Origin of the sequence: Corynebacterium pyruviciproducens ATCC BAA-1742 (genome assembly GCF_000411375.1) — a bacterium.
Classification (GTDB): Bacteria; Actinomycetota; Actinomycetes; order Mycobacteriales; family Mycobacteriaceae; genus Corynebacterium; species Corynebacterium pyruviciproducens.
Genome location: NZ_KE150446.1, coordinates 532,706 through 763,391, shown reverse-complemented (window position 1 = coordinate 763,391; position 230,686 = coordinate 532,706). Strand labels below are relative to the sequence as shown.

The following is a 230,686-nucleotide window of genomic DNA, read 5'->3' as shown; positions in this document are numbered from 1 at the left end:
GAGGCGAAGGCGATGGGCGCGATGGCGCTGTTCGGCGAGAACTACGGCAACATCGTCCGCGTCGTGGAAATCGGTGGTCCATTCTCCATGGAACTGTGTGGTGGCACGCACGTTGCCCACTGCGCGCAGATCGGCCCGGTTGCTATCCTCGGTGAGTCGTCCGTGGGCTCCGGCGTTCGCCGTATCGAGGCTTACTCCGGCCTGAACTCCTTCAGCTACCTGTCTAAGGAGCGTGCCCTCGCTGAGGGGCTTGCCACCTCTCTCAAGACCCCGAGTGAGAACCTCCCCGAGAGGATCGCACAGCTGACGGAGAAGCTGAAGGCAGCCGAGAAGGAGATTGAGAACCTTCACGCCAAGGCACTTGCTCAGCGGGTCGGCGAACTCACCGATTCGGCCCGTCAGGCGGGTTCTTTCGAGCTTATCGCGGAGAACCTTGGTTCCTCCGTGGGGGGCAAGGATCTGCGCGCAATGGCCCAGGATCTCATCGGTCGTCTCGGCAGCAGGGCTGCTGTCGTCGTGCTGGGAGGCTCCCAGGGCGGTAAGGCTCCGTTCGCAGTTGCTGCTACAGATGCCGCCATTGCCCAGGGCATCAAGGCCGGCGACCTGGTTTCTGTGGTTGGAAAGTACGTCGGAGGCAAGGGTGGCGGCAAGCCTGCCTTGGCTCAGGGCTCCGGCACAACCCCCGATGGTTTCCATGACGCTTTCGAGGCAGTCGCGCGCGAGCTGTCTGAGAAGTAAGTAGACCGTGGTTCAGGGGAAACGACGCCGCCAGGCTTCCGGGCGCTCCAAGGGGTTCCGAGGCAACCGACAGTCTCGTGGGCGTGGGCAAGGAAGCCCCAACGGGCGGGTCCCCGGAGCAGCTGACAAAGGGATCGACCCGCGGCTGGGTGAGGAGGCGCTGCGCTTGATGGGGCTTAGCCCCATCGAGCCCGACCGGGCCGGCGAAAACGACCCCGGTGAGGGACGCCGTCTGGCGCTCGACGTGGGAACGGTACGGATCGGTGTCGCTTCCTCTGATCGCGATGGGCGGCTCGCCATGCCCGTGGAGACTGTTCGTCGCTCGCACAAGCGCGTCGGTGACGAGATACCCGACGGGGAAGACATCCGCCGGCTGCTGGAGATCGTGGAGGAGTATGAGCCCGTCGAGATCGTCATCGGGCTGCCCCGAGATCTCAAAGGCAATGGCTCAGCTTCCATCGTCCATGCCCGCGACATTGGTCGCCGGTTGGAGCGGCGCTTGGCCGCCAGGGAGCTCACGATTCCTGTGAAATTTGCCGACGAGCGACTCACCACCGTCATTGCCACCCAGGCGCTCCACGCCTCAGGCTTGACCGAGCGTGCAGGCCGCCGCGTGGTGGATCAGGCCGCGGCTGTAGAAATCCTCCAGACGTGGCTCGACGCACGGCGTACTTATCTTGCACAGAAGAGGGGGGAGGAATATCCCGGCGGGGAAGAACCCCGGCAGTAGACCAGAAACAAGGCCCACGGGAACAGTCGTTCCTGTGGGCCTGCGCTGCATATGCCCAAGGGGCGCGCCACCACCGTGCTGGCTTGGGACGAAATTAGGCGGATCTAGGGGCCGCGTAAACCAACTGCTGGTCTCCATTCACTTGGCTGTATCCCCAGCGGAGGCAGAGCGGCCAAAAAATTTTCGCAAAACTAAGCAGAACTGCCGGGTCGTAATGCACAATTTGGTAACAATAGGATAAAATTTCTATTTATGGCACGCAGACTACCAGGTGAAGACGGCCCAAACGCCATGTCCCATGCCCACAGCGGGCGGAATTCCCATGCGGTGGGAAAGAAGCGGGGGCAGCGAATAGGCGTTCTTGTCGGCATGATCCTTGCGCTCATCGCAGCAGCCATGTACATCGGAATGATGGGTCAATCTGGTGGAGATTTTCGTGGCGACGGCAACGGGAACACCGTCTTGGCCGAAATTAAACCCGGTTCTACCTTGTCTGAGGTTGGCCCCAGCCTTGTGGAGAAGGGCGTTGTGTCCAGCAACGAGGCCTTCCAATCAGCTGCGGCGACGACACCGAAAGCGGCTGACATCAAGCCGGGCTTTTACAAGCTGCAAGAAAAGATGAGCGCCCAGTCTGCGGTAGAAGCATTCCTCAACCCGGAAAATAAGGTCGATCTTCTCAAGGTTCCCACCGGGGCAACGCTCATGGATAGCAAGGTTGTGGGCGGAGACACGCGCTTTGGCATTTACTCCCTGGTCTCCTCCATTACGTGCAGTGTGGGGGATAGTTGCCTCAGCGCTGAGGAGATCGCCAACGTAGCTGCCACTGCCGATCCGGTTTCCCTAGGCGTACCCGAGTGGGCTCTGGAGCCCGTGCAGAAGGCCAGTGGGGACCCCAAGAGGTTGGAGGGGCTGATCGAGCCCGGTGAGTACGTGGTGGATCCGGAGGCCAGCGCCGAGGAGACCTTGACGCAGCTCATTTCCGCTTCCGCCGAAAGCTTTGCCAACACTGGCATTGTGGACCGGGCAGCAGCAATTAACCTCAGCCCCTACGAGCTTCTCACCGCCGCTTCACTGGTGGAGCGCGAGGCACCTGCAGGCGAGTTTGATAAGGTGGCGCGCGTCATCCTCAACCGGCTGGCAAAGCCGATGCGCCTGGAGTTCGACTCCACCGTGAACTACGGCCTCGATGAGCAGGAGGTTGCTACCACCGACGAGGATCGCGCACGGGAAACACCGTGGAATACCTACGCCAAGGATGGCCTGCCGGCAACCCCGATTGCCTCCCCGTCTATCGAGGCGGTCACCGCGATGGAGAATCCGGCACCTGGCAACTGGTTGTTCTTCGTAACCGTTGATAAGGACGGCACGACGGTATTCAACGACACATTCGAACAGCACATGGCGGATACGCAAAAGGCTGCCGAATCTGGTGTCTTGGATTCGAACCGCTAATCGGAGCGAGTAACACAGGGCAGTGCACTACGTGCACTGCCTTTTTTCGTGCACTGCCGTTTGTACACTGCCATTCGGGCAGCGCTCTCGGCAGCGCATCTGCTTTGTGCGATGCGGGAGACGGTCGTCTGGTGGCCCCTGCGCGGTCCGGGTACCGCCGCCATGGCGGAGAAGTGGAGACAGGAGTGACTGCAGTGGGGTCGGGGCTCAGGGCGCTGAGCAAGTTGTGGGAAAGCGCCTGAAGCAGTGGGTCCGTGGACCCGGAGAGGTGAGGAAGGGTGGGGGAGGAATCAGTAGTGAATTGCGCGGTGCGAACTTGGAAGTTTCCCTCCACGGTATGGGTAGGTAACGTGAGACCGTAACCCAGACAAAACTGTTGACGCTTCGGACTATTCGCAGTACCGCCGCGCTGAAGCTAGGAGGAATATGTTTACTTGCTACGTCATCGGCTCACCGATCCGCCACTCCTTGTCGCCGGTGCTCCACGAGGCAGGCTACCGCAAGTACTCCATGGAGGACGAGTGGCGCTTTGAACGCCACGAATGCACAGCGGACCAGGTGGCCGAGTTCGTAGCCGGATGCGATGCTTCGGTGAGGGGCATAAGCGTCACCATGCCGTGCAAGTTCGCGGCGCTGGACGTGGCCGATGAAGTCTCCGAGCGGGCGGCAACGATCGGCTCTGCCAACACGCTGGTGCACAGGGGCGACGGCACGTGGGCTGCGGATAACACCGACTGCGAGGGGATCCTCGGCGCGCTTGATGAGCTGGGAGTGACGGACAAGATTGCGGGATCCGAGGTTGTCATCATCGGCGGCGGCGGGACCTCTCGCCCGGCGTTATGGGCGGTGGGGAGCCTGGGTGCCGCACGAGTCACGGTGATTAACCGCACGGACAAATCGGCGCAACTACGACCTCTGGTGGGGGACGCGGAGTTTAGCTACCGTGACTTCTCCGGTGACTTGTCACACGTTACGCGGCAGGCAAGCGTAGTGATCAGCACCGTGCCCTCGGCAGTTCTTGCGGGAAGAGAAGCGGAGATCGCCCACTGCCCGGTACTCGATGTCATCTATGACCCGCGACCCACACCGTTGACTCAGGCAGCCCGGGTCGCGGGGTTCCCCGCGGTAGAGGGCAACGTCATGCTCGCGCACCAATCCTTCTCGCAATTTGAGCAATACACCGGGCGCCCGGCGCCACGTACTGCGATGCGAGATGCTCTGGAAAGCTTCCTCTCTTAAGTTTCTCGCGGTGTCAGGCCAACCGGGCACAGGGTGTACCTTGATGGCAGGAGCAGCCGTCTACTTGCCACACCGCACGGCGATTCCGGCAGGCTACTGAGCCTCCCAACCTGTTTGTAGTGCAGGCCACCACCCACCCTCCGTTCGTCGGCTAGTCTAGGGCCAACATCTCGAGGGGAGGGGAGACCGTGGGGGTTGCACCGGTGTTAGGGGTAGCTGTGCTCGCCTGGGCAGTGCTACTGGTGGGAAGTGACGTATGTTTTCACAGGCTGCCGGACTGGCTCACCGTCCCCGCCACGCCGCTCATTATTACGCTTGTCCTTGTCACCTACCCGGCTACTCTCCCGCAGCGGCTGGTAGGAGGGGCGGTGTGGTGCGGCACCTACCTTGTAGTCTGGGCAGTCACTGCGGGGATCGGCGGCGGGGACATCAAGCTCTCCTTTCCCCTCGGACTTCTCGCCGGCTTCCCGGGGGCGCTGCCCGCCATGGCGATTGCAGCACTTGCTACGGTGGTTGCCGCAGCCGTTGTCGTCCGGCGTGCGCGGGTGCCCCACGGCCCAGCCATGGTTGCGGCAACGTTCCTGGTGGTGTCTCTGCAGCTGAGCCCGTGATGAATAGGCCGGTCGTGTGCGCCCGAGGGCACCACACGTGGTGCAACCGGTCGTTGAGCACGTGGTGCAGCCAAGGCACAAGAATCCACGGTGAAACGCTCCCGTGCCGTGCAGGCGACGGGGTACGTGGGCTACGGGGCAGAGAATATGGGATTCGGCATGGAACGTGGAAGAATGAACACATGCTTCGATGGTCAACTTCTGGAGAATCCCACGGACAAGCCCTCATCGCCCTGCTTGAGGGGATGCCGCGGGGGGTTGAGATGAGCACCGCTGATGTCCAGGCGGCGCTCGCACGCCGCAGGCTCGGCTACGGGCGGGGTGCACGGATGAAATTTGAAGCCGACGAGGTGACGTTGGTGGGTGGCTTCCGCTACGGGCACACGCTGGGGAGCCCAATTTCCATCCTCATCGGCAATACCGAATGGCCGAAGTGGACCACGATTATGAGCCCCGATCCGGTCGATGCCGAGGACCCGGAGGTGGCCAAGGCCCTCCATTCCGGCCGCGGTACCACGCTGACGAGGCCACGGCCGGGGCACGCGGATTTTGCCGGAATGGTCAAGTACGGTGCCACCGACGCGCGGGACATCCTGGAGCGTTCGTCGGCGCGCGAGACCGCGGCCCGAGTAGCCGTCGGTGAGGTGGCTAAACAGTTCCTCACGCAGGCAGCGGGCATCACCATCCTCTCCCACGTCGTCGCCATCGGCGGCAGTGAGCCCCGCGATACCGCCCTTCCCCAGCCGGGTGACGAGGAGCGCATCGACGCATCGCCCGTGCGTGCGCTGAGTGAGGAGGCGACGCAGGCGATGGTTGCCCGCATCGACGAGGCAAAGAAGCAGGGCGATACATTGGGCGGAGTGGTCGAGGTGGTGGCCCACGGCCTGCCCATCGGACTGGGATCACATGTCAGCGGCGGCTCGCGCCTCGATGGTCAACTCGCGCAAGCGGTGATGAGCATCCAGGCGATCAAGGGCGTGGAGATCGGCGATGGTTTCGCGGAGGCGGAGCGCCCAGGGAGCGCCGCCCACGATGAGATCATCCTCGAGGGCGGGACCCCCACGCGGGCGAGTAACCGGGCCGGGGGGCTCGAAGGCGGCATGACTAACGGTCAGCCACTCGTTGTGCGTGCAGCGATGAAGCCGATTTCCACGGTGCCACGCGCCCTGCGCACGGTGGACATGGCAAACGGCGAGCCCGCAACCGCCATTCACCAGCGCTCGGATGTGTGTGCCGTTCCGGCTGCCGCGGTGGTGGCCGAGGCCGAGGTGGCGCTCGTCGTGGCGCGGGCGGTGCTGGACAAGTTCGGTGGCGATACGGTGGACGAGGTAGCGGCGCGGGTAGCCGAGTACCGCGAGTACGTCGATTCCCGGCTGCACTTTGCGGAGGGTAGCCATGAGTAAGCCGCGCATTGTCCTCGTCGGTCCTCCCGGCGCCGGAAAGACCACCGTCGGCCGCCGCCTGGCAAGCACGTTGAGCCTCCAGTTTGTCGATACCGACCAGCTCATTGAGGAACAATATGGCACTGCCTGCGGGGAGGTGTTTTCCTCACTGGGGGAGGAGCAGTTCCGTGTGGCGGAGCGCGCCCAGGTGAAGAAGGCACTGGCTGGCTCCGGCGTGGTGAGCGTGGGCGGCGGTGCGGTGACTACCGAGGAGACCCGCGAACTGTTCGCCGACCACACGGTTGTGTGGTTGGATGTGTCGGACGAGGTGGGGTTTTCTCGCACTAGCGCCGCGGGGACCCGGCCCGTGTTGGAGGCCGACGATCCGCAGAAGCATTACGCGGAGCTCCTCGCCTCTCGCCGGGATTGGTACCGGGAGGTGTCCACCTACCATGTGGGCACAGACGGAAAGCGTCCGAGTGCGCTCGTGGCTGAGATTCTCGAGCTGATAAGCAGGGACTGACCTCCCGCACTATGTAAACCACGGTTATTGCCACAGCGGCGATGGCATCGTCCGCGTCCACCGGCACCACGGGGCGCACGGCGGGGGTGGAGTGTCACGGATTTGTACCACCGCCCCCGCTTCCCGCGCGCCACCCGTCCCCATAGGCGAATGCGCCTGGTTTCTTAAGGTACCAGCAACTTCGGCCACGGTCTCCCAGCAGGTCTCCATACCGGCGTGTGTGATTTCGGGCACTGTGTCCAGACGTGGGTAGAGTCGCGCAGATCACGAATGCGTCTGTGTGTGAAGAAGTGTGCATGGTGGTTGTAACATTACGCACATGATCTACATCGTCTAGCAGGGGAGCTGAGTTGTGCTCCTCGCGGCTGACTGTGGGGAAGGTCGGGCGGTTTTCGCGCTGCGGGCTACCGTGCTGCGGTTTTATAGTCTTCTTACGCGCACCTTGCTGCGTGGCCCCTCCTGCGGTTGGTGGCTCACCAAGTGGCGAAGTTGATTGCCCGATCTCGGGCATCTGCAGTAGGTGGGGTGGATAAGAGAATAATTGCCCCATAAACCGTCTAGAATCTACTAAATATTTACCCACATACTTATGGCGATAACACCAAGGAGGCTCCACATGTCAGGCGTACGCACGATCGAGGTCAAGGCACAGCGCGGATACACTGTGACAATCGGGAAGAATCTGAGTGCGGATATCACTTCTTGCGTAGCCGGGATGGACCAGGTCCGGCGAGTAGTCATCGTCCACCAGCCGCCATTGCGTGAGGCCGCCTTGCGGATGGAGAGGGAGCTGACCTCCGAGGGCTTGGTCGGTGTGCTCACGGAAATTCCTGACGCGGAGGCGGGGAAGACCGCCGCCGTCCTTGAGCGCCTGTGGGAGACTTGCGGCAAGCACGATATTGAGCGTTCGGACGTGGTCGTGGGTGTCGGCGGCGGTGCTGCAACGGACGTTGCCGGATTCCTGGCTGCCACGTGGATGCGGGGGGTGCGTCTAGTCAACGTTCCCACTTCGCTGCTTGGCATGGTCGATGCGGCAGTGGGCGGCAAGACGGGCATCAATTCTCACTTTGGTAAGAACCTCATCGGGTCCTTTTATGAGCCAGAGGCTGTCTTCGTCGACCTCGACAACCTCTACACCCTGCCTAAGGAAGACCTCATTTCTGGCGCCGCGGAGGTCATCAAGTGCGGGTTCATTCGCGACCCCGAGATTCTGTCGGTTCTGGAGTCCAACCCCAGCTGCTTCACGGAGTTGGGTCCGGACCTCAAAGACATTATCTGCCGGTCGATCCAGGTGAAAGCTGACGTGGTCTCCCAGGATCTGCGGGAGTCCGGGTTGCGTGAGATCCTCAATTACGGCCACACGTTCGGTCATGGTGTGGAAAACTACGAGAATTACCGGTGGAAGCACGGCAATGCCGTGGCGGTGGGAATGGTCTACGCCGCGCAACTGGCGCGCATCCGCGGTCTTATCGACGAATCGCTGGTTGATCGTCATATTTCAATCCTCGAGTCGGTTGGTCTTCCCACCACGTATAAGCAGGGCATTTTCGGGCTGCTGTACGAGTCAATGAAACACGATAAGAAGGCCCGCAACGGCTCGCTCCGTTTCGTCTGTTTGGACGGCGTGGGCAGCACCACCAGAGTCGAGGGCCCGAGCTTTTCGGAATTACGCGCCGCCTACGATTGCCTGGCGGCGGACTAATCCTCCGTCGAGCAAGCGTTCGTTTGGTAGGCCTGCTTTTTGCAGGCCTACTTTTTGGTGGGCCTACTTTTTGCAGGCCTACTTTTAGTAGGCCGCGTTTGGTAGGCCTGCAGCGACTTTGTCTTCCTTCGGTAGTTCTACGACGGAAGGCCTACGTTCGGTCGGGCTCCGTGAGTCGGCCGGCGGTCGTTGGCCCCAGTGGGAAGGCTAGCTGTGGCGCTCACCGTTTGTGGGGTGGGAGTTCTAGCTTGACGACGCGCTGCCGCGGCCCACGTTGCCTTGTACCGGTAGTTTCGCGTCGGTGTTACACAGCTTCTTTCCGCGCCACGGTGGGGTGCGGCAAAGTCCTTCTGTGCACTGGCTTAAGATTGTCACCACTTACGTCCACGATCTTTTTAACGGAGGAGATCTCCCATGAGCTCGACGAGCGATTTTTCCACAACCGCGCCCTTGACCAGCGGTGCCGATGTCCTGGTCCTCAACGGGCCAAACCTGGACAGGCTGGGCAAGCGTCAGCCTGACATTTACGGAAGTACCACGCTTGCGGACGTGTGCACGCTCATTGACGGCGAGGCCTCCTCCCTCGGACTGACCGTGTGCCACCGCCAGTCCAACCACGAGGGACAGCTCATCGGCTGGGTGCACGCAGCAGCTGACGCGGGCATCCCCGTCATCATCAATCCCGGCGGCTTCACCCACACCTCCGTCGCGCTGCGCGACGCACTGGCGGAGGTGAGCGACGGGCGCGGGTTTGTCGAGGTCCACATTTCCAACGTCCACGCCCGCGAGGAATTTCGCCACCACAGCTTCCTTTCGCCCATAGCCAGGGGAGTAGTGGCAGGGCTCGGAGTGTTCGGCTACGTCGCGGCGCTGCAGTACATCGCCCGCGTTTGAGGGGGCCGGGGAGGAAATTACGGAGTGCTACTAACGCTAAGGGCTATCATTTAGACAAACGATTCATCCACAAGATAAAGGTGGTTTTGTTATGACTGTCTATGCAGATACCCGGTTCCAAACCCGTCGCCGTCGACTGGCGTCCACGCTTGCTGGGAAGCGCATAGACGCGATGCTCGTCACCCACCTCACTCACGTGCGTTTTCTCTCCGGCTTCTCCGGGTCAAACGGCGCAGTGCTGGTGAAGAAGGATGTCACGGCGTTGATCTCCACCGATGGTCGCTACACCACACAGGTGGGGGAGGAAGCCGCTGATCTCGAACTCATCAGCGCACGCAACTGCGGCCAGGCATTGTTGGACACTCTCGAAGGTCCGCGCAGGGTTGGCTACGAGGTGGATTACGTCACCGTCAGCGAGCTTGAAAGCCTCAAGCGTGCCTGCCCAGAGGGTGTCACCCTGGTGCCCGTTTCCGGTGTCATCGAGGAGATCCGCCTGGTCAAGGACGAGGTGTCCCTCGAGCACCTACGCAAGGTAGCGCGCATTGCCGTGGATGCATGGGAGGAACTCCTCGAGGCGGGCGAACTCACCGCTGGTAGGAAGGAAAGCGAGGTCGCCGCGGACCTCGAGTACCGGATGCGCAAGCACGGGAGCGAGCACACGTCCTTCGATACCATCGTCGCCTCGGGACTCAACTCCGCCAAGCCGCACCACGGTGCAGATGACACCGTGATCCAGGACGGCGATATCGTCACCGTAGACTTCGGCGCTCACCTGCTTGGGTTCAACTCGGATATCACTCGCACCGTCATCGTCGGGCACACAACCGACTTTTCCAAGGAGATTTACGATGTCGTTCTGCGCGCACAGCTCGCCGGCATCGAGGCCGCCACGCCCGGCACGAGGCTTGTTGACGTGGATCGCGCCTGCCGCACCATCATCGAGGATGCCGGCTATGGCGACTACTTCGTCCACTCCACAGGCCACGGCGTGGGGCTTGACGTGCACGAGGCTCCCTACGCGTCGGTCAGCGGGCAAGGGGTGCTCGAACCGGGGATGACACTCACCATTGAGCCTGGCATCTACGTTCCGGGCAAGGGTGGCGTGAGAATCGAGGATTCGCTCATCATTCGCGCCGGAGCGCCGGAAATCATCACCGATACGCCAAAGGAACTGCGCCTGGTGTAAGATTTACCCGCTAGTAAGAAGATAAGTCTTGGCGTCTCCCAGGCCCACCCAGGTTGGTGGCACTTTTGGTGCCTGCAGCGGAGTGAATAAGCGCAGGCGGGACGTGTCTATTTGATTCGAAGGAGTTCGTTCGGTGGCAACTACCGCTGATTTTAAGAACGGTCTTGTGCTCAAGCAGGACAACAAACTACTGCAGATTGTCGAGTTTCAGCATGTGAAGCCCGGCAAGGGGCCGGCTTTCGTGCGCACCAAGCTCAAGGATGTTGTCTCCGGCAAGGTGCTGGATAAGACGTTCAACGCCGGTGTCAAGGTGGAAACCGCTACCGTCGACCGTCGCGATATGACCTACCTGTACAACGACGGATCTGCGTACGTCATGATGGATGACAAGACTTACGAGCAGGTCGAGGTTTCCCCCGAGAAGATCGGCGAGCCTGCCCGCTTCCTCAAGGAGAACATGCCCGTGGAGGTTTCCTTCCACGAGGGCGAGGTGCTCTTCGCCAACCTGCCTACCTCGGTGGAGCTGGAGATCGCTCACACCGATCCGGGCCTGCAGGGCGACCGCTCCACCGGCGGCACCAAGCCTGCCGAGCTGGAGACCGGCGCCGAGATCCAGGTTCCGTTGTTCCTCGAGACCGGCAACATTGTCAAGGTTGATACGCGCGACGGCTCTTACCTCTCTCGAGTACAGAACTAAACCTTGAGCGAAGAAAACAAGCACGCGAAGCATGGCGCCCGCTACAAAGCGAGGCGCCATGCTGCGGAAATCCTGTTCGAAGCCGAGGCGCGCGATCTCGATCCCGTGGAGGTAACTCGCACCCGCGAGGAGCTGTCCGTGGGGCCCGAGCCCGTCTCGGCACCCGTGCGCCCTTACACGAAGCAGATCGTTGAAGGTGTAGCCGTCAACCTTGATCTCATCGATTTTGCCATCGAAAGGGAGCTCACGGACACGGATTGGACGTTTGACAGGCTTCCTGGAGTGGACCGTGCGGTGCTCCGCGTGGCCTCGTGGGAGCTGCTGTTCAACGGCGATGATGTGCCGAATAAGACCGCGGTGACGCAGGCTGTGGAATTGGTGAGCGAACTGTCCACCGATGATTCCCCGAGCTACGTCAACGCCGTTCTGGATGCGATGTGGAAAAACCCCGAGTCCCCGGCAGACGCGCTCGCTCGCGCGGAGGCGGAGGCCGAGGCAGAACGTCTCGCCCGCGAGCAAGAAATTGCCGAGCGCCGGGCCGAGGCCGAGCGTCGTGCAGCGGAGAACGCCGCCTTCGCCATCGAGGGACTCGACGATGTCGACGGCGAGGACATTGCCGTGACTTCGTTTGATGACGATGACGATAGCTTCGCGGTGGATGCCGACGATGCCGTGCCGTCGCAGGTGGGCGGATCCGCGTCCTTGTACGGTGGAGGCTTCTCGGAGGCCCCGGCATCTGAGCCGGAGTCCGCACCCGAGGAGATCGGCGTTGTGACAAGCCTTCCCCACACCTTCGAGTACGCTCCCAGCGTTGAGGAAGAAGGCGAGACTCCTACCGGAGGACCGGAGACCACCGAGGCACAGTCCGAGTTGGTCGGGAACAACGAACCTGAAGTTTCCACGCAAGGCGAGGAATTGGATGTCGACAAGCTAGAACCCCAGGCCCCGTCCACGGAGGACACTACCGCGGCGGCTGAGCCTAACGAGGGCGAGGGAACCGACTAGGCTCCCACACCGACATCGCTCGGTGGCGCTGTGCTTAGGCGACCTTGCCCCCAAGGGCTGTAAGCGCCACGGGCCCAAGGTTGCCCCTTTCACGGGCCGTGTACCAGGGAAAACAACCCCTGGGGCACGGCCCGTTTTCATACAAGCGAAAGTTTATTCCACCGGCTGGTACGTTCGAATTATGGCAAAATTCTCCGTACAGGATGCACTCGACCTGGCAGTAGGCCCCCACTTTTCTCTATCCAACGTCGACCCGGATTCCACACCCCACTTCGACTGGGACGAGGATGACTGGGAAGAATACTTTCACAAGTACGACGAAGAGCTGGGAGACCTGCAAGAAAAGCTCTACGCCAACTACCGGGCAAAGGTTCCCGGAACCGGCAGCATCCTCCTCGTCCTCCAGGGCATGGATACCTCCGGCAAGGGCGGGATCATCCGCCACGTGGTGAGCGTGCTGGACCCGCAAGGGGTGACACTGGCAAGCTTTGGCAAACCCACCGAGGAGGAGCTCAAGCATGATTTTCTGTGGCGGGTGGAAAAGAAGCTGCCTGAGCCCGGATTCATCGGGGTGTTTGACAGGTCACACTACGAAGACGTGCTCGTGCAGCGGGTAAACGAGATGGCGCAGGCGGAGGAAATCGAGCGCCGCTACGGGGCCATCGCGCAGTGGGAAGCGGATCTGGTGCAAAAAGGAACCCGCATCATCAAGGTGATGCTGCACATCTCCCGGGACTTCCAAGAAGAAAACCTCCTCGAGCGCATCGAGCGGGAGGATAAACACTGGAAATACAATCCGGACGACGTGACCGAGCGCGCCAAGTGGGACTCCTACATGGAGGCCTACCAGATCGCGTTGACGCGCACGTCCACGGCGACGGCCCCCTGGTACTGCATCCCCAGCGATAACAAGCCGTACGCGCGCATGGTGGTGAAATACCTGCTGCTCAACGAGCTCCGGGCGATGGACCTCACGTGGCCGGAGGCAGCCTTCGACCCGGAGGAGGAAAAGCGCCGGCTCGAGGAGTCCTAGGCTACGCGGTGCCGGCCCGGATGCCCAGCTGCTACAGGTGGCGGCGGATCTCCGAGGCCTCCCTGGCGAGGATCCCGTGAGAGGCGACAACGCCCGTGTAGGCGGTGTACAGCTGGGCTGTCAGCTGCTGGTCCGTCAGTCCGGCACCCGTGAGAATCTCGTACTCAATGCGGGCGACCGGATCGGTATCCACGTCGGTGATGAGGGCCTTGACACCGTAGATGCGGGAGTTCACGGTGTTCGCCGCGAGGTAGTCGGCCGTGAAGGTGGAATCATCTACCTCGTTGCCCGCGGGGTTGAGCCGGCGGTCGGCCCGCACGATTGTGGTGGCGGGGGAGAGCTGCACCACGAGCGTGTCAAAGCCGTTGAGGTTCACTTTCCATACCGAGGGTTGCGGCTGGTCCGGTGAGCCTTGGGCCTCGGGCATGGCGACGGGGGTGAGGGTGACATCTGCGGCGGCCGAAGCGGCGACGATGCGCTCCGGGGTTACTTCTGTGGGTTCAATCATGTCGGTCTCCAAGCAATAATTCTGGGTACGGGCGGGTGTCGGCGGTGTGACTGGCGAGGGAAAGCCTGGCTACGGTGGGGTCTACGAGGCGGGCTCGTCGTCCCAATCGACGGAGTCCGGGAAAATCTGTGCGAGCCAGTGCGCGGCGTTGCCACACTGCTCGAGCGTGGAAATGAGCCACGCTCCGAGCTGGTTGTAGGAAAGCCCGTAGGTAACGTCCGTGCCACGCCTGAGGAATACGCTCAGGGTGTCTCCCTGCCTTTCAAAGCTCATCGTGGGAAAGACCTGGGTCTCGTTGAACGTGGTGCACGCAGACAAGAGCTGGGCCGAGGCGGAGATAGGAAGCGTCCCCCGCCACACGCCGGTGGCTGTGAGCTGGTCCGAGGCGACGGTGAACTGAACGACGAGATCGGTGAACCCAACAAGGAGGTTGTCACCGCGCAGCTCCGAGCGGATTCCGTTTTCGTCGAGGATGGCGACGGCGCGCTGCGGCTCGTAGGGGGTGGGTGTGTTGGACGTCATGAGGTTATGGTCTCAGGGTTTGCGGCCCGTGACAATCGGCGGGCATAGAATGGGGGTGGAAAAATCCATGCGTTGCATGTTATACGCGGTGTTGTTTGCTCCTCACGCGCGTGGGGCGGACATCGTGGTAGCATGTGCACCTAGAAAAATTAAATACTTTTTAACTAGACATCCTTTAACGGACCGCACAGAGAGGCGGGGAAGGGGGTCACGATGAAAAACGACGGTAGTCCCGCTGAGGGCGGGGAGTCCACGGAGCTGCTCACCAGCGCCGATGTGTCTCGCACTATCGCACGCATCGCGCACCAGATTATTGAAAAAACTGCGCTCGATTCGGACGCGTCGCGCCCGGTCATTCTCTTGGGTATTCCCTCAGGTGGTGTGCCCTTGGCTCATCGGCTCGCCGAGCTGATCCAAAAATTCACCACTGTCACAGTCCCCGTCGGGACACTCGATGTCACGCTGTACCGGGACGATCTTCGCCACAAACCGCACCGCGCGCTACAGCCGACCACCATTCCTCGCGGTGGTATCGATGGTGCCGTAGTTGTGCTTGTCGACGATGTCCTGTTCTCCGGTCGCACCATCCGTGCGGCGCTCGATGCACTGCGTGACATCGGCCGCGCGGAGGAAGTCCAGCTCGCCGTCCTCGTCGACCGCGGCCACCGGCAGCTGCCCATTCGCGCCGACTACGTGGGCAAGAACATCCCCACCTCCCGCAGCGAGGACGTGGTGTGCTTGCTGGAGGAACTGGATAACAAAGACAGCGTCATTCTCATCCGCCCGGACGAGAGCGCGGAGCACACGAACAGCTCGGGCACAGATGCCAGCTCGTCCAACACGAGAGCAAGTGAACACGTACGGGATTAACTCAAGGGAGAAAAATATCGTGAACCTCGTAATCACCAACGTCCGCCCCTACGGTGAGGGCGACCCCACCACCGTCACGGTCGAGGACGGTATCATCACCGCGATCGGCGGCCGCGCTGCAAGCGCGGTGGCAAGCAAGGCACAGTCAAGCGACAACGTGCAGGTAGTTGACGGCAACGGTGGGGTTCTCCTACCCGGGCTCGTCGATATTCACGTGCACCTCCGCGAGCCGGGGCGTGAGCACACCGAGACAATCGAAACCGGCTCGCGGGCTGCCGCTCGTGGCGGCTTCACCGCGGTCATGGCCATGGCCAACACACAGCCGGTGGATGATAACCCGATTATCGCCGAGTCGATCTACCTCAAGGGCAAAGAGTACGGGCTCGTAGATGTCCACCCCATCGGTTCCATCACCAAGGGGCTCGAGGGCACCACACTCACCGAGTTCGGGCTGATGAAGAACAGCCTCGCCCACGTCACCATGTTCTCGGATGACGGCAAGTGCGTGGCCAATTCGCAGATTATGCGGCGCGCACTCGAGTACGCGGCAGGCCAGGACGTGCTGCTCGCCCAGCACTGCGAGGACCCGCTGCTCACCGAGGGCGCCTGCGCCCACGAGGGCGAGGTAGCCGGCAAGCTCGGGTTGCGCGGCTGGCCACGGGCAGCAGAGGAATCCATCGTCGCCCGCGATATGCTGCTCACCCGGGATTACGGTGGCCGTCTCCACCTGTGCCACCTGTCCACCACGGCCTCCGCCGATTTGGTTAAGTGGGGCAAGGAGCAGGGCATCAACGTTACCGCCGAGGTCACCCCGCACCACCTGCTGCTCACAGATGACCTGCTGGTCAACTACGAGGGTATCTACAAGGTCAATCCCCCGTTGCGCGAGAAGAAGGATACGCAGTCACTGCGCCAGGCGCTTCTCGACGGCACCATCGACGTCGTCGCCACCGACCACGCTCCTCACGCCGCCGAAGACAAGTGCGTGGAGATCCAGAACGCACGGCCCGGCATGCTGGGGCTGGAAACCTCGCTGGCGATCGTCGCGGAAATCTTCGTCCGCTCCGGCCTGGCGGACTGGCGGTTTGTGGCTAAGGTGATGAGCGAGCGTCCGGCCGAGATCGTGCGCCTCAAGGACCAGGGTCGCCCGATCGCCGTGGGGGAGCCGGCGAACCTCACCATCGTCGATCCGGATCACACGTGGATCGCCCGCGGCGAAGAGATGGCCTCCAAGGCATCCAACACCCCGTACGAGGGGATGGAGTTCCATTCCCGCGTCACACACACCATTTTGCGTGGCAAGGTCACGCACAACCTGGCAATAGTAGAGGGAAGCTCGAAATAGATGCAGAACAACAAGTCGAAAGTGGCTCACATGGTGCACACGCCAGCAATTCTTGTGCTTGCCGACGGGCGGGGCTTCCGTGGCGTCGGGTTCGGCGCGACGGGTCGCACGCTTGGTGAGGCCGTGTTCACCACGGCAATGACCGGTTACCAGGAGACGATGAGCGACCCCTCATACCATAAGCAGATCGTCACCCTCACGGCACCGATGATTGGCAATACCGGCTATAACGATGAAGACTGGGAATCCCACGGCGACAAGATCTGGGTAGCTGGCCTCGTTATCCGCGACCTGGCCGTGCACCACTCCAACTGGCGCGCCAACCAGTCACTCGAAGAGGCAATGGAAAAGCAAGGCATCATCGGCATCCGTGGCGTGGACACCCGCGCCCTCGTGCGGCACCTGCGCAACCACGGTTCCATCGCCGCCGGCATCTTCTCCGGCGAGGAAGCTCTCAGGGACACACAGGAGCTCGTCGACATCGTCAACGGCCAGCCCTCCATGGAGGGAGCAGACCTCGCCGCTGAGGCGGGCACGAAGGAAGCGTACGTGGTGGAACCGACCGGGTTGAGCCCGGAGGAAGCCGACAAGGCACCGACGGTTGTCGCCTACGACATGGGTATCAAGTCGGCCACGCCAAAGAATATGGCGGCGCGTGGCCTGCGCGTCTACGTGGTCCCGGCTAACACGCCCTACGAGGAGATCAAGAAGTATTCTCCGGATGGTGTGTTTGTCTCTAACGGTCCGGGTGACCCCGCTACGGCCGACACCATGGTGGGGATCGTCCGCGAGATCCTCGCGGACGGGGTGCCGTTCTTTGGCATTTGTTTTGGCAATCAGATTCTCGGCCGTGCACTGGGGCTCAAGACCTACAAGATGAAGTTCGGCCACCGCGGCATCAATGTGCCCGTCAAGAACCTCATCACCGGCAAGATCGATATCACGAGCCAAAACCACGGTTTCGCCCTCGAAGGCACTCCGGGGGAGAGCTTTGCCACTGATTTCGGCCCCGCCAAGGTCACTCACGTGTGCCTCAACGACAACACCGTCGAGGGCGTGGCGCTGGACAACGGCCTCGCCTTTTCCGTGCAGTACCACCCCGAGTCCGCAGCTGGCCCCAACGATGCTAACCAGCTGTTCGACCAGTTTGTGCAGCTTATCAAGGACGGTCCGGGGGTAGGGCCGTACCTGCCGCTGGCGCCGTTTACACGCAGCGCTTCGAGCCTCATTGACACCGACAACGATAAGAAGGGCGACAAGTAACAATGCCAAAGCGCACTGATCTTCACCACGTCATGGTCATCGGCTCCGGCCCGATCGTTATCGGTCAAGCCTGTGAGTTTGACTACTCGGGAACGCAGGCGTGCCGCGTGCTTCGCAAGGAGGGACTGCGCGTCACCCTGGTGAACTCCAACCCAGCGACGATCATGACGGACACGGACTTCGCCGATCACACGTACGTGGAGCCCATTAAGCCCGAATTCATTGACAAGATCCTGGCCAAGGAAATGGAGCAGGGCCGCCCCGTCGATGCTGTCTTGGCAACGCTCGGCGGTCAGACCGCCCTCAACGCTGCCATCCAAATGGATCGGCAGGGGATCCTCAAGAAATACAACGTGTCCCTCATCGGCGCGGATATCGATGCCATCGAGCGTGGCGAGGATCGCCAGAAATTCAAGGACATCGTGGAGAAAGTAGGCGGGGAGTCCGCCCGCTCCCGTGTCTGCCACAACATGGACGAGGTGCATGAGACCGTCAAGGAGCTCGGTCTCCCCGTCGTCGTTCGTCCCTCGTTCACTATGGGTGGCCTGGGCTCCGGGCTCGCCTACACTTACGAGGATCTCGACCGCATCGCCGGCGGCGGACTGGCTGCCTCCCCGGAGGCCAACGTGCTCATCGAGGAATCGATCCTCGGGTGGAAGGAATACGAGCTCGAGCTCATGCGCGACGGCGCAGACAACGGCGTTGTTATCTGCTCTATCGAGAACGTCGATGCGCTCGGTGTTCACACGGGTGACTCCGTCACCGTGGCTCCGGCTCTTACGCTGACCGATAAGGAGTACCAGCGCCTGCGTGACCTCGGCCTTGCGATCATCCGTGAAGTCGGCGTTGATACCGGTGGCTGTAACATCCAGTTCGCTGTGAACCCCGACAACGGCCGTGTCATCGTCATCGAGATGAACCCGCGCGTGTCCCGTTCCTCCGCGTTGGCTTCCAAGGCTACCGGGTTCCCCATCGCCAAGATCGCCGCGCTGTTGGCTATCGGCTACAACCTCGACGAAATCACCAACGACATCACGGGCGAGACCCCGGCTGCCTTTGAACCAACCCTGGACTACGTGGTGGTCAAGGCCCCGCGGTTTGCTTTTGAGAAGTTCACGGGCGCCGATGACACGCTCACCACCACGATGAAGTCCGTCGGTGAGGCGATGAGCCTCGGGCGCAATTACATTTCCGCACTGAACAAGGTCATGCGCTCCCTGGAGACCAAGAAGTCCGGGTTCTGGACTGTTCCGGATTCTGCTATTGCCGGCGATCAGTGCACCGATAAGGATGCTGTGCTCGAGCTCACCAAGCGTCCCACGGACGGGCGCATGTACCAGGTGGAGCTCGCCCTACGCCTGGGAGCCACGGTGGAGGAGCTCCACGAGGCAAGCGGTATCGATCCGTGGTTCCTCGCCGAGCTTCAGGGGCTGGAGGAGTTCCGCTCCCAGCTGCTTGAGGCCCCGACGCTGACGGAGGGGCTCCTGCGTCACGCTAAGTACTACGGGCTTTCCGACGCTCAAATCGCCACCCTGCGCCCGGAGATCGCGGGTGAGGAGGGCGTGCGCCGCCTGCGCTGGTCGCTCGGCATCCGCCCCGTGTACAAGACGGTGGACACCTGTGCCGCCGAGTTCGAGGCCAAGACCCCGTACCACTACTCGGCCTACGAGCTCGATCCCGCCGCCGAATCGGAGGTGACAAAGCAGGAAGACAAGCCAAAGGTCATCATCTTGGGCTCCGGCCCGAACCGCATCGGCCAGGGCATCGAGTTTGACTACTCCTGCGTCCACGCGACGATGGAGATGTCCCGCGTGGGCTACGAAACGGTGATGGTGAACTGCAACCCGGAGACCGTGTCCACGGACTATGACACCGCCGATAGGCTGTACTTCGAGCCCCTCACGTTCGAGGATGTCATGGAGGTCTTCCATGCTGAGAGCGAGTCGGGCACCGTTGCGGGTGTCATCGTGCAGCTCGGCGGGCAAACACCGCTGGGGCTCGCGCAGAAGCTGCGTGACGCTGGTGTCCCCGTCGTGGGCACCACCCCGGAGGCCATTAACCTGGCCGAAGATCGTGGCGAGTTCGGTGGCGTGCTCAAGCGCGGCAACCTGCCCGCCCCGGCTTTCGGCACCGCAACAAGCTTTGATGAGGCTAAGGCCGTGGCGGAGGGCATCGGTTACCCGGTTCTCGTTCGCCCTTCGTACGTGCTCGGCGGCCGCGGCATGGAGATCGTGTACGACGAGGACAGTCTGCACGATTACATTTCCCGCGCCACGGAGATCACGAGCGACCACCCGGTCCTTGTGGATCGGTTCCTGGACAACGCGATTGAGATTGACGTGGATGCGTTGTGCGATGGCGAGAACGTGTACGTCGGCGGCGTGATGGAGCACATCGAGGAGGCCGGCGTTCACTCCGGCGACTCGTCGTGCGCCCTGCCCCCGATGACGCTTGGCTATGAGGATCTCGCAGCCGTGCGGAGGTCGACGGAGGCTCTCGCACACGGCATCGGCGTCAAGGGCCTGATGAACGTCCAGTACGCGCTCAAAGACGACGTTTTGTACGTGATCGAGGCCAACCCGCGCGCTTCGCGCACCGTACCTTTCGTGTCCAAGGCAACGGGAGTTCCGCTGGCCAAGGCCGCGGCCCGGATCATGATGGGTGCAACCATTGCGGAGCTGCAGGAGGAAGGGATGATCCCCACGTCCTACGATGGCGCGTCGCTGCCGCTGGATTCGCCGATCGCAGTTAAGGAGGCTGTCCTGCCATTCAACCGCTTCCGCGCCCCGGACGGTAGTGTGCTGGACACGATCCTTGGCCCGGAGATGAAGTCCACGGGCGAGGTCATGGGCTTGGCGGATAGCTTCGGCGCCGCCTACGCCAAGGGTGAGCTCGCGGTATCGGGCAAGCTGCCCACTGAGGGCACCATCTTTGTCTCCGTGGCAAACCGTGACAAGCGCACCCTCATATTCCCCATTCAGGAACTGGAGGCAATGGGCTTTAAGCTGTTGGCCACGTCCGGCACTGCTCAGATGCTGCGCCGTAATGGTGTGGAGTGCGAGACGGTACACAAGGTCTCCGAGGTCGCTGGAAAGAAGGATGCAGGTGACGCATCTGAGAACCCGGTTCAATCCATCACGGACCGCATCTATGCCGGTGACGTGGACCTCATCCTCAACACGCCGGCGGGTTCCTCAGGTGCACGGCACGATGGCTACGAGATCCGCGCCGCCGCTGTTGCCACGAACACGCCGTTGGTGACCACCGTGCAGGGCATCACTGCTGCAGTCCAGGGGATCGAGGCCTTGCGCAAGGGCGGCCTGACGGTACGAGCCCTGCAGGAGCTCGATCAGTCGGTAAAATAAGCGCTGGGCGTGCTTGCCCTGCGTGAGATGCGACGAAACCCCCGCAGGGCAAGCAGCCGACGCCGTTGCTCATGCCCGGGACGCTATCCGGATGTCGCCCGGCGGCCTGATAGGTGGCCTAGGCTGCCGCCAGCCACAGCAGCTTAGAATCTTGCGGAACGGAGAGTGCACGTGTGGGCTCGGCGACTGGGAATATTTCGGTCCCTGGGTACCCCGATGTATCCGCGCCCCAGGCACGCCTGTAGCCCAAGCTCCTCCGCATTTTCAACGCCAACATGCTTCCGTGGCCTCGTCATCTGAGGAGCTTGTAACTGGGTACGTGGCTAGCTCCCGCACCCGGGAGCTTAGGCATAGTGGAAACCTGGCTGTTCCACATCCAAACTGGGTGCGAGTGACGGGAAAAAGGCAAGCGAAGGCAACCGACAAGCCAAAGGCATGCGACAGTTCACGTATGGTGACCCACGTAATCACCGTGGCACCTGAAGCACCAGGGGTGGTAGAAAGTGACGGTGGCGGCCGCACGCACGGCTGGCCAGGAAGGCCACACACTGAGTGGCAAACCCCGCGTGCGGAAACTGTGACGAGAATTCCGCCGGTGACGCGACAGGTAGTGGCTTGTCCACGGAGAGCGCCCCATACCAGCAGATAAGCGCCGCGGCCGACAATGCGATCGAGGTAGGTAACCGTTTTATTGTGCTCGAACGGGGGAGGAGCACCAGGGAATAAGAATCTCCGGAGTAGAACCAAAGAATCTACGATGTTGCCTAACACGAGAGTTTCGTGAAGACACACTGACAGGCTGCGCGCACGCCAGCCACTGTAAAGCTAGAAGAATCTTGAAAAGAAAAGTGGAATTGTTAAATGGATAGTTTTGGTAAGCACCTAATGGAAGTATCGCAGCGCACTAATAGGCTCTGCGTGGGGATTGATCCGCACCCGTATCTGCTGGAAGAATGGGGCGTAGACTTGCGGGAATTCTCGCAGATTTGTGTGGAAGCATTCGCTGGACGGGTGGCCATGGTCAAACCGCAGGTGGCATTCTATGAAGCGGAGGGGGCACGCGGGTTCAGTATTCTCGAGGAGACGATAGGCCGACTCCGGGAGGCCGGGACCCTCGTTCTCGCAGACGCAAAACGTGGCGATATCGGCTCCACTATGGCTGCCTATTCACGCGCGTGGCTCGGCCAGGGCGCGCCGCTCGAGGTAGACGCAGTCACCCTGAGCCCGTACCTGGGAGTGGGCTCCCTGACGCCAGCTTTCGACCTCGCAGCTGAGAATGGCAAGGGTGTCTTCGTTCTCGGTGCTACGTCGAACCCGGAGGCCTCCACTGTGCAAGGTTGCGTGACCAGCGATGGCGTCACGCTTGCTGAGGATGTCATTGGGAGAGTCGACGCTTTGAACAAGAAGCACTTTGCGGGCGAGGATCTAGGTAGCTTCGGTGTGGTCTTCGGTGCAACGGTCACCCTCGACGCGAATATCGGTGCTTTCACCGGACCGGTCCTGCTACCAGGAGTTGGTGCTCAGGGAGCAACAGTGGAGGATGTGAACCGGCTCATGCGAGGCAACGTGGACAGAGCTTTCCCGAATATTTCGCGAGCACTGCTTTCCCATGGTCCCAACGTTGCTGAACTGCAAAAAGAGTGTGATTCCCTGGCAGGAAGTCTCTCCTGAGCTCGTGCTGCAGCGCCTTTTTGGCGGGGTTATTCGTGGTGCTTTTGCGTTGTGCCTGTACACTTGCGCCTTGTGCCCGCGAAAAGGTGGTAAACTTCATTGCAGTTTCGACAGCCCTTCGCAGGTCAACCACATGTGGTTTCGTGGACCGCTTCGAAATTTACGTGGTAGGCTATGGCAAACACGGTTGGTTTATACCCTGAGGGTATAGACTTGCTCATAGTATTTACCGAGAAAAACTTTTGAGATTTGGAGGAACTCCTCATGGCCCTTCCCAAGTTGACGGATGAACAGCGCAAGGCAGCCCTCGCCAAGGCCGCTGAGGCCCGTAAAGCTCGTGCAACGATGAAGGAAAACCTTAAGCGCGGCAAGATCACCCTCAAGGAGGTGCTGGACAAGGCCGGTTCTGACGAGATCGTCGGCAAGACCAAGGTCTCCGCACTGCTCGAGGCAATGCCGAAGGTTGGCAAAGTGAAGGCACGCGAGATCATGGAGGAGCTTGAGATCGCTCAGACCCGTCGCCTTCGTGGTCTTGGTGAGCGTCAGCGCCGCGCGCTTCTCGACCGTTTCGGATACGGCGAGGAGTAATACTCTTTCATGACTGACCAGAATCGTCAGGGGCGACTCGTTGTTCTAGCCGGCCCCTCGGCGGTGGGAAAGTCCACCGTAGTCAGTCGTCTCCGTGAAGTAGTTCCCAACCTTTACTTTTCCGTCTCGATGACGACGCGTTCGCCACGTCCGGGGGAAGTGAATGGTCGGGATTACTTTTTTGTTACCCCTGAAGAATTCCAGGAACACATAGACAACGGTGAAATGCTCGAGTGGGCGGATATTCACGGTGGCCTTCAGCGTTCGGGGACCCCGAGGCAACCCGTCGTCAACGCGGTTAACGCGGGACGGCCGGTGCTCGTAGAGGTCGACCTGGCAGGGGCGCGCTCCATTCGCCAGTCAACCCCGGATGCGACCCATGTGTTTCTTGCTCCGCCGAGCTGGGACGACCTGGTTGAACGTCTCAAGGGGCGTGGCACGGAAACCGACGATGTCGTGCAGCGACGTCTCGAGACCGCACGCACCGAATTGGCTGCTCAAGATGAGTTTGACATCGTGGTAGTAAACAGGGATGTCGAAGAGGCAGTGTCCGAATTGGCGGACATCCTCCTCGGATAAGGGCAAACTGCCGTCCGAGTCACTTTGGGTAAGTGCACGTGATGCACTACAATGGCAACGATGGCGACATGGACGCTGATCGCGGCATATGTAATTGCACGCGATCAGTCCAGTCAGCCGAGGTACCACGTCGGGTATCCGTCGGTGAATAACAGCTAAAGGAATTGTGGAGATTACGTGGTGACTGATAAAGAAGAGAACAAGACAGTTTTCGATCCGCCAACCGGAATCACGGATCCGCCTATTGACGAGCTCTTGGAGAAGGTTTCTTCCAAGTACGCTCTTGCTATTTTCGCAGCGAAGCGCGCACGGCAGATCAACAGCTACAACCGGGAGAAGGGTGAAAGCGTCTTCGAGTACGTCGGGCCGCTCGTGCCCCCGGAGAAGGGTGAGAAGCCTCTCTCCATCGCGCTCCGCGAGATTAACCAGGGTCTTTTGGATCACGAGGAAGGCTAACTTCGTCGCTGACCCGGTTTGGTAAAACCCACTGCACTGGTGCAGTGGGTTTTTCGTTGGGCGCAGTAGTGTACGGGCTGGTACACGGGGTCGACATGTGCGACGGGGGAGCAAACTGCGAGCCTGGTGCCCCGAATGTTGGAAGTAGCGGTCACACCGTTACGGGGTGCGCTCCCGACCACTGGGCCACTGACGGTGGCAGTGCGTAGTTTCCTGGCGAATCCGGACTGTCGCTACTCGTTTGCGGTGGACTGGACCAGCGTTGTGGTGTGCTACCTGCCTGTGCATGCCGCGGTGGACGTGGGCAGGCGGGCAAAGCCAACCCCGACGGGGTCGAAACAGTATTCTAGGTATATCACGTGAGCGGACCGGAGGCCGGGAAGCTCACCCCGCTGAGCGAGATAGGCCCGGCGATGCCGTAGAACATCGCCGGAGCGCTTTTCGCTCAAGATCGAAAGGTTTTTCTGTGCCGTCTTCTGCCACTGAGCGTACGGAGTCACGAGGAGATTCCACGCGGAAGAAAATTGTCGTCGGGGTCACCGGTGGCATTGCCGCGTACAAGGCGTGCCAGGTGATTAGGGATTTTACAAAGCGTGGCGCCGATGTCACAGTTGTGCCAACTCCGAACGCCCTACACTTCGTGGGCTCAGCCACGTTTGAGGCTCTCAGTGGCAACCCGGTGACGACGAGTGTGTTTGAGCACGTCGACGAGGTCCGCCACGTAGAACTGGGGCAAGACGCAGACCTCGTTGTGATCGTCCCGGCGACGGCTGACTTCATCTCCCGCCTCGCCCACGGCCGCGCGGATGATCTCCTCACGGCGACGTGCTTGGTAGCAACCTGCCCCGTGGTGGTGGCGCCTGCAATGCACACGGAGATGTGGAAAAACGAGGCCGTCCAGCGCAACATATCTTTGTTACGCGAGGATGGCCTATGCGTCATCGAGCCCGCCATCGGTAGGCTCACCGGTCCAGATTCGGGAGCTGGCCGTCTCCCAGATCCACGGCAGATCGTCGATCTTGCACTTGCCCGTCTCGATGGCGTGACGTTCCATCGAAACCTGGCAGGAATTCGGCTCCTTGTCAGCGCCGGGGGGACGCGTGAGGATCTCGATCCGGTGCGGTTCATTGGCAATAGATCGTCTGGTAAACAGGGCTTCGCCCTCGCAGAGATCGCGGCCCAACGGGGCGCACAGGTCACGGTCGTTGCTGCAGCAACCGATGAACTCCCGGATCCGCTCACGGCAACCATGGTTCACGTACGCTCAGCGCACCAGTTGAAAGAGGCGATGGAAGAGTACCTGCCCGGCATGGACGTAGTCATCATGGCGGCCGCGGTTGCAGATTATCGCCCCGCGAACGAGTCCGATACCAAGGTGAAAAAGGGCTCGAAGGGTGAGGAATCGTTGCAGACCCTCTCCATGGTGGAAAACCCAGACATTCTAAAGGAGCTGGTGGCGCACCACGATCACCAGATCATGGTGGGGTTTGCTGCGGAAACCGGGGATGAAAGCCACACGCCGCTGGAACACGGGCTGGCAAAGGCGAAGCGCAAGGGGTGCGATTTCCTCATGTGTAATGAGGTTGGACGGGACAAAACCTTTGGCGCGGATTCCAACGGTGGCTGGCTCATCGCCAAGGACGGCACCTATCAGGAGCTCCCGGCCGCCTCGAAGTACGTGGTGGCGGGGGAGATTCTCGACGCTGTTGCGCAGCTCGTGCCACGCCACTTGCAAGTCTAGACCGCTTGGTCTAATTTAATGGTTGGTTATTGTGTCAGCGGCTGCGGGAGTTCGCGGGCACAGAATGAACATTATCGAAAACCTTTGAGAATATATCCGCCGAAGGAAGAAACGAGTAACAGGTGAGACTTTTTACCAGTGAGTCAGTAACGGAGGGGCATCCGGACAAGATTTGTGATGCCATCTCCGATACGATCCTTGATGCGATGCTTCGCGAGGACTCTCATTCCCGTGTCGCCGTGGAGACCGTAGTTACTACAGGCCTGGTGCACGTCGTGGGAGAGGTTCGCACCGAGGGATACGTCGAGATCCCGCAGCTGGTGCGCGAGAAGCTCAAGGAGATCGGCTTTACCTCCTCCGAGGTCGGCTTCGACGGGACCACCTGCGGTGTCACAGTGGCTATCGGTGAGCAGTCGAAGGAGATCGGCGACGGCGTCGATACCTCCCACGAGGCCCGTTCCGGCGTCGTCGAGGATGACCTTGACCAGAGCGGCGCGGGCGATCAGGGGCTCATGTTTGGCTACGCCACCAACGAGACCCCGGAGCTCATGCCACTGCCCATCGCCCTGGCACACCGCCTCGCGCGGCGGCTGACGTTGGTGCGCAAGGCGGGCATCGTCCCGCACCTGCGCCCGGACGGCAAGACCCAGGTGACGTTCGCCTACGAGGAGGACGGGGCGACCCCCAAGTACCTCGACACCGTGGTTATCTCCACCCAGCATGACCCGGAGATCACCCAGGAGTGGCTCGCCGATCAGATGCGTGAGCACGTGATTAAGCCTGTCATCGCGGAGATGAACCTAGAGAACCTCATCACCGACGAGCTGACGGTACTCATCAACCCCTCGGGTTCGTTCACCGTCGGTGGTCCGATGGGGGATGCCGGGCTGACCGGGCGTAAGATCATCGTCGATACCTACGGTGGCATGGCCCGCCACGGCGGTGGCGCGTTCTCCGGCAAGGATCCGTCCAAGGTAGACCGCTCGGGTGCCTACGCCATGCGCTGGGTGGCTAAGAACATCGTGGCGGCCGACCTCGCCGACCGCGTCGAGGTGCAGGTTGCCTACGCTATCGGTCGCGCGCACCCGGTGGGTTTGTACGTGGAGACCTTTGGCACCGCCAAGCACGGGTTGACCAACGACCTCATCCAGGGCGCTGTGTCCAAGGTGTTCGACCTGCGCCCCGCCGCGATTATCCGGGACCTCGATCTGCTCCGCCCGATTTACGCGCAGACCGCGGCGTACGGCCACTTCGGTCGCACGGATATTGACCTTCCGTGGGAGCACACGAATAAGGTCGATGAACTTCGCACGGCCCTGCTAACATAGCTAACCATGCCAGTAGCCCGCGTCCCCGCCTCTCAACAGCCGGTGGCGCGGGTTTTGCCGTTGCTAGGGCTTCCGCACCTGGACAGGCTTTTTGATTACTACGTTCCGGAGGCTTTCAATTCTTTGGTACTCGTCGGCTGTCGGGTCCGGGTTCGCTTTTCTGGGAGGCTTGTCGACGCCATCGTGTACGGCCGATCTTCGACGAGCTCGCATGGTGGTCGGTTGAGCTTTATCGACCGGGTGATCTCCCCGGCGCCGGTGCTCACGCCCGCCATCGCTCAGGCAGTGGAAATGCTTGCTGATCGCTACGCGGGAATTCGGTCAGATATCGTGCGCCAGGCGATTCCCAACCGCCACGCGGGCGCAGAGAAGGCGGATTTCTCGGCCCCGTGGGAAGATTTGGGCGCCGTGACCGAGCCGGATCTCTCCGGATGGACAAGCTACAGGTACGGCCCGTCGTTTGTGGACGCTGTACTCTCCCGGGTTCGCCCCGCGGCCCGGTCCGCGGAGATCCGCACGTGGCTCACCATGTCGCGCGACGAGTCGCTGCAGCGCCAGCGCGTGGCCAAACCGCGAGGCGAAGATAATGAGGCCACCACAACGGGGGCCGAAGACGATGGGCAGGCGGCCGAGACGACGGACGGGAAGCACGGCCGCCCCGTACTCAGCCTGGTGCAACAGGATACCGCCGCGAGCGCCACGGCGCGGATTCCTGCGTCGGAAGGAAAGCGTAAGAAGTCCAAGTCCGGTAAGCGTCGCGCCCCCGATTCCTGGAAACACAAACAGCACGCACCGTTGAACTCCGCAGTGCCCGCGCCACCCAAGGAGCCGTGGGAGACGGAGACCACAAGCATCCTCGCCGAGCACCAGACCAAGACGACCACTGGTGACTTTGCTGAGTCCTTCAGCCACGGGGAGCAAGCATGGGCAGGTCAGGGGAGTAAGCCCGCCGACACGGACGAAAGAGAGCCCAACGTCCCCGCGAATCAGGAAGATATCACTGCCGTTCAGACGAGAACACCCGCCGCACAGGCGGGACCAGAATCGCTAGAGGTCGGGGACCGTCGTGAGGCGGACAGGGACCGTCCCGAGGGGGTCGGGGACCGTCGTGAGGCGGACAGGGACCGTCCCCGTCGTGAGGCGGACGGGAACCGCGTCGAGGAGGATGCTGATCCAGGCGCTGCTGCTGCTTCCAGCGAGCGAGCAGCCGCTGTGCCGCGGGCAGCTTGGCAACTCCTGCCCGGCGAAAAGTGGGAGGAGCTTATAGCAGCCCTGGCAGCAAAGGTCGCCATCGACGGCGGCGGAGTTCTCATCGTCGTGCCCGATGCCCGAGACGTCGCCCGGGTGGAAACCGAACTGCGTGCATTCGTGGCCGCCAAGCAGTGCACCACGCTGGAAGCCTCACTCGGCCACCAGGCCCGGTACCGCAGGTTTCTTTCCATCCTGTCCGGGCAATCCCGCATCGTCGTAGGCACCCGCTCCGCGGCGTACGCACCGGTGGAAAACCTCAGCCTCATCGTCTGCATGTTTGACTCGGACGATTCCCTCGTCGATCCTCGGGCACCCTATTGCCACGCTCGCGAGGTGCTCACAACGCGCTCGACTATCGAAGGAGCGGCGCTCGTCATCGGTGGCTTCACCCGCACGGCTGAGGTCGAGCTGTTTGTAGAGACCAGGTGGATGCACCCGCTCGAAGCCCCGCAACCGGTTCTTGAGCAAAAGCGTCCCAGGATCTCAGCCGTGGGGGAGTCGAGCCTCGCCTACACGCACGATCCGCACGCCGCCTACGCGCGCATTCCGTCGCGGGCGTTCAGCGTGGTCCGCGAGGCCCTGGGTAAACACCTGCCTGTCCTCGTTTCCGTACCGCGTGCCGGCTACATTCCCACGCTCGCCTGCCAGGACTGCCGCGCGCCGGCGCGGTGCCGGTATTGCAACGGCCCGCTTCGTCTCAACCAGGCAGATGCCATTGCCCCTCCGTACTGCGGGTGGTGTGGCAGGCCCGCGGCGAATCACCACTGCCTGGAGTGCGGTTCGACGCGGTTGCGCGCCGTGGTGCGGGGCAGTGACCGGACAGCGGAAGAGCTTGGCCGGGCGTTCATCAACGTGCCAGTAGTGAGCTCGTCCAGCGACCACATCATCGACACGGTCGATTCCGAACCCCGCATCGTTGTTGCCACCCCGGGTGCGGAGCCACGTGCGGAGGACGGTTTCGGGGCCGCCATCATCCTGGACACGTGGGCGGTGTTGTCCCGGGCGGACCTGCGCGCCCACGAGGAGGCGTTGACGCAATGGGCAGAGACTGCCTCACGGGTGCGCGCGGACGGGCATGTAGTAGTCATGGCGGAGCCGACGCTCGCCGTGGTGAGGTATTTCCTTCAGTGGAACATGCCTGGTGCGGCGTACCACGAGCTGGCCTCGCGGTCAGAGGTACGGTTTCCCCCGACGGTGCATATGGCAGCCATCGACGGGCCGATGGATACCATCTCCGAGTTCCTCGACCACGTCGAGCTTCCTCCCGGAGCGGAGATTCTGGGGCCCGTCGACCTACCAGTGGGGGTGCGGATGCCCGCCGAGTACGACACCGCCCAGTGGGGCGTTCCCCAGCGTGTCCTCATCCGCAGCGCGCTCGGCCCGCGTGCTGAGCTGGGCGGTGCGCTGCGCAAGGCCCGGGCCCTCAATGCAGCGATGGCCAACCGCACGAGGATGCGGATCCAAGTGGATCCCCTCCACATCGGCTAGCGGAACGGACCGTGAGACGGCAGGGAAAGGGAACACCGGGGCGTCGACAAGTCCAAAACAGCGCTCCAGGAACGCCGAGGCACATAAAAGAGCAGAGATGCGGGGGACAGTCGCGCCACTGTGCTCACCGGATAGCTGCCAATTCCCCGTCTCGTAATAGGATGGACTGCGCACATGCTCGGTGTATGGTGGCACGGGTACACTTCAACGGAAACTAATGCTAGTGCGGTCACACGCCGTGGTACCGGTCACGTGCACACGCGATGTACGTGCCAGGACGGAACAAGAAGAGAGTAGAGGACGAATGCTGAGGAAAATACGGCTCATGGGCGATCCCGTGCTTGTCTCGGAAGCACAGCCAGTAGAGGAGGTCACAGCCTCTACCAAAGCCTTGATTGAAGACATGCTGGAGACCATGGATTCCGCAGGAGGCGTGGGACTCGCAGCCAACCAAGTAGGCGTTCTCCAGAGAGTTTTCGTGTACGACTGCCCAGTCAACGATGAAGACCCCGACCCGAACCGAGAGTACAAGCGCGGCGCTATCGTCAACCCCGTGTGGGAGGCCATCGGGGACGAAAAGCAGCTCGGGCAGGAAGGCTGCCTCTCCATCCCCGACGTGTACGCGGACACGGAACGTTACCAGTTCGTTCGCGTCACCGGCTTCGACGAAAATGGCGATAAGGTGGACTTTGAAGCAAAGGGCCTGCTCGCCCGCTGCATCCAGCACGAAACGGATCACCTGGACGGTGTGCTGTTTATCAAGCGCCTGACCCGGGAACGCCGCAAGGAGGCGATGCGGGAAATCCGCAACTCCGAGTGGTTCATGAACAATAACTAGGTCCGCCCTGGTCAAAGGAATAAAGCCTGACGCGTGGAACGGTGGCTCGAGGTGCCAACGCCGACGTGTAAGGATGTAGGCCACCTGAGCCATCGAGGAAGAAAAGAGGAAAGCGCGAAATGAGGATTCTGTTCGCAGGAACCCCCGAGCCCGCAGTGGCAACATTGGAGCGTCTCATCGCTTCCGATCACGAGGTGATCGGCGTAGTGACGAGGCCCGATGCCCGCAGGGGGAGGGGATGCACCCTCCATCCCTCGCCTGTTGCGGCGTGCGCCGACAAGCACGGCCTGACGGTGTACAAGCCGGAGACCCTGCGCGGCAACGAGGAATTCGCCGAGCTGCTCGCTGAGCTCGCTCCCGACTGCATGCCCGTCATCGCCTACGGTAACCTCATCCCCCGTGAGCTGCTCACTATCCCCCTCTACGGTTTTATCAATGTCCACTACTCGCTTCTTCCCCGGTGGCGTGGCGCCTCGCCAGTCCAGGCCGCCATCGCAGCGGGTGACAAGGAGACGGGGGCGACGATTTTCCGGATCGACGAAGGCCTCGATACCGGCCCCATCCTGTCCACGCTCACCACCCCGATCAAGGATTCTGATACAGCGGATGATTTGCTCACCCGTCTGGCCTACGCCGGGGCGGATCTCCTGGTTGAGACCCTGGACAAGCTCGAAGCCGGGGACATCACCTCCAAGGAGCAGAAGGGGGACGCATCCTACGCGCACAAGCTGACGAAGCAAGCCGCACAGGTGGATTGGACGGGTGACGCGCGGGTGATTGACCAGCGCATCCGTGCATTCACTCCGGCTCCGGGTGCGTGGACGCTGTGGAACGAGGACAAGGTCAAGCTGGGACCGGTGACCCCGCTTCCGTGCAGCACGCTGCCCAACTCCTCGCTGCCGCTTGCTTCTGAGGTCAAGCTCGGGCCCGGGGAAGTACGGATTGACAAGAACGACGTCTTTGTGGGGACCGGCACGGTTCCCGTGCGCCTGTCAACGGTGCAGGCACCGGGGAAGAAAATGATGGACGCCGCCGCCTGGGGCAGGGGCATCCATGATCACGACGGCATTGTGTGGAAGTAGAACGGATAATAACGCTATGAGTGGTGGATTTAGGTCTCGCAGTTCCAAGGGTGATCCCACCCCGGAAACCAACCGCGGCAATCGTCACGACGCGCCCCGCGAGGGTGCCGGCGACCGACGGGATGAGAGGCAGCGCGGCGACCGTCGGGAGCGAAACTACGGCGCGGAACGAACCTCGCGGGAAGCAGGCGATCGTCCCGCTCACGGAGCACGAAGTGATGGTGGGGACAGCTCGGCACAGCGGCGCATCAGCGTTGGCGGTGGGCACCAGCGCGCGTCGCGAGATAGCCGGGACTCCTGGGATCGCCACACGGGCCAGGGGGAGAACCGCACGCGTCGTGGCGACCGCTCCGAACGGGGCAGCCGCGGTGACCGCACCGGCGGTGGGTTTCGTAACACTGGCCGTGGCAAGGGAGGCGGCTTCGACCGTCGGAACAACCAGCGAGGTGGCCGTTCACGCGAGGACAACCACCGAAATGAGGCCCCACAGGTCGACCTGCCACGGCTGACAGCACTCTCAGCGATTGGAGCAGTGTTCAACGACGGCGCGTTTGGCAACATCGCCCTGCCGCGCGAAATCACAGAGGCAGGACTAACCGGGAGGGACGCTGCTTTTGCCACCGAGATTGGCTACGGCACCATGCGCTTGGTTGGCGTGCTCGACGAGATTATCGGCACGTGCTCTTCCCGTGAACTGGGCAAACTCGACCCCATCGTACTCAACGCACTGCGCATGGGCGCCTACCAGCTGCTCTACACCCGTGTGGAGGACCATGCCGCCGTGGATACATCGGTGCGCCTCGTGCCGCAGAAGGTCAAGGGTTTTGTCAACGCCATTTTGCGCCAGATTCAAAAGAAGTCCCGCGAAGAATGGGTGGCGAGCCTGGCACCTGACTCCGAGATCGGTGCCATCGCCTTTGAGAGCGGACATCCCGAGTGGATTGCCCGCAGCTACGAGGCCACGCTGGAATCTCCAAGCGGCGCGCCAGTCGCTGCAAACGAGGTCGATAGCGTCACTTCCGCAGCTGCTCTTTCCGTTGACACCATCGCCGCTGATGCTGCATCGGAGGTCGACGTAGATTCCGCAGCTGACACTGACCCGGCAGGGACTGAAGCAGCCACCGCTGCGGAGGCGTCTCACGATGACAGTAAGCACGAAAGGGAATTTGCCGAGCTAAGGAAGGCGTTGGAGGCCGACTCCCAGCGCCCCATCGTGCACCTTGCAGCCAAACCGGGGGAGATCTCCGCGGACGAGCTTGCCCTCATCACCGGCGGTGAAGTGGGGAAGTACTCGCCCTACGCGGTATACCTCGACGGTGGTAACCCTGCGCACATCGAACCGGTCCGCGAACGGCTTGCCTTTGTGCAAGATGAGGGCTCGCAGCTCATCGGCCGTGTGCTTGTCACCGCCCCGGTGGACGATGACCAGGGTCGCTGGCTCGACCTATGTGCCGGGCCCGGTGGGAAGGCCACAATGATCGGTTCCTTAGCTGCAATCGATGAGGCAGAAGTGACGGCGGTGGAGGTTGCGCCCCATCGCGCCGACCTCATCCGCTCGGCAACCGAAGGGCTGCCTGTCACGGTTGTTGTCGGTGACGGGCGCACCGTCGAGGTTGGTTCGGGGTTTGATCGGGTGCTTGTCGACGCCCCGTGTTCCGGCCTTGGCTCGCTTCGGCGCCGCCAGGAATCCCGGTGGACCAAGGACGAGGCTGACATCGAGGGGCTTACGCAGCTGCAGTACGAGCTCCTGGCTGCCGGGGTGGAGAGGGCGAAGGCCGGCGGAATCATCGTGTACTCGACGTGCTCGCCGGATCTGCGGGAGACACGGGCGATCGTTGATAAGGCGCTAGCTAACCTTCCCGTGGAGGAGCTTGATGCGCACCCCCTCGTCGCACCCATGACGAATGTGGGAACGGAGAAGTCCGTGCAGATGTGGACCTACCGCCACGGCACCGACTCGATGTTCTTTGCGGTGCTGCGTAAGCAGGGGTAATGACCTGTTCCGGGAAGCAGCGTGTTGTGGCTAGTATTGGTGGTATGACGCTTCCAACTCGACCAATCATTGCCCCCTCGATTTTGGCGGCAAACTACGCCGCTCTTGGCGAGGATATTGCAAAGGTAGACAACGCTGGCTGGATTCATGTGGACATCATGGATGGTCACTTTGTGCCGAACCTTTCGTTCGGCCCGGACGTGACAAAGGCGGTGAACGGAGTGACCGACCAGATTCTCGATGTGCACCTCATGATTGAGGAGCCGGAGAAGTGGGTTGACGAGTACATCGCCGCCGGTGCAGACTGCGTCATCTTCCACGTGGAGGCGACGGATAACCCGCGAGCGCTGATCGAGGCACTCAAGTCCAAGGGCGTGCGCGCCGGTTTCTCTGTCAAGCCCGGCACTCCCATAGAGGACTACCTCGACCTCGTCGATATCGCCGATCTGGTGCTCATCATGAGCGTGGAGCCCGGTTTTGGCGGCCAGAAGTTTATGCCGGACATGTTGGATAAGGTCCGCACCGTTCGCGAATACATCGATGAGAAGGGGCTTCCGGCCCTCATTGAGATCGACGGTGGCGTAGGCGAGGGCACGATCACCAAGGCTGCGGAAGCAGGTTGCGATGCTTTCGTTGCAGGGTCGGCGGTCTTTGGGAAGGACGATCCCCACGCAGCCGTCGACAAGCTCAAGGAGCTCGCAACCCTGTGATAGACAGGAGTGATGAAACCCACGCGAGCGACGTAACGGACGCGGGCGATGTAACGGACCTCCAGGCTGTAGCGGGGGCAAGTGAGCTCACCGAAGAACAACGGCTGGGAATCTCGGCTGCGCTCGACGCGGGCGAAGAAGCCGTGGGCAGGGCACGCCCCAACCCGGCGGTGGGGTGCGCCCTCGTGCGCGAGGGGCGCGTCATCGCCACAGGGTCAACCCAAGAGGTCGGCGGCCCACACGCCGAGATCATGGCGCTGCACGCAGCAGGCGACCAAGCCCGCGGTGCCACCGCCTACGTCACCCTCGAACCGTGCAACCACACAGGCAGGACCGGGCCGTGCTCACACGCGCTGGTAGAAGCAGGCATCGCCGCAGTGTGCTACCTCACCGCGGACACGTCCTCGCCCGAAGCCTCCGGCGGGGCCGACTACCTGCGCGAACACGGAGTAGACGTAACCTATATTCCGATCACCGTACCGGCACTCGAACCGTGGTTATTCGCCCAGGAACACAAGCGGCCGATGTTCACCGTCAAGCTCGCCCACACCATCGACGGCTACGCAGCGGCGCTAGACGGAACGAGCCAGTGGATCACAGGAGAGGCGGCCCGCGCCTACGCGCACCGCGACCGTGCCCGCAGGGATGCCATCCTCGTGGGGACAGGCACGGCGCTGGCGGACAACCCGTCGCTCACAGCGAGGAAGCCCGAAGGTGGGCTGTACCCGTACCAACCGGACCGGATCGTCTTCGGCTCCCGGAAACTGCCCCGTAGTTACAACCTGTACTCCACAGGGTTTTTGCAGGTCGATACCCTCGAGGAACTGCTGGCGCTGCCGTACAACGATATCCTCGTGGAGGGCGGCCCGGGGGTTGTGACAACGCTTTTTGCCGCAGACCTCGTGGATAGGGTCCACTCGTACGCAGCGCCCGCCTTTCTTGGAGCGGGAAAACCACTCGTCGCCCACGGCTGGGGCGAATCAATGGCAGACATCAAACGATTCAGGCGTACAGATACCATCCTTCTCGGGGATGATGTGCTCAACGTCTTAGAAAGAGATACACCCACGTGTTTACAGGCCTTGTAGAAGAAATCGGCACCATCGCGGGGCTCGAGCACCAGGCAGATTCCGTCGTCATCACCGTTGAGGCACAGCGGGTACTGTCGGGTGTCCAACTGGGCGATTCCATCTCGGTCAACGGTGTGTGCTTGACCGTGACGGAATTTACCTCATCCACCTTGTGCGCCGATGTCATGAAAGAGTCCCTCGACCGCTCAAACCTCGGCGACCTTTCCGTGGGGAGCCCCGTCAACCTGGAGCGCGCAGCCGAGCTCGGCTCCCGCCTCGGCGGGCACCTCGTCCAAGGACACGTCGACGGCGTGGCCCGATTGCTCTCACGCACCCCGGGCGAGCGCTGGGAGGTGTTCCGTTTCAGCCTGCCCAGCGAACTCGAACGCTACGTGGTGGAAAAGGGATCCATCTGCGTCAACGGAACGTCTCTCACTGTCTCTGCGGTCAGTGATCTGGGCGCCGGTGTGCAAGGCGACCGCGACACGCGATTCTTCGAAGTATCACTCATTCCGACCACCTTGCGCGACACCAACCTGGGGTCCGCCACAGTGGGAGACACGGTGAATATCGAGGTGGACGTGATAGCGAAATACGTGGATAGACTCCTCGCACCCAAGGACTTTGACCGACCTGTTACAGACTAAGGTGAAACGCGTGACTGAAACTGTAAAGCTCGATACCGTTGATGCAGCAATCGCGGAGATCGCTGCAGGAAGACCCGTTGTTGTCGTTGATGACGAAGATCGCGAGAACGAAGGCGATATCATCTTCGCCGCGGAGAAGGCCACCCCGGAGCTCATGGGGTTCCTCGTCCGCTATTCCTCCGGCTACGTGTGCGCCCCGCTGAGGGGAGAGGACTGCGACAGGCTGCAGCTCCCGCCCATGGTGCGCAACAACCAGGACGTGCGTGGCACCGCGTACACCGTCACCGTCGACGCGGCAACCGGCTCCACCGGAATTTCCGCAACGTCGCGCTGCGAGACGGTGCGTAGGCTGGCGAGCGCAACCTCCGTCCCCGAGGACTTCACCCGCCCCGGCCACGTGGCACCGCTACGGGCCCGCGAAGGTGGCGTGCTTGTCCGCGCGGGGCACACCGAGGCCGCCATCGATCTCGCCCGCCTGGCGGGGCTGCGCCCTGCCGGGGTTCTGTGCGAGGTTGTCTCCGAGGACGATCCGACCGACATGGCACGGCTGCCCGAGCTGCGCCGCTTTGCCGATGCGCACAGTCTCAAGCTCATCTCCATCGCCCAGCTCATCCAGTGGCGTCGCGAGCACGAAAAGCTTGTGGAGAGGGTAGTGGAGACCCGGCTTCCCACCGAATACGGTGAGTTCAAGGCTTACGGTTACACCTCGCTTGTCGACGGCATTGAGCACGTTGCCCTGGTAGCCGGAGAGATCGGCGACGGCGAGGACATCCTCGTGCGCGTCCACTCCGAGTGCCTCACCGGTGACGTCTTTGGTTCCCGTCGGTGCGACTGTGGCCAACAGCTGCACGCGGCACTGAAGAAGATCCAAGAAGAGGGCCGCGGAGTCCTCCTGTACATGCGTGGGCACGAAGGACGAGGGATCGGCCTTTTAGCCAAGCTCAAGGCCTACGAGCTGCAGGATCACGGTGCGGATACCGTGGATGCCAATCTGGCGCTCGGCTACCCGGCGGACGCGCGGGAGTACGGCACAGGTGCGCAGATTCTCGCCGACCTCGGTATCAAGAGCGTGAAGCTTATTACCAACAACCCCTCCAAGCGCGTGGGCCTCGACGGGTACGGAATTAACATCGTTGGCCGCGTGCCGATCTCCGTCGAAGTGAGCGAAGATAACTTCCGCTACTTGGAGACGAAACGCGACAGGATGGGGCACAAGCTCCCGGAGCTTGACGAGTTTGCCAAAACGCACCCCGAGTTTGTCAACCGGCTGCACCAGTCCATGGGCTCCACCCACGACGCGGGTTAAGGAATACGCCCAGCCTGGGCTACCATAGGTATAGTTTGTCAATCCCCGCCCGCCCGGCGGGGTTTGCATATGCGTGAAGCGAAAGATAATGAGGTAACAATGTCCGGAGCAGGTCTTCCCACCGTCGGCACACCCGATGCGACGGGCCTGAAAGTCGCCGTCGTCTCCTCCACCTGGAACGAGGAGATCACCGACGTGCTGCACGAACACGCCATCGCCATGGCGCGTCAGTGCGGGGCAACCGTCTATGCCGTGCGCGTTGTCGGGGCCCTCGAGATCCCCGTTGTGGTGCAGAAACTGGCCTCGGTTATGGACGCGGTGGTGGCAACCGGGTGCGTGATCAAAGGCGGCACCCCGCACTTTGATTACGTGTGCGATTCCGTCACGCAGGGCCTCACCCGCATCGCGCTGGACACGGGCACGCCGATTGGAAATGGCATGCTCACCACGAACACCGTGGAGCAGGCGCGAGAGCGTTCCGGTATCGAAGGCGCCACTGAGGATAAGGGCGCGGACGCAATGGTCGCAGCATTGCACACCGCCCTTGCACTGCGCACAATCGATGATGACGTGGAAGCTTTGAAGCAGTAGAAGGTAGAGTTTTCTCCGCACAGATGAGGGAGTTAGACAATGAGTGATTATACGGTTCCTGATAAAGACACCTCCGCGCCCGGCGCGGCCGGGCACTCTCCGCAGGGCGTTTCCTCGCCGAGCGACCACGACGAGAAGACCCTGACCCGGATGGTTGCGCTCGACCCCACAATCAGCTCCTCCAAGCCGTGGATTTTTGAGACCCGGTCGCGGTACCTCACCAAGGTGATGATCGGCGTCATGGTGCTCGTTGTTCTCGGTGGTGCGTTCATGACAGTGGCGGTGGGAACCGATGAAAACGGTGCCGCCCTGTCCGTAGCCGATGACCTTGCCTTTGTGGGGCTTGGCATCATTGGGCTGCTGTTGTGCCTGTTCATCCGCCGGCCGCGCGTGCGAGCAAACGAAGATGGGGTAGAGGTTCGTAACTTCCTTGGCACACGGTTTTACCCGTGGGAGATTGTGTACGGGTTGGCATTTCCCAAAGGTGACCGGTGGGCGCGCCTGGAGTTGCCGGAGTTCGAGTTCGTCCCGATGCTCGCTTTCCAGGCCGGAGACGGCGAACAGGTAGTGAAGAAGGTACACGAGTTCCGCGAACTCGAGGACAAGTACATGCCGGACGAGTAACTTGTCCGTCTGACTCCTGCGCTTAGATTTTCGCTCCCCGCAGCACAGGCTTTGCCTAGGCCTGAGTGCGGGGAGCTTTGTTGTGGCGCAGAGTTACGCAAAAACATAAAGTAACGCGCACGTGGCAGTGGGGCGAGCCGTGCGCGAGCCGGAATGGTGGGGCAACGGGCGTGCTTGTGAGCTGTGTGGGCACCCCGCTACATTGATAGGTGATTGAAGGAAGGACGAGCGCGAGTGGCTGATCCGTTGACATACCGCCCGGCACCAGGGACAATTCCGGAGGAACCGGGGGTGTACAAGTTCCGCGATGCCCACAAGACCGTGATTTACGTGGGCAAGGCGAAGAACCTCCGAGCCCGCCTTGCCAACTACTTCCAGCCGCTCCATGATCTGCACCCTCGTACCCGCCAGATGGTCACCACGGGTGCCTCCGTGGAATGGACTGTTGTTGCCTCGGAAGTGGAAGCGCTGCAGCTGGAGTACACGTGGATTAAGAAGTTCGATCCGAAGTTCAACGTCCAATACCGTGACGATAAAACCTACCCCATGCTCGCGGTATCGCTGAAAGAACAGTATCCGCGGGCGTTTGTGTACCGCGGGCCGCGGCGCAAAGGGGTGCGCTATTTTGGGCCGTACTCGCATGCCTGGGCAATCCGTGAGACCCTCGACCTGCTCACCCGCGTTTTCCCCATGCGCACCTGCGCCAAGGGTGTTTTCAACCGGCAACGCCAGCTGGAGCGCCCGTGCCTTCTGGGATACATAGAGAAATGCAGCGCCCCGTGCATTGGAAGGGTGACCGCCGAGGAGCACCGGGAGATCGTCGACGGCTTCTGCCGGTTTATGGCAGGCCAGACTGACGTGGTGACGCGGAGACTCAAACAGGAAATGGCGGACGCCGCCGCGGCCCTGGACTTTGAAAAGGCTGCCCGGCTGCGGGACAACCTCAAGGCCATCTCCAAGGCGATGGAGAGGCAATCCGTTGTCTTTGGCGATGGAACCGATGCAGACCTCATCGCCTTTGCCGTTGATGACCTCGAAGCTGCCGTGCAGATTTTCCACGTCCGCGGCGGCCGCATCCGTGGACAACGGGGCTGGGTAGTGGAGAAGGAAGGCGACGAGGATGTCCCCGAGCTCATGCAGGGGTTCCTCATGCAGTTCTACAACGATGCCAGCAGAGCCGGTGAGGAGACGGCTGTGGAACTGCAACGCCGAGGCGTGGATCAGCTTTCCCACGTGGATGTGAACAAGAACGCAATTGTGCCGCGGGAAGTCCTCGTCCAGCAGCTGCCGTTAGAAGTGGACGTGGTAGCAAGCCAGCTGGAGCAGCTGAGGGGCGCAGGTATTTCCCTGCGAGTTCCCCAACGTGGCGAGAAACGCGAGCTCATGGAGGTGGTGGAGCGCAACGCGAAGGAGGCTCTCAAGCAGCACAAGCTCAAGCGGGTGGGCGACCTGACAGCGCGCTCGGCCGCGATCGAGCAGCTCAAGGAATACCTCGAGATGGACGAAGTCCCACTGCGTATCGAGTGCACCGATATTTCGCACATTCAGGGAACCGACGTTGTTGCATCCCTCGTAGTCTTTGAGGACGGGCTGCCCAAAAAGTCCGATTACCGCCGCTACATCATCCGGGATCAGCCCGGAAACGATGTCGCGTCCATCGCGGAAGTGACACGGAGGCGGTTTAAACGCTACAACGAGGACAAGCTCGACATGCCCGAAGATGTGGAGTTTACCGACGCCGAGGCACAAAAGAGGTTCGCGTACCCGCCGCAACTGTTCATCGTCGACGGTGGCCTGCCACAGGTTCATGCTGCGGCGGAGGTCTTTGAGGAACTGGGAATCACAGACATCAAGCTCATCGGCTTGGCCAAGAGGCTGGAAGAGGTGTGGATCCCGGATGACGATGATCCCGTCATCCTGCCACGCTCGTCCGAGGGCTTGTACCTGCTCCAGCACGTTCGAGACGAGGCGCACCGCTTCGCCATCACCTTCCACCGGCAAAAGCGATCAAAACGCCTGCGAGTATCGGAACTGGATTCCATCCGGGGCTTGGGTAACCAGCGGAAAACCGATCTTGTCAAACACTTTGGTTCGGTCAAGCGCCTCAAGGAGGCCGCGGTGGAAGACATCACGGAGGTTAAGGGGATCGGTCCCAAGCTTGCGCAGTCCATCTTTGACGCGTTGCACCCCGATGCGGCGCGTACTGACGGTGCCACCCCGGCCGAGTCGGAGTAGAGAGCAGGGCTGGGACCCGCAGCTTCGCGGGGTAACCGCTTACCCAACGCGGTTACTCGCCCCCGCTTCGAGTGCCACTTGAGCCCGTCCCGGCGGCGAAGCCTGGTTGCAGTAAATCCGGGCCCTCCGGCGCGCTGAGGCGGTATTGTTGGAATCATGACTACTGATCCAGGAACCTCTGTGGCACGCGATAACGGCGACACATCCAACGAGGCGTTTGCCGGTGACAAGACGACGACGGAAAACCGCCCCGTACTCCTGACCGGAATGTCTGGGGCCGGCCTCAACACCGCGTCCCGGGTTCTGGAAGATATGGGTTTCTTTGTATCAGAGAATCTGCCGCCCCAGATTATCCTCGAGCTGGTCAAGCTCAGCTATTCCGAGGACTCCCCGGTGACCAAACTTGCCGTGGTCACCGACGTTCGCTCGAGGGAATTTCGAGGCGGGCTGATGCAGACTATCGACGAGCTTTCCGCGCGCGGGCACAACCCCATCGTCATGTTCTTGGAGGCCCGGGACGATGTCCTCATCCGTCGTTTCGACTCGGTGCGCCGTACCCATCCCCTCCAGGGAGCCGGGACGTTGCAGACGGGAATCGCCAGGGAGCGCGAGATACTGTCATCGGTGAAGGAAAACGCCGACATTGTGATCAATACCTCCGACTTGAGCATCCATGACCTGCGCCGGGCGATCGAGGCACGGCTCGCCACTATCGCACAGATGAAGCGCCACATCACGGTGCTTTCGTTCGGTTTCAAGCATGGTGCTCCTGCCGATGCTGACCTCATCGTCGACGCACGATTCCTCCCCAATCCGTACTGGGTTCCGGAGCTGCGGCCGTTCCGCGGTGTTGATAAGCCCGTGTCGGACTACGTCCTTGGCCAGCCCGGTGCCCAGGAGTTCGTGGACAAGTTCGTCGACATGCTCAACACCATGGTGCCCGGCTACCGAAGAGAGGGGAAGAACTTCATCACCATCGGAGTGGGGTGCACCGGCGGGCACCACCGGTCGGTGGCCGTGGCGGAGGAAATCGCCCGGCGTTTGCGGACGGCGGGCGAGGAAGTGTCCGTCTCCCACCGCGATATCAGCCGCTAGCAGCAGGCACGCTGCCTATTACAAGACCGGGCGACGGGTGGCCGTGGCCGGGTCGTAATCTACATAGTTGATTCTGTGGAAGTCACTTCTTTCACAGTGGGAAGTAATCACGATCAAGTGAGGAAAGGGTGACACGTGGCGAACATTGTGTGTCTCGGTGGGGGCCATGGACTATTTCAAACTCTCACGGCCCTGAGAAGGCAGGGGGAGAAAGATATCACCGCTGTCGTCTCCGTGGCTGATGATGGCGGGTCATCCGGGCGGATTAGGAAAGAACTGGAGCAGATTCCACCGGGAGACTTGCGGATGGCTATTGCAGCTCTCATTCCCGATAACGCCGGCAGCTCACCCGTCGGTTGGGAGGAGCTTCTCCAACATCGCTTTGGCGGCCACGGCGCACTCGCCGGCCACGCGGTGGGAAACCTGCTCATCGCCGCGGTGACGGAGATCACGGGGAGCTCGGTAACAGCCTTGGACACAGTGGTGCGTGCATCCGGCGCAGTGGGCCGGGTTCTCCCCGTCAGCTGCCAACCTCTGCAAATAGAGGCGGACGTATCCGGCCTCGATCCCACCAACATTGGCAATATTTACCCCGTGCGAGGCCAGGTGGCGGTTGCCTCAACAACCGGCTCTGTGCAGAGAGTGCGCCTTATCCCGGCGAACCCACGGCCCAGCGAGGAGACGTTGGACGCAATCTCCCAGGCCGACCTCATCACCCTTGGGCCCGGTTCCTGGTTCACATCCGTGATCCCCGATGTTCTCATCCCCGGGGTGGAGCAGGCGATCAACGCATCGTTGGCGACCACGGTGGTGGTGCTCAACCTGTCCGCTGAGCCGGGGGAGACCGCCGGTTTTACCGCGGAGCGGCACCTGTATATGCTCAAGCGGCATTCGCAGCGCCTCCACGTTGATTACTTCCTCGTGGATAAGAACATGGTGAATTCAGAAAAGGAACAGCGCGAGCTCGTCATTTCTGCATCAGATTTTGGGGCCCAGGTGTTGTTCCGAGACCTGTGCGAAAAGGATCAGTTTGGTACCCCAACCGATAGGCATGACCCTGCCTTGCTCGGTGCCGCGCTGATGGAAATCAAGGATCACGTGGCTTCCTAATGAAACCTAGGTCGCTCAAATTAAACCGCACTGACAATGGAGGAAGCGGAGTAGCCAATGACACTCACTAACGATGTGTGTGCGGAGCTTGTCACAGTTCCGCTTGATCGGACTTCGGCTGCCAGCGAGTTGGCAACGATCATTCGCCTGGCCGGTAGCTTCGAGCACGGATCGCAGCTCACGCTCACAATCGCGTGTAGCGATCCACGTGTGCTTAAGAGGGTGTCTGTTCTCCTCCACGAGGAGCTGCTGCTTAACGGGCGGATTGACGGCGACACCCTCGTCGTGAGCGACAACGTGGCACCGGCGCTGCGAAAATTGGGGCTCATCACGCGAGGAGGGACTCCCGTGCGTGGCTTGCCCATGTTCATTGTCAATGGGTCGATGTTGGAAGCAGAGGCGGCGTGGCGCGGCGCGTTCCTGGTTGCCGGCACCCTGATGGAGCCAGGCCGCAGTTCTTCCCTGGATATTCAGTGCCCCTGCCAAGAGGTAGCACTCGCCCTGGTGGGCTGTGGGAGGCGCCTCAACTTCACCGTGAAGAGCAAAGACGTACGTGGATCTGAGCGCGCTGTAATCAAGGACGAACATGATATCGGCGCACTGTTGACGCGATTGGGGGCGTCCCGGACGCGGATCGTGTGGGAGGAGGAGCTCAAACGCCGCCAGAAGACGACGGCCAACTCACGGCTCGCGAACTTTGACGATGCCAACATGCGCCGCTCCGTCCAGGCGGCGATCGCCGCCTCGGCTAAGGTCAGCCGTGCTTTGGAGATCCTCGGTGACGATGTTCCCGATCATCTTGCCGAGGCTGGCCATCTCCGCACCACCTATCAGCAGGCATCCTTGGAAGAGCTGGGCAAGCTCGCTGATCCGCAGATGACCAAGGATGCCATCGCCGGCAGGATTCGCCGTCTGCTCACCACGGCGGATCGGCGGGCCAAGGAACTGGGAATCCCGCCCACATCGGAGGCCCTCAAACACCTCGATGAGGAGCCTGATGGCTTCTATCCAAGGCAGTGATAAGAAGGTAAACGAGCCCGCGTGGTGCGGTGTACCGGAGTGGCAAGCATCGCACCAGGTGGGTTTCTTCACTAGGGAATAGCTCAGGCGGGGGTTCACTCAGGCAGGGGCAATCACGTGGGGTTCACACGCGCGAGGTTTCGCTCGCGCGAGGGCTCGCACGAGTGGGGAAATGTGAAGGACGAGGTTGCCTTGCTGAGGCGAATTTCCGCGTCGTAAGTGTGAAGAATGCGCGGGGCAGTAGCCAGTGTGACTAAAAACACAAAGGTGTACCTTTGTTTAAAATGAGTGAACTTTGCCGGTGGTGCGGGCTAGCGGGCGAGTTACGTTTTTCCACGAAAACGGGCATGAACAAACATGTCTGTGCCGCGAAAGCGGGCACTTGTGGTCTCAATCGGGCAGTTTTTGCCCGTGATTATGCCCGTTTTGCTGGCGCTTTCGGAGCCGGAGAAAAGATGTTCATGCAGGATGTTGATTATCCCGGTACAGTTGGAAACGTGGAGTTGAGAAACTGACATCGCCCACATGAGGATCGTCTGCAAGCTCGACAAAGATGTTCGGCTTGGACGGGCTCACGGAAGCAACCTCCACACTAAGGCGCTCACCGCGCGCTGGCTTAGTGCCGGTTGTGAATAGGTGCCAACAAGTGCGTCGGTTTCGAAACAAAACACGAACTGCACAACAAAACTTCAAGGAGAAAAACGTGACTGTACGTGTAGGTATCAACGGCTTTGGTCGTATCGGCCGTAACTTCTTCCGCGCCGTCCTCGAGCGCGGTTCCGACCTGGAAATCGTGTCCGTCAACGATCTGACTGACAACAAGACCCTGGCTCACCTGCTCAAGTACGACTCCATTTTGGGCAAGCTCTCCGATGACATTACCTACGACGATGAGTCCATCACCGTCGACGGCAAGCGCATCATCGTTCACGCAGAGCGCGACCCCAAGAACCTCAAGTGGGGCGAGGAGAACGTGGACATCGTCATCGAGTCCACCGGTATCTTCACCGAGCGTTCCGCAGCAGCTGCTCACCTCGAGGCAGGCGCCAAGAAGGTCATCATCTCTGCACCGGGCAAGAACGTTGACGCAACCTTCGTCGTTGGTGTGAACCACACCGACTACGATCCGGAGAACCACGTCGTCGTGTCCAACGCTTCCTGCACCACCAACTGCCTCGCTCCCGTGGCCAAGGTGCTCAACGATGAGTTCGGCATCGTCCGTGGCCTCATGACCACCGTTCACGCTTACACCGGTGATCAGCGCATCCACGATGCCCCGCACCGCGACCTCCGCCGTGCACGCGCCGCAGCTCAGAACATCGTTCCGACCTCCACCGGTGCCGCTAAGGCTGTTGCTCTCGTGCTCCCGGAGCTCAAGGGCAAGCTCGACGGCTACGCTCTCCGCGTTCCGGTCATCACCGGCTCCCTCACCGACCTCACCATCGATGTGGAGAAGGAAGTCACCGTTGAGGAAGTCAACGCAGCTATCAAGAAGGCTGCTGAGGGCGAGCTCAAGGGCGTTCTCGGCTACACCGAGGATCCGATTGTTTCCACCGACATTGTCACCGACCCGCACGGCTCCATCTTCGATGCCGGCCTGACCAAGGTCATCGGTGGCACCCAGGTGAAGATCGGTTCCTGGTACGACAACGAGTGGGGCTACACCAACCAGCTCGTTCGCCTGACCGAGTACATGGCAGACAAGTTCTAAGCAGCATTAGTTAGCTCACTGTAGCTACAAGCAAGGTACATCCTGATCCTCGTGCCAGTCGGATTCCGCAGCGAGGAATTGCCTTAGGCTTTGACTGAAAGCCCCGCATCCTGGCACTTTCGCGAGGGTGCGGGGCTTGTCTTATGCGGTGCTCCACGCTTTAGTGCCTGCAGCACTGCGCCGCACCGTTGCGCTGGGGTGAGTTGACGCCCCACCGCCAACACCCACAGAGTTACTAGCAAATTTTTTCCAAAGGAGTTTTTTTATGGCTGTTAAGCAGCTCAAGGACCTCATTGAAGCAGGTGTTGAAGATCGCTACGTCCTCGTGCGTTCGGACTTCAACGTTCCGCTCGATGACGACCGCAACATTACCGATAAGGGCCGTATTACCGCCTCTCTGCCCACCCTCAAGGCGCTTGTCGACGCCGGTGCCAAGGTTGTCGTTATGGCCCACCTTGGTCGCCCGAAGGGTGAAGTAAAGCCTGAGTTCTCCCTCAAGCCCGTCGCCGAGGCTTTGAGCGACGAGCTCGGCCAGTTCGTCGCTCTCGCCGGCGATGTCACCGGCGAGGACGCGCACGAGCGCGCCAACGGCCTCAACGCCGGCGACGTTCTGCTCTTGGAGAACGTCCGTTACGATCCCCGCGAAACGTCCAAGAAGGAAGAGGAGCGCGCAGAGTTCGCCGACGAGCTCGTCGCCCTCGTTCCCGGTGGCGCCTTCGTTTCCGACGGCTTCGGCGTGGTCCACCGCGCCCAGACCTCCGTGTACGACGTTGCCAAGCGCCTGCCGCACTACGCCGGCGAGCTGGTGAACAAGGAGATCTCCGTTCTCGGCTCCGTAGCCAAGGATCCGAAGAAGCCGTACGCCGTGGTGCTCGGCGGCTCCAAGGTCTCCGACAAGCTCGGTGTCATCGAGGCGCTGGCGAAGAAGGCCGACAAGATCATCATCGGTGGTGGCATGTGCTACACGTTCCTCAAGGCTCAGGGCTACAACGTTGAAAAGTCCATGGTTGAGGATGACATGGTCGAGACCTCCAAGAAGCTGCTCGAGGAGTACGGCGACAAGATCGTTCTCCCCGTTGACCTCGTGTGGGCCGACAAGTTTGACAAGGACGCGGACAAGAAAGTCACCGACCTGGACAACCCGCCGGCCGGTTGGCTGTCCCTCGATGTCGGACCGGAGACCGTGAAGAAGTACGCCGAGGTTTTGGCCGATGCCAAGACCATCTTCTGGAACGGCCCCATGGGCGTGTTCGAGTTTGAGAAGTTCTCGGACGGCACGCGTGGTGTGGCTGAGGCTATCATCGCTGCTACGGACAACGGCGCGTTCTCCGTCGTCGGCGGCGGCGACTCCGCAGCCTCCGTCCGTACGCTGGGGCTGCGCGAGGATGGTTTCTCGCACATCTCCACGGGCGGTGGCGCATCGCTCGAGCTGCTCGAGGGCAAGGATCTGCCCGGTATCAAGGTTTTGGAAGAGGAGAACTAAATCATGGCACGTAAGCCACTCATCGCTGGCAACTGGAAGATGAACAACGACCACCTTGAGGCAACCAAGGAGGTCCAGGCTTTTTCCTTCGCACTGGAGAAGCACGACGATTACTTTGACAAGGTAGATGCCGCGTTCCTCGTTCCGTTCACCGACATCCGCAGCGTGCAGGTGTTCGCAGAGTCCGAGAATCCGAAGTTCACCTACGGTGCGCAGGACATCTCTACCCACGACAAGGGTGCCTACACCGGCGAGGTATCCGGCGCCATGCTGAGCAAGCTCGGCTGCACCTACGTTGTGGTGGGCCACTCGGAGCGCCGTGAGTACCACGGTGAGACCGATGAGCTCGTGGCAGAGAAGGCTCGCGTCGCGATCTCCAACGGCCTCACCCCGATCATCTGCGTGGGCGAGAGCCTCGAGGTGCGCGAGGCAGGCAACCACGTGGAGTTCGTCGTCGAGCAGACGAAGAAGTCCATCGAGGGCATTGAGAACATCGAGGATGCCGTCATCGCCTACGAGCCCGTGTGGGCCATCGGCACCGGCAAGGTTGCAACGCCCGCCGACGCGCAGGAAGTGTGCGCCGCGATCCGTGAGGTAGTGGGCGAGGGCGTCCGCATCCTTTACGGTGGGTCCATGAAGGCGGAAACCGCCGCGGACCTCATCGCCCAGAAGGACATCGACGGCGGCCTCGTCGGCGGTGCCTCCGTGCACGGCGAGGACTTTGCCAAGCTCATCGCCAACGCCGCCGAGAGCCTGTAAGAGCTGTCGTAAGCGGCCCTTACTGGCCAGCCTGCGGACAATCCCGTCGGGCTGTGCCCAGCTGAGCGGTAAGTGAAATAACCCGTGCCACCCTCCGTAACGAGGGTGGTACGGGTTTTTCCTTTTCTTTCCACTAACTGGGCTAGACCAGTGTGGGAAGCTCATCGCCGTCCAGTCGGAATCTACAACCAGCGGGGTGGTGCGGGGACCTCGCCGGAGGCGGTGCCTGCGAGGTGTACGCCAACGAAGCCACGGCCGGCAGCCCACCGTGCCGGGGAGGCTACCGAGCCGCACACCTCCGTGGTGGGCGTAACCGCGTCATCCACGGTCCAACGCGCACCGGAGGCGTCGTCGACAAGCACAATGCCCTCGCCCACACCTTTCGAGTGCCACTTGCCCACGATGTCCGGGAGGAGGGAGCGCAGGAAAACGTCGGGCATCGCGGAGAAGCGGGCCGTTTTGCCGAGATAAACGGCGTGAATCCACACCTCACGGGCCCGCATCCACAGAGTCTCCTGCATCGGCACGGTACGGCCCTGAGCCGTCTTTACCGTTGCCTCCCAGGCCTTTCCATCCGCCTTCTCCCACACCTTGAACAGGCGGATGACGTGGAGATCGTTGAGGTTACGGATCGCCCCAGGTGGAAGCGTGGCGCCGAAGTTGATCTCCTCGCCACGTGCGGTGGGTGAGGAGTACATGGGCTTTTCCTCGCCAGTAAGCGCCCAGTACACGAGGTTGGTGACCGCTTTGGCGTTGTATTCCACGTGTGCCGTGAGGTGAGCGATGTCCCAACCAGGTAGGTTGGAGGGCTCCCCAAATTCGTCATCGGGGATGAGACCCACCTGTCCAAGGTAATAGGCGGTGCCACGGCGGACGATGGACAACCGCTGCTCGATGGTCAGATCGTCAAACGGACCGGCCATTACGCATACACCGTTTTGTTGGCAATTTCTCCCAGTCCCTCAATCTTGACGGTGACCACTTGGCCATCGCCGATGTAGAGTTTCGGATCGCGGGCGTGACCAACGCCACCCGGAGTGCCGGTAGCGATGACATCGCCGGGGTTGAGCGGGTACAGCTGGGAAATGTATTCCACCAGCGCCTCCGGATTAAACACGAGGTCATCGGTGGGCGTGGTCTGCACCTTCTTATCATCCAGGTAGGTTGCAAGCTCACCACCGAAGGTGAAGGAATCTGCGGTGGTCATCCACGGTCCGAAGCCAGCGGATTTGTACAGTGACTTGCCCTGGTGCCACTGGAGGGTACGATACTGGAAATCACGCAGAGTGTAGTCGTCCATGATGGCGTAGCCGGCGATGAAATCGGCTGCGCTATCCTTGGACACCTGGTAGGCGGTCTTACCGATGATGACGGCAAGCTCGCCCTCCCAGTCGAGCGCCCCCGTGGCGTACGAGGGCACGTGTACATCATCGTAGGGGCCGGTGAGAGCGTCGGGGAACTTGACAAAGAGCGTGGGATTCTGCGGTAGTTCCCGGCCCATTTCCTTAATGTGGTTGGCGTAGTTCAGCCCCACGCAGATCACCTTTTGAGGGCTCGGGACCACGGGTGCGAGATCGGTCTTGCCAAAGGTGATTTTCTCGCCGGAAGCTTCGGCTGCCCGGTCCTTCCAATCGTCCTTCATAAGCAGGGCTCCCAGGTCGGCGAAGCCGAAAATAGGTGTGGCGGCGGTGTCCGAATCGGCTCGGGCGCAGACGGTGGTGCCGTGGTGACGGATGGTTGCTAGACGCATGGTTATGCTCCTTCTGGTACGTAGGTACTTGCAAAGTTCAGCTCTTCAAAAATTGGGGCATCGGAGAACATGAACATGTCCACGCCGTTGTCGCCGGCGGTGACAGTCCACAGCTTCCATGAGGGAACGACGGTGACATCACCGTGATTGAGCTCGAAGGTCTCATCCTCCGATGGTAACCGTGGCGGAGCCCTCAAAGCACTGGATCACCCTGTTGCCCACCTCGCGCAGAGGGGTCGTGGTGGTGCCGGCAGTGAGGCGGTGGAACTCCGCGCGGATGGTGGCCATCACATCGCCACCCGTGGTGGGGTTGGTGTAGCGAAAGGCTGCGTGGCCCGGTTCCACTACACCGGGGAAGCCCTGTTCCTCGAGCTCAAGCTGGTCATTGAGCGCGGCATCGGTGTGTGCCCACGAGTAGCAGCCGATGGGGGTGATCCCGGCGGAGTCTCCGTTTTCCTCGAACCGCCCGGCCCAATGACCACAACACCAGTGCCCAGGCTTTACGACGTTCCCGATGCCTTACAACGGTTCCGGGGTGTACGACGGTCCCGACGTTCACGACGGTCCCGACGCTATTCGACGGAGGCTACCGTGGCTCCCCTCGATGTTGGTCGCGCCACTCAATGTCCCTAAGGTTGACAACCGCCATCGAAAGTGAGGCCTGGAAACTTGTCAGTACTGCAGCATGTCGGTTGTAGGGGCAGATTGGCTGTAGTGTATAGTGGTGAGATGCGTACGCGGGAGTGGTAGCATTATTTTCTCCCAACCGAGCTGCTAGTAAAGGAATTATTCGTCCATGACCTTGGCACTTCAGATCATCTTTGTCATCGCGAGTTTGCTCATGACGATCACTATTCTCTTGCACAAGGGCAAGGGTGGCGGTCTGTCCAGCCTGTTCGGTGGTGGCGTGCAGTCGAACCTGTCCGGTTCCACTGTGGTGGAAAAGAACCTGGACCGCATTACTATCGTCATGGTCGTGATCTGGGTGGGCTGCATTATTGCGCTCAACCTCATCCAGTCTTACGGTCTGTAAGGATCTTCGAATTCCTTCTACTTTTACTTTGCCCGAGACCATAAAGCACGGTCTCGGGCATTTTGTCGTTTCGTACCCGCACACGTATTGCGGGTTAAGGTGCTCAACGGATACAGGGATTGTGCGTGTCGTCCATGGTATCTCGCCTAAGATTCGCTGCCTAAGGAGATCAACTCAAGGGGATTGTGATCGCCAAAGTAGTGAATTGCTCGGTTTGATGGGAGGCCAACACTGTTTTGATGCCTTCCACTGTCTCTTGACGGTTTCTCGCGGATATAACCATTCTTATGTGATGTTTTTCATAGGTCTGTGTGGTTGTGGGGTGGTGGAGGGGTGGTTTTATGATTGGGGTGGAAATTGCTGGTTGGGTTGTGGAGGGTGTTGTGGTTTGTTCTGTGTTGTTTTCGAGGGTGGCGGTGGCCTCGGAGTTTGAGCCGTTGTGCACGGATACTATGCAGACTGTCGCCCCAGACCAGCGGGAGGATTTCCGCCCCGATTACTTCACAGATGATGAGGATTTTGCTGCTGTGGCACCGGCGGATGGTGGGTGGCGTACCCGGAGTGCAGACGACTGGTGCAGCGCATTGTACGGGGTGGAGGAGAACAGCGGGGAGGCGGAGGAGTCCGCGCGGTTCGTACCCACTAGGTTGGGGGATGACCTGGTGATGGTTTCTGCCTCAGAGATGGGATTGATCCAGCAGATGATGGAGGATGCCTACGCTTCGGGGGAGTCGAAGGATCATGTGGAGTCGTGCGGGATGTGGTCTGATCAGGTGGATCTTTCGGTGGTTGCGGATGTGGCGGTGGATAAACACACCACTGATGTGGCGGAAACTTTGGTGGCTGCCCAGCAGCAGGAGCGGCGTGCGTGTCAAGCAGTGCGGCCCACAGGAATTGAGATTTGTGGGGCGATTTTAGACAAGTACCGCCAGTTGGGGTGGCCTGCTAACTGGTTGGGGTGGCCGACAGAACCAGAAAGTGTCAACCCTGATGGGCAGGGCTATAGGCAGCGGTTTGCTACAGGGTTTATTTATTGGCACCCCGCTATTGGTGCTCATGCGGTTGCGAAGCTCAGTGTCTGGTCAAAGAGAGAGCCCTATGCGGTCTATCCGATAGATTTATTGCAATCCTTTTGGACTACAGAGTATGATCGGCAGAATTTTGACAAAGGGCCGTCAGGCTTATGAGCGACCGCAAAATTGGCTGGGCAGTAATTATACTGTGCCTTGTTTGCGTTATCGTCGTCCCTCTCAGTCTCTTTGGGTACTCCTACGGTGGCGAGATTTGGTCGCACATGCAAAGAGATCGAGCGGGGGAGAATCCACATGGCTTGCCTAGTGAAGTAGGAATTCTCGGTGTTGCGGTTTCAATTGATGATTTTTCTGCTGATGATATATGGTTTCAAACCAATGAACATGGTGAGTATAAGAAGGATCTGAAACACCGGATTTACGCAGCTTCTCTCATTCGATGGGGTGAAGGCAACTACGCGATCATGAATGAAGGGTCCATTGATGTGATCAATCCTGCTCATGGTTCAACTAAATCTATCCCTACGGGAGTAAACGCCTTTGGAATGATGTCGGGTGTTCAATCAGAAAATGGGACCCACTTACTCCTTAAAACGTTTTCAGAAGAAAGCGCTGACCGGCTTTTTACTTTGACCGACGGGGAACGGACACGGCCTGTGTGGGTAGATTGGGAATTAGAACCCGAGCACTTTGCTGTGTCTGACGAGGGAGAAGCGTTCATTCTCCAACGAGATGAGGATCGTAAGGGCTTCTGTATCACGAGTTTTACATATACCGGAACTGTGCAACGCAACTGTGAGCGCATGGATCGAGACCGCTACGTTGATCTAACAGTATTTGGTTTTATCCAGGGCACACCATATTTATTTGTGGACTGGTTATCCGACACTGGGGACGGCGGTTGGTACGTATATAAAAGGGACGTAGACGGGTGGAAACGAGTCAACGGGCAATCTGTGTTTTCATACGACGCTAAGAAGCAGGGCTACATTGTAGAAAGGTTTGCCTTAAATGGAAGAATCTACATGTTATCAGAGGAAGCGGGCCTGTTGTCGTTTCCGATACCGACGGCCGATACTGTGGACCTAGATGCTCGTTTCACCGATCTTAGTGACTCAATCAACGGGCCTTTGATCTCATACACCGTCGACGGCAACATTATCCATTACGTTTTCTACAAGTCCGACGATGTTTTTTCCGGCCCTTACCTAGTCTCGTTTAACATCGATGATCCATCCAAAAGAGTCGGCCCCTGGGAGATTCCCCCTGAACTCGTAAGAGAGTCTCTCTTTAGTTCGTACCGGGAGATTAGGTCCACAATCATCTATGACCAAAAGACTCGGGAAAAACTAGGTGCACAGTAGTGGCTACAGCGAAAACCGCTGTACCCGTCTACCACGCACCTGCATCGGAGATAAGGCAGCTACCCAAGCTCCGAGGTGAAGACCGTCGCATTCGTGCGGCGGGTGACCTCTGCTGCGGGGCACTCGGTGGCTGGTTTGCCAGCGTCAACTGCCGCGAAGGCAGCTGCCTTGGCCTTTCCGCTGATGAGCAGGATTGCTTTGTCAGCGCGCGCAACCGCGGGGAACGTCAGCGTAAGCCGCTGCGCCGGGGGTTTAGGGGAATCGGTGACAAAAGTGACGAGCCAGTCCTCTTCGACGAGAGCCGCGTGGCTGGGGAACAAGGAGTTGACGTGGCCGTCGGGCCCCACGCCGAACAGGTGCACGTCGAAACGCTCCGGAAGGAGCGCCTCGTACTCGGTGGCCTTGTTCGTAAGGTAGGCCGAGTCCTCGGTGCCGTCGAGCCCGAAGGAGTGAATGTTGGACTCCGGGATCGGCACGTGGTTGAGGAGCGCCTCACGGGCCTGGCCCTCGTTGGATTCGGGGTCAGCTACCGGCACGTTGCGCTCATCGCCGAAGTAGACATGGGTGGTTTCCCAGTTGATAGCGTCAATGGGGAAGCTTTCCCGCTGTTGCTCCGCGGCCTGATGTAGGGCGAGGAGCTGGCGGCACGTCTCTATCCCGGCCGTCCCACCTGTGAGCACAAGGTGGGCCTCTCCACCGGAAGCTTGCTTGGCGGCGAGAGTGGTCACCACGTCCTGCGCGGCGCGCTCACACATATCGCGGAGGGTGGGAAGATCGGTGTGGGAAAAAGACATGGGGTGGCTCCTTTGACTGTGTTACTGATCTGCTTCGAGGTAGGTGACCTTGGACAACCCGTCGAGGGCGCCCGCGTAGGCCTGATCGGGGACGAGGTGACGCATTTCCTCAGAAAGGCAGTCCACGTCGGGCCTGCGACCCTGGGCGATCTTCGTCGCCGGGCCATCGCCGATGGTGAGCTCAATCGTCTCCGAGTCGGCGACAACGAGGCGGACGCTGCCGGTGTCCCTTTCCAGGATGACTTCCGCGACCGGGGTGGCAGGGTTGCCGTTGTGATCGACAGGGCGATCCGCGGTGCCCCGCACCTCACGGTACACCGGAACCCCGAGGACGTCGGCAAGCCAACCAGCAGCAAGATCGACGGTCGGGCTCACCGCGAGCCCAAACACCTTCGCGCTGCGCACCGGTTCGAACGGAGGCTGATCCAGGGCCGAGGCGAGGATGCCACGCCACGGGGTGAGCCGGGACCAGCAGAGATCCGAGTCGCCCGGCGTGTAGTTCGAGCGGCGCCGGTAGATGGCATCCTCGGCGGGATCAAAGAATGAGTCGGTGATGCGGCGCATGGCCAGCTTTCCCAACGGATCGTGCGACGGATTGACAGGTGCGGAGGCGGGCCACCACACCACGATGGGGGTATCGGGCAAAAGCAGGGGAGTGACCACGCTATCGAGGTGCTCAGTCACCTCGCCACGCAGCTGCATCCAGATGATCTCCGAGGCGCCGGCATCACCACCCACGTGGAGCTCGGCATCGATGACGGACGAGGCGTGGAAGCCGAGGCTGTGCTCCTCGGCCAGTGGCTCGAGCACGAGCACGCGCGACGGGTGCTCTTTGGACGAGGACGAGATCGTGTGGAACAACCGGTCCTTATTCGTCTTGCCGTTAATAACCACGATGAGCGTGAGAACATGGTTGGTGCGTGGCTGCATGCCGGAGGTCTCAATCTGCTCCAGCTTGGAGGCGATCTCCTTAGTGGACGTGTTGCGCAACTGGTGCATGCTAGTTCCTTCCTCGTGGTGTGCCTGCGGTTGTGTGCTTTGTGCGGGACATTACGGAAGCCTCCACGCACGGCCGGTTCGACTCATCATTCGATCAGCGGACGGTGGGCCCCACGTACCCGCTGGGTAGTCCTCCGGGGTGCCGTGCTTGGCCCAGTGCTCGATGATCGGGTCGAGGATCTTCCACGAGAGCTCAACCTCCTCGTTGGTGGGGAACAGGCTCGACTCGTTGAGGAGCACGTCGAGGATGAGGCGCTCGTAGGCCTCGGGGGATTCCTCGGTGAACGATTCGGAGTAGGAGAAGTTCATGTTCACGTCCCTTACCTCCATGATCTGGCCGGGCACCTTGGAGCCAAAGCGCATAGTGACACCCTCGTTAGGCTGGATGCGCATCACCACGGCGTTGGAGGTGAGCGCGTCATCATCCTCAAACGGCATGTGTGCGGCCTTCTTAAACACCACGGCTATCTCCGTCACGCGCCTACCCAGCCGCTTGCCGGTGCGCACGAAGAACGGGACACCGTCCCAGCGGCGGGAATGGATGGCGAGTGTGCAGGCGGCAAATGTCTCAGTGCGGGAATCCGGGTCAAAGCCCTCCTCCTCGCGCAGGCCGACGACCTTCTCGGAACCCTGCCAGCCGGCGGTGTACTGCCCACGGGCCGTGGTGGCGCTCAGCGGGTAGACGGGGGAGGTTGCGCTGAGCACTTTGATCTTCTCCGCTTGGAGGGCCGCTGGGCTAAAAGCGGTGGGCTCCTCCATCGCCACCAGGGCCATGAGCTGGAGAAGGTGGTTTTGGATCACGTCGCGGGCGGCACCGATACCGTCGTAGTAGCCGGCGCGACCGCCGAGACCGATATCCTCCGCCATGGTGATCTGGACATGATCGACGTAGTTGGCGTTCCACAGCGGTTCGAACATGACACCCGCGAAACGCAGGGCGACGATGTTCTGTACCGTTTCCTTGCCCAGGTAGTGATCGATGCGGTAGACGGACGACTCCGGGAACACGGAGTTCACCGTCTGGTTGAGCTTGCGGGCGGAGGCGAGATCATGGCCGAACGGCTTCTCGATGATGACGCGGCGCCACGAGTGCGGGTTCTCCGGCTTCGCGAGCCCCGAGCGGTCCAGCTGGTAGCAGACGTCGTCGAAGAAGCTCGGCGGGACGGAGAGGTAGAATGCCCAGTTCCCATGGGCGGTGCGCAGGCTATCCAGGGTGGAGGCGAGGCTATCGAAATCCTCGTCCGAGTTGAGGTTGCCCTTGACAAAGGTCATCCCCTCCGTCAGGCGCTCCCACACGTTCTCCCGGATCTCGGTGCGGGCCCCTGCCTCCACAGCGGAGCGAACATAGCTGGCGAACTCGTCGCGGTCCCAATCGCGGCGACCAAAGCCGACGAGCTGGAAACCTGCGGGCAGGAGTCCACGGTTGGCGAGGTCATAAACCGCTGGCAGCAGCTTCTTGCGCGCCAAATCGCCGGTGACGCCGAAAATAACGATGCCACACGGGCCCGCGATCCGCGGCAGGCGCGAATCCTGCTCCCTTCGCAGCGGATTTTCCCACATCTCATCTACCACTTGAGCTACCTCTCAATCAGCCACGAATGAACGTCAATAAATATAACTGCATTAAATTTTCTGCAAGGCAGGAGCCGGGCTCTCCGGCGAACCCCTGTACCGCGAGGCTGCTCGCGGGCACAGGCCACAAAGAGCTGAACATTCGGCATGGAATCCGCTGCCAAGTGTTGCTCGTCCGGCCTGACTGAGTCTTGCTGTACTAGAACATCATAGGGCAAAACGACGCCACCACCCGCATGAACCGCACCTTTCCTGTGTTACCCCACGAGCGCCAGCGCAGAGACAGTCGGACGCGGTGGCGCAACCGACTCACGCTCCGGAATAGTTCATTGAAAAACGACCCCGCACGGGGCAGGGTCGAATTTCAGCAATGAATTAGGGGAGTGTGCGAGCTTAAGCGAGCTTGCCCTTCATAGAATCGAGCAGCTCTTCCCAGGCCTGCACGAACTTCTCCACGCCCTCGCGCTCGAGGACCTGGAACACATCGTCGAAGTCGATGCCCAGGGTGCTGAGCTTTTGGAACAGCTCCTCGGCCTCGTCGCCCTTGCCCGTGAGTGTGTCACCGTGGATACCGTTACCCTCGATGGCGGCGTCGATCGTCTTCTCCGGCATCGTGTTGACGGTGTCGGGTCCTGCCAGCTCGGTAACGTACATGTCCTGCGGGTAATCGGGGTTCTTCACGCCCGTGGAGGCCCACAGCGGGCGCTGAACGTGCGCGCCCTCCGGCAGATCAGCGTCCTCGAACAGATCCTCAAAGGCAGCGTAGGCGCGGTGCGCGTTGGCGATGCCGGCCTTGCCCTTGAGCGCGAGTGCTTCCGGGGTGCCAATCGCGTCGAGACGCTTATCCACTTCGGTATCCACGCGGGACACGAAGAAGCTTGCCACCGAGTGAATCTTGGACACATCGTGGCCGTTTTCCGCCGCGCGCTTGATGCCGTCGATGTAGGCCGCCACCACGCTGCGGTACACGGGGACGGAGAAAATGAGCGTGACGTTGACGGAGATGCCCTCGGCGAGGGCATCGGAAATCGCCGGCATGGATCCCTGGGTGGCGGGGATCTTGATCATCACGTTGGGGCGGTTCACGCGCTCCCACAGGTTCTTCGCCTGCGTCAGCGTTGCATCCCGGTCGGCAGAGATCCGGGGATCAACCTCGATGGAGACGCGACCGTCCTTGCCATCGGACTCCTTGTAGATTTCGGCGAACAGGTCGCAGGCATCCTGGACGTCCTTGATGGCCATGGTGTACACGCCTTCATCGACAGAGGAGCCGGACTGCTTGAGCTCGCCGATCTGCTCGTCGTACGCGGTGCCCTTGCCCATGGCAGCGGCAAAGATGGACGGGTTGGTGGTGACACCGACGATGGACTTGGAGCTCAGGAGCTCCTTCAGGTTGCCGGAGGTCAGGCGATCGCGGGAGAGATCGTCCAACCACGTGGAGGTGCCGACCTTCTTCAGATCATCAATTGCGTTCATTTATGCATCTTCCTTTACAGCAGTGAGGGATTCCTTGGCGGCTTCGAACACGGCATCGGCGGTGACGCCGAACTCCTGATACAGCTTCTGGTACGGGGCGGAGGCACCGAAGTGCTCGATGGAGACCGGGCGGCCGTACGTGCCGAGCCAGCGATACCACGGCTGGGCGATGCCTGCCTCGACGGAGACACGTGCCTTGACCGCGGAGGGCAAGACCTCCTCGATGTAGCTTGCATCCTGCTCTTCGAACCAATCGAGGCAGGGGACGCTCACCACGCGAGCGGCAATGCCTTCCTCTTCGAGGCGCCCCGCCGCCTCGACGGCGAGCTGCACCTCAGAGCCGGTGCCCATGAGGATGACATCCGGGGTTTCCTTAGAGCCTTCCACGAGAACGTAGGCGCCCTTGACCACGCCGTCCTTTGCCTTCTCCTTGGTGCCTTCCAAAACCGGCACGTTCTGGCGGGTCAGCGCGATGCCCTTGGGGCCTTCGCGGTAGAGCAGGGCCGCACGCCAGGCGGCGGCAGTCTCGTTGGCATCAGCCGGGCGGAGCATGGACATGTCCGGGATGGCGCGCAGCGATGCGAGCTGCTCGATGGGCTGGTGGGTGGGACCGTCCTCGCCGAGGCCGATGGAATCGTGCGTCCACACGTAGAAAGCGTCGGTGTCCATGAGGGCGGCCAGGCGCACGGCCGGGCGCATGTAATCGGAGAAGATGAGGAACGTGCCACCGTAGGGGCGGGTGGGTCCGTGCAGCGAGATGCCGTTGAGGATGGAGCCCATGGCGTGCTCGCGGATACCGAAGTGGAGGTTGCGGCCGAAAGGCTGTGCGGTCCATGTGTCGGTGGAGATTTCCTCGGGGCCGAACGAATCATCGGCATCGATGGTGGTGTTGTTGGAGCCGGCGAGGTCGGCGGAGCCGCCCCACAGCTCGGGGAGGGCCTCTCCCAGTGCCTGGAGCACCTTGTGGGAGGCCTTGCGGGTTGCCACGCCCTTGGGGTCAGCGTCCCAGGTGGGAAGGCCTTCGTCCCAGCCCTCGGGGAATTCGCGGTGGGTGATGCGGTCGAGCAACGCCTTGCGCTCGGGGTTGTCGGCGGCCCATTTGTCAAACTTCTTGTTCCACTCGTCGTGTGCTTTCTTGCCACGCTCGCCTACCTTGCGGGTGTGGGCGATGACATCGTCGGCGATGAAGAACTTCTGCTCGGGATCGAAGCCGAGCACCTTCTTAGTGGCTGCGACCTCGTCGTCGCCGAGGGCAGCGCCGTGGATTCCGCCGGTGTTCATCTTGCCGGGGGAGGGGTAGCCGATGACTGTCTTCACGCGGATGAAGGACGGGCGGGTGGTGTCCGCCTTGGCTTCTTCGATGGCCTTCTCAATGGCGGCGATGTCCTCGCCGGACTCCACCTCCAGGGTCTGCCAGCCGTACGCCTTGTAGCGTGCGACGACATCTTCGGTGAAAGCGATCTGGGTGTTGTCCTCAATGGAGATGTTGTTGTCATCCCAGAAAACGATGAGGTTACCCAGCTTTTGGGTGCCCGCGATGGAGCAGGCCTCGCCCGTCACACCCTCCTGCATGTCACCATCGGAGGAGATGACGTAAATGTAGTGGTCGAACGGGGATTCGCCGGCGGGGGCCTCCGGATCGAAGAGGCCGCGCTCGCGGCGGGCCGCCATGGCCATGCCGACTGCGGAGGCGAGGCCCTGGCCGAGCGGGCCGGTGGTGATTTCAACACCCTTGGTGTGGCGGTACTCGGGGTGGCCCGGGGTCTTGGCGCCCCACGTGCGCAGTGCCTTGAGGTCGTCCATCTCCAGCCCGTAGCCAGCGAAGTAGAGCTGGATGTACTGGGTGAGGGAGGAGTGGCCACACGACAGTACGAAGCGGTCGCGCCCCAGCCACTGATCGTCGGCGGGATCCAGCACCATTGCCCGCTGGTACAAGGTGTACGCCAGGGGTGCGAGGCTCATGGCGGTGCCGGGGTGACCAGAACCGCAGTTTTGCACTGCGTCGGCTGCCAGGACCCTGGCCGTGTCGACGGCTTGGGTGTCCAGGTCAGTCCAATCAGAGGGGTAGTTGCGTACAGTCTTTGCCTGCAGCTCGGGTGACAGCTGGTGTTCGGTCACGTGTTCCTCAATTCCTGTCAGTATGAATAGTTTCCTCACCAAGCTTAGCCGGAAAATGTGACCATTAGGGGCGCTATTGCCAAAGGTTTCATTTCACCTTGTGAGCCCCGGCGTCGCCTGCACCCCCACACCCAGCAAACCGTTAACGCCAGGGTGAGCTGACGCGCCAGTTCATAGGTAATAACGTGATGACATTGATTGGCTGGCAAGCATTGCTCGCCACTGTAAGCCGACCTGATGGGATGTAGTAGAAATGCATGGGTGTAACTTTGTACATGCTCTGACGGAGGGCTTTATACGGATGGCGGAACTCGGAAAGAAGTGGTGCCGGGTTCCGCGCACACGTCGCCACGTGGGTGGTGGGTTAGGTGTGTCGAGCGTAGTCGGATTGAGAACTCGGGGGTAAACTTCCTTACGTGTAATTGCGATTTACGTCCAATCAAACGATAGTATTAACGGGAACCAAACGACACTGGTTGGAGGGAGAGACGTTCGTGGAGACAGTCAAGGCCTATATAGCCTTAACTAAACCCAGGGTTATTGAGCTCTTGCTCATTGCCGCGATCCCCGCCATGCTCCAGGCCGACCGTGGGACCGTCCACCTCGGCCTCATCATCCTCACCCTCATCGGTGGTTGGATGGGTGCCGGTGCAGCCAACACGCTCAACATGGTCGCCGATTACGATATCGACCAGAAGATGCGCCGCACCGAGGGGCGCCCGCTTCCCAAGCATTCCGTGGGCAAACGACAGGCCCTCATCTTCGCCGTGTGCCTGGCCATTGGTTCCTGCGCGATCCTGTGGTTCTTGGCGCACTCGCTTACAGCAGCGATTTTCATCCTTATCACTATTGCCTGGTACATCGGGATTTACACCAAGTGGCTGAAGCGGCGCAGTTCCCAAAACGTTGTGTGGGGCGGCGCCGCCGGCTGTATGCCCGTCATGGTGGGCTGGGCCGTCATCATCGATAACACGGCTGGTCCGGCGAACTGGTGGCAGGCCGTTGTCTTGTTCATGGTTATTTTCTTCTGGACGCCGCCGCACACGTGGGCACTGGCCATGAAGTACAAGGAGGACTACAAGGCCGCCGGTGTGCCGATGCTTCCCGTGGTGGCAAAGCCACAGGCGGTGACCAGGGCGATTCTCATTTACACCGTCGCCACGGTCATCACCACACTCCTGCTTACCCCGGCTGCCGGTGTGTTGTACCTCGCCGCCGCAGTTCTTGGTGGCGCGGCGTTTATCTTCCGGGCCTGGCAGCTGCACTCTCGGGTGCGCGCGGGCCACACGGTCCACCCGTTCCAGCTCTTCCTGCTGGCTAACGTGTACCTTTCGGTCGTGTTCATCGGCCTTGCCCTCGACGCGGTGTTCCTGCCCAGCCTCATGGAGATGTTTTAACCCTCAGGTTCGCCATGCTCGGCCTCGTCGCGCGGACGTGTGTCATGTGCGACTTCGTTACGCTTCCCCGCGTGGCTTGTGTTGCTTGGGCACGCGATCCCACCTAGCACGTGCGACGTGGTCGCACGTCCCTTTCTAGTTGAGTGAGGGCAGCTCTCGGCCCGCAAGGTAGCGCAGGACACGAGGGGGAGAGTCCGTGGGTTTCTTCCCCGCACTGTTTTCTGGCCGGGTATCGCCCGCAGGCCCACCCTAATCTTGCTTGTCGACGCTCGCCCGTTCCTCCGGGTCGGTGAGATCCTCTCGCTCCAGGTGGTCCCCACCCTGGTTGAGCTTTCTCTTCACCACACCCGGTGTACCGACAACAAGGCTATCAGAGGGCACATCGCGGGTTACCACGCTACCTGCGGCGATGACGCACCGGTCACCCACCGTGACACCCGGCATGACCATGGCGCCGGCACCGAACCAACAGTCATCACCGATGGTGATGGGGCGCGCCCGCTCCCACTCCTTGCGTCTCATGACCACGTCATTGACGGGGTGCTCCACCGTGATGATCTGACAGGCCGGCCCGAACAACGTGCCGCGCCCGATGGTGATTTCGGCGGTGTCGAGGAACACGCAGTTGAAGTTGACAAAACAGCCCTCGCCAAAGCGGATGTTCACCCCGTAGTCAACGTAGATGGGCGCAAACACGCCGGGAATAGCCGAATCGGGTGCCAGGAGGGCGGCGAGCTCCGTGCGGGCCGCCTCCTGGTCGGTGTTAGCAAGTTCGTTTAACCGCTTGAGGTGGCGCGTTGAGATCTCCCGACGGGCGAAGATTTCCGCCGATGAGGGGATGTGCCACGTCCCTGAGCGCAACCGGTCCATACCGTGATCAAACATCTAGTTGTCCTCTACCCGCAGCACGATGGAACCCGTGGTCTTCCTGCTCTGCAGATCGCGGTGCGCCTGTTCGGCGTGCTCGAGCGGGTACTCGCCGCCGACTCGGATGTGGAGTGTACCGGCGGCCACGGCCTTTGTCGCCGCCTGGCAACGCATGGCGAACTCGTCGTCGGTAGCCACGTAGGCGCTGATCGAGGGACGGGTTAAGAAAATGGAGCCGTGGGTGTTGAGGATCTGCGGAGCGATCGGGTCTACGGGGCCGGAGGCGGCACCAAACAGCGCGACGGTGCCACGCGGACGGACCACCTCGAGGGATTCGTGGAAGGTATCTTTGCCCACGCCGTCGTACACAACATCCACACCCCGCCCGCCGTTAAACCTGCGTACCTTCTCCGCAAGTTGGTCACTGTACCGGAAGACTTCCGTGGCACCGGCCTCGCGGGCCAGCGCCTCCTTCTCGTCCGAGGAGACCACCGAGTACACAGTGGCCCCAACGCTCACCGCGAACTGGGTGGCCAGCAAGCCGACACCGCCGGCGCCGGCTGTAATGAGGCACGAGGAGTTCTCATCGAGGTGGTAGACGCCGTCGGTGAGGTAGTGAGCCGTCACGCCCTGCAGGAGCATGGAGGCAGCAACGGGTGCGGGGATGGTGTCCGGCACTGCGACGATCCTGTTGCGTGGCACACACACGTACTCGGCGTAGGACCCAGGTGCGGTGAACCAGGCGACAACGGTTCCCTCCGCAATCTCACCGCGCGGGTCCGTGACAACCTTGCCGGTGCCCTCCTGGCCAGGAATGAACGGCAGTGCCGTGTGGTAGATGCCGGAGCGGTAGTAGGTGTCAATAAAGTTAATCCCAGCCACATCGACCTTGACCAGTACCTGGTCGTCGGTGGGCTGGGGGATGGGGACCTCCGCCGGAGTGAGTACCTCGGGGCCACCAGTGTGATCTATAAGGATTGCGCGCATACCTATAACGGTACTGTGCCTTTTGTTAAAGCGTGAGCGCCGCTGCCGTGTTCTTTGTCTCAACGGCCTGGTCGCTGGGGACCCTGGTGATCCCGTGTGCGTACACGAAGCCGGTCACCGCGGTGACAACGGAGCTTAAGAAAACGTGGATGGGGACGGTCCACCGGGGTACGCCAAGGTTGACTTGGAGGATACCCACAAACGCCTGGGTAACGATGACGCAGACAAGGGCGATCGCCCACGAACGAGCTACCTTGGAGGCGGTCTGGGAGGCGAAGATTGCGGCCAGCAAACCGATGGTCAGCCCGAGGAAGAGGTACATGGTGCCGGCGTGAATGTGGCTCATCCACTCGATGTCCACTTCGAGGCGGCCTTTCATGCCGTCGTTAGCATCGCCGGCGTGGGGACCTGCACCGGTTACCATGGTTCCGGTGCTGAGCACGAGCGCAAGTGCGACAGATACGCCCAGCGCGAGCTGCCGGATTACCTTGGGGTAGACGGGCTTGTATTCACCGTCGTCAGGCTCCATGATGCGCACGCACGTGATGGCAGCGAAGAAAACGAGGAGCACGGAGGGGAGGAAGTGTAGCGCCACTGCGTACCACCGCAGGTCAGCGTGGACGCTAATACCACCGATGACCGCCTGGACGATGACGCCGACAAGCTGTACCCACGCGAGGTTTTTGATGTATTGCCGGCGACCGCCACGGTACACCGCGATGAGAAGCCAGATCGTAAGAGCGACGAGAACGCCTGTGAGGGTTCGGTTGCCAAATTCGATGAGCTGCTGAATCCACGGGGCCGCCCCACGAACGGGGATAAGAGATCCGGGGTGGCAGTTCGGCCACGTATCACAGCCTAGGCCTGAGCCGGTAACGCGAACGATAGCACCAGTCAGAGTAATAAGACTTTGCCCAGCTAAAACGCCAAAGGCCGCGTTCCGCTGATTTCGCACAGACCGCTCTGTGGCTTCGCGGTCGATGGTACTTGCTATAGACATGGCCTAAACTTTAGTCGGACTGTGAATTAAATGTGAAACCGGTCGGGGCGAGTCTGAAAAAACCGCAAGGTGGGCAAAAGTAAAGGTCATGATGGCGTGCTCCCCGTCTTGTGTGCTGCGAAGCAGGCGGGGAATGTATCCATCGTAAGAATGATTGGACGGGTGGGGTTAGCGAACCCAGGGGAAAACGGGCGCCGAGGCCCTGAAAACTGGCTGGGGGTGCCGGAAATCCAGGCCGTGGGGTCGTCGCCATTGCGGATAAGCTGGGCGATCCTGGCTCGTCTGTGAGCCTGTGACAGGCGTTGTGCCCTGGCACGACTCTAGCAAACAGGACAGTGAGAGTATCCGGAGGGTAAGCTTCTGCGGGGTTTCCAGAACCGGGCAGTTGGTTCTATCTGCTGTAGGGGCTCAAAAAGACGTGGCTGGCCCGGCTACAGCGGATGAGGGTCTAAGGTCCCCCGAAGCCGTTTGGTGATCGGCGACATAACGGTCACCAGGTGTAGCCGTCATACCGGATGGGTATGCACCGGAGCCGGACTGGTTTGGTGCCGGCCCCGGACAGGGTTTTAACCTCCATGGGGTTGGTCAGCCGGGGGAGCTTCCCAGCCGGAGAGGCGTGGTTAGGGAGCCCCGCCAGCGAACTCGACTGGGGAGCTATTTGTACGTGAAGCGGAAGTAACGGTTGGCGAGGAACGTGCCCACCACGGCCCACACTGCGAGGACAACGAGGTGGACGGCGGGGAAGGTGCCCAGGGTGGCCAGCCACAGGGCATCGGCAAGCGCGATGGAAGGAACGAGGGTGAGAGCCACAGGCACACCAGGACCGTAGGCGAACGCCGCGGCGCCTGCGGCACCGAGCAGGACGAACCAGATGAGGTTCGCCCCGCCAAGGACGATCTCAGAGGTGGACGTCCCGCCGAACAAAAGGCCCCAGGAAATAAACGCCCACAGGCCTACGAGGATGACCACGACCGCAATCGGAATGGCGAGAAGCGAGCAGCGCCAGCCCAGCGCCAACGCGATGCCCACGAGGACAACGGTCTGGATGAGGCTGACAATGAGGACGGCGATGATCTTGCCACCGATGATGATCCGCGGGGGCACACCCGAGGCACCGATCCGCTTAAGCGCTCCGTAGCGACGGTCAAACACCACGCTGATCGCCTGACCGGTGAACCCGGCAGACATCGCCGAGAGCGCCAGAGAGAAAGGCGTTGCTAGTTCAAGGGGATCATCCAACCCGAGGTAGGGAAACAGCGCGAGGCCGACGAGCGAGAGCACGGGGATGAAGAGCGAGAGCAGCAGCTGTTCGCCGTGGCGGAGGATGAGAGTTGCCTCCATCCGCGCTTGCCGGGCGAGCATGGTGGCCGTACTGGCGGAGCCCGCCTGAGGAGTGAACGTGCCGGGGGCAAAGCGAGTGGCCTCGTCGTTAGCCGTGGTGGTGCCGTGCGGCGCGGGGGACTGGGGAGTGGTCACAGCGTACTACGCATCCTTTCCGGTCAAATCGAGGAAGATGTCCTCGAGGCTAGGGGTGGCGGCGGACAGCTCAATAAGCGGTGCGTGAAGATCGGCGCACGCTGAAGCGAGCGAGGCGAACGCTGCGGCGGTGGGCTGGGTTGCCACAAGGAACGTGTCCGCCCCTTTCGCGCCATCGTCTTCTGTGCGGATGTGCTCAGCCGTCAGCGTGAGCCCGTGCTGGGAGGCACGTTGTGCGAGGACCGCTGGGTTCACCACCTCGGAAATGCTGGAGTCACGTTGAGCCGCGGCCCGGTCGATCACCACGCGCACGTGGGGCGCCGAGCGCTCGCGCGCGGTACGCTGCAGTTCAGCCGGGCTGCCCGAGGCAACGAGGCACCCCTTTTGGATGATGAATACCTGGTCGCTCAGCGCTTCTGCCTCATCGAGGTGGTGGGTGGTAAGCACAACCGCCACCCCGTCTGCGCGCAGTGCCTCCACGAGCTCCCACACAAGGTGGCGCGCTTGCGCGTCGAGGCCGGCGGTGGGCTCGTCAAGGAACACTAGCTCGGGCCTGCCCACCAGCGCGCACGCGAGGGAAAGACGCTGCTGCTGGCCGCCAGATAGGCTCTTGTACGTGGTCTTTTCCAGCCCGGAAAGTCCCACCAGATCAATGAGCCACGGAACATCCAGCGGGTGGGCCGAGTAGCTCGCGGTGAGTTCCACAAGCTCGCCCACGCGGATCCCCGGGTAGGCGCCACCGCCCTGCAGCATGATGCCGATCCGAGAGCGCAGCTGGGTGGAATTTTCCAGTGGATCCAAGCCCAGCACGCGCAGAGTGCCGGAGTCAGGGCGAAGAAAGCCCTCGCACATTTCGATAGTGGTGGTCTTGCCCGCGCCGTTGGGCCCCAGAAGCGACGTCACCTTCCCGCGCGGGATGGTTAGGGTCAATCCATCCACGGCGGTGTTCGCCCCAAAACTCTTGGTCAGGTCAGTGAGCTCGACCGCGGCAGCGGAGTGATCCGCCACCGAATCGAGGGGCTGGGCACCGGCGGCACCGGTGGCTTGCGCGCGAGATTCGTCGCCATCGGTTTGCTGAGGGTGCAGGGAAAAAGAATGTGTATCCACGTCTACTGCTTCTCCAACCTAACTAACTTATACGTATCGGCCCAGCTGCGGCCCATGAGCCTAAGCACGGTGCCCACCAGGAAACAAACGAGTGCTAGGTGGGCTCGCTCGCGCCCGCGAGGCCAGCGGTTGTGGTTTTGGCCAGACGTGTGGCTATTCTAGCGAGCGCTGGTGGCCTCGGGAAACCCTTTCGCTCCTCGCCGGGGTTGGCACTGGTAACAGGGGTGAGGGAGCACACAGCGCACGGGGCAGCAGTGTCCGGGGCGGGTGCCGAGGGGCAGCGGGGCGGCAGGTGAGGCGAAGATCTCTAAACCCGGGGGCCGTAGAGCTTGACGCGGGCGAACAAGAGGACGCCGACGACGGTGACAAAGGCGAGAAGGGACGCGACGTAGATGCTCAGCACCGTGGCCGGGGGAAGGGCGAGGCCACGGGGCAGAACGAAGAAGCACATGAGCGAGGAGTACCCGATGGCCGCGTAGCGGAAAAGATTCTGGTTGGCCCAGGCGGCCAGCGGGACGATCGCCCACAGCATGTACCACGGGTGGACAACGGGGAACAGCACCACGAGGACAAACGTGCTCACCCCGAATCCGCCCACGGGGTTGATAACACCGCGGAATGTGGCGATGAGCATGCGTACCATGAAGGCGAGAGAGACAGCGATGCCGATACCGCGGGTGATGACGAGAATCGAGGCCGTGTGATCGCCGAGCCCCAGCAGCATTCCGGCCCACCCGCTGATCACGCCGAGGTCAGTAGTCATGGACATCCACGAGCGGATCGTTGCCGCGCCGCCTTGGCCCGTGACCCAACCGAACCCGATGCCCGTGACCGCGCCGACGGCGACGGCGGTAACCAAGAGGACAACCAACTGAACTGCAACGGCGCGAATAATGTGGAACCAGTGGTGCATGCTCCAGCGGTTGTTAGGACGATTTCGCTCGAGGGCGCTGAGCTGACCAGGGGAGACCGACTCGGTGGAGGTGGCCGAAGCATCGAGGGCAAGCCGCCCGCCTGCTGTGCGATAGGTGACGCGGGCCAGGGCCATACCCACAAAGCCCAACGCGATAAAGCCTGTGACCTTGACCATGCCCGCCATAGAAATGAGGATGCCCGAGACGACGATGTACCCCCACGGTGCCAGCCGCTGACGCATGGACAACGCCGTGGCCTGTGACCCGCCGGTTGCCGGCGCAGACAGACGGGAGGCGCGGGCGATGTTCACCTCGCGCATCTGATCAACGCCACGCAGGCCGAGCTCCATTCCGACGAGGCTGAGCCCGAGCATGAGCGCCTCGTTGTGGATCCCGCCAATGAGGTGGAGGATGGCCAGCGGATTGAGAACTCCGAGCCACACAGCGGTTTGTGAACGCACGTCACACCGGCGGGCAAGCTTGGTTACGGACCAGCCGACGGCAATCATGCCCAAGACGGCAACAAGCCGGTGGGCGATCACGCCCCAGAACACGGATTCACCGGTGACCACGTTGATCACGGCGGCGATGCCCAGCGCGATGGGACCGTACGGGGACGGGGAATTCGCCCAGATGAAAGGGACGGAACGGGCAAGGTGATGCTCAGGGCCAAGGATCTGCACGGGGCCCGCAGAGTACGGATCCAGCCCGTAGCTCACCGTAGCGCCCTGCGCGAGGTAGGAGTAAATATCCTGCGTGAACAGTGGCGCTGTGAAAATAATGGGGATCACCCAGGCAACCCACGTGCGGCGGAGGGTGGACAGGGTAATAAGTGGTGCGCCAGTGACGTTACTGCGCGAAGAGGCGCCCACGTAGGGGGCCATGAGAACCCACGCCATCACGAGCAAGCCCGCGCCCACGAGCACGATGACGGACGAGGTCTGCAGCATCCGCCCCATGAGCCGCCCAAAGGGGAGGTTGGCGTAGGGATTATCCACCACGGGTAGCGCGCCCGCGCCGAGCCCGCCCATGCCCATGAGCAGGGTGCCAAGCGTCCCGAGCCAGCGCAGCTGCCCAAAGCGGGTGAGATCCAGAAACGATAGCCGCGGGCGGTTGTCGATCCGGGTGTTTCCTTCGCCGTGGAGCTTGGTCGAACGGCTGCCCGGGGTGCCCAAGCGGGGCATGACCCCGCGGAAAAGTGGTTCCCGCTCAGCCATGTCCGCCCTCACAGTAACGGCGCGACAAGGAAAAGGGTGAGGCCATGAGCCGTCTCCTTTCTCTCGTCGTGGGGGACTATGGGGGGCGCCACCGGCTGGGAGACGCCGCCAGTGGCGTGCCACGGGATCGCGTGCCCGATATAGGAACTGAGTTTAGTGGGTGGAGGCGCGGGGCGAGCCACACCGTTCGGTTGCTCGTGTCGCGGGGGACTGTGGGCGTGGAAAGCGGGCGTCGAGTGTGTTGCGTGGATGTCGTTGAAGCGTGGACGGTTACCGTTCTGCGCGACAATTTCGAAGCCACTAAGTGGTGCGTGCTGGCCTGTTGAATCACCTGTTATAGGGTTTGGTGCAGCGCAGCGGGGTGATTAAAAGGGTTTACGGGGCAGGTGTTGGAAAGCGTGGTAAAGGAATGTACATTGGTACGTGCCACGAATTTTGAAAACATGACTGTTGCTAAATTGGCTGTTGGCCGACAACCTGGCCGAAAGGAGGAGCCGTGGACACGAGAGAAACCATACTCAACCTATTGCTGAAGGATGGTCCGCTTGCTGCCACGGACCTCGCCATCCGGCTTTCCATGTCTGCTGCAGGAGTGCGCAGGCAGCTCGACCTCCTTGAAGGGGAAGGCTTCATCACGGCGACGGAAGCGCGTCAATCGAAGGTGCGTGGACGCGGTCGCCCCGCGAAGAAGTTCATCCTCACCGCAAAGGGGAGGGAACAGTTCGGGCACGGATACGACGAGCTGGCCGTCAACGCTCTGCGCGCACTCCGGAAATCCGGCGGTGAGGATGCCATCATGGTGTTTGCCCGCGAGAGAATTGAGGAAATCCTGCACTCCGTGGAGAAGCAAACCGCCACCGAAGGGGCCGTTTCCGCAGAGGAAGTGGAGGAGCTAGCCCAGAAGTTGGCCGAGGAACTTACTCACCACGGCTACGCTGCCGAGGTGCAGGAGAACAGCAAGGGTGTGCAGCTGTGCACCCATCACTGCCCGATTTCCGAGGTTGCCTCCGAGTTCCCCGAACTGTGCGCAGCCGAGGGGGAGATCATCTCCCGTATTCTTGGACAGCACGTTCAACCGTTGGCAACCATCGCGGATGGAAACGGAATTTGTACGACCAACATACCGATAACACCGATTGATAGAAGGAGCAACGCGTGACGGCACCAACCGACAAGAAGAGGTCGGATGAAGAAATCATCCAGTCCATGTCAACCAAGTACAGCTACGGTTGGCACGATTCCGATACTGCTGGTCAGGCGGCACGTAGGGGCCTGGACGAGGACGTAGTTCGCCATATTTCCGCGACGAAGAACGAGCCGGAATGGATGTTCGAACAGCGCCTCAAGGCACTGGAGATTTTTGAGAAGAAGCCGATTCCCAAGTGGGGCCCGGACCTCTCCTTTATTGACTTCGACGAGTTCAAGTACTTCGTTCGCTCCACCGAGAAGCCGGCGAGCAGCTGGGAAGAGCTCCCGGACGACATTAGAAACACCTACGACAAGCTCGGCATCCCCGAGGCTGAGAAGCAACGCCTCGTCGCGGGTGTTGCGGCCCAGTACGAGTCCGAGGTGGTGTACCACCAGATCCGTGAGGATCTAGAAAGCAAGGGCGTTGTCTTCCTCGATATGGACTCCGGTCTGCGCGAGTACCCCGAGCTTTTCAAGGAGTACTTTGGCTCCGTAGTCCCCGCTGGTGACAACAAGTTCTCGGCGCTCAACGCCGCGGTATGGTCCGGTGGTTCCTTCATCTACGTGCCCAAGGGTGTCCACGTGGACATCCCGCTGCAGGCTTACTTCCGTATCAACACCGAATCGATGGGTCAGTTCGAGCGCACGCTCATCATTGTGGACGAGGGGGCCTATGTGCACTACGTGGAGGGCTGCACGGCACCGATCTACAAGGCGGACGCGCTCCATGCCGCAGTGGTGGAGATCATCGTGAAGGAGAACGCCCGCTGCCGGTACACCACCATCCAGAACTGGTCCAACAACGTGCTCAACCTCGTCACGCAGCGTTCCCGCTGCGAGGCCGGCGGCACGATGGAATGGGTCGATGGCAACATTGGCTCCAAGATCTGCATGAAGTACCCCGCCGTGTGGCTCGCCGGCGAATACGCCAGTGGTTCCGTTCTCTCCGCGGCCTTTGCGGGCGAGGGCCAGATTCAGGACACGGGTGCCAAGATGGTGCACCTGGCTCCGCACACGTCGTCGAACATCGTGAGCAAGTCTGTTGCCCGCTCCGGCGGCCGTGCTGCCTACCGTGGCCTGGTGCAGATTAACGCGAACGCGCACCACTCGACGTCGAACGTGGAGTGCGACGCGCTGCTTGTGGACGATATTTCACGGTCGGATACCTACCCGTACAACGATATTCGCAACGATCACGTGTCCCTCGGCCACGAGGCGACCGTGTCCCAGGTCAGCGAGGATCAGTTGTTCTACCTTATGAGTAGGGGACTCGCGGAGGACGAGGCCATGGCGATGATCGTCCGTGGCTTTGTCGAGCCGATCGCAAAGGAGCTGCCGATGGAATACGCCCTCGAGCTCAACCGACTTATCGAACTTCAAATGGAAGGATCCGTGGGTTAATCAATGGCCGAAACAGCAACAGCCGAAACAGTATCAACAGTCCACGATAACAAGGGCGATCTGTTCGCCTCCTTCGATGTCGCCGACTTCCCGGTTCCGCACGCCAAGGACGAAGTATGGCGATTCGTTCCGCTGCGCCGCCTCAACGGACTCCATGATGGAAGCTTTGACAAGGCAGTTCCCGCTCAGGTCTCCGTGGAGATCCCGGCGGGTGCCGATGGCATCAGCCACGAGGTAGTCTCCCGCGACGATGACCGGATCGGTGTGACCGGGGGCGGCGTCGATCGCGTCTCCGCCCAGGCGTGGACCTCGTCCACTGAGGGGCACGTCATTACCTTTAAGAAGAACTGCCACAACGAGGAGCCGGTCGTGGTAACCATTACCGGCACCGGCGAGGGTGTCACCGCGTTTGGCAACCTCGTCATCGAGGTGGAGGACGGCGCGGATGCTGCCCTGCAGATTCACACGGTGGGCACCGGAACACTGGCAGACAACCACGAATACCTGCTGGGCGACAACGCGCGGCTCACCGTCGTTGTCCACGAGGATTGGGACGATGGAGCGGTGCACCTCGGGTCCGAGGTCGCGCAGCTGGGTCGCGATGCGGTGCTGCGCCACAACGTGGCACTGTTCGGTGGCTCCGTCGTCCGCCTGCAGCCCCGCGTGAAGTTCCTTGCCCCCGGCGGCGATGCCGAACTCCTCGGCGTGTACTTCGCGGATGATGGACAGTTCTTCGAGCAGCGGATGCTCGTTGATCACGCGCAGCCGAATTGCCGTTCCAACGTGCTGTACAAGGGCGCGCTGCAAGGAGATAAGTCAACACGTGCCCGCGAGGCCCGCACGGCGTGGATCGGTGACGTGCTCATCCGCTCGAACGCGCAGGGCACGGACACCTACGAGGCCAACCGCAACCTTGTGCTCACCGAGGGGGCGCGCGCCGACGCGGTGCCGAACCTGGAGATTGAGACGGGCAACATCGTCGGGGCCGGCCACGCTGCCACGGTGGGTCGGTTCGACGACGAGCAGCTGTTCTACCTTATGTCCCGCGGAATCCCCGAGGGTGAGGCGCGCAAGCTCATCGTTCACGGCTTCTTCTCCGAGGTCATCGCTCGTATCCCCGTCGAGGGTGTGCGCGAGACGCTGGAGGCCAAGATCAACGACGAGCTAGCAGGCATTGAGCTCTAGCCGCGCACCAGCTACGCAACTTTCTGCACAGTTTTTCATCAGCATCTACGAAAAGGTTTTTAGATATGTCCACGTTGGAAATCAAGGATCTCCACGCCGTAGTCACCTCGGCCGACGGTAAGACCGAGCCGAAGGAGATTTTGAAGGGCGTGAACCTCACCATCAAGTCCGGTGAGACGCACGCCATCATGGGGCCAAACGGGTCCGGTAAGTCCACTTTGTCCTACACCATCGCTGGTCACCCTCGCTACGAGGTCACCGGTGGTGAGGTGCTTCTCGACGGTCGCAACGTCCTCGATATGGCTGTGGACGAGCGCGCTCGCGCTGGTCTCTTCCTGGCGATGCAATACCCGGTAGAGGTGCCCGGCGTTTCCACCGCCAACTTCCTCCGTTCGTCCGTGTCCGCCGTCCGTGGCGAGGCCCCCAAGCTGCGCGATTGGATGAAGGAAGTCCGCACCGCGCAGGACGAACTGAAGATTGACAAGTCTTTCAACGAGCGCTCCATCAACGAGGGCTTCTCCGGAGGCGAGAAGAAGCGCCACGAGATCCTCCAGCTCGGCCTACTGGCCCCCAAGTTCGCCATCCTCGACGAGACGGATTCCGGCCTCGACGTGGACGCGCTGCGCATCGTCTCTGAGGGAATCAACAAGTACCAGGAGCGTACCGGTGGCGGCATCCTCATGATTACGCACTACAAACGCATCCTGGACTACGTCAAGCCCCAGTTTGTCCACGTGTTCTCTGACGGCAAGGTGGTCTACTCCGGTGGCCCCGAACTCGCCGACGAGCTCGAAGCCGAGGGCTACGAAAAGTACGTCAAGTAGGCACACCGTGTATCATCTTCCTGCCCCGGACTACACCTGATGTAGGTTCCGGGGTCCAGGACAGCCGGGCAGCACAGCGCGAGCCCGTTCACATCAGACCAGCAAGAAAGAATGTCATCGAAGATGAACGAATTTCTCACACGTGAGGGAACCCTGGACGTCGATCGTGTTCGCGGCGAGTTCCCCATCCTGTCCCGCACAGTTCGCGATGGTAAACCGTTGGTGTACCTCGACTCGGGTGCGACCTCGCAGCGGCCCGAACGCGTCTGGCGGGCAGAGGAGGAGTTCGTTCTGCACAATTTCGCCCCGGTCCACCGCGGCGCGTACGAGCTGGGTGAAGACGCCACTGATTCCTACGAATCGGCACGCGCGAAGATCGCAGCCTTCGTCGGAGCCGAGGGCGAGGAGATTGCCTTTACCAAGAACGCGACCGAGGCCCTCAACGAGGTAGCCTTCATCCTTTCGGATAAGCGCGCGGGGGATCTCTACGTGGGCGAGGGTGACACCGTTGTTGTCACCGAGCTAGAGCACCACGCCAACCTTGTGCCGTGGCAGGAATTGTGCCTGCGTACGGGCGCGACGCTCAAGTGGTACAAGGCAACCGACGATGGCCGCATCGACCTGGACTCGCTCGAGTTGGACGATTCCGTCAAGGTTGTGGCATTTACCCACCAGTCCAACGTGACCGGTGCGGTAGCGGACGTGGAGGAGATCGTCCGCCGGGCGAAAACCGTGGGCGCGATGACTGTGCTCGATGCCTGCCAGTCCGTCCCTCACATGCCTGTCAATTTCCACGAGCTCGGCGTGGATTTCGCCGGTTTCTCAGGCCACAAGATGTGTGGTCCCTCCGGCGTCGGTGTCATGTACGGGCGCAAGGAACTGTTGGAGCAGCTCCCTCCGTTCTTGACGGGAGGCTCGATGATTGAGGTGGTCACCATGGAGAAGACCACCTTCACCGACATCCCCACTCGCTTTGAGGCTGGCACCCAGATGACCAGCCAGGTGGTGGGCCTCGGCGCCGCCGTGGACTTCCTCAACGAGGTGGGAATGGAGGCCATCCATGCGCACGAGCAGAAGCTCACCGCCTACGCCCTGGAGAAGCTCAAAGAAATTGATGGGCTCACTATCCTGGGGCCACTGACCGCTAAGAACAGGGGTGGCGCAATCAGCTTCAAGCTTGACGGCGTCCACCCGCACGACATGGGCCAAGTGCTCGACGACTCCGGCATCTGCATCCGCGTCGGTCACCACTGCGCGTGGCCGATCCATAGGAGCGCTTGCATGCAATCGACGGGTCGAGCCTCGTTTTACCTGTACAACACATTCGATGAAGTTGACCAGTTGGTTGCTGGGCTTCACCGGGTCAAAGGATTCTTCGGAGTGTAGCAATGCGACTTGAACAGATGTACCAGGAAGTCATCCTGGACCATTACAAACACCCGCAGCACGCGGGCTTGAGGGAGCCCTTTGACGCAGAGGTTCACCACGTGAACACCTCGTGCGGCGACGAGCTGACGCTCCGCGTCAAGCTATCCGACGATAAGAAGACCGTAGAGGACGTGTCCTACGATGCCGAGGGGTGTTCCATTTCCCAGGCGGCCGTGGATGTCCTTACCGAGGAGGTCATTGGCAAGCCTCTGGACGAGGCGCTAGATAAGCTCGCCGAGTTTGAGAAGATGGTGACCTCCCGGGGTGAGTACGAGGGCGACGAGGACCTCATCGGCGATGGTGTCGCATTCGCTGGGGTGGCCCAGTACCCAGCGCGTGTGAAGTGCGCCCTGTTGGGGTGGAAAGCCTTTGAAGCCGCCGTGGGCGAGGCTTAGCAATAAAGACAACGACGACAAAGGATACATCTGACTGTGACCACTGAAGATAACGAGTACACCCCGCAGACCAGCGCGGAGGCGGCTGCATCGCACGAGGCTGCTGCGCCCGGGGATGCTACCGGTTTCTCCGCCCCGCAGCCTGCAGGCGAGGAGCTTCCGGCGCAGCGACCGCCGCAAAGTGAGGAAGATTTCGAGCTCGCCTCCGACGTGGAGGAGTACCTGCGGGACGTCATCGACCCGGAGCTCGGCATCAACGTTGTTGATCTGGGCCTGGTTTACGATATCTGGATCGAGCGCGGCGACGACAAGACCACCGCCGTGGTGAACATGACTCTTACTTCCCCGGCCTGCCCGTTGACGGACATGATTGAGGAACAGGCGGCGGGTGCCGTTATGACCCACGATTTGGTGGATAAGCTCACTATCAACTGGGTGTGGATGCCTCCGTGGGGTCCGCACATGATTACCGAAGAGGGCCGCGAGCAACTGCGCGCTTTGGGCTTCTCCGTCTAATCAGGGTTCGCCTGTACAAGCAAGCGAGGACGTGCCAAACTTCTGGCGTCCTCGCCTTTTTGCGCTTAAGCATGGCCGGTTCAGCAGGCAAAAATGCACTGAGCCAGAACTTGGGGGAGAGTAGGTCGTGGCCGATCCGGGGGATCGGCGCTTACCTGATCCCGGCACGGTAGTCATCGGGGTTTCCCAACCCAGGCACGTGAGACGATCGTGCAGGTTAGGTCGCAGCTAGCAGAGGCGGAGGAAAACCTAGGAGGCGATTGACGTACACCGTGTTTCCCTTTGACATGAGCTGGGCCCCTTGGAGCCCGAGCCGGGTCCGCTGGAACCTCAGCTGGACCCCATGGAACCCGAGGTGGTCTTCACCGGGGCAGGGAATATTCAGCGGTGCCCGGGCAACTGTGCTCCCGAGGAGTGGCTCACGGGGACGGTTCAGTGGTCCGTCAGTTGCGTCTCGCATACAAGACTGAGGGTAAAGATTTTCGCCTCGACTGCTGCGCACGCTGGGTAAAATCGGTAAGGGTTGATTAATTGGACAACCCTTAAAAGCTACCGAAAGGTTCGAGAATGGAAACTGTCAAGGTCGGAGTAGGGGCCCTATCGATCGAGGATGTTGTCAACGTAGCTCGTTACGACGCGCCCATCGAGATCACCGACGAAGCCCTTGTCACCATGGGGGAGACTCGCAAGCGGGTGGAAGAACTTGCCAGCAACCCAACACCCGTCTACGGGATTTCCACCGGATTCGGTGCACTGGCAAAACGGCATATCCCTGCCGAGATGCGCGCCACCTTGCAAAAGTCCCTAGTACGCTCCCACGCTGCCGGGTCTGGGCCGGAGGTGGAACGCGAAGTAATCCGTGCCCTCAATCTCCTTCGTATTAGCACGCTGTGCACGGGGCGCACCGGTATTCGGCCGGAGGTGGCCCAGTGCTACGCCAAGCTGCTCAATGCGGGCATTACCCCCATCGTGCATGAGTACGGCTCGCTTGGTTGCTCCGGGGATCTCGCACCCCTGGCCCATAGCGCGCTTGTGCTGCTCGGCGAGGGGCGCGCCCGCACCAAGGATGGCACGGAGATCACTGGTGCTGAGGCGTGTAAAGCCGCCGGCTTCGAGCCGATTGAGCTGAAGGAGAAGGAAGGCCTCGCTCTGATCAACGGCACCGATGGTATGCTGGGGCAGTTGTGCCTCGCCATCGACGATATCCGCAAGTTGGTCACCACGGCGGACATTGCGACTGCGTTGTCTCTCGAGGGCCTCACAGGCACGGATACCGTCTTTGCCGCAGACCTGCAGGAACTGCGCCCGCACCCGGGCCAGGCGGTCGCGGCCGCGAACGTACTGGCGCTCGTCAAAGACTCGGAGATTCTTGCCCGGGCAGCGGAGGATTTTGCCCAGAACCAGGTGCAGGATGCCTACTCGGTGCGCTGCAGCCCACAGGTTGCAGGCGGTGTGCGGGATACTCTTTCGCACGCCATTACCGTTGCAAACAACGAGCTCGCTGCCGCGGTGGACAACCCGGTGGTCGCCCTGGATGGACGGGTGACCTCCAACGGCAACTTCCACGGTGCCCCACTGGCTTACGTCTTGGACTTCCTCGCCATCGTTACCGCGGACCTTGCCTCCATCTCGGAGCGGCGAACCGACCGATTCCTCGATCCAGCCCGCAACCGAGGGCTCCACGCGTTCCTCGCTGACGACCCAGGCGTTGATTCCGGACATATGATCGCACAGTACACGCAGGCCGCCATTGTGAGCGAGATGAAGCGCAACGCCGTTCCGGCGAGCGTGGACTCCATCCCGTCCTCGGCGATGCAAGAAGACCACGTCTCCATGGGGTGGTCTGCGGCGAGGAAGCTGCGCCGCAACGTCGACGGGTTGACTCGTGTGCTCGCTATCGAGATCCTCACCGCGGCACGCGCCATCGACATGCGGGAAGGAAAACCGGGTGTGGGAACTGGAGCGGTGGTCAGCCTCCTGCGCGAGAATGTGGAGGGCCCAGGCCCGGATCGCTTCCTTGCCCCGGATATTGAGAACACGGTCCAGCTCGTCCAATCGGGTGAGATCGTGACAGCCGCACGCGGAGCCGTCGACAAGCTTGGTTAGAATGGGCACAGACTAACCGGGAGCGATGGGCTGGCCGGACGGAAGAATTTCTACCGTTTGACCAGCCCCTTTTGTCTGCCCCACCGGAGTCAGGCGCACCGGTGATGTGGACAGGGCCAGGCGAACGGCTCAGGCCTGCGTGGTTTCCTCGATGAGAGACGTCGCGTCGCTGACGAGGCGGGCAGCTACCTTCGCAGTGCGGTCATCAACGTCGTAGGTGGGGTTGAGCTCGACAATGTCGATCAACTTCACCTTATTCGTGTGGATGCAGGCGGCGAGGCCGTCACGGATGGTGTTAAGCGGGACGCCCACCGCGGCCGGGGCGCTTACACCCGGGGCGACCGCCGCCGGCAGGACATCGAGATCGATGGACACGTGAAGGATGTCAACGTCCCGTGCCGCCATGGCAATGATGTCCTCCACCGATTGCCGACGCAGCTCGTCGTCGGTGACAACGGTGACACCGAGGCGCTCGGCCTCATCAAAGAGCACCCGCGTGTTGTTGGGGCGGGAAATGCCCACCACGGTGTAGCGAAAATCGTCCACTGCCTCGGCGATCTGCTTAAAAGGTGTGCCGGAGGTCGGGCGATCGGCCGTGCGCAGATCGAAGTGTGCATCGAAATTGATGATGCCGATCCTCGCCTCGCCCACGCTGCGCACGAGCCCCATGTGTGTGCCGTACGCGGTCTCGTGGCCGCCACCCACGACGATGCACGTGCTGCCGGCGCCAGTCACGGAGGACACCGCCTGAGTGAGTGCCTGGTGGCCGCCCTCGAGGTCCTCCCCGTCAACGGAGATGATGCCCCCATCAAAGGTGGGAATCGAGTGGTGGACGGCGAGACTCCCCAGCGCTGTGAGCGCCTTGGCAGGCCCCTCATGTGCGCCCACACGACCGTGGTTTCTCCGCACACCCTCGTCGGAGGCGAAGCCAACGATGGTGACGCTGGTGGTGGGCAGTGATGGCCCTGAAGTAGCGGATTGCTCATTGAGAGGGTTAAACGGGAGGGGAGAGATGGTGGTGAACCATCGGGCGTGTTCGGGGCCGTCGCCATCGTTTCGCCCGGACCAGGAAAATGTGGGGGAGTAGCTCATATTCCTAAGCATATTAGGTAATCTAACAAGTATGTCCCACGTCCCTGCTGCCGCGAATACGCTTCGCATCCTCACCCTGCTCTCCACCCTCGACACGCCTGTCAGTGCAGCACGGATTCAACAGGAACTGGGGCTTCCGCGTTCGACCACGTACCACCTCCTCACCGTGATGATCGAATACGGGTACGTGATGTACGTGCCGGAACGCCGTGCTTTCGGCCTTGGTATCGCCGCATATTCCATGTCGGGCGCGTACGCCACGCAGCAGCCACTCGTGCGGGCCGCCGCCCGCCCGGCGAAACACCTGGCAGACATGGTGACGGGAACGTGTCACGTGTCCCGGATCGTGGGCGATGAGGTGTTGTACATGCTCGAAGTGCCCTCGGCTAATGCGCCCCGGCTCATCACAGGGGAAGGGGTCCGGCTCCCCGCAATGAAGACGGCGTCGGGCAAGGCAATGCTCGCCTTCATGGATGACACGCGCATCTCCGCGGTGTTGGGCCACGTCCCGGCCGAGCTGCGGGAGGTCTGTGAGCGAGGCTACGCCGAGGAGATTGAGGTGGTGGCACCCGGACAGGAGACCGTGGCCGTGCCGATCCTCAACCACCTGCACAAGCCCGCAGCAGCGCTGGCGGTCACCTTCGCTAAAGGATCATTGACTAAGGATGTCAGAGAGACCCTCGTGGAGGATCTCCAGATCCGGGCTGCGGGGTTGGAAAAACGCGTGTTTGGGCAGTCCACCCGGCGTTAACGTGGAGTGGCCGCGAGCAGCGGAGCCTTTGTCGGGTGGAGTCCGAGGGCCCCGCACCCGGGGCTAAAAGCTCAGTCTCCGTGTCTGGTATTTCAGACAAATGGGTACTGAAAATGGACTATTGAACGCGCCATCTCCCCCTAGAGTGGGTGGAAGAAACACACATTCCTCCCATCCCTCGTGTTGGTTCCGCATGTGGCACCCCTCCCACGTGTGCTGCGAGTACGGAGCCACAGGCAAGAAAGGTTGCGCTGTGAACCCTTACCTCTCCACCCCCGGACATGGACCCCGCGAAGTGCACGCACCCCGGGGCACCACGCTCAACGCCAAGAGCTGGCAGACTGAAGCCCCGCTGCGGATGCTCATGAATAACCTCGACCCAGAGGTGGCAGAAAAGCCGGACGAGCTCGTGATCTACGGTGGCACGGGGCGCGCAGCCAGGTCGTGGGAAGCGTTCGACATGATCGTCGAGACGCTCAAAGAGCTGGAGGATGATGAAACGCTGCTCATCCAGTCCGGCAAGCCCGTAGGCGTGCTCAAGACCAACGAATGGGCCCCGCGCGTGCTCATCGCCAACTCCAACCTTGTAGGCGATTGGGCCACGTGGGAGGAGTTCCGCCACCTCGAGGACGAGGGCCTCATCATGTACGGGCAGATGACCGCGGGATCGTGGATCTACATCGCCACGCAGGGGATACTCCAGGGCACTTTCGAAACCTTCGCGGCGATCGCCCGCAAGCGCTTCGGGGGAACACTGGCCGGCACGATCTCACTCACCGGCGGCTGCGGCGGCATGGGTGGCGCACAACCGCTCGCCGTCACCCTCAACGGGGGCGTTGTCATCATCGCCGACGTGGACCGGGGGCGGCTGGAACGCCGCCAGTCCAAGCGGTACCTCGACACCATCGCCGAGAGCATCGACGATGCCGTCGCGCAGGCGAACAAGGCCAAGGAAGAAAAACGCACGCTGTCCATCGGCCTGGAGATCAACGCCTCGGAGCTCTTCCCGGAAATGCTGCGGCGACACAGGGCGGGGGAGATCCACATTGACATTGTCACGGACCAAACGTCCGCCCACGACCCGTTAAGCTACCTCCCACAGGAGATCCCCTTTGACCGGTGGCATACGGAGGCCGCCGATGACCCGCAGACCTTTACCAAGAAGGCGCGTGAGTCCATGGCCGCGCAGGTCCAGGCGATGGTTGAGTTCCAGGACGAGGGTGCCGAGGTGTTTGACTACGGCAACTCCATCCGCGACGAGGCCCGCAAGGCCGGCTACAACCGGGCGTTTGAGTTCCCGGGTTTTGTTCCCGCCTACATCCGGCCCCTGTTCTGCGAGGGCAACGGCCCCTTCAGGTGGGCGGCGCTGTCGGGCGACCCGCAAGATATCAAGGTCACCGATGATGCCCTGCGCGAGCTGTTCCCCGAAAACGAGCATCTCATCCGCTGGCTCGACGCGGCCGAGGAGTATGTCGAGTTTGAAGGCCTCCCAGCCCGTATCTGCTGGTTGAGCTACGGCGAGCGGCACAAGGCCGGCCTCAAGTTCAACGAGCTCGTCCGGGATGGCAAGATTTCCGCCCCCATCGTTATTGGGCGCGACCACCTGGACTCCGGCTCGGTGGCGAGCCCCTACCGTGAAACGGAGGGGATGATCGACGGCTCCGATGCGATCGCCGATTGGCCGATCCTCAACGCCCTGGTCAATACCGCCTCCGGCGCCACATGGGTATCGTTCCACCACGGCGGCGGCGTGGGAATTGGCCGCAGCCTTCACGCGGGCCAGGTCACCGTTGCCGACGGCACGAAGCTTGCCGCGAAGAAGCTGGAGCGAGTGCTCACCAACGACCCGGCGATGGGCGTGATCAGGCACTTCGATGCCGGCTACAACCGCGCCCGCGACGTCGCCGAGGAACTCGGAGTGCGGATCCCCATGGAGTTCCGCTCCCGCGAGAACTAACAGCCCCCGGCGGGTCGCCCGAACAACCGCGTGTCACGGCGCACAGTTGTAGTAAGCCCCAGAGGCTAGGCGGTGGGGACCCGCCGCCTAGCCCAACGCGGGGTACCGAGGACTCTTACGTCTACCGTGGTCTTCTCCTTTGAAAGAACCGGTTACCGCGGGTTTCGGTAGCCTGGGCTGGACAGCGCGTGATGCCAGCCCACCCTGTCTTACCAATCGCACAATTTTCGGAAGGTACAAAGTGTCCACTCTGTTTACTGGAATCTCTGAGCTCCGCACAGTCAGCGAGGGAACAATCGAGGACGCTGCGCTCGTGGCCGACGCGGGGTGTGTCGCGTGGGTTGGCAAGGCCGGTGCCGCTCCCGCCGCAGATGAGCGTGTCGATTTCGGTGGACTCGCGGTTCTGCCTGGGTGGGTGGATTCCCACACCCACATGGTGTTTGACGGCAACCGGGCCAACGAGTTTGAGGCACGCATGGCAGGTGAGTCTTACGCTGCGGGTGGCATTCGGGCCACCATGTCCGCCACCCGGCAGGCGGGGGAGGCACGTCTTCGCTCATTGGTGGCGGAAAGGACGCAAGCCTGCCACGCTGGGGGAACGACAACGGTGGAATCAAAGACCGGCTATGGGCTCGATATCCCCACCGAGGTTCTTTCAGCGAAGATCGCCGGCGACTACTGCGACGACATCACGTTCCTCGGCGCCCACGTGGTGCCACCGGAGTGGGATGCTGATTCCTACACCGACCTCGTCGCCGGCGACATGCTCGATGCCGTGGCCGAATACGTGCAGTGGATCGATGTGTTCTGCGAGGAGGGGGCTTTCACCGCCGAACAGTGCAGGGCCGTTTTGGAAGCCGGCAAAAAGCACGGGCTTGGCCTCCGCGTTCACGGAAACCAGCTGGGCGAGGGGCCAGGAATCCAGTTGGCCGTGGAGATGGGTGCCGCGTCGGTCGACCACGTCACGTTCCCCTCCGACGGCGACATCGAGGCGCTGGCGGGCTCGGAGACGGTGGCAACGATGCTCCCCGGTGCCGATATTTCCACCCGGCACCCGCTGGCACCGGGGCGTGCGCTCCTCGATGCCGGCGTCACGCTGGCCATCGCCAGCGACTTGAACCCCGGCACGTCCTACACCTCCGCGATGAACTGGTGCGTGGGGACAGCTGTGTTGCAGGCTCACCTCACCTTTGAGGAAGCGCTGGAGGCCGGAACACTCGGCGGGGCCATGGCGCTTCGCCGCCACGATGTCGGCGGAGGCAAGGATGCCCAGGGCCGCCCCGCCGTCGGTGCGCTGTCCGTCGGCTGCGCCGCCAACCTCCATGTGCTCAACACGCCGCACGCGGTCGACATTGCCTACCGGCCGGGAATGCCACTGGATTTCCACACGTACATCATGGGTAAGCGCGTGTTTTAAACTCTGCGTGAAAGCCCTACCGGGGATGTCCTACGCGACTGCTCCCAGCGGAGCGTGTGCAGGTAAGCAGGTAACGCCTCGTGGCGTGGAGCTTGCCTGCGCCCCACAGTGCTTGTGCAAACTGCGGGGCGGGCCACGGCACGCGTGCCATGGGCTTACCACGTCCGTGCACTACCAGCTGCAGCCACGCCTAACGGTTCGAATTCGGGCTACTACGCCTCGCGGTGTGAATTTCGCGTGATTATTTCAGGTATTCACTGTGAACCATCGTGGCCCCCCTTGGGGCGGTGTACCCTGTTTTCCAGTGCAATGACCTGGTCAAAGGAGAATCGTAGTGCAGGCGCTGGAACTCATCCTTGTTCTCTTCACAGTCATCCTGGTCTCATCCGTTTTGGACCAGGTTCTCACCAGGCTGTCGCTGCCCCTAGTGCAGATCGCGATGGGAGTGATCGGCGCACTCATCATCGGGGAGCCTTTTAAACTCACCTTTGATTCTGAACTGTTCTTGGTGCTGTTCATCGGGCCTTTGCTGTACGACGAGTCCCAGCACGTGGCCAAGCGAGCCATGATGAAGAACGCGGGTGCCATCCTTTCCCTGGCCATCGGGCTCGTGGTGGCAAGTGTTTTCGCCGTTGGCTTCACTCTCCAATGGATTGTCCCTTCCATCCCGCTCGCGGCCGGGCTTGCCCTCGGCGCCGCGTTGGGTCCTACCGATGGGGTGGCGGTGTCCGCCCTGTCGAAATCGACAACGCTGAGCGACCGCCAAAGTGCGATTCTGTCAGGCGAATCCCTCATCAATGATGCCTCCGGCATCGTCAGCTTCCAGTTCGCCGTTGGGCTTGCTGTCACAGGAATTTTCTCCGTCAAGGATGCAGCGACCACCTTCGCCATCTCCTTTGGTGGTGGCCTCGCGTTTGGTGTGCTTATGGGCATCGTCGTGATCATGATTCAGCGGGCCGTGCGCGGCATCGGGCTCGAATCCACGGTGTTCCACGTGACGTTTGAGATCCTTACCCCGTTGTTTATCAACTTGCTGGCCGAGAAGCTGGGCGTGAGCGGGATCCTCGCCGTTGTCGCGGCCGGACTGCTCATCGCCTTGATCCCCACGCGCAGCACCGTGTACGCCGCCCGGGTATCCCTCGTCTCTGAGGGCGTGTGGGAGGTCATGGCCTTTATCCTCAACGGTGTGGTGTTCGTGTTCTTGGGTTCCCACCTGCCCAGCATCTTCACCCACGAGTGGGAGGATGATTCCAAACCGTTGTCGCTGGCCACGGCTGTTATCGTTCTCACCGTGGTCATCACTGTCTTACGGTTCCTGTGGATTGTTGTCCTCGACTTGGGGGCTCGCAAGCGTGGGTCGATCCCGCACGACCTGCCCTGGGGCGCGTTCTTCCTTCAATCGTGCGCCACAACCCTGGGCGGCCCCAAGGGTGCCGTCACGCTTTCCATCGCGCTGACACTGCCGCAATCCCTGCAGGGCACCAATGGCGCCCTTATCCGCGACGAGCTGTTGTTCCTCGCCTCCGGGATCATATTGTGCACCCTGTTGTTGGCGAACTTCGTGCTGCCGGTGCTGGCACCCGCTCAGGATTCGCAGGAGGATGAAGCAAGAGATACTGCCGTCCGCGTGCTTGTGAAACGGCGACTCATTGAGGCTGTGCGTGACGAACTCGGGCAGGAGCACCCCCGCGGCGTCTCGCTTCTCATCGCCAGGTACAACCGAGAGATCGGGGAGCTGACCATGGGGAAAGAGTTTGAGAGTGCTGTAGGTGAGCAGCGGACCAACTTGCTCCGGGAACAGGCGCGCTACCTGGAGCAGCTGCATCGAGCCGGCGAGATCGACCAGTCCGTGTACGTGGCATTTAAGCAAGCCAACGAGAGGCTGATGAGAGCGGTGAAGATGCGGACTTCGCAGCGTTTGAGCCTTCGCCGGATCGCCATGCGCCTGCGCAGGGGATTGAGAGACCGGGTCTTGAGAACCGGGAAGGCATCCCGCCCCGAGGTGTCCCAGGAAATCCTCGATGTCCGCGGTAAGTTTGCCCGTTTTAACCTCAACTACCTGCAGGGTCTCACGCCCGAAACCGAGGCGAGCAGGCATGCGACCGACTTCCTCATCATGGAGAACCAACGAACGCTCACGCTGCTGGGCAACATGCAGGCCGGACAGGGCACAACGATGACGCTCGCAGCCGAGCAGAACATGCTGGAGGTGGAGGCCTTGCGCCTTGAGCTGGGGTGTATCCAGGAGCTGCGCGAACAGGGAGCTATCACTACCGCGGAGGCCTCGAAGCTTCGCGACGAGGTGTACCTGCTGCAGATGAACCTGTCCGACTACGGTGCCCAGTAAATCAGTGCGGAACGAGCCTGCCACCAGTCCAGATCATCGCGCCTCTGCGTATGTTCGCGGTGACAGGGTAAACACCACGCCCGCGCGAATGCCGTGAAAGAAAAAGAGGTCGCCGGCTACGCCGGCGACCTCGCCTCGAACCCTTGGGTTCGGCTGCCTCGAATTTACTTGTCTAGTTCGCGATTACGGATCGTCCGCTTGACGGTATCCTGGCCTTCCGCAATGACACGGTGCAGTGCGGACGGGTGATCGGAATCGAGCAGCACCTGCGCTGTGTCAACGGTGTCCTGAGTGGGGGCGTAGTGCGGGAAGAGCCCCTCCACTATCTGCAACGCAGTCTCCGAGCTGAAGTCCTTCCACATCCGCGGAGCCAAGGCGAAGTAGTCCTTGGCAAACGGCTGAAGAAGCGGGGCGGAGCCAGCAAACGTGAGGCCCTCGAGCTTGTGGCGGCGCTCCAGGTTGCTCATGGAACGGCCCGTGTCCGTCAGCTCCTTCCACACCCGGGTCTTGACCTCCTTGGTGGGAACGGCGGCCTCGGCACGCCACGCGGCGTTTTGCCCGGAGGAGAGCTTATCCTCCGCACGCATCTCGGCGATGCGGGCCTCGGGATCGTCGATGGCACCGGCGGCAATGAGTGCCGTGAGAGCCTTCCACTTGAGCTCAGCGTCAACCTCCACGCCCTTGATGGAGGGAGCACCATCGAGGATGGAGCGGAAGAACTCCTTCGCTTCCTCTGCGGGAATTACCTGCAGCAGCTGGTTGACAAAGGCCACCTGGCGGAAGCCCTCAGTCACCTTCGCGCCCTCCAGCAGGGTGGTGGCAAGAAGGGCATTGCCCTCCTTTTCCGCCCACTCGGGATCCGAGTAGCGGACGATAGCTGTAGTCGCCTGGGCGAGAATCTGGCCGAGCACGGCCGTTTCCTTCTCCACCGGTGCACCACGTCGGACGAGCTCTACAAAGTCACGGCCACGCATCTTCCCGTTGCGGGTCATCTGCCAGGCGGAAGACCAACACAGCGCGCGGGCCATCGGGTCCTCGATGTCGCCGATGTGCTCCTGGATGAAGCTGAGGGAGTCGGGGTCGAGCTCCATGATGGCGTAGGTGAGGTCGTCATCGTTGACGATGACGAGATCGGCGGCATCCTTGCCCACAAACTCTTCGACGTCCTTGGACGCGGAATCGATGTCCACCTCAACCCGATCGGTGCGGGTGACCTTGCCGCGGACAAGCCTGTACAAACCGACACCAATGCGGTGCGTGCGGAACTCACCCTCGCCGGGCTGGGCCCCATCCTGCTCCACAGCAAACGAGGTGTACTTGCCGTCCTCCACCGTGAACTTCGGGCGCAGGGCGTTGACTCCCGTGGTCTTCAGCCACTGGTGGGCCCAGTCGCTGAGGTCGCGCCCGGACGATTCGGAGAGCGAATCCAAGAGATCATCGAAGGTGGCGTTGCCAAAGGCGTGGCGGGCGAAGTGGAGGCGCACGCCCGCGAGGAATGCATCCTGGCCCACGTAGGCCGCGAGCTGCTTGAGCACGCTCATGCCCTTGGCATAGGTGATGCCGTCAAAGTTCTGCTCCACAGTCTCGATGTCGGTCGCATCGGTGGAAATGGGGTGTGTGGTGGGCAGGGTGTCCTGGGTGTAGGCCCAGGCCTTCTCCACGTTGCAGTACGTCACCCATGCGGTGGAGTACTTGGTGTTGGCCACCATCGCCGTGGCCGAGGACCACGTGGCAAAGGACTCGTTGAGCCATAGGTCATCCCACCACTGCATGGTGACAAGATCGCCGAACCACATGTGGGCCATCTCGTGGAGGATGGTGTCGCAGCGTCGCTCGTAGCGGTATTCGGTGGGCTTGGAGGTGAACACGTACTCGTCACGGAAAGTGACGCACCCGGCGTTTTCCATCGCGCCCATGTTGTACTCCGGGCAGAACACCTGATCGTACTTGTGGAACGGGTACATGACGCCAAAGACTTGGTGATAGAAATCGAAGCCCTGCTTCGTCTGCTCGAACAGCACGTCCGCGTCAAGGGATGGTGCAATGGACTGGCGGCAGTAGATGGACAGCGGGATGGTGAGCTCGTCGGCCTGGCCCTCGTGCGGGCCGTAGGCGCCTTCCGGAGTCTCCGGGTGCTTGGTGAGCTTGCCTGTCCAGGAATCCTTGACCTCAAAGTACGGGCCGGCGATGAGGGCCACGAGGTACGTGGAGAGCTTGTAGTCAACGTGAGAGGTGTGGGTCTTCGCGCCGTCCTTCGCACTCGTTTCCACCGGGGCGTTGGTGACGATGACGAAGTCATCCGGGGTGACCACTGTGAGGTCGTAGGTGGCCTTGAGGTCGGGCTGATCGAAGCAGGCAAACATCCGCTTCGCGTCGGCGGCCTCGAACTGGGTGTACATGTACACGCGGTTATCGGCGGGATCAACGAACCTGTGGAGGCCCTGGCCGGAGTGGGAATACACGGCATCGGCGGTGATACGTACGGAGTGCTCGCCTTCCGTGAGACCTGTAAGTGCGATACCGTGCTCCTCGTCGTAGCCGGATTCAATGAGCGGAACCGCCGTGTCGGTGATAACCTCGCCATCCAGCATGACCTCTGAGACCTTCCTCGCCCTCAGGTCGATGAACGTATCTCCGGGTTTCTTCACAGTGAAACGCGCGGTGGTGACGGAGCTGAATGTCTCCTCGCCTGTGGTGAGATCGAGGTGGATGTCGTAATGCTCGACGTCGAGCATGTCGCTGCGGTGCTGTGCCTCAAGCTTGGTGAGGTTAACCGAGGTCATGGGTATCCTTTCCTATCCAGGTGTAAGCCATTGGCCGCGGCACTGGCGAAAGCACGCGCCAACTGGACCTTGTCCGAGCCTGCGAGCGTCGCCCAAATGCGGGCCATCCCTTCTAGGGTAGCGCCGGGATACCCTAAAATGAGGAACTTTCTTGCCAGCTCCGGGCGCAGTGAAAACACGCTCTCGATCATCGTCCGGTAGAGAGGTGGTGGAACCGAAAGCAGTGTGCGTAGACACAGCGCTGAGAGGTAGCGATCGGTGCGGAAGCTGGGCTTTTCCCAGGGGAGACGCGGTGACGAACCACCCGTCCCGTGTAACAGGCGGGCCGAAATTGCGTCCACAGTCTCGTCCGCCAGACAAAAAGACGTGGCGATGGAGTACCCCGTAAATGGGTTAACAAAACACGCGCGCGCACCGTAGGGGATGTGTGACCCGGCGTAGCGGGAGGCAAGAAGCGGAATAAACACATCCGCCTCCTCCGGGGGAGTCCGTGTAGCGAGGACGGTGTCCTGGCGGAGCAGCCGCGTCGAATCGAGAGGAATGCGGTAGCTAAACCGATCGCCGGGCATGTCACGGAAGTCCATGAAGACGGTCTCGTGCTCCTGCTGCGAAGCAGCCACAATCTCATCCGTTGCAACCTGGACTGGGCTGCCGGGCGTGTACAGATCACGTGTGCCACGGGCATCGACGATGACGTCAGCACCGAGCTCAGCTGGCGTGACAGTGTCCGCATCGACGAGCTCTCGGTGGACGGGAAAAGTGGTGAGCTTCTGCCACGTACGCTCATTGTCCAGTACTCGGTATTCGCGGTCAATGCGGATCTTCCGCCCGTCGTGGGTGTACACCACCGGGGTGGTAGTTGAGCGTGCAGGGAGATTCTTGGCCCACGCAGGCAGCTCGTCCGTGTACACGCTGAGCACGTGCGGTGCGTACGGTTGCGGGTCCCACGCCTCCACGTGCATCCCGCGGGCCGCGGCACGGTGCGCGAGTGCGAGCCCGGCGGGCCCTTGCCCGATAACTGCCAGTTTCATGAGTTCGATGGTAACCAGGAAAGCCACGGAAAGGTGGTATGTACCGTGGTTGTTGTACACTGTATCGCCGTGATTGTTACGCAGGATTTAGAGGTACGTGTTGGGGCGAGGACGCTCCTTACGGCTCCGGGACAGCACCTTCGCGTGCAGCCCGGCGATCGCATTGGTTTGGTCGGCCGCAATGGTGCGGGAAAGACCACCACGATGCGTATACTCTCCGGCGAAACTGAGCCGTGGCGGGGGAGTGTCACCCGCTCCGGCGAGATCGGCTACCTGCCGCAGGATTCCCGCGAGGGCAACATTGACCAAACGGCGCGCGATCGTGTCCTCTCCGCCCGCGGGTTAGGGGAGATCCAGTCCTCCATGGAACGCCAGCAGGAGATCATGGAGACCACGACCGATCCCAACAAGCAGGCCAACGCCATTAAGAAGTACTCGCGGCTGGAGGAACGCTACCATTCGCTTGGCGGCTATGAGGCGGCGGGGGAGGCCGCCCGCATCTGCGACTCGCTCGGGCTCCCTGCGCGGGTGCTCGATCAACCTCTAAAGACTCTCTCCGGTGGCCAGCGGCGCCGCGTGGAGCTGGCCCAGATTCTCTTCGGATCGACGGCCGGCTCCGGAAAGTCCACGATGACGTTGCTGCTCGATGAGCCCACGAACCACCTGGATAGCGATTCGATCTCCTGGCTGCGCGAGTTTCTGCGCAAGCACGAGGGCGGCCTGCTTGTGATCTCCCACGATGTCGAGCTGCTCAAGGCCGTGTGCAACAAGATCTGGTTCCTCGATGCCGTCCGTGCAGAGGCTGATGTGTACAACATGGGCTGGGAGAAGTACGTTGATGCGCGCGCCACGGACGAAGCGCGCAGGCGCCGCGAGCGCGCGAACGCGGAGAAGAAAGCCGCCGCACTGATGAAGCAGGCCGACAAGTTGGGCGCCAAGGCAACCAAGGCGGCGGCAGCAAAGCAGATGCGTGCCCGTGCCGAGAAGATGGTGGCCCGCACCGATGAGGTCCGCCAGCACGACAAGGTTGCACATATCTCTTTCCCGGATCCGGCACCGTGCGGCAAGACGCCACTCAACGCGACGGGGCTGACAAAGATGTACGGCTCCCTGGAGGTGTTTGCCGGTGTCGACCTCGCGGTGGACAAGGGATCCCGGGTGGTCATCCTCGGTTTCAACGGCGCGGGCAAGACGACTCTTCTCAAGCTCCTTGCCGGTGTGGAGCGCACCGATGGCGAGGGCGGGATCGTCCGTGGCCATGGCTTGAAGATCGGCTACTTTGCGCAGGAGCATGACACCATCGATCAAAGCGCAACGGTGTGGGAGAACACGATTGCTGCGTGCCCAGATGCCGACGAGCAGCAGTTGCGCAGCCTGCTGGGCGCGTTCATGTTCTCCGGCGACCAGCTGCAGCAACGAGCCGGCACTCTCTCCGGTGGTGAGCAGACCCGCCTGGCGCTCGCTACGCTCGTGTCTTCGCGCGCGAATGTTTTGCTACTCGACGAGCCGACGAACAACCTTGATCCCATCTCCCGCGAACAGGTACTTGACGCACTTCGCACGTACACGGGCGCTGTTGTCCTCGTCACCCACGACCCAGGCGCGGTTCGTGCCCTTGCCCCCGAGCGCGTCATCATCCTGCCCGACGGCACCGAGGATCTGTGGAACGACGAGTACATGGACATCGTGGAGCTCACCTAAGCGTGCAGCACCACCGTCTCAAGCCGTGTGGGATACTCCCACGCGGCTTCAATTCTGTTGCCAACGGGTTTCACCCCATCGAGGGGCTTGCTACCGGCCGAATTTGCATCGTATTCGGCCGGCTTTGCCCCAATCTTCCTCGTTTGCGCTCCCTGTAGAAAGCACTGCGTGTGAATTTGCTCTCGCACCAGAAAAGCCGGGGGCTGTCGATGCCTGGTTTGGTACCGTGAAAAGTATTCGGAGAACTGCTACTGCCATTGTCTGATGGACTATCGGATCCCGATGATTGAACCGCCAACGTCTGTGCAATCACCTGGAGAGTTTCTCTGCCCAAAGGACATCCTGGACATGCAGGGCCGTCACCACGATGGCCTCTTCTACATTCACACAGGAAAGGGAATGCTCGTGTCTGCCTCGGTATTACAACGGATTAATCGCGCTGTGGAGAACCACTTTCGCCGAGCCAGAGGCGTGACCCTAGCTGCCGTAGCCGCATTGACGGTGGCTGCGCTTGTGCCAACCTCGGTGTGGAACGCAAACGTGGTGGGGGCACGTTCCCTCACCGCTTCGAGCGCGGCGGCGACCTCGCCGGCCCGCGCAGTGGAAAGCCTAGACGGAGGTGACGGCCCGTCACGAGTGCAGCAGACGGGCCGTTGGTTTACGGATCAAGAGGGCAGGGCGTTCCTCACCCAGGGAGTCAACATGGTGTACAAGCATGCTCCCTACACGGCCGAGGCGGCCGGGTTCGACGAAAACGACGCGCAGTGGCTGGCCGAGCAGGGCTTTGATTCACTGCGCCTCGGGGTGATGTGGAAGGCAGTGGAGCCCGCTCCGGGGATTTACGACGATGCCTATCTTGACAGTTTGGTTCGCACCACGGACCTGCTGCACCGGCACGGCATTTACGTCCTGCTCGATGCCCACCAAGACATGTACAACGAGCGCTTTGAGGGCGAATTCGCGCCCGATTGGGCGGTCAAAGACGATGGACTGCCCAGCCAGCCGAGAGTAGGTTTTCCTGGCAACCAGGCGGTCAATATCGGACTCATCCGGGCTTACGATAACTTTCTTGCGAATGCTCCTGGCACGGACGGGGTAGGTCTGAGAGATCGCTTTGCCGCCATGTGGGGGCACGTGGCCAGCCGCTTTGCCAATCACCCGGGCATTATGGGCTATGACGTTCTCAACGAGCCCTGGCCCGGCAGCGCCTATCCGCTGTGCTACCTCACAGGTGGCAACTGTGGCACGGCTGCCAACTCGGCACTCACCGCCCTGCACCAACAGGTGGCGGATGCCATCACTGCCGAGGACCCGCACGCCATCATCCACTTCGAGCCGTACTCCCCGTGGAATATCGGCCTCAACACGAACCCGCAGCGGCCACAAACCGAGCAGGCAGCGCTGAGTTGGCACGTCTACTGCGTGAGCAACGCCTTGGCGAACCGCTACACGGGATGCGAGCTGCTCGACGGGCGGGTGTTTGACAACGCTGAACGGGTGGCGACGAGCCAGAATACGGCAACAATTCTCACAGAGTTCGGGGTGACGGACGATCCGGAAACGCTCGCCGGAGTCATCGGCTTGGCGCGCAATGCCCTTGTGGGGTGGCAATACTGGTCTTACTGTGGCTGCAACGATCCAACCACGCAGAACCAAAAGGAACAGGGGATCGTGGAGGACCCCACCCGTCCGGGGCCGGTGACCGCGGATGCGGTCAATCCGGAGAAACTCCGCATCCTCTCGGCGCCACACCTGCGCTTTACAGCGGGAACACCCGTGAGCGCGGCGTGGGACCCCGCCACCTCCATGTACGAGGCGACATGGGAGACCAATCGAGTCGATGGTAAGGGAGCCTTCCCCGCCGGTTCTGTGACCGAGATCGCCGTCCCTCCCAGCAACTATCCCGCCGGTTACATCGTCGCTGTACACCGGGGAGAAGTGAGAAGTGTCGAGGACGCGGGGATTCTGCTCGTTCGCTCCACGGGTGCGGAACTCGTAACGGTGAGGGTGACCGCCAAAGCGTCGTAAAGGTAGGCGCCGAGCGGCAGATGGGGTCACTTTCCTCACCGTCGAGAAGCGTGTGTGACAGTAAGCCCCACCAACGTTGGCAGAGCCCCAAGGCCTGCTCGTCCGGCGCAGTGGTTACCACCGCGAGGCGCGGGCTGCCCCACGCTCGTGCCCTACCACAACTCGTGCCGACGCGAAGCGACGTGGCGCGCAGTGGGCGTGTAAGCGAGCAAAGGGGCCGACACACCCCTAGTTGCGGAACCCGTGGACCGGAGCCGGGATGAACCCACCGCGGGAGACAAATTTCTCAGCGGATTTGCGCCCCACCTCGATAACCGGTGCGTAACCCAAGAGGCCACCAAAATCGACATTGTCGCCCACTGTGGCGCCGGGAACCGGGATGACGCGCACGGCGGTGGTCTTGTGGTTCATCACGCCGATGGCGGATTCATCGGCGATGATGGCCGAGATGGTGGAGGCCGTGGTGTCTCCGGGGATGGCGATCATGTCCAGGCCCACCGAACAGATGCACGTCATCGCCTCCAGCTTTTCGATGCGGAGGGTGCCTGCGCGGACGGCATCGATCATGCCCTTGTCCTCGCTGACGGGGATGAAGGAGCCGGAGAGGCCACCGATGCGGGAGCATGCCATGAGCCCGCCCTTCTTCACGGCGTCGTTGAGGAGCGCCAGCGCTGCCGTCGTCCCGTGGGTGCCCACCTGTTCCAGGCCCATGTGCTCGAGGATGTGGGCGACGGAGTCGCCCTGCTCAGCGGTGGGGGCCAGTGACAGGTCCACGATGCCGAAGGGGACTCCCAGGCGCTCAGAAGCCATCGTGCCCACGAGCTGACCGGCGCGGGTGATCTTGAACGCGGCGCGTTTGATCTCGTTAGCCACCTGGTCAAGCGTCGCATCGGTGAGTGGGCCGAGGGCCCGATCAACGACGCCGGGACCGGAAACGCCCACGTTGATCACCACGTCGGCCTCCTCCACGCCGTGGAAAGCGCCGGCCATGAAGGGGTTATCGCTCACCGCATTGGCAAACACGACGAGTTTGGCGCACGCGATTGCTGACTGGTCTTTGGTGAGCTCTGCCGCGTCCTTGACCACCTCGCCGAGGAGCTTGACCACATCCATATTGATGCCGGCGCGGGATGAGCCCACGTTGACGGAGCCACAGACGATGGCGGTCTCGCTCAGCGCCCGCGGCATGGACTCGATGAGGCGCCGCTCGCCCGCGGTGAGCCCCTTATCGCACAGTGCGGAGTAACCGCCGATAAAATCGACGCCGACCTCCGCTGCGGCCTTGTCCAACGCGTGGGCGACGAGTACCGGGTCGCCGTCGACGGCCGTGGCGAGCAGTCCGACAGGGGTAACGGAGATCCGCTTGTTCACAATCGGGATGCCGAGCTCGTCCTCGATCCCCTCGCACACTGGAACGAGGTCACGAGCGGTTTCTACGACGTGGGAGTAGACAGCATCGGCGGTGTCTTCCATCGTGGAGCGGATACAGCCGAGCAGGTTGATGCCCATGGTCACCGTGCGGATGTCCAGGCGCATGTGCTCGACCATGTTGATGGTCTCGAGAATATCGCCGGCGTTAGTGATGAGGGGTGCTTTGCCAATCGGAGTAGACATATTTGTGCTCCTCCTAAATGCGGTGCATGGCGGTGAAAATCGCCTCGGACTGGACCCTGATGACCAGCTGTTGTTCTTCTTCCACGGTGGTCATGCGCTTTTTCAGTTCAGCTATGGAGGTGACGGAATCGTCGAACTCACCGTGCAAGATCATGGTGAAGAACTCGTCCATGATGGTCTGGCTGATATTCAAAATGTTGACGTGTTTCTCCGCGAGTGCCGCGGCGACTGCGGAAACAATGCCCGTGTGATCTGGGCCTGTGACGGTGATAATCGCGATCATGAAAAATGAGTATATCGCGGCCTCGCGAGTATTATGCATTCGGTGTTGGCCAGGCGGTGGGGTCTCGATATGCTGGTCACCCGTGAAGGAATTTGATGACGCCCCAGTACAAAAAGACCAGCCGGTTACGCAAGATCGCCAACGCCACGGTGGGACCTCGCGTACCCTTGCGTGGCTTCTCGACGATCTCATCACCATCCCCGGCACCAACCGGCGGGTGGGGCTCGACCCGCTGGTAGGGCTTGTCCCCGGCGCCGGTGACGTCCTCACGATGGTTGCTACCGGCTCCACGCTTATCGACGGTCTTCGCTACCGCGTGCCCCTGCTCGTCCTGCTCCGGATGATCGTCAACATGGCGCTCGACTCGTTCGTCGGCGCGATTCCTGTGGTGGGGGATGCCTTCGACTTTGTTTTCAAGGCGAACCGCCGCAACTTGGCCCTGCTGGAAAACGCCATCGCCGATGGCAACCTGGCCCGCAACCAGTCCAAGCGGTACTTCATCGTCGCGGGGATCGTCGTTCTCCTCGTCTTCATTGCCGTCATCGCGCTCATCGTGTGGCTCATCGCGTTTAGCGTGGGCAAGATCGGCTGGTTCTAGTCGCTAGCCGCGAATACGCGAGCAACGGGCCATACGCCACCGGGTGTGCCCCACAACACAGATCCCCGGGGTAACTGCCCTGGGTGAGTCGCCCCAGCAAGGTGCTCGTACACCGGTGGCGAAGGCAAAAGAAAACACCCGCCACAGCTGCGGCGGGCGATAGTGCCCGGGCACGAGGCCCGGACGGGGGAACAAGGGGCTTGGAGGGGCGAGCTACCAGTTCTTGTTGCGCTCGAGATCGGCCTCGGCGGGAACCACAGCCGGCAGCTTGGTTACCAGCTTGTGAATGCCCCACAGCCCGAGGAACACGGGGATGCCGAGGTACGGGGTGAGAATAGCGAGGAAATCTTCACCGGCGGCAACCGGCCCGATGGCCTGCCCGATTACCACACCGAAGCAGAGCACCAGTGCTACGATGGCCCCGAGAGGGAAGAACGGGCTCTTGTACGGGAGGGTATCGAGCGACACATTTTGCGCCTTGAGCGCCATCCTGAACTTGTAGTGAGACCAGGAGATGCCGATCCACGTGATAAAACCGGCGAGAGCCGACAACGTGAGCAGGAAGGTGTAGGCCACGCCGTCGCCCACGATGGAGGTGATGAACCCGCTCATCCCAATAACGGTGGTGGCGCACAGTGCACGCAGCGGCACGCCGTGGGAGGTGAGCTTGGCAAAGAACTTCGGCGCTTGCCCCTCCGTGGCCAGCGAGTAGAGCATACGAGTGGAGGCGAACAGACCGGAGTTACCTGCCGAGAGAACCGAAGTGAGGATGACCGCGTTCATGAGAGCGGCCGCAAACGCCACGCCCGCACGATCGAAAACGAGGGTGAACGGGGAAATCGCGATGTTTGATTCGGAGGCGTTGAGGAGGTTCGGGTCGGTGTAGGGGATGAGGAAACCGATGACCGCAATGGCACCGATGTAGAAGATCATGATGCGCCAGAAGATTGTCCGAATGGCCTTCGGAATTGTCTCCTCTGGGTTTTCTGCCTCGCCTGCGGCGACGCCAACAAGCTCGGTGCCCTGGAACGAGTAGCCTGCGGCGATGAACACCATGAGGATGCCGAACCCGCCGTTAACAAACGGAGCCTCGCCGGTGGTCCAGTTCTCCAGCGCGGATTCCGAGCTGAAGAAGATGCGGATGATCATGATCGTGCCGAGGGCAAGGAATACGAGGACGGTGACCACCTTAATGAGCGCGAACCAGAACTCGCTTTCGCCGTACGCACGGGAGGATAGTGCGTTAATGCAGAAAATCGCTGCGAGGAACACCACCGACCAGACGATGGATGGCACCTCGGGTAACCAGTACTTCATCACCAGTGCCGCAGCGACGAGCTCGGCTGCCACCGTGATCGCCCAGTTAAACCAGTAGTTCCAGCCCATAGCAAAGCCGAAGCTGGGGGAGACGAACCGGCGCGCGTACTCCTGAAAGGAGCCGGCGACGGGGAGGTAGGCAGCCATCTCACCGAGAGACTGCATGATGAGGTACACCATGATGCCGATGAGCGCGTAGGCAACGAGCGCACCGCCCGGTCCCGCCTGGGAAATCGTGGTGCCGGAGGCCACAAAGAGTCCGGTACCGATTGCACCGCCAATGGCGATCATGTTGAGGTGGCGGGCCTTTAGTCCTCGCTTTAGCTCTGTAGCCGCCTTGTCTGTCATAATTCAACTACTTTCCATGTCGGTGCAGGTAATGATTAGATTTTCGACGGGCCATTAAGAAATGTCAAAGTGACCCCCCATTGGTGGAAGTAGGCCTCCACCTGCGAAGAAAAGGGGTGATCAATGAGCCCGCCCACCTTCTGTCTATGCAGGAGCCTTACGGGTCTCGCAATAGCGGACAAACGATCTAAGCACACCGTTGGAATAGGTCGTGTCCACGGAGGGGAGGGTGGCGACGATCTTGTCAAAATCTTCGCGGTGGAAATAGCCGTAATCAATGTAGAACCGCATCCGAGCCTCCATCGAATCGGGGTTCATCTCGGCGTGGAACTGGCATGCCCAGGTGTGCTCCCTGTACCTAAAGATCTGCACCGGGCAGGTCGGTCCGGTGGCAAGAAGCGTGCACACCGGGTTGAGGTCGGTGATGTTTTCTGTGTGCCCTGTGAGGGCCTGGAACTCCTCGGGGAAGCCAGAGAACAGCGGGTCCTTCTTGCCTTCCTCGGTGAGTTGGACAAGGGTGGCGCCTGATTCCTCGGGGTGCGTGCGCCCCACAGCGCCTCCGAGGTCGGAGGCGACGTAGCCGGCACCAAAACAGATGAAGATGGTCGGTAGCTCGCAATCGACGAGCCTGCGTAGCTGGCCCATGATGTGGATCTGTTTGGGGGTGTGGAGCTTGTCCGTGATGTTAAATGGGCTGCCACCAATGAGTACGCCCTTGTACTTGTCAATCGGCGGGACCAAGTCTTCCGTACTGTCTAGTTGTACTTGGTCAAGCTCATCGGCGCTGAGCCCGGTGGCTTGGAGAAAGTCCTTATACTCTTGTGCGACAATGTCATCGCCGGTACGTGGGGAGACCAACAGGAAGGAAGACATGGGGATTATCCTACTGTGATACCGCCCACGACCAGCTATCGGGGTGCGGGCGGCGGCGCCTTGAACGGTGCCGAGCAGCTACTTGCCTACCTCGCCGGTGCGAACCGCATGCTCGGCGAGTGAGAGCACCTCCCGCAGGATGGCCGGCTCTTCACCGACCGAGAGGCGGGAGATCAGCCCATCGAGGATCGTTTCCAAGAACGCACGGTGCACCTCGATGGCGTGTTCGTCACGGTTGGCAGGGGAGCCGCCCACCGGGTTCTCTGCCAACCTCTCGCGCAGGGCGTTATCCACAATCTGCTGCTGGTCTTGCCACCGCTCGCGAAAGTGTGGGTCCGTACGCACAAGGCGAACCACTTCCAGCCTCGTGGCTAACCAATCGTGGCGTTCGGGGTGGTCGAGCATCTCGTGCATGACCTGAACGAGCCCGGCGGAGGCGATGACATCGGCCTGCCGTTGAGCATCCTCCCTTGCCAGCGCGAAAAAGAGCCCTTCCTTATCGTCAAAATGATGGAAGATCGCGCCACGGGATTTCCCCGTCGCTTCCTCGAGTCTTCGTACGGTGGCTCCCTCGTAGCCGTAGTGGCCGAAACAACGGCGTGCACCGTCGAGGATTTCTGCTCGGCGATTGTGGAGGTCTTCTTCTGAGACACGAGGCACGGCAACTGTACGCTTTCTTTTAACAAGTAAGAGATGTTTGAAAGGCAGGCGAAACGCCCGCACATATTTTATTCCGCCACGCTAAGTACCCGATACTGTGGGCGCACGTTGCACCCGGCGTCGCGGGCGCGCTGTGGGGCTAGCGCAATGGGTGAGGGGAGACGGCTCTATTACCGTCTCCCCTCACATTGTTTAGTTCACCGCCAGCACATTCTGGGGTTTTGCCGCGGGTAGGTTACTCACCCTTGGCCATGTTCCGCAGCACGTACTGCAGAATGCCGCCGTTGCGGTAGTAGTCAGCCTCACCGGGCGTGTCGATGCGGACGACGGCGTCGAACTCGACCTCGTCGCCGGACTCCTTCGTTGCCGTGACGTGCACGGTGGAGGGGATTTCGCCCTCATTGAACGCGGTGATGCCAGCGATATCGAATGTCTCCGTGCCGTCGAGACCCAGGGACTCATGCGATTCGCCCTCGGGGAACTGCAGCGGGATGACGCCCATGCCGATGAGGTTCGAGCGGTGAATACGCTCGAAGGACTCAACGATGACGGCCTTCACACCGAGCAGGTTCGTGCCCTTGGCTGCCCAGTCGCGGGACGAGCCGGAGCCGTACTCCTTACCACCGAGAACCACGAGCGGGATGCCCGCCTTCTTGTAGTTGACGGAGGCATCGTAGATGAAGGACTGCGGGGCGCCTTCCTGTGTGAAGTCGCGAGTGTAGCCACCGGCAACATCGACGAGCTGGTTGCGCAGGCGGATGTTGGCAAAGGTGCCGCGAACCATGACTTCGTGGTTGCCACGGCGGGAACCAAACGAGTTGTAGTCCTTGCGGGCCACACCCTTGGAATCGAGGTACTGCGCCGCAGGAGTGCCAGGCTTGATGGCGGAAGCAGGCGAGATGTGGTCGGTGGTGACCGAGTCACCCAGCTTCACCAGCACGCGGGCACCCTTGATGTCCGACACCGGCTCCGGCTCCTTCGGCATCCCGTCAAAGTACGGTGCCTTGCGCACGTAGGTGGAGTTCTCGTCCCAGGCGAAGGTGTCGCCCTCCGGGGTGTTGAGGTTCTGCCACTGCTCGTCGCCCTTGAACACGTCGGCGTAGTCGGCTTCGTACATTTCGCGGGAGATAGCGGACTGGATCGTCGATTCGATTTCGTCCGTGGTCGGCCAGATGTCCTTGAGGTAGACATCGTTGTCTTCCTTGTCCTGGCCGAGCGGCTGGGTTTCGAAATCGAAGTCCATGGTGCCGGCGATGGCGTAGGCGATGACGAGCATCGGCGAAGCCAGGTAGTTCATCTTCACGTCGGGGGAGATGCGTCCCTCGAAGTTACGGTTACCGGACAGGACCGCGGTTGCTGCCAGGTCGTTCTCGTTAATCGCCTGGGAAACCTCGGCGGGCAGGGGACCGGAGTTACCGATACACGTGGTGCAGCCGAAGCCGGCAAGGTAGAACCCGAGTGCCTCGAGATCCTTCCACAGGTCTGCGCGCTGGTAGTAACCGTCCACCACTTGCGAACCGGGAGCACAGATCGTCTTCACCCACGGCTTTGCGGCAAGTCCCTTCTCCACGGCCTTGCGGGCGACGAGGCCTGCGCCGATCATGACAGACGGGTTCGACGTGTTCGTGCACGAGGTGATGGAGGCGATCGCCACCATGCCGTGGTCGAGGGTGTACTCGCCACCGTTTTGCGAGGTAACGGTGATCGGGTTGGAAGGACGGCCCTTTGCACCAACGGCGAGTGTCTCACCGTGGCCTTCGCCCGACTTGTTGAGGTCGGTAACTTGCTGGTTGTCCTCAATGTTGCCACCCTCGGCAGCCATCTTCTTGGCGGGCTTGGAGTCATCCACGCACACCTCGTCCTCGGTGTAGTTGGCAAGATCCTTGCGGAACTGCTCCTTGGCCTCGGAGAGGAGGATGCGATCCTGCGGGCGCTTCGGGCCGGCGATGGAGGGAACAACGGTGGAGAGGTCGAGCTCCAGGTACTCGGAGTACTCGGCATCGACGGTGTTCTCATCCAACCACATGCCCTGAGCCTTGGCATAAGACTCCACGAGGGAACAGTGCTCCTCGGAGCGGCCGGTAAGACGCAGGTAATCGATCGTGACCTCGTCGATGGGGAAGATAGCGCAGGTCGAGCCGTACTCCGGGCTCATGTTGCCAATGGTGGCGCGGTTAGCCAGCGGCACCTGCTTCACACCCTCGCCGTAGAACTCGACGAACTTCTGCACCACGCCGTGCTGGCGCAGCATATCGGTGACCGTGAGGACCACATCGGTAGCCGTCACGCCGGCGGGGATTTCGCCGGTGAGCTTGAAGCCCACGACGCGCGGAATCAGCATGGACACCGGCTGGCCGAGCATGGCCGCCTCTGCCTCAATGCCGCCGACACCCCAGCCGAGGATGCCGAGACCGTTTTCCATGGTGGTGTGGGAGTCGGTACCAATACAGGTGTCGGGGTAGGCGAGGCCCTCGTTATCAAACACGAGCCGGGACAGGTATTCGATGTTGACCTGGTGCACGATGCCAGTTCCCGGGGGAACGACTCGGAAGTTGGAGAAGCTCTTGGAGCCCCAACGGAGGAATTGATAGCGCTCGGCGTTGCGCTCGTACTCGATCTTGACGTTTTCTTCCAACGCCCGATCATCGCCGAATGCCTCGACGATGACGGAGTGGTCGATCACCATCTCCGCGGGGTTGAGGGGGTTGACCTGGTCGGGGTTGCCACCGAGGTCCTTGACGGCCTCGCGCATGGTGGCAAGGTCGACGACGCACGGAACGCCGGTAAAGTCCTGCATGAGGACGCGCGCAGGGGTGAACTGAATTTCCGTTGACGGCTCAGCCTTGGGGTCCCAGTGCGCTATGGCGTTGATGTGGTCTTCGGTGATATTCTTCCCGTCCTCGTTGCGGAGCAGGTTCTCACCAAGAACCTTGAGCGAGTAGGGGAGCTTCTCCATCCCCTCGACGGCCGAGAGCGCGAAGTAATCGTAGGTCTTATCACCAACGGTTAGCTGCGTCTTGGCACCAAATGAGTTCTTTGAAGTGGCCATAGGCGTAAACAGACTCCTTAAGTTGATCTTCACCAGTGCACATTTTCATGATGTGGCCAGTTGCATCGGGTACCCGTCCTGCTCCGAGAACAGACGCGCTAACGCATCCACGATGGGCTGCGTAGCGTTGCCGGAAGCATCGAAGTACACTCACGATTTCTGCATACCGTGGAGAACAACTAGCTCACTCCAACAATAATAACAGTACGAGCGTTCTGGTTCCGAAACTCGACGAAAACGTGCGCCAACTCACGCAAATAAGCTCATTACTAGCCCCAAGTGGGGTTGATTCCCACGTCACTTCCACGCGAGGCGGGCGAAAACTAAACTTGGCACACCCCCTCATTGTCTCGTGCGGGTAGCACACCAACACGGACCACGCCACCGCGTTCCTACATATATCTAGGCTCATGCCGAGTCCGACGTTCCGTGGACTAGGAACCCTAGCGCAACGTCATCGCTGTTGACCCCGACCAAACGCCGTCAATCTTTAGCCCTCTGCATCATGCATAATCTAGTGGCGTTCACCGGCCCCATCGCAAGAATTGATCCCGCAACTGGGTACACGTCGTGCACACGGTCCCACGCAACATCCTCACTCGACTCTCCGGGCCTCCTTACTCGTCGCCGGGATGCCAACCGTTAGAATGGGGGAGCTGGCAGCCGGATATCGCCGTCGTTACTTTGATAGTGCACGGTTATGATGCCGCGGCCAACTGGAAAGACCGCGTTCCTCTCAGGGCGCGTGGCCGATAGCGCGCCGCCCCCCCCACAAACGGGCGGCAAAGAAGACGATCGAAAGCGAGACGACAGTGATCCCTGACGACGTAGACATTAGTGAGCTAGTTGACGAGCTCAACGCCGACGGCGTCTACGTGGGATCTCTTGGCGACAAATATCCCCGCATGGAAGACCAGCTCATCGCCGTCACCGAGAAGGCGCAGGAGCAGGGGATCGGAGATATGCGGATTGCCTTCCTAGATCAAACTCCGGCGCACACCGCAGACCTTCGCGATATCGCACAGGAACTCATCAATCGCACCGGCGCCGACCTTGTTCTCGTTCGCAACCCGGTATCCGGGGCGGTCGTGTCCGACGACATTTCTCGCGCGACACTTGAAGCGGCCCAGCATCACTTTCTCGCTGACCCCGATTACGTCCGGGCAGCGAATTTCTTCGTCGATTACGTCAGCTCGACCCATGTGTCATGGGGGATCGTCGCCGTACTCATTTTCATTGCAGTTGCCGTCGTCGCCGCCGGTACGTGGTTTGTCACGCGCCGCTTGTATTCCAAGTAGAAGCTATCTGCAAGATAGATTTCAAGCCACGTGGCATGAACGTTGAAGCCACGCGGAGTGCTGGCAGTGGCCACTCGATAGGCAGGTAATAGCCACGTGGAACACGGGTTCAGCTGCTCATATCCCGAGCAATGAGCCGGCAGGTGCAGAACTTGGTTCCTGGCGGCATACGCCAACCAAGTAACCTCACATAACGAAGCGGAAGCACGAACGCGGAACTCAATCCACGAGGGCACGTTGGGGTATGGAGCGGAGGAATGCCTCTGTTCCCTTCGCGTCTGTACACACCCGAGCCTGCGAACACCCTCCGGTCTCACGGTTACTTCTCGGCTCCAGCTCTACTGCGTCACCCCTCACCATCACATCTGACTTATGCGAAGACCGGCAGGGAAGCGCGTGGTCGATACTCTTTTTTAAGCCAATGAACATTCTGCCTATGAACCGGCGAACCGCAGAGCCACCCCGCATGGATCCATACCTTCGGTCAACTATGACGTCCACTTCGAGCTGTTTGACACACCGCAATACGTGGGGATAAGCAAGGGGAGAGGTGTGTCCAGCAGTCAAGTCTCCTTACTTGTCTAACTAAGTCATCTGAAGTCGTCCTACACTGGTGGCGTCGGGACATCCCCCGGAGCCGTTCGCACGCTTGGGAGAAAGCAGAGAAGCGAGAACTCGCCGCTTCTTTCATTCGCCACACCGACCAGACCCACGGTGTCGTGCTGTGGCTAAAAACTTCTTACCTTTCCAATTCTCCATGCGTTGACCACTCTTTCAAGGCCTGTAAGAAGCCTGCATATTCCGTGAGAAAGACTGCTGTTGAGGCGCGGCTAGAGGGTCGAAGCGGGAACACTTCGTTATCAGAATCCACATCCAATACGGGTAAACATATGGGCGTGTCGGCCCCATGTGACAAAACTCACATAACGAATCTATAACGGTCAAACGCCAGGTAGCGACATTGTTAGTCATGTTTCCTGGCTTTACTCATGTGAATATCGTGAATATAGTTCCCAAATTTGACCAAAGTGAATTAATCTATCCGTAGTCGGCTCACGAGGCGACGTACAACTCAAGAACAACATGAATCACATTTGGTACATGATGACTTCCGTCAAGGTTTAGAACTTGATCAATTCGATTGCGATCAATCGATGCTTTCAGCCAGTGGGGAAGCTTGCGAGAAAGCGACGGTCATTTTCTTCGCCGATGCCACAACGGTGGCAGCGGGTAGTGCGTTGGGTAACTCAAGGGGATTCGCGGTTGGTCTCGGGATGGGTGTTGTCACGCAGCCGGCTATTCCTGCACACGCGTGCACGGCCTCGCGGAGGGCGAAATTCTGGATCGCTCTGTCGCGTGGGTGAGGCGCGCACAATAATTGAAGCTTCGTTCATCTTTTGAACATCAACGCACTGTCGCGTGGGAACTAATCCCCACGAGAGGGCTGCGCTTCCTCTAAGCCTGGGAGAGCCCATGAACTCCACCGGACTTCTCGGCGTGGCAGCTAAGCGTTAGACAACCAATGTTTGATGGAGACTCGACTCGCGTCAAAGCTCCACTGACACGGGTTGGTCTAGTGCGGCCTGGACACGGCGTTATTCGTAACAGAAGGCGCGCGGGGCTTCAACGTTCAAGAGGAGACCTCGTGGTTTGCTTTTCACCAGTCCGCGGACTGAAACATCGTGCCCTGTCTTTGGGCGCGGCCGGCATGATTGTCGTGTTGGCCGGAGCGAATGCCCCTGTGGCTAGTTCTCAAGATGCGAATTCGATGCAGCTGACGCAGCTGGCCAGCCAGCTTTCCAGCACCGTTTCGGAGATCGCAGCCCTAGAAGCGCAGATGGGGGGTTTACAAGAGGCAGTCAACCAAGCACTCGTAGACCTGAAGGACGCACAGATCATCGCGGAAGCTGCGCGCCAAAACGCAACGGCCGCCGGGGGCGAGCTGAAGAAGGCTGAGGACGACATGGCCTCAGCCCAGGACAAGCTCAATGAGCTGTCCCGCACGGCCTACAGGCACAACGCGAGCGGGGCTAACCCGTCAGCCATTGCCTCCCAAAGCGATGCCAAGCGGCAGCTCGATCGCTACACTTTCCTGCGCCGGCAGGCCGCCGAGCAGCGAGGTGTTGTAGAGGCACTCGATGCCGAGCGAACCAAAAAGGCGAACAAGGAGTCTGCCCTCAGAGCGGCTCAGAAGGAAGCTGAAGACCGCGAGGATGTAGCACGCCAGGCAGAACAGAGTGCGAAGAGCGCCATTACGACGCAAACGCTTGCGCTGCAGTCCAAACAGACTGAGCGAGAGCAGCTCCTTGAGCAGGCCCGCTCGGTGAAAGAGCAGATTGACAATCTTCGAGCAGCTCGCAGCGGCGCAGAGGAAGGTGCCGCTGCTACGGCCCGTAGCGCTGCACTGCCAGGCGAACAAGGACAGACCGATCCGGCTGCCGACACCGCTGCTCCCGCGTCCGCGCCCGTGGTCCAACCCCAAGCTTCAGCCCCGAGCGATTCTGCTGCAGAAACAAGCGGGTCCGAGGTGGGTGGGGCGCCAACCTCGACAAGTGCCCCCTCGACCACTTCGGATGCCCGGGCGAGCGATTCACAGGGACAAGGTGAAGGCGCCGAGACTTCCACGCCTGCAGTAGCTTCCACACCCACCGCTCCTCTCCCGCCCGCAGGCACCGCGTCTCGCGCAGCCACTGGCACCGCGTCGGACATCGATTATCTCCAGTTGGCTAACACGGCAATCGATACTGCCCAGGCGGTTGTTGATTCGGGTCTGTTGGATCCTGGCACGCTTGATGATCCGTTCAAGACTCTGGACGCGGTGGGCACCGTGTTGCCCGCACTGTCTGGCTCGTCCTCCTTGAGTTCAGACGATGGCACGTCGACCTCGGATGCCAGCGGAGATTCGAACACCACCGGTACAGGAAACTACCTCGACCTGGGCACGATGGAGGACCTCACCAACAAGGCTTCGTCCTTGGTAACCGGTTCGAAGGATGCACGCATTGAAACTGCCATTGCTCGTGCTAAGAGCCAACTCGGCACCCCCTACGCGTGGGGTGGTGGGGATGCGACCGGCCCGACCAAGGGAATCCGAGACGGCGGAGTGGCCGATACCTACGGCGACTATAACAAGGTCGGCTTCGATTGCTCTGGTTTGGTTCTCTACGCCTTTGCCGGCGCCGGAATCGCGCTTCCGCACTACACCGGTTACCAGTACCAGCGTGGTACCAAGGTGCCCATCAGTGACATTCAGCGCGGCGACCTGCTGTTCTGGGGCCCCTCAGGCAACCAGCACGTAGCGATTTACCTGGGCGACGGTCAAATGATCGAGGCTCCGCAGTCTGGTGGCGTGGTTCAAATCAGCCCGGTTCGTTACGGTGGCATGGCTCCCAACGCGGTGCGCCTCATCTAATCCACCACGCCCCTCAGCCAGGGGCTCACGTGACACGCTGCTCGCTCAAAAGAGCAGCGACAATATAAGACCAGCCGTGAGGGTGCGTGTGCAGGACACACCCTCACGGCTTCATTTGTTCGATCGGGGAAACGCACTGGTAAGTTCATTCTTCCCAGCGCACAGCCGGAGCAACGTTTTCGCCTAACTGACGTAGGCGCGACGTTAGTCACACCTGTCCAACTAAGGTTTGCCCCTTTCATAACGTATCGCAGAGGGGCTACATTTCTGGACGCCTCATTTACACACACGACACTGAAAGTAACAGTATTGTGCCATCACCTGCCCTGCGGGAACACGTTTGGTAAATAATGGAGTTATATCGTCTCCACGACGGCGATGCTGTGATGAGCAAATCGGGGGTAGCCTTGGGACTATTCATGTGAGGCGACGAGGGATAAACGGAACCGTATCCCGCGTTCCGGGTGTAACCAGGCGCACGGTAGTATTCCCCTCATGGCTTCACACGAGAATATGTCCGCCGCTAGTTCCCCGCGTCGGGGCAGTGCTACTGCTGCTGTCGCCACTGCCCATCACGAGGATTGGGTGAACGGGCAGAGCGCTCTCCTTGTGCTCTCCTTTGGCGGTCCCGAGCATCACGATGATGTCCGGCCGTTCCTTGAAAACGTGACCCGTGGACGAGGCATCCCGCCGGAGCGCCTGGACGAGGTCGAGGTTCACTACCACCACCTCGGTGGCGTGAGTCCGCTTAACGGTCTCAACCGGGAGCTCATCAGCAACATCGAGTCGGAACTCGCGCGCCGTGGAAGGGATCTTCCCGTCTATTTTGGAAACCGCAACTGGCACCCGTTCATTGAAGAGACCGTGGAGGAGATGGTCAATGACGGAATCACCCACGTCTACGTGTTTGCCACCTCGGCCTGGGGCGGAAGCAGCGGATGCCGTCAGTATGACGAAGACATCGAGCGAGCGTTGACCCACCTGAAGAACAAGGGGCTGCCCACCCTAACGATGGTCAAACTGCGCCAGTTCTTTGATCACCCGGGATTTATCCACCCATCTGTGGACTCCATCCGAAGGGCGATGGACGATTTTCCCGAGGATTCGGCGCCACGGCTCGTATTCACGGGACATTCCATCCCCACCGCCGCCGACGAGCGCTCCGGTGTCCCCGAGGACGGGACCCTGTACTCCAATCAAATCCGTAGCGCGTGCGCAATCATCGCGGGGGAACTGGGCGTGGACGATTACGACCTCGTGTGGCAGTCACGCTCCGGTTCGCCACATACTCCGTGGCTGGAGCCCGATATTGTCGATCACGCGCGGGATCTTCACGAGCGTGGAATTAACGACCTTGTCGTCTACCCCGTGGGTTTCATCTCCGATCACACGGAGGTTGTGTGGGACCTCGACAACGAGCTGAAGGATGCGGCAGATGAATGGGGAATGAGGATTTCCCGCGCAGACACCGTGGGATCAACCAGCGAATTCACAAGCATGGTGGTCGACCTGATCGAAGAGTTCGATGCCGCCGCTTTACCAGTGCGGATGCCCAGCCCTGTGACAGTGGTGCTGCGTGGCTGCTCCATTAACGGTGCGCCGTGCGCCAAAGGATGCTGTGTTTCGCGGCCCCACCCGCACGGGCACCGACCGGCCGGGATGTCTCAGTCCTAGCGGCGGTAACGACCGGCAGGACGCACCCAAACTGCGAAGCTGCTCCACAAGCACCACGGGCTTGGAGGAGCGCTGGCGTTTGGCGCGACTACCAGGCGTCCCCGCGAAGAAATTCTCTGTCCGCCGCTGCGACTGCGGCCATCCGCGCATCGGCGATGGGGCCCACGAGGGGGAGAAGTTGGGCATCGAGAGTGTGATCGTGGACGCGATCTTTGAGCGTTTCGATGATGGCCGAGACTCGGTTGGCCCGGGCGATGAGTTTCTCGGCCCGCGGTGTCACTCCCGGGGGAATTCCCGGTGCCTCGTAGAAATCGGTGAGGGTGCCGACGATGAGCCGGGGATGTGACAACCGTGAGGCAGCCGAGGACCGCGGCTGGAGGGCGTCGACAAGCGAAGTAGCCTGACGAGTGGCCTGGGCGAGCGTGAAATCAGCCTCACCGGGCATCATCGGTTCGCTGGCCTGCAGCGGATCGCAATGGGTGACATCCCAGCGGGCGTAACCGTCGCCGCGGGGACGTGCCGACCAGGCGTAGAGCACGTGGGGCGTGAGGATACCGAAGCCGTCACCAACCCCAGCGGGCAGCGGACGCCCAGGGTGGCCGAGAAGTAGTCGCACAACCCCGGCCCCGTCGGTCCTGAGCATTGCGCCGAGACCATCGTTTACGTCAGGTACGTCGGTCCCGAGCGCTGCGTCGGTACCGCGGGCCTCGCGGGCGAGCTTAAGGACCTCGCGGATGACCTCATCATCCATGGCCACGCCGAGCTCCCACAGGCTGTCCTGCGCATCGTCGACGGAGACAACGCCATGAACCCACGCTGACACCCACAGCGCAACGTTTTGTGCGGGCGAGTAGACAAGCGCGCGCGGATCCACAGTGCTCCCTTCTCTTCGGCGACGTTCTGCACGCACACACTAGCAGCGAGACTAATCGTTTCCGTAACTGCGCACACCACTGTGTGCCACCAAGAACCCGGCAAAAGTACTATTCATACCCATGGACCGGTATTCAGGCAATATCTTTGACGGGCACAAGCGACTACAGAAACCCACATACCCAGAGGTCCCGGCACAGCCCGGAACCGTGTTCGAGGTGTTTGCTGATGGCTACGTGGGAGCCGTCGTCGGCTGGGAGAAGACCCCGCAAGGGGCCATGCTGCGTCTCGAGGACAGGTACAGCGCCACCCGCATCTTCCCGGTTCGCGCCGGCGCTTTTATGGTGGATGGGCAGCGCGTCACGCCAACGCGCTATGTCCCGGCACGCGCACCGCGCCGCTCAAACTCGGGATCACGGATGGTGGAACACCACGAGGCCAGGGTCGCGATCCCGTCGCACATCTGGGTGGAAGGCATCCACGACGCGGCAATTGTCGAACGGATCTGGGGCCACGACCTGCGCGTCGAGGGCGTTGCCGTGGAGTACCTCGAAGGTCTGGATAACCTGCCGGAGATGCTGCGGGAGTTTCAGCCCACCGCCACCCGCCGGGTAGGAGTACTTGCAGACCACCTCGTCACCGGCTCCAAAGAGCGGCGGCTCACCCAGTCAGTTGGCCCTCACGTACTGGTGACGGGACATCCGTTCATCGATATCTGGGAGGCGGTCAAGCCGTCCTCAGTGGGCATCCGGGCATGGCCGAAGGTACCGCGCGGGGAGGACTGGAAGCAGGGGGTATGTGACCGGCTGGGGTGGCATGAGCCAAAGGAGGGCTGGAACCGCGTGTACAACGCGGTTCACTCCTACAGGGACGTGGATTCCTCGCTCATCAACGCAGTTGAGCGGTTGGTCGACTTTGTCACCAACCCGCAGCTGTCCAAGGAGGACCTGCAGTAGCCGTAAGGGCGGGCGACACTTCACGGGGCGGGGCGTGCCGGATGTCGGTCCGGCACGGACTGCCATCATGTACCCTAATTTTGTGGGTTCATTAGTTTGGTTGATTGCAGCATTGGCGCTCGGCGCGGCCGAGCTGGCAGTGGGGGACTTCACGCTGCTCATGCTCGCGCTGGCGGCACTGGGCACGTCCGGGGTCTCCCTTTTCGGCGTCCCCATCGCCGTGGAAGTGGTCGCCTTTGCCATCTTCGCCATCGGCCTGTTGTTCCTCCTCCGACCCTGGCTTCGCCGCCGGATGCAGAAGGATCCCATCCTCGATACGTCCCAGAAGGCGCTCGAGGGCAAGGCCGGTCATGTGCTTGAAACCGTCACCGGCCAGTCCGGGCAGATCCGGCTCGCCGGTTCCATCTGGAGCGCGCAGAGCCTCGACCCGCAGCGTGAGTTCCTTCCCGGCGAGGTTGTCCGCGTGGTGAGCATCGAAGGCAACACCGCGATCGTGTGGGAAAACCTCTAGCTGGCTGCCCGACGTGCGCTGACGAGGGCTTGAACGGTGTGCGGTAGAGGGATAGGCCCCGTGCACGTACACTCGTGTGCGCACGTTATAAATTTCACGAACACCGACTGAAAGGCTAGGAACTTCAATGTCCAGCATGTCACTCATCGTCTTCGTGCTCATCCTCCTGCTCGTAGCGGTCCTTGTGGCCCGCTCCATCGCGTTAGTCCCGCAGGGGACCGCAGCCGTTATCGAACGGCTGGGGCGCTACACCCGCACCGTGGAGGGCGGCATCACGTTGCTGGTTCCCTTCATTGACCGCATCAGGGCGAAGGTGGACACCCGCGAGCGCGTGGTGAGCTTCCCGCCCCAGGCGGTTATCACCGAGGACAACCTCACCGTTGCCATCGATATCGTCGTCACATTCCAAATCAACGATCCCAAGCTCGCCATCTACGGCGTAGACAATTACATCGTCGGCGTGGAGCAGATCTCCGTGGCAACGCTTCGCGATGTCGTCGGTGGCATGACACTCGAGGAGACGCTGACCTCCCGCGACGTGATCAACCGTCGGCTGCGCGGCGAGCTCGATTCGGCCACCACAAAGTGGGGCCTGCGCATTTCCCGCGTGGAGCTCAAGGCCATCGATCCGCCGCCGTCAATCCAGCAGTCCATGGAAAAACAGATGAAGGCGGACCGCGAGAAGCGCGCCATGATTCTGACAGCCGAGGGCCAGCGTGAGGCGGATATTCGCACCGCCGAAGGCGAGAAGCAGGCACGCATCCTCATGGCGGAGGGCGAGAAGCACGCGGCGATCCTCGGTGCAGAGGCCGAACGCCAGGCGATGATCCTGCGCGCCGAGGGCGAGCGAGCTGCCCGGTACCTCGAGGCACAGGGCGAGGCCAAGGCGATCCAGAAGGTCAACGCCTCCATCAAGGCTGCAAAGGTCACCCCCGAGGTGTTGGCCTACCAATACCTGGAGAAGCTGCCCAAAATCGCCGAGGGCCAATCGTCCAAGGTGTGGATGATCCCGAGCGAGTTCGGCGATTCCTTGGAGAAGTTTGCCAAGTCGTTTGCCCGCAAAGATGATGACGACGTGTTCCGTTACGAGCCGGCCCCGGTCGATTCCGAGGCGCTCGACGTTGTTGGTGATAAGGAAACCGAGGACTGGTTCTCCACGGAATCGGATCCCGAAATCGCCGCCGCCGTGGCAAAGGCCAACCGCGAGGCCACTAAGCCTGTAGATGCGGCTCCGCACGAGGCGGCGCACGCAAAGAAGGCGCAGCAGTCAGTTGATTCCTCGGCGACGGATGCCGACGGTAACCAGCAGGCGATCGAGCAAGCACCGGGCGTGAGCACGGTGTTCCCCGAGGCGGCAGCACGCGAGCCGGAGGTAGTAGAACGCCCCCAGAACTCAGGAGAAACGGGAGAGTACCCCAACTTCCCGAATGCACCAAAGTTCGGCGAGTAGGGGCAGGTCTGCTCGCGGCGCAGGTCGTCTGCTCCCCTTAAGCTTCTTAGAGGGAGCGGGAGACCTGCGTCAACAGCATGGTGGCTAGCTCCCAGCCGGCGGTCTCAGCGTCCCAGCCGGCGGCCTTCAGGCGCTGACTCATCGCCTGCTTGGTAATCCCCAGCTCATCGGCGGCCTCCACCTGGCTCAGGCCACTGCGCATGAGCCCGGTGGCCTCGCGGCCCTGTTGGGACCGTTTGGACAACACAAACGCGATGAGTTCGAAGGCCGCAGCGATGGCTTCCTCAAAGATCTCCTCGTGCGCGGGGGTGGCAACGGTGACCGGGGCGGAGCGGGGCCCCCTTTCGGCGGCCCCGGCAGCGCAAGCGAGAGCTTCGTCGGCACAAGCCCCGCAGCCGAGGCTGACAGCCCACATGTCAGAGGAAAGTAGAGCCATGATGATGGCAACGGTGCCTTCGGGGGACGGCAGGGGCGCCGTGATCGTGTCGACGTGCTCGACAACAAAATCGGGGCCCTCGGTAATCGTGGACAGGGCTGCAGCGGAACGGCGTACCGTTTCACCACGACGTTTCTCTTTTCCCTTGTACGTCGCCTGCACCGCAAACATCGTGGCTCCTTCCTGACCCTCGCCGATACGTTAATTCTCCAGCGGCCTCACCTGGCTACCACCTCCCGTCAGCGCACGAAGGGCATCGACACCTGTCGCGCGGGTAGTGGGTGGGCCACAGCTGAGGACTGAACTTACCGCCAGTCTATCCTGGAGCTTTTACTTTGTGCTTTCCACCACGCCAGAGCCGCGGACCGGAAGTTTCGCGTCGAGCACAAGCCCCGAGACTCCGATGACTAACAGGAGTGCGGATACCAGCAGCAACGCCGGGTTGACGTTGCCGGTGAGCGTGTCACCGAGGAGCACGATGGCGATGGTGTTGGGGGCCGAGCCCACAAAGGTTGCTGCGATATACGGAACGAACCGGATGGAGCTGACGGCCGTGGAGTAGTTGAGCACGAAGAAGGGGATGCCAGCGATCATGCGCAGGCAGGTGACGGACAGCCACCCACGTTGGCGGAGCCGCTCGTCAATCCCGTGTACGGCCGGGTGCGTCAGCTTGGGGGCCATCCAATCCCTGAGGAAGTGGCGCACAATGACGAAGGAGATGGTGGCAGAAACTGTCGTCGCCGTCAGCGCCAGCAGGCAACCTTTCATCGGGCCAAAGAAGATCCCGGACATGAGCGTGAAGAAGGTGCGGGGGATGGGGAATTGGGTAAAGACGATATAGATAAGGAAGTACACCAGGAAGAACCAGTCCCCGGCACCATCCGCCCACAGCCGCAGGAGCTCAACGGAGGGGATATCGACCATGAAGAGGAGCACCACGGCGGCAACGGCAGCAGCTACAACTGCCACCTTCTTCCACGCGGGAAATGCGAGGAAGGTGGCGATGGCATCAGTGATCACGCCGCGACAAAAGTCGATGAATTGGAGGACCCACGCCCCGAACTTGCGGAAAATTGCTGCCATGGTCGCCATATTCTAAACCACCTCGGCGGGCAACGAGTAACTCGACGAGGCTTTTCGGCGTGGCCACGGCCAACCAAATTCGGGCACAAAGCAAACTTTTCGGGTGAGATCGGGCACATTCGGAGAGTGAATGATCAGATCAATACCCTTAAAGGTGCAGTTAGACGGACTGACAGGTCCGACCACGCCCCACGCAGGTCACCGTTTGGTTCCAGCAATCAACTAACAACTTCGTTAGACTTAGAAGCTGAATGTGTTTAGCTGACCGGCTACGTTCACGTAAGTAGCAGTAGTGCACGTGTCGTGCATCGCAAAGTACGCGCTTTGTGGCTTGCAAGCGTTTATGTGGCCGCCCGGTGCCGGCTGAAGCAAAGGAGATAGTGCCCAGACGGAACCGAATCGATCAACACACTCGTGTACACAAATTAACTAACCAGTACTAGGGAAGAAGGTTCATCCCCGTGACTGATGCGCACAACGGCACTCCGTTGCCGGCTGATTTCGAAGAAACTCAGCAAGAATGGTGCAAGGCAGCTGCGAAGGTCTTCGCTCGTGTCCACAAGAAGGACGTCGCCGACGTTCCTCTGGACATTTGGAAGCGCCTCATCCGCACCACCTACGATGACATTAAAATTAACCCCCTTTACACTCGCGCGGACGAGATTGCCGAGGCTCCGGAGCCCGGCAAGTTCCCGTACCTGCGCGGTTCCCACGGCCCGGGCGAGAAGCCCGAGGGCTGGGGCGTAACCGAGCGGTTCGGTGAAGAAGGCGACGCGAAGACCACGAACGAGAAGATTCTCCATGCCCTTAACTACGGCACGAATTCCCTCGTTATCGATCTCCGCGGTGCGGATCACATCGGCCCGTCCGATCTCGCCCAGGCTCTGGACAATGTCCTGTTCGCCTACGCTCCCGTCCGCCTCGAGGCGGGCAAGGATGCGGTGGAGGCCGGCAAGGCTTTGATCGAGTTGGCCAAGGGCCAGGAGAACGAGGACAAGATCGAGATTGAGCTCGGCGCTTCGCCGCTGACCTCCAGCTTCGACGAGTCCGAGTCTGTGTCCCTCGAGGATGCTGTTGAGCTGGCCAAGCTGGCCAACGAGGCTCCGGTTACCACCCGAGCCATCCTCGTCGATGGTGTCGCCTTCTCCAACCAGGGTGCCTCCGACGGTGAAGAGGTCGGCTTTGTCCTCGCCGCTGCTGTTGAGTACCTTCGTAAGCTTGTCGACGCTGGGCTTTCTGTCGAGGACGCGTTTGACCAGCTGTCCTTCCGTTTCGCTGCGACGGATTCCGAGTTCGGCCAGATCACCAAGTTCCGCGCGGCTCGTATCCTGTGGGCCCGCGTCGCCGAGGTCCTCGGAGTAGCAGAACGCGCCGCGGCTACCCCGCAGCATGCCATCACCGCCCCCGTGATGTTCACGCAGCGCGACCCCTGGGTCAACATGCTGCGCAGCACGGTGGCGGCGTTCTCCGCCGGCGTTGGTGGAGCAACCGACATGGAGGTTCTGCCTTTCGACTACGCCATCCACGGCGGACTGCCGAATACCTCCCGTGACTTCGTGCACCGCATCGCACGCAACACCAACCTTCTCCTCATCGAGGAATCTCACCTCGGCTACGTCATCGACCCGGCCGGTGGTTCCTACTACGCAGAGAAGCTCACCCAAGAGGTTGCGGATTCCGCATGGAAGATCTTCACCGAGATCGAGGGCAAGGGTGGGTTCACCGCCGCCGCCGATTTCGTCCGCGAGACGCTCGACACCACGTTGAAGGCCCGCTACCTGGATATTTCCAAGCGCAAGAAGTCCATCACGGCCATCAACCAGTTCCCGAACCTCGCTGAAAAGCCCCTGTCCAAGGAGGCCCGCCAGGAGCTCAAGGGTGTGCGTCGCTGGGCCGCCGAGTTCGAGGCAATGCGTAACCGTTCGGACGACTACCTCGCCGAGCACGGCGTTCGCCCGACCGTTGGGCTCATCCCGCTCGGCCCGCTGGCCAAGCACAACATCCGCACCGGCTGGATCACCAACCTTGTTGGCACCGCCGGCATCGCCGTGAACAACCCCGGCCAGGTCGTGCCAGGCGAGGATGGATTCAAGGAAGCCGCCGAGGCCTCCGATATCCTCGTCATCTGTGGCAATGATAAGGAGTACGAGGCCAGCGGCCTCGAGGCTCTCAAGGCACTGCGTGAAACCGGAAAGACGATTCTTCTTGCCGGCTCTGAGAAGAGCTTCGAAGGCAAGGAGGACGCTCCCGATGGTTACCTCAACGTGAAGATCAACGCAGGCGAAACCCTGTCCGACATGCTCACCAAGCTTGGTGCCTAGGAGGATTGAGAAAGAAAATGGCAACCATTCCAAATTTTGCAGACGTCACTCGCGTTCCCGATGAGCCGTCCGCACCTCACGCCGGTGAGGCACAGGTCAAGGATGAGCACATCTGGGAGACGCCGGAAGGCATCGAGGTTAAGCGCGTTTTCAACCGCGCCGATCGCGACGCCCTCCTGAGTGGTGAGACGCCCCACCCGCTGGATTCTTTCCCGGGTCTGCGTCCGTTCATGCGTGGCCCGTACGCCACCATGTACACCAACCGTCCGTGGACGATTCGCCAGTACGCTGGCTTCTCCACCGCCGCAGAGTCCAACGCCTTCTACCGTCGCAACCTGGCCGCCGGCCAGAAGGGCCTGTCGGTGGCGTTCGACCTGGCTACGCACCGTGGCTACGATTCTGATAACGAGCGCGTGCTCGGCGACGTGGGCATGGCCGGCGTGGCCATCGACTCCATCCTTGACATGCGCGAACTGTTCCAGGGCATCGACCTTTCCAGCGTGTCTGTGTCGATGACCATGAACGGCGCCGTGCTTCCGATCCTCGCTCTCTACATTGTGGTGGCCGAGGAGCAGGGCGTGGAGCCCGAGCAGCTGGCAGGTACGATCCAGAACGATATCCTCAAAGAGTTCATGGTTCGTAACACCTACATTTACCCGCCGAAACCCTCCATGCGCATCATCTCGAACATCTTCGAGTACACCTCGCTGAAGATGCCGCGCTGGAACTCCATCTCCATTTCCGGCTACCACATCCAGGAAGCCGGCGCTACCGCAGACCTCGAGCTCGCCTACACCCTGGCGGATGGTATTGAGTACATCCGTGCCGGTGAGGACGTGGGCCTGGAAGTGGACAAGTTCGCACCGCGTCTGTCCTTCTTCTGGGGCATCTCCATGAACACCTTCATGGAGATTGCGAAGCTGCGTGCCGGCCGTCTCCTGTGGAGCGAGCTGGTGGGCAAGTTCAACCCGAAGAACCCCAAGTCGCAGTCCCTGCGTACCCACTCGCAAACCTCCGGTTGGTCGCTCACGGCCCAGGATGTGTACAACAACGTCGCCCGTACCTGCGTGGAAGCCATGGCCGCCACCCAGGGCCTGACGCAGTCACTGCACACCAACGCACTCGACGAGGCACTGGCTCTGCCGAGTGACTTCTCCGCGCGTATCGCCCGTAATACCCAGCTCCTGCTGCAGCAGGAATCCGATACGTGTGCGCCAGTCGACCTGTGGGCCGGCTCGTACTACGTGGAAAAGCTCACCGCCGAGCTCGCCTCCCGCGCGCGCAAGCACATTCAGGAGGTTGAGGAGGCCGGTGGCATGGCTCAGGCCACCATCGAGGGCATTCCGAAGCTGCGCATTGAAGAGTCCGCTGCCCGTACTCAGGCCCGCATCGACTCCGGCCGTCAGGCCCTCATCGGCGTGAACAAGTACAACGCCCTCGAGGACGAGGAGATCGAGGTTCTCAAGGTGGAGAACTCCCGCGTGCGCCACGAGCAGCTGGAGAAGCTGAAGAAGTTGCGCGAGGAGCGGGACGAGGCTGAGGTCCAGAGGACCCTCGATGCCCTGACGTACGCTGCAGCCCACGAGGACGAGAAGAAGCCGGGCGACCTGTCGCTCAACCTCCTCAAGCTCTCGGTTGATGCCGCTCGCGCCAAGGCAACCGTCGGTGAAATCTCCATGGCACTGGAGAAGGTCTTTGGCCGCCACGAGGCTGAGGTCAAGACGCTGTCCGGCGTGTACAAGGAAGAGGTAGGAAAGGAGGGCCAGGTGGATAACGTTCAGCACGCTATCGCCCTGTCCGACGCTTTCGAGAAGGAAGAGGGCCGTCGCCCCCGCATCTTCATCGCCAAGATGGGCCAGGATGGCCACGACCGTGGACAGAAGGTTGTCGCCTCCGCCTACGCCGATATGGGCATGGATGTCGATGTGGGACCGCTGTTCCAGACCCCTGCCGAGGCCGCTCGCGCGGCCGTGGACGCCGACGTCCACGTCATCGGCGTGTCCTCGCTCGCCGCTGGTCACCTCACCTTGGTGCCGGCGCTGAAGGAAGAGCTGAAGAAGCTCGGCCGTGAGGATATTCTCATCTGCGTCGGCGGTGTCATCCCCCCGGGTGACTACCAGGAGCTCTACGATATGGGCGTCATCGCGATCTACGGTCCGGGCTCGGTTATTGCCGATTCCGCGATCGACCTCATTGAGAAGGTCGCCGCACATATCGGCATTGATCTCGACGTTCCCGAGAAGTAGCAGGGGACGCGTGCCCCTGGCTTCGGCCGGGTGCACGCCGAGTTCATAGAGATCAGGGCCACATTCCAGTGGCGCGCTTGGGTGGTTTACAAGCTAACCACCTATGTCTACGGCCGTACTTCTCGCGAGGGGAGTACGGCCGTTGCCGTACCCGCGTGCGGATTACCCACCGCTTACAGCCGTACGGGTGATCGCGGAACGTGGCACCGCAATCGTGCACTATGAGCTCGTGGATTTAGTTAGACTTTAATAAAGGTACAAGCAATATTCGGTGCCGCTGAGGCACCGGTGTGAGGACAGTAGTTGTGAACGAGGATCTTGAATTTTTGGAACACCACCTGGGCAGTTTGACCACTACCGCGGGCACCGATCTGGGTGATGTCACGGCCGTCGCTCCCGAGGTGGTCAAGCGGGCCCGTCGTCGGATCAACGTGGACGAGCTTGTTGCGGGCGTAGAATCCAACAACCGCCGTTTCATCGCGCAGGCGATCACGCTGCTGGAATCGACTGCCGCGGCGCATCATGTCCTCGGCCAGGAGCTTCTTGTGCGCCTGCTCCCCAAAGCAGGACACGCCCTCCGCGTGGGGATTACCGGTGTGCCTGGCGTGGGTAAGTCCACGTTCATCGAGGCGTTAGGGCAGAAGCTCATCGCGGATGGACACAAGGTTGCGGTGTTGGCCATCGATCCCTCGTCAACCAAGACGCGCGGATCCATCCTGGGCGATAAGACCCGCATGGCCAAGCTGGCCGCCGACGACAATGCCTTCATTCGTCCCTCGCCCTCGGCAGGCACCCTGGGTGGTGTGGCCAAGGCCACCCGCGAGTCCATCGTCGTCCTGGAAGCAGCAGGGTACGATGTTATCCTCGTGGAGACCGTGGGCGTTGGACAATCCGAGGTGGCCGTCAGCCAGATGGTCGATATCTTCACTTTCCTCGCGCTCGCCGGTGCCGGTGACCAGCTCCAGGGCATTAAGAAGGGCGTGCTGGAAATGGCCGATCTCGTCGCCATAAATAAGGCCGACGGCAAGAATGTCCGCAACGCTAAGCGTACCGCTCGTGAGCTTGGTTCGGCCATGCGAATGGTGCGCCAGCCGGATGAGGATTGGAACCCGCCGGTGATGACGATGTCCGCGGTGGAACACACCGGGGTGGACGAGTTCTGGGAACACGTGCTCGAGCACCAGAAGGTGATGCGCGAGAACGGGAAGTTTGAGGAGAACCGTCGCGAGCAGCAGGTGAACTGGACGTGGCAGATGGTCCACGAGACCATCCTGCAGCGGCTCAACTCTCACCCCTTGGTTCAAAAGAGGAAGGAAGAGACTGAGCATCAGCTCCGCGATGGCACGATCACGCCCACACTCGCGGCCCAGCAGATCGTCGAGGCCTTCGATACCCCGATTCCGAAGAGCTAGGTTTGTAGCCTTACGCACCGCCAACCGGGCGCCGACCAGCGTGGTTGCGCCCGGTTCGTCGTACTCTGGATCCCGATCCAGCGATGCGAGGGCGATGCGAGGGCGAACTACGGGCGCCAATTGGCGTAGCACTAGAGCGGTGGTCTGTCGTGCTGGGTTATCTCCGTCTGGAGGGAATCAACATACCGAGGTGGAGCGACTACCCAGCCCGCTGCAGAGGCCCAGTGCGGCAAGGAGCAATGGGGCAGTAGCCTACGAGCGGCGGGGTGACCCAAGCCGGAAAATGGCCAGGTTAGGGTGGGCAAAGCCCGGGTAACCGCTGCCTTAGTCACGTTTTCTTCGTTACACTGGTTGCTGCCGATACGTTGGCTCCGCACACTAGAAAGGTACATAGAATTATGTCTGATTTGCTCAAAGATCATGGCCCGAATCCCTACGTCCTGGACATCGAAAAGGCCACCAAGGACAACGAGAATTTCCGGGACACGCTGTGGACTGGCAAGTACCTCCAGATGACGGTGATGAGCATCCCCGCCGGTGGTGAAATCGGCGCCGAGGTACACGACGATCACGATCAGTTCCTCCGCCTGGAGGAGGGCAAGGCCCGCGTCATGATCGGCGATTCCGAAGATAACCTTGACATCGACCAGGAAGTAGAAGACGACTGGGCGATCTTCGTGCCCGCGGGCAAGTGGCACAACGTGGTGAACGAGGGGGATAAGCCCTTCAAGGTGTACTCCATTTACGCAGCCCCGGACCACGTCGCCGGGACCGTGCACAAGACCAAGGAAGACGCGGATAACGACCCGAACGAGCAGCACTAAGTAGCGCTCACCCGTAGCGTCGGGGCGCGGCTACACGCGTCCCACGTACGCGAAAACGAAGGCGACATGGCCAGTAGGTTTCTGGCCGTGTCGCCTCTTTTCTTGCCTGCCCTGGCCCTTGTGCCGCCCCTATGGCACCCGCACGGAGAAGGGGCTAGTTGCTGTGGTTGGGGCGCTCCGGCATCGTGCCCGGGTGCCACATGCCAAGCTCGGAGGGCATGTCGTCGTCGTCCGGGATCTCGCCCAAGGGTACAAACCCCAGGCGCTTGTACAAAGCTGCGGAGTCGGGAGTGGAGGCCTCGAGGTAGATCGGTGTTTCGCCGGCACGCTCCATCCCGTGGCGCAGCAGCGTTGTTCCCAGGCCTTCTCCTTGGTGGCCGGGGCGGACGGCCAACGTGTACAGGTACCAGTGGGGGAATTGGGGGTGAAGCTTCTCGGACTTCCGCTCGCGCAGAACTGCGCCAATAAATGACTTGCCAAACACTCGAACGTAATCGGGGACGTAGCGGAGAAGAGACAGGAATGTAATCGGTTTGCCCGGTTTGTTCCACAGGGCAACTCCGAGCATCTCACCCTCCTCGTTGAACTCCACGTCGACGATGCCGTATGGCAGGTATTCGTGACGCAGCTGCAGGTCGAAGATCTTTCTCAAGTTCTTTGTCTCGTCCGATAGCGGCTGCATAATGCGTCGAAATGCTGGATCGGTCTCAAACGCGTCAGTGAGGATGTCAACGATCTGGTTGACGTCTCCTTCGCTCGCCGGTCGAATAGTAAGCTTCATGTCTTCCATGGTAGTGACCACAGTTCAGGCCCGCCCACTCACACCGCGCATGCACGAGTCCGGCACACACTCCTGAAACCCCTCATGGGGTATGCCCCTGTGCGACGTGTGCCGGGTATGTGCAGAGTTACGGAGATAAAAAATCCTCCCACCAAAGGTGAGAGGATATTGTGCCCGAGGGGGGACTTGAACCCCCACCTCCGTTAATAGGAGACTAGCACCTCAAGCTAGCGCGTCTGCCAATTCCGCCACCCGGGCAAGGTGTTGTTCGCACTCTCGTGCGTGGCACGAGGAATACTTTAACCCACATCCCACAACACAAACAAATCTGCAGGTCACCTAAGCAAAAGGGGGCAAAGAACTTACATCGGTGTTGTTTTGTCTGCACTTGCCGTCAGCTTCACGTAAGAATGGAGGTATGACTGATTACAGAAACGATCCGCGTTTTCCCGGCCCTGATCCATACGCGCCGCTCAAAGATCTTCCCACGTTCACCGTCACGTCCACCGACTTCGCCTGTGGGGAACAGCTCCCCGTGAAGCATCGCGGTGGACAAAGCGTCTCGCCGCAGCTGTCCTGGGACCCGAGCGAGCTCCCCGCAGGAACTAAATCCCTCGCCATCACCTGCTTCGATCCCGATGCTCCCACGGCATCCGGCTTTTGGCACTGGGGAGTGTTCAATATCCCCCTCTCCTGCACCTCTGTTGCAACCGGGGCCGGTGGCGAGACTCTGGCCGGTGTTCCAGAGGCCGTGAACCTCAAGGGCGATTCCTTGCGGCGCGGCTATTACGGATCCAATCCTCCGGCAGGCCACGGTCCGCACCGCTACCTCTTCGCCGTCCACGCCGTTGACACCGAAACGCTGGACATTGCACCCAATTCGCCGGTGACGGTGCTCGGGTTCAACCTCTACTTCCACTCCCTTGCCCGAGCGATCTATTGGGGCTGGGACGAGAACTAGCCCCCAGTTCCTGTAAGCCTAAACCAAAGCAAAGCCACCGTTTAGCCGTCAATACGACTAAACGGTGGCTTTAAGTGTCTTTAAGCCCGCCGCGGCGAGTGTCCTAGGCCTCCTCGGGCACGTACGGCTGCTGGCATCCCACAGCATCGCTGAGGCTCTGGTAGCCGTGCTCGTCGAGCTGCCTCAGAAGGTCCTTGTGGATGTCACGGATGAGGTCCGGGCCGAGGTAAATTAGCGACGTGTAGATCTGGAGCAGGTTCGCACCTGCGGCGATCCTTTCCCACGCGTCCTGCGGGCTAAAGATGCCACCGACGGAGATGATGGCAAGCTCGCCACGCAGGCTCTTATACAGTCTCTCCGTCACTTCCAGCGCGCGCTTGGTAAGTGGCCGCCCGGATACGCCACCAGCTCCCATCGATTCCACCTTTCGGTGTGGCGTGGACAACCCGTCCCGGGAAATCGTCGTGTTCGTTGCCACAATACCGGCCAGCTTCATTTCTTTGGCTAGTTCGGCGACAGCATCGATATCCTCATTGGCAAGATCGGGTGCGATCTTCACAAACACCGGGGTAGAGGTAGACTTTTGCACGATGTCCACGATGGGACGCAACTCGTCCACGGCCTGCAGGTTGCGCAGCCCTGGGGTGTTGGGAGAGCTCACGTTGATGACGAGGTAATCCGCGAGATCACCGAGCAGCGTGGCCGAGCGGCGGTAATCATCCACCGCCTGTTCGACGGGAACCACCTTGGTCTTGCCAATGTTGATTCCGATGACATCGTCGGACGTGCGCCGACGCAGATTATCGGCAACCACAGCAGCGCCATTGTTGTTGAACCCCATCCGGTTGAGGATCGCCTTGTCTGCGGGCAGCCGGAACAGTCGCGGTTGCGGGTTGCCGGGCTGCGGAGAGGCAGTCACGGTTCCCAGTTCCGCGTACCCGAAGCCCACAGCGGACCACGCGTCCGGGGCTACGGCATCCTTATCAAAGCCAGCAGCGAGCCCCACCGGCCGGGGAAAGGTGACACCACAGACTTCCTGCTCCAGCCTCGGATCATGGACGGCAATCACCTTTTCCATGACACGGTTGAGAGGTGTGACGGTTTGCAAAACGCGCAATCCCCCCATGATGATGTCGTGAATACTCTCTGGTTGGAGTGTGAACATTCCCTTTAACGCGATGCTATACAGCGACGTTCGGATGGGATGAGCCATGGTGCCGGTTCCTTAACTGGTCAACTAAATGGTGGACAGGCGCGAGGCGCAGCGCTTTCCTCCTCGCCGGGATCGGCGCGGAAATGGGGGGCCAGGCTCGCACGCGCGTCCGGTCCCGCACTGTTAAAGGGGAAAGTAGCACTTCGCATTGTTTTCCAGAGAATAATGTACCCCACGTCAACTACGGAGGGCGAAGTCCAAGCGCCACGGTGGGGTTGGACCCGCCCGCAGCCCTAGTTCGGGCGAATGATCTGCAGCCCTAAGCCACTAGCAGAGCCGATGGCCAGCGATCCGTCGCCCAACACCGCCAGTGACTGAGCATCCGCCACCGTCTGCCGCTGCTGCTCAAGGATCGGGACGCCGGTTTTCAGCGAGTAGCTCGATACCTTGTTATCGCCGAGGGTGGTTACCCACGCCGTGTTCGTGGTGGCATCCCACGCCACGTCCCACGGGTGCGGGCCAATCGGAACGGATTGGTGCAGCCGGATTACGTCGAGGTTGTTGTAAATCCGCAGGGAATCGCCAATATTATCCGCTACCAGCATGGTTGTGTTCTCGCCCGGAGCGATGCGGGAGACTCCCACCCCGGCCCGGAGTGCACCACCGGTGCGGGTCTCCTTGAGATCCACGCCCGTCACACGGGTGGTGGCCATGTCGGAGGCCACCACGGCATCGGGAAGGTCGCTGTCACCGGTGCGGGGCAGGGCGATCACCTGGTTCACGCCCCCGCCTGTGTTCACCTCCGTGGAGGAAGTCGTCTCATCCGGCGCAAACACGGTGACGTTATCGCTTTCGGGGCTGCCGCCGATTACCGTGCCGTCCGTGGTGACAGCTGCGGCCACAAAGGGCTGCAGCGCTGTGCGAACCGTGTCCAGGGCGGGCGAGTGCGCGTCGATGAGGAAGATTTCGCCCGAGTTACCCCCATCGCGAGCCGTCGGGCAGGCCAGCACAAACGTATCTCCCGTCGCGGTGACATCGCCGCACTTGGCGCTGATCTGGAGGGCGGTGTCTTCCCCCGCGCGCAGCTGGTCCACGGTACCCACATGGAGGAACGGCCCAGTGCGCACGGCGAGAATGTCACCGGCTGCCTCCACGTCGGTGATCCCGGGGAACTTCTCGTCCACGGGGAACACCTCACCGTCCGGGTCCACCGAGGCGGGCGACTCCTGTGGCGTCGCATTGCCGACGGGGTTGTTCACCCAGTCCGTTTGCTCCTCCGTCGCCTGCGGGTTGACCCCATCGGCGCCGTCAGATCCTGTGCTGTCGTCGCCTGAGCAGGCCACGAGCCCCGTGCTGAGGGCAACAGAAAGCCCGAGTGCGGTCAAAATTCTACGGCTACGCATATTCACGGGTTTAACGCTACCATGCTGGTACCCTTCACCCACCCGGGGCTGACCACGTATTTTCCACGGTTCCGCGCACCCGGTGGGTGCCCACGGTGCCTCCGGGGACCCGCCGGCGGTGTAGTCTGTCTCCGTGATTGAAACGGATTTGGCAGCAACAGCTGCAGCGCACACCGCTGACTCGATGACGTGGGGACAAACGATCGTGTTGTCCGTGGTCCAAGGCCTGACGGAATTCCTCCCAGTGAGCTCCTCCGGGCACCTGCGCATCGTAAGCGAGCTGCTGTACGGCCACGACGCGGGCGCGTCCTTTACCGCCGTCGTCCAGCTCGGCACCGAGGCTGCCGTGTTGGTGTACTTTGCCCGCGAGATTTGGACGATCATTCGCTCGTGGTGCGTGGGACTCGTGGATAAGACAAAGCGAGATTTCTACTACCGGATGGGCTGGATGGTCATCGTCGGCACGATCCCCGTGGGGCTTCTCGGGTACTTTGGCAAGGATCTCATCCGCGAGAGCCTGCGCAACCTGTGGATAACGGCCACGGTGCTCGTTTTGTTCTCGTTCGTGTTCATCTGGGCGGAGCGCGTGGGCTCCAAGAAGCGTAACTATGAAGACCTCGCCATGAGGGACGCGATACTGATGGGGCTCGCCCAGTGCCTGGCGCTCATCCCGGGTGTTTCCCGTTCCGGTGGCACGATCTCCGCGGGTTTGCTCTTGGGACTCAACCGCGAGGTCGCCGCTAAGTTCTCCTTCCTCCTCGCCATCCCCGCGGTTCTGGCCTCCGGTCTGTTTTCGCTTCCCGACGCCTTCTCGCCCGAGGCTGGTCAGGCAGCCTCCGGTGCCCAGCTGTTGGTAGGAACGGTGATCGCCTTCGTCCTCGGCTACGCGTCCATCGCTTGGCTGCTCAAGTTTGTGTCCAACAACTCGTTCGCCTGGTTTGCCGCCTACCGCATCCCCGTGGGCATCCTCGTCATGATCCTGTTGGCGGCGGGAATCCTCGCTGCCTAAGCGGGGTCATCTCGGGGGAGTGGGCGCGAGTGGGGCGCGCCCACTAATGTGGAGGCCATGCAATCGTGGCCAGTTCCTCAACATTCATCATTCGATTCACTCACCGGCGAGCCCGTCCAGCTCAAGCTGTACGATTCCGCCGATGGCCGGGTCAAGCCCGTCGAGGCGGGCAAGCTAGCGACAATGTACGTGTGTGGCATCACGCCGTACGATGCGACCCACCTCGGGCACGCGGCCACGTACCTCACCTTCGATCTCATTTACCGCCAGCTCAAGGCCAACGGCCACGAGGTTCACTACGTACAAAACGTGACGGACGTGGACGATCCGCTGTTTGAACGCGCGGAACGCGACAACGTCGATTGGCGGGAGCTGGGCACCTCCCAGATCGACCTGTTCCGCTCGGATATGGAGCACCTGTCTGTGTTCCCGCCCCAGGATTTCGTGGGCATCGAAGAGTCGGTGGGGGAGGTCATTGACATGGTCTCCGAGCTCATTGAGAAGGGCGCCGTGTACGCGATCGATGATCCCGAATACCCGGACCTCTACGCCCGGATCTCCGCAACGGACCAGTTTGGCTACGAGTCGCGCTTCAGCCGCGAGGAGATGATGGAGGTGTTCGCCGAGCGCGGTGGCGACCCGGATCGCCCTGGCAAGGAGGATCCGCTCGACGCCTTGGTGTGGAAAATGGCGCGCCACGGCGAGCCGAGTTGGAAGGCACCGTTTGGTGAGGGCCGTCCCGGCTGGCACATCGAGTGTTCGGCGATCGCCCGCAACCGCCTCGGGGTGCCGTTCGACATTCAGGGTGGCGGACGTGACCTGGTGTTCCCGCACCACGAATTTTCCGCGGCACACGCGGAGGCAGCAACCGGCGTCACCCGCATGGCGGGTCACTACGTCCACGGTGGCATGATCGCCCTCGACGGCGTGAAGATGTCCAAGTCCCTGGGCAACCTCGTGTTCGTGTCCAAACTCGTGGACGAGGGCCACACGCCGGATGCGATCCGGCTGTCGGTGTTTGCGGGGCACTACCGCGAGGACCGGGATTTTTCTCAGGACCTGTTGGACAAGTGCGAGGACCTCGTGAAAAGGCTCTCCGAGGCCGTGGACAAGCCGTCGTCGATGAAGGATGCCGACCGCCTCGTGGCCACCATCCGCGAGGCGCTCGCCGACGACCTCGATACCCCGCGTGCCGTCGCGGCGATTGAGCAGTGGGCTACAGTGGCCGTCAACGCGGAGGGCGATGACCTCTCTCTGGAGGCCGGAACCACCGTGAAGAACGCGCTCGATGCGCTGCTGGGCCTCACGCTGGCGTAGCAGCCGGTGATTACGGGCCGCTTGGCGCCCGCGTACGACGTGCAAACTGGGACACAATCGGAGACAATAGACACCATGAGTATTCGCGAGAGCATGCAGGCGAGCGTTGACGAGTTCATCGCCAACCTGGAATCCTACGCAACCGGTTCCTACCTGAGGGACAACGAGAAAGAGTTCTGGGAGCAGCCGTTTGACCCGGAGGTGCTGCCCGAGCTTCGCGGAATTGTCCAAGATTTCCTTGATAGCCTCGATCGCCTCGGCGGCGACCCTTCCATGGAAGCGGTCAACGGCGTGGTTAATGGGTTCATTGAGCGCACCGAGGACTTTGACGAGAAGAACGCCGGAGCCGTTATCGAGCCCGAGGAGGAAAACGATCTCAACCTCTTCATCCACCGTGCCCTGGAGGCCGGCGGTATCTCCGAGGAGATCATTTCCTCCTGCCCGCAGTTTGAGTAGCAGGTAACCCGGGAGGATAGGGAGCCGTCTCCACTCCCGCCGCCCGGCCTTCTTTTGGGCCCGCGTGCCGGCTTGCGGCCCCTCCTTTCCCATCCCTTGCCCCAAGCGTCTAGCGTTAACTGCATGGGAAAATCAACGCCTGACTCCGTGAGTCCGAAGGAACAGCGCAACGGCCGTGCCTACGTCACGGCGATGGGGTTGCAGGGGATCGGCGATCAGCTAGTCAACGCCAAGACCGTGCTGCCGTGGGTGTTCTCCATGGCGGGTGTCTCCTCTTTCTTCGCGGCGCTCCTCATCCCGATTAGGGAGAGTGGTTCCATGCTGCCGCAGGCGGCGATCACCCCGTGGCTGACAGCCAAGCGGCGGCGGGCTACCGTGTGGTCCATCGGCGCTCTCATTCAGGCGATTTCCGCCATCCTCATGGGGCTTTCCATCGGGTTCGCCCGTGGGGCGCTCCTCGGTGTGCTTGTCGTCGTGTTCCTTGCCACCTTCTCGCTGGGCCGTGCCATCGGCTCGATTTCGGCCAAGGACGTGCAGGCCCGAACCATTTCCAAGGGCCGCCGCGGGAGGCTCACGGGCACCTCGACCATGGTGTCTGGGCTCATTGCCGTGACGGTAGGGATCGCAATTCGGGCCCTGGGGCACAGTTTGTCTCTTGGTTTCCTCGCCCTTCTCGTTGCCGCCGGTGGCGTGTGCTGGCTTTTGGCTTCGCTCGTATTCACCCGCATCGATGAGCCCACCGACGAGGGTGGACAACAGGGCAGCTCAAAGGGGTGGGCCGCCGAGGCCTGGGAACTTCTCTCCACCGATCGGGCTTTTCGACGCTTCGTCATCGTCCGCTCCCTGTTGCTCGCCTCCTCACTGTCTCCCGCCTTCATCGTGCAGCTTTCTTCCCGTTCCTCGAACCTCTTGGCGGGGCTCGGTTCGTTCATCGTCGCATCCGGCCTGGCAAGCCTCATCGGCGGGCGGGTATCGGGTGCGTTAGCGGATAAGTCGTCGCGCAATACGATGTCCTACGGGGCGCTTGCCACCTCCATTGCTCTCCTTGCCATCGTTGCGGTGAGCTACGTGGATGCGATCGCCGCCTGGGCGCTACCTATCGGCTTCTTCATCGTCACGCTCATTCACACCGGTGTGCGCGTGGGACGGAAAACCTACGTTGTGGACATGGGAGAGGGCGACCAGACCACTAAATACGTCGCTGTGGCGAACACCGCGATGGGCTTCATCCTCCTCTTCTTCGGTGCCGTGTCGGGCGTCATTGCCCTGGCCGGTGCTCGTGCCGCACTCGTCGCCTTGGCCCTTGTTGGCATCGCCGGTTTCCTCACCGCGCGCTCCCTTCCTGAGGTATCAAAGGGCCACGCCTAATCCGCACCGCATTCGCTACGCAAATTCGGATATAGTGGCGGGGAAGTGGAGACCCGAAGGTGCGAGGGCGCCGGTGGGTCGATCAATTATCCTCGATCCAAGAGTGGAGCTGTGCACACGTGACGCTGAAAGCAATCTTTTTTGATATGGACGGCACGTTGGTGGATTCCGAACCCTTGTGGGGCCAGGTCACCGCGGAGTTTTCGCGTCGGTTGGGCCACGAGATGACAGACGAGGAGCTGCTGAACACCATGGGTGGTTCATTTGATCACACCGTGACGTATGTGGGTCAGCTCAACGGGCGCACCTTTAGCAAGGAGGACCGCCGCCAGCTCATGATCACGTTCTACGGAGAGGTCATGCAGCTCATGCACGATGTCCTCGAGCCCAAGCCGGGTGTGACGGACCTGCTGCGCTCTATTCGCGCGGCGGGCATTCCGCAGCTCGTTACCACGAACACTTACCGCAAGCTCGCGGACAGTGAGATCGCCGCCGTGGGCACCGAATTCTTCACCTCGTCCGTCGCGGGCGACGAGGTATCGGAAGGCAAGCCCAGCCCTGAGATGTATCTCAAGGCCGCCTCCATCACGCAGGCCGCCCCAGAGGAGTGCCTTGTCTTTGAGGATTCCGTCGCCGGGATGACGGCCGCCCGCGATGCGGGCTGCCAGGTCATTGGTCTGCCTCCCGCACACGGAAGCATCATCGAGGGGGTTACCTCCCTGAAGGACCTCCACGGGTCGGACTCCTTCGTTGGGGTTACTGTGGACCACTGCAAGCGCTGGTTCGACGAGCTTCGCGCGTCCGCCTCGTAGGGAGCTGGTGCCGCGAGCCGCGGGCTCACGGTGAGGGGAGGCGGGGGAGGCGCGTCGACAAGCGTGACAGGCCACCCCGTGTCTAGGGGACGGGGACCAGATTCACCGGCGGGCCCGAGCGATGTGTGGCACAATTGTTTGCTATGAAAACCTTTGAGTCTCTGTTTGAGGAGCTAACAGCCAAATCCGCCGACCTACCCGAGGGGTCCGCAACCACCCACGCCCTCACCGAGGGCATGCATTTCATTGGCAAGAAGGTTATCGAAGAGGCCGGCGAAGTCTGGCTGGCGGGGGAGTACCAAAGCGACGATGAGCTGGCCGAGGAGATCTCCCAGCTGTGGTACTGGACCCAGGTGATGATGCTGCACCGCGGACTCACCCTGGACGACGTGTACAAGTACCTCTAGCGTCGCGCTTTCACCAGCACACACACCACCCACCGGTAGGAAAGACCGCACATCATGCTCCGAATAGCAGTTCCCAACAAGGGATCTCTCAGTGAAACCACCATGGAGATCCTCGCCGAGGCGGGCTACGCCACGCGCCCGGACAACAAGACCCTCACCGTGATGGACAAGACCAACGGGGTGGAGTTTTTCTTCCTCCGCCCCAAAGACATCGCCATCTATGTCGCCGGCGGCCAGCTCGATATCGGCATCACCGGACGGGACCTGGCCCTCGATTCCCAGGCTGCCGTAAAGGAGCTGCTTCCGCTGGGTTTTGGCGATTCCCGATTCTTCTACGCAGCCCCCGCCGCGCAGAAATGGTCGGTCGACGACCTGGAGGGCGCACGCATCGCCACGAGCTACCCCCACCTCGTGCGCGCGGACCTCGCGCGTCGCAACATCAAGGCCACGGTCATTCGCCTCGACGGAGCAGTGGAGATCTCCATCCGCTTGGGCGTCGCCGATGTCATCGCCGACGTTGTCTCCACCGGTCGCACGCTGCGCAAGCAGGGGCTAGCCACCTTTGGAGAGCCGTTGGTTTCTTCCGAGGCGGTGATTTACTGCCGAGAGGGCCGTGATGTCACCAGCGAGATGGAGGTGTTTACCCGCCGTATAGAGGGCATTCTCACTGCGCGGACGTTCATGATCCTGGACTACAACTGCCCAACCGACAAGCTTGAAGCCTTGACGGAAATCACGCCAGGCCTCTCCAGCCCGACGGTGTCCCCGCTGGAGAACAAGGAATGGGTGGCAGTGCGTGCGATGGTGCCCCGTAAGGAGGCCAACGCCATCATGGATCGCCTTTCCGCCGGCGGCGCCGAGGCCATTCTCGCCAGCGACATCCGCATCGCAAGGCTGTAGACCACCACAGAAAAACACCGTGGCTGCTGGATCACCAGCCTCCACGGTGTTTGTTAGCTACGGGTCAGTGCGCGAGGGCACCCATCGGATCCCACACAGGCAAGACGATGGGCTCCCCACTGAGGGCCGCGCGGTAATCCTCAGGCAGGGTGTCGCGGTGCACCGCAACGGCGAACACGTACTCATCAAACCACGAGTCGTTCATCGTCCAGAACCCCTTTTCGGCCTTGTCCGGGCCCCAGGAATTCTCCACGCGCCAACGGCGCGGGGTGCCGTCCTCGGTCTCGTCCACGCCTGTGAACACCATGGCGTGAGTCATCAGCGACTCGCCGGAAAGAACCCGCGCGAGCTTGTCCATGGACAGATCGACACCGTAAACACCCTCGTAATCGAGTAGGTGGGCATCCCACACGCCGGAGTTGCGCTCCGCCTGCTGGGTAGTGTCGCACCCGAACCACACCGAACGGCCCTCATTGAGGGTCTTCTGGATCGCTGCCTTCATCACGTCCACAGGGGCGTTGAGGTAGGTAACCGGCTTCGCCCCAACGACGTTTCCGAGGTACTCCACGGTGAGCATCTGTTTGGGGGCATGGCGTGGATCGTTGACCACGCACACGTACTCATCGAGGTTGACCGTGACATACTGATCGCGGAACGAGGCGGGGGTCATCGTGCCACCGCGGGTGAATTCGTTGTCCTTATTCCTGTACTGCCAGGTGAACTCCTCCGGCGGGGTGCCCAGGTGGATGGTGAGGATGCGGTAGGCATCCTCCAACGCCTGTCGCTTGACCTCCGTGCGTGCCTGCTCGGATTCTTCATTGCGCAGCGCGTAGGCAGCACACCGCAAAACGGTAGACAGGTCACGGTTCATCGCGCGGGTGTCCGAGGAGGATGCCGTCTCTGGCATCGCGTACTGGGGCACGATTCCGTACTTCTCAATGAGGGCGACGAGCATGTTCCACTGCCCACCATCCTCGATCGGAGCCTGCATGAGATGGGCGACCGTGCGATCGAGGATCTCCCGGTCACGCAGCTTATCCATCGCCTCGAGGAAGTAGTTGGCCTTCTCCCACTTATCCCAGAAGTGGACGAACGTTTGGGAGAGCTCGAAGTCCTTTACCTTGGTCTCCTTCATGATCGCCGCACGCAGCATGTTCATCCCGGCGAAGATCCAGCAGCGACCGGATTTCTTTTGGTTGGCCACTGCCCAGTCATCCACCTTGGTGGACACGCTGGAATCAATGGAGCGCAGCACGCTCCTGTCAACGGCGACGGTATCGATGCCCGTGGTGGTGACGGCGTTGCGCGCGATGCGGAAGGCCCGATCTGCAAGAAGAGCCTCGTTCTCAGTGGCGATAGACGCAGGTGTAAGTCCACGCTGCTCAGATTGTGTAGCCATAGTTATTTGTCTCCTCTCGTTTCTAGCTCATCGGGTCCCAGCAGGGGAGGAGGATTGCCTCTCCATCCCACGCCTTGAGTAGCTCTTGTGGCACGTACTCCCTCTTCACCACGACGGAGAAGACGTTATCCGCAAACCACTCGGAGGACATCGTGCCGTAGCCGTCGCCCGCCAGTTGCACGCCCTTGTGGTCCTTGACGCCCCACGAGTTTTCCACGCGGAAGTGCTTGGTCTGCTCGTCGTATCCGGTGAGCACCATCGCGTGGGTGGGTTTGACCTCCCACGTCATCATTCGGCCCTCACGGCTGTAGCCCATATCAACGCCGTAGATATCCTCGAGGTTGATGAGGCTGCGGTCCCACATCCCCAGCATCGGGTCGAACTGCGTGTTTACATCACAGCCGAACCACACCGGGTCCTCGCCCTTGATGGACTTAATGGCAACGCTGCGCACCGTCTCGATATCGGCGTTGACATAGCGGTACACGGGGCGGCCCCACACGTTGGTGGCCAGGTCCGTGTCATAGGCCCGGTTGGGCTCGTGATCGGCGCGAGCATCAAAGGCAACCTCGACGTACTGATCCAGGTCAGGCAGGTACTTTTGGGCAAACTCCTGGGGTGTAAATTCGCCTTCGCGGTGGAAGTTTCCGTCCTTATCGCGGTACTGCCACACAAACGAAGTCGGAGGCGTGCCAAGGTGGATTCCAACCACCCGCTGGATCTCCTTCATCGCCTCATCGATGGAGCCCTGGGACATCACGGTGCGGCGAACGATGGTATGGATCGCCCGGTTCATGGCAGGCGTGTTGCTGGCGGAGTCGGAATCCGGCATCGCGTACGAGGGAACCACCCCGTACTTCGCTACCAGGTTATTGACGTAGTTGAACAGGCCACCGTCATCGGCAGCCCCGTCGAGCACGAACGCCGTGCGACGATCGGAGAGGTCTACCGCACCATCCTCCGTGTGCGGGGCGTGTGGCTCCTCGTTACCGAGCAGGAAGTTAAGCGCAAAGTAGGCCTTCTCCAGCTTGTCAAAGTACTGGAGGTACGCCTCGGAAAATTCAAACTGCTCGAGGTTCAACTGGGTAGCGATCTTCTGGCGGTACATGTTGAGCGCGGCAAACATCCAGCACCGCCCGGAGGTCTTCTGGTCCGTCACCTTGAGGGAATCCAGCTTCACCTCGACGGACGGATCCAGTGCCAGCACTTTGTTCCGATCGAGAGCAACTTTGTTGACACTCACGGCGGTAACGGCGTTGCGCGCCACGGCTACCGTCGGATCGGCGTCCACCTTCTTTTGGATATCTTCCCTGCAGTCCTCGGTGAGAGGCTGCATCATCGTCGTTGTTTCCATACTTCTTTTATACGCTGGTTATAAGCACTATCTTGGAGATACCCCGGGGCTTTCCCACAGCAGGGAATGTACAAGCTGGTGTCCACAGCGCCAACCTGTGTAGCACGCGCTTTAACAGCCCATTTGAAAAGCACTGATGATGGTCGACCAGGTCCCCGAATTTGGATCCACCCGCCGCGAACATCCGCGCTTGTCTAAAATCCGAGACAATTTGTTTCATTGACAAGGGGAGCATTCCCCCCGAATAGCTATCACCCCTCACGTTCTGCCGCGTGTTTGCTCTCCATCGGGAGGCTCTCCGTTTCTTCAGCCCAGGCTGGTCATATACGGGAGGGGCTCGTGCGATACGATCCCCACTTGCAACGCCGTAACATGGGTGTGCCACAACATCTCTATGAGAGGCCATTCCTATTTTGTTAAAGGGTGAAAAATGTATGTTGAACAGAATATTTGCACAAATGCTTCGTCGCTATTAGGGTAGACGTGTACTTACGACAAGGTAGGTTAAAGCTTCGCTCCCGTGATTCACGGGATAGCTCTATCTGTCTGAACAGCGCCGCTAGACCAATCCGGTGAAGGCAGCGAGGAAGGATCAATAATAGGACAGGATTCGAATAGGACAGGCTCATAGCTCCACATGAGGCAGAGCTATCCGCAACGAAGCAGCCTTGCGCACGTGGAAGTGCACAGGGAAGAGTCGTCCGAGTTTAGCCACATCCACCTAAGCGTGGCTGGCTACAAGAATCGCCTCACAGAAATCTGAACAAGAGCCGTTCACACTCGAACTTTGTCCGCCGTGGCAGCTGGTCGTTAGATCAGATCCCTGGCGTGTGGTGAACGAGTAACACCCCTCCGCAGGGTCACCGTTTTCCTTGGTGGTGGGGCACCGATCCACGCTAACAGGCGAGGGGAGGGAATACCCGTTCGATTCATATGTGTTGCGGCTTGCCGTTTCCCTCTCAAGGCCAACTGGCCGTAGAAACACAGTGAATACTCAAAGGGAGAATTCCACCACATGCTTGTAGCATTGCAAATACTTATTGTTCTTGGCGCCATCGTCCTCGGCGCGCGCCTCGGTTCTATCGGCATCGGTTTCGCCGGTGGCCTAGGTGTCCTCCTCCTCGGCATCGCCGGCGTACCCGTCACCAAGGATGACATCCCCTTCGACGTCGTCGGCATCATCATGAGCGTCATCGCCGCCATCTCGGCCATGCAGCTCGCCGGCGGCCTGACCTACCTCGTCCATTTGGCTGAGAAGGTGCTCCGCAAAAACCCGAAGAACATTACGTTCCTCGCGCCGGTAGTCACCTACCTCATGACCCTTCTTGCGGGTACCGGCCACACCGCCTTTTCCACGCTGCCGGTGATCACCGAGGTGGCTAAGGAAGGCAAGGTCCGGCCTTCGCGTCCGTTGTCCGTGGCCGTGGTCGCCTCCCAGATGGCCATCACGGCATCGCCGATCTCCGCCGCCGTGGTGTTCCTTGCCTCCGTGCTTGAGCCGCTGGGAGTGGGCTACCTGCAGCTCCTCGCCGTTGCCATCCCGTCCACGTTCCTCGCGATTTTCCCCACCGCATTCCTCTCCAACCACCTGGGCAAGGAGCTGGAGGACGATCCGGTGTACAAGGATCGACTCGCCCGCGGACTAGTCCAGGCGCCAACGCGCCAGAAGGACTACACCGCTCCCAAGGGTGCGAAGTTGAGCGTGGGCATCTTCCTCGCCGCCATCGTCATCGTCATGGCGTACGCAACGCTTATTTCTGATCAGATTGGGCTCATCCAGAACCCCACGCTGCCCCGCAATGAGGCGATCATGTCCATCATGCTGGGAGCCGCCACGATCATCATCATCGCCTGCAAGCTGAAAGCAGGGGAGGTGCTCAACCAGCAGGTGTTCAAGTCCGGCATGTCTGCCGCCGTGTGCGTCATGGGCGTCGCCTGGCTCGGCACCACGCTGATCAATCAGTACATTGACCAGATTAAGGCCGCCTCCGGCAGCGTCCTGCAGGATTACCCCTGGTTGTTGGCCGTCATCTTGTACCTTGCCGCATCCCTGTTGTACTCGCAGGCCTCCACTACTAAGGCCCTCGTGCCCGCAGCGTTGGCAGTGGGCGTCAGCCCGCTCGCCGCGGTGGCAGCGTTCCCGGCGGTATCCGCACTGTTCGTTCTGCCCACGTATCCCACCCTCCTCGCCGCCGTTGAGATGGACGACACGGGATCGACTCAGATTGGCAAGTACGTGTTTAACCACCCGTTCATCATTCCCGGCACGGTGTGTATCGCAATCTCAGTGGCGCTCGGCTTCGCCTTCGGTTCCGTCATCTTGTAGGTGACGGGTAACCAGTCAAACTTCACCAGCAACATTCGCAGACGACAAGGTGGTGTGTTCACAGGACATATCCGAATCACGCGTACGACACCATGATCTGGGCGCAGGTAGCGTGATCTCCCCTTTATGGGGCTAGCCACGGTGATTTGATTGAACAATTATCCGCCGGGCTAGCAGCTACAACAAGGTTTCCCAGAGCAATGGATTCTCGGTCGGCTCAAGTCGGTGCCGCAATCGGTGGCATACTTGGAACCGTCCGAGATGAGAAGCAAATAAGCAGCTGAATAGCTCTTTTCAGATCACTCTCCGACGTTATGCGGAGAACGAACAACGAATAGAAGGTATCGAAAAAGTGGCAGACAACACTAACTCCACAAACAACTCCACCCGCACCGAGGAAGACCTCCTCGGAACGATGGAAATCTCCAACGACCACTACTACGGGATTCACACCCAGCGGGCCATCGATAACTACCAAATCTCCGGCGTGACCGTCAACAGCCAGCCAAACTTCATCCGTGGAATGGTGTACACCAAGAAGGCAACGTCCATTGCCAACAACAAGGTGGGCGCACTGTCCAAGGAGAAGTCGGATGCCATCAACTGGGCGTGCGACCGCATCCTCAACGATGGTGCATGCATGGATCAGTTCCCCATCGACCTGTTCCAGGGCGGTGCCGGCACCTCGCTCAACATGAACACGAACGAGGTTGTCGCCAACGTTGCCCTCGAGCACCTGGGCAAGAACAAGGGCGACTACGACGTCATCCACCCCAACGATGATGTCAACATGAGCCAGTCCACCAACGACGCGTACCCCACCGGCCTCAAGCTCGGGTTCTACGCGGGTGTTCAGAGCCTCGTCGAGGAGCTGGAGAAGCTTATCGGCTCGTTCGATGCCAAGGGCAAGGAATTCGCATCCGTTCTGAAGATGGGCCGCACCCAGCTCCAGGATGCTGTTCCGATGTCGCTGGGCCAGGAGTTCTACGGCTACGCCCACACCTTGGGAGACGAGATCGACAACCTCCAGCGCGCAGCCAAGGAGCTGCTCGTGGTTAACCTGGGCGCCACCGCTATCGGCACCGAGCTCAACACCCCAGACGGCTTCACCGAGGCTGTGACCAAGGCTCTCGCCGAGGTGACGGGCCTGGACATCACTTCTGCCCCCGACCTTGTGGCCGCCACCAGTGACCAGGCCGCCTACGTCTCTGTCCACGCCGCTCTGCGTCGCTTGGCCATCAAGCTCTCCAAGACCTGCAATGACCTGCGTCTGCTTGCCTCAGGCCCCCGCGCAGGCCTGAAGGAGATCAACCTTCCGGAGCGCGCCGCCGGTTCCTCCATCATGCCCGCCAAGGTCAACCCGGTCATCCCCGAGGTTGTTAACCAGGTGTGCTTCAAGGTGTTCGGCAACGACGTCACCGTCGGCTACGCCTCCGAGGCTGGCCAGCTCGAGCTCAACGTCATGGAGCCCGCCACGGGCCAGGCCATGTTCGAGTCCCTCACCATCCTCACCAACGCCATGAAGACGCTGCGTGAGAAGTGCGTCGACGGGATCACGGCCAATCCCGAGATCTGCAAGAACCACGTTCACAGCTCCATCGGTGTCATCACCTACCTCAACCCGTTCATTGGCCACGCTGCCGGTGACCGCATTGGCAAGGAGGCCGCCGAGACGGGCAAGCCGGTCCGCGATCTCGTCCTCGAGCACGGGCTTCTCGACGAAGAGACCCTGGACAAGGTGCTCTCTGATGAGAACCTCATCAACCCCTCCATGGACATCGCTCCGCACAAGTAACCGCTAACTAACAGTTCCCGCCCCGGGAACTGCCTCACAGAGGCCACAACCTTTACGGGTTGTGGCCTTTATTGTGCGCTCCGTACCGGTCAGACGGGTAGGTGATGGCTTCTCGACGGCCACCCCACCGCCCCCTGTCACCACCGGGTGTGTTCACCCCCCCTCAAAGGGGGTGTTGAGCTACACACCTTGGTGTTATAAGTGTCACTCCTGGGTGCCGCCGCTCGGCCGTGGGGATTACCCAGCGGGGGATGCGGTAACGATTGGTCCAGTGATAACACCTTTGGGTTTGGAGAAAGGTGGGGGAGTTCCGGCCGAAACGGCGCGCGGTTTAGTAACACCAAGGCGCTATTCCCTCCTCTTCCACCGCACCCCACAAAGTGCAGGAGTCGGACATTTGTCAGACATAGACCCCCAATTCTCGGTAATCTAGACCCATGACAGAAAAAGTCCCCTCAGATGTTGAAATTGCACAGGCACACCATGCCCTCCCGATCACTGAGATCGCGAAATCCGCAGGAATCCCCCAAGAAGCACTCATTCCCTTCGGCACCAACAAGGCCAAGGTAGACATCAACTTTGTCAAGGACCACCCTGAGCAGGCAAAGGTCATCCTCGTGACCGCCATGTCACCAACGCCCGCCGGCGAGGGCAAGACCACCACGCTCATCGGTCTCGCCGATGCCCTCAAGCTCGAGGGCAAGAACGCCTTCGTCGCCCTCCGCGAGCCCTCGCAGGGCCCCGTCATGGGCATCAAGGGCGGTGCCGCCGGCGGTGGCTACGCCCAGATCGTCCCGATGGAGGAGATCAACCTTCACTTCACCGGTGACTTCCACGCCCTCGCCGCCGCCAACAACACGCTGGCCGCGCTCATCGACGCCCACATCCACAACGGCAACGCCCTCAACATCGACCCCCGCCAGATCACGTGGCGGCGCTGCCTCGATGTCAACGACCGCTCGCTGCGCCACATCGTCACCGGCCTCGGTGGCAAGGCACAGGGCACGCCCACGGAGACTGGCTTCGACATCACCGCTGCCTCGGAAATGATGGCCATCCTCTGCCTCGCCTCCGACTACAAGGACCTCAAGGAGCGCATCGGCCGCATCGTTGTCGGCTCCACCTACGCCGGCGAGCCCGTCCAGGTGTCCCAGCTTGGCGTGGAAGGCGCACTCACCGCCCTCCTCAAGGACGCTATCCACCCGAACCTGGTGCAGACCCTCGGCGGGGTTCCGGCGTTCGTCCACGGCGGACCGTTCGCCAACATCGCCCACGGCTGCAACACCCTGACGGCCACCAAGACGGCTATGAAGCTCGGCGATTACGTGTGCACGGAAGCAGGCTTCGGTGCTGACCTCGGCGCGGAGAAGTTCTTCGACATGAAGGCACGCTACGGCGATATCAAGGTCGACGCAGTCGTCCTCGTCGCAACCATCCGCTCCCTCAAGTACAACGGTGGTGTCCCCCGCGACGAGCTCACCAACGAGAACCTCGAGGCCCTCGAGGCGGGCGTAGTCAACCTCCAGCGCCACGTGGAGAACGTGCGCAAGTTCGGTGTGGAGCCGGTCATTGCACTCAATGATTTCGTGTCCGATACCCAGGCGGAACGCGACTTCATGTCTGCATGGGGCGAAAAGAACGGTGTCCCCGTCATCGAGTCCAAGGTGTGGGCCAAAGGCGGCGAGGGCGCGCGCGAGCTGGCCAAGGCTGTCATTGAGGTGGTCGAAAGCGGCAAGAGCGACTCCCACCCGCTGTATGACGTGGAGGACGGCATCGAGGCGAACATCAAGAAGATCGCCACCGAGCTGTACCACGCAGGCGACGTGCAGTACTCCGCCAAGGCCCTCAAGGACCTCAAGTTCATCCAGGAGAATGGGTGGGACAAGCTCCCGGTCATCATCTCCAAGACCCAGTACTCGTTCTCTGACGATGGCTCCAAGCTCGGCGCCCCGGAGGGCCACACTCTCCACGTGCGTGAGCTCCTGCCCAAGATCGGTGCTGGCTTCATCGTCGCCCTCACCGGCAACGTCATGACTCTTCCGGGTCTGGGCAAAACACCTGCGGCCCTGAAGATCGACATCGACGATAACGGCGTTATCAGCGGTCTTTTCTAGCCGCCGGTCACCCCGTCAACTCATCGCGGCCTACCAGGAACCCCTGGTAGGCCGCCTTTTATGGGCACAGCAACCGCGCGCCTAGTCGGCGTTCGGCCACCCCGGGTACGGAGGAAGCGTTCCACCGAAGGCGGGGCACATGGTTTGAAAATCGCACCAGTTGCACAGCTTCGAGGGGCGGGGCTCGAACTCTCCGGTCTTGCCCTTGTGCCTTATCTCGTCCCACAGCACGACGAGCTCGGCGGCGAACGCCTCCAGCGTTGCCTCATCCGGGCTGAGAGTGAGGTCATCACCCACGGCGAGGTACATAAGCCGCAGCTGGGCCGGGATCACCCCGTGCAGTTGCCACCACACGAGCGCGTAGAACTTCATCTGCGCCATCGCATCATCGGCGAAGCGGGGGCTCGGCTTCTTGCCCGTCTTATAATCCACGATGCGCACCATGCTGGAATCGTTGATATCGATGCGGTCGATGAAGCCACGCAGCGGCACATCGTCGCGCAGAGTGGTGGTAACGAATTCCTCCATCTTCTCTGTCACAAGCCCCTGCGGGTTTTCCATCATGAAGTAGCCCTTGACCAGGTTTCGTGCCTGCACAAAAAAGTCCATTTCCTGCGCCTCCGGAACCACGGTGCTGAGCTCAGGATCGCGGGACTTCATCTGCTCCCACCGCGGAACAATCAGTTTGACCGCGCGGGGATAGGTGCGTTCCTCCGGTGGCAACCCCATGAGCTCCTCTAAGACTGCATGCACCAGAGTGCCTTTGAGCTGATAATCCTTGGTCTCCTGGGGGATCTTGTCGATGGCGGAGAGGCGGAACGACAGCGGGCATTTCTTATACTGGCTCACCCGCGAGGGGGACAGCGCTACCTTAAACCGCTTGAAGTTGTCAGATGATTTCTTGCTCACAATGGATTCCATTCTAGCCACTTCCGCCTTTTCTCTTTGCCCCTGTGGTGTGGGGCTTGGGGACGATCGCATGCGCTGGGTATTCTGGTTTCCATGAGTGCGTTTACCGATTACCTCGACGCAAGCCCAAGCTCGTTCCACGCCGCAGATGAGGCAAAGAACCAACTTGTCGCTGCCGGTTTCACCGAACTTTCTGCCACTGACCCGTGGGATAATTCGCCCGGGGGCCACGTCATGGTCGTTGGGGGAGCAGTCCTAGCCTGGTGGGTGCCCGAAAAGATCACGGTGAGCCCAATCCGGATCGTCGGGGCGCACACCGATTCCCCCGGATTCAAGCTCAAGCCGCAGGCGGAATTTACCGCCCACGGTTTCTCCCAGGCCGGGGTAGAAGTCTACGGAGGAGCGATCCTCTCTAGCTGGTTCGATAGGGAACTGGTGCTCGCCGGCACGGTGACGCTCGCCAGCGGGGAAACGCTGCTCGTCACCACGCCTCCGGCACTGCGGATCCCGCACCTGGCTATCCACCTCGACCGCTCCGCCAACCAGGGCTTCTCGCCCGACAAGCAGGATCACCTGCAGCCCATCGTGGACGTGGCACCCGACCCGTCGCTGGGCGCTGATCCGATCGGGGTGCTTGAGCTCATCGCCACCACTGCGGATGTCCGTGCCCGCGATATCGTCACCTACGACCTCATCACCTGCGATGCCCAACCGGCCGCGCTGACGGGGGCAGCCGGAAACCTCATCGCCTCGGGGCGCCTGGATAACCTGTCCAGCGTGTGGCCCGCGATCACTGCCCTTGAACGGGCCAGCAAGACAAACCCGGATTCCATCATCATGACGTGCTGCTTCGATCACGAGGAGGTGGGCAGCTCGTCTCGCACTGGTGCAGGTGGCCCGCTGCTGGAGCAGGTCATCCGCCGCACGCTCACCGCTGCCGGCTTGTCTACCGACGAGATCTACCAGGTCATCAACTCGTCCATCATGGTCTCGGCGGACGCGGCGCACTCCATCCACCCGAATTACGCGCAGCGCCACGATCCGCACACGTTCCCTATCATGGGCTCCGGCCCGGTGGTGAAGTACAACGCCAACCAGCGCTACGCCACCACGTCGGAATCCGCAGCGGCCTTCATCCATGCGTGTGACCAGGCGGACGTTCCGGTGCAGGAGTTCGTGTCCAACAACGACGTGCCGTGTGGCTCCACCATCGGCCCGATCTTCTCCACCCGCACGGGAATCTCCACCGTCGACGTGGGAATCCCACTTTTATCCATGCACTCGGCGCGCGAGCTGTGCCACGCGGACGACATCGATTTCCTCACCGAGGCGCTGCGCGCGTTCTTTGAGGCAGATCGCTACGAGTAGGGGAGTAATAGCATGAAAGATCAAGTGGAGTTTGTGGAGAACCTCTACAGAAAGTTCGAGGACACGGAGGCACACGATAAGGTGCGGTTCGCCGCCTGGTGTCTCCACCGTGCCGCTACGCTTCCAGTGGTGGCGGGCGTGAACACCGACGAGCTGGAGAGGCTCGCCCATCTCCTGTGGGACGGTGACGACCCGCTCGCCGACGCTCCAACAGGCGACGAAGCCCCAGCCACGATCGTCGCACTTTCCAAGGACGATGAGGATGCCGCGGCCATCGCCGACGAACTTAGCCAGTCCGTGGAGGACGCGCGCGAGGCGCTCAAGGACAATTCTGCTGAGGCAACGGCTCGGTGTGCCGAGCACAACCTCACCATCCTCACCTTCGCCACCTATCCCCACCACGAGAAGGTGGTGGAAAAGGAGATGGCCGATCTGACGAGTGCGGCCGATAAGATCATCGGCGCTGAGGCAATGTCCATCGACTACCTGGCGCCCGCGACGGCTACGACGCCCGCGACGGACACGATGCCTGCGACGGACGCAGGAGACCCAAACGAACAAGACAGCGAGCTAGGTCACTCGGATCGAAAGGAAGAAAAGCACTAGATGGCATACTCGGGACCGTTTCAGGCTGGCGATCGCGTCCAGCTCACCGACCAAAAGCGACGCCACCACACCATCGTGTTGGAGCCCGGCGAAAGCTACTTCACCCACAAGGGCGAAATCCGCCACGACGATATCATCGGCTCAGACGAGGGCAGCGTGGTCGAGTCGACGCTGGGGGAGGAATACCTGTGCTTCCGCCACCTCATGGTGGACCACGTCCTGTCCATGCCCCGCGGGGCCGCCGTCATCTACCCCAAGGACACCGCCCAAATACTTGTCGAGGGTGACATTTTCCCCGGCGCGCGCGTCCTTGAGGCCGGCGCTGGCTCCGGTGCGCTGTCCATGGCGCTCCTGCGCGCCATCGGGTGCGAGGGCGCACTCATCTCTTACGAGATCCGCGAGGATCACCTGGAATTTGCCCGCAGCAACGTGGCCTCCTACTTCGGCCACGAGCCGGAGCAATGGGACCCGCGGCTCGGCGACCTGTCCGAGGTGCACCTCGACGATATCGACGGGCACGTCGACCGCATCATCCTCGACATGGTGGAGCCCTGGACGTGCATCGATAACGTCGCGGAGCTGTTGCGCCCCGGCGGCGTGTTCATGACGTACGTACCCACGGTTCCCCAGCTCATGAACATCATGGAGCACATCAGGGACAAGAAGTGCTTCACCGAACCGCGGGCGTGGGAGACCCTCTTGCGCGAGTGGCGCGTCGAGGGGCTCGCCACCCGGCCCGAGCACCGGATGAACGCCCACACCGCGTTCCTCGTGTGGGCTCGCAGACTTGCCGACGGCGTGACGCCGCCACGCCCCAAGCGCCGCGTACGGAAGTAGGTGGCCGTCGGCCGATCGGGTGTCCCGGCTACGAGGGCGGCGCGGTACAGTCAAAGGTATGACTTCAGCGCACGATTCCACCGGGACAGCCCGCCCCTCACCCAAGTCGGAGGAGACGAGAAGAGAGGCCGATGAACGTCGGCGCTCGGCGGATTACGCCAGGGTGATCAGGCAAAACCGGGACCTGGGGGCCCGCAACCAGAAGCTCGTCGAGCTGCTCAAGGCCTCCCGCGACAAGCTCTCAGAGCTGTACGGGGAGCTGGAGGAGCTCGCCACCCCGCCGTCTACGTACGGCACGTACCTCGGCACCGAAGAGCCGAACTACTCGGCGGAGATCTTCACTGGTAACCGCCGCATGCGCGTCATGGTATCGCCCAGCATCAATACTGCCGACCTGCAGCCGGGCATGCGGGTGCGCCTGGCCGAGGGCAACATCGTGGTGGAGGCCTGCGGCTTCACCGCCCACGGGGAACTTGCCGCGATGGTGGAAAGGATCGGGGAGGACCGCGCGCTGGTCGTGTCTGTCACAGGCGACCGCTCCGTGGTTGAGCTCGCCGGCCCCATCCGCGGCGTGGCCGAGGCGGGGGACACGCTGCTCATCGATCCAAAGGTGGGCTTCGCCTTCGAGGTCGTGCCCGTCACGGAGATGAACCGCCTCAACCTGCAGGAGGTCCCGGACGTCACCTACGACGATATCGGCGGGCTCGACGCGCAGATCGAGGCCATCAAGGATGCCGTCGAGCTCCCGTTCCTCCACCCCGAGCTGTACGACCGCTACGAGCTCAAGCCACCCAAGGGCGTGCTCCTCTACGGCCCGCCCGGCTGTGGCAAGACGCTCATCGCCAAGGCGGTGGCCAACTCCCTGGCGCAGCGCATCGGGGGAGAGGAGGCCAGCTACTTCCTCTCCATCAAGGGGCCGGAGCTGCTCAACAAGTTCGTCGGCGAGACCGAGCGCCAGATCCGCGTCGTGTTCGAGCAGGCCCGCGACGTGGCCGAGGCCGGCCGCCCGGTCATCATCTTCTTTGATGAGATGGAGTCCATCTTCCGCACGCGTGGCTCGGGTGTGAGCTCGGACATGGAGACCACCGTCGTGCCGCAGCTGCTCGCCGAGCTCGACGGCGTGGAGTCCCTTTCCAACGTCATCATCATCGGTGCCACCAACCGCGAGGAGCTCATTGACCCGGCGATCCTGCGCCCCGGGCGTCTCGACGTGAAGATCCGCATCGACCGCCCCGACCGCGACGGTGCCGCCGACATCTTCTCCCGCTACATCACCGATTCGCTGCCGCTGGCCGAGCCCGCCGAAGCGCTCATCGCCTTCGGCGTCGAGCAGATGTTCGCCCACACCCCGTACGTGGAGCTCACCTTCGATAACGGCGACACGCACACCCTGTACTACGAGGATTTCATTTCCGGCGCGCAGATCGCCAACGTGGTGGATCGCGCCAAGAAGCAGGCCATCAAGTGCCACCTCGCCGATTCTTCCCACCCGGGCATCACCCGCGAGCTTGTTGCCGCGGCGATCACCCAGGAGCAGCGGGAGAGCGAAGACCTGCCCAACACGCAGAGCCCGGACGAGTGGACGCGGATTGCGGCCAAGCGCACCAAGGGTTTAAAGAACCATACCGTCGTAAAGGCCACCCCGCTCTAACCCACGGCGGTGGGACTCCCACCGCAACCACGAGACGTCGACAAGCCACTAAGAGGAACCAATGACAACCTTCATCGGAACAGAGACCGAGTACGGGATAGCCACGCCCGGCGACCCGGCGCTGTCACCCATCGTCAGCTCCACCCACGCCGTGGTGGCCTACGCGTCCACCACCGACCAGTCGCGGGCGCGGTGGGACTTCGCCCAGGAATCCCCCCTCAAGGACCAGCGCGGCTTTGACCTCAGGCGTTACCACACCGTCCCGGTCGTTGACCCGCGGGCGATCGGCGTGGCCAACGTCGTGGTGGATAACGGCGCACGGTTCTACGTCGACCACGCCCACCCCGAGTACTCCTCACCGGAGACCTCCAACGCGCTCGACGCCGTGCTCTACGATGCCGCGGGCGACGTCATCCTCCGCGAGGCCGTCGCCGCCGTGCGCGAGCACACCGAGGCGGGCCACTCCATCCTCCAGGGGCACGACCCGTGCCCTGACGTGAAGATCTACAAGAACAACGTGGACGGCAAGGGCGCCAGCTACGGCAGCCACGAGAACTACCTGTACTCGCGCGAGGTCGACTTTGACGAGCTCGCCGCGGCCCTCACCCCGTTCTTTGTCGCCCGCCAGGTGCTGTGCGGGGCGGGGCGCGTGGGGCTCGGCCAGGAGAGCGAAGAGGTCTCCGGAGTGGATCCGGAGACGGGTGAGGAGCTCCCCTGGTTCCAGATTTCTCAGCGCGCCGACTACATCGAGACAACAATCTCGCTGGAGACCACCCTCAACCGCGGCATTATAAACACCCGCGACGAATCGCACGCCTCGGCGGGGTTCGCGCGTCTTCACGTGATCAACGGCGACGCCACGCTGAGCCACACCTCGACGCTCCTCAAGGTGGGCACGACGGCGCTCGTCATCGACGCCATCTCGCGCGGGGTGGACTTCAGCGACCTCCAGCTTGCTCACCCCGTCGCCGCCTTCCACACCGTCTCCCGCGACCTCACGGTGTCCGCTCCTCTCCAGCTTGTTAGCGGCCGGTCCCTCACCGCCATCGGACTCCTGCGCGAGTACGCCGCCCGGGTGGAGGCATCCACCGCCGCCGAGTCGCAGGTGATGGACACGTGGACCACGGTCATGGATCTTCTGGAACGGGACCCGCTTTCCACCTCACACCTTATCGATTGGACCGCCAAGCTCGCGCTGTGTCGCGGCTTTGTCGCCCGCGGGGTGAGCTGGACTGACCCCAAGCTGCAGGCGATCGACATCCAGTACTCGGACATCGACCCGCGCCACTCGCTCTACCACGCGCTGGTGCGCAAGGGCCGCATGACAACCCTGTTCACCGATCAGGAGATCGCCCGGGCCGCCCACACGCCGCCCACGGATACGCGCGCCTATTTCCGCGGCCTGCTCATGCACAATTACGGGCACTACGTCACGCGGGTGAACTGGGACGCGGCCGTCGTTGCCCCCGATACTGGCGACACAGAATTCACCGTCCGGTTCGCGGACCTCGCCTCATTTACGGCCGCGCAGCTGGGCGACCTGTTTTCCCGCGGGCTGCCGGTGGGGGAGTTCCTCGCCGAGCTCGAGCGACACGGCACGGTTTCTCCGGCCTAGCCGGTCTCAAGCCCCTACACTTACATAGCAAAGTAAAGAATCTAGAAAGGTAAACCGCACCCATGGCAGATAAGCAGGTGTACAGCTCGGGTGGCAAGGGCCCCACAGACGACGACGTTGTGGACGGCGGTGCCGGCCAGGTACAGATCAACACCCATGAGGCCGACTCGCTCCTCGACGAGATCGACTCCCTCCTAGAGACCGATTCCGAGGAGTTTGTGAAGTCCTACGTGCAAAAGGGCGGCCAGTAATCCCTATGGCTTCCTTCGACCCGTCCCGCGCCATCACCCGGCGCATCATGGGAATCGAGACCGAGTACGGGATCGCCTGCATGGGGCCAACGGGGGCGGCGGCGAAGCCCGCCGATGAGGTCGCCCGCCTGGCGTTCCGGCCGCTCGTCGAGTCCTACAACTCCACCAACGTCTTCATCGCCAACGCGGGGCGCCTGTACCTCGACGTCGGCTCCCACCCCGAGTTCGCCACGCCGGAGTGCGACAGCGTCGGCCAGCTCGTCGCCTACGAGGAGGCCGGCGACGTCATCGTCAACCGGCTGGCGGAGCAGGCGGAAGAAAAGCTCGGCGATGATACCGCCCAGGTGTACATGTTCAAGAACAACTCGGACTCCGCCGGCAACTCCTACGGCTGCCACGAGAACTACCTCGTGGGCCGGGATGTCTCCGTGAAGAAGCTGGGCAACATCCTGTTGCCGTTCCTCATCACCAGGCAGCTCATCTGCGGCGCCGGACGCGTCGCCATCCCTGAACGCGGCAACCCCGCCACGCAGTTCGGCGCCGGGTTCTGCATCTCGCAGCGCGCCGACTTCATGTGGGAGGGCGTCTCCAGCGCTACCACCCGCTCCCGCCCGATGATCAACACACGCGACGAGCCGCACGCGGATTCCAGCCGCTTCCGTAGGCTCCACGTCATCGTCGGTGATTCCAACATTTCCCAAGTGTCCACCGCCCTCAAGCTCGCCAGCACGACGCTCCTGCTGGAGATGATCGAGGCCGGCGTGAACCTGCCGTCCTTTGGGATGGTCAACTCCGTCGATTCCATCCGTCGGGTCGCCCGCAGCCTCGATGGCTCCCAGGTCGTTCACCTCACCGACGGCGTCGACGTCACCGCCCTAGACATCCAGAAGCGCTACCACGAGCAGGCAGTTCAGTGGCTCGAACAGCGCGAGGCGGAGCCCGGGGAGTTGCCCCGGCTGGTAGAGATGTGGGGCCTCATCCTCGACGCCGTGGGAAGTGGCAACCTCGACGCCATCGCCCGCGATGTGGACTGGGTGGCCAAGTACCGGCTACTCCGGGGCATTAAGGAGCGCCACGGCCTCAGCTGGGATGATCCCAAGCTGCGGCACGTCGACCTCATGTACCACGACATCCGGCCCGGCCGCGGGCTCGGCTCCGCGCTGAAGCGCAAGGGACTCCTCAACTCGTGGGTGTCCGACGCTGCCGTAGAAGAGGCCACGCGGGTGGCGCCGCCCACCACGCGGGCGCACCTCAGGGGCGAGTTCCTCGCCGCGGCGCGCGCCGCGGGCATCGACATTTCTGTGGACTGGATGCGCCTCAAGGTGCTGCGTCCCGAGCCCCACCTGGTGGAGCTGAAAGACCCGTTCACCAACAGCAGCGAGGAGGTAGACACGCTGATATGTCGGATGAAGGGCGAGTAAAGAGGCTCGAACGCCAAATCAACCTCATGACGGTTCTCTCCAATGCCCACGGCACGCCGCTGACCTCTCAGGTGTTGCGGTCCCGCACGGTGGGCTACGGTGACGAGCCGAAGGCATCCCACCAGATGTTCCTGCGGGACCTCAAGGCGCTCAAGTCCATCGGCGTGTTTGTGAAGAAGTCACACGAGGCGGGGGAGACCCTGTACTCCCTCGCGCCGGCGACGTTCCTCCCCGAGGAGGAATTCACCCCCGAGGAGGCCTACGTGCTGCAGCTCGCCGGAGAGGTCAGCGCGTATCACGCGCTGGGCAGCTCCGCCCACCGCGGGTGGAGCAAGCTCGTCGCCTTCGCCGCGGACCGCGACCGCGAGCCCGGCATCCCCTTCTTCACGCACACTGAGCTCTGGGAGGTCCCCACCGACGTGGTCTCCGGGCTGCTCAACGCGATCCGGAAGGAGCAGGCTGTCCGTCTCACCTACCGCAGGGACAAGCTCACCTCCCCGGAGACCCGGCGCCTCGAGCCGTGGGGAATCGTCTCTCATAACGAGCGCCAGTACGTCGTGGGCTTTGACCTTGACCGCGAGGCTACCCGGAGCTTCCGGCTCCTGCGCATCACCGCCGTTGAGTCCGCGGGCCAATCGACGCACCCGCGGCCCGAGGATTTCCGCGCCGCGGCGGCCCAGGCGCTCCAGAGTTTCCATCCCACCGTCACCGCAACCGTCACCCACGTGGAGGATGCCGCCCAGGCGTTCCTCCGCACGGGTCAGCGGGTGGACGCCACCACCGTCCGCTTCGAAAACGTCGACCGCGAGTGGCTCATCCGCAATGCCCTGAGCTACTGCGAATCCGTCACGGTGGTGGAGCCCGCCGAGGTGCGCGACGAGGTGGTCGCGCGACTGCGCCAGATCGTGTCCAGCTACGAAGGGAGCAATTGATGGCATCATCGGCCAAGCAGGCACGCATGGACCTCATCCGGATGCTCAACCTCCTGCCGTACTTCTCCCGCCATTCCGGCCGCACCGTCTTCGAGGCGGCCGCCGACTTCGGTGTCTCGTACAAGCAGCTCCAGGAGGACCTACTGCGCCTGCAGTGCTGCGGGTCCGGCCTGTACCCCGATGAGCTCATCACCTTGGCTACCACCCGCACATCCGTGTCCGTGAAGGACCCGCAGGGCCTGGACAAGGTGGTGCGCTTGACATCCAACGAGGCGGTCGCGTTGCTCCTCATCCTGGAGTCACTCGAGGGCATAGACGGCCTCATCGATCCCACGGTCGTCCAATCGACCGTCGACAAGCTGAGGACCCTGACCAAGCAGCCAGAGCGAGCGATCCAGTCTCTCCAGGACACCGATGACGACGCGGTGAGCCCCGAGTACGCCGAGCTTCTGGACGTTTTCACCGACGCGTTCACCCGACGAATGAAGGTCTCGTTCACCTACTACAACCGCAACACCGACGAGTCCACTCAGCGGCTGGCGGACCCACTTCAGCTGTTCACTCACGACGGTATCGGCTACCTACGCTGCTACGACAACACTGTCAAGGGCGTTCGCACCTTCCGGCTCGACGGTATCAGCGATGCCACAGTCACGGACACACCGAGCAGGCTTCCGCGTTCCGACTACGAAAAGGACGCCTCCCAACCCTTCGACTTCTCATCCGCCTCCGAGACCGCTCACCTCGCGCTTGCCCCGTCTGCTCGGTGGCTTGCCGACGAATCCCCGATGGACATCACCGGAGAGCTTCCCAATGGCTGGGCGGCAGCAGAATTGCCACTGGTCTCGCCGGATTGGCTCATTCGGTTTTGTTTGGCCTATGGCGGTAAGGTAGTGGTGACCAAGCCGGAAGACGTGTCCGCCGAGATTTTTGCGCGAGCACAGTCCGCGCTTAGTAGATACGAAACATAACGCTCACACAGGAGAACACCATGAATCTTGGACCAGCAGAGATTGCGATCATCGTCCTTGTCATCTTGCTGCTTTTCGGTGGCAAGAAGCTTCCCGAGCTGGCCCGTTCCCTCGGTCGCTCCATGCGCATCATGAAGTCCGAGGTTAAGGAAATGCAAAACGACGACGAGGCCAGCAAGCAGCCCCAGCAAGCTCCGCAGGCCATCGAGCAGGCCGGCTACCAGCCCGCGCCACAGCAGCAGCCTGTTCAGAACCAGTACAACAACCCTGCGCAGAACAATAACCAGCAGTAAATGAGCCAACAGAAGTCACGCCGGAAAAGGAAGAAGAAGAACCCCGACGGCACCATGAGCCTCGTTGACCACATCAACGAGCTTCGCCGTCGCCTTTTCATCTCGCTGGTGGCCCTCGCCGTAGGTACCGTCATCGGCTTCCTGTGGTACCAGCACACGTTCCTGGGGATCCCCACACTGGGTGAAATCCTCCGGGGGCCGTACTGCAGCCTGCCGCCCGAGGTGCGCGCGGACTTTTCCGGCGACGGCCACTGCCGGCTTCTCGCCACCGGGCCGTTTGAGATGTTCCTCCTGCGCCTCAAAGTGGGGGCGCTCGCCGGCCTCGTCTTTTCCTCCCCCGTGTGGCTCTCGCAGATCTGGGGTTTCATCACCCCAGGCCTGCACAAAAACGAACGGCATTGGACCTTTACGTTCGTGTCGCTGGCCGTGCTCCTCTTCGTCATGGGTGCTGTGTTGGCCTACTTTGTTGTCGCCTACGGTTTGAGCTTCCTGCTCACCATCGGCAAGGAGGTGCAGATCACTGCCCTGTCTGGCGAGCGCTACTACAACTTCGTCCTCGGGCTCCTCGTTATCTTCGGCGTGAGCTTCGAGCTACCGCTCGTCATCGCCATGCTCAACATCGCGGGGCTAGTGGAATACAATGACCTCAAGGACAAACGCTCGTACATCATTGTGGGGTTGTTCATCTTCGCCGCTTTTATGACACCGGGCCAGGACCCGGTCTCCATGCTCATCCTGTCCATTGCGTTGACGGTCATCGTGGAGATCTCCATCCAGTTCACCCGCATCAACGATAAGCGGCGCAAGAAACGCGATGGGAACCTGTCCGACGACGAGGCCTCCCCGCTCGGCGAGGCGTACGGCGACGAGGTGGCGGCGCCCATTCCGCGCCCGGAGAAGATCGCCAAGCCGATTCCTGTCAACCCGAAGGCGCGACGCGTGAAGGACTACGGCGGTGGCACGCCCAAGCCTCGGTGGACTCCCCGCAACATGGAGGGAGCCCAGGAGAGAGGAACACTTTCTAAGCGCGAGCCCGGCGACTTTGACGATGTCCTCTAGACTTGGGGCATGACTTTCCTCGCAGAGTTCGCGCAACAGCAGCCCTTTCCCCTCGATGATTTTCAGATCGAGGGGTGCCGAAGCATCGAACAGGACAGGGGAGTCCTCGTGTGCGCGCCCACCGGTGCGGGCAAAACCATCGTCGGAGAGTTCGGGGTGTACATCGCGCTTCGGCGCGGGCTCAAATGCTTCTACACCACGCCTATCAAGGCGTTATCCAACCAGAAGTACCACGACCTTGTCACCACCTACGGGGAAGAGCGCATCGGTCTGCTCACTGGCGACGTATCCATCAACGGTGGCGCCGACATCGTTGTCATGACCACCGAGGTTCTGCGCAACATGATCTACGCGGAATCCGATGCCCTCACCCGGTTCGGCTACGTGGTCATGGACGAGGTCCACTACCTCTCCGACAGGGACAGGGGCGCGGTGTGGGAAGAAGTGATCCTCAACCTCGATGAATCGGTCACCCTCATTTCGCTATCCGCCACCGTGAGCAACTCGGAGGAATTTGGTCAGTGGCTGGCAAAGGTGCGCGGTGCTACCGACATCGTGGTCTCCGAGGTGCGTCCCGTCCCGCTCAAGCAATACCTCCTTGTGGGGGACAACCTATGCCCACTGTTTAACGAGGACTCCACCCGCATCAGCGGCGCCGTCAAGCGGGCTGTCGCCCAGCGAAACCGCGAGACCATCGGCTGGGGAGGGGACAAAGACCGCCGCTACCGGCCGCTTGGTCGGCCGGAAGTGCTGCGCCTGTTGCGTAGCGAGGGGATGCTCCCCGCCATCACCTTTATCTTCTCCCGCGCCGGCTGCGACGGTGCTGTGACCCAATGCCTCGGCGCACGCCTCGACCTCACCACCGACGAAGAGAAGAAGCAGATTGAGGCCATTGTGGACGAGGGAGTGAAGGAGATCCCTCCGGAGGACCTCGAGGTGCTCGGCTTTAGGAGGTGGAAACTCGCCGTCACGCGTGGGTTTGCCGCCCACCACGCCGGCATGCTCCCCGCCTTCCGGCACATCGTGGAGGAGGTCTTCGTCCGCGGGCTGCTCAAGGCAGTGTTCGCCACCGAGACGCTGGCGCTGGGGATCAATATGCCCGCGAAATCCGTCGTGCTTGAGCGCCTGGTGAAGTTCAACGGTGAGGCACACGTCGACCTCACACCCGGACAATACACCCAGCTCACCGGGCGCGCCGGCCGCCGGGGAATAGACACTGTGGGGCGAGCAATCGTCACCTGGGAGCCCACCATGGATGTGGAGGCGGTAGCCGGTCTCGCCTCCACGCGCACGTACCCCCTCATCTCCACGTTCTCGCCGGGCTACAACATGTCCGTTAACCTCATCTCCACTATCGGGTACACCAGCGCCAAGCGGATCATTGAGAGGTCGTTCGCCCAGTTCCAGGCGGACAAGTCCATTGTGGGTGTAGCACACGACCTCGAGCAGGCGCAGCGTGCGGTGGATGCCGCCCGGGACGAGCTGGAGACAGTGATGGACGGGCCCGTGGACGAGTTCCTCGAGTACATGCAGCTGCGCGCCGATCTCACCGACGCGGAACGGACGGCCAAGAAGGCGTTTCTTGTCGACCGCCAGAAAGAGGCAACCGCCGTCCTCGCCAAGCTGCAAAAGGGCGATGTCATCGCTTTGCCGGGCAAGAAAGTGACGCTCGCCATCGTCATCGACCCCGCCCACAGGAGGAACGACCCCCGCCCACAGATCATCCAACAGGGTGGCTGGAAGGGGCGCGTCTCCCCGGAGGATTTCCCCGTGCCGCCACTCACCGTGGGCCACACCCACCTGCCTCGCCACGGCCGGCTCAACCGCTGGGCAGATAACGAGCTCAAACACGGCGACTACCCGCGGCCCAAGAAGATCCGTGCGCCTCGTCTCAAAGCTAAGAAGGATCCACAGATCAAGGCTTTGCGGGACGCGATCCGTAACCATCCGGCCCACTCGTGGGAGAACAGGGACCAGCTGGCACGCGTAGGTGAGCGGCTCATGCGTGAGGAGCGCCGCCGCGACATCCTCCAACACAAGATCAACACTGCTCGCGAAACCCTGGGCAAGACTTTTGACAGGATCCTCGACCTCCTCGCCGAGCTCGATTACATCACCCCGGGAGACGACCCGCAGGTCACCCCGGAGGGGGAGAAGCTCGCCCTTTTGCACAACGAGTCCGACCTGCTCATCGCCTCGTGCCTAAAGCGGGGAATCTGGGACGAGCTGGACCCGGCCGAGCTCGCCGGCGTGGTGAGCATGACCGTGTTTGAAAACCGCAAGGAGGTCCGGGGCAAGGCCGGCGCCCCCACCGACCGCATGGCGACGGCGATGAACAACACGCTGCGCATTTACAACGAACTCGTCACCGACGAGCGGCGGCACAACCTCAATCTCTCCCGCGAACCCGAACCCGGCTTCGCCCTCGCCATGCACCAGTGGGTGGCTGGCGCGCCCCTGGATTATGCCATGCAAGCCGCCGCGGCCAGTGGCACGGAGCTCACCCCCGGCGATTTCGTCCGCTGGTGCAGGCGCGTCATCGACGTGCTCGAGCAGATCGCCAAGACGGGCTACTCCGACGCGATCAAGCACCACGCGAACCAGGCCATCGACGCGATCCGGCGTGGCGTGGTTGCCGTCGGCGATTAACACCCCTGGTTGACCCTGGTGGTTGACCGTGTTTGGGGTTGGTTTTGGGGTGTTTTTCCTGGTGGGTGTGGTTCCATCGGGTGGCAAGTTTTTTTCGCCGTGCGGGCATGCCCCACGCACGCTAGTTTGTGGGGCATGACGTTGCGTGAGATGAAGTCGATCGTCTCCTCGCACTCAATGGAGCTTGTGGGGGAGTACGCCGGTATGACAACCGGCGACATCATGCGCGCCGACGGCCTCGACGACGTGGAAGCCCGTACCTTCCACGACCTGGCCACCGTGTATTACGGGCACACCCACGCCTCCCACCAGCAAGCCCAAGCCAGGGCCACCGCCATCACCAACCACCACACCATCGCCACCCTACGGGAGATTGAATCCCAGGTCCGCAAACTGCACGATAAGTCCCACGCCTGGCAGGTCCGTGTGGCTTTGACTAAGTGCCGGGCGAATTGTCGGGAGATCCGCACCGAAGCCATTGGTGTGTTGGCACGGTTTAACACGATGCGGGCGAATAACCCCACCAATTCTCTTTCCTGCCGGCCAATACCCGGCACCACCAAAATGCGGGTGTCGGTGGTCGCCGATGCGCACACCGCCCGGCTGGCGGTGGACAAAGCCCGCAGCATGGCGAAGGCACAAGACTCTGACGAGGCCGACGAGTTTCTTACCGCCGCGGCCTCTAGTGGCAGTGGTCAGTTGCCGGCGGTGGAGCCTGCGATCATTCTTCCCGCGGACACCACCATCATGGGCACCACCATGGATGAGCGGGGTAACTACATGCTGTCGCTGACAGACGGCACCACGGTGACCGCCCAGGAGTTCTCCCAGATGAAACTCACCGAGTACGGGTGGGCTGTCCTTCTGGAGCCACTAACCGGCAAGGAGTTGGGAGTGTACCGGTTCCGGACTGATACGGCCCGGTTTGCGGATCCTTTCCAGCGCAAGCTGCAACGGTTGAAAACCCCTGTGTGCGCGGTGGAGGGGTGCACGTGTGGGGCGGATAACTGCCAGGTCCACCACATTCAACCGTTCAAAGACGGTGGGCCCACCATTCTTGCGAACTTTTCCCTGCTGTGTGGGTTCCACAACGGGCGAAACGATGACGATCCGAAGAAGCCCCGCTACGGGCGAATAGAAAAAATCACAGGCCTCGACTACTACGTCCCACCCTACGGCGGCAGACCGAGACTCAACATGACACCCTGCGCCCAAGGCGGGGCCGTCCGCCTTGCCCAAAAAATGGTCGGACACCAACCACAAGCAGTACTCTAAGCGAGTGCAGCGCGTATGTAGTCACGATGCGGTAGAACGCAGGCGATCGTCGACAAGCCAGTGTTGACACCCCAGGGGTTGAAGACCAGCGACTGGACACCGACGATCTCCCCCGCGCGGAGAACCGGGCTCCCCGAGTCCCCCAGGTGCACCTTCCTGCCCGGGTCCGGAACCACAAGTGCACCGCGACGGACCCGGATCCGCCCCTTAGAACCAATGCCGTAGGGGACCGGGAGTGCAACGGTGCCAGGGATCGGATCCTCGGCGACGGTGAGCACCCGCTCGAACGCACGCACCGGAGCGTTGGCCAGGGAGGGATAGTACGGGTGCAGGAAATCGTGCGGGTACCGCGTGGGCACGGCGTAGCGCGCCTGCGTAACAACGAGGGCCAGATCCGTGCCTGCAATGATGTCGAGGGCAACCACGCGCCGGTAGGAGCCCGTCGCCACGAGGTGGACGCGCACATCCTCCGGGGAGACGGTGTCGAAAAAGTGCGCCACCGTGAGCACCACGGCCCCCGTCTGGTTGTGGCCAATGACGCAGCCGTGGCAGATGGTTCGACGTGTCTGACCGGCAGGACCGGCAACCGCCGCGGACAGCGTGACGAGGTAGGGATACACCATGACACCAGGGTAACCGAGCCGCACCACGGCACGTATAAAATGATCCACATGACTGAGACGTTCGACCATTCTGTTTACCAACGACGACTCGACATGGCCCGCACGGCCATCGCGGAGAGGGGGCTCCACGGTGTCATCATCGGCACTGGCGCGGAGCTTGCCTACCTCACAGGCAGCTGGATTTCCACCCACGAGCGCTTCACCGCCCTCATCATCGCCGCCGACGGCACGGCCACCCTCGTCGCCCCCGGCGTGGATAAGGGCGAGCTCAACCGCTCCCCGGTAGGCGAGATGGACATCACCATCGCCGGTTGGGCCGACGGCGAAAACCCCTACGCCATCGCGGCCACTGCACTCGGCGGCGATGCCCACGGCGCGACGGTGGGCGTCGGTTCCTCCATCACCGCCGACCACCTCTTCCGCCTGCGCGAGGAGCTCCCCGGCGCGACGTTCGTGCTCGCAACGACGGTGCTCAAGGAGTTGTTCATGCGGAAGGATCCGGAGGAGATCGAGTGGCTGCGCACCGCGGGCAAGGCCATCGACAACGTATTCCTCCAGGTGCCGTCGCTGCTCCAGGCGGGGCGCACGGAGCGCGAGGTGGCCGCGGATATTGAGAAGCTCATCCTCGAGGGCCATGACGTGGTCGATTTCATCATCGTCGGCAGCGGCCCCAACGGTGCCAACCCGCACCACGATTTCTCCGACCGCGTGCTTGAGGCCGGCGACGTGGTGGTTGTGGACCTCGGTGGCACGGTGGGCCCCGGGTATCACTCGGACTGCACCCGCACGTTTGTGGTCCCCGGCGCGGAGCCGAGCGAGGACTACACCAAGTTCATTCCCGTCCTTCTGCGTGCCCAGGAGGAGGCCGTCAAGGCGGTGCGTCCGGGCGTGACGGCGGAGTACGTGGATTCGGTTGCCCGCGACATCATCTCCGAGGCGGGCTACGGCAACGCGTACTTCCACCGCACCGGCCACGGCATCGGGCTGTCCATGCACGAGGACCCGTTCATCATCGCCGGCAATACGATGCCGCTGGAGGAGGGCATGACGTTCTCCATCGAGCCGGGTATCTACCTCACGGGCAACGTGGGCGCGCGCATTGAGGACATCGTGGTTGTCACGGCCGACGGGTGCGAGCGGCTCAATAACTCGCCGCGCGCATGATCACCGTTGTCGGCATCGGCTGCGACGGTGTGGAGGGCCTGGGGGCAGCGGCGCGGGATGCCATCGCCTGCGCCGACATCCTCGTCGGTGGCGCCCGCCACCTGGCTATGGTTCCCGCGTCGGTGACGGCCTCACGGCACAGCTGGCCGCGCCCCCTTGTCCCCGGTGTGAAGCCATTGTTTGACTCGTTTCCCGCTGCGGCTTCCGTCGTCGTCCTCGCCTCGGGCGACCCGATGTTCCACGGGGTGGGCACCACGCTTGCCCGGTTGCTTCCCGACGTCGCGATGCGGGTGATTCCCCACGTTTCTTCCGCGGCTCTGGCGTGCGCCCGGCTGGGGTGGACGGTGGAGGACACCCCCGTGGTGAGTCTGACGACGAGCCATCCGGATGAGCTTGTGCCGCTGGCGCAGGCGGGCAGACCGTTTTTGGTGCTGGGGGCTCCCGACGTGGTCGCCGAGGTTCTTGCGCGCCGCGGGTACAGCGCTTCCGCTCTCACGGCGCTGGCGGAGCTCGGCGGGCCGAATGAGGCCATCGCGGAGGGCACCGCCGCGGCCCCGCCGCAGACGTCATCGTCACTGGTGGTAACGGCCGTGGTTCCCGTCGGCCCGGTGGAGTCGCTGCTGCCCGGGCTTGCCGACGATTCGTTCGACAACGACGGCCAGCTCACCAAGACCGGTGTCCGCATCCACGCCGTGACGGCGCTGCGGCCCCGCCCGGGCCAGCTGCTGTGGGATATCGGCGGGGGAGCGGGCTCCATCGCCATCGAGTTCTGCCGCAGCACCCCGTCCACCCGCGCCCGCTGTTTCGAGCGCAACAACGAGCGGGCCGACCGCATCGCCGCCAACGCGGAGGCACTGGGGGTCTCCCGCCAGGTGGCGGTGAGCCTCGGCGATGCGGGCGAGTCCATCGCTGGCCTCGACGAGAGTCCCGATGCCGTCTTCATCGGCGGCGGGCTCAGCGATGCCGCGATGGTGGATGCCGCCTACGCCGCTCTGGCCCCGGGCGGGCGGATCGTCGCCCACGCGGTGACGCTGGAATCCGTCGCGCGCCTTCTAGAACTCGCCGGTCAGTACGGCGGGGAGCTGACGAGCGTGAGCATCGGCACGCACCACCCCGTGGGCAGGTTCACCACGCTCAAGCCGGCGCTTCCTGTAGTGCAGTGGATTGCTGAGAAAGGAAAAGTTTCATGACCGTCTATTTCATCGGCGCCGGCCCCGGCGCCGCGGATCTGTTGACAGTGCGGGCCGACAGGCTCATCCGGCACGCGTCGGTGGTGATGTATGCCGGCTCTATCGTGCCTGAGAGCGTCCTGGAATCCACCCCGGAGGGCTGCGAGCTCATCAATACCGCGCGGATGCCACTCGACTCCATCATGGAGACCATCGCCTCGTACCACGAGAAGGGCGTCGACGTTGTCAGGTTGCAGTCCGGCGACCCGTCGGTGTACTCGGCGCTTGCCGAGCAAGTCCGGCGCCTGACGGACCTGGGGATCGACTACGAGGTCGTCCCCGGAGTCCCCGCCTTCGCCGCGGCGGCCGCCACCCTCGGCCACGAGCTCACCGTCCCCACCATCGGCCAGACGGTCATTCTCACCCGCGTGTCCGGGCGGGCGTCGGCGATGCCGGAGGGGGAGGACCTCGACACGCTGGGGAAGTCGGGCGCAACACTCGTCATCCACCTCGCGGCCCACGACGCCGAGCGCGTCGCCCACGAGCTGGAGCCGAACTACGGCGCGGAGTGCCCCGTTGCCGTCGTCGCCTATGCCTCGCGCGAAAACGAACAGGTGGTTCGGACGACCGTCGAGAAGCTCCCTCAGGACATTGCGGCGGCGGGCATCACCCGCACCGCCGTCATCATCGTGGGGAAGGTGCTGTCCGCCACCCAGTTCCCGGACAGCTTCCTCTACTCCGACGACCGGCCCCGCGACGAACACGGGAGGACGATCCCATGCGTGCACTAATCCTCGGCGGCACGAGGGAGGCCCGCGACCTTGCCAAACGGCTCGTTGAGGCGGGCGACGATGTGGTGAGCTCGCTCGCCGGGCGCGTGAAGAACCCCGCTTTGCCGGCGGGCGAGGTGCGCATCGGCGGCTTCGGCGGGCCGGAGGGCCTCGCCGCATGGATCAAGGACAACAACATCGACATCCTCATCGACGCCACTCACCCCTTTGCCGAGAAGATCTCCCGCTCGGCGGCGACCGCGACGGCTACAACCGGCACCCCGCTTGTGCTGCTGCACCGCCCGGCGTGGGAGAAGCAGCCGGGGGAGAAGTGGATTGAGGTGTCCTCCATGGACGAGGCAGCGGCGGAAGCGTCAACATTTGGCACCGTGCTGCTCACCATCGGCAGGCAGAAGCTTGCGAGCTTTGCCCCCTACGCCGCCACCCACTTCGTCATCCGGTGCGTGGACGAGCCCGAGGTCGCCCTGCCCCCGGACCACGAGATCATCTACTCCCGGGGCCCGTTTACCGAGGAGGGCGAGGAACAGCTCCAGCGCGAAAGCCGCGTGCAGGCGCTGGTGACCAAGAACTCCGGCGGCGGGCTTACTCACGCCAAGCTCATCGCCGCGAAAAAGCTCGGCATCCCCGTCATCATCGTGCAGCGCCCCCCGTTGCCCGCGCTGGAAGACACGTCAAAACGCCCCGTCCGAGTGACGCACACTGCGGACGAGGCGTTCGACGCTCTAGCTACACTCCGAAAGTCCGGAAAACCCAGCCGCGGATAGGGCCGAGGAGCGCCAACAACACGGTCTGCACCACGGCGGAGATGGAGAGCACCATGAGGAAGCGCTGCAGCCACTCGGGCAGGCCGGCGAACCACGTCGCGGTCTTTTCGTCGCCCAGGTCGCTGGAGACGTTTTTGAGTTCCGAGGACTCGTTCTTGGAGGTCTCGTCGTAGCCGAACCAGTCGTCGGCCTCGCTGGAGGACTGTTGCTGATCCGCCGGCAGGCTGGGGTAGATTTTGTCCGCCGCCGTGGCGGGGGTTGCCCCGGCCAGCAGGCTGACGCTCACAACGCCAGCGATGACCTTCTTCGTTACTGAGCTCATCAATGCATCCTCCTTTTAGGTGCTGTCTATGTGCTAGTAAGGATACTACTGACTGGGCTTTTCTCCCCACTCTGGGGTTCCGTAGTACCGCGAGGTGTACACGCGCGGGCCGTCGTCGGTAGAGTAGGCGACGCTCGTGGAGGCGCCGACCACGAGCATGGTCCGCATATCCACCACGGAGGGGTCGAGCTCGCCGAGGGTGGTGATGGTGACGTGTTCCTCGGGGGAGCCCACCGCGCGGGCGACGATGACCGGCGTTTCGGGCTCGCGGTACTCCAGCACGATGTCTTTGAACTCCTGCACCTGCCACGTGCGCTTCTTGGAGGCCGGGTTGTAGATGGCCATCGCCATGTCCGCTCCGGCCACGGCACGCACGCGCCGTGTCACCTGGTCCCACGGCTTGAGGCGGTTGGACAGGCTGATGAGCGCGAAGTCGTGCCCCAGCGGTGCGCCGACGCGGCTGGCCACGGCCTGTGCCGCGGTCATTCCGGGGAGCACGTGGACGGGAACATCTTCGTAGCCGCGGGTGTGTTGGACTTCGAGGACGGCGCTCGCCATGGCGAACACGCCGGGGTCGCCGGAGGAGACAACAACCACGCGTTTTCCTTCGCGCGCGAGCTGCAGCGCGTGCTCGCTGCGTTCGGCTTCGACCCGGTTGTCGCTCAGGTGTCGGACCTGCCCCGGGCGCTCGGGCACCCGCTTGACGTAGGTGGTGTACCCGACGATGTCGGTCGCCTCCCGCAGCGCCCTGGAAACCTCGGGGGTAGTCCAGCGAGCGGCACCGGGCCCGAGACCTACGACAGTCACGCTTCCCTTGGGCTTCTCGACGTCCTCTCCGCCGAGATCACTACGCACGTCGTGCGCGGTGGGGACGACGGCGACGGAGAAGTACGGCATGTCTGCGGGATCGGCCTCGTCCATCCGGCACGTCCGCTGCCCCTCCATGCCAACTTTCACGGCGACGTAGGCGCGGTGGAGGAGTCCCTGTTCGGCGAGCACCTTCTTCACCTTGGGGAAGTTGCGCCCGAGCTTCATGAACACGGCCGTATCGCACGTGGCGAGGCTTGCGTGTAGGGCATCCTCGCTGAGGGTGGCGGGGATGATGGATAGGACTTCGTCCTCCTCAGCCAACGGCATTCCCAGCGCATCCGCCGCGGCGGTGACGGAGGGGATGCCGGGGATGATGCGCTGCGGGTAATCGCCAAGCAGCCTGGCGAGGTGCTGGTACGAGGAGTACAGCATGGGGTCGCCGACGGAGAGCACGGCGACTGTCTTCCCCGCATCGAGGTGCGCCGAAAGGCGCTCGGTGATTTCCGTGTAAAAGCCGGCGAGCGCCGCCGCGTAACCGTCGGGGTGCGTCCCGGTTGTTACGGGGTATTCGAGCAGCTCGTGCATCTGGTCGGGGCGGAAGTATTGTTCGGCGATGGCACGCGCGTGCGAGGTGCCACCCGGCTTGGCGTGGTAGCACACGACATCCGCGGAGCGGAGCGCGTCCACGGCCGCGACGGTAAGGAGGGCAGGGTCACCGGGACCGACGCCGATTCCCACAAGTGTGCCGGTCAAAGGATCTCCTTGCTTGTAGCCAGGGCGTTGAGCGCCGCGCAGGTGATAGCGGAGCCCCCACGTCGCCCGTGAACGGTGATGTATTCCACGCCGAGGTCCCCGGCCACGGCGGCGAGGTCGCGCTTGGATTCCGCCGCGCCGACAAACCCCACGGGGATGCCGACGATGGCCGCCGGGCGGGGGACCGCCGGGTCCTCCAGCTTGTTGAGCAGGTGGTACAGCGCCGTCGGGGCGTTGCCGATGGCCACCACGCTGCCGTCGAGGTCCCACAGGTCGACGGCGGCAGCCGAGCGCGTGGTGCCCAACTGGCGGACCCGCTCCACTATTCGCGGGTCCTTCAGCAGGCACTCCACGCGGTTATCCGCAGGCAACCGCTTGCGGGTGACACCCGTGGCCACCATGGTGACGTCGGTGAAGATCGGCTTGCCGGCCTCAAGCGCCGACCGCGCGGCGGACACCACGCCCGCGGACATGTCGATGTCGCCGGCGAGATCGGTCTGGCCAGCCGCGTGGATCATCCGCACAGCGATCGTTTGCTGCTCCGGGGTGAAGCGCGAGAGGTCGCTTTCCTCACGGATGATGGCAAAGGAGCGACGGTAGATTTCGTCCCCGTCACAGATGTAGTCAAATGTCATCGGTTTTTACCAGCTGAGTTTGGCCTCGGTGACCTCGTATTCGCCATCGCCGGTGGCGAGGTACTCGGTGTGATCCTGGAGCGGGTGGCCGCAGCGGCGCTCGCAGCCGACGAAGTGGACGAGCCCCGAGGGGACCTTTCCGCTTGCGACGAGCTCTTGCGCGTCGCGGCGCGTGTTGGACTTGCCCTTTTGACACTCGGGCAGGCCGGTGCAGGCGGTGACGCGCAGCCACGGGGAGTCCTTGTCAAAGATGAGCCCCGCCGGTGCCAGCTTCTTTACGGCTTCCTCGGCTTCGGCCTCGGTGAAGCCGTGGATGACGATCCTGTGCCACGGGGTGACGGTGGATTTCTTGCCCGTCGCGGCGATGAGATCGGCGAGCTCCGCGGGGATGACACCGAAGCGCACCGCGCCCACGAGCGTGACAGAGTTGTCGCGGTCGATCCAGCCGATGGGGCGGTCGTGGTTCGGCGGGATGTTCGGCGGCGCGGTGAAGGTGACCTCGCCGTCGAGAACGCGGATGAGATCGTTGCGCTTCTCCGGGCGTTCCTTCACGCGCCAGGACTTACCCCGGATTTCCTGCCACTTCTCGGCGATCGCCACGATGGAGGCGGCCACCTGGTCATGGTTCATCTGCACGCCGGTGAGGGTGCCGCCGAGGATGAGGTAGAACACGTCGTTGACCCGGATGGCACCGAAGTCTACCTCGTGAGCAAAGATCAGCCCCGAGCCGTCGTCAAGCCCGAAGAGGGTGCGCCCAGACAAGCCTGTAACCTTGTCGGAAGCGAGGAGGGCCCGGTCAAGGTCGCGGACAAGGTCGGCAATCTCGCCGTCCATGGGGGAGGCGATGATGTTGCGCACCTTGTCGTGCGCGCGGGAGGGAAGGAACCCGGAGGAAACGACTTCCCTGGTGAAAGCGTCCTCGTCCGTCACGCCCCGGATCTGCAGGTTGCCTCGGGTGGTGAGGTGGATGTCACCGTCGCCGAGCTCGCGGGCCATGGCGGCGAGGGCCTTCCAACCAGCCGGTGTGAGCTGGCCACCTGCGACACGCACCCGGCCAATCGCGCCGTCGACTGCATGATGCATGGTGAGCGCCCCGGGGCAGCCGTCCTTGCGGTCGCGATCTCCGAGGGTAAAGGAATTCTCAAGGGTGGAAACAGGTTTCATAAAACCCATTCTAGATAAGCTGGGAGCATGAACCAGTCGACCGCAGCCGCCCTCAGAGTCCTCGCCGGACAGTCACTAGACATCGGACGTCTCATGACATCGCGGGCCTGGCGCCGCCTGAGGGGCGAGCACCAGCACAGATCGGAACATTTTCAACCAGGCCTCTTCGATATTAGGCCAACCTTTGTTGAGCCAGAGGCTGTGGCAGGTTTCACACCTGGAGACGTCATCCGTCACACGCCAATGCACGTTGTCGGGCTCGGGTCCCCGCGCCACAACCCGTGGCGCGTGCCGGCACACGTCGAGCGGATGGATTTTGTCACCACGGACTCCCACGGACGCCGCCAGACGGCCACCGGGGGAGTCATCCACCCGCGCCTGCCGTGGACAGGCCCGGGGCCCCGGCCCACCATCGCCATCGCCCCCGCCACACAGGGGGTGGCCAAGCACTGCGACCCCTCGGTCTCGCTCGCCCTCGGGTTCCGGCTCCTGCCGGGCCGCCCCTTCGACTTTGTTGCCGCCTACGAGCTGCCCACCTTCAACTATTTCGTCGCCCGTGGCGCCAACGTGGTGTTCACCGACTATCCCCGCAACCCGGATACCGGCATCCAGTACTACTGCGATCACATCGCCTCCGGTCACTCGCTTGTCGACGCGGTCCGGGCGGCCACCAACCTCGGCATCCCACCCGGCTCACCCCTCGGCTTGTGGGGGTTCTCGCAGGGCGGTGGGGCGGTGTGCTCGGCGCTGGAGCGGCCGTCGTACGCCGCCGGGCTCCCCCTGCGCGCAGCGGTGGCCGGGGCGCCACCGGTCGACCTGAGTGCGGTGTTGGACTACATCGACGGCACGATGCTCGTCGGCGTGTTGTCTTATGCCATTGCCGGGCTCGCGGCGCAGGGCGATGCCGAGTTTTCCGAACTCGCCTCACTCTTCAACGAGACGGGACTCTCCGAGATCGGAGTCAACCTGTCCACATGCGCAGGCGGGATGCTCGCGCAATCTCGGTACCACTCCACGGCATCGTGGACGTTGTCCGGGCTCTCCCTCACCGAGCTCCTCACACGCGGGGCGGCACCCGCAGTGAGTGCAACCATCGAACGCCAGAAGCTGGGGAAGACGGGAGCGATCCCCTCGGTGCCCCTGTTCCTGTGGGGCTCGGCGCACGACGATGTCATCCCGGTGGGCCCCGTCCGTGAGCTCGCCCGCCGGTGGCAGGGCGCCGGAGCACCGCTGGCGTACTGGGAATCCGCGCTTCCCGATGTCCCCGGCAGGACCTCCATCAACCACAACCTGCCGTACTTCACTACGCTGACCCGCAACGCTGACTGGCTCATGGAATTGGTAGGCCACCCTAAGTAAACTGGAGCGCATGTTTTGCTTGCTCTCCACCTCGGACACCGACCTCCTCACCGCCACGCTTGCCAACGAGGAACCGGACGTCGATTTCGAAGTAGCCAACCCCACCCGCCTCACCTCGGAGCGCCTCGCCGATCTGTGCGACCGCGCGGAGGTCATCATCGTCCGGCTGCTCGGTGGCAAACGGGCGTGGGAGACGGGGCTAGCAACCATCCTGACCACCGGCAAACCTGTGGTGTGCGTCTCCGGCGAGCTCGCCGTCGATGCCGAGCTCACCGAGTTGTCCACGGTTAACTCCAACGTGGTCACGCAGGCCCACACGTACCTGGCCGAGGGCGCCCCGCACAACCTCGCCAACCTCTACTACTTCCTTTCCGATACACTCCTTCTCACCGGCTTCGGCTTCGAGCCGCCACAGCACCTGCCCATGTGGGGGAGCCTCGCGGGCTACGAGGACGAGGTGCAGGCACCGGCACGTGAGGGGAACACCCCCCGCATCGGCATCGTGTACTACCGCGCGCAGGAACTCGCCGGCAACACCGCCTACGTGCAGGCGCTCGCCCAGACGGTGCGGGACAACGGGGGAGTCCCCGTGCCCGTGTATTCTGCGTCGCTGCGCCAACCCGCCCCCGAGCTCCTCGAGGTGCTCGGCACGTGCGACACCATCATCACCACGGTGCTCGCCGCCGGTGGCACCAAGCCGGCCGGCGTGGGCGCGGGCGGCGACGACGAGGCGTGGAACGTCGAGCACCTCGCGCAACTCAACGTCCCCATCATCCAGGGGCTCGCCCTCACCACCCCGCGTGAGGCGTGGAAGGAGTCCGACGAGGGCCTGTCGCCCATGGACGTGGCCAGCCAGGTAGCCGTCCCCGAGTTCGACGGCCGCATCATCGCCGTGCCGTTCAGCTTCAAGGAATACGGCGCCGACGGCCTCATCTCCTACCAGGCCGACCCCGAGCGCTGCACAAGGCTGGCCCGGCTCGCCATCAACACGGCGATGCTGCGCGTGAAGCCCAACGCGGAGAAGAAGATCGCCGTCATGCTTTCGGCGTACCCCACCAAGCACGCCCGCATCGGCAACGCCGTCGGGCTCGATACGCCGGCCTCCACCCTGCGCGTGCTCCACGCCATGGCCGATGCGGGCTACGATCTCGGCGATACGTCGGCCATCCCAGGCTACGACGATCTCGACGGCGACGAGCTCATGCGCGCCATCATCGCCGCCGGCGGCCAGGACCCGGAGTGGCTCACCCCCGAGGTGATGGAGAAGAACGAGCTGCGCGTTCCCGCCGCCACGTACCGGAAGTACTTTGACACGCTGCCTCAATCCCTGCGCGAGAAGATGGAACAGGCGTGGGGGAAGGCCCCGGGCGAGCTCTACGTGCACCCGGAGACGCAGGACATCTACGTGGCCGGCCTGAGGTTTGGCAACGTTGTAGTGATGGTGCAGCCGCCCCGCGGCTTTGGCGATAACCCCGTGGGCATCTACCACGACCCGGACCTGCCCGCCACCCACCATTACCTCGCCTCCTACCTGTGGCTGCGGGAGACGTTCGGTGCCGACGCCATCGTCCACATGGGTAAGCACGGCAACCTCGAGTGGCTGCCCGGCAAGACCATTGGCATGTCCAGCGAGTGCTTCCCGGACCAGGCGATCGCCGATCTGCCCATGATCTACCCGTTCCTGGTCAACGACCCAGGCGAGGGCACGCAGGCCAAGCGCCGGGCCCACGCCACGCTCGTGGACCACATGATCCCGCCCATGGCGCGCGCGGAAACGTACGGCGACATCACCCGCCTCGAACAGCTCCTCGACGAGCACCAGAACCTCGTCGCCCTCGACCCGTCCAAGCTGCCGGCGATCCGCCAGGAGATCTGGACGCTTCTCACCGCCGCCAAGATGGACAAGGACCTGGGCTGGGAGAAGCGCCCCGATGAGGACGTCTTTGATGACATGCTCATGCACGTGGACGGCTGGCTGTGCGAGATCAAGGATGTCGCCATCCGCGGCGGCCTCCACATCCTGGGCGAGGTTCCCACCGGCCGCACCCGCATCGAGCTGCTGGCGGCGATGCTGCGCTCACGACAGCTGTGGGGCGGCACGCAGACACTCCCCGGCATCCGTCAAGCCTTGAGCCTTGATGTTAAGGACGACGGCGAGGACCGTGCGGGCACCGACTCCACCCAGGAGGTGGCGGAGGCCCTGCTCACAGCCCTGGACGAGCGCGACTTCGACGCCGCCGTGGTGGATTCCGTCATCGCGGCCTCCGAGCTGCCAGCGGGCACGGACCGCGAGGCGCTGCGCGGCATCCTCACGTTCACCTGCACGGAAATCGTGCCGCGCCTCAACGAGACCAAGAACGAGGTCCACCAGATCATCCGGGCGCTCAACAGCGAGTTCATCCCGGCTGGCCCCTCGGGCTCGCCCATGCGCGGGCTCATCAACGTGCTTCCCACCGGCAGGAACTTCTACTCGGTGGACCCCAAGTCCATCCCGTCCCGGCTGGCGTGGGAGACGGGGCAGCTGCTCGCCGATTCACTCATCGAGCGCTACCAGGCTGACCACGACGGCGCCTACCCGCGGTCGGTGGGCCTGTCGGTGTGGGGCACCTCGGCCATGCGCACCTCCGGCGACGATATCGCCGAGGTCTTCGCGCTCCTCGGCGTTCTGCCTGTGTGGGATGAGGGGTCGCGCCGCGTCACGAGCCTTGAGGCCATCCCGCTGGAGGAGCTGGGTCGCCCGCGCATCGATGTCACGGTGCGCATTTCCGGTTTCTTCCGCGATGCGTTCCCCCACGTTCTCTCGCTTATCGACGACGCCGTGCAGCTCGTCGCGGGCCTGGACGAGCCCAGCGAGTCCAACTTCGTCCGCGCCCACGCGCACGCCGACTCGACTGCTGCCGGCAGCACCCACGTCAAGCGCATCTTTGGCTCCAAGCCGGGCACGTACGGGGCCGGGCTGCTGCAGCTCATGGACTCGGGCCAGTGGCACGGCGACGACGACCTCGCCGCCGTCTACACCGAGTGGGGTGGCTACGCCTACGGCCGCGGTATCAACGGCGAGAAGGCCGTAAAGGAGATGGAGACGGCTTACCGGCGCATCTCCGTGGCCGCCAAGAACATCGACTCCGCAGAGCACGACATCGCCGATTCGGACGATTACTTCCAGTTCCACGGCGGCATGGTGGCCACCGTGCGGCACCTGACGGGGAAGGACCCCGACGCCTTCATCGGCGATTCCACCCGCACGGAGAGCGTCAAGACGCGCACCCTCCACGAGGAATCCAGGCGCGTGTTCCGTGCCCGCGTGGTCAACCCCCGTTGGATCACCGCGATGAAGAAGCACGGCTACAAGGGCGCCTTCGAGATGAGCGCCACGGTGGACTACCTCTTCGGCTACGATGCCACCACCGGGCTCATGGACGACTGGATGTACGAGCAGCTCACCGAGAGCTACGTGCGCGAGAACCGCGAGTTCTTCGAGGAATCCAACCCGTGGGCGCTGCGGGACATCGCAGAACGCCTCCTCGAGGCCGCCGACCGCGGGCTGTGGGAGAACCCCTCCGAGGAGGACCTGGACACCCTCAAGCAGACCTTCCTCGATATGGAGGCCGAGGCCGAGGGGGATGACGAGGAGGACGAGTAAACCGCACGGTGGTGAGCTCAGCCCAGCACGAGGACGTCGACAAGCCACAGACGTTTCACTGGTAGCGAACGTGGACATCCGGGGCGCTCGGTCTCATTACAATGGTGCATGATGAATTTCGTTGCACTATTTCTTGGATATGTTCTGCTCGAGGGGCTCACGTTCTGGGCGGTGGCCTCGCTCCTCGGCGCGGGCTGGGCGCTTATCGGCCTGCTGCTGCTCCTCGTCCTCGGCACCGGCTTTGCCATGTACGAATCGCGCAAGCTCATGGCCCGGGCGGTGGAGGGAACGGCCAGCGCCGGCCAGGTCCTCGGCGATAATGGGCTCATCACGATGGGTTCCGTCGCTTTGGCGCTGCCGGGTTACCTGTCCACGCTCTTCGGCCTTGTGCTGATCTTCGGGCCGACGCGGGGACTGATCCGCCGGGCTATCGCAACGCGCCTCCAGGAGCAGGTGGACTCCATGGCTACCTCGATGTTCTCGCAATCCCGTGGCGGTTTCTTCCCGGGATTTGCTACCGGCGTGCCGCAGGCTCAGCGCGAGAACAAGTTCGGCACGTTCGGCGGTGACCACACCGTCATCGATTCCGATGACATCGCACAGTGGGAGTCCGAAATGACCACGCGCCCCGAGGACGAGGACCAGTGATCCTCCTCCGGTTGTTGCTCGCCGCCGCCGGCGGTGCGCTGGCATACACCAGCTACGAGCCACACGGCTATTGGTTCCTCGGCCTCGTGGGCGCGGCGCTGTTCATTGGCTCGCTCGTTCCGTGGGGCACGGCCTCCTCGAAGCGGGCCGGGGCGCTCCTCGGCGTTGTCCACTTTCTTACCTGCTACCTCCTGCTCCTGCCGTGGGTGGGGGAGTTCGTTGGGGCGCTCCCGTACGTGGCGCTGGCGGTAACGGAGGCGCTCTACGGCGCGCTCATCGGCGCGGCGGGCGTTGTCATGCTCCGCAGCCGCCTGTGGGCGCCGTTCTTCCCGTTTGCCTACGTTGCGGTGGAGTTTCTGCGCAGCTCGTGGCCGTTTGGCGGGTTCGCGTGGGTACGCCTGGCGTGGGGCCAGATCAACGGTCCGCTGGCCTTGCTCGCCCCGGTCGGTGGGCCCGCGCTCGTCACCTTTGCTGCTGTCCTTGCGGCCCTGGGCCTTACCCTTGTTGCTTCTCGACGCTTCGTCCCCGGCGTGAGCCTCGTCCTCGTCGTGCTGCTCACCAGTATCAGCGCCCTGCCGCTGACAAACTCGTCGGCGACGGACACGGGGGAGAGAGTGACCGTTGCCGCGATCCAGGGCAACGTTCCCCGCATGGGTTTGGATTTCAACGCCCAGCAACGGGCGGTTTTGGCCAACCACGTGGAATCGACCAAGAAAGTCACCGAGCCGGTCGACCTCGTCATCTGGCCCGAGAACTCCTCCGATGTCAATCCGTTCGCAGATAAGAAGGCAAGGGCCCTCATCGAGGAAGCCGTGGCGAGTGTGCAGGCACCCGTTGTGGTGGGAACGATCACGCGCGATGAGGTCGGACCCCGCAACACCATGGTGGTGTTCGACCCGAAGCTGGGGACAGGGGAGTACCACCACAAGAAATACCTGCAGCCCTTTGGCGAGTGGATGCCGTTTCGTTCCTTCTTCCGCCTGTTTTCTCCCTACGTAGACCAGGCTGGCAACTTCAAGCCAGGCGACGGCAACGGCGTGGTGCACATGGTTGCTGCGACGCTGGGCCGCACCGTCGCCGTCGGGATTGCTACCTGCTACGAAGTCGCCTTCGACGCCGCCTACCGGGACGCGGTGCGCGCAGGAGCCCAACTTCTGGCCACGCCAACCAATAACGCCACGTTCGGGTTCACCGACATGACCTACCAGCAGCTCGCCATGAGCAGGTTCCGCGCGAAGGAGCTGGACCGCGCCGTGGTTGTCGCCGCCACCAGCGGTGTGTCCGCGATCGTCGCACCGGACGGAAGCGTGCGTGACCACTCCGAGATTTTCACACAGGACCAACTTGTGGCTAGCCTCCCGCTCAAGCAGGGGCTTACGCCCGCCGCGCGCTGGGGCGGAAATATCCAATGGGGGCTGACAATTGTCGGCATCCTGGCGTTTATCTGCGCCGCGCTCACCGCGCGCCGCCGGCCTGGCAAGGACCGGGTTCTGGCAACACTGACCACAGTTCCGTCTCACAGCAAGGAGTAACGTAGTTTCTATGGCTGACAACACCACTTTGGTTATCATCCCGACGTTTAACGAGCGGGAAAACCTCCCCCTGATCTCCGCGCGGCTGATGAAGGCCGTCCCCGAGGTTGACCTCCTCGTTGTGGACGATAACAGCCCCGATGGGACCGGCGAGGTGGCCGACGGGCTGGCGGCGGACAACCCCCGCATCCACGCTGTGCATCGGACGGCGAAGGAGGGATTGCTCGCGGCCTACGTTGAGGGATTCACGTGGGGCCTGGACCGTGGATACCAGGTCATCTGCCAGATGGATGCCGATGGTTCGCACGCCCCGGAGGACCTGCCCAAGCTCCTGCAGGAAATCGAGCGCGGCGCGGACCTGGTCATCGGCTCCCGTTACGTGCCCGGTGGCAAGGTGGTCAACTGGCCAAAGAAGCGGTACGTCCTGTCCAAGGGAGGCAACCTCTACATCGGCCTCATGCTCGGCGGTGGTCTCACGGATATGACCGCCGGGTACCGTGCCTTCAAGCGGGAGGTTCTCGAGGCACTCGATTTTGACGAGCTGTCCAGCGCCGGCTACATCTTCCAAACCGACATCGCCCGCCGCGTCCTGCGAATGGGCTTTGACGTGCGCGAAGTTCCGATCACCTTTACCGAGCGGGAGCTCGGCGAATCTAAGCTCGACGGATCATTTGTGGGGGATTCCCTCAAAGTTGTGACCGAGTGGGGACTCAAGCACCGTGGCAAGCAGGTTCTCTCCTTCGCCGAGGGGCTCGCCAGGAAGGCGGCCGACGGGTTGAAGAGCGTCAATGGCAAGATTGACGAGTAGTACTGGATAGACAAAAGGCACGGTTTAAGAAACCGTGCCTTCTTCTTTTCTAGGATTCCTTCTTCGCTTCTTCTTCCTTTTGCTGCTTGAGCAGCTTGGTGGCGGTGCGGCGGCGCTTGCGAAGAGCATCGATCCGCTCGTCGAGAAGCTCCTGGAGCTCATCCATGGAGCGCCGCTCACACAACATGTCCCAGTGGGTCCGCGGCGGCTTGGCGGGCTTCGCCTCGGTGCCCTCGCCTTCCACGAGGGTTCCCATCTTGCCGTTCTTACACAGCCACTCCTGAGGAATTTCAGCGTCGTCGGCAAACGGCACCTCGAAGATCTCGTTGTCTTCGGTGCGATACTTCACCATCTGGCGCGGCGCGAGATCATGATCGCGGTCAGTTTCGTAGCTTACGGCGCCCATGCGGCTGCCGCGCAGTACCCGATCTGCCATGTAGCTGCAACTTCCCTTCGTGAATTTGTAATTGATACTGTTCCGGCCACGCGAAAACAGTCGCGTAAATCACCATTATAACCCATGGTGTCTGCTCGTCCCGTCCGTGACGTAGGGTTAGTAGCGTGGAACCGCCAACCAAACGCCGCAAACAGCCGACCTGCGCGTGGTGCGGCAAACCCCTTGCTACCGGTACCCGCGGGCGTCGCCGCAAATACTGCAGCCAGGCATGCCGCCAACGAGCATACGAACAAAGAAACAACCTGGCCAACACGAATATTCCCGCCGATGCCGTGATGATTACCCCCGAGCAGGTGGAAGGGCTAAAAGACCAGCTCTTTGAGGTACGCTGCGCGGCCGAAGACATCCGCGAGGCGATTGCCGACGGGGCGTCCACCGACGAGCTGGCTCCACTCATCGATGAACTGGTTACCCTAACTAGAGAAGCCGAGCGTTTGAGGTAATATAAGCCACATTATGCGTCGCAGGAAATTACCTCTCATCGTCCCCATAGCCATCGTGGTTATCGTCGTTGTCACTCTCGCCGGTGTGGGCCCGATCGTGTACCGCGCTTTCACCTCGCACGGGGTGAAGACGGAGGGGATTAGCCAGACCGGCCTGACCCACGCGTCCACCGATCTCAACGGCACCTGGAGGGTCGTCCCGGGCCCGGAGGCCAACCACTCGTCGGTTGGTTTCACTTTCTACGAGATTCTTCCCAACGAGAAGAAGTACACCTCTGGCTCCACTCGCGCTGTGGAAGGCGAGGTAACAGTGGAGGATTCCACGCTGACCTCCGGCACCGTCGAGGCAGATCTGGTCAAGCTGCGCACGGATGTGCAGGACCGCGACGTGAGCATCCGCCTCAAGCTGTTCCACACCGATCAATTCCCAACCGCGACGTTCACGTCCACCGAGCGGGTCGATCTGTCTGGGCTACCTGAGGACGGATCTGTGGCTCAGGTGACCATCCCGGGTGACCTCACTGTTCATGGTGAGACCAACCATGTCAAGCCGGTATTTGACGTCGTTCGCCACGGAAAGCAAATTACAATTGCTTCCACTTTGCCTATTAATCGGCTCGATTACAACGTCAAGCCACCGGAGTTCGTTGCAGCACTCATCAACGAAGAGGGCGAGGCGAACATTCGCCTCACGTTTGAAAAGGAGTAACCCGGCGTGTTGATGAACCGCATGCTGCCTTTCATCTGGATCCGGCTTGTTGTCCTCATCGGCTTCACAATCTTCGTCGCCGTGAAGTCGATGTGGGTTGTCACTATCATTGCCGTGGCGCTCATCGGGTGGACCATTTTCCAATTGGTCTACGCGTACAAGCATTTGTGACCGCAATTCGTCACAGTGACGTAATGGTGACGCATATACAGTCAACCAAAATCGAGGGGTGAGGGGGTAGATAGGCCTCAATCGGAGGCTAAAAACCCCGTGCCGCCGTGCGGATAGCTCACGCAGAGAGGCGGGCCGAAGTGGGGATCCACACCGCTGAAAGAACCCAGCCAGTCGCACACACAGACAACTCGGAGGGGCGTTCGCATGCTAGCTCACGCTGCGAGACGGCAGGTAACCAGGAGGGACGTTCGCGTACCACCGACATTTGAGCCCTTTCTATATAACTGTCCGATAATGTACATTATGTCATTTAGGATGAGGGCGGTACACCCCGCCGCGTGGCTACGCGGCGGCGAACTGGTCGTAACCTAGCTTGGCTGCCATGACCACTACCAGTACGAGGATGAGCACGCGCAACATCCCAGCCCCCTTTGCCAACACCATGCGCGCTCCAATTTGTGCGCCGATCATGTTCGCCACGGCGAGCGCGATTCCCAGGCCCCACATGATCTCGCCACTCAACGAGAACACGATGAGCGCGCCCAAGTTGGTGAACGTGTTGGTGATCTTCGCCCACGTGGCGTTTTCTAGAAAGTCCCCGCCGCGCAGGCTGACGAAGGCCATGATGAAGAACACACCCGTGCCCGGGCCGAAGGATCCGTCGTACACACCGATGGCCAGGGTCGCGACGCACATCGCAATGATCCGCCCCACCGTCTTGCTGTGGACTGCGGTTTGTTGCCCAAACGACGGCTTGAACAAGACATAGGCTCCCACAAGGACGAGCACGACGGCAATGATCGGCCGCATGATCTCCTTGTTAATACTGGCCGCGACGAGTGCCCCTCCCGCAGCGCCCAGAAGCGCAAACGGCGCGTAGCGCAGCGAGCTTCGAGCGCCGTCAATTTTACGGCCCAGGGTGACGGCCGCACTCCCCGTTCCCACGATCGCCGCGATCTTGTTTACCCCGAGAGCCTGAGCGTTGGTGAACTGCGGGTTACAGATGAGGATGAGAGGGAGAAGAATGAGACCACCGCCACCGATGAGGGCGTCGATAAGCCCAGCGACGAGAGAACCAGCGAACAGAAGCAGGAAGACCAGCGGAGACACCAACACCCCTTGACAAAAATAAACGGTCGCGGGACAGATTCCCACGACCGCAAATTTTACAACTCTACGCAGACACTGCTGCAAGCGCCTCGTCGTAGTCCGGTTCCTCCCCGATCTCAGGAACCTGCTGGGTGTACAGGACGGTGCCATCCTCGTCCACAACCACCACGGCGCGAGCCAGAAGGCCAGCCAACGGGCCCGATTCCTGCACCACGCCGAAAGCCTCGCCGAAACCGTGGCGGAAGTCGGATGCCGTGGTCACATTGTCCAACCCCTCGGCAGCGCAGAAACGTTCAAGTGCGAAGGGAAGATCGCGAGACACACACAACACCGTGGTGTTATCCAGGCTCGAAGCCTTCTTGTTGAAGGTACGCACCGACTGGGCGCACACGCCCGTATCCACGGACGGGAAAATGTTGATGACGAGCTTCTTGCCCGCAAAATCAGCGTTGGTCAGTTCTTTGAGTTCCCCCGAGACGACGGTGAAGTCCGGTGCCTTGCTCCCCTTGCTCGGGAGCTCACCGGACGTGCGGACCTCTAAACCTTGAAAAGTAATCGTAGCCATGCATCCCAATGTAGAGAAAACACCAACCGTACGCCACGGACAGGCCGCTCACCTGCCCTTATCCCCACCCTATGAACCGACGACTACCTGTCGCACGCCCACATACTTCTCCTGGGCGAGCGCCTCCATCGAGGCGAGGCTAAACTGCACGAGCCTCCTGTAACAGGAATCGAAGCCCATGGCCGCGGCCTGCGCACCCGCAACCTCAAAGTTGGTGCGGGAAGCACGGAAACTCGGGGCGACGTGGGAATCGTAATCAACACAACTACGCAGAGGCATCCCCGTCTCCTGTACAAGCAAACCGGGCAACGCCTGTGCCGCGGGCAGGGTGAACGTTGGCGCAAGGTAATCGCGGAAAAGCTGGAGAACGTGGTCCGTCGGATTTTCCTGGCCGATGGAGACGAGCGCTGCGACACCCATCGCCCCCACCGGTGACACGTTGTGACGCGCCCACCGCGCGAAAGCCTGAAAGGAATTAACCGGCAGGAAGTTGGCGTAATCGCCGGTGACAACAGCGGTGAAGCGTCTGGCGGCATGGCCTTCATGGGGAACCGGGAACGGTATCCGTGTCACGTCCACACCCGGCAGGCGCATGGCTCGAACCTTCTCCACGTTGAGGGCGTCGGCGCTGAAGTACGACGCGCGCGCCCCCAACGAGCGGGCGGTGGCGCTGATAGCGGCACCGTTAAACCCAAACTCTCCAACCATGTCCCCGCTGCGAATATCAAGCGATTGGCACAAGGTGGTACAAGCCCGCTGTTGCGCCTCTCCTATGTCCGCGGCCTCGACAGAACCTGGTGCAGAGATAGACGTTGACTCAGTGGTGGACGTTGGATGCAGCGTGGTGGGAATACCGGAATTAAAGATCCCGACGGCGCAGCTCGCCCCATCGCCGCTGAACAAGCTGCGAAGCTCGTGGGGAATTCCCATCACGTCATCGGCATCAGCAACCGCATCGAACGGCCGACGGGCCCGCGCCCGCTTCTTCCCCACCGGCTTGACGGTGAGGCGGCGCTTGGGCTGGTACCCCACCGCAATGAGCTTCCTCAGCACGGATCCGAGATCCGTGGCGTCCCATTCCCCTGCCATGTAGGACTCGCCGAGCCCGAGCCAGCCAGCTTCGGCGATCCGGTAGAACAAGGCATCCGAATGGACCACGAGGTCACCGTCAAGACCAACCGTAAGCCCGGCAGCGTCGAACGTGCGCGCCAAGTGGGCCTCTTCCTTCTTGGCCTGCGGTCCGCGAAGAAGCCCCATGGTTGGCACGGTGGCCACTGCCGGCCACAGCTGGGGATCGATGTGTTCTAAGTGCGACGGAGTTTTCATTGCCTATTATCTTTGCAAAGTTCCGGGCAACCTGGCACCAGGACACACCCTCGCGCGATAGTAGGAACCCGCTCTCACCCCACAACCGGAAACAAAATGTGGGGATCGCGAAAACGCGAAGCATTGGCAAACATCAGACCCCCGTCAGTGAAGATCGTACCTTTGCCCTAAAACTACCTAGGAGCAAACAGTCCCGAGCACACATCGTCACACATAACTCGCCTCCCTCAACTTATGAACCACGCCGTATTGGACCGCAGATTACCTATAAATAGCCTAGGAATTCCTCAAAAGGGCTTGTTAGAGCGGCAGCGCGACGGATCGCCACACTTGCTCCCCTCCCCCTTCGCCATTAACCATTGATTATCGTGCCCTTTTACTCGCCACTCGACCGAGCCAATCGCCTACCCAGCCAACTCGCTTGGTTGTCTGATGTCCATGACCGGAAATTCTTCCCCGTTTTAGCCAACACTTCCAATTTCCCCTTTACGGGGGCAATGCGTGCGTACTTCATTCAATACCAAAAGGACAGTTTTAACCTAGGTCATCTGATGTCTGCTTGATTAACCTTGCCTTTTACATCTCTCCGGGGCTAGAGACGATACCCATACGGTCAAAGATGTGTTTTTCAACCCCACTTTCTTTGTGACATGCCTCATATTTTACATATAGATTTCTCACATTCCACAGTCGGACGAACCCCGCTTCGGATATAACCAGGCTGGTCAGCGCTTCAATGGCGGTGACACCTCGCAACGCCACCGCCATCGGCTAAAAATTGTTCACCATTTCTTGTGTACAGTGAGTCCCGAAAGGCCGCTTGTCGCGGACGCACCCTGGCGTGCGACATTCACGGTAGTGGGGACACTCCTGAACTATTGACAGCGACTCCCGGCCATAAACCGTAAGTTTTTACTGACCTAACCCGAAAGGCGGGAACTGTGACTGCACAAGTAGACAACAAGCAGGTCGCTCCAGAGTGGGAGGGCTTCGAGCCCGGTAACTGGCAAGAGGAAATCGACGTTCGCGACTTCATCCAGAAGAACTACACGCCGTACGAGGGCGACGCCGAGTTCCTGTCCGGCCCAACCGACAAGACCAAGCGCGTGTGGGATCACCTCGAGGAGAACTACCTCTCCGTCGAGCGCAAGAAGCGCATCTACGATGTCGACACCGAGACCCCGGCGGACATCGACGCTTTCCCGGCCGGTTACATCTCTGAGGATGACAACGTCATCGTCGGCCTCCAGACGGATGTTCCGCTCAAGCGCGCCATGATGCCCAACGGTGGCTGGCGCATGGTCAAGCAGGCTATCAAGGAAGCGGGCAAGGAAGTCAACCCGGACGTGGAGAAGATCTTCACCCGTTACCGCAAGACGCACAACGACGCGGTGTTCGACATCTACACCCCGCGCATCCGTGCTGCTCGTTCCTCCCACATCATCACCGGTCTTCCGGATGCCTACGGCCGTGGCCGCATCATTGGCGATTACCGCCGCGTAGCGCTGTACGGTGTCGATTACCTCATCGAGGAGAAGACCGCCGCTAAGGATAAGGTCGCCGGCGAGAACTTCTCCGAGCACTGGGCACGCTACCGCGAGGAGCACTCCGAGCAGATCAAGGCCCTCAAGAAGCTCAAGCACATGGCTGAAATGTACGGCTTTGACATCTCCCGCCCGGCCAAGACCGCTCAGGAAGCAGTCCAGTGGACCTACTTCGGCTACCTAGCCTCTGTGAAGAGCCAGGACGGTGCCGCCATGTCCTTCGGTCGCCTGTCTGCTTTCTTCGATTGCTACTTCGAGCGCGACCTCGCCGCCGGCACCATCACCGAGCAGGACGCTCAGGAGATCATCGATGCGCTCGTGATCAAGCTCCGCATTGTTCGCTTCCTCCGCACCGAGGACTACGACCAGATCTTCTCAGGCGACCCTTACTGGGCAACCTGGTCTGACGCTGGCTTCTCCAACGACGGTCGCCCGCTGGTGACCAAGACCTCCTTCCGCCTGCTCCAGACCCTGCGTAACCTTGGCCCGGCCCCGGAGCCGAACATCACCATCTTCTGGGATCCCGCGCTTCCTGAGGGCTACAAGGAATTCTGCGCAGCCATCTCCATCGAGACGTCCTCCATCCAGTACGAGTCTGACAAGCAGATTCGTAAGCAGTGGGGCGACGATGCCGCAATTGCCTGCTGTGTGTCCCCCATGCGCGTGGGTAAGCAGATGCAGTTCTTCGGCGCTCGCGTGAACTCCGCTAAGGCTCTCCTGTACGCCATGAACGGCGGCCGCGACGAAATGAGCGGCAAGCAGGTCACGGATGTCCGCGACGGCATCAAGGGCGATGGCCCGCTGGACTTCGACGAGGTCTGGGAAAAGTACGAGGAGATGCTCGACTGGGTCGTCGGCACCTACGTTGAGGCCCTCAACATCATCCACTACTGCCACGATCGCTACGCCTACGAGTCTGTGGAGATGGCTCTCCACGATTCCGATATCGTGCGCACCATGGGCTGTGGCATCGCTGGACTGTCCATCGTGGCCGATTCGCTGGCCGCCATCAAGTACGCCAAGGTGTACCCGGTCCGCGACGAGACCGGCCTCATTGTTGACTACAAGACGGAGGGTGACTTCCCCCGTTACGGCAACGACGATGACCGTGCCGACGATATCGCGGCAACGGTGGTCCACACGATCATGTCCAAGATCAAGGAAATCCCGATGTACCGGGATGCCATCCCGACCCAGTCCGTGCTGACCATCACCTCCAACGTGGTGTACGGAAAGGCCACCGGCGCCTTCCCGTCCGGTCACGAGGCGGGCACCCCGTTTGCACCCGGTGCCAACCCCGAAAACGGTGCGGACAGCCACGGCATGGTCGCGTCCATGCTGTCGGTGGGCAAGCTCGACTACAACGATGCTCTCGACGGTATTTCCCTGACCAACACCATCACTCCTTCCGGCCTCGGCCGCAACAAGGATGAGCAGGTGAACAACCTGGTCGGAATCCTCGACGCAGGCTTCATCATCGATGAGAACTCCTGCCCGGCCTAAGATTTCCCACCCTAACCCGGGCGTCCCCGCCCACAACACATCAGAAAGAGAGAAAACAATGTCTGCTCAGACTTTCGAATCCCGTATGGCTTCCATGAAGGACAACCGCGAGAAGAACAACTCCGAGTCCGGTCTCTACCACGCCAACATCAACGTGCTTGACCAGTCCACCCTCGAGGATGCCATGGAGCACCCCGAGAAGTACCCGAACCTCACCGTTCGCGTCTCCGGCTACGCCGTGAACTTTGTTAAGCTCACCCGCGAGCAGCAGCTCGACGTTCTTTCCCGCACCTTCCACCACAACGCGTAGGATGATGCGTTCCCCCGCCGTTTACGGCGCCGGGGATAACTTGTGAACAACGCCCGCGATGTGTGCAAACACTCGCGGGCGTTACCCTTTACCGCCGATGGCATTTAGGTAGTATCTAACGTACGGTAATAAGGGAGCCCACCGAGGCCAGGGGCTCTACGCTGGTGGCCTCCAACTTTTTCAACACACATTGAGGTGAACACACTGTGGCTGACGGTCTAAATTCAACCGTGACTATTGCCCCTTCAGACGGTGAACGTGTGAGGGGCATGGCTGGCGGCATCGGCGGGAACGTAGAGCTCGAGGAGGCTCAGCGCTCCGAGCTGTTCGCCGCGAGGAGAACGGGCTCTGTGGGGCTCGTCCACTCGTGGGAGCTCGTCACCGCAGTTGATGGCCCAGGTACACGGATGACCCTCTTTCTCTCCGGCTGCCCGCTGCGGTGCGTGTACTGCCACAACCCGGACACGATGGACATGAAGGAGGGCACGCTCGAGGACGTCGAGGCGATTATCAAGAAGATCAAGCGTTACCGTCCAGTTTTCAACGCTTCCGGCGGCGGACTTACCATCTCCGGTGGAGAGCCCCTCTTCCAGATTGCTTTCACCCGACGGATCTTGGAAGCAGTCCATGCCGCGGGCGTTCACACGGCCATCGATACCTCCGGGTTCCTCGGAGCGCGCCTCACCGACGAGGATATTTCCAACATCGACCTGTTTCTGCTCGACGTGAAGTCTGGGTTCCCGGATACCTATAAGCGCGTCACCGGGCGCGACCTGCAGCCGACCCTCGATTTTGGTGAGCGTCTGACCAAGTTGGGCAAGAAGATCTGGATCCGATTCGTCCTCGTGCCGGGTTGGACCGACGCCCCCGAGAACGTGGAGAAGGTCGCCCAGATCGTCTCACGGTGGAAGAGCTCCGTCGAGCGCGTCGAGGTGCTCCCCTTCCACAACATGGGAGCGGACAAGTGGAAGAACCTGGACATGGAGTACAAGCTCGAGGGAGTCAAGCCTCCCTCAAAGGAATCCGTGGAGGCGGCCCGCGACGTGTTCCGCTCGTACGGGCTCAACACTTTCTAGAGTTTCCGCAACCGACCGAGATCGATCGTCGCAGTTTTCGCGCGGGGCCTGTCGTGCCCCGCGCGTTGCGCTATCACCACGGCAAACGTCGATTTTCCCCGGGTGAAGGGGCGGATGTCCCAACTGCTCAAAAGGAGGGATGTGGTGAGCCCCGCCTCCTCGATGTCTGCTTGGCATTGCTCCAGGCTGTAGCCTCTATCCAAGCCAAAACCGGCGGCGATGCGGCCACCCGGCGCAAGCACGGCCGCGAGGTTGGACCAGGCCGTGACTTGGGTGCCTGGCTCGAGGAACGTCAGCACGTTACCTGCGCTGACGATGGCGTCGAAAGGACCACGCGGAAGCCCCTCTCCCACAAGATCTCCCACCTGCCACGTCGCCTCAGGGTGGCGTGAGCGGGCTATCCCGATGAGGTAGGGATCGATGTCTACTCCGGTGACCGTGTGGCCACGCTGAGCGAGATAACCTCCGATCCTCCCCTGCCCACAGCCAGCGTCTAAGATACGAGACTTCCTGTCCACCAGGGCGTCGACAAGCCTAGCCTCCCCAAAAATATCCTTCCCCTCGGCGGCGATTCGGTCCCAGCGCTGGGCATAGTTGGCGGAGTGCTGCGGATTACGGTCGGTGATTTCTTTCCACGTTGGCATAACAACTACTGTAGCCTACCCACTCGGGGGTACCCTGAACGCTAAATATGGTTTGTTTGCGGGCATGTTGAACGCTTAGGGTGGTGTACAAGACGTGTTGAACAAATTGTGACCCGTTCAACATAGCCAGTCCCGTCTCCGACTGAAAAGGACCATTATGGCTGCAGAAAACGATTCCTCGACCAGCGCCGCGACAGAATCCGCCGCGCGCTTCGACGAGCTCCCCTCCGACCTCAAGGCCTACGACCGCAGTTGGGTGTTTAGCCTCTTCGGCACGGCCGTCGGTGCCGGAATCCTGTTCCTCCCGCTCAACGCGGGCATTGGTGGCTTCTGGCCGCTGCTTATTGTCACCCTCCTCATCCCGGGGATGACGTACTTCTCGCACCGTGCGCTGTCACGTTTCGTGTGCCTATCCCCCGGCTACGGCGATGACATCACCGTGGTCGCTGCGCAGTACTTTGGCCGCATCCCCGGCTGGATCATCACGATCCTGTACTTCCTGGCAATCTACCCCATCGTGCTCATCTACGGGGTATCAATCACAAACACCGTCAACTCGTTCTTTGTCAACCAGCTGGGCTGGCCCGAAGTTCCGCGAGCGATTCTAAGCGCCATCCTCATCGGCGCCATGATGGCCGTGCTGCTGTGGGGCGAACGGCTTATGCTCATTGTCACGGGATGGATGGTCTATCCCCTCATCGCCTGCCTGTTCGGCGTATCCATTTACCTCATTCCCTCCTGGGACTTCCGCGGGCTGATGGAAATTGGTGACAGCTCCCCCAGCGCGATCGCGTACTCGGTGTTCATCATCATCCCCGTCATGGTGTTCGCCTTCAACCACTCGCCGGCCATTTCCCAGTTCTCCGTAGCCATGCAACGCGCCCACGGATCCCGCTCCACCCAGCACGCCTCCCGCGTCCTGTTCTGGACCATGGTGCTGCTTGTCGTGTTCACCATGTTCTTCGTGTGGTCCTGCGTCCTCTCCCTCGGCCCGGACGGAATGGCCGAGGCCAAGGAACAAAACCTGCCCGTTTTGTCCTACCTGGCAAACGTCCACGGCAACCCGTTCATCTCCTACCTCGGGCCGCTCATCGCCTTCGCGGCGATCGTCTCCTCCTTCTTCGGGCACTACCTCGGCGCCTCCGAGGGCGCAGCCGGCATCATCCGCGCATCGGCCCCCGCATTTGTGGAGCGTGTGGGGGTGAAGACGGTGAACATCGGTGTCGCCGTGTTCATGTTCATCACCACCTGGATCGCGGCGATCATGAACCCGTCCGTCTTGTCCATCATCGAGTCGCTTTCCGGCCCGGTCATCGCCGCTATTCTCTACCTCATGCCGATGGTGGCGATCTACACCGTGGACGTGTTCAAGCCCTACCGCAAGAACGCCTCCAACATCTTCGTCATCGTCACCGGCCTCATTGCCATCAGCGGCATCTTCCTCGGGCTGGTCAACCTGTTTAACTAACGCGTGCGCGCCGCCCCACATGCGGGCGGCTCAAACCCGTGCTTACCACGCCGTCTCGCCCCAGGCGAGGCGGTTTTTTTAATCCATGCGGGGCGATAACACGATGCAGCGAACAGTGGAGCGGGCAAGAATTCGCCCCTCACACTCGCAGCTGACCTCCCACAGGTGCAGGGTCCGCCCCGTGTGCACCGGGCGGGCCGTGGCGCGAATTGTGCCGTGGGATGCCGACGCGATGAAGTCGGTGGAGTTGGAGAGCCCGGCGATCCCGCGCCGGGCCCCCGTAGCGACGAGGGATCCCACCGATGCTGCCGACTCCGCCAGCGCGGCGTACACCCCGCCGTGGACGATGCCCCAGGGTTGCAACACCTTGGGCGTGATCTCTAATTCCAGCGACACTTCCTGCGCACTGATGTGCACGTAGCGGGTACCGAGGGTGCGATCCACACCCGTGATGAGCGAGTTAAAGGTTGTTCGTTCATCCTCGTTCAAGGGGCGGGAGGCGGCAGTCGCACAGAGGTCACGTAGATCCATGACCTTCACGCTACCGCACAACGCTCTCTCCAGGCCGAGTATGCGCCGCACAGACAGAAAGAGTTGGCAACTACACGGCTGTTCCTATGACCGCGGGGCGCGTCTGGGTACGATACAAGGTATGACAGACTCGACTACTGCTTCCGCAGCACAGCACAATTCCCTCGCACAGATCGGCGTGGTAGGACTCGCCGTGATGGGCTCCAACCTCGCCCGCAACTTCGCCTCCAAGGGGTACACCGTGGCGGTGTACAACCGCACCTACGCCAAGACCGAGGCGCTCATGGAAAACCACGGCTCAGAGGGCAATTTCATCCCCTCCGAGACGATCGAGGAGTTCGTGGCGAGCCTGGAAAAGCCGCGCCGCGCCATGATCATGGTGCAGGCCGGTGCCGCCACCGACGCGGTCATCGAGCAGCTTGCCAGCGCAATGGAGGAGGGCGACATCATCATTGATGGCGGCAACTCCCTGTTCACCGACACCATCCGCCGTGAGAAGCAGGTTCGCGCACGTGGACTCCACTACGTGGGCACGGGTGTGTCCGGCGGCGAGGAAGGCGCCCTCCACGGACCGTCGATCATGCCCGGTGGCACGGAGAAGGCATACGAGTCCCTCGGCCCGCTCCTCGAGTCGATTTCTGCCAAGGTCGATGGCGAGCCGTGCTGCACCCACATCGGTGCCGACGGTGCCGGTCACTTTGTCAAGATGGTTCACAACGGCATTGAGTACGCGGATATGCAGGTCATCGGCGAGGCCTACGACCTGCTGCGCCGGGTCGGTGGGCTGACCACCGATGAAATTTCCGAGATCTTCACCGAGTGGAACAAGGGCGACCTCAACTCGTACCTGGTTGAGATCACCGCCGAGGTGCTCGCCCACAAGGATGCCGAAACCGGCAAGCCGCTGGTGGACGTGATCGTCGATGCCGCAGGCCAAAAGGGCACCGGACGCTGGACCGCCAAGGAGGCTCTCGACCTGGGTATCCCGGTCACCGGCATCGGCGAGGCCGTGTTCGCCCGGGCGCTGTCCTCCAGCCGTGAGCAGCGTGCCGCCGCGCAGGACAAGCTTCCCGCCGGCGAACTGTCCACCGACGCCGTGGACAAGGAACAGTTTGTGGAGGATGTCCGCCGCGCGCTGTACGCCTCCAAGCTTGTCGCCTACGCGCAGGGCTTTGACGAGATTCTTGCCGGAGCCAAGGAATACAACTGGACGATCAAGCCTGGAGGCTTGGCCAAGATCTGGCGCGGCGGCTGCATCATCCGTGCCACCTTCCTCAACCGCATCACCGAGGCCTTTGAGAAGAACCCGGAGCTTCACTCGCTGCTGCTTGACCCGTATTTCAACGGCGAGCTCAACGACCTCGTTGATTCCTGGCGTCGCGTTGTTGTTGAGGCGACCAAGCGAGGCGTGCCGGTTCCCGTGTTCGCCTCCTCGCTCAGCTACTACGATGGCCTGCGTTCCAAGCGTTTGCCCGCGGCCCTCATCCAGGGCCAGCGTGACTTTTTCGGTGCGCACACCTACAAGCGAGTGGACAAGGAAGGCACCTTCCACACGCTGTGGTCCGAGGACCGCTCCGAAGTACAGTACTAACTGAGGAATAACTGCACACTGTGACAGCGACCTGTGCCTGCTCCGACGACGTCGGTGCAGGCATTTGCTGTTATGCTATGTGTGATCACTGATGGACATATTTTTAAGCATTCTTTCCCTGCTCGGCTTTGTCGCCCTCACTGGGCTTACAGGGTTCTTTGTGGCGATCGAGTTCGCCCTCACCGGCCTCGAGCGGGCGACCATCGACAGTCACGTGAAGCAGGTGGGCGACCGCCCGGCGAAGGCGATCCAGGATGCCCACAACAAGCTCTCGTTCGAACTTTCCGGAGCTCAGTTGGGTATCACCATCACCACGCTGGCTACCGGGTACCTCGCGGAGCCCGTGTTGTCCACGTACTTCACACCACTTTTGACGTGGCTCGGGCTGCCCACGGAGATGGCAACCACCGTGGCGCTGGTGCTCGCGCTCATCGTGGCCACCTTATTGTCCATGGTGTACGGCGAGCTTGTTCCCAAAAACCTCGCCATCACTAACCCTCTGGCCACGGCGCGTTTCGTGGTTCCCCCCGTGCAGTGGTTCAACAAGGTGTTTTCCTGGTTCATTCGCTCCCTCAACTGGGCCGCGAATTTCCTCGTTCGCAAGCTGGGGGTGGAGCCTGCCGACGAACTCGCCTCGGCCCGCACGCCCCAGGAGCTGGGAGCCCTGGTGCGCAACTCCGCCAACCACGGCAAGTTTGATAAATCCGAGGCCCTCATGCTCGATCGCTCGCTGAAGTTCGGCGAATCCGACGCGGACGAGTTCATGACCCCGCGCTCCACCATCGTCTCCCTCCAGGCCGATGACACCATCACCGACCTCCTCAACGTGGCCATCGAAACGGGGTACTCCCGGTTCCCCGTGGTCGACGGCGACCTCGACGAGACGCTCGGCGTAGTACACGTGAAATCCGCCTTCTCCGTTCCGCGGGAGAAGCGTTCCACCACGAGCGTGCGCGAATTCGCCCGGAAGGTCCCCGTTGTCCCCGAGTCCCTCGACGGCGACGCGGTGCTCAAGGCCGTGCGCTCCGCCGGCTCGCAGGTGGTTCTCATCGCCGACGAGTACGGTGGCACCGCTGGCTTTGTCACCATGGAGGACGTGGTGGAGGAAATCCTCGGCGAGGTGTACGACGAGCACGACAACGCCGACGAGGAGATCGAGATCAGGCGCTTGGGCACGCACAGCTGGGATGTTTCCGGCCTTGCCCGGGTGGACGAGCTTGCAGAAAAGATCGGCTACTTCGCCCCCGAGGGCCCGTACGAATCTCTCGGTGGGCTCATCATGTACGCCCTCGGCGCGATTCCATCCGGTGGGGAAACCCTCCTGCTCCCGGAGACTGATCGCGATTACCTGGACGAGTTCGAGTCCGGGTTGCCGGGGCGATGGGTCGCGCGCATCACGTCCATGGACGGACGGCGTGTGGATAGAGCGGTGCTCACACCCATTACCGCCGAGGAAGCAGAGGAGTTCAAGTAAATGACTATCTGGACCGCTGCTCTCCTCATCATTGTTTTGTTGCTGGCCAACGCCTTCTTTGTGGGTGGCGAATTCGCACTCATCTCCTCGCGCAAAGACCGCCTGGAAACCCTCATCAGCCAGGGCAATCACCGCGCCAAGACGGTTCTTGGGGCGATGGAGCACCTGTCGCTCATGCTCGCCGCCGCCCAGCTCGGCGTGACTATCGCCTCACTCATCCTGGGCAAACTGGGCGAGCCCGCGATCGCGCACCTGCTTGAGCGGCCGTTTTCCAGCCTCGGCATTCCGCCGGACTTGTTGCACCCCCTGTCCTTTGCGATCTCGCTGTTCATCATCACGTTCTTGCACATCCTGCTGGGAGAGATGGTGCCCAAGAACCTGGCTATCGCTGGCCCCGAATCGACCGCGTTGATTTTGGTGCCCGCGCTCATCGCGTTTGAGAAGGTCACCCGCCCGTTCATCCACTTTGTCAACTGGATCGCCCGCATGACCCTCAAGGCGTTCGGGATTGAGCAGAAGGACGAGCTGGACTCCACCGTTGACTCCTCGGCTCTGGCCGCCATGATCGCCGAGTCACGTTCCGAGGGGCTTATCGACGCCGAGGAGCACGCCCGGCTCAAGAAGGCTCTGGCGGCCGCCCGCCGCAGTGTGAAGGAGCTGTGTATCCCCCTCGACCAGGTGGTGTCCCTGCCGCTGAACCCCACGGTCAACCAACTGGAGGAGGCCGTAGCCGAGACGGGCTTCTCCCGCTTCCCCGTTCTTTCCTCAACCGGGTTCGTGGGCTACATCCATGTGAAGGATGTTCTGACCACGATGGTCAGCGACGATCCGGCGACCGAGCAAGAGACGATCCAGCGCAGCGACATCCGCTCGCTCAAGGTTCTCGATGCCGCCACCCCGATGGATGACGCGTTGCGTATCCTGCGCCGCGACCGCGCCCACATGGGCCTCATTACCGAAAACGGGAAGATCTTGGGCATCGTCGCGCTAGAGGACCTCATCGAGGAATACGTAGGAACAGTGCGTGATTGGACCCATGAGTAACACCGACACACTCCACCCGGGCTCCCACACGGCACCGGTTACCGTCCTTGCGGAAGAGGAATGGCGCGAACTGGCCGAGGCACACGCAACACGGATTGACGAGCTCACCCGCAACCACCTGGAGCGCCATGCCCGCGGCGAAAAGCACCCTGTGTGGGACTTCCTGTTTGACTATTACCGCTACTCCCCCGGCAAATTTCGCCGCTGGCACCCCGGCGTCACTGTGGCTCTCGAAGGCGAATGCCCGCACCGCGAGTGGAAATACTACCGCTCCGACGGTGGGCTGACGCAGTGCGATAGCGACGCGTTTTTGGCAAAACGTGGCAAGGCGGCGCGCTACATCGCCGACCTGCTCGCCGGCACGATGGCCCGCACAGCCCATTTCGATTGTTTTTGCCTCCACGAGTGGGCCATGTGCTATAAGACGGATACCCCACGACACAACCTGCCTTTGCGTCTCGGCGGCGCGGGCGTCAACACCGTAGTCGAGTCGCACGATATTCGTTGTACTCACTACGACGCGTTCCGTTTCTTCACCCCGCCTGCTCGTCCTCTCAACGGCCAGCAGTTGACCAGGGAGAGCCAGCTTTCCTGTGAACAATCCGGGTGCCTCCACGCGACAATGGACCTGTACAAGTGGGCTTTCAAGCTAGAACCCCTCATCCCCAGCTCGCTTATCCTCCAGGCCTTTGAACTCGCTAGCCAAGCGCGGATACTTGACATGCAGGCCTCCCCCTACGATTGCGCGGAGCTTGGGCTCGCTCCCATTCCGGTGGAGACAACTGAAGGCAAGGCGGAGTTTGTCCACCGGCAGCGCGCACTCGCTGAACAGGGCACTGCTATCCGCCGGGAACTTCTCCTCGTGCTCGATGCCGTGGGTGTTCGTCCCGCCTCGCCCGACGAACTGCCTGTACAATAAGAGCTCAGGCTCAAAACTCTCCTACAATGGGGAACGGGGTGCGCCTCACGAGCGTGCAGCTGGCGGGCCGGCCCCGATGGATCATGACCGAACTACAGAAGGTGAGCTAACCGTGGCACGTCACTCGACCGGGGAAAACAATTACTCCGTGTCTAAAGGCTTCATCGCTTTCCTCGTCATCATTGCCCTCGCTCTCGCGGGGGCGGTGTACGCCTGGATGAACCGCGATTCACTCGGCGGGCAGTCCGATACTGTGGCGGTTGACTGCGCGGAAGGGGACGTTCAGTTCAAGGTAGCCGCCAGTACTGATAGCCCAGTGATAGACAAGCTCACCGCTTACCAGGAGTCCTCCCCCGTCGTCCAGGACCACTGCGTCAAAGCTAGCGTCACCGACGACATCAACGCTGCGGCCGGCATCGCCGTTGCCGGGACCCCGTACAGCGTGCAGCAGTATTTGGCACAGTCTGGTCGCTCCGGTGCCTCCGAAAACTGGCCCATCGCCGCCGAGACGAAGCTCGGGCTAGCGCACAAGGATGGCACAGACTTCCCGGCCGGAGACTGGAACAACCTGCGCAGCCTCGAGGTCGCTTTCCCCTCCGATAACCCGACAGTTTCCACCGCAGTTGCTGCCGCGCTTGCAAACGGCGATGCCGGCGCGGCCTCCGAGCTGCTGGAAAAGGGGCAGGTTGAATCCCTCGATGCAGCTGTGTCCGAGGGGCGCACCGTCATCGCGGTGAGCGAGTCGCAGACCCCGGCGGGTTACTCATTCCACAGCCCGGACGGGTTCGCCCTTCCCACCTACTTTGTTCCTCTAACGGCCACGGATAATGTGTCCGAGCTCGAGGCCCGGGCCGCCTTCGATTTCGCTTCGTCACTGACGGGGGACAACACGATCGCCCAGCCGGACGATACCCATGCCCGGTGGCTTGCGGCCGGTGCCGCGCTCAGTGGAGCGGGACAGGCCCCAGCAGATCAGTCGGCTGCTCAGGCGGAGTCCGTCGAGCCCCGCGATACCCTTATCCTGCTTGATGCCTCGGCTGCCATGAGCAACGTGGCGCAGGGGTCCGAGAACTCGTGGCTGAGCGAGGCACAGTCCGCAGTGGCCGATTATGCCCGTGCCGTCGGCGGCGCAGGCAAGAGCGTCTCCCTGTGGAACTACTCGTCTCCGCTCAACCCGGGTGTGACCAAGGGCTGGCGCCAAAACGTCACCTTCGACGCTGGCCAGGGCGGACAGGAGGCAGCCGACCACGTGGTTATCCTCGGTGCCGGCGGCGAGTCATGGACCCGCTCCAGTGTCCTTGCCGCTCTTAGCACAGCCGCCGATAGAAGCCGTCAGATCCAGGCCCCGGTTGACCTCACCGTCCTCACCACGGGGACGGCCGATCGTGGCGATGACGCGGCCTTCGTCGACCAGCTGGGCGCTGCCCGCGGCGATGCGGACGTCCGGGTGAACGTCATCCACATCGGCCGCGGCGAGCACGACGAGCCCCTCGGGCAGTGGGCCGAGTCCACCGCGGGAATGACCACCGACGTCGCCACTCCGGAAGCCCTGCAGATGGCACTCACCTCGCTGGCGCCCCAACAGAATTAGAGTCCCCCCGCCACCACACCAAGGCTCCCACCACTGTGGGAGCCTTCGTTTCATATAGATGACTTCGCCTACTCTTCCCCTCGCCACGCCCGCTCCACCCGCGAACACCACGCTGCATAACCTGCGTCAGTAGCCCCTCGCCCACCGCGTTTGGGCACACAAAACCGCGCGGTGGAAGGCACCCTTAGCCTTCCACCGCGCGGCCGAAATCTTCCACGACTCCCGCGCACCTACGCGGGAGGTCAAGCGGCGGGGTCGAGCAGGACCACCTCGCACGTGCCAATCACGTGGCAGCTTGTCCGCTCAGCGTCTCCCCCGCTTATGCCCTAGGAGAGCTTGCGGCGACGGCGCTCAGCAAGCTCATCGAACCCGGTGCTCACGGTATCCTCGCCACCCTGGTCGAGGCGCTCGTGCGGGAACTGCGTAATTGTGCCGGTGAGATCCTTCATGATGCTGGGAACAGCGATACCAAACACGCCCTGGCCACCATTGAGGAGGTCGATGACCTCGTCCGCCGAGCGGCACTCATACACAGTCTTGCCATCGGAGACAAGGGTGATGTTGGCCAGATCGTTGACACCCAGGTCGCGCAGCTTCTCCACCGCTGACCGGATGTTCTGCAGCGAAATGCCGGTATCAAGAAGACCCTTGACAATCTTGAGCACCAAGATGTCACGGAATGAGTAGAGGCGCTGGGAGCCGGAGCCGTGCGCGCCCCGAATGGAGGGCTGCACCAACTTGGTGCGATCCCAGTAATCCAGCTGGCGGTAGGTGATGCCAGCCACCTGACACGTCGTGGGGACCCTGTATCCCACTTCCTCATCGGGACCGATATCAAAGAGGGACTCTTGCATCGGGCGCTCGTCGTTTACCATGTGCCGTCCTTATAGTCGTGGTTTTTTTCGTTGTCATTCACAAATGTAGGGTATTCCAACCCTGTAACTCTGAAGTTCAACTTTAACATTAGTCACACTCATGTAGTTTACAAGTCGAGCGCGGTGTGTCGCGCCCCAACTTAGAACAGGTGAGCGAAAACTGGGCCGTCCTCGGGGGACAGAGCAAGCGACATCCCGCCCAAACTAGCCTTCGTCGCCCTCGCCCACGCCATCATCGGGGCCGAGATCTTCCATCCCCAGCCGCAAATCGTTCTCACTGAAGCCCAAGTCTGTCATCAACGCGGAGAATTCGTCATCGTCCGAGATGTCAATCGCAGTGCCCGCATCCACGTGCGTCGCGGGCGAGCTCAGCTCCTCGGTGCCCTCGAAAAGGTCGACGATGTCCGTTTCCTCGTCCACCGAGAAGGCGCATTCCTCTACCACGGTGTCGCTCACAAAAATCGGCTGCTCGACAATGTCGGCGATGATCAGCGCATCCGTCGGCCGGCAATCAATCTCCTCGCCGTCGTTGAGGAGCACGGAGGCGTAGAAAACACCCTCGGAGTAGCCAGTGATAGCGATCTTATCCACCCCGGCATCCTCGATCCTGTCAAACAACAAGTCGATGGCCTCGGGCCGATTGGGTTGCTGCAGGAGTCTCCGTTCCAGGCGTTGGGCGGTGTTTCCGCTCACCCAGACAGGAAGGAGCACGCCCTCCATCCGGAAGCTGAGGCACGCGTACATGCGGTCGAAGGAGTACCACACCTGGTCCAGGGTCACCTCGTGCAGCGCAGGCTTAGAACTCACGGTGGCCCCTAACCGCGCAGCGCGTTCTTCAGCAACGTCGCGTGCAGCGACACGACAAGCGCAGCGATTTCCTGCTGCTTCTCGTTGGCACGATGCCGCGCCGTCTCGTCCTTGGCCAGCGCGTACGGGCGGGTCACCTGCTCCACAATGTCCGACTGTCGCACGGCCGCGTTCTTCAGGCTCTTGAGGTGGCGGGACTCAAGCCCGGCCTCCGTCAGCCTCGCCACGGTGGACACGATGGCCATGTCGTCGGCGGTGAAATACCCGGCCGGGTCCGGGGCGATGAGGCCCAGTTTGATGCACTCGGCCACGAGCCCGTCGTTGGTGCCCGCCCCGGAGGCTAGGTCGGCGTCCGAGAGTCGCACGGGTGCGGGGTCGCGGAAGTTCTCCGGGCTCACCACTGGCGTGGAGGAACTTCCGCTCATGATGGAGGCGACTTCACCGGAATCGATCGCTTCCAGCTGCTCGCGGATAACTTTGAGGGGAAGGTAGTGGTCCCGCTGCGTGACAAGAATGTAGCGCAAGCGGTTGACATCATCCTCGGTGTACCGGCGGTAGCCAGACGAGGTCCGCGAGGGCGAAATGAGCCCCTCTGACTCAAGGAACCTGATCTTTGAGACGGTGACCTCAGGAAATTCCTCGTTAATCCGCTTCAGCACCACGCCGATCGACATGGTCTTCTTCGCCCGGGGAATACGATTGCTTTTGGCCGGCCCAAAAGCCGCCGCGGTCATCTCGCTTTTACGTGCAGGAACGCTCACACAATCCTCTTCTACTGAACAACTCACCGGTAAGCTAACGCCGCTGCTTACCTTTTCACTCCATCGTAACAGCCCCAGGCTGGCACCTGTGCCGCATGAAAGAAATTGTACTCGCCCGCCACGGGGCTCATGCCGGCGAATTTGTGGGCACACACAGCGACGAACGGCGCGCTTCACACGGCCGTTGGTGCTACCGGTGGGTCCGACTAACGGTTGGAGCACTCCGGTACCTCGCTACGGAGCCACTCAGGCACCTCACGCACCCTTATTTTCGCTTGTCGACATCCCGTCCCGCGCCTCGTGATACCGTTCCACACCGCCCACAAGTCAAGGCCCAGGACCTGACAAAAAAGAAGCAGCCCCGAGGAGCTGCTTCTCTCACACAGGTTGGCTTACAAGTAGGCCACCCGACAGCCCGGGTGGGCTTGACTCCCTGCAGCCACCTACTTAGCTACTTAGCCTGGAGGTAAACCAGCCTGAACTTACCTATCTGGACCTCATCGCCACTGGAGAGCACCTGGCTGTTCTGCGGCTCGCGGTTAACGTAGGTGCCGTTGAGCGATCCCACATCGACCACCTCGTAGCCACCGTCGGTCTGCTTAAACTCCGCGTGGCGGCGCGACACCGTGACGTCATCGAGCAGGATATCTGAGTCTGGGTGGCGACCAGCGGTGGTAACCGGCTGATCGAGAAGGAAACGAGCACCCGCGTTGGGGCCCCGCTTAACCACGAGGAGCGCAGATCCTGCCGGAAGGTTTTCCGCGTTCAGCCCTGTCTTCGGGTGTGCCGTAGCCCCTGACTCCATCTCTTTGAGCAGATCCGCGCGGAACACGGACGTAGTTTCTACCTGTGCCTCAGGAATCTCGTTATGGTCTGCCATGCAACGGCCTCCAGTTCTCGTAGGAAAGCATTCGGTTGTATTCAACTATAGCCATTTCCGGCCGGGGTGGGGGTGATTTTGGCACGGGGAACTGACCTCGTTCCTCGCCTGGCTTTGTCCACACAGCGGTAGCACGCGTTGTGCAGGTGAGGGCACCGAAACGCCCGCGGAACAGTGGTCACGCACTGCCTAGGCAGGACGGACCCTGCACGCTGCCAGGGGCAAAGGTGAAAAGACCACACACTACCAAGGGCAAAGGTGGAAAGGCCACACATGGCCTTGGCAGAACCACCCGCCTGTGGCCCCAGGGTGCGCACCGATGCGCGACCGGCTGCGGCGATGCCACAGCCGGTCTGGTGCAAACGGTTAACGGAAAATGTCTGTCACGCCTTGGATAAAGCGGCCGGTCTTCTTTTCCAGAGGGTTGTCTCCCACCATGTAGGTCCATGTTGCCGAGGGCCTGCTCAGCCCGAGATCGTCCAGATGCGCGCCGTCGGCATCAATGAGCACCGTGGTAAACGTCTCCACAGCCTCATCGACGGCCCGGTTGACCAGGCTCTTGAACTCCCTCACGGCGATCCGGTGGAATTCCGTCAGCGGTGTTTCCCTGGCGATAGCCCGCAGGTGAATGGATTCTCGCACCTCGTCCATGAGTGCCAAATGATCACTCCACCCCATGTCCAGGTGGTAGAGCATGACCTCGCGGGCGGCCTGGACCAGCACGTCGTGGTCCACCGTCCCCTCCAGCTCTGCTACCCGCTGCGGGGCTCGCTCACGGAAATCCTCCAATGCCTTTTCCGTATCGAGGATTGTCGCGCGGCGCTCATCGATGATGACCCGCTGGTCCGCGAGGAGCTTAGAGTACTTCCAGGTTTGGGAGTGGATCTCCAGCAGCTGGCCTTCGGTCACGCGCTGGCAGTGCTCCACAAAATCCTGGATGCGCTTCTCCTCAATCAACCCGTCCGGACCGGGGTGGGCGGTGACGGATTCGCCGTCGCCGCCGGACAGGATGAGTTCGTCCTCCAGGGACACGTAGAACACGGCATATCCGGGGTCACCCTGGCGGCCCGCGCGTCCGCGAAGTTGGTTATCCAACCGGGAGGATTTGTACCGCCCCGTGCCGATGACGCACAGGCCGCCGAGTTCCACCACCTTGTCGTGCTCGGACTCGTCTGCGCCGCCGAGCTTGATGTCCGTGCCACGACCCGCCATCTGCGTGGACACGGTGATGCGCCCCACGTCGCCGGCCTCCGCGATGATGGTGGCCTCCTCGGCATCGTTCTTCGCGTTGAGCACGTTGACATCGATGTCATACTCCCGGATCGCCTCCGCCAACTGCTCGCTTTCAGCCACGTCGTGAGTGCCGATGAGGATGGGCTGGCCGGTGGCGTGGCGCTCAAGCACGTCCTCCACCACGGCGTTCATCTTCTCCTCGGCGGTGGCGTAGATCCTGTCGGCCTCGTCGAAGCGGCGCAGTGGCTCGGCGCGGTCGATGACGGAGACGCGCAGGTTATAGAATTCCCGCAGCTGATCGGTGGCTTCCACGGCGGTGCCCGTCATGCCACACACAGTGGGGTAGCGCCCGATAAGCGCCTGGAGCGTCATGGAATCGAGGATCCGCCCGCCCTCGGTGACGTCGAGCCCCTCCTTGGCCTCCACTGCGGCTTGGATTCCATCTGGCCACCGTTGCAGATCGGCAACGCGCCCCTTGGACGCGTCGATAAGCTGAACCTTCCCATCCCGGACGATGTAGTGCACGTCGCGCTGCAACAGTGCCTGCGCGTGCAGAGCCAGGTTGACGTGGACAAGTGTGGTGCCCACGTGCTCCTCGCTGTACAACGAGTCGATGCCGAGGGCTTTTTCCACCACCGCGGCCCCCTCGTCGGTGAGGAACGCGTTTCGCCCGTCGGCATCCACCGTGTAGTGCTTGCCGGCCTTGAGCCCGCGGACGATGTCGGTGATGTGTCCCTGCGGGGCTGTACCCGGAACCGAACCGGCGAGGACGAGCGGAACCAACGCTTCGTCGACAAGCACACTGTCCGCCTCGTCAACAATGGCGATGTCGGCCCCGTGCTGGACGGCATCCTCCCGGCGGACGATGAGCTGATCGCGCAGCACGTCGAAGCCGATCTCATTGACCGGGCCGTAGATGATATCCGCTTTGTAGGCGGCGATGCGCTCCTCGCGGGTGGATTTCTCGGTGATGAACGCCACACTGAGGCCGAAGAACTCCACGAGCGGGCGCATCCACGTGGCATCGCGCTCGGCGAGGTAATCGTTGACGGTGATGAGGTGCACGCGCTTGCCTTTGAGCGCGAAGCCCGTGGCTGCCATCGCCCCTACGAGCGTCTTGCCCTCGCCGGTGGCCATATGGATGACGTCGCCGTCGAGGAGCCGCAGCGTCGCCTGGGACTGGACGGCAAACGGCGTGAGCCCAATGGTGCGGGTGGAGGCGACGGACAAGGCGGCCAGAAACGCCGGCTTGACGTCCACGTTCTCACGTGTGTACTCGGCGAGCTCCGCGTCGCTCAGAGCAGCGAGATCGTCCGCCACGGTTGTCGCCTCGGCCACGATCTTCTTACTCTGCTTCTGGTTACGGCCCTTCTTTGCTCCAAGAGCATTCCAGAGCCAATCCATCCCAGCCATGTTGTCGCCTTCCTTTCGTCGCTCGTGCACACCACTGCATCGGCCTGTTTACCGTCGCGTCAGCTCGCGGAGCCCAATTTGGCTCACGGTCATGCCGATCGGCACCACCGACACCAGTGCAGGAGCATCGATAGCACGCTTACTACGGGCCACCACGGTGACGTAGCACAAACTGTGCGGACACCGCGTGACAACGGACAAAACTAGCTTTTAGCTTAGCCTACAGGTGGATACGTCACCTTCCCTAGGGGCACACTTCACCGGTCGTACGCACGCGAGCCGACGCCACCTTTCCTCACCAGTAGTGTGGGGGGCAGCACTGTGGGACCGCACACCGCATCTTCTCCCCACCGATCACCTCGTACAGCCTCGTTGCGCGTGGCGCAGCTCACCCCCGCCCGCTCGGCCCACCACTGACACACCTTTTCTGGGGGATAAATCACTACCATTGAAGGCGCACAAACTTCACCGACGCGGGCCCTCGTGAGTAGCCTATAGTGGCAGGCAGAACGGATTGTTGGACAACTCGATCCGACCTTGTCCTGAGGGGCCACGGCGGCTCCCGGCACAACACGATAGGTGGGAAGGAACACATGCACTCAGTAAACGTCACAGTCCCCTCGTCCCAGGGGTTGAAACTTGCGGCTACCATTGACTTTCCCGATACCGAACCCAAGGCGTTCGCAATCTTCTCTCACTGCTTCACCGGCAACCGCCACACCCCGTGCGCATCCCGCGTGTCCAAGACGCTCTCGGAGTACGGGTACGCCGTCTTGCGCTTTGATTACCCAGGCCTCGGCCAATCCGAAGGCGTGTTCGCCGAGCAAACGTTCACCTCAAACTGCGAAGACCTCTTCGCCGTGTACCAGTGGCTCGAGGAAAACTACGAGGCACCGGCACTCCTCGTGGGCCACTCCCTCGGCGGCGCCGCAGCACTTCGCACCGGCCAGAGGATGAAAAAGATCAAGGCCATCGCCACCATTGGCGCCCCGTTCGACCCCGCGCACGCCGTATTCCAGTTCCCCGACGCCATCAGCGAAGTGGATCAGCACGGCGATTACACCTTCTCCCTCGTCGGTCGCACGATGACCATCTCCCGTCTGCTTCTGGAAGACCTCGCGGAAACGAACCCGGAAACCTACCTGCCGGATCTGAAGAAGCCGTTGCTTCTCCTGCATTCCCCCACAGATCAGACCGTGGGCATCGATAGCGCGCAGCTCATCTTCCAAGTTTCCCGGTACCCCAAGTCTCTCGTGGCATTGGACAGGACGGACCACCTGTGCACCAAGCCGGGCACTGCGGCCCGCGCCGGGCGCCTCATTGCGGAGTGGGCGGAACCCTACACCAAGGTGGGCGACCAGCATTACGAGCAAGTGGACGAGACGATCGCCGAGGCGCGCTCCACCCGTACCGGCAAGTACACCGACGCCGTTCGCGCCGGTGTACGCCACTTTATCTCGGACCGTGAAACGTCCCGGGGAGGCAAGGGCTACGGCATCACCCCCACCGGCCTCCTCATGAGCGCCATCGCCACGTCCACCTCGCAGCAAATCCGCGTCAACGCGAAGGGGCTGCGCATCCGCGGTCTCGAGGATGTTCACGTCGAGGTGCAGCAAACCCCCACCGCAGCAACGGAGGTTGCCGATTTCACTGGGGACGGTTCGTTCGAGCTCACCCGCTCAGTCCAGCTCACCGGTCGGCTTACCGACGATGAGGTGAAGCGACTCACTGAAACTCTGGACGATCCCCTCATCCACTCTTTGCTCGAGGGTGCCCTTCAAATCACCGATACAATTACCGCAGCCCCCTCCACGGACTAGCCCGGAATTAGCGCGATTACCAGCTAATTTTGGATCCAGATTGCAGTGTTGTAATCTAAATGCGCTGCCCGATAAGGGTGGCGGCGGACTGTGGCGCAGCTTGGTAGCGCACTACACTGGGGGTGTAGGGGTCGCAGGTTCAAATCCTGTCAGTCCGACAAACACCGTGTTCAAGGTTTTTCTTGGCACGGTTTTTTTGTTGCCTTTACCCAGCTCAGGGCATAATTTTGACCGGCTTACTCATCGGTGTGTTTCAGGCCCGATACACCAAAAAATGGCCGGAAAATGAATAGAATTGGGCACAAATTGGGCACGAAAATTCCTGGTATTCGCAAGCTAAAAAGCGGGCGTTACCAAGCAAGATACACGGGTCCGGATGGGATTCGATACACGATTTTGGGCACGTGCCCAACGGTTGAGGATGCCTCACAGAAATTGCTTGAGGTTAAAAAACGAATCGATAACCGCTCTTGGATGCCGCCGGATGCCATGCCGCCAGAGGACATACCCACTGTCGGAGAGCTTATCGACGAGTGGCTCGATTCAGTTCGACCCTCGCTACGCAACAGCTCAATCGCAACCTACGAAAGCATCGTCAAAAACCGGATACGCAATCATTCGCGGCTATGCGCTACCCCAGCGGATCGACTCACCCCATCTATGGTTAAAAATTGGTGGAACTGGGTGACACGGCACTATCCAGACACCCCTGAGCGAAACCATAAGGCCTACGAAAAGCTGCGGTCAGCATTCGATCTGGCGACCGAACTGGAATACGTTAACCGAAACCCAGTGAAGCTCAAAAGGGCCACTAAACGGCCTCTGAGCGCTCGAAAACAATTACCCGACCAGGAAGACCTGGAAGCAATTCTAGGGGCTATAAAGCCCCAATACGCCCTAATTACGCTGCTCTGTCTGTTCCACGGGCTCCGTCTTGGTGAAGCCCTAGCCCTCAAAGGCAAGCATTTTCACTTCAACGATGGCGAGATCAGTGTTGAAATAGAAGGCACGCTCACTCGAGTGCCCAACGGGCACGGAGGTGTTCGCATGGAACTACACCCACCCAAAACCAGGGCAGGTTATCGGGTTGTACCGATACTCCCGCGCTTCTATCCCAACGTCATTGCCCACTTGAAGAAATACGCTCGAGGCGAAGACGATTACGTCACCACGACAAGCCAAGGAAAACCTGTGTTTGACACCTCCTACAGGTCAGTCTTCAACCGAGCAAAGGCTTTAGCGAATGTCCACAAGCCACTCACACCTCACTATGGACGAGTGTTTCTCACCACGCAGTTGGCAGAAAATGGTGCAACTCCCAAAGAAATTGGCCTACTCTTAGGCCAAGATGATGTCACAACAATCACCAGAACCTACATGAGGGCACGAGCTAAACGTGCCGAATCCATCATGAGAAATCTGTAGGATTTCATCCCTAGTAGGCAAACGCTCACCGTTTGCCACAAATAGGCCCGCCCTTCAGCGGGCCACTAATTTAAAAGGCCCCTCGAAAGGGGCCACAAAACTATTGGCAACCCAGACGGTTGCCAACAAATATGACGGACGCTCATCGCCCTACCTACTTGACAGGGCCCCATCAAGGGCCCTTCAGTACGTTTATGGGGCCCGATGGCCCCAATCACTGTGTAGCCCCATCACAGGGGCTACCAACAGTAACTACTATGCCCGCAACAAAGCGGGCTCTAGTAGAGCAACCTGCTGTGGTTGCCTAAAAAAAGCCCCCTTTGAGGGGGCTAATTAGTAAACAACTTCTAGTTGTTTATTCTCCCCTCCGTAGATTATTAGAAAGAGAGTGGGGGTTAATGGGGTGTAACCCCTATAAGGGGGGTTACATGTGAACTGTTAACACCCATTGACCTGCACCTTTAGATACAGATGTTCACACCCCTATTCACACACCCACATTCTCACCAGGGGAAATACAAGAATACCCCTCTGACATGTGAACTGTTGTTAACTTTCGTAGTAGCCCGTTTCCTGTGGCCTACTACTCGGCACGAGTAGGCTCTTACGTTCGAGATCTTTCAGAGTCCGACGGTACAAAGTTTCCGAGCTAATCCCCATAAAGGATGCTACTTCACGCGCCACTTCCTTCTTCGTCTTTTTACTACTGGATTTAGCCCGACAAACAATCTCTGCGTTTTGATCAAGTGTCTTAGCACCACGCTTGGGCGTTTTCTCATTGTCCCGTATGTTCTTTACCCTGCCGTTAACAAGGTCGAACAACTTGACGAGAGGCTCACTGTAATTGCTATCCACCGTCACCCGTCGTGTCACACTGTCAGGCTTTCGCGGATTACCAATCTGATCGATCTCCATCTGGCACCGCGTGAACTGCTTTGCAGCACTGTTGCCCGCAATCCTGTGGGACTTATTACTTCCGCCCCAATCTGATGAATGAGCCAACAACACCACTGGGCAGAGGAATCGACCGATCTTATCCTGGTACAGTTCCCTCCACGGTTCCCTATCGTTTGGATCCCCATCCAGCATTCCTGTTGCATGGTCGATAATAACTAATCCAGCGGAAATCTCCCCGGCCAATGCTCCATAGAGAAACCACTGATCCGTATCTTCTACACCCACGCCAGGAACGACACAGACCTTGCTGAGATCCACTTTCAACTTTCCTAGCCTGTCTCGATATTCCAGCTCTGCACCAGCATCCGAGCACAAAATCAAAACACTGTCTACCGTATTCAGCGGCTTAACGCCGAGAAACTTTTCGCCAGTAAGCACGCACCTGATAAGTTCGCAAGCCAGTACGGACTTACCCGCACCGGACACCCCGTACAGGGAGTTGAGTGTGCGACAGACCAAGTTAGGGATAAGCCACACATCTTTTCGTGTTACAGGCTTCAAATCAGACAGACGAACTGCTCCAGCCAGCTCCTCTGTATACGTCCAAGTGCTAGGCTCCATAAATCACCCGGTTATCGATTCCGACTTGAGGATGAGCCAGTCCCTTGTATCCAGTGTCAACTTTCGAAGGTTGGGTCAAGATCCTCGATTTAAAAAACGCAAAAGCGTCATCGTCATGCTTGCGCTGGTTGCATTCCATACATGCTGGGACCAAATTAGCTAAGTGATGGTGACCGTGGGGCTGCGAGACTCCAATCTTATGATCCAAAGTTCTGTAGTTTGTCGTACTACGTTTTTCATCGTTTTGTAAATTCACTCCGCAGTAATAGCATTTTTGGGGGTCAATCCCGTTTTTAATCCAGTATTTTAATAATTTGTCTGATTTGTTGTTTCTAAATAAAAGGGTTTTTCGTCCTGCCTTTTTGGCCCGGCGATAGCCCCTGTCTAAACTTCTTTGCCACGGATCTCTCAGATGGCGCTTTTCCTTTGCGCGATTATCCGTGCAGGTTTTACATTCTGGCCTTAAACCTCGGTTGCCGTTCTTTGCACGGTAAAACTCGCTTACCGGTTTGATCTCTTTACAGTGACGGCAAGGCCTCAGCCCCTTTTCTGCTAATTCATCTCGTTGCTGTTCGAATGTTTTCAGTATCTTTCCTTTCTTTACGGTGCGACAAACACCGCACTAAATTACCTATTCAGCACGGAGAAAATAATTATTCATTTGTCACACAGCGGATCTTTAATGTTACCTGTTTTCGAACACTCATTTGCCATGTTTTTGACATTTTGTCTAATATTTCTTCGGATCAAGCCTGCACCCTTGACGTTCGGTTATTTTAGATCATTCTACTAACCCCATAACAGTGTAAATTCAACCTCTCCAAAAAGCTTCATTTCGCTTGCATCAGCAGGGAGGGAAAGTCAGTCGGACGCACCGATAGCAACGATATTGTCCGAGCACCAGAATTCGAGTACATCACACCAGAACAACCATTAGCCACCTGGTGTGCTCGGTCTCCCAAAAATGATAACCAGACAGGAAACCACGTCGACTTCGCAACCCGTACAGGAACAGGCAGGCGCAGTGACCGCCGATCAGACACCCGAGGTAAGGGGATACCCCCTAGGCCCTACCCTTACCATTTCCACGCATTTCACACTCCTATAATTAGCCAATACTCATGCCACGTAATGGTGGCGTAGCTAATTTCATACCGTCGAGTCCCCTCGATGTTTAGTCTCAAAAACGTAAGCAAACGGAGTTCGAGTTGCCTTCACATAGCCACACTAATCTGCCCTACCCGCAACTGGACCCAAACTCTAGCCAAACGACACTACTCCACTCCGGTGGGTCTCCCCTCCCATCCGATAGCCCCTAGCGAAGACCCTGCACCTTTTTCGACTCGTTCCCCTACCCCTAGGTGTCTAAACAGGGTATACCTCAAATCGCTTTTATAAGCGGCGGAAAACTGTGTCCAAACAGGGTTCCGATTTGACCGATTAGACAATTTCTAATTGATGTCTTAGACTACGTCTAGACACTCAATACGGAAGGATCAAGAAAATGGCCCGAATCGGATACCAGAGAGTAAGTACAGTAGATCAAAACGAATCTCGACAGTTGGTCGGAGTACCCGTCGACATCACTTTCACCGACAAAGCAAGCGGCAAAGACACGAACCGCCCGAAGCTCCGGGAGGCAATCCGATACTCACGACAGGGAGACATTTTCCTCGTCCATTCCATGGATCGCCTTGCCCGAAACCTTGTCGACCTACGACAGATTGTCGATGTTCTCACCGAGAAGGGTGTGACAGTAGCCTTCCAAAAGGAAAATCTCACCTTCACTGGCGAGGACAACGCAATGAATAATCTCCTCCTTTCTATGCTCGGAGCAGTAGCAGAATTCGAACGATCACTCATTAAAGAACGCCAGAGGGAGGGTATCGCTATAGCAAAGAAGCAAGGGAAATATAAAGGAGGTAAACCAAAGTTGAGCAAGAGCCAAACTGAGGAGCTCCGAACAAGGAGAGCTAACGGAGAATCAGCAACCAAACTCGCCAAAGAGTTTGAAATCAGTCGCGCAAGTGTTTACAACTACACAAAATAGAATCTGCGGATTCTTTAACGTTCTCCACTTCGTATTGCATTCATATTTAGTTCCGATCCTCATATCCTGCGAGACATAAAGAGTGGAGATTGCCTTCAACCAACAGATCAGGCTAATCAGCAAATTCACTCCTTGATTATTTTTTCCCCATACCCTCTACTCTCTGCCGATTCGGGCACAAATTGGGCATACAGTGTGGTACCGTTTCACCTCAGAGTTGTTGATAAAGATGACACGGAATGGCTGTAGGGATAATTCACAAATCCTGTCAGTCCGACAAACACCCGGCGAGGCCAACGGCCCGCCGGGTTTTCTCTTCACCCCCCATGCTCAGGACGACGTGGACCGCACAGGTGCACGTGAACAGAACCTTGACGCCGTGACAAGTCACAGGCCCTCGATCGAGCTCCCCCGCCGTGTGGTTGTTTAACCCTGCGGGGGTATCAAAAGCTTCTTATTTTACCTCGTAAATTAGCAGCTCACACGCTCATTTCAGCTGAAGATTTGCAAATTTTCTACGAAGCCCGGAACCGGACTATAGTTTTACATTGGTTTGTTCAACGACGAACGCGCCGGTTTTCCGTCAGCCCCGCTGCCACTCCCGGCTCATCGGCGTGACGCATGAACAATGATTACACGATCCATCCCCTCGTTAGGAAGTTGCAGGTCCAGTTGCTGACTATGAAAAAGACTAACACTCTCCGCGTGGCGTGCGCCGCAGCTCTTGTCTCCCTCTTTTCCGCGCTCTCTGTACCGGCTGGCGCAGCTACTCAGACTACTACTGCACCCCCGCAGGCCACGGTCACGGCCACCGCGACCACTGCAACCACCGCGACCACTGCAACCACGGTGACCACAGCACCCGCGGAACCTTCTGCGAGCACCCCAGCGACCGACCCCGCGCCTACTACAGACAAGTCGACCCCGAGCTACGCCAACGTGACGTTGCCGCCCATCGCCAACCCTGAGGGTGCACCCAGCTTCCTCAACGATCCCACATGCGTTCCTGACCCCGAGCACCCCACTCCGGTGGTATACCTCCACGGAACAACCCGGAACATGAGAGACTTTTACGGGTCCGCAGAGGCACTTCATAACGCGGGGTATTGCGTGTGGGGCTATAACTACGGAAAGAACACGGGCGTGTCCATCCAGAGCCTTGCCCCGTCGATGTATGCGACCGGCGACATCTTCACCTCGGTTGATGAGGTAGCCCGCGATATCGACTACGTCCTTTCCAAAACCGGTGCCGATAAGGTCGACCTTGTCGGTCACTCCCAGGGCGGCATGATCCCCAAGGCGTACATCGCCAAATACGGGGCAAGCAAGGTCGACCGCGTCGTTTCGATGGGTGCCCCGTTCCACGGTACGGAGTTCAATGGAATGGGTCGCTTTGCACGTGCCCTCATTAATTTCGCACCGCACATCATGACTTTCTTCTTGTCCCCCGCCAGCGCGCAGCAGATCATCGGCAGCGACTTTAATGCCTGGCTCAACAGCCATCCCGATACGGTCGCCGGTGTCACCTACACGAGCTTTTTCTCTCCCGATGACACGGTTGTAACTCCTAACTCCACGAGCCACCTCACCGCCGTTGAGGGCGCAGACGTTGCAAACGTCAACGTCAAGAAGGTGTGCCCCTTCCTCGGTGACAAAATCATCCACGATGATCTTCCTACCTCCACTACGATGGCTTCGTTGACTTACTGGGCACTCAACCGCGAAGCCGGAGATACTACTCCAACCGCTGATGCCTGCACTGCTCTTCCCAACGACGAGCTGTCCTGGTACTAGCCACCATGCCGGAGGTGCCCAGCGATCCGGCGCCGTAAATCAAGCCCTGAGCTCATGCTCAGGGCTTCTTGCATATCTGCATCTACCTGCTCCTCTGGCAGGCCTCCTCCGCCACCACCAATCAAGAACCAGGTTTCCTAGCATTCCGGCTTGTAGGACGGTCCCGACCATGCGGACGGTCGCGCTTGAGTCCGGTCCCGATGCCTGGGACCGGTCCAGACGATTATGGGGCCCGACGTGGCCAGGCCCCTTGTTGCTCATCGCTTCCTTTGTGATGCGCCGGAAACGGAATTTTCAGTTGCTGCTCGTTACTCTGACTTGGTCACCGGTGGCTCAGCCGACCACGGGAAAGCGATCCACTTGTCGGTGCGGTGCCACACGTAATCCGGCTCGATAACAGAGCGCGACTTGCCATAAATCACAGCGGAGCGCACCTCGCCAGCCCACTGCTGCAGAATCTTCAGTACCAGATCGAGGGTCCGGCCAGAATCGGCGACATCGTCCACCACAAGCAGCTTCTTGCCGCCCAGCGCGTGAGTATCGAGGAGCGGCTCGAGCAGAATCGGATCGGGCAGGGTCTCTTCCACATCCGTGTAAAACTCCACGTTGATAGCGTCGGAAAGCTTGACCCCCATCGCGTAGGACAGCGCCCCAGCGGGCAAGAGTCCCCCACGGGCGACGGCGATAATGATGTCCGGTTCATAGCCCGAATCAACGATAGTTTGGGCAAGCTCACGTGAAGCCTGGCCGAACATATCCCACGTAAGTACTTCGAGGTCCTTCATGTTGGAAGAGTCTGCATGGTAAGCCATGTATTGAGGATACCGCCTCGAAGAAGTCCGCGGTAATAAGTCCCGGCTACACCCCTCACGTGCCCTTACTACCTGCTAACAGTCGGGCGCTAAGGTACGGCCCACGTGCACATGTGACAACCGCGATTTTTTTCAATGGTTTAAGCAGGTCTAAATTACTTTCCTTGAAAACACGTCGTGTAATCTACCCGCATGAATATTATTGAAGGCTTCAACAGCATGATGAATGTGCTGGAAGATGCCGTAGGAACCTTTAACGGTCACCTGTGGTCATTCTTGCCCATTCCTTTGCTTCTCGCGGGAATCTACTTTGGAATTAGAACCTTTATCGTCCAGATCCGCAAGATTCCGGACATGTTTAGGGCGGTCGTTGAAAAACCTGCGGAGCAAAACGACGAGGATATCTCGGCGTTCAAAGCGTTCACCATTTCCGCGGCGTCCCGCGTGGGTACCGGCAACGTTGCCGGTGTGGCCATCGCAATTACAACCGGTGGCCCCGGTGCCGTGTTCTGGATGTGGGTTGTTGCAATCGTCGGTGGCGCCACATCGTTCGTGGAATCCACACTGGCCCAGCTGTGGAAAACCCATGACCAGGACTCTTACCGAGGCGGCCCGGCTTACTACATGACGCGCGGCCTCAACTCCAAGGTTCTCGCCACGATCTTCGCCGTCGCCATTTCCTTCACCTTCGGCTTCGTGTACAACGCCCTGCAGTCCAACGCGGTCGTGGAAGCAATTGCCAAGTCCGTGGAAACTATCGGTTCCCCCATGGATGAGCACACTACCTTCCTCGTACGCCTCGGCATCGGCGTCATCATGGCGATCCTCGCCGCCCTCGTGATCTTCGGTGGTGTTCAGCGCATCGCGAACTTCACGCAGATGATCGTGCCGTTCATGGCCGTCGCTTACCTCATCCTGGGGTTTATCATCGTCGCCCTTAACTTTCGCGAGGTGCCTTCAATGATCGCCGATATCTTCGGGGCCGCCTTCGGTTTCCGCCAAATCGGTGGTGCAACGATGGGCATGGCTTTCATGTACGGCATGCAGCGCGGCCTCTTCTCCAACGAGGCCGGCGAGGGTTCGGCTCCTAACGCCGCAGCCACGGCAACGGTGTCTCACCCCGTCAAGCAGGGACTCGTGCAGACCCTTGGCGTGTACTTCGATACCCTCCTGGTGTGCTCCATCACAGCCTTCATCATTCTGCTGAGCGATTACCACAACGCCGATTCCGGCCAGACTTCGTCGCTTACGCAAGATGCCGTCGCCGCGTCCGTGGGCAACTGGGGTATTCACTTTGTCACCCTGGTTCTCTTCTGCCTCGCCTTCTCCTCGCTCATCGGCAACTACTACCTAGCCCAGGCAAACGTTCAGTACCTCACCAATTCGAAGGTCGTGCTCAACGTCTTCCGTTGCGCCGTGCTCGTGTTCGTTGTGTTTGGTTCCGTGGGAACCGTGCCGCTCATTTGGGCACTCGGCGACACATTCGCCGGCACGATGGTGATCATCAACCTCATCGCCATCGTTCCTCTCGGAGGGGTTGCCATCAAGCTTCTGCGCAACTACTCCGAACAGCGTTCTCAAGGGCTTGACCCCATCTTCCACCGCGACATGCTGCCGGAGATCAAGAACGTGGAGTGCTGGGATGGTAGGGATTCTGCCACCAAGAATTACCCGGTCGCTTTTGAAGCCCTCGGCCTTCCTGTGCCGCAGGCTGCTGATCAGCAGCCGCCAGCGGACAACGCCGGAACTAAGTAACAGCTCCGGATCAAGCACCGGCTGCACCAGCGCCGGAGCTCCAGCCGTCGTCGCAGGCCTGGCCGAGAATTGGGCTCGCCTGCGGGGAGGAAGATCCTCGCCGAGCGGTGGCCGAGACTCACGTCGAGGTAAGACCGCGGTGTGCTCGCCTCTGGAGACCAGATACTGCCATCCCTATCTAGATTCCGGCTCCTTTTGAGCCGATTGCTCGCCTTGTAACGTGGGCGATCTGGAAACAAGTACAAGCCGTCACTCCCCTCGAGTGGCGGCTTTTTCTCGGTCCGAGCGGGGGGTAATCGGAACGAACGGAAGCCTCGCTTTGCCAAGCAAACTCCACAAACTCCAACTAAGGTGGACCTCTGTACTTGTAGTCGATTGTTGTAAGCGGAGATTTACGTGAAAATTGCAGTCCTCGGTGGCGACGGTTTCTGTGGCTGGCCCACGGCCTTGCACTTGTCCGATATTGGAAACGATGTGCTTATTGCTGACAACGGTTCCAGGAGGAGGATCGATGACGAGCTAGGTGCGTACTCCCTCACCCCCATCCGCACGCTGGATGAGCGAGTGGCCGCGTGGAAGGAAATCACCGGCAAGGAGATCCGCACATTCGACATCGACATCGCCCAAGACTACGACGCGCTGCGGGAGTTCCTTGCAACGGAGAAACCCGATGCGGTTGTTCACTTTGCCGAGCAACGCTCAGCGCCGTACTCCATGACGAACTCCACCCACAAGCGCTACACGGTAGACAACAACGTCAACGCAACCCACAACCTCCTCGTCGCCATCGTGGAAAACGACCAGGACATTCACGTCGTCCACCTGGGCACCATGGGCGTGTACGGCTACGGCACAGCGGGCATGACTATTCCCGAGGGGTACCTCAACATCACTGTGAAGACTGAGGGCAAGGAAATCCAGCAGGAAATCCTCTACCCCACGCACCCCGGTTCGGTGTATCACATGACAAAGGTGCTTGATCAGACGCTCTTCGCCTACTACGCCAAGAACGACGAGCTGCGTATCACCGATCTCCACCAGGGGATCATCTGGGGAACTCACACGCCACAAACCGAGCGCGACGAACGACTCATCAACCGTTTCGATTACGACGGGGATTACGGCACCGTGCTCAACAGGTTCCTCATGCAGGCCGCCCTCGGTTACCCGCTCACCGTCCACGGCACCGGCGGCCAAACGCGAGCCTTCATCCACGTGCGCGACATGGTTCGCTGCATCCAGCTGGCCATCGAAAACCCGCCCGCCCGCGGCGATCGGGTGAAGATCTTCAACCAGATGACCGAGACACACCGCGTCCGCGACCTCGCACAGCTTGTGTCACGTATCACCGGTGCCGAGGTGCAGATGGTGCCCAACCCGCGGAAGGAATCTGCCGAGAACGAGCTCAAGGTCACTAACGAGAACTTCCTCAAACTCGGCCTTGAGCCAACCACCCTGTCCGAGGGGCTCCTCCACGAGGTGGAGAATACGGCAAAGAAGTACGCGGACCGCGCCGATCTGGACAAGATTCCAGCTCGCTCCCTGTGGACAAAGCACCAGCACGCCGGAGAGCCGACACTGAAGGACAAGTAGCACACCAGCCTGCCACGCCAGCGCCCACGGCACTGGCTCAGGTCTACGCTCTTCGGTTCACCTACTTCCTATTGTTCTCATCTTTTCCTCCCCACTTATCTTTTCCCCATGCGCATTGCCTTTTTTACCGAGGTATTCCTCCCCAAGATCGACGGCGTTGTCACACGGCTAACTAAGACGCTCGAAGAGCTGGCTGCGATGGGCCATGAGTGCATCGTCGTCGCTCCCCAGCCCTGCCCGGATACATTCGCTGGATTTCCGGTTATTGGTGTGCCAGCGTCCGGTCTCCCGGTCTATCCGGAACTGAAATACGGCTGGCTAACTCCGCACGCGACAAGAATCGTCACGGATTTCAACCCAGACATCGTTCACGTGGTCAACCCCATTTGGCTCGCCGCCGGCGGAATTGGGGTGGCAAAGCTTCACCGCACTCCCCTCGTTGCCAGTTTCCACACCAACGTCCCTGATTACATGAGCGATCTTGGACTCGGGTGGTTCTCCGGTGCCGTGCAGCGGCTCATCCGCTTTCTTCATAACCGGGCCCAAGCCAACCTTGTCACGTCACTGCCCATGCTTGAAAGAGCGAAGCAGGTGGGGATATCCAACGTCACCTTGTGGCCCAAGGCCGTTGATACCCGCTTGTACGATCCGCAGCGTGCCCACGCCGGAATGCGATCCCGCCTCACGCAGTCCCACCCCGACTCACCGCTGTTCCTCTTCGTTGGGCGCCTGAGCAAGGAAAAGAACTTGGAGTTCCTGCACGGGGTTATGCAGGGCATTCGCGGCGAACTGCCCGATGCACGGCTCGCCTTTGTGGGGGCGGGTCCTGACGAGGAACCCCTCAAACAGCTGTTTAACCAGCCGTGGTGCACCTTTACGGGATACATGCGGGGCGAAGAACTCGCCACGGCATTTGCCTCAGCCGACGTGTTCCTTTTTCCCTCCAAGACGGAGACGCTCGGGCTTGTCGCCCTGGAGGCGATGGCCAGTGGTGTTCCCGTCGTCGGTGCCCGCGCGGGAGGCATCCCGTTTACCATCCGCGATGGCGCGACCGGCTACCTCGCTACGCCCGATAACACCGTAGAGTGGGTGGACAAGGCGGTGACATGCTTCAGGAAGAAGGAGTTCCGCGCCGCCGCCCGCGCCGAAGCCGAGCGCTACTCGTGGGCGGAAGCCACCCAAGCGTTGACGGGCGTGTACTCCGAGGTTCTCCAGCACTCGGCTAAGAAGGCGTGACATGGGCCGCAAGAGGCGCGGACGCAGAGAAGAAGCGGTTGAGTCACCACGGCGGGAAAACGGCCGAGAATACCCCATCGACACAGGTGTCGCGCGATGGGAGAAGGTTGCAGGCTACGAGGATTCGTGGAACCTCCTCATCAACGGCCAGTACTCCTCGCACATCACGGTTGGGGCGCCGACGCGCCTCTCTTTCCCGTACATGCAATGGATAGCCGCCTGCGTCGGCTGGTGGTCAACCGCGCAGGGAATTGCGCCGTCACGGCTTCTTCACCTCGGCGGGGCGGGGTGTTCACTCGCCCGCTTCATGGCGGCAACCTATGCTCAAAGCTCCAACACGGTGGTGGAAATCGATGCCGCGCTAGCGCGACTTGCGCGGGAGCTGTGCGACGTGCCAAAGGCACCGCGGGTGAAGATCCGTGTGGGGGAAGCGCGCGAGGTTACGGAATCTCTTCGACCCAGGTCCTTTGACGTTGTCATCCGCGATGTCTTCTCCGGCAGCACCACCCCATCGCCTCTGTGCACGCAGGAATTTTTCCAGGCCGTGGCCCGCTCCATGCAGAGTTCGGGGATTGTGCTCGTCAACTGTGCCGCCCGGTCCTCGCTGAACCACGCCCGCAGTGAGGCCGCAACTCTCGCGAGTGTGTTCTCAAACGTGGGCCTTATCGCCGATCACACGGTGTTAAAGGGAAAGCGCGGGGGCAATATCATTTTCCTGGCTTCAAACAATCCTCTGCCACGGCGCAATTCCCCCGCGGCGACCACGCTGGGCGCCGAGGTCATGCGTGGCCAGGTTCCGGCCCACTACATGGATCCCTCGTGGGTGGAAAGGTTTGCATCCGGCGGCGAGGTTTTGCGCGATCCGGTTCCTTCTGGCGACGACCACTAAGGGCCCACCACCCGACTAACCGGTCGATTCAGCGTGAACCCGGTGCCTGTAGCGCGGTGAGCTAGTCCTCGTTGCCGGCGAGGATGTGCTCCGCCACTGTCGAGTCGGTGACCAGGTGCGTCGCCATTCCACCTTCAAGCGCGACGCGTAGTGGCTCCGCCTTGTCCAAACCGCCCGCTACGAGGAGGCGAGTGGGCACCTGCTTGAGATCGGCGAGGGAGATTCCCACAGACCGCTCGTCGATTTCCGGTACCGCGATCTCACCGTCCGAGGTGATCCAGCGCGAGCAGATGTCCCCCACCGCGTGTTCGAGAATCTGTCGAACATCCTCATCGCTGAAGTAGCCCAGCTGCAAAAGGGTGGAATCCGGCTTTGCAGCGCCCACCGTGAACACCGCGATGGTGGACTCCCGCGCCAGCTGGGTGAGTTGTGTGATGAAAGGCTCGCCCTCCACCAGCCGCTTCACCTCTGCCGACTGGAACACCGCTGGAAGTGGCAGCAGATGCGCCGGGGCATAGAAGGCCTCGGAGAACTTCGTTATGGTGTCGAAATCGTTGGTGCTCCTGGCCGAGTGGGATAGCCCGCCCTTCAGCTGCACGATGTGCACGCCGGTGACAGTTTTACGGTGCAACTGGTTGGCAATGGAGTGGAGAGTGTTCCCCCAACTCACGCCGATGAGATCGTCGTCCGTGACCAACTCATCCAGGACCTCGGCGCCGATCTTGCCCAGCTCGGTGAGCAGTAGCGAGTTGGACTCTTTGATGCGGCGACCTGTCCCCGAGCCAACCGCGGGAATGACCCTCGCCGAGGTAAGGCCGAACCATTCTTCCAGGCGGCGGGCAAGGATGGAGCTCGAGGTCCGCGGATCATCGATTTCGATCCTCACGTAACCGGAATCGCGTGCGAGGGTGAGCAGCTTCGACACTGTCGGGCGCGACACCCCCAGAGCGTGTGCTACCTCGGATTGCGATAAGCCCTCAATGTAGTAGAGCTTAGCGGTATCAATTGCCAGCGCAGCCCGTGAATCCATGGGTTTAAGCCTACGCTATCGCTGAGTTGCCACTAGCGCTAGCCCACGCTTTGGCCCGAAAGAGCACCACGCCGAACACCAACAAACACGCAGGCACGACCCGGAGCCTGGCCACGAGTCTCGTGCCGGGAAAGCCACCACTGACAAAGGGGCGGCACCATCCGGTGCCGCCCCTGCGTGATGTCACCGCGGGCAGTGGGTGCCCGCCGTAGTAACCGTAGCTACCGCTTGCGGTTGGTCTTGCCGTGGCGCCGTTCGCGGACACGAATGGCGATGCGCACCGGAGTGCCCTCAAAGCCGAACTGCTCACGGAACTTGCGCTCCAAGTAGCGCCTGTAGGAGGCATCGAGGAAGCCCGTGGTGAACAGGACGATCACCGGCGGCTGTGTGGATGCCTGGGTGGCGAAGAGCACACGGGGCAGGCGCCCACCGCGCATCGGTGGCGGGTTGGCGGCAATTGCCTGCCGCAGCCAGTTATTGAGCTGCCCGGTGGAGATACGCTTATCCCAGGATTCCAGGGCTTCGAGCATGACCGGCTCGAGCTTTTGCAGGGAGCGACCCGTCTTGGCAGAGATGTTGACGCGCTTCGCCCACGGCACGTGGCGGAGCTGCTCGTCGATCTCGCGCTCGAGGTAATCGCGACGATCCTCGTCCACAAGATCCCACTTGTTAAACGCAAGGATGAGAGCCTTGCCGGCATCAACGATCATGCCGAGGAGCTTTTGATCCTGCTCGGAGACGGGTTCGGACGCGTCGATGATGAGGATGCACACCTCGGCAGCATCGATGGCGGTCTGAGTCCTCAGCGAGGCGTAGTACTCGTGACCGGAGGCGTTCTTCACCTTCCGGCGCAGGCCGGCCGTATCGATGAACTTCCATAGCCCCTGGTCCAGCTGCACGAGCGAATCGACGGGGTCGACGGTGGTTCCTGCCACGTTGTCCACCACCGCACGCTCCTCCTTGGAGAGCTTGTTGAGGAGCGAGGATTTGCCCACGTTGGGCTTGCCCACCAGCGCCACGCGGCGCGGACCGTCGGTGATGGAGGTATGGCGTGGCTCATCAGGGAACAGCTCGAGGATTTGGTCGAGCACATCGGCGCCGCCCTTACCGTGCTGGGCGGACACAGGGTACGGGTAATCCAGACCCAGCCCCCAAAACTCGGCCGTTTCCGCCTCCTGCTTGGGCGAGTCCACCTTGTTTGCAACGAGGATCACCGGCACGTCGGAACGCTGTAGGTTGCGCGCCATGACCTCGTCGCTCGCGGTAATACCGACGTTTGTGTCCACCACCATGACGATGACGTCGGCGGTCTCCATAGCCACCTCCGCCTGGCGGGCGATGGCAGCATTCATGCCCTTCGCGTCAGGGTCCCACCCGCCGGTGTCCTGTACCCAGAACCTGCGGCCGTTCCACTCTGCAAGGTAGCTGACACGGTCACGGGTGACCCCCGGGGTGTCCTCCACGACGGCTTCGCGGCGCCCGAGGAACCTGTTGACCAGGGAGGACTTGCCCACGTTGGGGCGGCCCACGATGGCGACGGTGCACAGCGCTTCCTCGGTGTGAGTTTGCTTCTCCACACCGAAGGCTCGCTCGAGTTCCGCCCACCTGTCGTCGTCGGTGAGCTCGTCATCATCGAGGGAGTCAACCTCATCGTCGAAGACGGAAAAATCAAAGTCCTGAGGCTCGAACTCGGAGTTGGCGTAGCCCTCGCCCGGGACTACCACGTCCTCTTCCAGGAACGCCTCGTCGGCGGGGATTTCGCCACCGTCGTTTGCCGGGTAGACGAAGACTGTCTCGTCGGCCGACTCCTCGGGCCGGTAATCCTTAGTGGTCATTTTTCCTCCTTGTAGGCCTCGATGACGGCTGTGATGACCTCATCCATGGTGAGATCAGAGGTATCGATGATGGTGGCATCGTCCGCGGGGCGCAACGGGGATGCAGCCCGGCTGGAATCAAGCTTGTCGCGCCGCACAACGTCGGCGAGAACCGTGTCAAAATCCGATTCCTTACCAGCGGCCAGGTTCTGCTCGTGCCGCCGCTCGGCGCGGACCTCCGGGCGAGCGTCGAGGTACACCTTCGTCGGGGCGTCGACAAGCACAACAGTGCCGATGTCCCGACCTTCCATGACGATGTCACCGGCGGTCCGGGCGATACGACGCTGCTGGGCGACGAGGTTCTCGCGGACTTCGGGGATCGCGGAAACGGCAGACACGGCACCAGTTACCTCCGGGCCACGGATCTCCGCGGAAACGTCCTCGCCAGCCAGGTACACGCGGGTATCGGCCGGGTCGTCGGAAATGGTAAGCGGCAAGTCCGCCGTTCGCTCAATCACGGCGGCGGTGTCCGCGGGATCGATACCACCACGCAGCACATGCAAGGTGGCGATGCGGTACATCGCGCCGGTATCCAGGTATTTTGCCCCCAGCTGCTCGGCTACCGCGCGGGAAACGGAAGACTTTCCGGTACCCGAGGGTCCATCGATGGCGATAATCACATTTCCACCGCCTTGTACAGGGAACGCAGCTCGGACTCGTTGAGATGGCGGATCGCGCCGGGGGTGAGCTCGCCGAGCTGGATGGTGTGGATCTTCGTGCGCACGAGCTGCTGGACCGGGTATCCCAGTTCCTTGAGCATGCGGCGCACGATGTGCTTGCGGCCCTCATGGAGTTCCACACGAATGAGCGAGCGCCCCTCGTAGGAGTCCACTACCTGGGCGTAGTCGGCCCTGGCGATGCCGTCTTCGAGCTCGACGCCGTCTCGCAACGCCTTGATGAGCTCCTTATCGCCCTCACCGAGGACGGTAGCGAGATACGTCTTGGAGATGTGGTACTTGGGGTGCATGAGTCGGTTGGCCAGCTCCCCGTCGTTGGTGAGGAGCAGGAGCCCCTCGGTCTTGGCATCGAGGCGCCCCACGTGGAAGAGGTGCACACCGGCGTCGACCTTTTCGCCCACGATGTCGCCCACGCAGGGACGGCCCATGTCATCATGCATGGTGGACTGCACGCCGAGCGGCTTGTTGAGCGCGATGTAGACGAGGTCCTCGTTTACCTTGACGCGGACACCGTCGACGCGAATGACGGCCGTCTCCGGGTCAACCCTCACGCCTTGACGCATGACGATCTGGCCGTTGACCTCCACGCGGCCCTGATCGATGAGTTCCTCAGACATGCGACGCGACGCTACGCCGGCCTTGGCCAGCACCTTCTGCAGACGCATGCCGCCCTCGACGTTGACGGAGCTTCCAGCCCCATTCGTCTCGACGTGCTGGTGACGAGCCGGCTTTGCCTTAGAGATGTAGATATTCTCGGCGCGCCTGGACTGCCCAGGAGCCTTGGACTGCGTCTTTCGCCCGTTGCGGCCCCCTGCGGCACCACCGGTGCGTGGAGCCTCGTATTCACGGGAGCGACGGAAATTCCTGTTGTTGGAGCGGTTCTTTCCTGCCCCATTCTTTTTTGTTGACCGGTTAGCCGAGCCGCCTGCGCGGCCTGCGTTCCTTCCCGGTGTGCCCTCTCGGCGAGCGGATGATGTCACAAAAACCTTCTTCTGTTGTTCTTTTTCTTGCGCCAGCCTCGGTTACCTAACCTCAAGCTCCAAGGCGACGAAAATTGGCCAGGTCCGATTGTACGCGTGGAACTACCTGCGGTGCCTGCCGGCGAGCCGGGCCAGCGCGTCCTAGTTCTGGCTTTCACGCATCGCCTCCGGCCTGCATGTCCGCACGATAAGCGCACGGACTGCCATTGGCAACTGCGGGTGACTAGATTACAGCCCGCGTGCTCTCAAGTCCAGCCCACGCCAAACTAAGCCCAAAGGTGAGCCCTCCGATACCACAGTGTGCGCTGGACACCAGTGAGTACTTAACACACAAGTGAATACTGAACACCACGACAACGCCGCAGAACCGTACGCACCGAGTTCATCGGGAGATGGCGCGTGCGGTGCGCGGTGGTGAAACTCAAGGGCCTAAAATTCGTCTATCTGGTCCACTTCTGGCAGTAGCGGTGCGAGATTGGGCAGCCGGTCAAGGGAATCGATGCCAAGGTGCTGGAGGAAGAGCTCCGTCGTCTCGTAGAGGATTGCTCCCTGTTCTGTGCCACACTCCCGAATGAGACCCCGCACGGTGAGTGTGCGCATGACACCGTCAACGTTGACGCCGCGGATAGCTGAAACCTGCGAGCGTGTCACCGGCTGACGGTAGGCGACAACAGCCAGGGTCTCCATGGCCGCCTTGGTGAGCTTGGAGTGCGAGCCACCGGTCACGAACTTCTCCACCACCGGCGAATTTTCTCGTCGGGTGTACAGCCTCCAGCCACCGTCAACTTCGCGCACATCGATCCCGCTGGACCTGGCAGAATACTCAGCAGCAAGGGCCCGCAGTTGGGTGAGAACCTCATCGTCGGAGGCTCCCGTGGCCGCGGCCAATGCGGAGACACTGGCAGGAGAGTCAGAGACAAGGAGCAAAGACTCCAGCTCGGATCGCAACTTGGTACTCATCTGTCCACTCCAGTCGTTAGATTCTTCTGCTTGCCTTTTTACCCGCCACTGCCGACGGAGGAGCCCCGGCTAATCTTCCTAGCCACATTACGTGCTCCAGCCACGCGCTTAGAGCCAAGCACTAGCGGTCTACTCGACATGTTTCTGCCATGTACCTTAAGCCATGAACGTTAGTCACCTCCATTCGCTGGAGTCTCTCACCGCCTCCCTGAATAGTAAAGCCTGACCAGCAAACCGTGATCCCACGTTGATCCTTTGCCGAGTGACCTGCCGGTGGTGACCGCCTCGTGTGTTCGGCCGTGTGACTATGGCCTCATGACGTAGCCTTTTTAACTACTCATGGGTCTCAGGCACCGTATGTGCTCTCTTCCAGGGCGCCAAGGCGTGAGTGCACTTCTGCCGAGGCTCTAGTCCCAGTTGGAGGCCGCTACCACGGCAGGATCCACCGTCTTTCCGGTCCACGCGATATCGAGTTCTTCCAAGGGCTCCTCTTGGTGCACATCCACGGCACGGGCCTTAAACAGCTCAAGGATGGCAAGGAACCTACCTACTATCTCCATCGTCAACGTGCAGTCACGCGTGAGCGTGGAAAACGTCATCCACTTTCCCTCGCCCGCCGCAGAAAGTGTGTCCAGGAGGAAGCCGGCCTCGTGGGGCACCGACACTTCCACCTGGTGGAGGTGGCTCGTATCCACTATCGGGTCCTTGTGCGGGCGGAACACGCTCGCCGCAAGTTCGGCAAAACCGGCGAGGTCCACGTTCAATTTCACGGGCGGCAAAAGATCAACAAAGGGTTCCTCCATGGACACTTCCCTGGGGAAGGTCTTGTCCGCCTGGGCTTCCCATTTCCTGAACACGGCCGCTGCCTGCTGGTAGGCACGGTACTGGAGCAGCCGCACAAAGAGCAGCTCACGCTCCCGCAGCGCCTCCAGTTCCTCCTCCGAATCACTCTCGCCGTGAGGAATGAGGCGCGAGGCTTTGAGGTCCAACAGCGTCGCCGCGACAAGGATGAACTGAGTCGTCTCATCCAGGTCTGCGGTTTCCCCCAGCTGCCTGGTGTAATCGATGAACTCGTCAGTTACCTCCGCCAGCGCAACTTCGGTGATGTCGAGCTTTCTCTTCCCAATGAGGTGCAGAAGCAAATCAAAGGGCCCCTCAAAATTGTGCAGCGCCACGCGGAATCCGGTGAGCTCTGGCTGAACCACACTGTGCGTAAGCGTGGGATCCATCATCCCTGTTTTCGGAGCCACACTCACACTCGGGTCGTCCGTTCAATAACTTCCTTGGCCAGGTCGCGGTACTGCTCAGCGCCCTGGGACTTGGGTGCCCACGTGATGATCGGTTCCCCCGCAACTGAAGTCTCCGGGAACCGCACCGTACGCGTGATCACCGTATCAAAAACCTTATCTCCAAAGACTTCCACCAGGCGATCCATCACATCGCGAGAGTGCGTCGTCCGCCGGTCGAACATGGTGACGAGGATCCCCAGAACGTCGAGGTCAAAGTTCAGGCGATCGCGCACCTTTTCCACGGTGTCGGTGAGCAGCGCCAGTCCGCGCAGGGAGAAGTACTCGCACTCCATGGGGATGATGACGCCCTGCGCACAGGTGAGCGCGTTGACGGTGAGGAGCCCGAGGGAGGGCTGGCAATCGAGCACGATGTAGTCGTAATCGCCACGGATGGGACGCAACGCACGCGCGAGAGTCTGCTCGCGCCCAACCTCGTTGACGAGCTGAATTTCCGCGGCAGATAGGTCAATGTTGGCCGGCACGATGTCCATGTTTGGAACTCGCGTGGTGAGAATTGTCTCCTCAATGGTGGATTGGCTATCGACGAGCAGGTTGTACACCGTGACGTCGAGCTCGTCCTGGCGAATCCCCAGCCCTGCGGTGAGGGCACCCTGCGGGTCGAGATCAACGAGCAGGACTTTCCTCCCCTGCTCTGCAAGGCACGCGCCCAAGTTGATGGTGGAGGTGGTTTTGCCCACTCCTCCCTTTTGATTGCACATGGCGAGGATCTTCGCGGGTCCGTGGGAGGTTAGTGGTGGTGGCTCTGGAATTGTGCGGAGGGGACGACCAGTAAGACCGACCTCGGCATTGGCCGGTAGATCGGACCTTTCAAACAGCCCGTCGTCTTCGCGCGTGGACACAGCACCTCCAGGATCCTCGTATTGGTGGCCAAAAGGTCTCTCGTCGGCGGAGAAACACGAGCGACCACCGAATAACATTGACGTAATTAACTCTGCGTTATGTACTTGAGTCTACATCGAAGCCTCACGCCTCTCCGCCGGGCTCCGTCGCGTGTCCAAACCCTCAACGTGCACTTAAACGTTACTTTTTGGTGCCGCGCTCGGCCGCCGCTTCCCCGCTGTTCCTCCGTCCGCTTCGGCCACGGCACCGTCTCTTCTTCCCTCCCCCCACGAGGCTTTCCGACGAAGATTCGTCCGGCAAACCGGGTCCGGTCTCCCACTCCCGCGTCACTTGTTACGCCCGCGACGGTTACGACGCCCGCGAAATCACGGTGATCGCAACTCTGGTTGGGCTTGCTTCGCTGTTATGCCCGCGGGTGGGCTGTTCTCCACATTTCGCGGAGGCTGTCGGCGGTGATGTGAGTGTAAATCTGGGTGGTGGTCACCGAGGCGTGACCGAGCAGCTCCTGCACGCTGCGAACATCCGCGCCTCCCTCGAGCAAATGGGTAGCAAACGAGTGACGGAGCGTGTGCGGAGAAATATCTTTCTTAATACCGGCCTCCTCGGCGGCGGTCTTCACCACCTGCCAGGCGGATTGGCGAGACATCTCCTTGCCACCCCGTACGTTGAGGAACAACTTCGCCGTCTTCCCTTTGCTCAGCTGGGGCCGAGCCCGGACGAGATAGGCGTCAAGAGCGGCGCGGGCCTTCGAGCCGACGGGGACGATGCGCTGCTTGTCACCCTTGCCGGTGAGAACGAGGATGCCGTCGGTTTCATCGAGGTGGGTGACATCATCCACGGCAAGCGCGAGCACCTCAGAAATGCGCGCGCCCGTGCCGTACAGAAGCTCCAGGAGGGCACGGTTCCGCAAAGCCACCGCGCTATCCCCGGCTTGGCTCGAGATGAGGCGGTCAACCTCGTCCACGCTTAACGTATCGGGCAAGTGCTGCGGCATCGCCGGAGGGGTGATATCGCGTGCCACATCCGCTAGAACGTATCCCTCCTGGAGGGCGAACGCGTGCAGGCCGCGGATAGTAGATAACATCCTGCGCACGCTGCTCACCGCCTGCCCCTCACGCCCCAAAGACTGCAGGAACGCGTCGAGGTCAGGGGCAGAAAGCATGCTCAGCCTGCGGTCACCAACAAACTCCAGGTAGCGGCGAAGATCACGACGATAACTGGCGATCGTGTTGGGAGACTTTCCCCGCTCCACCGTGAGGTAGCTCAGCCACTGGTGAGCGACCTCACCGCCCGTGGGTTCATTCATTGCGTGCCGGCATCGTGGCTTTTGAGCGCCTCCTTACGCCCCGCGAGCGCATGAGGCCGAAGCTCAAACGGCGTGTCCACGCCGCGGTCATTGAGGCCGCAGCACATGATCCCCGCGATGGCGATGGAATTGCAGATCTCTCCGTTCAACACCATCTGACGAGCCTTGTCCAGCGGCACCCATTGCCACGTCAAATCTGCTTCCTCGTCCTCCGCCTCGGGCCGGGGCACCTCGGAAATCCCCGTCGCGTGGAAGATGCGCACCGCCTCATCGCAAAAGCCGGGGCTTGTGACCAGGTCCGTGACGAGTGACCACGTATCGGCGTGGAGACCTACTTCCTCGCGCAGTTCTCGCGCCGCACAGTCGAGAGCCGGTTCACCGGGCTTGTCTAACAGACCTGCGGGCAGCTCCCACAGGTGCTTTCCCACGCTGTGGCGGTACTGCTTTTCCAGGACGATCTCGCCATCTTTCTCACACACCACCGCGATGGCGCCGAAGTGCTCGACGATCTCGCGGTTGGCTTCGCCCGTGGGCATGGTGACCCGGTCCCTGCGGACGGAGATGATGGGCGCATCAAGCAAGTGTTCGCTGGAGAGAACGGAAAACTCGAAACTCATTACGCCGGCGCCACCGCATCTGTCTTATCGGCGGTACCGTACGCGCCCGAGCCTCCACCAACTTGCTCCACGGTGGCGAGCACGGTGGCGAGCCTGCCATAGAAGCGGTCGATCGAGTCGACGGTTGACACCGTCAACGCATCCTTCTGGTTAGTCCGCAACCGCCCGATGAGTCCATCGGGGCCGGCAGCCGGCAACCGTCCGGCGACGGTGGTGGGAAGACCGCTGGCATCCAGTGCGCGGGCAAAATCAACGTACTGGGTGACCCGGAAGGAATCATCGCGGCCGTCGGAACCGCCAGTGACGAGTACCGTCGCGGCCGAGGCGGGCACTTCTCCTTCAAAATCGATGTAGCCGGCTTCTTTCAACGCGCCGAAAACGAGAGTCCGTTCCTCCTGGGATACGGGCTCGGCGGCAGTCTGCGTCTCTTTGTCGGTATCCGCCGCAGATTCGACATCGCCTGCGTCGCCCTCGCCGGGTTCTTCTGCGGTGGCCTCGCCCTCCGGTTGTTCGCCCGAGGTCAGCGTTGTGGGCGCGGTCGATGCCGAGGCTCCCAGCAGTTCGCCCATGTGGGTGCCCACCGAGCGATTGTCCTCGCTGAGCTGGACTCCCGCGGGAAGTGTGCTGGCGGCGAGCGCCTTGAGCGGTTCCGCGGAATCCTGGGTGAGGAAGGTGTCCGTGAGCTTCACTCGTGTCACGCTCGGGGCGCCGGCGATCTTTGAGAGCCACTCAATGTGCCCGTAGTCCTCCTCATTCACATCGGGCGTGGTGAATAGAATCACCGGTTTATCCGCGAGGCGCCCGCGCACGGTGTCCTCGGCGATATCAGCGATGTAGCTGTCCGCGGAGTTCGCCTGCGCCGAAGCCACCTCCAGCTCACTTTCGGCCACGGTCAACTTGTCGCCCACATTCCCCGCGGGATTAGCTGCGAGACTTGGCGCCATGAGGAACGTCCCCGCAACGAGTCCACCGGCCAGTCCAAACATAATCCCCGCCGTCACTGCGGCGGTCGGGCTCACACGCGTCACTTGTATTCAGCCTCCTTATTTGAACCAGCTCTGAATGGTCAAAGCAAAGTTGTTCCACGTATTTACAAGATTGTCAGCAAAGCTTCCGTCCCCGGTGAATCCGGCGATGAGGACGATCACGGTGGCGAGCACGATGAGGCCGAACAGGGCCCAAATCCAGGCCACAGCCGAGGTGTCCTGCAGTACGTAGAGATCGGACACCGCTCGTGCGTCGACAAGCTTCCCACCCGCCTTGAACCGGGTGAGCAGGGCCGAGGGCTGCTCCGTAGTGCCGGCGAACACGGTTGTCAGATCCACCGGGCGCCCCAGGTGGACAATCATGGATGCACCGTGGAAATCGGCGAGTAGGATCGCAAGTTCCATGCTCTCCTTGCTCAGTGCCGGGAACGTGATGGCTCCCACGCCGAGGTCCTGGATGCGCTCCAGCCCGGGTGCGTGGCCGTCCGGATCGGCCGGCATGACCACTCGCGCGCCACTGCGCAGTGCGTCCGCGGAAATAATTGAGGGGTCACCGACGATGAGATCGGGCTTGTAGCCAGAATCGGTGAGAGAGTCGGCCCCGCGGTCCACACCGATGAGAACGGGATCGTACTCACGAATAAAGTTCTTCAGCTTCTTCAGCTGCTCGTCGAGATCATCGCACGGCCCCACGAGGAGAACCTTCCGGTCCTCCATGTCGATTCCCGCGTCGGGCACCCCAACGCCGTCGACAAGCAAGGGGGCCTCGGAGTGAATGAACTCGATGGCGTTGCCAAAATACGCCTCCATACGGTCTACCAGGGAGGACTGGGCGACGCGGTAATTTTCTACCGCCAGCTCGGGAGTGACGAGGGTGCCACGGGCGATGAGGCGATCGCCCACGTAGACACCGTCGCCATCGACACGCACCTTCTTGCCGCTCTTTACCTCCGAGCGGATCTCAGCACCGACTCCCTCGATGAGGGTGATTCCTTCGTCGAGAAGCAACTGGGGGGCGAAGTGCGGAACGGACCCGGAGACAAACGAGCCGATATTAATGACGGCGGCCGGGGCGGCCTCCGCAAGCTTGCTGGCAAAGCTGCGGCTCATATCGTTGGCATCAACAAGCGCGATATCGCCAGCGCTCAACTTGCGCAGGTGGGCCGGGCACTCACGCAGCGTGCCGGTTATTCCTGGTAAATCTTTTCCAGATCCGAACAGACTCATGGCCATTATTGTGCACGTGAGCTGCTGCTTGTTGTGGTAGGCGCGCGGGACGCCCCACAGGGATGCCTGCTACCCCACCGTGGCCCGAGGCTACCTTTCTTTACTCGGCGTGACCTGCGGTGAACTCGCGTGCCCTCTGCAAAAGTTCCGTGGCGTGCGCGCGGCCGGTAGCGGAATCGTCCATTCCAGCCATCATTCGGGCGATCTCCTCCACGCGCTCCTCGCCCTCAAGAACCTTCACGGCCGATTCCGATTGCTCTTTTTCCACGTCTTTGGACACAAAGATATGCGTCTGCGCGTACGCGGCCACCTGCGGCAGGTGGGTGACGACGATGACCTGGTTGGTCCTCGCCAGAAGCGCAAGCCGCTTGCCTATCTGCACCGCTGCTCGTCCACCAACGCCCTGGTCGACCTCGTCAAAGACGAGCGTGCTGCCACCGCTGGACACGATCACCTCGATGGCCAGCATGACGCGCGAGAGCTCACCGCCCGATGCACTGGAGGAGAGCTTCTTCCCGTCGAGCTGGAACTCCACCTGGTCGCACCCGGTCGCGGTGGGCTTAATCGGCTGAATAACAACGCCAAACGTGGAGTTAGGCATGGATAGGGCGCGGATTTCACCGGTCACCGCCTCGGACAACGCCCGCGCAGCTGTGTCCCGCGCACGCGTGAGCTTCTGCCCTGCCCCGCGGAGTGTTTTCTCCGCGCGGGCTACCTTGCGCTTGAGTTCCTCCAGGCTACCCTCCGAGACATCGAGCTTGCCCAGCTTTGTCTCTGCCTTCTTCCACCAGGCGATGACGCCGTCAAGGTCGGGCGCGTATTTGCGGGTAAGCCCCTTGAGCGCATGCTGGCGAACCAGCGCCTCGTCCAGGGCCTCGGGGTCAAGCGGCAGGTTATCGAGGAATCGCCCCAGGTCGGCCGACACCTCCGAGAGCTGCGAGGTTACCCCTGCGAGAACGTCCGCCAGGCGAGTGAGTTCCTCGTCGTCCGCCGCCGCCAGCGCGGCCTGCGCCTCACCTAGTGCGGAGGCGGCGGAGGCATCCTCGAACGAGTCCTCGTCACCATCGATGATCGCCAGCGCCGTAGACGCGGCCTCTCGCAGCTGGTCAACGCTTTGCAGCCGGTGCACGAGCGTGGCCAGGCTCTCATCCTCACCCGCCTGGGGCGACACCCGGGAAATCTCCTCGATGGCAAACCGCAGACGATCGGCCTCCTGTGCCAGTTCTCGCCGCCGCTCCGTCTTATTCTTTAGCTCCCGCGCCAACTCGCGCCACGTGTCAAATGCTTTTACGTAGTTCTCACGCAGTGGTGCGATGGCAGGATCCGACTCGTCCACGGCATCCCGCTGCGCATCGGGCGACATGAGCCGGAGCTGATCGTGCTGGCCGTGGATGGTGATGAGGTTTTCCGTTACCTCCCTCAACACGCCCGCCGGCACCGCTCGCCCGCCGAGGTAGGCTTTACTGCGCCCCTGGTCCGTCACCGATCTGGTGATGAGGACCTCCCCGTTTTCGTCGATCTCTCCGCCCAGCTCCACCACTGCGTCTCGCTCGGGCTTGTCGACGGTGAAATGCCCCTCCACCATTGCTTTCTTGCAGCCCGTTCGGACCCTGCTGGCATCGGCACGATCCCCCTTGAGGAGTCGCAGGCTCTCCACCACCATTGTTTTGCCCGCACCGGTTTCACCGGTAACCACGGTGAGACCGGGCCCGGGTTGGGCACCAGCCGCAGTGAGCACACCGAGGTTTCGGATTGCCAGTTCACTGAGCATTGAGGCGGACTCCTTCTAACACCGTTGCGCGGGCCAACGCCCTCCACTGTGGCGTGACATCGACTACTTCCAACTCTATTGGCTACTTGTTGTGCGGGCCAGCCCACGGCACCGGGCGCCGCCACCCCTGAACGGGCAGCCTGAACTTGGTTACCAGGCGATCGGTGAAGGTGGAATCGTCCATCCGCACCCACCGTACCTTCTGCTGCCCGTAACAGACCTCCACGCGTCCCCGCTCGGGCACGGGCAACACGCGGAAACCGTCGCACACCGCGTGGGCCTCCTTGCGTGTGTCCACCGCTACGTGCGACTGGGGGCTAACCACCAGTGGCTTAGCAAATAACGCGTGCGCATTGTTCGGCACCACGAGGATGGCATCAAGCGACGGCCACAGGATGGGGCCTCCGGCGGAGAACGCGTAAGCAGTGGAACCCGTCGGGGTGGAGACGATGACACCGTCGCAGCCGAAGCTGGACACGGGGGCACCATCGACGCTGAGGATCGAGTCCAAAACGCCCCGCCGCTGCGCCTTCTCCAGCGAGCACTCGTTGAGTGCCCAACCCGTATCGGTGACGGCTCCCGTTTCGTCAAACACCGTGACATCGAGCGTCATCCGCTCCTCCACCCGGTAGTTCCGCTCGGCGACGGCATGGAGCGCGGTTTCCAGCGAGTCGGCCTCCCATTCCGCGAGGAAGCCAACGTGCCCCAGGTTGATGCCCAGCACCGGGAGGTCAGCGGCGCGCGCTAGCTCGGCTGCACGGAGAAAAGTGCCGTCGCCGCCGAGAGACAAGACGAGTTCGATGTCATCCGAGCTCGATGCCGGGTCAAGGTCTCTCACCACCGTGATCCCGTGCGACTGGAGCAGCTCCACGGCTGCTCCCACGTCGTGCCGTTCAAAGTGGGACACGACCAAAATCTTGCGTTCGTCACTCACTGGGGTCCCTCCTTCACTGCTTCTTCTACAAGCCGGGAAACGTCCTCTTCACCTAGCGGTTCGGCGCCCTTTACCAGCCACAGGAAGTACTCCACGTTTCCGCTGGGGCCGGGAAGCGGGGAGGCGACAACGCCGTGGAGGCCGGCGCCCTGCTCCTGCGCGAACAGCGCGATGTCTCGGGTGACCTCCGCGCGCAACGCGGGGGAACTGACCACCCCGCCATGCCCCAAACGATCCTTGCCTACCTCGAACTGCGGCTTGACCATGGGCAGCAGTTCCGCGCCGTCGCGCAAGCAACCGAGGATGGGGGGCAGGCACAACGTGAGGGAGATAAACGAGAGGTCCCCCACCATCATGTCGCACATCCCCCCTACCGCTTCCGGGGTGATGTACCGGATGTTGGTGCGGTCGAGCACCGTGACGCGATCGTCGTTTTGCAGGCGCCACACCAGCTGTCCATATCCCACGTCGGCTGCCACTACCTCCGCAGCCCCGTGGCGCAGGCACACATCGGTAAAGCCGCCGGTGGAGGCCCCAGCATCGAGGATCTTCTTCCCCCGCAAGCTAAGCCCCCGGGGTTCGAATGCCTCGAGAGCTCCGAGGAGCTTATGAGCTCCTCGGGAGGCGTAATCGTCCACGTCACCCTCGACGCGGATCGAGACATCACCGGTGACCCCGGTTGCCGCCTTGGTAGCTTTAAAGCCCCCCACGTACACTTGCCCTGCCGTGATGAGCTGCCGTGCTTGATCGCGTGACCGGGCGATTTTCCGCCTCACCAGCTCCGCGTCAAGCCTGCGGTGTTGCACCATGGCAGCCTCTCCTTCATCACATTGTGTGGACCTATCAAACGTCGGCAAGCCAGGGGGACAACCACTAACCGTACCCATGCCAGCCACCGCCAGGCACCAACCACCTGGAATTAATCAATGATACCGCGAAATGCGGTCACGGAAGCGCACCGGGCTCACCAGCAAAAACCAACCCGCAATATAACCCCGCCCCATAGCCGCCGCTGCCGGCGGCGGCGACCACACTCGTGCTACCGCAACTCCGCGTTCAAGATGCCGTACGCCTTGGTGAGCACGTCAACCTCCGCTGCCAACGAGTCGCACGGCTCCTCGAGGAGCTCATTGATGCGCTCGCCGAGGGGCCGCGTGCGTTCAAACAGCTCCGCCGGGCTCGGGGCGGACGCACTCGAGCGACCCCCTGACCGCTCGGATTCCGCCTCGTGCCGCACCTCTAGCGCCACTGCTCCAGCACCATTTCAGCCGGCGTGGACGTGGGAATGATGCTCGTGGGCGTAGGGCCCTCGTACGACCACACCACCTGCAGTACGGTGCGCAGTGCCTGCATGGCGGTGGAATCGGTGCGGCCACCGGCGAGCACAACATCATGCCCCTTGACCATGGCGGAGAAGTCACCCTGCCGCGACGGCCGGAGGCTTTCCAGAGGCGAGTACAGGTCCCTCAGGTCCGAGGCAATAAGCGACGGACGCTCCTCGGGACGCGCTGCCACGAGCGCGTGGTGCCCGGAAACACCCGTCATCACGTGAAGCGTGTCCATCCCAGCGGCGTTTCCGCCCGCGATATCCGTGTTGAGTCGGTCTCCCACAGCAAGCGGCGTGTGAGACCCGAGCGCGCGGGCCGCGTCGTGGAACATCTCCGGACCCGGCTTGCCTGCGGATTTGGGCCTCACGCCCGTCGCGTGGACCACAGCCTCCACCATGGAGCCGTTACCCACCATCATCCCCCGCTCCTGGGGGAGGGTCGCATCCAGGTTAGATGCAAAGAAGCGCGCGCCCTTGTGAATAGCCAGGGAGGCCTCGGACAACTGCCTCCAGCCGGTATCCGGATTGTGGCCCTGGAGAACCGCAACGGGGCCCTCGTCCGCAGAGGAAACTGGTTCGTAGCCGGCCTCACGGACGAGGTCAACAAAGGATTCCGTTCCCAGCACAAGCACCTTGCCCGAGGGAATCTCCCGCTTGCACATTTCAATCGCCGCCATCGCGGAGGTAATAACGTCATCGCGAGTGGCGGAAAAACCCATGCCCGTGAGCTTGGAGGCCACGACCTCGGGGCCCCGCGAGGCGTTGTTTGTCACGTACATGACGGGCACGGTGCAGCCTGCAAGAGCATCCACAGCGTGCGGGATGGGCTCGTCGCCCATCCACACCGTTCCGTCGAGGTCAAGCAATAAGGCGTCGTAGCAATCAATGAGCCGCATTTACCCGAGCTCCTTCAGCCGGTCTTCCGCGTCGAGCAGCTCATCCACGTCGGCACGGGCCGCGGCCTGGAACCATTCGCGGGCGGACTCTTTGTCCCCAGCCATCTCGTAGGCGTTGCCCAAGGCGTAATCGAGGCGAGCGGACTCCGGATCGGTCGCACTTGCGTCCGGGTTCAGCTTTGTCAGTTCGGTGATCGCCGCGTCAAACTGGCCCAGGTCCTGGCGGGCCCCGGCGAGGACGATCGCGAGCTCGATGGAATCCGCACGGTTCAGGCCGGAGAGATCCTCTTCACGTGCCATCTCCAGGGCCTTCTCCGGGCGACCAAGACCACGCTCGGAATCAGCCATGACGGCGATGAGTCCGGGTCCACCGCTCATGCGACGGGCCGCACGAAGCTCGGAAAGCGCCTCCTTCCACTCGCCGGCGTGGTAGGCAGCGATGCCGTTGGTTTCGCGCACAACGGAGACACGCCCAGCCCGGTTCTTTGCTGCACGCGCGTGGCGCAAAGCCAGTTGCGGGTCGTCCGCCATCCACGTGGCGGCCATAATCATGTGTTTTGCTACGGCGTCGGCATTGTCCTTGGACAAGGAGCGCAGGTCCTGTCTCACGCTCGAATCGAGATCCCTGACGTTGACATCCTCTGGAAGATCGGGCTCGTTGGCGTGGATTGCGAGCCTCTCATCACGGAAACCAGGACGCTGACCCTGCGAATTCCGGTGACCGCCACGGTCGCCGCCGCGCTGCTGGTTGTGCTTGCGGTTAAAGGTGCGGGTGCCTTTACCCCTGCGGTTGCCCTCTCCACGTTTACTACGCTCCTGGTACTGGCCCCCCTCTTCGTCGCTGCTGCGGTTACGGTTGTGCTGCGGGCGACCCTTTCCATCGGTGCGTGCGACATCGACGAACTGCCCGCGGCGGGGGTCCCACCGGCGCCCCATCGAACCAGCACCCTGCCTGCGGTTGGTGTTATCGCGTGAAGAAGATCCGTCCTTCTTGCCTTCGAAGCCGTCCCGTGGAGCCATTGTTGCCTTAACTTTCCTTTACTTTTAAATCATCCGAATGCGCTCGTGCACAAAGGCCGAGCACATCCTTCCAGAATCCGCAATGACCAGCGGGCGTTTACCTCTCCCAACGAGCTTGCGCGCACTAGTCATGACCGCACTATCCTACCAGCTCACAGGCGAAGTGCCTACCTCGCCCAGCTCATCAGCTACGCCACACCAGCTAAGCTCACCTGCACTGCCAATCCGGACAGCTATTCCGCACGGCCACAGCCGATGCGCAGAGGCAATCAGCAAAGCTTGGGCAGCCGGTCACCATGACACAATGCCCTATAGGGCGTGGTCGAGATCTCGATCACGAGGGCACACAAGCAGGTCGACGGTCAGAGAATAAATACCAAAGACGTAGGGCGTTGCCCCTAAGATGACTAGCCTGTCGAACTCCAATGTAAAAAAGGAGGCCACCAACTTTGATTGTTGGTGGCCTCCGTATTTTGTTTGTGGTCGGCGGTGTCCTACTCTCCCACATCCTCCCGGGTGCAGTACCATCGGCGTGGGTTGGCTTAGCTTCCGGGTTCGGAATGGGTCCGGGCGTTTCCCAACCGCTATCGCCACCGACACGTTTGTTCAGGGCTTGTTCACTTCTTGGGTTTTGGTGCTCGCGCATGTTTGTGCGTGTGTGGTGTGTCTGATATTGCATAGTGGACAACGTGTGTGTTTGTGTTTTTTAGTTTTGCGGCTATTGTTTGCGTGGTTGTTTATATTGGTTATTAGTACCAGTCACCTTCACACCTTGCGGTGCGTCCAGTTCTGGCCTATCAACCCCATCGTCTGTGGGGAACCTCATGGAAACCTTATCTTGAAACAGGCTTCCCGCTTAGATGCTTTCAGCGGTTATCCTTCCCGTACGTAGCCAACCAGCCCTGCCACTGGCGTGACAGCTGGCACACTAGAGGTACGTCCATCCCGGTCCTCTCGTACTAGGGACAGCCTTTCTCAAGTTTCCTTTACGCGCGCGGCGGATAGAGACCGAACTGTCTCACGACGTTCTGAACCCAGCTCGCGTGCCGCTTTAATGGGCGAACAGCCCAACCCTTGGGACCT

194 protein-coding genes, 2 tRNA genes and 1 rRNA gene (1 of these 197 only partly in view) are annotated in these 230,686 nt (G+C 61.4%); 124 read left to right on the top strand and 73 right to left on the bottom strand.

The genetic code is table 11. The features are described from left to right. The 13 genes from alaS to HMPREF1219_RS03245 all read left to right on the top strand — a co-directional run. On the top strand, nt 1-738 hold the 3' portion of the coding sequence (gene alaS / locus HMPREF1219_RS03305; RefSeq protein ID WP_016457602.1) for an alanine--tRNA ligase. Its footprint begins 1,932 nt before the window's first position; only the last 738 of its 2,670 coding nucleotides appear in the window; its start codon lies off the left edge, out of view; it ends in the stop codon at nt 736-738. Nucleotides 739-907: 169 nt separating this feature from the next. Continuing rightward, a complete protein-coding gene (gene ruvX, locus HMPREF1219_RS03300) occupies nt 908-1,468 on the top strand; it encodes a Holliday junction resolvase RuvX (protein ID WP_016457601.1) in 561 nt (186 codons plus the stop codon). Nucleotides 1,469-1,720: 252 nt separating this feature from the next. Further along, a complete protein-coding gene (locus HMPREF1219_RS03295; protein WP_016457600.1) occupies nt 1,721-2,920 on the top strand; it encodes an endolytic transglycosylase MltG in 1,200 nt (399 codons plus the stop codon). A 426-nt stretch (nt 2,921-3,346) separates the two neighbouring features. Continuing rightward, entirely contained in the window at nt 3,347-4,159 is an 813-nt protein-coding gene (locus tag HMPREF1219_RS03290) for a shikimate dehydrogenase (protein WP_016457599.1), read from the top strand. Between the two features lie 188 nt (nt 4,160-4,347). Then, nucleotides 4,348-4,770 (top strand): prepilin peptidase, encoded by a 423-nt coding sequence (locus HMPREF1219_RS03285; protein ID WP_016457598.1) that lies wholly within the window; start codon nt 4,348-4,350, stop codon nt 4,768-4,770. A 182-nt stretch (nt 4,771-4,952) separates the two neighbouring features. After that, entirely contained in the window at nt 4,953-6,173 is a 1,221-nt protein-coding gene (gene aroC, locus HMPREF1219_RS03280; protein WP_016457597.1) for a chorismate synthase, read from the top strand. Next, on the top strand, nt 6,166-6,675 hold the full coding sequence (locus tag HMPREF1219_RS03275) for a shikimate kinase (protein ID WP_016457596.1): 510 nt from the start codon (nt 6,166-6,168) through the stop codon (nt 6,673-6,675). Before aroC ends, HMPREF1219_RS03275 begins: the two co-directional genes overlap by 8 nt. Before the next feature lie 616 nt (nt 6,676-7,291). Continuing rightward, nucleotides 7,292-8,377 carry a 3-dehydroquinate synthase gene (aroB, locus tag HMPREF1219_RS03270; RefSeq protein ID WP_016457595.1) on the top strand — a complete coding sequence of 362 codons (1,086 nt, stop codon included), beginning with the start codon at nt 7,292-7,294 and terminating at the stop codon, nt 8,375-8,377. Between the two features lie 414 nt (nt 8,378-8,791). Beyond that, nucleotides 8,792-9,271, top strand: a complete 480-nt coding sequence (gene aroQ, locus HMPREF1219_RS03265; protein ID WP_016457594.1) for a type II 3-dehydroquinate dehydratase — start codon at nt 8,792-8,794, stop codon at nt 9,269-9,271. A gap of 91 nt (nt 9,272-9,362) precedes the next feature. Then, complete coding sequence (locus HMPREF1219_RS03260; RefSeq protein ID WP_016457593.1) at nt 9,363-10,457, top strand: aminopeptidase P family protein; 1,095 nt, start codon at nt 9,363-9,365, stop codon at nt 10,455-10,457. 133 nt (nt 10,458-10,590) lie between these two features. Then, complete coding sequence (gene efp / locus HMPREF1219_RS03255; RefSeq protein WP_016457592.1) at nt 10,591-11,154, top strand: elongation factor P; 564 nt, start codon at nt 10,591-10,593, stop codon at nt 11,152-11,154. 3 nt (nt 11,155-11,157) lie between these two features. Continuing rightward, nucleotides 11,158-12,159, top strand: coding sequence for a transcription antitermination factor NusB (gene nusB, locus HMPREF1219_RS03250; protein ID WP_016457591.1), 1,002 nt, complete (start codon nt 11,158-11,160; stop codon nt 12,157-12,159). Nucleotides 12,160-12,340: 181 nt separating this feature from the next. Next, a complete protein-coding gene (locus HMPREF1219_RS03245; protein WP_016457590.1) occupies nt 12,341-13,192 on the top strand; it encodes a PPK2 family polyphosphate kinase in 852 nt (283 codons plus the stop codon). Nucleotides 13,193-13,223: 31 nt separating this feature from the next. On the opposite strand, the gene HMPREF1219_RS03240 is transcribed toward HMPREF1219_RS03245, so the two are convergent. Next, on the bottom strand, nt 13,224-13,700 hold the full coding sequence (locus HMPREF1219_RS03240; protein WP_016457589.1) for a YbjN domain-containing protein: 477 nt from the start codon (nt 13,698-13,700) through the stop codon (nt 13,224-13,226). Nucleotides 13,701-13,781: 81 nt separating this feature from the next. Then, complete coding sequence (locus HMPREF1219_RS03235; protein ID WP_016457588.1) at nt 13,782-14,222, bottom strand: YbjN domain-containing protein; 441 nt, start codon at nt 14,220-14,222, stop codon at nt 13,782-13,784. 213 nt (nt 14,223-14,435) lie between these two features. Here HMPREF1219_RS03235 and pyrR point away from each other — a divergent pair, with 213 nt between their 5' ends. The 28 genes from pyrR to tpiA all read left to right on the top strand — a co-directional run bounded on the left by pyrR (nt 14,436) and on the right by tpiA (nt 48,441). Continuing rightward, nucleotides 14,436-15,092, top strand: coding sequence for a bifunctional pyr operon transcriptional regulator/uracil phosphoribosyltransferase PyrR (gene pyrR, locus HMPREF1219_RS03230; RefSeq protein WP_016457587.1), 657 nt, complete (start codon nt 14,436-14,438; stop codon nt 15,090-15,092). Beyond that, nucleotides 15,046-16,437: a dihydroorotase gene (locus tag HMPREF1219_RS03225; protein WP_084594637.1), complete on the top strand. Its 1,392-nt coding sequence runs from the start codon at nt 15,046-15,048 to the stop codon at nt 16,435-16,437. The genes pyrR and HMPREF1219_RS03225 overlap by 47 nt, the downstream gene beginning before the upstream one ends. After that, the gene (gene carA / locus HMPREF1219_RS03220; RefSeq protein WP_016457585.1) at nt 16,438-17,700 is read left to right on the top strand and encodes a glutamine-hydrolyzing carbamoyl-phosphate synthase small subunit; all 1,263 of its coding nucleotides are present in this window, start codon (nt 16,438-16,440) and stop codon (nt 17,698-17,700) included. A 2-nt stretch (nt 17,701-17,702) separates the two neighbouring features. After that, a complete protein-coding gene (carB, locus tag HMPREF1219_RS03215) occupies nt 17,703-21,065 on the top strand; it encodes a carbamoyl-phosphate synthase large subunit (RefSeq protein WP_016457584.1) in 3,363 nt (1,120 codons plus the stop codon). Nucleotides 21,066-21,926: 861 nt separating this feature from the next. Then, nucleotides 21,927-22,736: an orotidine-5'-phosphate decarboxylase gene (gene pyrF, locus HMPREF1219_RS03210; RefSeq protein WP_016457582.1), complete on the top strand. Its 810-nt coding sequence runs from the start codon at nt 21,927-21,929 to the stop codon at nt 22,734-22,736. A 264-nt stretch (nt 22,737-23,000) separates the two neighbouring features. After that, on the top strand, nt 23,001-23,324 hold the full coding sequence (gene mihF / locus HMPREF1219_RS03205) for an integration host factor, actinobacterial type (protein ID WP_016457581.1): 324 nt from the start codon (nt 23,001-23,003) through the stop codon (nt 23,322-23,324). Nucleotides 23,325-23,333: 9 nt separating this feature from the next. Then, nucleotides 23,334-23,903 carry a guanylate kinase gene (gene gmk, locus HMPREF1219_RS03200; protein WP_016457580.1) on the top strand — a complete coding sequence of 190 codons (570 nt, stop codon included), beginning with the start codon at nt 23,334-23,336 and terminating at the stop codon, nt 23,901-23,903. 177 nt (nt 23,904-24,080) lie between these two features. After that, complete coding sequence (gene rpoZ / locus HMPREF1219_RS03195; protein ID WP_016457579.1) at nt 24,081-24,359, top strand: DNA-directed RNA polymerase subunit omega; 279 nt, start codon at nt 24,081-24,083, stop codon at nt 24,357-24,359. A 466-nt stretch (nt 24,360-24,825) separates the two neighbouring features. Next, nucleotides 24,826-26,100 (top strand): bifunctional phosphopantothenoylcysteine decarboxylase/phosphopantothenate--cysteine ligase CoaBC, encoded by a 1,275-nt coding sequence (gene coaBC, locus HMPREF1219_RS03190; protein ID WP_016457578.1) that lies wholly within the window; start codon nt 24,826-24,828, stop codon nt 26,098-26,100. Nucleotides 26,101-26,222: 122 nt separating this feature from the next. Continuing rightward, nucleotides 26,223-27,428: a methionine adenosyltransferase gene (metK, locus tag HMPREF1219_RS03185; RefSeq protein ID WP_016457577.1), complete on the top strand. Its 1,206-nt coding sequence runs from the start codon at nt 26,223-26,225 to the stop codon at nt 27,426-27,428. Between the two features lie 6 nt (nt 27,429-27,434). Beyond that, entirely contained in the window at nt 27,435-30,167 is a 2,733-nt protein-coding gene (locus HMPREF1219_RS03180; RefSeq protein WP_016457576.1) for a primosomal protein N' family DNA-binding protein, read from the top strand. 304 nt (nt 30,168-30,471) lie between these two features. Continuing rightward, on the top strand, nt 30,472-31,005 hold the full coding sequence (gene def, locus HMPREF1219_RS03175) for a peptide deformylase (protein WP_016457575.1): 534 nt from the start codon (nt 30,472-30,474) through the stop codon (nt 31,003-31,005). 119 nt (nt 31,006-31,124) lie between these two features. Then, nucleotides 31,125-32,087, top strand: coding sequence for a methionyl-tRNA formyltransferase (gene fmt, locus HMPREF1219_RS03170; protein WP_016457574.1), 963 nt, complete (start codon nt 31,125-31,127; stop codon nt 32,085-32,087). Between the two features lie 532 nt (nt 32,088-32,619). Further along, nucleotides 32,620-34,080, top strand: a complete 1,461-nt coding sequence (locus HMPREF1219_RS03160; protein WP_040426825.1) for an RsmB/NOP family class I SAM-dependent RNA methyltransferase — start codon at nt 32,620-32,622, stop codon at nt 34,078-34,080. 44 nt (nt 34,081-34,124) lie between these two features. Beyond that, nucleotides 34,125-34,790: a ribulose-phosphate 3-epimerase gene (rpe, locus tag HMPREF1219_RS03155; protein ID WP_040427161.1), complete on the top strand. Its 666-nt coding sequence runs from the start codon at nt 34,125-34,127 to the stop codon at nt 34,788-34,790. Then, nucleotides 34,787-35,878 carry a bifunctional diaminohydroxyphosphoribosylaminopyrimidine deaminase/5-amino-6-(5-phosphoribosylamino)uracil reductase RibD gene (gene ribD, locus HMPREF1219_RS03150; RefSeq protein WP_016457571.1) on the top strand — a complete coding sequence of 364 codons (1,092 nt, stop codon included), beginning with the start codon at nt 34,787-34,789 and terminating at the stop codon, nt 35,876-35,878. Before rpe ends, ribD begins: the two co-directional genes overlap by 4 nt. Beyond that, a complete protein-coding gene (locus tag HMPREF1219_RS03145) occupies nt 35,860-36,507 on the top strand; it encodes a riboflavin synthase (protein WP_016457570.1) in 648 nt (215 codons plus the stop codon). The genes ribD and HMPREF1219_RS03145 overlap by 19 nt, the downstream gene beginning before the upstream one ends. A 1-nt stretch (nt 36,508) precedes the next feature. After that, nucleotides 36,509-37,813 carry a bifunctional 3,4-dihydroxy-2-butanone-4-phosphate synthase/GTP cyclohydrolase II gene (locus HMPREF1219_RS03140; RefSeq protein ID WP_040426823.1) on the top strand — a complete coding sequence of 435 codons (1,305 nt, stop codon included), beginning with the start codon at nt 36,509-36,511 and terminating at the stop codon, nt 37,811-37,813. A 99-nt stretch (nt 37,814-37,912) separates the two neighbouring features. Then, nucleotides 37,913-38,404 (top strand): 6,7-dimethyl-8-ribityllumazine synthase, encoded by a 492-nt coding sequence (ribH, locus tag HMPREF1219_RS03135; RefSeq protein ID WP_016457568.1) that lies wholly within the window; start codon nt 37,913-37,915, stop codon nt 38,402-38,404. Nucleotides 38,405-38,443: 39 nt separating this feature from the next. After that, nucleotides 38,444-39,028: a PH domain-containing protein gene (locus tag HMPREF1219_RS03130; protein ID WP_016457567.1), complete on the top strand. Its 585-nt coding sequence runs from the start codon at nt 38,444-38,446 to the stop codon at nt 39,026-39,028. A 234-nt stretch (nt 39,029-39,262) separates the two neighbouring features. Then, nucleotides 39,263-41,263: an excinuclease ABC subunit UvrC gene (gene uvrC, locus HMPREF1219_RS03125; protein ID WP_016457566.1), complete on the top strand. Its 2,001-nt coding sequence runs from the start codon at nt 39,263-39,265 to the stop codon at nt 41,261-41,263. Between the two features lie 156 nt (nt 41,264-41,419). Beyond that, nucleotides 41,420-42,358, top strand: a complete 939-nt coding sequence (gene rapZ / locus HMPREF1219_RS03120) for an RNase adapter RapZ (RefSeq protein ID WP_040426821.1) — start codon at nt 41,420-41,422, stop codon at nt 42,356-42,358. A gap of 135 nt (nt 42,359-42,493) precedes the next feature. Next, nucleotides 42,494-43,468 carry a gluconeogenesis factor YvcK family protein gene (locus HMPREF1219_RS03115; RefSeq protein ID WP_016457564.1) on the top strand — a complete coding sequence of 325 codons (975 nt, stop codon included), beginning with the start codon at nt 42,494-42,496 and terminating at the stop codon, nt 43,466-43,468. Nucleotides 43,469-43,525: 57 nt separating this feature from the next. Further along, nucleotides 43,526-44,488: a DNA-binding protein WhiA gene (whiA, locus tag HMPREF1219_RS03110; protein ID WP_016457563.1), complete on the top strand. Its 963-nt coding sequence runs from the start codon at nt 43,526-43,528 to the stop codon at nt 44,486-44,488. A 284-nt stretch (nt 44,489-44,772) separates the two neighbouring features. After that, a complete protein-coding gene (locus HMPREF1219_RS12750) occupies nt 44,773-45,003 on the top strand; it encodes a hypothetical protein (RefSeq protein WP_156823200.1) in 231 nt (76 codons plus the stop codon). Between the two features lie 188 nt (nt 45,004-45,191). Next, the gene (gene gap / locus HMPREF1219_RS03105; protein ID WP_016457562.1) at nt 45,192-46,199 is read left to right on the top strand and encodes a type I glyceraldehyde-3-phosphate dehydrogenase; all 1,008 of its coding nucleotides are present in this window, start codon (nt 45,192-45,194) and stop codon (nt 46,197-46,199) included. Nucleotides 46,200-46,464: 265 nt separating this feature from the next. Continuing rightward, the gene (locus HMPREF1219_RS03100; RefSeq protein WP_016457561.1) at nt 46,465-47,682 is read left to right on the top strand and encodes a phosphoglycerate kinase; all 1,218 of its coding nucleotides are present in this window, start codon (nt 46,465-46,467) and stop codon (nt 47,680-47,682) included. Between the two features lie 3 nt (nt 47,683-47,685). After that, entirely contained in the window at nt 47,686-48,441 is a 756-nt protein-coding gene (tpiA, locus tag HMPREF1219_RS03095; RefSeq protein ID WP_016457560.1) for a triose-phosphate isomerase, read from the top strand. Between the two features lie 182 nt (nt 48,442-48,623). Here the strand turns inward: tpiA and HMPREF1219_RS03090 are convergent, their stop codons facing one another. The 4 genes from HMPREF1219_RS03090 to HMPREF1219_RS12145 are packed head-to-tail and all read right to left on the bottom strand — an operon-like array spanning nt 48,624 to nt 50,536. Then, complete coding sequence (locus HMPREF1219_RS03090) at nt 48,624-49,364, bottom strand: maleylpyruvate isomerase family mycothiol-dependent enzyme (RefSeq protein WP_016457559.1); 741 nt, start codon at nt 49,362-49,364, stop codon at nt 48,624-48,626. After that, entirely contained in the window at nt 49,364-50,191 is an 828-nt protein-coding gene (locus HMPREF1219_RS03085) for a fumarylacetoacetate hydrolase family protein (RefSeq protein WP_016457558.1), read from the bottom strand. Before HMPREF1219_RS03085 ends, HMPREF1219_RS03090 begins: the two co-directional genes overlap by 1 nt. A 2-nt stretch (nt 50,192-50,193) precedes the next feature. Continuing rightward, nucleotides 50,194-50,388, bottom strand: a complete 195-nt coding sequence (locus HMPREF1219_RS12745; protein WP_143485521.1) for a hypothetical protein — start codon at nt 50,386-50,388, stop codon at nt 50,194-50,196. Then, the gene (locus HMPREF1219_RS12145) at nt 50,354-50,536 is read right to left on the bottom strand and encodes a hypothetical protein (RefSeq protein ID WP_016457557.1); all 183 of its coding nucleotides are present in this window, start codon (nt 50,534-50,536) and stop codon (nt 50,354-50,356) included. The genes HMPREF1219_RS12745 and HMPREF1219_RS12145 overlap by 35 nt, the downstream gene beginning before the upstream one ends. 451 nt (nt 50,537-50,987) lie before the next feature. On the opposite strand from HMPREF1219_RS12145, the gene secG reads away from it, so the two are divergent. The 3 genes from secG to HMPREF1219_RS03065 all read left to right on the top strand — a co-directional run bounded on the left by secG (nt 50,988) and on the right by HMPREF1219_RS03065 (nt 53,619). Next, the gene (gene secG, locus HMPREF1219_RS03075; RefSeq protein WP_016457556.1) at nt 50,988-51,224 is read left to right on the top strand and encodes a preprotein translocase subunit SecG; all 237 of its coding nucleotides are present in this window, start codon (nt 50,988-50,990) and stop codon (nt 51,222-51,224) included. Between the two features lie 341 nt (nt 51,225-51,565). Then, nucleotides 51,566-52,411, top strand: a complete 846-nt coding sequence (locus tag HMPREF1219_RS03070; protein ID WP_016457555.1) for an LGFP repeat-containing protein — start codon at nt 51,566-51,568, stop codon at nt 52,409-52,411. Continuing rightward, entirely contained in the window at nt 52,408-53,619 is a 1,212-nt protein-coding gene (locus tag HMPREF1219_RS03065; protein WP_016457554.1) for a hypothetical protein, read from the top strand. The genes HMPREF1219_RS03070 and HMPREF1219_RS03065 overlap by 4 nt, the downstream gene beginning before the upstream one ends. 59 nt (nt 53,620-53,678) lie before the next feature. On the opposite strand, the gene pgl is transcribed toward HMPREF1219_RS03065, so the two are convergent. The 5 genes from pgl to tkt form a co-directional block, all read right to left on the bottom strand. Further along, nucleotides 53,679-54,413, bottom strand: a complete 735-nt coding sequence (pgl, locus tag HMPREF1219_RS03060) for a 6-phosphogluconolactonase (protein ID WP_016457553.1) — start codon at nt 54,411-54,413, stop codon at nt 53,679-53,681. Between the two features lie 21 nt (nt 54,414-54,434). After that, on the bottom strand, nt 54,435-55,412 hold the full coding sequence (locus tag HMPREF1219_RS03055) for a glucose-6-phosphate dehydrogenase assembly protein OpcA (RefSeq protein ID WP_016457552.1): 978 nt from the start codon (nt 55,410-55,412) through the stop codon (nt 54,435-54,437). A 51-nt stretch (nt 55,413-55,463) separates the two neighbouring features. Further along, the gene (gene zwf / locus HMPREF1219_RS03050; protein ID WP_156823237.1) at nt 55,464-56,972 is read right to left on the bottom strand and encodes a glucose-6-phosphate dehydrogenase; all 1,509 of its coding nucleotides are present in this window, start codon (nt 56,970-56,972) and stop codon (nt 55,464-55,466) included. 405 nt (nt 56,973-57,377) lie between these two features. Beyond that, complete coding sequence (gene tal, locus HMPREF1219_RS03045) at nt 57,378-58,460, bottom strand: transaldolase (protein ID WP_016457550.1); 1,083 nt, start codon at nt 58,458-58,460, stop codon at nt 57,378-57,380. Next, complete coding sequence (gene tkt / locus HMPREF1219_RS03040) at nt 58,461-60,578, bottom strand: transketolase (RefSeq protein WP_016457549.1); 2,118 nt, start codon at nt 60,576-60,578, stop codon at nt 58,461-58,463. It abuts the gene before it with no gap. Between the two features lie 476 nt (nt 60,579-61,054). On the opposite strand from tkt, the gene HMPREF1219_RS03035 reads away from it, so the two are divergent. Beyond that, nucleotides 61,055-61,975, top strand: a complete 921-nt coding sequence (locus HMPREF1219_RS03035) for a heme o synthase (RefSeq protein WP_040426819.1) — start codon at nt 61,055-61,057, stop codon at nt 61,973-61,975. A gap of 249 nt (nt 61,976-62,224) precedes the next feature. Here HMPREF1219_RS03035 and HMPREF1219_RS03030 read toward each other — a convergent pair whose 3' ends face one another. From HMPREF1219_RS03030 to mptB, 6 genes are all read right to left on the bottom strand, one after another. Next, nucleotides 62,225-62,860 (bottom strand): sugar O-acetyltransferase, encoded by a 636-nt coding sequence (locus tag HMPREF1219_RS03030; protein WP_016457547.1) that lies wholly within the window; start codon nt 62,858-62,860, stop codon nt 62,225-62,227. Further along, nucleotides 62,861-63,829 (bottom strand): quinone oxidoreductase family protein, encoded by a 969-nt coding sequence (locus HMPREF1219_RS03025; RefSeq protein WP_016457546.1) that lies wholly within the window; start codon nt 63,827-63,829, stop codon nt 62,861-62,863. Nucleotides 63,830-63,854: 25 nt separating this feature from the next. Continuing rightward, on the bottom strand, nt 63,855-64,829 hold the full coding sequence (locus HMPREF1219_RS03020; RefSeq protein ID WP_016457545.1) for a COX15/CtaA family protein: 975 nt from the start codon (nt 64,827-64,829) through the stop codon (nt 63,855-63,857). 654 nt (nt 64,830-65,483) lie between these two features. Next, nucleotides 65,484-66,305, bottom strand: a complete 822-nt coding sequence (locus tag HMPREF1219_RS03015; RefSeq protein WP_016457544.1) for an ABC transporter permease — start codon at nt 66,303-66,305, stop codon at nt 65,484-65,486. Between the two features lie 6 nt (nt 66,306-66,311). After that, nucleotides 66,312-67,313, bottom strand: coding sequence for an ABC transporter ATP-binding protein (locus tag HMPREF1219_RS03010; protein ID WP_040427154.1), 1,002 nt, complete (start codon nt 67,311-67,313; stop codon nt 66,312-66,314). Nucleotides 67,314-67,719: 406 nt separating this feature from the next. Then, nucleotides 67,720-69,543, bottom strand: coding sequence for a polyprenol phosphomannose-dependent alpha 1,6 mannosyltransferase MptB (gene mptB / locus HMPREF1219_RS03005; RefSeq protein ID WP_016457542.1), 1,824 nt, complete (start codon nt 69,541-69,543; stop codon nt 67,720-67,722). 496 nt (nt 69,544-70,039) lie between these two features. On the opposite strand from mptB, the gene HMPREF1219_RS03000 reads away from it, so the two are divergent. The 8 genes from HMPREF1219_RS03000 (at nt 70,040) to hutH (ending at nt 78,586) form a co-directional block, all read left to right on the top strand. Then, nucleotides 70,040-70,702, top strand: a complete 663-nt coding sequence (locus tag HMPREF1219_RS03000) for a helix-turn-helix transcriptional regulator (RefSeq protein WP_016457540.1) — start codon at nt 70,040-70,042, stop codon at nt 70,700-70,702. Between the two features lie 47 nt (nt 70,703-70,749). Then, nucleotides 70,750-72,132, top strand: a complete 1,383-nt coding sequence (sufB, locus tag HMPREF1219_RS02995) for a Fe-S cluster assembly protein SufB (protein WP_245554414.1) — start codon at nt 70,750-70,752, stop codon at nt 72,130-72,132. 3 nt (nt 72,133-72,135) lie between these two features. Next, nucleotides 72,136-73,317, top strand: a complete 1,182-nt coding sequence (gene sufD, locus HMPREF1219_RS02990) for a Fe-S cluster assembly protein SufD (RefSeq protein WP_016457538.1) — start codon at nt 72,136-72,138, stop codon at nt 73,315-73,317. A 65-nt stretch (nt 73,318-73,382) separates the two neighbouring features. Beyond that, nucleotides 73,383-74,141 carry a Fe-S cluster assembly ATPase SufC gene (sufC, locus tag HMPREF1219_RS02985; RefSeq protein ID WP_016457537.1) on the top strand — a complete coding sequence of 253 codons (759 nt, stop codon included), beginning with the start codon at nt 73,383-73,385 and terminating at the stop codon, nt 74,139-74,141. A 123-nt stretch (nt 74,142-74,264) separates the two neighbouring features. After that, the gene (locus tag HMPREF1219_RS02980; protein WP_016457536.1) at nt 74,265-75,527 is read left to right on the top strand and encodes a cysteine desulfurase; all 1,263 of its coding nucleotides are present in this window, start codon (nt 74,265-74,267) and stop codon (nt 75,525-75,527) included. A 2-nt stretch (nt 75,528-75,529) separates the two neighbouring features. Then, nucleotides 75,530-75,964, top strand: a complete 435-nt coding sequence (gene sufU / locus HMPREF1219_RS02975; RefSeq protein WP_016457535.1) for a Fe-S cluster assembly sulfur transfer protein SufU — start codon at nt 75,530-75,532, stop codon at nt 75,962-75,964. Between the two features lie 36 nt (nt 75,965-76,000). Next, nucleotides 76,001-76,480: a metal-sulfur cluster assembly factor gene (locus tag HMPREF1219_RS02970; RefSeq protein WP_016457534.1), complete on the top strand. Its 480-nt coding sequence runs from the start codon at nt 76,001-76,003 to the stop codon at nt 76,478-76,480. A gap of 567 nt (nt 76,481-77,047) precedes the next feature. Beyond that, nucleotides 77,048-78,586, top strand: coding sequence for a histidine ammonia-lyase (gene hutH, locus HMPREF1219_RS02965; protein ID WP_016457533.1), 1,539 nt, complete (start codon nt 77,048-77,050; stop codon nt 78,584-78,586). A gap of 129 nt (nt 78,587-78,715) precedes the next feature. Here the strand turns inward: hutH and hutG are convergent, their stop codons facing one another. Beyond that, nucleotides 78,716-79,678, bottom strand: a complete 963-nt coding sequence (gene hutG, locus HMPREF1219_RS02960) for a formimidoylglutamase (RefSeq protein WP_016457532.1) — start codon at nt 79,676-79,678, stop codon at nt 78,716-78,718. Between the two features lie 31 nt (nt 79,679-79,709). On the opposite strand from hutG, the gene HMPREF1219_RS02955 reads away from it, so the two are divergent. From HMPREF1219_RS02955 to HMPREF1219_RS02940, 4 genes are all read left to right on the top strand, one after another. After that, nucleotides 79,710-80,429 carry an IclR family transcriptional regulator gene (locus HMPREF1219_RS02955; RefSeq protein ID WP_016457531.1) on the top strand — a complete coding sequence of 240 codons (720 nt, stop codon included), beginning with the start codon at nt 79,710-79,712 and terminating at the stop codon, nt 80,427-80,429. A gap of 295 nt (nt 80,430-80,724) precedes the next feature. Next, nucleotides 80,725-82,386 carry a urocanate hydratase gene (hutU, locus tag HMPREF1219_RS02950; RefSeq protein WP_245554384.1) on the top strand — a complete coding sequence of 554 codons (1,662 nt, stop codon included), beginning with the start codon at nt 80,725-80,727 and terminating at the stop codon, nt 82,384-82,386. A 241-nt stretch (nt 82,387-82,627) separates the two neighbouring features. After that, entirely contained in the window at nt 82,628-83,803 is a 1,176-nt protein-coding gene (gene hutI, locus HMPREF1219_RS02945; protein WP_016457529.1) for an imidazolonepropionase, read from the top strand. A gap of 334 nt (nt 83,804-84,137) precedes the next feature. Next, the gene (locus HMPREF1219_RS02940; protein ID WP_016457528.1) at nt 84,138-86,150 is read left to right on the top strand and encodes a cation:proton antiporter; all 2,013 of its coding nucleotides are present in this window, start codon (nt 84,138-84,140) and stop codon (nt 86,148-86,150) included. A gap of 164 nt (nt 86,151-86,314) precedes the next feature. On the opposite strand, the gene pepN is transcribed toward HMPREF1219_RS02940, so the two are convergent. Beyond that, entirely contained in the window at nt 86,315-88,933 is a 2,619-nt protein-coding gene (gene pepN, locus HMPREF1219_RS02935; RefSeq protein ID WP_016457527.1) for an aminopeptidase N, read from the bottom strand. After that, nucleotides 88,930-89,964 carry a lycopene cyclase family protein gene (locus tag HMPREF1219_RS02930; RefSeq protein WP_040427151.1) on the bottom strand — a complete coding sequence of 345 codons (1,035 nt, stop codon included), beginning with the start codon at nt 89,962-89,964 and terminating at the stop codon, nt 88,930-88,932. Before HMPREF1219_RS02930 ends, pepN begins: the two co-directional genes overlap by 4 nt. Nucleotides 89,965-90,033: 69 nt before the next feature. Here HMPREF1219_RS02930 and HMPREF1219_RS02925 point away from each other — a divergent pair, with 69 nt between their 5' ends. Then, the gene (locus tag HMPREF1219_RS02925; RefSeq protein ID WP_040426814.1) at nt 90,034-91,665 is read left to right on the top strand and encodes an ABC-F family ATP-binding cassette domain-containing protein; all 1,632 of its coding nucleotides are present in this window, start codon (nt 90,034-90,036) and stop codon (nt 91,663-91,665) included. A 471-nt stretch (nt 91,666-92,136) separates the two neighbouring features. Then, nucleotides 92,137-93,693 (top strand): glycoside hydrolase family 5 protein, encoded by a 1,557-nt coding sequence (locus tag HMPREF1219_RS02920; protein ID WP_245554383.1) that lies wholly within the window; start codon nt 92,137-92,139, stop codon nt 93,691-93,693. 228 nt (nt 93,694-93,921) lie between these two features. On the opposite strand, the gene HMPREF1219_RS02915 is transcribed toward HMPREF1219_RS02920, so the two are convergent. Both HMPREF1219_RS02915 and HMPREF1219_RS02910 read right to left on the bottom strand, forming a co-directional pair. Beyond that, the gene (locus tag HMPREF1219_RS02915; protein ID WP_016457523.1) at nt 93,922-95,307 is read right to left on the bottom strand and encodes a PFL family protein; all 1,386 of its coding nucleotides are present in this window, start codon (nt 95,305-95,307) and stop codon (nt 93,922-93,924) included. Between the two features lie 13 nt (nt 95,308-95,320). Further along, nucleotides 95,321-95,590, bottom strand: a complete 270-nt coding sequence (locus HMPREF1219_RS02910) for an ACT domain-containing protein (protein ID WP_016457522.1) — start codon at nt 95,588-95,590, stop codon at nt 95,321-95,323. Between the two features lie 82 nt (nt 95,591-95,672). Between HMPREF1219_RS02910 and HMPREF1219_RS02905 the strand changes: the two genes are divergently transcribed. Next, nucleotides 95,673-96,188, top strand: a complete 516-nt coding sequence (locus HMPREF1219_RS02905; protein WP_016457521.1) for a DUF4112 domain-containing protein — start codon at nt 95,673-95,675, stop codon at nt 96,186-96,188. A 213-nt stretch (nt 96,189-96,401) separates the two neighbouring features. On the opposite strand, the gene HMPREF1219_RS02900 is transcribed toward HMPREF1219_RS02905, so the two are convergent. The 4 genes from HMPREF1219_RS02900 to can form a co-directional block, all read right to left on the bottom strand. Then, nucleotides 96,402-97,853 carry an amino acid permease gene (locus HMPREF1219_RS02900; RefSeq protein ID WP_016457520.1) on the bottom strand — a complete coding sequence of 484 codons (1,452 nt, stop codon included), beginning with the start codon at nt 97,851-97,853 and terminating at the stop codon, nt 96,402-96,404. Nucleotides 97,854-97,997: 144 nt separating this feature from the next. Beyond that, on the bottom strand, nt 97,998-98,726 hold the full coding sequence (locus HMPREF1219_RS02895) for a glutamine amidotransferase (protein ID WP_016457519.1): 729 nt from the start codon (nt 98,724-98,726) through the stop codon (nt 97,998-98,000). A gap of 78 nt (nt 98,727-98,804) precedes the next feature. Continuing rightward, nucleotides 98,805-99,386, bottom strand: a complete 582-nt coding sequence (locus HMPREF1219_RS02890; RefSeq protein WP_016457518.1) for a TetR/AcrR family transcriptional regulator — start codon at nt 99,384-99,386, stop codon at nt 98,805-98,807. A 235-nt stretch (nt 99,387-99,621) separates the two neighbouring features. After that, entirely contained in the window at nt 99,622-102,435 is a 2,814-nt protein-coding gene (gene can, locus HMPREF1219_RS02885; RefSeq protein ID WP_016457517.1) for an aconitate hydratase, read from the bottom strand. An 812-nt stretch (nt 102,436-103,247) separates the two neighbouring features. Here can and HMPREF1219_RS02880 point away from each other — a divergent pair. The 3 genes from HMPREF1219_RS02880 to HMPREF1219_RS02870 all read left to right on the top strand — a co-directional run bounded on the left by HMPREF1219_RS02880 (nt 103,248) and on the right by HMPREF1219_RS02870 (nt 108,819). Next, nucleotides 103,248-103,733, top strand: a complete 486-nt coding sequence (locus HMPREF1219_RS02880) for an Rv1476 family membrane protein (protein ID WP_016457516.1) — start codon at nt 103,248-103,250, stop codon at nt 103,731-103,733. Between the two features lie 1,645 nt (nt 103,734-105,378). Beyond that, entirely contained in the window at nt 105,379-107,145 is a 1,767-nt protein-coding gene (locus HMPREF1219_RS13355; RefSeq protein ID WP_016457515.1) for a DIP1281 family NlpC/P60 protein, read from the top strand. A 495-nt stretch (nt 107,146-107,640) separates the two neighbouring features. Continuing rightward, nucleotides 107,641-108,819, top strand: coding sequence for a ferrochelatase (locus HMPREF1219_RS02870; RefSeq protein WP_156823198.1), 1,179 nt, complete (start codon nt 107,641-107,643; stop codon nt 108,817-108,819). An 88-nt stretch (nt 108,820-108,907) separates the two neighbouring features. Here the strand turns inward: HMPREF1219_RS02870 and HMPREF1219_RS02865 are convergent, their stop codons facing one another. After that, a complete protein-coding gene (locus HMPREF1219_RS02865) occupies nt 108,908-109,693 on the bottom strand; it encodes a hypothetical protein (protein WP_016457513.1) in 786 nt (261 codons plus the stop codon). Nucleotides 109,694-109,814: 121 nt separating this feature from the next. On the opposite strand from HMPREF1219_RS02865, the gene HMPREF1219_RS02860 reads away from it, so the two are divergent. The 3 genes from HMPREF1219_RS02860 (at nt 109,815) to HMPREF1219_RS02850 (ending at nt 112,609) form a co-directional block, all read left to right on the top strand. Then, nucleotides 109,815-110,648, top strand: a complete 834-nt coding sequence (locus tag HMPREF1219_RS02860) for a DUF3097 domain-containing protein (protein ID WP_016457512.1) — start codon at nt 109,815-109,817, stop codon at nt 110,646-110,648. Between the two features lie 82 nt (nt 110,649-110,730). Further along, a complete protein-coding gene (locus HMPREF1219_RS02855; protein WP_040427147.1) occupies nt 110,731-111,159 on the top strand; it encodes an NfeD family protein in 429 nt (142 codons plus the stop codon). A gap of 136 nt (nt 111,160-111,295) precedes the next feature. Next, the gene (locus HMPREF1219_RS02850; RefSeq protein WP_084594690.1) at nt 111,296-112,609 is read left to right on the top strand and encodes an SPFH domain-containing protein; all 1,314 of its coding nucleotides are present in this window, start codon (nt 111,296-111,298) and stop codon (nt 112,607-112,609) included. A 46-nt stretch (nt 112,610-112,655) separates the two neighbouring features. Here the strand turns inward: HMPREF1219_RS02850 and HMPREF1219_RS02845 are convergent, their stop codons facing one another. Together HMPREF1219_RS02845 and HMPREF1219_RS02840 are read right to left on the bottom strand one after the other, a co-directional pair. Next, the gene (locus HMPREF1219_RS02845) at nt 112,656-113,216 is read right to left on the bottom strand and encodes a hypothetical protein (protein ID WP_016457509.1); all 561 of its coding nucleotides are present in this window, start codon (nt 113,214-113,216) and stop codon (nt 112,656-112,658) included. A 159-nt stretch (nt 113,217-113,375) separates the two neighbouring features. Next, nucleotides 113,376-114,137: a TVP38/TMEM64 family protein gene (locus tag HMPREF1219_RS02840; RefSeq protein WP_016457508.1), complete on the bottom strand. Its 762-nt coding sequence runs from the start codon at nt 114,135-114,137 to the stop codon at nt 113,376-113,378. A gap of 452 nt (nt 114,138-114,589) precedes the next feature. Between HMPREF1219_RS02840 and HMPREF1219_RS02835 the strand changes: the two genes are divergently transcribed. From HMPREF1219_RS02835 to HMPREF1219_RS02820, 4 genes are all read left to right on the top strand, one after another. Continuing rightward, a complete protein-coding gene (locus HMPREF1219_RS02835; RefSeq protein WP_016457507.1) occupies nt 114,590-116,449 on the top strand; it encodes a methylmalonyl-CoA mutase family protein in 1,860 nt (619 codons plus the stop codon). A gap of 17 nt (nt 116,450-116,466) precedes the next feature. After that, nucleotides 116,467-118,695 carry a methylmalonyl-CoA mutase gene (gene scpA / locus HMPREF1219_RS02830; protein WP_016457506.1) on the top strand — a complete coding sequence of 743 codons (2,229 nt, stop codon included), beginning with the start codon at nt 116,467-116,469 and terminating at the stop codon, nt 118,693-118,695. Between the two features lie 305 nt (nt 118,696-119,000). Further along, nucleotides 119,001-120,107, top strand: a complete 1,107-nt coding sequence (gene meaB / locus HMPREF1219_RS02825) for a methylmalonyl Co-A mutase-associated GTPase MeaB (RefSeq protein WP_016457505.1) — start codon at nt 119,001-119,003, stop codon at nt 120,105-120,107. Between the two features lie 398 nt (nt 120,108-120,505). Then, a complete protein-coding gene (locus HMPREF1219_RS02820; RefSeq protein ID WP_016457504.1) occupies nt 120,506-120,931 on the top strand; it encodes a cupin domain-containing protein in 426 nt (141 codons plus the stop codon). 154 nt (nt 120,932-121,085) lie between these two features. Here the strand turns inward: HMPREF1219_RS02820 and HMPREF1219_RS02815 are convergent, their stop codons facing one another. Beyond that, nucleotides 121,086-121,712 (bottom strand): GNAT family N-acetyltransferase, encoded by a 627-nt coding sequence (locus HMPREF1219_RS02815; RefSeq protein ID WP_040426805.1) that lies wholly within the window; start codon nt 121,710-121,712, stop codon nt 121,086-121,088. A 171-nt stretch (nt 121,713-121,883) separates the two neighbouring features. Next, nucleotides 121,884-121,970 (bottom strand) — tRNA-Leu (locus HMPREF1219_RS02810). A gap of 160 nt (nt 121,971-122,130) precedes the next feature. On the opposite strand from HMPREF1219_RS02810, the gene HMPREF1219_RS02805 reads away from it, so the two are divergent. Beyond that, nucleotides 122,131-122,673 carry a YbhB/YbcL family Raf kinase inhibitor-like protein gene (locus HMPREF1219_RS02805; RefSeq protein ID WP_016457502.1) on the top strand — a complete coding sequence of 181 codons (543 nt, stop codon included), beginning with the start codon at nt 122,131-122,133 and terminating at the stop codon, nt 122,671-122,673. Nucleotides 122,674-122,776: 103 nt separating this feature from the next. On the opposite strand, the gene HMPREF1219_RS02800 is transcribed toward HMPREF1219_RS02805, so the two are convergent. Both HMPREF1219_RS02800 and HMPREF1219_RS02795 read right to left on the bottom strand, forming a co-directional pair. Continuing rightward, entirely contained in the window at nt 122,777-123,886 is a 1,110-nt protein-coding gene (locus HMPREF1219_RS02800) for a quinone-dependent dihydroorotate dehydrogenase (protein WP_016457501.1), read from the bottom strand. A 233-nt stretch (nt 123,887-124,119) separates the two neighbouring features. Continuing rightward, nucleotides 124,120-125,229, bottom strand: a complete 1,110-nt coding sequence (locus HMPREF1219_RS02795) for a YncE family protein (protein ID WP_245554381.1) — start codon at nt 125,227-125,229, stop codon at nt 124,120-124,122. A gap of 184 nt (nt 125,230-125,413) precedes the next feature. Here HMPREF1219_RS02795 and HMPREF1219_RS12740 point away from each other — a divergent pair, with 184 nt between their 5' ends. The 7 genes from HMPREF1219_RS12740 (at nt 125,414) to hisG (ending at nt 131,498) form a co-directional block, all read left to right on the top strand. Continuing rightward, nucleotides 125,414-126,238, top strand: coding sequence for an undecaprenyl-diphosphate phosphatase (locus HMPREF1219_RS12740; protein ID WP_211212621.1), 825 nt, complete (start codon nt 125,414-125,416; stop codon nt 126,236-126,238). 57 nt (nt 126,239-126,295) lie between these two features. Continuing rightward, a complete protein-coding gene (gene mshC / locus HMPREF1219_RS12735) occupies nt 126,296-127,555 on the top strand; it encodes a cysteine--1-D-myo-inosityl 2-amino-2-deoxy-alpha-D-glucopyranoside ligase (RefSeq protein WP_016457498.1) in 1,260 nt (419 codons plus the stop codon). A gap of 75 nt (nt 127,556-127,630) precedes the next feature. Then, a complete protein-coding gene (locus tag HMPREF1219_RS02780; protein ID WP_016457497.1) occupies nt 127,631-128,011 on the top strand; it encodes a hypothetical protein in 381 nt (126 codons plus the stop codon). Nucleotides 128,012-128,134: 123 nt separating this feature from the next. Further along, entirely contained in the window at nt 128,135-129,379 is a 1,245-nt protein-coding gene (locus HMPREF1219_RS02775; RefSeq protein ID WP_016457496.1) for an MFS transporter, read from the top strand. A gap of 119 nt (nt 129,380-129,498) precedes the next feature. After that, nucleotides 129,499-130,191 carry an HAD family hydrolase gene (locus tag HMPREF1219_RS02770; protein ID WP_016457495.1) on the top strand — a complete coding sequence of 231 codons (693 nt, stop codon included), beginning with the start codon at nt 129,499-129,501 and terminating at the stop codon, nt 130,189-130,191. Between the two features lie 143 nt (nt 130,192-130,334). Further along, the gene (locus HMPREF1219_RS02765) at nt 130,335-130,598 is read left to right on the top strand and encodes a phosphoribosyl-ATP diphosphatase (protein ID WP_040426799.1); all 264 of its coding nucleotides are present in this window, start codon (nt 130,335-130,337) and stop codon (nt 130,596-130,598) included. A 54-nt stretch (nt 130,599-130,652) separates the two neighbouring features. Beyond that, on the top strand, nt 130,653-131,498 hold the full coding sequence (gene hisG / locus HMPREF1219_RS02760) for an ATP phosphoribosyltransferase (RefSeq protein ID WP_016457493.1): 846 nt from the start codon (nt 130,653-130,655) through the stop codon (nt 131,496-131,498). Between the two features lie 64 nt (nt 131,499-131,562). Here the strand turns inward: hisG and HMPREF1219_RS02755 are convergent, their stop codons facing one another. Together HMPREF1219_RS02755 and HMPREF1219_RS02750 are read right to left on the bottom strand one after the other, a co-directional pair. Beyond that, the gene (locus HMPREF1219_RS02755) at nt 131,563-132,897 is read right to left on the bottom strand and encodes a C1 family peptidase (RefSeq protein WP_016457492.1); all 1,335 of its coding nucleotides are present in this window, start codon (nt 132,895-132,897) and stop codon (nt 131,563-131,565) included. Between the two features lie 22 nt (nt 132,898-132,919). Continuing rightward, a complete protein-coding gene (locus tag HMPREF1219_RS02750; RefSeq protein WP_040426797.1) occupies nt 132,920-134,251 on the bottom strand; it encodes a C1 family peptidase in 1,332 nt (443 codons plus the stop codon). Nucleotides 134,252-135,266: 1,015 nt separating this feature from the next. On the opposite strand from HMPREF1219_RS02750, the gene HMPREF1219_RS02745 reads away from it, so the two are divergent. The 3 genes from HMPREF1219_RS02745 to HMPREF1219_RS02735 all read left to right on the top strand — a co-directional run bounded on the left by HMPREF1219_RS02745 (nt 135,267) and on the right by HMPREF1219_RS02735 (nt 140,486). Then, on the top strand, nt 135,267-136,577 hold the full coding sequence (locus HMPREF1219_RS02745; protein WP_016457490.1) for an anaerobic C4-dicarboxylate transporter: 1,311 nt from the start codon (nt 135,267-135,269) through the stop codon (nt 136,575-136,577). Nucleotides 136,578-136,929: 352 nt separating this feature from the next. Further along, entirely contained in the window at nt 136,930-138,372 is a 1,443-nt protein-coding gene (gene aspA / locus HMPREF1219_RS02740; RefSeq protein ID WP_016457489.1) for an aspartate ammonia-lyase, read from the top strand. A 437-nt stretch (nt 138,373-138,809) separates the two neighbouring features. Beyond that, entirely contained in the window at nt 138,810-140,486 is a 1,677-nt protein-coding gene (locus HMPREF1219_RS02735) for a formate--tetrahydrofolate ligase (protein WP_016457488.1), read from the top strand. A gap of 81 nt (nt 140,487-140,567) precedes the next feature. Here HMPREF1219_RS02735 and HMPREF1219_RS02730 read toward each other — a convergent pair whose 3' ends face one another. Then, nucleotides 140,568-141,407, bottom strand: coding sequence for a RecB family exonuclease (locus HMPREF1219_RS02730; protein ID WP_016457487.1), 840 nt, complete (start codon nt 141,405-141,407; stop codon nt 140,568-140,570). Between the two features lie 81 nt (nt 141,408-141,488). Between HMPREF1219_RS02730 and HMPREF1219_RS02725 the strand changes: the two genes are divergently transcribed. The 13 genes from HMPREF1219_RS02725 (at nt 141,489) to HMPREF1219_RS02665 (ending at nt 156,323) form a co-directional block, all read left to right on the top strand. Next, nucleotides 141,489-142,763 (top strand): M18 family aminopeptidase, encoded by a 1,275-nt coding sequence (locus tag HMPREF1219_RS02725; protein WP_016457486.1) that lies wholly within the window; start codon nt 141,489-141,491, stop codon nt 142,761-142,763. A 12-nt stretch (nt 142,764-142,775) separates the two neighbouring features. Next, nucleotides 142,776-143,369 carry a hypothetical protein gene (locus HMPREF1219_RS02720; RefSeq protein ID WP_016457485.1) on the top strand — a complete coding sequence of 198 codons (594 nt, stop codon included), beginning with the start codon at nt 142,776-142,778 and terminating at the stop codon, nt 143,367-143,369. Beyond that, nucleotides 143,370-144,206, top strand: a complete 837-nt coding sequence (locus tag HMPREF1219_RS02715) for a tRNA (adenine-N1)-methyltransferase (RefSeq protein ID WP_016457484.1) — start codon at nt 143,370-143,372, stop codon at nt 144,204-144,206. Between the two features lie 58 nt (nt 144,207-144,264). Continuing rightward, on the top strand, nt 144,265-145,857 hold the full coding sequence (gene arc, locus HMPREF1219_RS02710) for a proteasome ATPase (RefSeq protein ID WP_016457483.1): 1,593 nt from the start codon (nt 144,265-144,267) through the stop codon (nt 145,855-145,857). A gap of 61 nt (nt 145,858-145,918) precedes the next feature. Next, entirely contained in the window at nt 145,919-147,472 is a 1,554-nt protein-coding gene (gene dop, locus HMPREF1219_RS02705) for a depupylase/deamidase Dop (protein ID WP_016457482.1), read from the top strand. 62 nt (nt 147,473-147,534) lie between these two features. Further along, entirely contained in the window at nt 147,535-147,723 is a 189-nt protein-coding gene (locus HMPREF1219_RS02700) for a ubiquitin-like protein Pup (protein ID WP_016457481.1), read from the top strand. 5 nt (nt 147,724-147,728) lie between these two features. Further along, nucleotides 147,729-149,144 (top strand): Pup--protein ligase, encoded by a 1,416-nt coding sequence (pafA, locus tag HMPREF1219_RS02695; RefSeq protein WP_016457480.1) that lies wholly within the window; start codon nt 147,729-147,731, stop codon nt 149,142-149,144. Further along, nucleotides 149,123-150,076, top strand: a complete 954-nt coding sequence (locus HMPREF1219_RS02690) for a helix-turn-helix transcriptional regulator (protein ID WP_016457479.1) — start codon at nt 149,123-149,125, stop codon at nt 150,074-150,076. The genes pafA and HMPREF1219_RS02690 overlap by 22 nt, the downstream gene beginning before the upstream one ends. Beyond that, nucleotides 150,076-151,047, top strand: coding sequence for a helix-turn-helix transcriptional regulator (locus HMPREF1219_RS02685; protein WP_040426794.1), 972 nt, complete (start codon nt 150,076-150,078; stop codon nt 151,045-151,047). The genes HMPREF1219_RS02690 and HMPREF1219_RS02685 overlap by 1 nt, the downstream gene beginning before the upstream one ends. 20 nt (nt 151,048-151,067) lie before the next feature. Then, nucleotides 151,068-151,340 carry a Sec-independent protein translocase subunit TatA gene (gene tatA / locus HMPREF1219_RS02680; RefSeq protein ID WP_016457477.1) on the top strand — a complete coding sequence of 91 codons (273 nt, stop codon included), beginning with the start codon at nt 151,068-151,070 and terminating at the stop codon, nt 151,338-151,340. Beyond that, on the top strand, nt 151,341-152,399 hold the full coding sequence (gene tatC, locus HMPREF1219_RS02675; RefSeq protein ID WP_016457476.1) for a twin-arginine translocase subunit TatC: 1,059 nt from the start codon (nt 151,341-151,343) through the stop codon (nt 152,397-152,399). 9 nt (nt 152,400-152,408) lie between these two features. After that, nucleotides 152,409-155,048, top strand: a complete 2,640-nt coding sequence (locus tag HMPREF1219_RS02670; protein WP_016457475.1) for a DEAD/DEAH box helicase — start codon at nt 152,409-152,411, stop codon at nt 155,046-155,048. Nucleotides 155,049-155,183: 135 nt separating this feature from the next. After that, nucleotides 155,184-156,323 carry an HNH endonuclease signature motif containing protein gene (locus HMPREF1219_RS02665; protein ID WP_016457474.1) on the top strand — a complete coding sequence of 380 codons (1,140 nt, stop codon included), beginning with the start codon at nt 155,184-155,186 and terminating at the stop codon, nt 156,321-156,323. Here HMPREF1219_RS02665 and HMPREF1219_RS12730 read toward each other — a convergent pair. Then, entirely contained in the window at nt 156,320-156,946 is a 627-nt protein-coding gene (locus HMPREF1219_RS12730; protein WP_245554380.1) for a hypothetical protein, read from the bottom strand. The two genes, HMPREF1219_RS02665 and HMPREF1219_RS12730, sit on opposite strands and share 4 nt — an antisense overlap. Nucleotides 156,947-156,994: 48 nt before the next feature. Between HMPREF1219_RS12730 and HMPREF1219_RS02655 the strand changes: the two genes are divergently transcribed. From HMPREF1219_RS02655 to HMPREF1219_RS02640, 4 genes are read left to right on the top strand one after another with little or no spacing between them, the layout of a single operon-like run. Then, on the top strand, nt 156,995-158,110 hold the full coding sequence (locus tag HMPREF1219_RS02655) for a M24 family metallopeptidase (RefSeq protein WP_425387083.1): 1,116 nt from the start codon (nt 156,995-156,997) through the stop codon (nt 158,108-158,110). Beyond that, nucleotides 158,107-159,300 carry a bifunctional cobalt-precorrin-7 (C(5))-methyltransferase/cobalt-precorrin-6B (C(15))-methyltransferase gene (locus HMPREF1219_RS02650; protein ID WP_016457472.1) on the top strand — a complete coding sequence of 398 codons (1,194 nt, stop codon included), beginning with the start codon at nt 158,107-158,109 and terminating at the stop codon, nt 159,298-159,300. The genes HMPREF1219_RS02655 and HMPREF1219_RS02650 overlap by 4 nt, the downstream gene beginning before the upstream one ends. Beyond that, nucleotides 159,297-160,070 (top strand): precorrin-4 C(11)-methyltransferase, encoded by a 774-nt coding sequence (gene cobM, locus HMPREF1219_RS02645; protein ID WP_016457471.1) that lies wholly within the window; start codon nt 159,297-159,299, stop codon nt 160,068-160,070. The genes HMPREF1219_RS02650 and cobM overlap by 4 nt, the downstream gene beginning before the upstream one ends. Continuing rightward, complete coding sequence (locus HMPREF1219_RS02640) at nt 160,058-160,834, top strand: cobalt-precorrin-6A reductase (protein ID WP_016457470.1); 777 nt, start codon at nt 160,058-160,060, stop codon at nt 160,832-160,834. The genes cobM and HMPREF1219_RS02640 overlap by 13 nt, the downstream gene beginning before the upstream one ends. On the opposite strand, the gene HMPREF1219_RS02635 is transcribed toward HMPREF1219_RS02640, so the two are convergent. The 4 genes from HMPREF1219_RS02635 to HMPREF1219_RS02620 are packed head-to-tail and all read right to left on the bottom strand — an operon-like array spanning nt 160,797 to nt 164,527. After that, on the bottom strand, nt 160,797-161,156 hold the full coding sequence (locus HMPREF1219_RS02635; RefSeq protein WP_016457469.1) for a hypothetical protein: 360 nt from the start codon (nt 161,154-161,156) through the stop codon (nt 160,797-160,799). The genes HMPREF1219_RS02640 and HMPREF1219_RS02635 overlap by 38 nt on opposite strands. 45 nt (nt 161,157-161,201) lie before the next feature. Further along, nucleotides 161,202-162,719: a precorrin-3B C(17)-methyltransferase gene (gene cobJ / locus HMPREF1219_RS02630; protein ID WP_016457468.1), complete on the bottom strand. Its 1,518-nt coding sequence runs from the start codon at nt 162,717-162,719 to the stop codon at nt 161,202-161,204. Continuing rightward, a complete protein-coding gene (locus HMPREF1219_RS02625) occupies nt 162,716-163,354 on the bottom strand; it encodes a precorrin-8X methylmutase (RefSeq protein WP_016457467.1) in 639 nt (212 codons plus the stop codon). The genes cobJ and HMPREF1219_RS02625 overlap by 4 nt, the downstream gene beginning before the upstream one ends. A 6-nt stretch (nt 163,355-163,360) precedes the next feature. Then, entirely contained in the window at nt 163,361-164,527 is a 1,167-nt protein-coding gene (locus HMPREF1219_RS02620; protein ID WP_016457466.1) for a hypothetical protein, read from the bottom strand. 18 nt (nt 164,528-164,545) lie between these two features. On the opposite strand from HMPREF1219_RS02620, the gene HMPREF1219_RS02615 reads away from it, so the two are divergent. From HMPREF1219_RS02615 to HMPREF1219_RS02595, 5 genes are all read left to right on the top strand, one after another. Beyond that, on the top strand, nt 164,546-165,877 hold the full coding sequence (locus HMPREF1219_RS02615; RefSeq protein ID WP_016457465.1) for a lipase family protein: 1,332 nt from the start codon (nt 164,546-164,548) through the stop codon (nt 165,875-165,877). A gap of 10 nt (nt 165,878-165,887) precedes the next feature. After that, nucleotides 165,888-169,520, top strand: coding sequence for a cobaltochelatase subunit CobN (gene cobN, locus HMPREF1219_RS02610; RefSeq protein ID WP_016457464.1), 3,633 nt, complete (start codon nt 165,888-165,890; stop codon nt 169,518-169,520). 108 nt (nt 169,521-169,628) lie between these two features. Next, complete coding sequence (locus HMPREF1219_RS02605; RefSeq protein ID WP_016457463.1) at nt 169,629-170,168, top strand: FxsA family protein; 540 nt, start codon at nt 169,629-169,631, stop codon at nt 170,166-170,168. After that, a complete protein-coding gene (gene lnt, locus HMPREF1219_RS02600) occupies nt 170,165-171,700 on the top strand; it encodes an apolipoprotein N-acyltransferase (protein ID WP_016457462.1) in 1,536 nt (511 codons plus the stop codon). The genes HMPREF1219_RS02605 and lnt overlap by 4 nt, the downstream gene beginning before the upstream one ends. A gap of 10 nt (nt 171,701-171,710) precedes the next feature. Further along, complete coding sequence (locus HMPREF1219_RS02595) at nt 171,711-172,508, top strand: polyprenol monophosphomannose synthase (protein ID WP_016457461.1); 798 nt, start codon at nt 171,711-171,713, stop codon at nt 172,506-172,508. A gap of 49 nt (nt 172,509-172,557) precedes the next feature. On the opposite strand, the gene HMPREF1219_RS02590 is transcribed toward HMPREF1219_RS02595, so the two are convergent. Next, nucleotides 172,558-172,944 (bottom strand): RNA polymerase-binding protein RbpA, encoded by a 387-nt coding sequence (locus tag HMPREF1219_RS02590; protein ID WP_016457460.1) that lies wholly within the window; start codon nt 172,942-172,944, stop codon nt 172,558-172,560. 125 nt (nt 172,945-173,069) lie between these two features. On the opposite strand from HMPREF1219_RS02590, the gene HMPREF1219_RS12430 reads away from it, so the two are divergent. Genes HMPREF1219_RS12430 through HMPREF1219_RS12960 form a run of 3 tightly spaced genes read left to right on the top strand, consistent with a single transcriptional unit; the run spans nt 173,070 to nt 174,288 of the window. After that, entirely contained in the window at nt 173,070-173,408 is a 339-nt protein-coding gene (locus tag HMPREF1219_RS12430; RefSeq protein ID WP_084594634.1) for a hypothetical protein, read from the top strand. Nucleotides 173,409-173,421: 13 nt separating this feature from the next. Beyond that, nucleotides 173,422-174,117, top strand: coding sequence for a YceI family protein (locus tag HMPREF1219_RS02585; RefSeq protein WP_016457458.1), 696 nt, complete (start codon nt 173,422-173,424; stop codon nt 174,115-174,117). Between the two features lie 6 nt (nt 174,118-174,123). After that, nucleotides 174,124-174,288: a hypothetical protein gene (locus HMPREF1219_RS12960; protein WP_016457457.1), complete on the top strand. Its 165-nt coding sequence runs from the start codon at nt 174,124-174,126 to the stop codon at nt 174,286-174,288. Between the two features lie 345 nt (nt 174,289-174,633). Here HMPREF1219_RS12960 and HMPREF1219_RS02575 read toward each other — a convergent pair whose 3' ends face one another. The 3 genes from HMPREF1219_RS02575 to HMPREF1219_RS02565 form a co-directional block, all read right to left on the bottom strand. Beyond that, entirely contained in the window at nt 174,634-175,401 is a 768-nt protein-coding gene (locus tag HMPREF1219_RS02575) for a TSUP family transporter (RefSeq protein ID WP_016457456.1), read from the bottom strand. Nucleotides 175,402-175,465: 64 nt separating this feature from the next. Beyond that, nucleotides 175,466-175,966 (bottom strand): thiol peroxidase, encoded by a 501-nt coding sequence (gene tpx / locus HMPREF1219_RS02570; RefSeq protein WP_016457455.1) that lies wholly within the window; start codon nt 175,964-175,966, stop codon nt 175,466-175,468. Nucleotides 175,967-176,035: 69 nt separating this feature from the next. Next, nucleotides 176,036-177,292, bottom strand: a complete 1,257-nt coding sequence (locus tag HMPREF1219_RS02565; protein ID WP_016457454.1) for a hypothetical protein — start codon at nt 177,290-177,292, stop codon at nt 176,036-176,038. A 941-nt stretch (nt 177,293-178,233) separates the two neighbouring features. On the opposite strand from HMPREF1219_RS02565, the gene pflB reads away from it, so the two are divergent. From pflB to pflA, 3 genes are all read left to right on the top strand, one after another. Continuing rightward, complete coding sequence (pflB, locus tag HMPREF1219_RS02555) at nt 178,234-180,339, top strand: formate C-acetyltransferase (protein ID WP_016457453.1); 2,106 nt, start codon at nt 178,234-178,236, stop codon at nt 180,337-180,339. A gap of 58 nt (nt 180,340-180,397) precedes the next feature. Further along, the gene (gene grcA2 / locus HMPREF1219_RS02550) at nt 180,398-180,649 is read left to right on the top strand and encodes an autonomous glycyl radical cofactor GrcA2 (protein WP_016457452.1); all 252 of its coding nucleotides are present in this window, start codon (nt 180,398-180,400) and stop codon (nt 180,647-180,649) included. Nucleotides 180,650-180,855: 206 nt separating this feature from the next. Then, nucleotides 180,856-181,725 (top strand): pyruvate formate-lyase-activating protein, encoded by an 870-nt coding sequence (gene pflA, locus HMPREF1219_RS02545; protein WP_016457451.1) that lies wholly within the window; start codon nt 180,856-180,858, stop codon nt 181,723-181,725. Here the strand turns inward: pflA and HMPREF1219_RS02540 are convergent. Next, nucleotides 181,722-182,369, bottom strand: a complete 648-nt coding sequence (locus HMPREF1219_RS02540; protein WP_016457450.1) for a class I SAM-dependent DNA methyltransferase — start codon at nt 182,367-182,369, stop codon at nt 181,722-181,724. The two genes, pflA and HMPREF1219_RS02540, sit on opposite strands and share 4 nt — an antisense overlap. A 157-nt stretch (nt 182,370-182,526) precedes the next feature. Here HMPREF1219_RS02540 and HMPREF1219_RS02535 point away from each other — a divergent pair, with 157 nt between their 5' ends. Beyond that, on the top strand, nt 182,527-183,837 hold the full coding sequence (locus HMPREF1219_RS02535; RefSeq protein ID WP_016457449.1) for an SLC5/6 family protein: 1,311 nt from the start codon (nt 182,527-182,529) through the stop codon (nt 183,835-183,837). A 78-nt stretch (nt 183,838-183,915) separates the two neighbouring features. Here the strand turns inward: HMPREF1219_RS02535 and HMPREF1219_RS02530 are convergent, their stop codons facing one another. Further along, nucleotides 183,916-184,368 carry a PaaI family thioesterase gene (locus HMPREF1219_RS02530; RefSeq protein WP_016457448.1) on the bottom strand — a complete coding sequence of 151 codons (453 nt, stop codon included), beginning with the start codon at nt 184,366-184,368 and terminating at the stop codon, nt 183,916-183,918. A 121-nt stretch (nt 184,369-184,489) separates the two neighbouring features. Here HMPREF1219_RS02530 and gndA point away from each other — a divergent pair, with 121 nt between their 5' ends. From gndA to HMPREF1219_RS02505, 5 genes are all read left to right on the top strand, one after another. Then, entirely contained in the window at nt 184,490-185,959 is a 1,470-nt protein-coding gene (gene gndA / locus HMPREF1219_RS02525; protein ID WP_040426786.1) for an NADP-dependent phosphogluconate dehydrogenase, read from the top strand. 91 nt (nt 185,960-186,050) lie between these two features. Then, complete coding sequence (locus tag HMPREF1219_RS02520) at nt 186,051-187,433, top strand: hemolysin family protein (RefSeq protein ID WP_016457446.1); 1,383 nt, start codon at nt 186,051-186,053, stop codon at nt 187,431-187,433. After that, nucleotides 187,434-188,477 carry a hemolysin family protein gene (locus tag HMPREF1219_RS02515; protein WP_016457445.1) on the top strand — a complete coding sequence of 348 codons (1,044 nt, stop codon included), beginning with the start codon at nt 187,434-187,436 and terminating at the stop codon, nt 188,475-188,477. Continuing rightward, nucleotides 188,470-189,396, top strand: a complete 927-nt coding sequence (locus HMPREF1219_RS02510; protein WP_051120469.1) for a hypothetical protein — start codon at nt 188,470-188,472, stop codon at nt 189,394-189,396. The genes HMPREF1219_RS02515 and HMPREF1219_RS02510 overlap by 8 nt, the downstream gene beginning before the upstream one ends. Before the next feature lie 112 nt (nt 189,397-189,508). Continuing rightward, the gene (locus HMPREF1219_RS02505) at nt 189,509-190,987 is read left to right on the top strand and encodes a hypothetical protein (protein ID WP_016457443.1); all 1,479 of its coding nucleotides are present in this window, start codon (nt 189,509-189,511) and stop codon (nt 190,985-190,987) included. 326 nt (nt 190,988-191,313) lie between these two features. On the opposite strand, the gene HMPREF1219_RS02500 is transcribed toward HMPREF1219_RS02505, so the two are convergent. The 5 genes from HMPREF1219_RS02500 to secA2 all read right to left on the bottom strand — a co-directional run bounded on the left by HMPREF1219_RS02500 (nt 191,314) and on the right by secA2 (nt 196,956). Next, nucleotides 191,314-191,862 (bottom strand): MerR family transcriptional regulator, encoded by a 549-nt coding sequence (locus tag HMPREF1219_RS02500; RefSeq protein ID WP_016457442.1) that lies wholly within the window; start codon nt 191,860-191,862, stop codon nt 191,314-191,316. A 204-nt stretch (nt 191,863-192,066) separates the two neighbouring features. Beyond that, nucleotides 192,067-192,669, bottom strand: coding sequence for a bifunctional nuclease domain-containing protein (locus HMPREF1219_RS02495; protein ID WP_016457440.1), 603 nt, complete (start codon nt 192,667-192,669; stop codon nt 192,067-192,069). 8 nt (nt 192,670-192,677) lie between these two features. Beyond that, entirely contained in the window at nt 192,678-193,403 is a 726-nt protein-coding gene (ftsR, locus tag HMPREF1219_RS02490; RefSeq protein WP_016457439.1) for a transcriptional regulator FtsR, read from the bottom strand. Between the two features lie 478 nt (nt 193,404-193,881). After that, the gene (gene odhI / locus HMPREF1219_RS02485; RefSeq protein ID WP_016457438.1) at nt 193,882-194,310 is read right to left on the bottom strand and encodes an oxoglutarate dehydrogenase inhibitor Odhl; all 429 of its coding nucleotides are present in this window, start codon (nt 194,308-194,310) and stop codon (nt 193,882-193,884) included. A 366-nt stretch (nt 194,311-194,676) separates the two neighbouring features. After that, complete coding sequence (gene secA2 / locus HMPREF1219_RS02480) at nt 194,677-196,956, bottom strand: accessory Sec system translocase SecA2 (RefSeq protein WP_016457437.1); 2,280 nt, start codon at nt 196,954-196,956, stop codon at nt 194,677-194,679. 593 nt (nt 196,957-197,549) lie between these two features. Here secA2 and HMPREF1219_RS02475 point away from each other — a divergent pair. From HMPREF1219_RS02475 to HMPREF1219_RS02465, 3 genes are all read left to right on the top strand, one after another. Further along, the gene (locus HMPREF1219_RS02475) at nt 197,550-198,776 is read left to right on the top strand and encodes a bifunctional alpha/beta hydrolase/OsmC family protein (RefSeq protein ID WP_016457436.1); all 1,227 of its coding nucleotides are present in this window, start codon (nt 197,550-197,552) and stop codon (nt 198,774-198,776) included. An 84-nt stretch (nt 198,777-198,860) separates the two neighbouring features. Next, nucleotides 198,861-198,934, top strand: a tRNA-Pro gene (locus HMPREF1219_RS02470). 148 nt (nt 198,935-199,082) lie between these two features. After that, nucleotides 199,083-200,201, top strand: a complete 1,119-nt coding sequence (locus HMPREF1219_RS02465; RefSeq protein ID WP_169455886.1) for a tyrosine-type recombinase/integrase — start codon at nt 199,083-199,085, stop codon at nt 200,199-200,201. A 549-nt stretch (nt 200,202-200,750) separates the two neighbouring features. Here HMPREF1219_RS02465 and HMPREF1219_RS02460 read toward each other — a convergent pair. Continuing rightward, entirely contained in the window at nt 200,751-201,719 is a 969-nt protein-coding gene (locus HMPREF1219_RS02460; RefSeq protein WP_016457434.1) for an AAA family ATPase, read from the bottom strand. Continuing rightward, entirely contained in the window at nt 201,709-202,005 is a 297-nt protein-coding gene (locus tag HMPREF1219_RS13410) for an HNH endonuclease (protein ID WP_425387089.1), read from the bottom strand. Before HMPREF1219_RS13410 ends, HMPREF1219_RS02460 begins: the two co-directional genes overlap by 11 nt. A gap of 1,218 nt (nt 202,006-203,223) precedes the next feature. On the opposite strand from HMPREF1219_RS13410, the gene HMPREF1219_RS02455 reads away from it, so the two are divergent. Then, nucleotides 203,224-203,769 (top strand): recombinase family protein, encoded by a 546-nt coding sequence (locus HMPREF1219_RS02455; protein WP_016457433.1) that lies wholly within the window; start codon nt 203,224-203,226, stop codon nt 203,767-203,769. A 681-nt stretch (nt 203,770-204,450) separates the two neighbouring features. Then, the gene (locus tag HMPREF1219_RS02450; RefSeq protein WP_156823195.1) at nt 204,451-205,563 is read left to right on the top strand and encodes a lipase family alpha/beta hydrolase; all 1,113 of its coding nucleotides are present in this window, start codon (nt 204,451-204,453) and stop codon (nt 205,561-205,563) included. 308 nt (nt 205,564-205,871) lie between these two features. Here HMPREF1219_RS02450 and HMPREF1219_RS02445 read toward each other — a convergent pair whose 3' ends face one another. Then, nucleotides 205,872-206,375 carry a phosphoribosyltransferase gene (locus tag HMPREF1219_RS02445; protein ID WP_016457431.1) on the bottom strand — a complete coding sequence of 168 codons (504 nt, stop codon included), beginning with the start codon at nt 206,373-206,375 and terminating at the stop codon, nt 205,872-205,874. 192 nt (nt 206,376-206,567) lie between these two features. On the opposite strand from HMPREF1219_RS02445, the gene HMPREF1219_RS02440 reads away from it, so the two are divergent. The 4 genes from HMPREF1219_RS02440 to HMPREF1219_RS02425 all read left to right on the top strand — a co-directional run bounded on the left by HMPREF1219_RS02440 (nt 206,568) and on the right by HMPREF1219_RS02425 (nt 211,848). Continuing rightward, nucleotides 206,568-208,130, top strand: coding sequence for an alanine/glycine:cation symporter family protein (locus HMPREF1219_RS02440; protein WP_016457430.1), 1,563 nt, complete (start codon nt 206,568-206,570; stop codon nt 208,128-208,130). A gap of 396 nt (nt 208,131-208,526) precedes the next feature. Further along, the gene (locus HMPREF1219_RS02435) at nt 208,527-209,723 is read left to right on the top strand and encodes an NAD-dependent epimerase/dehydratase family protein (protein WP_016457429.1); all 1,197 of its coding nucleotides are present in this window, start codon (nt 208,527-208,529) and stop codon (nt 209,721-209,723) included. 108 nt (nt 209,724-209,831) lie between these two features. Further along, complete coding sequence (locus HMPREF1219_RS02430; protein ID WP_016457428.1) at nt 209,832-210,959, top strand: glycosyltransferase family 4 protein; 1,128 nt, start codon at nt 209,832-209,834, stop codon at nt 210,957-210,959. A gap of 1 nt (nt 210,960) precedes the next feature. Beyond that, nucleotides 210,961-211,848, top strand: coding sequence for a spermidine synthase (locus tag HMPREF1219_RS02425; RefSeq protein ID WP_016457427.1), 888 nt, complete (start codon nt 210,961-210,963; stop codon nt 211,846-211,848). 61 nt (nt 211,849-211,909) lie between these two features. Here HMPREF1219_RS02425 and HMPREF1219_RS02420 read toward each other — a convergent pair whose 3' ends face one another. The 18 genes from HMPREF1219_RS02420 to rrf all read right to left on the bottom strand — a co-directional run bounded on the left by HMPREF1219_RS02420 (nt 211,910) and on the right by rrf (nt 230,201). Further along, the gene (locus tag HMPREF1219_RS02420; protein WP_016457426.1) at nt 211,910-212,878 is read right to left on the bottom strand and encodes a sugar-binding transcriptional regulator; all 969 of its coding nucleotides are present in this window, start codon (nt 212,876-212,878) and stop codon (nt 211,910-211,912) included. A gap of 221 nt (nt 212,879-213,099) precedes the next feature. Further along, entirely contained in the window at nt 213,100-214,713 is a 1,614-nt protein-coding gene (der, locus tag HMPREF1219_RS02415; RefSeq protein ID WP_016457425.1) for a ribosome biogenesis GTPase Der, read from the bottom strand. Next, entirely contained in the window at nt 214,710-215,372 is a 663-nt protein-coding gene (gene cmk, locus HMPREF1219_RS02410) for a (d)CMP kinase (protein ID WP_016457424.1), read from the bottom strand. The genes der and cmk overlap by 4 nt, the downstream gene beginning before the upstream one ends. Further along, the gene (locus tag HMPREF1219_RS02405) at nt 215,369-216,409 is read right to left on the bottom strand and encodes a pseudouridine synthase (RefSeq protein ID WP_016457423.1); all 1,041 of its coding nucleotides are present in this window, start codon (nt 216,407-216,409) and stop codon (nt 215,369-215,371) included. Before HMPREF1219_RS02405 ends, cmk begins: the two co-directional genes overlap by 4 nt. A gap of 429 nt (nt 216,410-216,838) precedes the next feature. Continuing rightward, nucleotides 216,839-217,369 carry an SMC-Scp complex subunit ScpB gene (scpB, locus tag HMPREF1219_RS02400; RefSeq protein ID WP_016457422.1) on the bottom strand — a complete coding sequence of 177 codons (531 nt, stop codon included), beginning with the start codon at nt 217,367-217,369 and terminating at the stop codon, nt 216,839-216,841. 407 nt (nt 217,370-217,776) lie between these two features. Continuing rightward, a complete protein-coding gene (locus HMPREF1219_RS02395) occupies nt 217,777-218,598 on the bottom strand; it encodes a segregation and condensation protein A (protein ID WP_425387088.1) in 822 nt (273 codons plus the stop codon). Nucleotides 218,599-218,621: 23 nt separating this feature from the next. Beyond that, the gene (locus HMPREF1219_RS02390; protein ID WP_016457420.1) at nt 218,622-219,518 is read right to left on the bottom strand and encodes a ParA family protein; all 897 of its coding nucleotides are present in this window, start codon (nt 219,516-219,518) and stop codon (nt 218,622-218,624) included. Between the two features lie 404 nt (nt 219,519-219,922). Further along, nucleotides 219,923-220,825 (bottom strand): site-specific tyrosine recombinase XerD, encoded by a 903-nt coding sequence (gene xerD, locus HMPREF1219_RS02385; RefSeq protein ID WP_016457419.1) that lies wholly within the window; start codon nt 220,823-220,825, stop codon nt 219,923-219,925. After that, entirely contained in the window at nt 220,822-221,442 is a 621-nt protein-coding gene (locus HMPREF1219_RS02380) for an NUDIX domain-containing protein (protein WP_016457418.1), read from the bottom strand. Before HMPREF1219_RS02380 ends, xerD begins: the two co-directional genes overlap by 4 nt. Continuing rightward, nucleotides 221,442-222,470, bottom strand: a complete 1,029-nt coding sequence (locus HMPREF1219_RS02375) for a copper transporter (protein ID WP_016457417.1) — start codon at nt 222,468-222,470, stop codon at nt 221,442-221,444. Before HMPREF1219_RS02375 ends, HMPREF1219_RS02380 begins: the two co-directional genes overlap by 1 nt. A 15-nt stretch (nt 222,471-222,485) precedes the next feature. Next, nucleotides 222,486-223,655, bottom strand: coding sequence for a putative cytokinetic ring protein SteA (gene steA / locus HMPREF1219_RS02370; protein WP_040427125.1), 1,170 nt, complete (start codon nt 223,653-223,655; stop codon nt 222,486-222,488). 100 nt (nt 223,656-223,755) lie between these two features. Further along, nucleotides 223,756-225,426 carry a DNA repair protein RecN gene (recN, locus tag HMPREF1219_RS02365; RefSeq protein WP_016457415.1) on the bottom strand — a complete coding sequence of 557 codons (1,671 nt, stop codon included), beginning with the start codon at nt 225,424-225,426 and terminating at the stop codon, nt 223,756-223,758. Nucleotides 225,427-225,508: 82 nt separating this feature from the next. Beyond that, nucleotides 225,509-226,360: an NAD kinase gene (locus tag HMPREF1219_RS02360; RefSeq protein WP_016457414.1), complete on the bottom strand. Its 852-nt coding sequence runs from the start codon at nt 226,358-226,360 to the stop codon at nt 225,509-225,511. After that, entirely contained in the window at nt 226,357-227,169 is an 813-nt protein-coding gene (locus tag HMPREF1219_RS02355; protein ID WP_016457413.1) for a TlyA family RNA methyltransferase, read from the bottom strand. The genes HMPREF1219_RS02360 and HMPREF1219_RS02355 overlap by 4 nt, the downstream gene beginning before the upstream one ends. A 230-nt stretch (nt 227,170-227,399) precedes the next feature. Further along, nucleotides 227,400-227,609 carry a hypothetical protein gene (locus tag HMPREF1219_RS02350; protein WP_245554378.1) on the bottom strand — a complete coding sequence of 70 codons (210 nt, stop codon included), beginning with the start codon at nt 227,607-227,609 and terminating at the stop codon, nt 227,400-227,402. After that, nucleotides 227,600-228,583, bottom strand: a complete 984-nt coding sequence (locus tag HMPREF1219_RS02345; protein ID WP_016457411.1) for an HAD-IIA family hydrolase — start codon at nt 228,581-228,583, stop codon at nt 227,600-227,602. The genes HMPREF1219_RS02350 and HMPREF1219_RS02345 overlap by 10 nt, the downstream gene beginning before the upstream one ends. Beyond that, complete coding sequence (locus HMPREF1219_RS02340) at nt 228,584-229,603, bottom strand: tetratricopeptide repeat protein (protein ID WP_016457410.1); 1,020 nt, start codon at nt 229,601-229,603, stop codon at nt 228,584-228,586. A gap of 481 nt (nt 229,604-230,084) precedes the next feature. Continuing rightward, a 5S ribosomal RNA gene (gene rrf, locus HMPREF1219_RS02335) occupies nt 230,085-230,201 on the bottom strand. Between the last annotated feature and the right edge of the window lie 485 nt (nt 230,202-230,686).

Coding starts and splice junctions, on each gene's coding strand:
- ruvX (WP_016457601.1), top strand. CDS start 908: ATGGGGCTTAGCCCCATCGAGCCCGACCGGGCCGGCGAAAACGACCCC.
- HMPREF1219_RS03295 (WP_016457600.1), top strand. CDS start 1,721: ATGGCACGCAGACTACCAGGTGAAGACGGCCCAAACGCCATGTCCCAT.
- HMPREF1219_RS03290 (WP_016457599.1), top strand. CDS start 3,347: ATGTTTACTTGCTACGTCATCGGCTCACCGATCCGCCACTCCTTGTCG.
- aroC (WP_016457597.1), top strand. CDS start 4,953: ATGCTTCGATGGTCAACTTCTGGAGAATCCCACGGACAAGCCCTCATC.
- HMPREF1219_RS03275 (WP_016457596.1), top strand. CDS start 6,166: ATGAGTAAGCCGCGCATTGTCCTCGTCGGTCCTCCCGGCGCCGGAAAG.
- aroB (WP_016457595.1), top strand. CDS start 7,292: ATGTCAGGCGTACGCACGATCGAGGTCAAGGCACAGCGCGGATACACT.
- aroQ (WP_016457594.1), top strand. CDS start 8,792: ATGAGCTCGACGAGCGATTTTTCCACAACCGCGCCCTTGACCAGCGGT.
- HMPREF1219_RS03260 (WP_016457593.1), top strand. CDS start 9,363: ATGACTGTCTATGCAGATACCCGGTTCCAAACCCGTCGCCGTCGACTG.
- HMPREF1219_RS03245 (WP_016457590.1), top strand. CDS start 12,341: ATGGCAAAATTCTCCGTACAGGATGCACTCGACCTGGCAGTAGGCCCC.
- HMPREF1219_RS03240 (WP_016457589.1), bottom strand. CDS start 13,700: ATGATTGAACCCACAGAAGTAACCCCGGAGCGCATCGTCGCCGCTTCG.
- HMPREF1219_RS03235 (WP_016457588.1), bottom strand. CDS start 14,222: ATGACGTCCAACACACCCACCCCCTACGAGCCGCAGCGCGCCGTCGCC.
- pyrR (WP_016457587.1), top strand. CDS start 14,436: ATGAAAAACGACGGTAGTCCCGCTGAGGGCGGGGAGTCCACGGAGCTG.
- HMPREF1219_RS03225 (WP_084594637.1), top strand. CDS start 15,046: ATGCCAGCTCGTCCAACACGAGAGCAAGTGAACACGTACGGGATTAAC.
- carA (WP_016457585.1), top strand. CDS start 16,438: ATGCAGAACAACAAGTCGAAAGTGGCTCACATGGTGCACACGCCAGCA.
- carB (WP_016457584.1), top strand. CDS start 17,703: ATGCCAAAGCGCACTGATCTTCACCACGTCATGGTCATCGGCTCCGGC.
- pyrF (WP_016457582.1), top strand. CDS start 21,927: ATGGATAGTTTTGGTAAGCACCTAATGGAAGTATCGCAGCGCACTAAT.
- mihF (WP_016457581.1), top strand. CDS start 23,001: ATGGCCCTTCCCAAGTTGACGGATGAACAGCGCAAGGCAGCCCTCGCC.
- gmk (WP_016457580.1), top strand. CDS start 23,334: ATGACTGACCAGAATCGTCAGGGGCGACTCGTTGTTCTAGCCGGCCCC.
- HMPREF1219_RS03180 (WP_016457576.1), top strand. CDS start 27,435: ATGCCAGTAGCCCGCGTCCCCGCCTCTCAACAGCCGGTGGCGCGGGTT.
- def (WP_016457575.1), top strand. CDS start 30,472: ATGCTGAGGAAAATACGGCTCATGGGCGATCCCGTGCTTGTCTCGGAA.
- fmt (WP_016457574.1), top strand. CDS start 31,125: ATGAGGATTCTGTTCGCAGGAACCCCCGAGCCCGCAGTGGCAACATTG.
- rpe (WP_040427161.1), top strand. CDS start 34,125: ATGACGCTTCCAACTCGACCAATCATTGCCCCCTCGATTTTGGCGGCA.
- ribH (WP_016457568.1), top strand. CDS start 37,913: ATGTCCGGAGCAGGTCTTCCCACCGTCGGCACACCCGATGCGACGGGC.
- HMPREF1219_RS03130 (WP_016457567.1), top strand. CDS start 38,444: ATGAGTGATTATACGGTTCCTGATAAAGACACCTCCGCGCCCGGCGCG.
- rapZ (WP_040426821.1), top strand. CDS start 41,420: ATGACTACTGATCCAGGAACCTCTGTGGCACGCGATAACGGCGACACA.
- whiA (WP_016457563.1), top strand. CDS start 43,526: ATGACACTCACTAACGATGTGTGTGCGGAGCTTGTCACAGTTCCGCTT.
- HMPREF1219_RS12750 (WP_156823200.1), top strand. CDS start 44,773: ATGAGTGAACTTTGCCGGTGGTGCGGGCTAGCGGGCGAGTTACGTTTT.
- HMPREF1219_RS03100 (WP_016457561.1), top strand. CDS start 46,465: ATGGCTGTTAAGCAGCTCAAGGACCTCATTGAAGCAGGTGTTGAAGAT.
- tpiA (WP_016457560.1), top strand. CDS start 47,686: ATGGCACGTAAGCCACTCATCGCTGGCAACTGGAAGATGAACAACGAC.
- HMPREF1219_RS03090 (WP_016457559.1), bottom strand. CDS start 49,364: ATGGCCGGTCCGTTTGACGATCTGACCATCGAGCAGCGGTTGTCCATC.
- HMPREF1219_RS03085 (WP_016457558.1), bottom strand. CDS start 50,191: ATGCGTCTAGCAACCATCCGTCACCACGGCACCACCGTCTGCGCCCGA.
- secG (WP_016457556.1), top strand. CDS start 50,988: ATGACCTTGGCACTTCAGATCATCTTTGTCATCGCGAGTTTGCTCATG.
- HMPREF1219_RS03070 (WP_016457555.1), top strand. CDS start 51,566: ATGATTGGGGTGGAAATTGCTGGTTGGGTTGTGGAGGGTGTTGTGGTT.
- HMPREF1219_RS03065 (WP_016457554.1), top strand. CDS start 52,408: ATGAGCGACCGCAAAATTGGCTGGGCAGTAATTATACTGTGCCTTGTT.
- pgl (WP_016457553.1), bottom strand. CDS start 54,413: ATGTCTTTTTCCCACACCGATCTTCCCACCCTCCGCGATATGTGTGAG.
- HMPREF1219_RS03055 (WP_016457552.1), bottom strand. CDS start 55,412: ATGCACCAGTTGCGCAACACGTCCACTAAGGAGATCGCCTCCAAGCTG.
- zwf (WP_156823237.1), bottom strand. CDS start 56,972: ATGTGGGAAAATCCGCTGCGAAGGGAGCAGGATTCGCGCCTGCCGCGG.
- tal (WP_016457550.1), bottom strand. CDS start 58,460: ATGAACGCAATTGATGATCTGAAGAAGGTCGGCACCTCCACGTGGTTG.
- HMPREF1219_RS03030 (WP_016457547.1), bottom strand. CDS start 62,860: ATGTTTGATCACGGTATGGACCGGTTGCGCTCAGGGACGTGGCACATC.
- HMPREF1219_RS03025 (WP_016457546.1), bottom strand. CDS start 63,829: ATGCGCGCAATCCTTATAGATCACACTGGTGGCCCCGAGGTACTCACT.
- HMPREF1219_RS03020 (WP_016457545.1), bottom strand. CDS start 64,829: ATGTCTATAGCAAGTACCATCGACCGCGAAGCCACAGAGCGGTCTGTG.
- mptB (WP_016457542.1), bottom strand. CDS start 69,543: ATGGCTGAGCGGGAACCACTTTTCCGCGGGGTCATGCCCCGCTTGGGC.
- sufB (WP_245554414.1), top strand. CDS start 70,750: ATGTCAACCAAGTACAGCTACGGTTGGCACGATTCCGATACTGCTGGT.
- sufD (WP_016457538.1), top strand. CDS start 72,136: ATGGCCGAAACAGCAACAGCCGAAACAGTATCAACAGTCCACGATAAC.
- sufC (WP_016457537.1), top strand. CDS start 73,383: ATGTCCACGTTGGAAATCAAGGATCTCCACGCCGTAGTCACCTCGGCC.
- HMPREF1219_RS02980 (WP_016457536.1), top strand. CDS start 74,265: ATGAACGAATTTCTCACACGTGAGGGAACCCTGGACGTCGATCGTGTT.
- sufU (WP_016457535.1), top strand. CDS start 75,530: ATGCGACTTGAACAGATGTACCAGGAAGTCATCCTGGACCATTACAAA.
- hutH (WP_016457533.1), top strand. CDS start 77,048: ATGGAAACTGTCAAGGTCGGAGTAGGGGCCCTATCGATCGAGGATGTT.
- hutG (WP_016457532.1), bottom strand. CDS start 79,678: ATGAGCTACTCCCCCACATTTTCCTGGTCCGGGCGAAACGATGGCGAC.
- HMPREF1219_RS02955 (WP_016457531.1), top strand. CDS start 79,710: ATGTCCCACGTCCCTGCTGCCGCGAATACGCTTCGCATCCTCACCCTG.
- pepN (WP_016457527.1), bottom strand. CDS start 88,933: ATGACCTCGGTTAACCTCACCAAGCTTGAGGCACAGCACCGCAGCGAC.
- HMPREF1219_RS02930 (WP_040427151.1), bottom strand. CDS start 89,964: ATGAAACTGGCAGTTATCGGGCAAGGGCCCGCCGGGCTCGCACTCGCG.
- HMPREF1219_RS02915 (WP_016457523.1), bottom strand. CDS start 95,307: ATGTCTACTCCGATTGGCAAAGCACCCCTCATCACTAACGCCGGCGAT.
- HMPREF1219_RS02910 (WP_016457522.1), bottom strand. CDS start 95,590: ATGATCGCGATTATCACCGTCACAGGCCCAGATCACACGGGCATTGTT.
- HMPREF1219_RS02900 (WP_016457520.1), bottom strand. CDS start 97,853: ATGACAGACAAGGCGGCTACAGAGCTAAAGCGAGGACTAAAGGCCCGC.
- HMPREF1219_RS02895 (WP_016457519.1), bottom strand. CDS start 98,726: ATGTCTTCCTTCCTGTTGGTCTCCCCACGTACCGGCGATGACATTGTC.
- can (WP_016457517.1), bottom strand. CDS start 102,435: ATGGCCACTTCAAAGAACTCATTTGGTGCCAAGACGCAGCTAACCGTT.
- HMPREF1219_RS02870 (WP_156823198.1), top strand. CDS start 107,641: ATGGCTTCACACGAGAATATGTCCGCCGCTAGTTCCCCGCGTCGGGGC.
- HMPREF1219_RS02860 (WP_016457512.1), top strand. CDS start 109,815: ATGGACCGGTATTCAGGCAATATCTTTGACGGGCACAAGCGACTACAG.
- HMPREF1219_RS02850 (WP_084594690.1), top strand. CDS start 111,296: ATGTCACTCATCGTCTTCGTGCTCATCCTCCTGCTCGTAGCGGTCCTT.
- HMPREF1219_RS02845 (WP_016457509.1), bottom strand. CDS start 113,216: ATGTTTGCGGTGCAGGCGACGTACAAGGGAAAAGAGAAACGTCGTGGT.
- HMPREF1219_RS02840 (WP_016457508.1), bottom strand. CDS start 114,137: ATGGCGACCATGGCAGCAATTTTCCGCAAGTTCGGGGCGTGGGTCCTC.
- scpA (WP_016457506.1), top strand. CDS start 116,467: ATGGCAACCATTCCAAATTTTGCAGACGTCACTCGCGTTCCCGATGAG.
- HMPREF1219_RS02820 (WP_016457504.1), top strand. CDS start 120,506: ATGTCTGATTTGCTCAAAGATCATGGCCCGAATCCCTACGTCCTGGAC.
- HMPREF1219_RS02815 (WP_040426805.1), bottom strand. CDS start 121,712: ATGAAGCTTACTATTCGACCGGCGAGCGAAGGAGACGTCAACCAGATC.
- HMPREF1219_RS02805 (WP_016457502.1), top strand. CDS start 122,131: ATGACTGATTACAGAAACGATCCGCGTTTTCCCGGCCCTGATCCATAC.
- HMPREF1219_RS02800 (WP_016457501.1), bottom strand. CDS start 123,886: ATGGCTCATCCCATCCGAACGTCGCTGTATAGCATCGCGTTAAAGGGA.
- HMPREF1219_RS02795 (WP_245554381.1), bottom strand. CDS start 125,229: ATGCGTAGCCGTAGAATTTTGACCGCACTCGGGCTTTCTGTTGCCCTC.
- HMPREF1219_RS12740 (WP_211212621.1), top strand. CDS start 125,414: ATGACGTGGGGACAAACGATCGTGTTGTCCGTGGTCCAAGGCCTGACG.
- mshC (WP_016457498.1), top strand. CDS start 126,296: ATGCAATCGTGGCCAGTTCCTCAACATTCATCATTCGATTCACTCACC.
- HMPREF1219_RS02780 (WP_016457497.1), top strand. CDS start 127,631: ATGAGTATTCGCGAGAGCATGCAGGCGAGCGTTGACGAGTTCATCGCC.
- HMPREF1219_RS02775 (WP_016457496.1), top strand. CDS start 128,135: ATGGGAAAATCAACGCCTGACTCCGTGAGTCCGAAGGAACAGCGCAAC.
- HMPREF1219_RS02765 (WP_040426799.1), top strand. CDS start 130,335: ATGAAAACCTTTGAGTCTCTGTTTGAGGAGCTAACAGCCAAATCCGCC.
- hisG (WP_016457493.1), top strand. CDS start 130,653: ATGCTCCGAATAGCAGTTCCCAACAAGGGATCTCTCAGTGAAACCACC.
- HMPREF1219_RS02755 (WP_016457492.1), bottom strand. CDS start 132,897: ATGGCTACACAATCTGAGCAGCGTGGACTTACACCTGCGTCTATCGCC.
- HMPREF1219_RS02750 (WP_040426797.1), bottom strand. CDS start 134,251: ATGGAAACAACGACGATGATGCAGCCTCTCACCGAGGACTGCAGGGAA.
- HMPREF1219_RS02745 (WP_016457490.1), top strand. CDS start 135,267: ATGCTTGTAGCATTGCAAATACTTATTGTTCTTGGCGCCATCGTCCTC.
- HMPREF1219_RS02735 (WP_016457488.1), top strand. CDS start 138,810: ATGACAGAAAAAGTCCCCTCAGATGTTGAAATTGCACAGGCACACCAT.
- HMPREF1219_RS02730 (WP_016457487.1), bottom strand. CDS start 141,407: ATGGAATCCATTGTGAGCAAGAAATCATCTGACAACTTCAAGCGGTTT.
- HMPREF1219_RS02725 (WP_016457486.1), top strand. CDS start 141,489: ATGAGTGCGTTTACCGATTACCTCGACGCAAGCCCAAGCTCGTTCCAC.
- HMPREF1219_RS02720 (WP_016457485.1), top strand. CDS start 142,776: ATGAAAGATCAAGTGGAGTTTGTGGAGAACCTCTACAGAAAGTTCGAG.
- HMPREF1219_RS02715 (WP_016457484.1), top strand. CDS start 143,370: ATGGCATACTCGGGACCGTTTCAGGCTGGCGATCGCGTCCAGCTCACC.
- arc (WP_016457483.1), top strand. CDS start 144,265: ATGACTTCAGCGCACGATTCCACCGGGACAGCCCGCCCCTCACCCAAG.
- dop (WP_016457482.1), top strand. CDS start 145,919: ATGACAACCTTCATCGGAACAGAGACCGAGTACGGGATAGCCACGCCC.
- HMPREF1219_RS02700 (WP_016457481.1), top strand. CDS start 147,535: ATGGCAGATAAGCAGGTGTACAGCTCGGGTGGCAAGGGCCCCACAGAC.
- pafA (WP_016457480.1), top strand. CDS start 147,729: ATGGCTTCCTTCGACCCGTCCCGCGCCATCACCCGGCGCATCATGGGA.
- HMPREF1219_RS02690 (WP_016457479.1), top strand. CDS start 149,123: ATGTCGGATGAAGGGCGAGTAAAGAGGCTCGAACGCCAAATCAACCTC.
- HMPREF1219_RS02685 (WP_040426794.1), top strand. CDS start 150,076: ATGGCATCATCGGCCAAGCAGGCACGCATGGACCTCATCCGGATGCTC.
- tatA (WP_016457477.1), top strand. CDS start 151,068: ATGAATCTTGGACCAGCAGAGATTGCGATCATCGTCCTTGTCATCTTG.
- tatC (WP_016457476.1), top strand. CDS start 151,341: ATGAGCCAACAGAAGTCACGCCGGAAAAGGAAGAAGAAGAACCCCGAC.
- HMPREF1219_RS02670 (WP_016457475.1), top strand. CDS start 152,409: ATGACTTTCCTCGCAGAGTTCGCGCAACAGCAGCCCTTTCCCCTCGAT.
- HMPREF1219_RS02665 (WP_016457474.1), top strand. CDS start 155,184: ATGACGTTGCGTGAGATGAAGTCGATCGTCTCCTCGCACTCAATGGAG.
- HMPREF1219_RS12730 (WP_245554380.1), bottom strand. CDS start 156,946: ATGGTGTATCCCTACCTCGTCACGCTGTCCGCGGCGGTTGCCGGTCCT.
- HMPREF1219_RS02655 (WP_425387083.1), top strand. CDS start 156,995: ATGACTGAGACGTTCGACCATTCTGTTTACCAACGACGACTCGACATG.
- HMPREF1219_RS02650 (WP_016457472.1), top strand. CDS start 158,107: ATGATCACCGTTGTCGGCATCGGCTGCGACGGTGTGGAGGGCCTGGGG.
- cobM (WP_016457471.1), top strand. CDS start 159,297: ATGACCGTCTATTTCATCGGCGCCGGCCCCGGCGCCGCGGATCTGTTG.
- HMPREF1219_RS02640 (WP_016457470.1), top strand. CDS start 160,058: ATGCGTGCACTAATCCTCGGCGGCACGAGGGAGGCCCGCGACCTTGCC.
- HMPREF1219_RS02635 (WP_016457469.1), bottom strand. CDS start 161,156: ATGAGCTCAGTAACGAAGAAGGTCATCGCTGGCGTTGTGAGCGTCAGC.
- HMPREF1219_RS02625 (WP_016457467.1), bottom strand. CDS start 163,354: ATGACATTTGACTACATCTGTGACGGGGACGAAATCTACCGTCGCTCC.
- HMPREF1219_RS02620 (WP_016457466.1), bottom strand. CDS start 164,527: ATGGGTTTTATGAAACCTGTTTCCACCCTTGAGAATTCCTTTACCCTC.
- HMPREF1219_RS02615 (WP_016457465.1), top strand. CDS start 164,546: ATGAACCAGTCGACCGCAGCCGCCCTCAGAGTCCTCGCCGGACAGTCA.
- cobN (WP_016457464.1), top strand. CDS start 165,888: ATGTTTTGCTTGCTCTCCACCTCGGACACCGACCTCCTCACCGCCACG.
- HMPREF1219_RS02605 (WP_016457463.1), top strand. CDS start 169,629: ATGATGAATTTCGTTGCACTATTTCTTGGATATGTTCTGCTCGAGGGG.
- HMPREF1219_RS02595 (WP_016457461.1), top strand. CDS start 171,711: ATGGCTGACAACACCACTTTGGTTATCATCCCGACGTTTAACGAGCGG.
- HMPREF1219_RS02590 (WP_016457460.1), bottom strand. CDS start 172,944: ATGGCAGATCGGGTACTGCGCGGCAGCCGCATGGGCGCCGTAAGCTAC.
- HMPREF1219_RS02585 (WP_016457458.1), top strand. CDS start 173,422: ATGCGTCGCAGGAAATTACCTCTCATCGTCCCCATAGCCATCGTGGTT.
- tpx (WP_016457455.1), bottom strand. CDS start 175,966: ATGGCTACGATTACTTTTCAAGGTTTAGAGGTCCGCACGTCCGGTGAG.
- HMPREF1219_RS02565 (WP_016457454.1), bottom strand. CDS start 177,292: ATGAAAACTCCGTCGCACTTAGAACACATCGATCCCCAGCTGTGGCCG.
- grcA2 (WP_016457452.1), top strand. CDS start 180,398: ATGTCTGCTCAGACTTTCGAATCCCGTATGGCTTCCATGAAGGACAAC.
- HMPREF1219_RS02540 (WP_016457450.1), bottom strand. CDS start 182,369: ATGCCAACGTGGAAAGAAATCACCGACCGTAATCCGCAGCACTCCGCC.
- HMPREF1219_RS02535 (WP_016457449.1), top strand. CDS start 182,527: ATGGCTGCAGAAAACGATTCCTCGACCAGCGCCGCGACAGAATCCGCC.
- HMPREF1219_RS02530 (WP_016457448.1), bottom strand. CDS start 184,368: ATGGATCTACGTGACCTCTGTGCGACTGCCGCCTCCCGCCCCTTGAAC.
- gndA (WP_040426786.1), top strand. CDS start 184,490: ATGACAGACTCGACTACTGCTTCCGCAGCACAGCACAATTCCCTCGCA.
- HMPREF1219_RS02520 (WP_016457446.1), top strand. CDS start 186,051: ATGGACATATTTTTAAGCATTCTTTCCCTGCTCGGCTTTGTCGCCCTC.
- HMPREF1219_RS02515 (WP_016457445.1), top strand. CDS start 187,434: ATGACTATCTGGACCGCTGCTCTCCTCATCATTGTTTTGTTGCTGGCC.
- HMPREF1219_RS02510 (WP_051120469.1), top strand. CDS start 188,470: ATGAGTAACACCGACACACTCCACCCGGGCTCCCACACGGCACCGGTT.
- HMPREF1219_RS02500 (WP_016457442.1), bottom strand. CDS start 191,862: ATGGTAAACGACGAGCGCCCGATGCAAGAGTCCCTCTTTGATATCGGT.
- ftsR (WP_016457439.1), bottom strand. CDS start 193,403: ATGACCGCGGCGGCTTTTGGGCCGGCCAAAAGCAATCGTATTCCCCGG.
- odhI (WP_016457438.1), bottom strand. CDS start 194,310: ATGGCAGACCATAACGAGATTCCTGAGGCACAGGTAGAAACTACGTCC.
- secA2 (WP_016457437.1), bottom strand. CDS start 196,956: ATGGCTGGGATGGATTGGCTCTGGAATGCTCTTGGAGCAAAGAAGGGC.
- HMPREF1219_RS02475 (WP_016457436.1), top strand. CDS start 197,550: ATGCACTCAGTAAACGTCACAGTCCCCTCGTCCCAGGGGTTGAAACTT.
- HMPREF1219_RS02460 (WP_016457434.1), bottom strand. CDS start 201,719: ATGGAGCCTAGCACTTGGACGTATACAGAGGAGCTGGCTGGAGCAGTT.
- HMPREF1219_RS02455 (WP_016457433.1), top strand. CDS start 203,224: ATGGCCCGAATCGGATACCAGAGAGTAAGTACAGTAGATCAAAACGAA.
- HMPREF1219_RS02450 (WP_156823195.1), top strand. CDS start 204,451: ATGAAAAAGACTAACACTCTCCGCGTGGCGTGCGCCGCAGCTCTTGTC.
- HMPREF1219_RS02445 (WP_016457431.1), bottom strand. CDS start 206,375: ATGGCTTACCATGCAGACTCTTCCAACATGAAGGACCTCGAAGTACTT.
- HMPREF1219_RS02440 (WP_016457430.1), top strand. CDS start 206,568: ATGAATATTATTGAAGGCTTCAACAGCATGATGAATGTGCTGGAAGAT.
- HMPREF1219_RS02430 (WP_016457428.1), top strand. CDS start 209,832: ATGCGCATTGCCTTTTTTACCGAGGTATTCCTCCCCAAGATCGACGGC.
- HMPREF1219_RS02425 (WP_016457427.1), top strand. CDS start 210,961: ATGGGCCGCAAGAGGCGCGGACGCAGAGAAGAAGCGGTTGAGTCACCA.
- HMPREF1219_RS02420 (WP_016457426.1), bottom strand. CDS start 212,878: ATGGATTCACGGGCTGCGCTGGCAATTGATACCGCTAAGCTCTACTAC.
- der (WP_016457425.1), bottom strand. CDS start 214,713: ATGACCACTAAGGATTACCGGCCCGAGGAGTCGGCCGACGAGACAGTC.
- scpB (WP_016457422.1), bottom strand. CDS start 217,369: ATGAGTACCAAGTTGCGATCCGAGCTGGAGTCTTTGCTCCTTGTCTCT.
- HMPREF1219_RS02395 (WP_425387088.1), bottom strand. CDS start 218,598: ATGGATCCCACGCTTACGCACAGTGTGGTTCAGCCAGAGCTCACCGGA.
- xerD (WP_016457419.1), bottom strand. CDS start 220,825: ATGAATGAACCCACGGGCGGTGAGGTCGCTCACCAGTGGCTGAGCTAC.
- HMPREF1219_RS02380 (WP_016457418.1), bottom strand. CDS start 221,442: ATGAGTTTCGAGTTTTCCGTTCTCTCCAGCGAACACTTGCTTGATGCG.
- steA (WP_040427125.1), bottom strand. CDS start 223,655: ATGAGTCTGTTCGGATCTGGAAAAGATTTACCAGGAATAACCGGCACG.
- recN (WP_016457415.1), bottom strand. CDS start 225,426: ATGCTCAGTGAACTGGCAATCCGAAACCTCGGTGTGCTCACTGCGGCT.
- HMPREF1219_RS02355 (WP_016457413.1), bottom strand. CDS start 227,169: ATGGTGCAACACCGCAGGCTTGACGCGGAGCTGGTGAGGCGGAAAATC.
- HMPREF1219_RS02345 (WP_016457411.1), bottom strand. CDS start 228,583: ATGCGGCTCATTGATTGCTACGACGCCTTATTGCTTGACCTCGACGGA.
- HMPREF1219_RS02340 (WP_016457410.1), bottom strand. CDS start 229,603: ATGGCTCCACGGGACGGCTTCGAAGGCAAGAAGGACGGATCTTCTTCA.